This is a genomic window from Clostridium sp. TF11-13AC (genome assembly GCF_003481065.1).
Taxonomy (GTDB): Bacteria; Bacillota; Clostridia; order Lachnospirales; family Lachnospiraceae; genus Otoolea; species Otoolea fessa.
On sequence record NZ_QUKJ01000002.1, the window covers coordinates 491561 to 674791 of the forward strand.

157 protein-coding genes (1 of these 157 running past the window's edge) are annotated in these 183231 nt (G+C 48.8%); 129 read left to right on the forward strand and 28 right to left on the reverse strand.

All coding sequences use genetic code 11. The annotated features are described in order from the left end of the window. The 22 genes from DXD12_RS06630 to DXD12_RS06735 all read left to right on the forward strand — a co-directional run. Nucleotides 1-116 carry the final stretch of an alcohol dehydrogenase catalytic domain-containing protein gene (locus tag DXD12_RS06630; protein WP_118629161.1) on the forward strand. It extends 937 nt beyond the left edge of the window, so the window shows 116 of its 1053 coding nt (coding positions 938-1053); its start codon lies off the left edge, out of view; the stop codon is at nucleotides 114-116. A gap of 97 nt (nucleotides 117-213) precedes the next feature. Continuing rightward, nucleotides 214-1323 carry a D-TA family PLP-dependent enzyme gene (locus tag DXD12_RS06635; RefSeq protein ID WP_118629163.1) on the forward strand — a complete coding sequence of 370 codons (1110 nt, stop codon included), beginning with the start codon at nucleotides 214-216 and terminating at the stop codon, nucleotides 1321-1323. 21 nt (nucleotides 1324-1344) lie between these two features. Continuing rightward, entirely contained in the window at nucleotides 1345-2115 is a 771-nt protein-coding gene (locus DXD12_RS06640) for an aspartate dehydrogenase domain-containing protein (RefSeq protein ID WP_118522170.1), read from the forward strand. Between the two features lie 16 nt (nucleotides 2116-2131). Beyond that, entirely contained in the window at nucleotides 2132-2989 is an 858-nt protein-coding gene (locus tag DXD12_RS06645) for a transketolase (RefSeq protein ID WP_118522169.1), read from the forward strand. 2 nt (nucleotides 2990-2991) lie between these two features. Then, complete coding sequence (locus DXD12_RS06650) at nucleotides 2992-3939, forward strand: transketolase C-terminal domain-containing protein (protein ID WP_118522168.1); 948 nt, start codon at nucleotides 2992-2994, stop codon at nucleotides 3937-3939. 43 nt (nucleotides 3940-3982) lie between these two features. Continuing rightward, nucleotides 3983-5416, forward strand: coding sequence for an aldehyde dehydrogenase family protein (locus DXD12_RS06655; RefSeq protein WP_182427282.1), 1434 nt, complete (start codon nucleotides 3983-3985; stop codon nucleotides 5414-5416). Nucleotides 5417-5440: 24 nt separating this feature from the next. Then, nucleotides 5441-6505, forward strand: coding sequence for a glutamate cyclase domain-containing protein (locus tag DXD12_RS06660; RefSeq protein WP_118522166.1), 1065 nt, complete (start codon nucleotides 5441-5443; stop codon nucleotides 6503-6505). Nucleotides 6506-6825: 320 nt separating this feature from the next. Further along, nucleotides 6826-7533, forward strand: a complete 708-nt coding sequence (locus tag DXD12_RS06665) for a nucleotidyltransferase family protein (protein WP_118637840.1) — start codon at nucleotides 6826-6828, stop codon at nucleotides 7531-7533. Then, entirely contained in the window at nucleotides 7527-8597 is a 1071-nt protein-coding gene (locus tag DXD12_RS06670; RefSeq protein WP_118637842.1) for a GHMP kinase, read from the forward strand. Before DXD12_RS06665 ends, DXD12_RS06670 begins: the two co-directional genes overlap by 7 nt. Further along, nucleotides 8590-9207, forward strand: a complete 618-nt coding sequence (locus tag DXD12_RS06675; RefSeq protein WP_118637844.1) for an HAD family hydrolase — start codon at nucleotides 8590-8592, stop codon at nucleotides 9205-9207. Before DXD12_RS06670 ends, DXD12_RS06675 begins: the two co-directional genes overlap by 8 nt. A 59-nt stretch (nucleotides 9208-9266) precedes the next feature. Continuing rightward, the gene (locus tag DXD12_RS06680) at nucleotides 9267-11864 is read left to right on the forward strand and encodes a potassium transporter KefB (RefSeq protein WP_118637846.1); all 2598 of its coding nucleotides are present in this window, start codon (nucleotides 9267-9269) and stop codon (nucleotides 11862-11864) included. 37 nt (nucleotides 11865-11901) lie between these two features. After that, the gene (locus tag DXD12_RS06685; protein WP_107000695.1) at nucleotides 11902-12537 is read left to right on the forward strand and encodes an SIS domain-containing protein; all 636 of its coding nucleotides are present in this window, start codon (nucleotides 11902-11904) and stop codon (nucleotides 12535-12537) included. Nucleotides 12538-12615: 78 nt separating this feature from the next. Continuing rightward, the gene (locus DXD12_RS06690; RefSeq protein ID WP_118637848.1) at nucleotides 12616-14805 is read left to right on the forward strand and encodes a hypothetical protein; all 2190 of its coding nucleotides are present in this window, start codon (nucleotides 12616-12618) and stop codon (nucleotides 14803-14805) included. Nucleotides 14806-14821: 16 nt separating this feature from the next. Continuing rightward, nucleotides 14822-15757, forward strand: coding sequence for a glycosyltransferase family 2 protein (locus DXD12_RS06695; RefSeq protein ID WP_117796293.1), 936 nt, complete (start codon nucleotides 14822-14824; stop codon nucleotides 15755-15757). After that, on the forward strand, nucleotides 15754-17217 hold the full coding sequence (locus DXD12_RS06700; RefSeq protein WP_118637850.1) for a hypothetical protein: 1464 nt from the start codon (nucleotides 15754-15756) through the stop codon (nucleotides 17215-17217). Before DXD12_RS06695 ends, DXD12_RS06700 begins: the two co-directional genes overlap by 4 nt. Nucleotides 17218-17243: 26 nt before the next feature. Beyond that, nucleotides 17244-18017 carry a glucose-1-phosphate cytidylyltransferase gene (gene rfbF, locus DXD12_RS06705; RefSeq protein WP_022360069.1) on the forward strand — a complete coding sequence of 258 codons (774 nt, stop codon included), beginning with the start codon at nucleotides 17244-17246 and terminating at the stop codon, nucleotides 18015-18017. Between the two features lie 271 nt (nucleotides 18018-18288). Beyond that, complete coding sequence (gene rfbG, locus DXD12_RS06710) at nucleotides 18289-19404, forward strand: CDP-glucose 4,6-dehydratase (protein ID WP_118637852.1); 1116 nt, start codon at nucleotides 18289-18291, stop codon at nucleotides 19402-19404. 43 nt (nucleotides 19405-19447) lie between these two features. After that, nucleotides 19448-20803, forward strand: coding sequence for a lipopolysaccharide biosynthesis protein RfbH (rfbH, locus tag DXD12_RS06715; RefSeq protein WP_118637854.1), 1356 nt, complete (start codon nucleotides 19448-19450; stop codon nucleotides 20801-20803). Nucleotides 20804-20924: 121 nt separating this feature from the next. Beyond that, a complete protein-coding gene (locus DXD12_RS06720) occupies nucleotides 20925-21818 on the forward strand; it encodes a LicD family protein (RefSeq protein ID WP_118637856.1) in 894 nt (297 codons plus the stop codon). Between the two features lie 110 nt (nucleotides 21819-21928). Further along, entirely contained in the window at nucleotides 21929-22885 is a 957-nt protein-coding gene (locus DXD12_RS06725) for a glycosyltransferase family 2 protein (protein ID WP_118637969.1), read from the forward strand. Nucleotides 22886-22899: 14 nt separating this feature from the next. Further along, nucleotides 22900-24645 carry a D-alanyl-D-alanine carboxypeptidase family protein gene (locus tag DXD12_RS06730; RefSeq protein ID WP_118637858.1) on the forward strand — a complete coding sequence of 582 codons (1746 nt, stop codon included), beginning with the start codon at nucleotides 22900-22902 and terminating at the stop codon, nucleotides 24643-24645. A 188-nt stretch (nucleotides 24646-24833) separates the two neighbouring features. Then, the gene (locus DXD12_RS06735) at nucleotides 24834-25427 is read left to right on the forward strand and encodes a hypothetical protein (protein ID WP_207665261.1); all 594 of its coding nucleotides are present in this window, start codon (nucleotides 24834-24836) and stop codon (nucleotides 25425-25427) included. Nucleotides 25428-25562: 135 nt separating this feature from the next. Here the strand turns inward: DXD12_RS06735 and DXD12_RS06740 are convergent, their stop codons facing one another. Then, nucleotides 25563-26540: a zinc dependent phospholipase C family protein gene (locus DXD12_RS06740; RefSeq protein ID WP_118637860.1), complete on the reverse strand. Its 978-nt coding sequence runs from the start codon at nucleotides 26538-26540 to the stop codon at nucleotides 25563-25565. 241 nt (nucleotides 26541-26781) lie between these two features. Here DXD12_RS06740 and DXD12_RS06745 point away from each other — a divergent pair, with 241 nt between their 5' ends. Next, entirely contained in the window at nucleotides 26782-28140 is a 1359-nt protein-coding gene (locus DXD12_RS06745) for an amino acid carrier protein (RefSeq protein WP_118637862.1), read from the forward strand. A gap of 544 nt (nucleotides 28141-28684) precedes the next feature. Here the strand turns inward: DXD12_RS06745 and DXD12_RS06750 are convergent. Further along, nucleotides 28685-29125, reverse strand: coding sequence for a hypothetical protein (locus DXD12_RS06750; RefSeq protein WP_107000687.1), 441 nt, complete (start codon nucleotides 29123-29125; stop codon nucleotides 28685-28687). Between the two features lie 283 nt (nucleotides 29126-29408). Here DXD12_RS06750 and DXD12_RS06755 point away from each other — a divergent pair, with 283 nt between their 5' ends. The 6 genes from DXD12_RS06755 (at nucleotide 29409) to DXD12_RS06780 (ending at nucleotide 34213) form a co-directional block, all read left to right on the forward strand. Further along, nucleotides 29409-29936: a peptidylprolyl isomerase gene (locus DXD12_RS06755; RefSeq protein ID WP_107000686.1), complete on the forward strand. Its 528-nt coding sequence runs from the start codon at nucleotides 29409-29411 to the stop codon at nucleotides 29934-29936. Between the two features lie 3 nt (nucleotides 29937-29939). After that, a complete protein-coding gene (locus DXD12_RS06760) occupies nucleotides 29940-30641 on the forward strand; it encodes a GNAT family N-acetyltransferase (RefSeq protein WP_118637864.1) in 702 nt (233 codons plus the stop codon). A 55-nt stretch (nucleotides 30642-30696) separates the two neighbouring features. After that, the gene (gene ispE / locus DXD12_RS06765; RefSeq protein WP_118637866.1) at nucleotides 30697-31608 is read left to right on the forward strand and encodes a 4-(cytidine 5'-diphospho)-2-C-methyl-D-erythritol kinase; all 912 of its coding nucleotides are present in this window, start codon (nucleotides 30697-30699) and stop codon (nucleotides 31606-31608) included. After that, entirely contained in the window at nucleotides 31592-32272 is a 681-nt protein-coding gene (locus DXD12_RS06770; protein WP_107000683.1) for a GntR family transcriptional regulator, read from the forward strand. Before ispE ends, DXD12_RS06770 begins: the two co-directional genes overlap by 17 nt. Beyond that, complete coding sequence (locus tag DXD12_RS06775; RefSeq protein ID WP_118637868.1) at nucleotides 32269-33489, forward strand: aldo/keto reductase; 1221 nt, start codon at nucleotides 32269-32271, stop codon at nucleotides 33487-33489. Before DXD12_RS06770 ends, DXD12_RS06775 begins: the two co-directional genes overlap by 4 nt. A 97-nt stretch (nucleotides 33490-33586) precedes the next feature. Further along, on the forward strand, nucleotides 33587-34213 hold the full coding sequence (locus DXD12_RS06780; protein WP_118494273.1) for an HD domain-containing protein: 627 nt from the start codon (nucleotides 33587-33589) through the stop codon (nucleotides 34211-34213). Here the strand turns inward: DXD12_RS06780 and DXD12_RS15145 are convergent. After that, nucleotides 34158-34868 carry a hypothetical protein gene (locus tag DXD12_RS15145; protein ID WP_147354013.1) on the reverse strand — a complete coding sequence of 237 codons (711 nt, stop codon included), beginning with the start codon at nucleotides 34866-34868 and terminating at the stop codon, nucleotides 34158-34160. The two genes, DXD12_RS06780 and DXD12_RS15145, sit on opposite strands and share 56 nt — an antisense overlap. Nucleotides 34869-35006: 138 nt before the next feature. Here DXD12_RS15145 and DXD12_RS06785 point away from each other — a divergent pair, with 138 nt between their 5' ends. The 3 genes from DXD12_RS06785 to DXD12_RS06795 all read left to right on the forward strand — a co-directional run bounded on the left by DXD12_RS06785 (nucleotide 35007) and on the right by DXD12_RS06795 (nucleotide 37522). Beyond that, nucleotides 35007-36068, forward strand: a complete 1062-nt coding sequence (locus tag DXD12_RS06785) for a D-alanine--D-alanine ligase family protein (RefSeq protein ID WP_181357193.1) — start codon at nucleotides 35007-35009, stop codon at nucleotides 36066-36068. A 137-nt stretch (nucleotides 36069-36205) separates the two neighbouring features. After that, nucleotides 36206-37069 (forward strand): glutamate racemase, encoded by an 864-nt coding sequence (murI, locus tag DXD12_RS06790; protein ID WP_118637870.1) that lies wholly within the window; start codon nucleotides 36206-36208, stop codon nucleotides 37067-37069. A gap of 3 nt (nucleotides 37070-37072) precedes the next feature. Continuing rightward, the gene (locus DXD12_RS06795) at nucleotides 37073-37522 is read left to right on the forward strand and encodes a DUF1934 domain-containing protein (protein ID WP_022360090.1); all 450 of its coding nucleotides are present in this window, start codon (nucleotides 37073-37075) and stop codon (nucleotides 37520-37522) included. Between the two features lie 93 nt (nucleotides 37523-37615). On the opposite strand, the gene DXD12_RS06800 is transcribed toward DXD12_RS06795, so the two are convergent. Further along, nucleotides 37616-38101, reverse strand: a complete 486-nt coding sequence (locus tag DXD12_RS06800; RefSeq protein WP_022360091.1) for a hypothetical protein — start codon at nucleotides 38099-38101, stop codon at nucleotides 37616-37618. Nucleotides 38102-38377: 276 nt separating this feature from the next. On the opposite strand from DXD12_RS06800, the gene DXD12_RS06805 reads away from it, so the two are divergent. From DXD12_RS06805 to tuf, 14 genes are all read left to right on the forward strand, one after another. Continuing rightward, nucleotides 38378-39043 carry a GntR family transcriptional regulator gene (locus tag DXD12_RS06805; protein ID WP_118637872.1) on the forward strand — a complete coding sequence of 222 codons (666 nt, stop codon included), beginning with the start codon at nucleotides 38378-38380 and terminating at the stop codon, nucleotides 39041-39043. A gap of 136 nt (nucleotides 39044-39179) precedes the next feature. Continuing rightward, nucleotides 39180-39965, forward strand: a complete 786-nt coding sequence (locus DXD12_RS06810) for a carbon-nitrogen family hydrolase (protein ID WP_118469156.1) — start codon at nucleotides 39180-39182, stop codon at nucleotides 39963-39965. Nucleotides 39966-39994: 29 nt separating this feature from the next. Continuing rightward, the gene (locus tag DXD12_RS06815; protein ID WP_118637874.1) at nucleotides 39995-40687 is read left to right on the forward strand and encodes a DUF2848 family protein; all 693 of its coding nucleotides are present in this window, start codon (nucleotides 39995-39997) and stop codon (nucleotides 40685-40687) included. Next, on the forward strand, nucleotides 40687-41718 hold the full coding sequence (dctP, locus tag DXD12_RS06820; RefSeq protein WP_118523691.1) for a TRAP transporter substrate-binding protein DctP: 1032 nt from the start codon (nucleotides 40687-40689) through the stop codon (nucleotides 41716-41718). The genes DXD12_RS06815 and dctP overlap by 1 nt, the downstream gene beginning before the upstream one ends. 11 nt (nucleotides 41719-41729) lie before the next feature. Beyond that, nucleotides 41730-42188 (forward strand): TRAP transporter small permease, encoded by a 459-nt coding sequence (locus DXD12_RS06825; RefSeq protein WP_118469151.1) that lies wholly within the window; start codon nucleotides 41730-41732, stop codon nucleotides 42186-42188. 11 nt (nucleotides 42189-42199) lie between these two features. Next, nucleotides 42200-43468, forward strand: a complete 1269-nt coding sequence (locus tag DXD12_RS06830; RefSeq protein WP_118469150.1) for a TRAP transporter large permease — start codon at nucleotides 42200-42202, stop codon at nucleotides 43466-43468. Between the two features lie 309 nt (nucleotides 43469-43777). After that, entirely contained in the window at nucleotides 43778-47656 is a 3879-nt protein-coding gene (locus tag DXD12_RS06835) for a DNA-directed RNA polymerase subunit beta (RefSeq protein ID WP_107000677.1), read from the forward strand. Nucleotides 47657-47678: 22 nt separating this feature from the next. After that, nucleotides 47679-51329, forward strand: coding sequence for a DNA-directed RNA polymerase subunit beta' (rpoC, locus tag DXD12_RS06840; protein WP_107000676.1), 3651 nt, complete (start codon nucleotides 47679-47681; stop codon nucleotides 51327-51329). Between the two features lie 360 nt (nucleotides 51330-51689). After that, on the forward strand, nucleotides 51690-52787 hold the full coding sequence (locus DXD12_RS06845; RefSeq protein WP_118637876.1) for an N-acetylmuramoyl-L-alanine amidase: 1098 nt from the start codon (nucleotides 51690-51692) through the stop codon (nucleotides 52785-52787). Between the two features lie 21 nt (nucleotides 52788-52808). Then, nucleotides 52809-53225 carry a DUF5684 domain-containing protein gene (locus DXD12_RS06850; RefSeq protein WP_118637879.1) on the forward strand — a complete coding sequence of 139 codons (417 nt, stop codon included), beginning with the start codon at nucleotides 52809-52811 and terminating at the stop codon, nucleotides 53223-53225. A gap of 393 nt (nucleotides 53226-53618) precedes the next feature. After that, the gene (gene rpsL / locus DXD12_RS06855; RefSeq protein WP_022358472.1) at nucleotides 53619-54038 is read left to right on the forward strand and encodes a 30S ribosomal protein S12; all 420 of its coding nucleotides are present in this window, start codon (nucleotides 53619-53621) and stop codon (nucleotides 54036-54038) included. 305 nt (nucleotides 54039-54343) lie between these two features. Further along, complete coding sequence (gene rpsG / locus DXD12_RS06860; protein WP_022358473.1) at nucleotides 54344-54814, forward strand: 30S ribosomal protein S7; 471 nt, start codon at nucleotides 54344-54346, stop codon at nucleotides 54812-54814. Nucleotides 54815-54829: 15 nt separating this feature from the next. Next, nucleotides 54830-56950 (forward strand): elongation factor G, encoded by a 2121-nt coding sequence (gene fusA / locus DXD12_RS06865; RefSeq protein WP_107000673.1) that lies wholly within the window; start codon nucleotides 54830-54832, stop codon nucleotides 56948-56950. A gap of 155 nt (nucleotides 56951-57105) precedes the next feature. Beyond that, entirely contained in the window at nucleotides 57106-58299 is a 1194-nt protein-coding gene (gene tuf, locus DXD12_RS06870) for an elongation factor Tu (RefSeq protein WP_107000672.1), read from the forward strand. A 289-nt stretch (nucleotides 58300-58588) separates the two neighbouring features. On the opposite strand, the gene DXD12_RS15785 is transcribed toward tuf, so the two are convergent. From DXD12_RS15785 to DXD12_RS06885, 3 genes are all read right to left on the reverse strand, one after another. Then, nucleotides 58589-59227: a collagen-like protein gene (locus tag DXD12_RS15785; protein WP_147354014.1), complete on the reverse strand. Its 639-nt coding sequence runs from the start codon at nucleotides 59225-59227 to the stop codon at nucleotides 58589-58591. A 222-nt stretch (nucleotides 59228-59449) separates the two neighbouring features. Beyond that, nucleotides 59450-60565, reverse strand: coding sequence for a glycosyltransferase family 2 protein (locus tag DXD12_RS06880; protein WP_107000662.1), 1116 nt, complete (start codon nucleotides 60563-60565; stop codon nucleotides 59450-59452). 175 nt (nucleotides 60566-60740) lie between these two features. Further along, nucleotides 60741-61868, reverse strand: a complete 1128-nt coding sequence (locus DXD12_RS06885) for a carbohydrate kinase family protein (protein ID WP_107000661.1) — start codon at nucleotides 61866-61868, stop codon at nucleotides 60741-60743. Nucleotides 61869-62366: 498 nt separating this feature from the next. On the opposite strand from DXD12_RS06885, the gene DXD12_RS06890 reads away from it, so the two are divergent. The 7 genes from DXD12_RS06890 (at nucleotide 62367) to hisD (ending at nucleotide 68451) form a co-directional block, all read left to right on the forward strand. Beyond that, nucleotides 62367-63089 (forward strand): TraX family protein, encoded by a 723-nt coding sequence (locus tag DXD12_RS06890; RefSeq protein ID WP_118637881.1) that lies wholly within the window; start codon nucleotides 62367-62369, stop codon nucleotides 63087-63089. 191 nt (nucleotides 63090-63280) lie between these two features. Next, on the forward strand, nucleotides 63281-63616 hold the full coding sequence (locus tag DXD12_RS15635) for a FeoA family protein (RefSeq protein ID WP_242995768.1): 336 nt from the start codon (nucleotides 63281-63283) through the stop codon (nucleotides 63614-63616). A 94-nt stretch (nucleotides 63617-63710) separates the two neighbouring features. Beyond that, the gene (locus tag DXD12_RS06900) at nucleotides 63711-63935 is read left to right on the forward strand and encodes a ferrous iron transport protein A (protein ID WP_022359013.1); all 225 of its coding nucleotides are present in this window, start codon (nucleotides 63711-63713) and stop codon (nucleotides 63933-63935) included. Nucleotides 63936-63967: 32 nt separating this feature from the next. Beyond that, nucleotides 63968-66151 (forward strand): ferrous iron transport protein B, encoded by a 2184-nt coding sequence (gene feoB, locus DXD12_RS06905; RefSeq protein WP_118637883.1) that lies wholly within the window; start codon nucleotides 63968-63970, stop codon nucleotides 66149-66151. A 201-nt stretch (nucleotides 66152-66352) separates the two neighbouring features. Further along, nucleotides 66353-66508, forward strand: coding sequence for a hypothetical protein (locus tag DXD12_RS15275; protein ID WP_022359011.1), 156 nt, complete (start codon nucleotides 66353-66355; stop codon nucleotides 66506-66508). Then, nucleotides 66505-66924 (forward strand): heavy metal-associated domain-containing protein, encoded by a 420-nt coding sequence (locus DXD12_RS06910; RefSeq protein ID WP_107000658.1) that lies wholly within the window; start codon nucleotides 66505-66507, stop codon nucleotides 66922-66924. The genes DXD12_RS15275 and DXD12_RS06910 overlap by 4 nt, the downstream gene beginning before the upstream one ends. A gap of 264 nt (nucleotides 66925-67188) precedes the next feature. Next, nucleotides 67189-68451: a histidinol dehydrogenase gene (hisD, locus tag DXD12_RS06915; protein ID WP_347561373.1), complete on the forward strand. Its 1263-nt coding sequence runs from the start codon at nucleotides 67189-67191 to the stop codon at nucleotides 68449-68451. A gap of 92 nt (nucleotides 68452-68543) precedes the next feature. Here the strand turns inward: hisD and DXD12_RS06920 are convergent, their stop codons facing one another. From DXD12_RS06920 to DXD12_RS06960, 7 genes are all read right to left on the reverse strand, one after another. Further along, on the reverse strand, nucleotides 68544-69023 hold the full coding sequence (locus DXD12_RS06920; RefSeq protein WP_022359008.1) for an S-ribosylhomocysteine lyase: 480 nt from the start codon (nucleotides 69021-69023) through the stop codon (nucleotides 68544-68546). Between the two features lie 219 nt (nucleotides 69024-69242). Continuing rightward, nucleotides 69243-70433: a site-specific integrase gene (locus DXD12_RS06925; RefSeq protein ID WP_009271880.1), complete on the reverse strand. Its 1191-nt coding sequence runs from the start codon at nucleotides 70431-70433 to the stop codon at nucleotides 69243-69245. A 77-nt stretch (nucleotides 70434-70510) separates the two neighbouring features. Then, nucleotides 70511-70714, reverse strand: coding sequence for an excisionase (locus DXD12_RS06930; protein ID WP_004613735.1), 204 nt, complete (start codon nucleotides 70712-70714; stop codon nucleotides 70511-70513). Between the two features lie 374 nt (nucleotides 70715-71088). Beyond that, nucleotides 71089-71328: a helix-turn-helix domain-containing protein gene (locus tag DXD12_RS06945; RefSeq protein ID WP_025487352.1), complete on the reverse strand. Its 240-nt coding sequence runs from the start codon at nucleotides 71326-71328 to the stop codon at nucleotides 71089-71091. After that, a complete protein-coding gene (locus DXD12_RS06950) occupies nucleotides 71321-71749 on the reverse strand; it encodes a sigma factor-like helix-turn-helix DNA-binding protein (protein ID WP_008787630.1) in 429 nt (142 codons plus the stop codon). The genes DXD12_RS06945 and DXD12_RS06950 overlap by 8 nt, the downstream gene beginning before the upstream one ends. Nucleotides 71750-72028: 279 nt before the next feature. Next, nucleotides 72029-72253 carry a hypothetical protein gene (locus DXD12_RS06955; RefSeq protein WP_008787629.1) on the reverse strand — a complete coding sequence of 75 codons (225 nt, stop codon included), beginning with the start codon at nucleotides 72251-72253 and terminating at the stop codon, nucleotides 72029-72031. Nucleotides 72254-72284: 31 nt separating this feature from the next. Further along, entirely contained in the window at nucleotides 72285-72710 is a 426-nt protein-coding gene (locus DXD12_RS06960) for a hypothetical protein (protein ID WP_008787628.1), read from the reverse strand. A gap of 552 nt (nucleotides 72711-73262) precedes the next feature. Here DXD12_RS06960 and DXD12_RS06970 point away from each other — a divergent pair. From DXD12_RS06970 to DXD12_RS06995, 6 genes are all read left to right on the forward strand, one after another. Beyond that, nucleotides 73263-74375 carry a carbamoyl phosphate synthase small subunit gene (locus tag DXD12_RS06970; protein WP_118293832.1) on the forward strand — a complete coding sequence of 371 codons (1113 nt, stop codon included), beginning with the start codon at nucleotides 73263-73265 and terminating at the stop codon, nucleotides 74373-74375. Beyond that, entirely contained in the window at nucleotides 74366-77662 is a 3297-nt protein-coding gene (gene carB / locus DXD12_RS06975; RefSeq protein WP_118469134.1) for a carbamoyl-phosphate synthase large subunit, read from the forward strand. The genes DXD12_RS06970 and carB overlap by 10 nt, the downstream gene beginning before the upstream one ends. Nucleotides 77663-77811: 149 nt before the next feature. Next, a complete protein-coding gene (locus DXD12_RS06980; RefSeq protein ID WP_107000654.1) occupies nucleotides 77812-79431 on the forward strand; it encodes a CTP synthase in 1620 nt (539 codons plus the stop codon). Nucleotides 79432-79450: 19 nt separating this feature from the next. Next, nucleotides 79451-80635: an LL-diaminopimelate aminotransferase gene (locus tag DXD12_RS06985; RefSeq protein ID WP_107000653.1), complete on the forward strand. Its 1185-nt coding sequence runs from the start codon at nucleotides 79451-79453 to the stop codon at nucleotides 80633-80635. 94 nt (nucleotides 80636-80729) lie between these two features. Further along, entirely contained in the window at nucleotides 80730-81719 is a 990-nt protein-coding gene (locus DXD12_RS06990; protein ID WP_107000652.1) for a guanosine polyphosphate pyrophosphohydrolase, read from the forward strand. Nucleotides 81720-81832: 113 nt separating this feature from the next. Further along, nucleotides 81833-82417: a GNAT family N-acetyltransferase gene (locus DXD12_RS06995; RefSeq protein WP_118469132.1), complete on the forward strand. Its 585-nt coding sequence runs from the start codon at nucleotides 81833-81835 to the stop codon at nucleotides 82415-82417. Between the two features lie 131 nt (nucleotides 82418-82548). On the opposite strand, the gene DXD12_RS07000 is transcribed toward DXD12_RS06995, so the two are convergent. The 4 genes from DXD12_RS07000 to DXD12_RS07015 form a co-directional block, all read right to left on the reverse strand. Beyond that, complete coding sequence (locus DXD12_RS07000) at nucleotides 82549-83091, reverse strand: NADH peroxidase (protein WP_107000650.1); 543 nt, start codon at nucleotides 83089-83091, stop codon at nucleotides 82549-82551. Between the two features lie 352 nt (nucleotides 83092-83443). Next, nucleotides 83444-83839 (reverse strand): transcriptional repressor, encoded by a 396-nt coding sequence (locus DXD12_RS07005; RefSeq protein ID WP_118293836.1) that lies wholly within the window; start codon nucleotides 83837-83839, stop codon nucleotides 83444-83446. A gap of 147 nt (nucleotides 83840-83986) precedes the next feature. Further along, nucleotides 83987-85381: a sensor histidine kinase gene (locus tag DXD12_RS07010; protein WP_118637885.1), complete on the reverse strand. Its 1395-nt coding sequence runs from the start codon at nucleotides 85379-85381 to the stop codon at nucleotides 83987-83989. Further along, a complete protein-coding gene (locus DXD12_RS07015) occupies nucleotides 85378-86127 on the reverse strand; it encodes a LytTR family DNA-binding domain-containing protein (protein WP_182457035.1) in 750 nt (249 codons plus the stop codon). The genes DXD12_RS07010 and DXD12_RS07015 overlap by 4 nt, the downstream gene beginning before the upstream one ends. 175 nt (nucleotides 86128-86302) lie before the next feature. On the opposite strand from DXD12_RS07015, the gene DXD12_RS07020 reads away from it, so the two are divergent. The 26 genes from DXD12_RS07020 to DXD12_RS07145 all read left to right on the forward strand — a co-directional run bounded on the left by DXD12_RS07020 (nucleotide 86303) and on the right by DXD12_RS07145 (nucleotide 126890). Continuing rightward, entirely contained in the window at nucleotides 86303-86719 is a 417-nt protein-coding gene (locus DXD12_RS07020; RefSeq protein WP_118637889.1) for a hypothetical protein, read from the forward strand. 34 nt (nucleotides 86720-86753) lie between these two features. Further along, a complete protein-coding gene (locus DXD12_RS07025) occupies nucleotides 86754-93452 on the forward strand; it encodes a YDG domain-containing protein (protein WP_118637891.1) in 6699 nt (2232 codons plus the stop codon). Nucleotides 93453-93775: 323 nt separating this feature from the next. Then, nucleotides 93776-94285 (forward strand): heme-binding protein, encoded by a 510-nt coding sequence (locus tag DXD12_RS07030; RefSeq protein WP_118469480.1) that lies wholly within the window; start codon nucleotides 93776-93778, stop codon nucleotides 94283-94285. A gap of 259 nt (nucleotides 94286-94544) precedes the next feature. After that, on the forward strand, nucleotides 94545-99374 hold the full coding sequence (locus DXD12_RS07035; protein WP_118637973.1) for a cytidyltransferase-related domain protein: 4830 nt from the start codon (nucleotides 94545-94547) through the stop codon (nucleotides 99372-99374). A 66-nt stretch (nucleotides 99375-99440) separates the two neighbouring features. Next, complete coding sequence (locus tag DXD12_RS07040) at nucleotides 99441-100697, forward strand: lactate dehydrogenase (protein ID WP_118637893.1); 1257 nt, start codon at nucleotides 99441-99443, stop codon at nucleotides 100695-100697. A 36-nt stretch (nucleotides 100698-100733) separates the two neighbouring features. Continuing rightward, nucleotides 100734-101882 (forward strand): NAD(P)H-dependent oxidoreductase, encoded by a 1149-nt coding sequence (locus DXD12_RS07045; RefSeq protein WP_243105354.1) that lies wholly within the window; start codon nucleotides 100734-100736, stop codon nucleotides 101880-101882. Between the two features lie 307 nt (nucleotides 101883-102189). Further along, nucleotides 102190-103470 (forward strand): ATP-binding protein, encoded by a 1281-nt coding sequence (locus DXD12_RS07050; RefSeq protein WP_107000642.1) that lies wholly within the window; start codon nucleotides 102190-102192, stop codon nucleotides 103468-103470. Beyond that, nucleotides 103471-104316, forward strand: coding sequence for a DNA-binding domain-containing protein (locus DXD12_RS07055; protein WP_117796260.1), 846 nt, complete (start codon nucleotides 103471-103473; stop codon nucleotides 104314-104316). Between the two features lie 154 nt (nucleotides 104317-104470). Then, nucleotides 104471-105658: a sodium/glutamate symporter gene (gene gltS, locus DXD12_RS07060; RefSeq protein ID WP_118469477.1), complete on the forward strand. Its 1188-nt coding sequence runs from the start codon at nucleotides 104471-104473 to the stop codon at nucleotides 105656-105658. Nucleotides 105659-106093: 435 nt separating this feature from the next. Beyond that, nucleotides 106094-107446, forward strand: coding sequence for an NADP-specific glutamate dehydrogenase (gdhA, locus tag DXD12_RS07065; RefSeq protein ID WP_107000640.1), 1353 nt, complete (start codon nucleotides 106094-106096; stop codon nucleotides 107444-107446). A 276-nt stretch (nucleotides 107447-107722) separates the two neighbouring features. Next, a complete protein-coding gene (locus tag DXD12_RS07070; RefSeq protein WP_233430208.1) occupies nucleotides 107723-108871 on the forward strand; it encodes a TAXI family TRAP transporter solute-binding subunit in 1149 nt (382 codons plus the stop codon). A 41-nt stretch (nucleotides 108872-108912) separates the two neighbouring features. Beyond that, nucleotides 108913-110910, forward strand: coding sequence for a TRAP transporter permease (locus DXD12_RS07075; RefSeq protein ID WP_182457036.1), 1998 nt, complete (start codon nucleotides 108913-108915; stop codon nucleotides 110908-110910). A 310-nt stretch (nucleotides 110911-111220) separates the two neighbouring features. Continuing rightward, nucleotides 111221-112135, forward strand: coding sequence for a S1 RNA-binding domain-containing protein (locus DXD12_RS07080; protein ID WP_107000639.1), 915 nt, complete (start codon nucleotides 111221-111223; stop codon nucleotides 112133-112135). A gap of 71 nt (nucleotides 112136-112206) precedes the next feature. Beyond that, the gene (locus tag DXD12_RS07085) at nucleotides 112207-112938 is read left to right on the forward strand and encodes a GTP pyrophosphokinase family protein (RefSeq protein ID WP_182457042.1); all 732 of its coding nucleotides are present in this window, start codon (nucleotides 112207-112209) and stop codon (nucleotides 112936-112938) included. Between the two features lie 12 nt (nucleotides 112939-112950). After that, nucleotides 112951-114768 carry a glycerophosphodiester phosphodiesterase family protein gene (locus DXD12_RS07090; protein WP_118637897.1) on the forward strand — a complete coding sequence of 606 codons (1818 nt, stop codon included), beginning with the start codon at nucleotides 112951-112953 and terminating at the stop codon, nucleotides 114766-114768. Between the two features lie 38 nt (nucleotides 114769-114806). Continuing rightward, nucleotides 114807-115265 carry a D-aminoacyl-tRNA deacylase gene (gene dtd / locus DXD12_RS07095; protein WP_022359969.1) on the forward strand — a complete coding sequence of 153 codons (459 nt, stop codon included), beginning with the start codon at nucleotides 114807-114809 and terminating at the stop codon, nucleotides 115263-115265. Between the two features lie 20 nt (nucleotides 115266-115285). Beyond that, the gene (locus DXD12_RS07100) at nucleotides 115286-116680 is read left to right on the forward strand and encodes an aminopeptidase (RefSeq protein WP_118637899.1); all 1395 of its coding nucleotides are present in this window, start codon (nucleotides 115286-115288) and stop codon (nucleotides 116678-116680) included. A 276-nt stretch (nucleotides 116681-116956) separates the two neighbouring features. Further along, the gene (tig, locus tag DXD12_RS07105) at nucleotides 116957-118093 is read left to right on the forward strand and encodes a trigger factor (RefSeq protein WP_107000635.1); all 1137 of its coding nucleotides are present in this window, start codon (nucleotides 116957-116959) and stop codon (nucleotides 118091-118093) included. A gap of 38 nt (nucleotides 118094-118131) precedes the next feature. Continuing rightward, complete coding sequence (locus DXD12_RS07110) at nucleotides 118132-118719, forward strand: xanthine phosphoribosyltransferase (protein ID WP_118471362.1); 588 nt, start codon at nucleotides 118132-118134, stop codon at nucleotides 118717-118719. Further along, nucleotides 118706-119500 carry an HAD family hydrolase gene (locus DXD12_RS07115; RefSeq protein ID WP_227589748.1) on the forward strand — a complete coding sequence of 265 codons (795 nt, stop codon included), beginning with the start codon at nucleotides 118706-118708 and terminating at the stop codon, nucleotides 119498-119500. Before DXD12_RS07110 ends, DXD12_RS07115 begins: the two co-directional genes overlap by 14 nt. A gap of 192 nt (nucleotides 119501-119692) precedes the next feature. Continuing rightward, a complete protein-coding gene (recQ, locus tag DXD12_RS07120; protein WP_118637901.1) occupies nucleotides 119693-121561 on the forward strand; it encodes a DNA helicase RecQ in 1869 nt (622 codons plus the stop codon). Between the two features lie 391 nt (nucleotides 121562-121952). After that, complete coding sequence (locus DXD12_RS07125) at nucleotides 121953-122594, forward strand: orotate phosphoribosyltransferase (RefSeq protein ID WP_118637903.1); 642 nt, start codon at nucleotides 121953-121955, stop codon at nucleotides 122592-122594. A gap of 330 nt (nucleotides 122595-122924) precedes the next feature. Further along, entirely contained in the window at nucleotides 122925-123815 is an 891-nt protein-coding gene (locus DXD12_RS07130) for a tetratricopeptide repeat protein (RefSeq protein ID WP_118637905.1), read from the forward strand. A gap of 218 nt (nucleotides 123816-124033) precedes the next feature. After that, complete coding sequence (locus DXD12_RS07135; protein ID WP_118637907.1) at nucleotides 124034-125014, forward strand: DUF4037 domain-containing protein; 981 nt, start codon at nucleotides 124034-124036, stop codon at nucleotides 125012-125014. A 108-nt stretch (nucleotides 125015-125122) separates the two neighbouring features. Beyond that, entirely contained in the window at nucleotides 125123-125737 is a 615-nt protein-coding gene (locus DXD12_RS07140; RefSeq protein ID WP_118637909.1) for a DUF4125 family protein, read from the forward strand. Nucleotides 125738-125936: 199 nt separating this feature from the next. Further along, a complete protein-coding gene (locus tag DXD12_RS07145) occupies nucleotides 125937-126890 on the forward strand; it encodes an L-lactate dehydrogenase (protein WP_118637911.1) in 954 nt (317 codons plus the stop codon). A 91-nt stretch (nucleotides 126891-126981) separates the two neighbouring features. On the opposite strand, the gene DXD12_RS15280 is transcribed toward DXD12_RS07145, so the two are convergent. Next, nucleotides 126982-127131, reverse strand: coding sequence for a hypothetical protein (locus DXD12_RS15280; protein WP_182457037.1), 150 nt, complete (start codon nucleotides 127129-127131; stop codon nucleotides 126982-126984). A 129-nt stretch (nucleotides 127132-127260) separates the two neighbouring features. Here DXD12_RS15280 and sfsA point away from each other — a divergent pair, with 129 nt between their 5' ends. The 8 genes from sfsA (at nucleotide 127261) to DXD12_RS07190 (ending at nucleotide 132725) form a co-directional block, all read left to right on the forward strand. Next, nucleotides 127261-127935: a DNA/RNA nuclease SfsA gene (gene sfsA / locus DXD12_RS07155; RefSeq protein ID WP_118637913.1), complete on the forward strand. Its 675-nt coding sequence runs from the start codon at nucleotides 127261-127263 to the stop codon at nucleotides 127933-127935. Between the two features lie 29 nt (nucleotides 127936-127964). After that, the gene (locus DXD12_RS07160; protein ID WP_117796247.1) at nucleotides 127965-128555 is read left to right on the forward strand and encodes a nitroreductase family protein; all 591 of its coding nucleotides are present in this window, start codon (nucleotides 127965-127967) and stop codon (nucleotides 128553-128555) included. A gap of 55 nt (nucleotides 128556-128610) precedes the next feature. Then, nucleotides 128611-129042, forward strand: a complete 432-nt coding sequence (locus DXD12_RS07165; RefSeq protein ID WP_118637915.1) for a GNAT family N-acetyltransferase — start codon at nucleotides 128611-128613, stop codon at nucleotides 129040-129042. Nucleotides 129043-129180: 138 nt separating this feature from the next. Beyond that, the gene (locus DXD12_RS07170; RefSeq protein ID WP_227589767.1) at nucleotides 129181-130095 is read left to right on the forward strand and encodes a hypothetical protein; all 915 of its coding nucleotides are present in this window, start codon (nucleotides 129181-129183) and stop codon (nucleotides 130093-130095) included. A 110-nt stretch (nucleotides 130096-130205) separates the two neighbouring features. Further along, the gene (locus DXD12_RS07175) at nucleotides 130206-131039 is read left to right on the forward strand and encodes a hypothetical protein (RefSeq protein ID WP_118637917.1); all 834 of its coding nucleotides are present in this window, start codon (nucleotides 130206-130208) and stop codon (nucleotides 131037-131039) included. Between the two features lie 18 nt (nucleotides 131040-131057). Further along, nucleotides 131058-131813, forward strand: a complete 756-nt coding sequence (locus DXD12_RS07180; RefSeq protein ID WP_022359997.1) for a TraX family protein — start codon at nucleotides 131058-131060, stop codon at nucleotides 131811-131813. A 55-nt stretch (nucleotides 131814-131868) separates the two neighbouring features. Beyond that, complete coding sequence (locus DXD12_RS07185; RefSeq protein WP_347561374.1) at nucleotides 131869-132429, forward strand: hypothetical protein; 561 nt, start codon at nucleotides 131869-131871, stop codon at nucleotides 132427-132429. Nucleotides 132430-132440: 11 nt separating this feature from the next. Then, nucleotides 132441-132725, forward strand: a complete 285-nt coding sequence (locus tag DXD12_RS07190) for a hypothetical protein (protein ID WP_347559621.1) — start codon at nucleotides 132441-132443, stop codon at nucleotides 132723-132725. Nucleotides 132726-132756: 31 nt separating this feature from the next. Here DXD12_RS07190 and DXD12_RS07195 read toward each other — a convergent pair whose 3' ends face one another. The 5 genes from DXD12_RS07195 to DXD12_RS07215 form a co-directional block, all read right to left on the reverse strand. Further along, nucleotides 132757-134097: an amidohydrolase gene (locus tag DXD12_RS07195; protein WP_118637919.1), complete on the reverse strand. Its 1341-nt coding sequence runs from the start codon at nucleotides 134095-134097 to the stop codon at nucleotides 132757-132759. 47 nt (nucleotides 134098-134144) lie between these two features. Further along, entirely contained in the window at nucleotides 134145-135050 is a 906-nt protein-coding gene (locus tag DXD12_RS07200; protein WP_118637921.1) for a MetQ/NlpA family ABC transporter substrate-binding protein, read from the reverse strand. A 74-nt stretch (nucleotides 135051-135124) separates the two neighbouring features. Further along, on the reverse strand, nucleotides 135125-135793 hold the full coding sequence (locus tag DXD12_RS07205) for a methionine ABC transporter permease (RefSeq protein ID WP_107000614.1): 669 nt from the start codon (nucleotides 135791-135793) through the stop codon (nucleotides 135125-135127). After that, nucleotides 135790-136815 carry an ATP-binding cassette domain-containing protein gene (locus DXD12_RS07210; protein WP_118524072.1) on the reverse strand — a complete coding sequence of 342 codons (1026 nt, stop codon included), beginning with the start codon at nucleotides 136813-136815 and terminating at the stop codon, nucleotides 135790-135792. Before DXD12_RS07210 ends, DXD12_RS07205 begins: the two co-directional genes overlap by 4 nt. 555 nt (nucleotides 136816-137370) lie before the next feature. Then, nucleotides 137371-138693: a sodium-dependent transporter gene (locus DXD12_RS07215; protein WP_107000612.1), complete on the reverse strand. Its 1323-nt coding sequence runs from the start codon at nucleotides 138691-138693 to the stop codon at nucleotides 137371-137373. Nucleotides 138694-139007: 314 nt separating this feature from the next. Between DXD12_RS07215 and DXD12_RS07220 the strand changes: the two genes are divergently transcribed. Further along, on the forward strand, nucleotides 139008-139292 hold the full coding sequence (locus DXD12_RS07220; RefSeq protein ID WP_243105355.1) for a helix-turn-helix transcriptional regulator: 285 nt from the start codon (nucleotides 139008-139010) through the stop codon (nucleotides 139290-139292). Between the two features lie 83 nt (nucleotides 139293-139375). Here the strand turns inward: DXD12_RS07220 and DXD12_RS07225 are convergent, their stop codons facing one another. Beyond that, nucleotides 139376-140299 (reverse strand): LysR family transcriptional regulator, encoded by a 924-nt coding sequence (locus DXD12_RS07225; RefSeq protein ID WP_118468310.1) that lies wholly within the window; start codon nucleotides 140297-140299, stop codon nucleotides 139376-139378. Nucleotides 140300-140357: 58 nt separating this feature from the next. Continuing rightward, nucleotides 140358-141242 carry a LysR family transcriptional regulator gene (locus DXD12_RS07230; RefSeq protein WP_181357188.1) on the reverse strand — a complete coding sequence of 295 codons (885 nt, stop codon included), beginning with the start codon at nucleotides 141240-141242 and terminating at the stop codon, nucleotides 140358-140360. Nucleotides 141243-141893: 651 nt separating this feature from the next. Here DXD12_RS07230 and DXD12_RS07235 point away from each other — a divergent pair. The 14 genes from DXD12_RS07235 to DXD12_RS07300 all read left to right on the forward strand — a co-directional run bounded on the left by DXD12_RS07235 (nucleotide 141894) and on the right by DXD12_RS07300 (nucleotide 158188). Next, nucleotides 141894-143399, forward strand: a complete 1506-nt coding sequence (locus tag DXD12_RS07235; RefSeq protein ID WP_118629077.1) for an alanine/glycine:cation symporter family protein — start codon at nucleotides 141894-141896, stop codon at nucleotides 143397-143399. 392 nt (nucleotides 143400-143791) lie between these two features. Next, nucleotides 143792-145477, forward strand: coding sequence for an ABC transporter substrate-binding protein (locus tag DXD12_RS07240; protein ID WP_118629075.1), 1686 nt, complete (start codon nucleotides 143792-143794; stop codon nucleotides 145475-145477). A gap of 97 nt (nucleotides 145478-145574) precedes the next feature. Then, nucleotides 145575-146591 carry an ABC transporter permease gene (locus DXD12_RS07245; RefSeq protein ID WP_233430204.1) on the forward strand — a complete coding sequence of 339 codons (1017 nt, stop codon included), beginning with the start codon at nucleotides 145575-145577 and terminating at the stop codon, nucleotides 146589-146591. After that, the gene (locus tag DXD12_RS07250) at nucleotides 146591-147496 is read left to right on the forward strand and encodes an ABC transporter permease (RefSeq protein ID WP_107000607.1); all 906 of its coding nucleotides are present in this window, start codon (nucleotides 146591-146593) and stop codon (nucleotides 147494-147496) included. Before DXD12_RS07245 ends, DXD12_RS07250 begins: the two co-directional genes overlap by 1 nt. Nucleotides 147497-147498: 2 nt before the next feature. Beyond that, nucleotides 147499-148503 (forward strand): ABC transporter ATP-binding protein, encoded by a 1005-nt coding sequence (locus DXD12_RS07255; protein WP_107000606.1) that lies wholly within the window; start codon nucleotides 147499-147501, stop codon nucleotides 148501-148503. Continuing rightward, a complete protein-coding gene (locus DXD12_RS07260) occupies nucleotides 148503-149471 on the forward strand; it encodes an ABC transporter ATP-binding protein (protein ID WP_107000605.1) in 969 nt (322 codons plus the stop codon). Before DXD12_RS07255 ends, DXD12_RS07260 begins: the two co-directional genes overlap by 1 nt. Nucleotides 149472-149551: 80 nt before the next feature. Continuing rightward, complete coding sequence (locus DXD12_RS07265; RefSeq protein WP_107000987.1) at nucleotides 149552-150598, forward strand: leucyl aminopeptidase; 1047 nt, start codon at nucleotides 149552-149554, stop codon at nucleotides 150596-150598. 32 nt (nucleotides 150599-150630) lie between these two features. Beyond that, complete coding sequence (locus tag DXD12_RS07270; RefSeq protein WP_118629073.1) at nucleotides 150631-151863, forward strand: M20 family metallo-hydrolase; 1233 nt, start codon at nucleotides 150631-150633, stop codon at nucleotides 151861-151863. Nucleotides 151864-151900: 37 nt separating this feature from the next. Continuing rightward, on the forward strand, nucleotides 151901-152953 hold the full coding sequence (locus DXD12_RS07275; protein ID WP_118629071.1) for an aminopeptidase: 1053 nt from the start codon (nucleotides 151901-151903) through the stop codon (nucleotides 152951-152953). 96 nt (nucleotides 152954-153049) lie between these two features. Next, nucleotides 153050-154564, forward strand: a complete 1515-nt coding sequence (locus DXD12_RS07280) for a PucR family transcriptional regulator (RefSeq protein ID WP_147354015.1) — start codon at nucleotides 153050-153052, stop codon at nucleotides 154562-154564. A gap of 27 nt (nucleotides 154565-154591) precedes the next feature. Beyond that, the gene (gene sdaAB / locus DXD12_RS07285; RefSeq protein WP_118629069.1) at nucleotides 154592-155254 is read left to right on the forward strand and encodes an L-serine ammonia-lyase, iron-sulfur-dependent subunit beta; all 663 of its coding nucleotides are present in this window, start codon (nucleotides 154592-154594) and stop codon (nucleotides 155252-155254) included. A gap of 111 nt (nucleotides 155255-155365) precedes the next feature. Then, nucleotides 155366-156241 carry an L-serine ammonia-lyase, iron-sulfur-dependent, subunit alpha gene (sdaAA, locus tag DXD12_RS07290; protein WP_107000600.1) on the forward strand — a complete coding sequence of 292 codons (876 nt, stop codon included), beginning with the start codon at nucleotides 155366-155368 and terminating at the stop codon, nucleotides 156239-156241. Beyond that, entirely contained in the window at nucleotides 156238-157281 is a 1044-nt protein-coding gene (locus tag DXD12_RS07295; RefSeq protein ID WP_118629067.1) for an asparaginase, read from the forward strand. Before sdaAA ends, DXD12_RS07295 begins: the two co-directional genes overlap by 4 nt. Before the next feature lie 166 nt (nucleotides 157282-157447). After that, entirely contained in the window at nucleotides 157448-158188 is a 741-nt protein-coding gene (locus tag DXD12_RS07300; RefSeq protein ID WP_118481901.1) for a YoaK family protein, read from the forward strand. A gap of 127 nt (nucleotides 158189-158315) precedes the next feature. On the opposite strand, the gene DXD12_RS07305 is transcribed toward DXD12_RS07300, so the two are convergent. Together DXD12_RS07305 and DXD12_RS07310 are read right to left on the reverse strand one after the other, a co-directional pair. Beyond that, a complete protein-coding gene (locus DXD12_RS07305; protein WP_118491669.1) occupies nucleotides 158316-159128 on the reverse strand; it encodes an ABC transporter permease in 813 nt (270 codons plus the stop codon). Next, entirely contained in the window at nucleotides 159118-159900 is a 783-nt protein-coding gene (locus DXD12_RS07310) for an ABC transporter ATP-binding protein (protein ID WP_107000596.1), read from the reverse strand. The genes DXD12_RS07305 and DXD12_RS07310 overlap by 11 nt, the downstream gene beginning before the upstream one ends. A 253-nt stretch (nucleotides 159901-160153) precedes the next feature. Between DXD12_RS07310 and DXD12_RS07315 the strand changes: the two genes are divergently transcribed. From DXD12_RS07315 to DXD12_RS07415, 21 genes are all read left to right on the forward strand, one after another. Next, a complete protein-coding gene (locus tag DXD12_RS07315; protein ID WP_118522978.1) occupies nucleotides 160154-160987 on the forward strand; it encodes a carbon-nitrogen hydrolase family protein in 834 nt (277 codons plus the stop codon). A gap of 112 nt (nucleotides 160988-161099) precedes the next feature. Continuing rightward, nucleotides 161100-162215 carry a response regulator gene (locus tag DXD12_RS07320; RefSeq protein WP_118637923.1) on the forward strand — a complete coding sequence of 372 codons (1116 nt, stop codon included), beginning with the start codon at nucleotides 161100-161102 and terminating at the stop codon, nucleotides 162213-162215. Nucleotides 162216-162409: 194 nt separating this feature from the next. Further along, entirely contained in the window at nucleotides 162410-163999 is a 1590-nt protein-coding gene (locus tag DXD12_RS07325; RefSeq protein ID WP_118637925.1) for a sensor histidine kinase, read from the forward strand. 179 nt (nucleotides 164000-164178) lie between these two features. Next, nucleotides 164179-165237: an ABC transporter substrate-binding protein gene (locus DXD12_RS07330; RefSeq protein WP_117796237.1), complete on the forward strand. Its 1059-nt coding sequence runs from the start codon at nucleotides 164179-164181 to the stop codon at nucleotides 165235-165237. A 189-nt stretch (nucleotides 165238-165426) separates the two neighbouring features. Next, the gene (locus DXD12_RS07335; protein WP_118637927.1) at nucleotides 165427-166941 is read left to right on the forward strand and encodes a sugar ABC transporter ATP-binding protein; all 1515 of its coding nucleotides are present in this window, start codon (nucleotides 165427-165429) and stop codon (nucleotides 166939-166941) included. Between the two features lie 2 nt (nucleotides 166942-166943). After that, nucleotides 166944-168002, forward strand: a complete 1059-nt coding sequence (locus DXD12_RS07340; protein ID WP_118472223.1) for an ABC transporter permease — start codon at nucleotides 166944-166946, stop codon at nucleotides 168000-168002. Between the two features lie 3 nt (nucleotides 168003-168005). After that, nucleotides 168006-169019 carry a sugar ABC transporter permease YjfF gene (locus DXD12_RS07345; protein WP_117796234.1) on the forward strand — a complete coding sequence of 338 codons (1014 nt, stop codon included), beginning with the start codon at nucleotides 168006-168008 and terminating at the stop codon, nucleotides 169017-169019. 456 nt (nucleotides 169020-169475) lie between these two features. Next, nucleotides 169476-170678 carry a sugar ABC transporter substrate-binding protein gene (locus DXD12_RS07350; RefSeq protein WP_107000589.1) on the forward strand — a complete coding sequence of 401 codons (1203 nt, stop codon included), beginning with the start codon at nucleotides 169476-169478 and terminating at the stop codon, nucleotides 170676-170678. A gap of 137 nt (nucleotides 170679-170815) precedes the next feature. Continuing rightward, on the forward strand, nucleotides 170816-171787 hold the full coding sequence (locus DXD12_RS07355; protein ID WP_107000588.1) for an ABC transporter permease: 972 nt from the start codon (nucleotides 170816-170818) through the stop codon (nucleotides 171785-171787). 18 nt (nucleotides 171788-171805) lie between these two features. Further along, nucleotides 171806-173305, forward strand: coding sequence for a sugar ABC transporter ATP-binding protein (locus DXD12_RS07360; RefSeq protein ID WP_107000587.1), 1500 nt, complete (start codon nucleotides 171806-171808; stop codon nucleotides 173303-173305). 10 nt (nucleotides 173306-173315) lie between these two features. After that, nucleotides 173316-174287: an ABC transporter permease gene (locus DXD12_RS07365; protein ID WP_107000586.1), complete on the forward strand. Its 972-nt coding sequence runs from the start codon at nucleotides 173316-173318 to the stop codon at nucleotides 174285-174287. 32 nt (nucleotides 174288-174319) lie between these two features. Next, nucleotides 174320-175432, forward strand: a complete 1113-nt coding sequence (locus DXD12_RS07370; protein ID WP_107000585.1) for a GntR family transcriptional regulator — start codon at nucleotides 174320-174322, stop codon at nucleotides 175430-175432. A gap of 23 nt (nucleotides 175433-175455) precedes the next feature. Further along, complete coding sequence (araA, locus tag DXD12_RS07375) at nucleotides 175456-176895, forward strand: L-arabinose isomerase (protein ID WP_117796232.1); 1440 nt, start codon at nucleotides 175456-175458, stop codon at nucleotides 176893-176895. Nucleotides 176896-177056: 161 nt separating this feature from the next. Next, nucleotides 177057-178664 (forward strand): FGGY-family carbohydrate kinase, encoded by a 1608-nt coding sequence (locus tag DXD12_RS07380; protein ID WP_118468292.1) that lies wholly within the window; start codon nucleotides 177057-177059, stop codon nucleotides 178662-178664. A 3-nt stretch (nucleotides 178665-178667) separates the two neighbouring features. Further along, on the forward strand, nucleotides 178668-179366 hold the full coding sequence (locus DXD12_RS07385) for an L-ribulose-5-phosphate 4-epimerase (protein WP_107000582.1): 699 nt from the start codon (nucleotides 178668-178670) through the stop codon (nucleotides 179364-179366). Between the two features lie 147 nt (nucleotides 179367-179513). Next, entirely contained in the window at nucleotides 179514-180170 is a 657-nt protein-coding gene (fsa, locus tag DXD12_RS07390; protein ID WP_118637929.1) for a fructose-6-phosphate aldolase, read from the forward strand. 135 nt (nucleotides 180171-180305) lie between these two features. Continuing rightward, nucleotides 180306-180773, forward strand: a complete 468-nt coding sequence (gene rimP / locus DXD12_RS07395; protein ID WP_118637931.1) for a ribosome maturation factor RimP — start codon at nucleotides 180306-180308, stop codon at nucleotides 180771-180773. 23 nt (nucleotides 180774-180796) lie between these two features. Then, nucleotides 180797-181987: a transcription termination factor NusA gene (nusA, locus tag DXD12_RS07400; protein WP_118637933.1), complete on the forward strand. Its 1191-nt coding sequence runs from the start codon at nucleotides 180797-180799 to the stop codon at nucleotides 181985-181987. Nucleotides 181988-182092: 105 nt separating this feature from the next. Next, nucleotides 182093-182368 carry a YlxR family protein gene (locus DXD12_RS07405; protein ID WP_118637935.1) on the forward strand — a complete coding sequence of 92 codons (276 nt, stop codon included), beginning with the start codon at nucleotides 182093-182095 and terminating at the stop codon, nucleotides 182366-182368. Then, entirely contained in the window at nucleotides 182355-182663 is a 309-nt protein-coding gene (locus DXD12_RS07410) for a ribosomal L7Ae/L30e/S12e/Gadd45 family protein (RefSeq protein WP_107000578.1), read from the forward strand. Before DXD12_RS07405 ends, DXD12_RS07410 begins: the two co-directional genes overlap by 14 nt. Nucleotides 182664-182736: 73 nt before the next feature. Continuing rightward, nucleotides 182737-183231 (forward strand): translation initiation factor IF-2 N-terminal domain-containing protein (locus DXD12_RS07415; RefSeq protein WP_182457038.1); only part of this gene is annotated, 495 nt, incomplete at its 3' end.

A 183231-nucleotide genomic window follows, 5' to 3' on the forward strand; every position in this document is an offset into this window, starting at 1 on the left:
TGCTTCCGCTGGAAAAGATTGTAACACATACATTCCCGCTGTCCCGTTACGGCGAGGCACTTGATCTGGCACGCAGCGGTCAGTGCATTAAAGTTTGTGTCATTCCAGAAGAATAAGAAATAAAGAAAAATGGGCAGAGAGGCTGGAACAGCTGCCTCTCTGCCAAAATGAAAATACTTAAAAAAATAGGCGTTCAGAGCAGGAGTGATGAATATGAAATTGGAAAATTATCATGTAAAGGGTGAAGAAAAGATTGTAAGCCCGGCGTTGATTTATTATAGAGATGCGATTGTGAAGAATACACAGAGAACCATTGAACTGGCGGGGGGAGCAAACCGGCTCTGGTATCATGTAAAAACACATAAAACCAGAGAACTGGTTAAGATGCAGATGGAGATGGGATTTACACATTTTATGTGCGCTACTATTTCCGAGGCAGAGATGGCAGCGTCGGTAGGGGCAGAAAATGTATTGGTTGCCTATGCGCTGGTAGGACCGAATATCGAACGGTTTATTGACCTGACGCTCGGAATGCCGGGTACCCAGTTCTGGGCGCTTGGAGATGACTACGATACGCTTCTTCAACTTTCGGCAGCGGCGAGGGAAAAAGGTATTACAATTCCGGTTCTTCTGGATGTCAATGTGGGACAGGATCGGACAGGAGTTTTGCTGTCTGAAACAGCCGATTATTATGAGAGATGCAGTCGTCTGCCGAATCTTCAGATGCGTGGACTTCACTGTTATGACGGACATAACCATCAGGTGGATGTGGAAGAACGACAGAAAGCGGTAGATGAGATGGATCGGAAGATTGAAGAGGTCCGTCAAGATATTCTCGGACGCGGAATTGTCTGCGATACAGTGATTGTAGGCGGAACACCGTCATTTCCGTGCCATGCAAAGGTAAGCGATTATTTCCTTTCTCCGGGAACTTCCTTTGTCATGGATGCCAGATACGGAAAAGATGCCCCGGATTTGAAGCTCTGGGAAGCGGGAGCGATTATGACGCGGGTTGTCAGTCATCCGGCATCAAATACATTTACACTGGATCTGGGAAGCAAAGGAATTTCCTGTGACCAGCCGGTTCGGGGCGAACTGGTAGGAGTGGCGGCGAAAGCAATGTTCCAGAGTGAGGAACACTGGCTCTGGAAGATGGAGGAAGGCCATGAGGCGGAACGCCCTCAGATTGGCGACATTTTATATGTGATACCAAGCCATATTTGCCCGACTACGGTTTTATATCCATCGATTCTTGTGGCAGAAAACGGAAAGATTGTAGATGAATGGGAGACGGTAGCAAGGGTTAGAATGTTGACGTATTAGGCAGAGTGGGAGGAAATTGTTATGAAGACGATAGGACTGATAGGATTTGGCCTGATTGGCCGGTATATAAAAGAACGTTTAGGTGAGCTTGGCGATGTGAAGCTTGGGTTCATATATGATATGAACCCAGAGGCGACAGCCAGTCTTCCGCCAGAACTTGTGATCAGTACACCGGAGCAGCTGGTAGAAAAAATGAAGGAGCTTTCCGTGGATCTGGTAGTAGAAGCAGCTACTTATCAGGCGGTACAGCAGCTTGCACCGTTAATTCTGCCATATGCGGATATGATGACATTTTCATCCTGTGCATTTGCAGAAGAAAAGTTTGAAAAACTGGCGAAGCACCTCTGCAGTGAATGGGGAAGAAAGATCTATATTCCGCATGGCGCTGTGCTTGGATATGATGGCATTTTTGACGGCAGGGAAGTACTGGAAGAGGTATGCATCACAACAACAAAAAAACCGGCGAATCTGGGGAGCAGCGTAACAGAGAAAACAGTTCTTTTTGAAGGAAGCACCAGAGAAGCTTGTAAGAAGTTCCCGCGCAATGTAAATGTGCATGCTGGAATTGCGATTGCGGGGCTTGGATTTGACAAGACGCGCTCCAGAATTGTGGCGGATCCGGATGTAAAGGGAAATACCCATAAAATCGAAGTGACCGCAGATGGAGTTCAGTTTGATATTGAAGTATGCAGCATTCCGAAAGGACTGGTGACAGGGGCATATACACCATTATCTGCTTTTTTTACATTGAAACGTGTGATAGGCGGAGAGAACGGATTGACAATTTCGTAAAAAGGAGGAGAAGGATATGGCAGATAAACAGGAAGTAAGACGCCTGGAAGAAATGGCGTACCAGCTTCGGACTAAACTCTGCAAGCTTTGTGGCAGTTATCAGGGAAACATTCATATGGGCGGGGATATGTCGATGGCAGATATTCTGACCTGTCTGTTCCACCATACAATGAAGATTGATCCGAATAATATCCGGATGCCGGAGCGGGATCGGTTTATTTTGAGCAAAGGACATGGCGCGGTATGTATGTACATAACCATGGCGCTGCGTGGATTTTTTGACTATGACGAGATAGTAAGGACGTACGGAAAACTGGATAGTGCATATGGACAGCATCCGTGTAAAGTGCGTCTTCCAGGCGTAGAGGCGTCAACCGGTTCCCTGGGGCACGGACTGGCTATCTGTGTCGGAATGGCAGCCCATGCGCGTTATAAAGGAGAAAAACACCGGGTATTCTGCATGATGGGAGACGGAGAAACCTGCGAAGGTTCTGTTTGGGAGGCAGCAATTAATGGTCACGCACAGGAACTTGGAAACTTGATAGCGATTGTGGATCGGAACCGTCAGCTGATGACCAGCTTTAGTGAAGACTCAGTAAAGTTGGAGCCATATGCAGACAAATGGAGAGCTTTTGGCTGGAATGTAGTAGAGATCGATGGAAATGATATGAACGCAGTTGTGGATGCACTGGATCAATTACCGGCACCGGATAGCAAGGTACCGACGGTAATTGTGGCAAACACAGTAAAAGGTCATGGAGTTTCCTTTATGGAAAAACAGATTAAGTGGCATTGTGGAAGCCTGAATGAAGAAGATTTAAAACGGGCACTGGCGGATCTGGATGCAGGGCTTGCCCGGGAAATGGAGGGATAGTTATGCAGGAATCGTATACACTGGAAAAATTCAATTCTGGGCGGACGGTAGTTGGAGATGCGATTACAGAATTGGCAAAAACAGATGACCGTATCTGGCTTCTGACACCGGATATTGGCTGGGGGTGTGCAGATTTTAAGGCAGCTTATTCGGGCAGATTTATCGATACGGGAATTGCAGAGCAGTGTGTAGTGGGAGTTTCTGCCGGTCTGGCACTGGAAGGAAGCATTCCGTTTATTATCGGTATGATGCCGTTTATGAGTATGCGGGATCTGGAACAGGTCCGCACGGATCTGTGTTATCAGAATCTCCCGGTTCGTATTATTGCAAATTACTCGGGGTTGACAGGTAACGGCGGTTCTACCCATTATGCAATGGAAGATATGGCATTATTTTCATCTCTGGTAAATATGACAGTGTGCGCACCGGCTGATCCGGAGCAGCTCCGTCAGATAATTTTAAAGAGCGTGGATTGGGCAGGACCGATGGCAATCCGCATGGATCCGGGCAAAAACAATGCGGTTTTATATCCGGAAGATGCTCAGTTTGAAATCGGAAAGGCATATACCGCATGCGAGGGCTCGGATATTACCATTATTGCCTGTGGAGAGATGGTAGCAGAAGCGATCAAGATTTCAAAGGAATTAAAAAAAGAGGGAATCAGTGTCCGTGTGCTGGATATGTTTACAGTGAAACCGCTGGATCGGGAAGCGGTTATCAGGGCAGCAGAGGAAACAGGAAGAATTATCACTTGGGAGGATCATTTGATGAACAATGGTCTGAGCAGTGCAGTCAGCGATGTGCTTACGGATAACTGTATCGCACTTGAATCCTTTAAGCGTTTTGGAATCCCGCAGGTATATCCGGGGTTTGGAGATGCAAAGGAACTTTATAAAAAGTATGGTTATGACAAAGAGAGCGTCCAGAATTATATTCGCAGCCTCTTTTAAGCGGTCATGATTTTGTTTCATGAGGGAAGGAGTGGGGAAACAGATGTTTAAACAGTATATTGGTGGAGAACTGGTGGAAGGAAAGGGGACAATGCTCCGCGTTATGAACCCGGCAAACGGCACCGATTTCGAATCGTTTAAGGCAGCTACCGGGGCACAGGCAGAAGAAGCGCTGGAGGCGGCTAAAAAAGCATTTTCGACATGGTCCTGGACGCCGCTGGATGAGCGTGTGGAATGGCTGAGAAAGTATACGAAAGAACTTTTGTCAGAGCGGGAATACATTGTAGATTTGTTATCACAGGAATCCGGCAAACCATATGCGGAAGCATGCTATGATTTTGATTGGGGGATTTCCAGTCTTCGGTTTTTCGCAGAAGAGATCCGCAGGGTGACAGGTACTACGTTTTCAGATAACGCAGGCCGCCGGGGAAATTTCTATCATCTGGTGGATCGCCGCCCGCTTGGCGTTGTGGTAGGACATCTTGCATGGAATTATCCACTTGGAAATGCAGCGCTTAAAATTGGGCCGACAATCGCTTCTGGCTGCTGCTGCGTTTTAAAACCATCCAGCCAGACACCGCTGGCAACCCTTTATCTGGGGGAGATTCTGCATCGGATCGGGCTTCCAGCTGGCGTGGTGAATATTATTTCAGGTCCGGCGGGAGAACTTGGAGATGTATTGAATAAGAGCCGGATTCCGAAAATGATTACCTTAATCGGTTCGACGGAAACAGGCCGCCAGGTTATGGCGCAAGGCTCGTCTTCAGTTAAAACATATTCACTTGAGCTGGGAGGCAATGCACCGGCGATTTTGATGGAAGATGCAGATGTGGATCTGGCAGCGGATCTGATTGTAAAAAGCCAGGTGTGCAATACCGGACAGACCTGTATCGGTTATAACCGTATTTATGTACATGAAAAACGTTATGAGGAGTTCTGCCAGAAAGTATTGGATCGCCTGAAAAAAGTAACGATTGGAGCGGGACGTGACGACGGGGAAATGGTCATGGGACCGATGATCAGTTTCCGCGAGCGGGATCGGGTACTGGATTTAATCGCAGATGCAAAAGCGCGCGGCGCAAAGGTACTTTGTGGCGGAGATGTTCCTGCAGGCTTTGAAAAGGGCGCTTATATCAGTCCGACAGTCGTAGCAGATGTGAATGAGGATATGAAGATATCCAGAGAAGAAATTTTTGGACCGGTTATTTCAGTACGCCCGTATACAGATTTTGAGGATGTATTGAAAAAAGCGAATGATACGGAAGCCGGACTGACTTCTTATTTATTCGGACATGATGCAAGGGCGATTGCCAGAGCATATGAAGTTTTGGAATTTGGAGAATTGTATGTAAATGGATTTAGTACCGGACCGATGCTTCCGCATTGCGGGGTTCGTGAATCCGGCGTCGGATGCGACGCTTCCGGTTGGGGTCTTGAGGAGTATTTCAGTCTGAAGAGATTGAGTATGCATCCATAAATAACAAAAGAAGGAGGAGAGAAAATGCGCAAATTAATTTCAGATGTCGGTCTTGCAAATGTAGCAGAGTCAATCGACCGGCTGATGAATGTGGATATTGGTGCGCGTGGTACGGCACAGGTGCTGTTTGATGCAGCCAGAGAGCTTTTAAATGGAAAGCCTATGACGCTGGCGGCGGTAGAATTAATGCAAAAGTCGATTAAGCCCGGCGATTATGTGTTTATCACAACCGGATGGGCGGATCAGCCAGCCAATATCCCGACGAAGAGTGAGACGGATGGACCGCCAGGTACGGCGGCTCTTGCAAGAGCTATCCGCTTGACATTAAAAGGTCTGCCGATTGTCATTACAGATGATTATCTGGTAGAAGATATGAAGAAGGTTATGTCAAGCTGTGGTTTTTCAATTACAGAGCCGGAAAAACTTTCAACATCTCTTTCGGATGAATTGGGATTTGAAATGGTTCCTACGATTGCGGTAATTGGTATGCCGATTGATCAGGAAGCCTGCCGGGTTCGTTCCGAAGAACTGCTGGAGCACTATAAACCATCCCTTTGTCTGGCGATTGAACGTGGAGGTATGAATAAGCATGGCAGGATCCACGGAATGGGAGGCTTTGACTTCTCTGCCAGCCAGGCGAAGATGGATTATCTCTTTACCGGCGCCGGTGAACGCGGGATCGCGACAATCGGTATCGGCGATGGCGGTAATGAGATTGGCATGGCAAATATTGAAAAAACAGTGCGAGAAAAGGTAAAGAACGGAAATATGTGTAAATGCCCGTGTCATTCCGGCATTGCACTGGATGTAGCAAAGGTGGATGTTCTGCTTTCGGCGGCTATCTCAAACTGGGCTGGTTATGGAATTGCCTGCCTGCTTGGACTGGCAGAAGGAAATCTGGACGCCATGTGCAGCGAGGAGATAGAAAAGAGAGTGCTGGACAGCTGCTGGCGCGTTGAATTCCATGATTCGATTGGTTCCAGAGTTGCACCGAGCGTAGACGGATGCCCGGAACCGGTACATCTGGCAATTATACGTCTCTTTAGGGAGATTGTTACAATGGGAATCAAGAGATTCCCGGCAGAATAGAACGAATCACATTGCAACTAAATATGATCAATCCCCATTGATACAAACAAAAATGCAGTCGGTTTCCCCAAACCGGCTGTATTTTTTGTTATATAGAGAGGATAAGGTTAAAAAGGTGTTCTGGCGGTAGAAATCGCGAGTAAACTGTGGTAGAATATATAAGTTAAACTGGGTTTACCAGCTGTTGACGAACGGCTTAGATACCAGAAGTGAAAACAAGGAATAATCTAGTCGGAATGCGATCAAAATTAAACGTTAAAGTTTAAGAATAGAAGTAGAGATAATTAAACGAAAAACAACAGACAGAAAGGAAGTACAGTATGCAGGCAATCATTCTGGCTGGCGGACTGGGGACGCGGCTTCGCAGTGTGGTAAGCGACCGTCCGAAACCGATGGCGCTGGTTGAGGGTAAGCCGTTTCTGGAGTATGTGCTTCAGGGGCTGAAAAAGAGCGGAATTGACGATATTATTTTTGCCGTTGGTTATAAGGGCGGCATGGTGGAAGAATATTTTGGAGACGGATCGCAGTTTGGCATCCGGGCGCGGTATGCGTATGAGGAAGAGCTGCTCGGCACGGCGGGCGCGATCAAGAATGCCGGGAATTATGTGACGGACGAGCAGTTTTTTGTCCTGAATGGCGATACATTTTATCAGATGGATTTCGGCGATTTAAGCCGGATTCAGCAGGAAAAAAATCTGGAGATGGCGCTGGTTCTGCGCGGTGTGCCGGATATTTCCCGCTATGGGGCGGCGCGCCTGACCGACGGGCTGCTGACCGCTTTTAATGAGAAAAATGGCAATACTGGGGCGGGCACGATCAACGGCGGTGTGTACCTGATGAAGCGGGCGCTGCTGGATGAGATTCCGGAGGGAAAAGTTTCGCTGGAAAATGAGTGCATTCCCAGGTGGATGCAGGAGGGAAGACGTCTCGGCGGCATCGTAAATGACGGCTATTTTATTGATATTGGTGTGCCGGAGGATTATTTCCGGTTTCAGGAGGACGTAAGAAAAGGAGACATTACATGGTAATCAGAGGAAGAGCGCCGCTGCGCGTGAGCTTTGGCGGCGGTGGTACGGATGTAGAACCATTCTGTGTAGAACAGGGCGGTGCCATTATCGGAAGTACTATCAATAAATATGCATATTGTTCGATCATTCCGAGGGATGATGACCAGATCACGGTTCATTCCCTGGATTTTGATATGACAGTCAAGTACAATGCGAAGGAAAATTACGTCTGCGATGGACGGCTGGATCTTGTCACGGCAGCGCTGCGGGCGATGGATATCAAGCAGGGATGCGAGGTTTATTTACAGTGTGATGCTCCGGCTGGTTCGGGACTTGGAACCTCCTCGACCGTCATGGTAAGTCTTCTGACCGCGATGGCGCGCTGGAAAGGAATTACGCTGGATAATTATGCGATGGCGGATCTGGCTTACGGCGTGGAGCGGATCGATCTGGGGATTTCAGGCGGTTATCAGGATCAGTATGCGGCGACCTTCGGCGGCTTTAACTTTATCGAATTTCACGGACGTAATAACGTCGTGGTAAACCCGCTCCGCATCCGCCGCGATATTATCAATGAGCTGCAGTATAACCTGTTGTTATGCTACACGGGCAATATCCATGTATCTGCGAATATTATCAAGGATCAGGTAAGCAACTATAAGAAACCGGATGCATTTCAGGCGATGTGCGAGGTAAAGGCGCTTTCCTATGCGATGAAGGACGAGCTTTTAAAGGGAAATCTCCACAATTTCGGCCGCCTCCTGGATTACGGCTGGGAGAGCAAGAAGCGGATGAGCAGCAAGATCACAAATCCGCAGATTGATATGCTCTATGACGAGGCGAAAAAAGCGGGCGCTCTCGGCGGAAAGCTTTTAGGTGCTGGCGGCGGCGGATTCCTTCTTGTGTACTGCCCATACAACGTCAGACATCAGGTGGCGCACCGTCTGGAAGCGGCAGGCGGACAGCTGATGGATTGGAATTTCGAACTGCGCGGCGCACAGAGCTGGATCTGCGATGAGGATCGCTGGGACTACCGCGATATTCAGGTGCAGATGCCGGATAAGGAGTATACATTCCATGTGTAAAGATAACTGTAAAGTAGTATTCCTTGACCGTGACGGTACGATGAACGTGGAGGTCAATTATCTTCACCGAAAAGAGGATTTGAAGCTGATTGACGGCACCGCAGAGGCGATCCGTCTTCTGAACAAGGCTGGATATAAGGTGATCGTCATCACCAACCAGGCGGGCGTGGCGAGAGGCTATTATACCGAGGCGGATGTAAAAATCCTTCATGATTATATGAATGAGGTGCTGGGGCGTGACGGAGCACACGTAGATGCGTTCTACTATTGCCCGCACCACCCGGAGCATGGGATCGGGATTTATAAGAAAAAATGCCATTGCCGTAAGCCGGAGACGGGAATGTTTGAGATGGCAGAGCGGGATCTGACGGAGGGCATTGATAAGATGCATTCCTATATGATCGGGGACAAGCGCATCGACGCGCAGGCAGGAAAAAACTTTGGCGTGACCGGAGTTCTTGTCGGAACCGGCTATGGGGCAAAAGAACACGCGGAAGATAGGGCGGCTGGACTTATAAAAGAGGACGGAAGCTGCCCGGCGGGCGGTTATGATGCGTATGCGGAGACGCTACTGGATGCGGTGCGCGGGATTTTAGGCGGGCGTATATAGAATGCGGCTCACAAAAAGATTCCGGGAGTACATAAACTAGAAAGAGAGGAACCATTGACATGCAGAATCAGAGACAAAACGGACGACCAGACGCAGCCGTGCGCATGGCTGGTCTTTTTCTGGTGCTGTTCTGTGTGGCGGCGGTTCTGATTCCGGTGAAAACGCTGTTTACGGGAAATGGTTTTTTTGCAGATTACATTCATTTCACGGAATCGAAATGGATGTATGTGGAGATTGCGATTCTGGCAGTCTTGATCTTTGGGGGGCTGGCGCTTTTGAAGCGCGGACGCAGCCGGATGTACTGGCTGACGGCGGTTGTGCTGGTGTTTTCCTGGATTCATGTGGTATTTCTGCCGATGGTGGTGTCGGCGGTGTATCTGATTAGCCTGTTGGCGATCGGGCGGTTTTTGAGAAAACGGGTGTTTTTCAGGGGAACGGTCTGGGAGCGGTCTTATTTTTCTTTTTATATGGACTTCCTTTTTGGCGCCTCCTTTGCAATCGTTGTGTATTGCCTCCTTTCTGCCCTTGGCGTTGGAAAAATCGCCTGGATGCGCCTGAGCGTCTATGCTCTGGGTGTGGCGGCGCTGGGCTTTGATTTTTCCTCGATTTCCTGCCAGTGCATCATGGGATGGCAGACGCTTTCCTGGATGCTGGATGGCAGGGACAAGGTGTCGGTTCAGGTGATTGAGGCAGAGAAACAGGCGTTACTGTTCACAGGTAGGCACTTTTGGAACCGAAAGTGCCGTAAGAAAACGTGGTGGCAGCAGGAATTTGCCGTATTTAAATGCGAAGCCACGGCAAATTCCGTTACTGGGCACGTATGCGTGAACAGTAACAAACCGGCTGGCAGCGGGGGATCGAGGGAAATACCGCGCCGGGTGCGCCGGGCATGGACGCTGGCGGCTGGCTGGTGTGTCCTGATGTTCCTGATTCAGGTGGGACGCCTGAATATCGCACTCGACTTTGATACACTCTGGTATGGTGTGCGTTCCCAGTACATTGTGGCAGGCGGAACCGGGCTGTATGAGAATCCGGGGCTGGTCGGCATGGTCTATGTGTATTCGAAGGGCTTTGAGGTACTGACTCTGCCGCTCTGCGATCTGGCGAGTCACAGCTACCTGACGTTCTTTAACCTCTGGCTGGCAGTTCTGGGAATTGGGGCGATGGTCTGGAATGCGGTGCTTCTGACGGGCAATCGAAAGCAGGAGACAGAGAGCCGGGAGGCGGGAACAGAGAAGAAACTAACGTATCACAGCGTCTTGCCGGGAATTATGGCAGCTGTTTTGACGGTTTCGGTGCCGGGCATCATGAATATGGCGCTCACAGCCAAGGCGGATTTGATTACGTGGCTGCTGCAGCTTATTATGCTGGGATGTTTCTTTCAGTATATTCATGTGTATGAAAATCATTGGATATTCCTCTCCGGGGCAGCCGGTTCCTATTTCCTGTCCCTCACGATGAAGCCGACCTCCCTGGTCTTTTCCACTGCCGTATTTGGCATGATGGGGCTGTACCTTCTGTGGTTCTGGTTTCATGAGCGCGGGGCGGCGGCTGACCTGTTTCACCATCTGGTCCGCCTGATTGGCTCCTTATGCCTGCCGTTTGGGGCATTGGTTGGTATCTGGGCGCGGACGATGAAGATCACGGGAATGCCGGTCACTTCGGTGTTTACTTCGATTTTTGCATTGTTTGGTTTTAAAATGAAATACCCATTTGCTACCTCGGAGCTGCCGCAGAATTATCAGGAGGAATCAACGCTTCATGTGCTGGCGCGGCGCATCTGGCAGATGCTGATGCAGCCGCAGGGTGAAGATATGGGGCATGTAATTCTGGCGTGGGGAACCTCGCTGATGGCGGTGCTGATTGTGATGCTGGTGCTTTATGGGATTTTCTCCAAAAAGGGAGAGGAGCAATCCCATATCTGGAACGCGGCATTGGTGATTTTCTTCCCATTTGTGATCGTCAGCCTGATCAGCCTGTCGATGCTTTACCAGATCGACGGAAATTATTTCATGCTTCTGTATTCTATGCTGATTCTGGGGGCATGCCGGGCGATGGTGTATTTTAAGAAAATCGGCTTTTATCCGCTCGCGTCGAAGTGCCTGGCGCCGTTGCTGGTATTAAATCTGATTGTCACGGCGATCAGCAGCTGGGCGTGGACGGCTGGATTTTCGGAGATGCATCTTCTGAATAAAGGGCGTGTCAATCACCGGGCGCAGGAACAGGCGCGGATAGAGGAAAAGGGAAACACGCTGATCTGGCAGGAAGTGTCGCAGGATCCGGAAAACCGGGTGATCGCATTTGGAACGCATCCGTACTGTTTGCAGTTCCCGTGCAATGTGGAGTCGTATAAGGATATTACATCGCCGTGGGGCAACGTCGAACTCGTCAACTCGCCGGAGGCGTTTGAAACCTATATGGCGTATGCGAAGACAGATTATGTCTACGCGGAAGCAGGCTATCTGGGACCGGGAAGCTGGGAGTGGAGTCTGGATCTTCTGCGGGAGCTGATCCGCAGAGGCAGCCTGACCGATCTGTTTTTTGAAAATGGAAATATGCTTGCGCGGGTATCCGACACAGCGGTGCCGGAGGAAGAAGCGCAGAACAATCTGGAACTGTTTGAGCGGGAGTATTTATTTTATGATGCAGAAGCTTAATAGACATCGAAAAAACTGACAGGAGGAAATAGAAATCATGAAGGAATACGAGTACCTAGACGAGCTGATCAGCCGCTATCCGGTTCTTGCACCGGTGAAAGCGGATATTCGCACTGCGTATGAGACGCTGAAAGAGTGCTATGAGCGCGGCGGAAAACTTCTGATTGCCGGAAATGGCGGAAGCTGTGCGGATTCGGAGCACATCGTGGGCGAGCTGATGAAGGGGTTTGTGAAGAAACGCCCAGTTTCGGAAGAGATAGAAAAGGCACTGAAAACGGTGGATCCGCAGATGGGAGCGGAACTTTCCGAAAAGCTGCAGCAGGGACTTCCGGCGATCGCGCTGACTGGTCATGCAGGACTGACCACCGCATTTATGAATGATGTGGACGGCAGCATGACTTATGCGGAACAGGTGCTTGGATATGGAAAAGAGGGGGATGTGTTCCTCGGAATCTCAACCTCGGGCAATTCAAAAAATGTCCTGTATGCAGCCGTGACGGCAAAGGCAAAGGGGCTTAAGGTTATCGGGCTTCTGGGACGCGACGGCGGGCGGATCCGTGGGTACAGCGACACTGCGATTGTCGTGCCGGAGCAGGAGACATTTAAGATTCAGGAGCTGCATCTTCCGGTGTACCATGCACTGTGCCTGATGCTGGAAGAATATTTCTTTTAAGATATATTTTGTTTCATGGAAAGGAAGTAATGATTCAGCAGGTTCATGAAGAAAACTGGATGATTACAAGGGAAAAGTATGTTATTTGGAAACAGGCCGGCAGACAAAACGGCGAAATGGAGAGTCAGTACCCGCAGCTTTGCAGTGCTGCTTGCCTATACGCTTTTTATCTGGTGGCTGGAAGTGCTGGATCTTCTGGCATGGCTTTTACATGTACCACAGGGAACGGTTTTGTCGCGGGCGGCAGCGCTCGTTTTATGTGGCGCTGTCATGGTGGCAATCGGAAGATTTGAATGGGACCATGCGGGAGTGAGTCCGCTTTTTATAGTGGGAAGCTTGTTCATCCTGGCGTTCTTTTCGGTCAAGGGATTTGCCCCGGATCAGAGCTATGACACGCAGAACTATCACCTGCTGTCGCAGATTCCCGGATTTGTGGACAACCTTCATTATCATGTGATACCGGGGCGGTTCCAGATGTTCGGTTTCCGGCTGGGCGACCGGATGTTTTATCCATTCCGGGCGCTTTTAGGGCTTCGGATGGGGACATTGTTAAACGCACTGGCGATGCTTGTGATTTATCGGCAGGTAACGGTGTTCCTGAGCATGGAGGCAGACCGGCTGGAAAGAAAATGCAGCTGGTCGAAGCATCTTGCGCCGGTACTGGCATTTCTGATTGTCAGCCGCCTGGAGTTGATTCAGGAGAGCGGCAGTTACATGGTCGAGCTTCTGGCGCTGCCGTTTCTTCTGGAAATGGTATTTCTGCTTCTGCGCGGGCTGGATGAGGCGAAGCGGGAGCGCGAGGCGGTTTTATTCTGCCTGTTTGGCGGAATCCTGTTCTGTCTCAAGATGACGAATATCGTGTATCTGGTGCCGCTGGTGCTTCTGTATCTGTGGAAAATCCGGAAGTATCTGACGCCGAAGCTGTTTCTGGGGTGTCTGGTGACGGGGATGATTCCCGTCAGCGTGTACCTGATTTACAATGGGATAGCGATGAAAAATCCGGTTTATCCTTATTATAACAGCCTGTTTCATTCGCCGTATTTTGGGGAAACGGACTTTAAGGATTCGAGATGGGGACCCAGCAACATAAAAGAGTTTCTTTTGTGGGCATATTCGATGATTCGGCATCCAGATTACCGCCTGAGTGAGATACCGGCGAAATACAACCTGGATCTGGCGCTGATGTATCTGGGAGCGGCGGGAGCCGGGCTCGGCTGGATTTGGAAGAGGGTCAGCAGCAGGACGGGAACCTTATTTCTGCTGTATGCCGCGTCTTTTATTCTCTGGGCGGCAACGACGGGACACAGCCGCTATTTTATGGGCGGACTCTTATTCGCCGGAATGCTTTGCGGATGCCTGGTGCTGCGGGGAATGGCTTCCATTTCTCGCGGTCTGACAGGCGGCGTTGTATTTGCAATGATGTTTATAGTTGTTTACGCCGGGCGCGCTTACGATGCTTACACATCCGTCTGGAACGGCGGGGAATGGGCGATGCGGGCGGTAAGCCGAGAGAGTATCCGCAGCAATCTGCCTTATGTATTTCACGATCATCAGCTGTTTACACAGGAAGAACGTTCCAAGATTGACCGCATTTTCCTGACCTGGTCGGATGTGGGAAGTTATGCGCGGCTTGCGGGCGAAGATGTGCCGGTCTGGAACCGGTATTCGATCGTCAATGAGCTGTCAGGGCAGAAAGACGCCTATATCGATGAAATCGAGGCGGCGATGGAGGCAGGCGAGGGCGTCTATGACATGATCCCGCAGGGACTTGAGACGTTGGAAAGCTATCTGGAATGGATGAATGAGGCGGGATGGTACGTGCATGATATGGAGTATCAGGAAACAATCCTGCAGGGCAGCCAGTCCTTTACACTGGCAGGGCTTGAGATGGCGCATGGACGCGAAAACTGCTGGTACCGCACACAGGAGATTTTCATGGATGCACAGGAAACGGAAAAAGAAGTACCAGAATGGCGCTGGGAGAATACCAGCGGGGACGATCATCCGACTATCCGGGCGGTTCTGTGTGATCCGGACTACTGGGTGCTGAAGCAGCCATTTGAAGTGGAAATCATCGCCTCGGATGGGACAAACAGCCGGACGGCTGCTGTGATCCAGGCGGGACAGAAGGAATATGAACCGATGGAAGTACAGCTTGATCTGACAGGGCTTCAGAGAGAGATAAAATTGGAATTGGTAAGTACAGCTGAGACAAAACGGGCTGTTGTGATTAATCCGGAATGGTCCGCCGGAACGGTGGAAGAGTGAAAACGGGAGGAGAAAAATGGACAAGATAGCGGTATTAATTCCGTGTTATAATGAAGGCCAGACGATTGCCAAGGTGGTCAAGGACTACCGCGAGGCATTGCCGGAGGCAACGATCTATGTATATGACAATAATTCATCGGATCACACGGATGAGATTGCCAGGGAGGCAGGCGCGGTTGTGCGCTATGAATACCAGCAGGGCAAGGGAAATGTCATCCGCAGCATGTTCCGCGACATTGACGCGGAGTGCTATGTCATGACGGACGGCGATGACACCTACCCGGCGGAGGACGCGAGAAAGCTGGCAGACCAGATTTTACAGGGAAAAGCGGATATGGTCATCGGCGACCGCCTTTCTTCGACGTATTTTACCGAAAATAAGCGTCCGTTCCACAATACGGGAAATCGTCTGGTGCGTGGACTTATCAACCTGATTTTCAAGAGCAATATCAAGGATATCATGACAGGCGCGCGGGCCTTTAACTATGAATTTGTCAAGAGCTTCCCGATTCTTTCGACCGGATTTGAGATTGAGACGGAGATGAGCATCCATGCGCTGGACAAGAACTTTAAGCTGGTGGAGATCCCGGTTGGATACCGTGACCGCCCGGAGGGAAGTGTGTCAAAGTTAAATACATTTTCGGATGGATTTAAGGTGCTACGCACGATCGCGAGACTCTTCCGGGATTACAAGCCATTTGCGTTCTTTGGATGGCTGGGACTCATTTGTTTTGCGATTGCAACGGCATTTTTTGCGCCGGTGCTCAGCGGCTATCTGGCAACCGGCATGGTGCCGAAGTTCCCGACCCTGATCGCGTGTTCCGGGCTTTATGTGATTTCGTTCCTGCTGTGGATCAGCGGTGTGATTCTGGAGGTTATCACGAAGAAACACCGTCAGTTATTTGAACTTTACTTGAACCAGCTGAGCATTTTAAAGAGGAGAGACGGATGAAACGCCGTGTATTTTTAGGGCTTCCGGTTATTTTGGGGATTTTATTTTATATCTGGTATATATTTCATGCCTCAGACAATGTGGCGTATTCGGATTATATCCGGCTGATCAATTCATATCTGCCGGATGTGACAAATCCGGCGAAATTCTTTGTACCGGATATCCTGACGCGCGTTCCGATCACGTATCTGGGGCGCATCATCAATGTGAAACTATTTGGCTATAATACGTATTTTGACATGATTCTGGGTGTTTTGAGCCTGGGTGCGGGCGCGGCGGTGCTGGCGCTCTACGCAGAGCGGAACCGCTCGGTCGGCTATCTTTCCTTCCTGTTGATTCAGTTTGTATATTTCAGCCTGAATAAATGGGAAATGATGACGAACGGGACCGGCTGGGTCTGCACTCTGTCGATCTCCGGATTTTTATTCCATTTTGCAGTCCTCGACCATGCAGCGGCGACCCGGTGCCGGAATATGTCTGACCGGGTGCTTCTGGCAATTCTGCCGATCCTGCTGGTCGTGCTGGTGGCAGGACCGTACAGCGGCGGCTATGCGGTGATTCTGGTGCTGGCATACGGCGCACTGTGGCTGGCGGATCGGCGCGGGGGTGCTGAAACAAGCAGCCGCTCCTGGAGCCGAAAGTGCCGGAGAACCTGGTGCATCGGGGCATTGACAACGGTTCTTGCGATGGTATTATATCTTTGGAGCAGTTCACAGGCAGTTTACGTACACCGTGGAGCAGTGACTGATGTTTCAATCGCTCAGGAATTTGCCGCCCAGCCGTTCTTTTTCCTGAGGTTTCTGCTGAAAGCGGTGGCATCGTCGGTGATCGGCGTGGCGCAGATTCAGGAGCTGGAGGCAGGAAGCCCCTGGTTTGTCCGGCTGCATCTGGTGTATCTGCTGGGGCTGGCAGTGTTTGTTTCGTATCTGCTGGCACTGTATCTGAATGTGCGGTTTCAGCTTTATAAAAAGACTATTTTTCCGCTTTTGCTGGTTCTCAGCGGCGGCTGTAACCATCTGCTGGTGCTGGCGGCGCGGTGGATTTTCCTGAAGGACGAGTACGGGATGTCCTCGCGGTACGAGATACAGTATCAGATGGGAATTGTAGGAATTCTGCTTACGTTTGCACTCGTCTGGAGTATGTGCCGGGAAAAGGCGCAGGAAACAGAGGCAGATAAGGCGAAAACACGCGTGCCGGAGAAACGGGCAGCCCGCACACTTTTAAAGGTCTGTATGCTGGCATTTACCGTGCTGACGGTCTTTGGAAATGCATGGACAACCCGGGCAGAAATCCGGACAGCGCCGTACCGGAAAGCATATTTACAGGTATCAAGGGAGCTGGGACGGAATTACCGGACGGCGAGCGATGAGGATCTGGAAACCTACTTGCATAACGACCCGGATGCAGTGCGGGATGCGATGAGAATTTTGGAAGAAAACCATTTGAACATATTTCGATAAAAACGATGGACGGAAGGAGAAGTGCAATGAAAGTTGTAATATTAGCGGGTGGATTCGGCACACGAATCAGCGAGGAAAGCCATTTAAAACCAAAGCCAATGATCGAGATCGGAGAACAGCCGATTCTCTGGCATATCATGAAGCACTATTCCCAGTATGGATTCAATGATTTTGTGATCTGTCTGGGCTACAAACAGTATGTAGTAAAAGAGTATTTTGCCGATTATTTCCTGCATACGTCGGATGTGACCTTCGATCTGGCGAAGAACGAGATGCAGGTGCATAACAACTATTCCGAGCCGTGGCGCGTGACGCTGGTCGATACCGGACTGCACACGATGACGGGCGGTCGTATCAAACGTATCCGCGATTACATTGGGGATGAGACGTTCATGCTGACCTACGGCGACGGCGTTTCCAACGTGGATCTGGACGCGCTGGTGGCATTCCACAAGCAGCACGGCAAGATCGCGACCCTGACCGGCGTCAACATTGGACAGCGTTTCGGTGTCATGGATGTTGACAGCGACGGACACATCCGCGAGTTCCGTGAGAAGAACGATGATGACGGCAAGATCGTCAACGGCGGCTTCATGGTACTCGAACCGGGCGTCTTTGACTATATCGAGGGCGATGATACCGTCTTTGAGAAAGCGCCGTTGGAGCAGCTTGCCAAGGACGGACAGCTGATGGTATACCGCCACGACGGTTTCTGGAAATGTATGGATACCCAGCGTGACAAGATGCAGCTGGAACAGATGTGGCAGGAAGGCAATGCGCCCTGGAAGCTGTGGAAATAATATGTTACTGTACACGCATACGTGCCCAGTAACGGAATTTGCCGTGGCTTCGCATTTAAATACGGCAAATTCCTGCTGCCACCACGTTTTCTTACGGCACTTTCGGTTCCAAAAGTGCCTACCCGTGAACAGTAACAATAATATACTGTAAGGGAAAATTCAGGGAATATACACAAATCCTGTAAGAAAGTATGATATAATGAGCGCAAGTGAGCCAGAAAGCTGCTTGCAGATTTATGGCGAACACGAAATAATTAAAAAGAGGAAAACCATGGAACTTTTTGATTTTTATAAAGGAAAACGGGTTCTTGTGACCGGTGACACAGGCTTTAAGGGAAGCTGGCTGGTCCGCATCCTACATCTGGCGGGGGCGGAGGTGACCGGCTATGCGCTGAAAGCGCCGACCGAGCCGTCGATGTTTGAGATCCTGCATCTGGGGGAGACGATTCACCATGTGGATGGGGATGTGCGCGATTTCGCCCATTTAAAACAGGTGTTTGATGAGACGAAGCCAGAGATTGTACTCCATCTGGCAGCGCAGCCGATCGTGCGCGAGTCGTACCGGGATCCGGTCGGCACGTATGCGGCGAATGTCATGGGTACGGTTCATGTGCTGGAATGCGCCAGACAGTGTGAATCCGTCCGCTCTCTCGTCAATGTGACGACGGACAAGGTTTATGAAAATAAGGAATGGGAGTACGGTTACCGCGAAAATGACCCGCTGGACGGTTATGATCCGTATTCCAATAGCAAATCCTGTTCGGAGCTGGTGACACACAGCTATAAGCAGTCGTTCTTCACGGACGGCCGCTGCGCCGTCTCAACCTGCCGTGCTGGCAATGTGATCGGCGGCGGTGATTTTGCGGCGGACCGGATCGTGCCGGACTGCGTGCGCGCAGCGGAAAAGAAAGAGCCAATCATCGTGCGGAATCCGCATTCGACGCGCCCGTTCCAGCATGTGTTAGAGCCGCTGTTTTTGTATCTGACGGTGGCAAAGGCGCAGTGGGAAAATGCGGAGCTGGCGGGCTGCTACAACGTCGGACCGGATGACTGTGACTGCGTCAATACAGGACGTCTGGCGGATCTGTTCTGTGAAACATGGGGCGGCGGGATGCATTGGATCAACCGCTATGACGGAGGTCCGCATGAGGCGAATTTTCTGAAACTGGATTGTTCCAAAGTGAAAAAGGTATTTGGCTGGAAGCCGCACTTCCATGTAGAAGAGGCGATGGCTGCGACGGTGGAATGGTCGAAGAAGTGGCTTGCCGGAGCGGATATGCGCGAGGTGACGGATGAGCAGATCCGGGCGTATGCGGCTCGGTTTGAAGAAAAACAGATAGATGCAGGCGGCTGCACGAAAGGTGTGTCTGGCAGCAGGCAGAGCTGATACAGCTGCGGCAGAGAACGGTAGCAAAAGCAGGAGGAGAAACATGTCAGAAGAAAAAGTAACCCTGTCGGACGGAAAAGAGGCTGCGCGTCAGCAGATTCTCGATCTGGTGGCAGAGTATTGTGATAAATATCATAATCAGAAAAAAGAATTTACTGAGGGACAGCGGATTCCGTATGCGTCCCGCGTTTACGATAACCATGAGATGGTCAATCTGGTAGACAGTGCGCTGGAGTTCTGGCTGACCTCCGGACGTTACACCGATCAGTTTGAGGCGGGGCTTGCGAACTACCTGGGCGTCAAATACTGTTCCCTTGTAAACTCCGGTTCCTCTGCGAACCTGATCGCATTTATGGCGCTGACTTCCCCATTGCTGGGAGAGCGCCGGGTGTGCCGCGGCGATGAGATTATCACGGTTGCGGCAGGTTTCCCGACGACGGTAACCCCGGCGATCCAGTATGGCGCAGTTCCGGTATTTGTGGATGTGACGATTCCACAATACAACATCGACGCCGATAAGCTGGAGGCGGCGCTTTCAGAGAAGACGAAAGCGGTTATGATCGCCCACACACTGGGAAATCCGTTTGATTTACAGAAGGTAAAAGAATTCTGTGACCGCCATAACCTGTGGCTGGTGGAGGACAACTGTGATGCCCTCGGAAGCCGCTATGAGCTGAACGGCGAGTGGCATTTTACCGGTACGATCGGAGATATCGGAACGTCCAGCTTTTATCCGCCACACCACATGACGATGGGCGAGGGCGGCGCCGTGTACACGGACAATCCGCTTTTAAACAAGGTTATCCGTTCCTTCCGCGACTGGGGACGCGACTGCGTCTGCCCGTCCGGCTGCGATAACCTCTGCGGTCACCGATTTGACCGCCAGTATGGTGAGCTGCCGCTTGGCTACGACCATAAATATGTATACTCCCATTTTGGATATAATTTAAAGGCGACCGACCTGCAGGCGTCGATCGGCTGCGCGCAGCTTGAAAAGTTTCCATCCTTCGTGGAGCGCAGAAAACACAATTTCGCCCGTCTGAAAGCGGGACTTGCCGGAACCGAGGACGCATATATCCTGCCGGTTGCCTGTGAGCATTCCGATCCGAGCTGGTTTGGTTTCCTTCTGACCTGCCAAGAGGGCGTGGATCGGAACAAGGTAGTCAAATATGTCGAGGAAAAGGGCGTGCAGACGCGTATGCTCTTTGCCGGAAACCTGATCAAGCATCCGTGCTTTGATGAGATGCGGAAAGAAAACTGTGGCTACCGCGTAGCCGGAACTCTGGAAAATACCGACCGTATCATGCGCGATACCTTCTGGGTCGGCGTTTATCCGGGCATGACAGATGAAATGATTGATTATATGGCAAAGACACTTCGTGAGGCATGCCGTCAGTAGGGACGGGGACCGCGGCAATTCACAGGCGGGGAGATACTCTGCCTGTAAGAAAATGCCTGTGAAAATGAGCAGCTGTGACAGAGAATGAGCAGTTGCAGGAGAAAATGAGGGGACAACCATCATGAATGAGGAAAAATCAGAGAGCCGCAGGGCGGTCAAACTGCCGCCGTATCCGGGGCTTGAGAAGGTTCACCGGGCGAATCTGCGCCTTTTGAAGGAGATAGACCGGATCTGCCGGAAATACAAGATTTCCTATATGCTGGATTCCGGGACACTTTTGGGCGCAGTGCGTCATGAGGGATTTATCCCGTGGGATGATGATGTCGATCTGGCATTTACACGTGCCAATTATGAGATGTTTTTGAAGGTAGCGCCGCGGGAGCTGCCGGAGGGAATGTCCTTGCTGCGCCCGGAGGAGATCCGGGGTGGCAAGGTGTTTTATGATTTTACAACGCGCGTCATCTATGACAACAGCCGCGTCCATGAGGACAATGAGCAGATGCAGTTTTATGAGGGAAAATTAAACCATCTCTGGGTGGATCTGTTCGTCCTTGACCGCCTGCCGGATAGTAAGGTGGGCGCGTGGAGCGCAAAATTTCTTCAGAAGGTCATTTATGGAATGGCGATCGCACACCGTGATCAGATTGATTTCAGCAAATACAGCCTGATGGATAAGCTGCGGGTTGGTGTGCTGGCAGGTGTGGGACACCTTGTCCCGATGCCGGTTTTATTTAAGCTGCAGAGACTTGCAGCGGCGAAGGATCACAAAAAGAAGACGAAACACTGGTATTACAGCAATTACCAGCCGGATTATCTCTATGTAACGCTGGAGGGCGCATGGTGCGAGCACGCGGTGGATCTGCCGTTTGAGGACACAAAGCTGATGGTGCCGGTGGGCTATGAGCATGTGCTGGAGTGGATTTACGGCGACTATATGACGCTGCCGCCGGTGGAAAAACGGGTTCCGGCACATTCTTCGATAGCGATCGAAATTTTGGATGACCCGGATGCTTAATTGAAAGATGAAATATGAGTAAGAAAGATAAGAAAAAACGGACAGACAGCATGGAAGACAAGAAGAAAAATGAAACCAGACAGTCAACCATGCAGAACAGGATGGAAAATATGAACGGACAGAAACCAAAGACGATCTCGATCGTGATTTCTGTTTACAACGAGGAAAAGGCGCTGCATGAGTTCTATCGGGAGGCAACTCCGGTTTTTGAGACGCTGCCATGGAATTACGAACTGATTTTTGTCAACGACGGAAGTGCGGACGCCTCGGGGCAGATTCTGGCAGAACTGGCAGCAGCGGATCCGCGGGTACGTGTGATCAACTTTTCCCGTAACTTTGGCCATGAGGCGGCGATGCTTGCGGGGCTGGACCACAGCAGCGGGGAGGGCATCGTGTGTATGGATGCCGATCTGCAGCATCCGCCGGAATGTGTGGCGCAGATAATCGAAAAATTCGAAGAGGGCTATGAGGTTATCAACATGGTTCGGACGAAAAATAAATCGGCTGGATTCATCAAAAACCTGACGTCTTCTGCTTTTTATAAATTTTTGAACAAGATTTCAGATGTGAAGCTGGAAAATAACGCATCCGATTTCTTTGCGCTGACTGCCAATGCGGCGCAGGTGTTAAAGACCAATTACCGGGAAAAAGTGCGTTTCCTGCGCGGCTATGTGCAGAATATCGGATTTAACCGGACGACCATCGAGTATGAGGCGAGAGCCAGGGTGGCGGGCGAGAGCAAGTACAGCATCCGGAAATTATTTAAATTTTCGATCAATACGATTCTCTGCTTTTCGGATCTGCCGCTAAAGCTCGGCATTTACTCGGGAATTATCGTGGGCTTTCTGGGGCTGCTCGTGATGCTGGAAACGATTTATGAGTGGGCGGTCAAAGGAACGCCCAATGGTTACGCGACGATCGTAGTGCTTTTATGCTTTATGTTCGCGATGCTGTTTGTGATTGTGGGAATTATCGGGGAGTATATCGCGATCCTGTTTACAGAATTGAAGGATCGTCCAATTTATATCGTTCATGATACAAAAGGATTTCCGGAAAAGGAAAGCTGACAGGAAGGAATCGTATGAAGAGATTAAGACGTTTACTGATAAGTTTGATGATTACGGCACTGATGGCTGCCGGAATGCCGATGACGGCATTTGCAAAGCCGGACTGGCCCTCGGATACGGGGATCGAGTCGGAGGCAGGCATTGTCATGGATGCGGACTCCGGGGCGGTTTTATTTGGGCAGAACATCCATGTGCAGAAAGCGCCGGCAAGTATCACGAAAATATTGACGGCGCTCGTAGTCATTGAGAACAGCAGTCTGGATGATACGATCACATTTTCCCACGATGCCGTTTACAACGTGGAAGATGGCAGCGGAAACAAGAACGCCATCGAGGAGGGCGACACGCTTTCGGTGCGCGATTGTCTCTACCTGCTACTGATGCGTTCTTCCAACCAGGCGGCGAATGCGTTGGCGGAGCATGTGGGCGGAAGCCGCGACGGTTTTGTGAAGATGATGAACGAGAAGACGGCGGAGCTTGGCTGTGAGAACAGCCATTTTGCGAATCCGTCCGGTCTGAATGACGACACACAGCTCACTTCGGTGTATGATATGGCGCTGATCGCATCGGCGGCGTATAAAAATGACACGCTTTTAACGATCAGTAAGGATAAGAGCTACCGATTACCGGCGACGAAGAACAATCCGGACGGTGTGACCATCCAGCCGGAGCACAAGCTTCTTATCACGACTGACACAGAGAGTCCGAACTATTATCCATATGCGGTGGCCGGAAAGACCGGTTACACATCCGTTGCGGGGCAGACGCTTGTTACCTATGCGATCAAGGATGACAGACGCCAGATTGCGGTCACGATGAAGAGTACGCAGGCGACCCATTATCAGGATACGATTGCATTGCTGGATTTCGGCTTTCTACGGTTTGAAAATGTAAATATTTCGGAAAATGAGACGGCATACACAAGCGGCGATCAGCCGGTGCAGATCGGAGACAATAGCTATCAGCCGTCCGATTTATCGATGGATACGTCGGCAGTCATCACGATCCCGAAGGATGCTTCGTTTGCGGATGCGGAGAAGACGGTGGTAACGGATCTGCCGGAGGATGCACCGCTGGGCGCGGTGGCACTGCTTTCTTACAAATACAACGACCGCAAGATCGGACAGGTGTATCTGATCAGCGCATCGGCGGCAGAAGCGGCAGCAAACGGGGAGACGGCTCCGGATGACGGAAATACGGCATCGGATCCGGCAGCATCCAATACAGGCGCGTCCGGAAAACCGAAGCAGGCGAAATCTTCGTTCCACCTGACCCTGCCGAAACTTCCGAAAGTATCGGTGAGAACGGTGCTGATTGTGGTCGTCAGTGTGCTTCTGGCAGCGGCGTGTGCGGCGCTTGTATGGTTGTTCTACCAGCGTCATCAGGAAGAAAAGAGACGCCAGGAGGACCGGAGAAAACGGAGAAGACAGCGTCTGCAGGAGATCGGCTGTTCGCGGGAAGAGTTTGAAAAACTGCTTGAAAAGCGGATGGGCGCGTCCTACAGGGCGCCTGGCACAGCGGAGGCAGATGAGAGCACAGAGCAGGCGGAGTCTGACATGGATGTGCGATCTGGTTCAGGACAGGTTCCGGCGGCAGATGCAGCCGCGTCCCGGCTGGCAGAGAGTGGAAAAGTAAGAACTGGTTCCACGGAAAAGAAGCCGCTGAAAGAAAAACCTGCACAGAAAGAGGCAGAGGATGCCAAAACACAGCAGGGTGTGCAGGAGGATGACACAGAGCTTACGGTTGAGGATTTGGATTGACAACCTGGATGCGCTAAATGGCGGTAAAATGGTCCAGATGGATTGTTTACGGGAAATTTTGGAAAGTATGAAGATTTTTTGAATTTTTCTAAAATGACTACAAAAACAAAAGGCGATATTATATAATAGCCATGCGGTTCGGGCTGGTTCCGGCTGTGAATGAGTGAATGAAGGGATAGAAGAACACGATGAAAAAACTTCTGATAATGATGGTTGCGTGTATGGCGCTGCTCAGCGGATGCACGGAGAGTACGATTGTAAAACCGACTTCTGAGACGGTAGTCGGAGATCCGAATTTTGAGACCCAGGAAAATGTTGAGATCGACTGGACACAGGTCAGCACGGACGCGGAAGACATGTTCAAGGATACAAGTACCTACGAGTACGGCCGCGATTTCCATTTCTATATGGAGCCGAACAAGAAACAGATCATGCTGATCTGGGTAGTGGCAGATGATCTGCCGGATGATCAGATAGGAACCTATGCGGAAGATTTAATCAAGGGATTCAACGACATTGTCCACACCCAGGACTTCTCAATTGAGCTGTCCGATAAAGATTCCTACGGCGGACTGTGGAAACAGTATGCACTGTCCTACAGCATCGTTCCGGAGAGCGACCAGGATAACGAGGACGCATGGTTTATCAGCGGTTCCTATGAGGCTGGCGCGGATTTCAAACTTCCGGATACCAAAGAGCTGATTTCCAAGGTGAAAGAGAAGGAAGCAGCAGGCGAGTACGATACGACTGAGGCGGAGGAAGAGACAGAGAACGCAGAATAAGAGGTTGTCTGCACAGACACGGGATATTTTCTGTGTATAATAAGAGAAAAGTGATCACAAAAGCTGTCATATGAGAAACAGATGAGTGTTTCTCATATGACAGCTTTTATTTACCAGGAACCGAAGTACGTGTTTTTAATCAACCGGTAGTCCGCTGTGATAAGACTCATTCCCCAGTTCCGTCAGAAGCGGCGATAAATCCTGTTTATCTAACGGCACGTTATCTGTGACGGCGCTGTTTAAAAGCGCATAGACACGGCTGCATTTGTCCAATGTTTCATGGAAGAGATCAACAAACGAGGCGGTTGAGACGCGGGTCGGATCCCACGGGTTGCCCCATGCTTCGTGGTTTAGGTTACAGCTGCTCCGGTAGTCGGTTACGGAGTCCGTTACCATTTTCGCGGAAGCAACTGGGTGGTTGACGAAGATGGATTCGACCTGTGCAATGCCGAATTTTTTCTTGCCGTTCTTGTCCGAGAGTGTCCGGCAGCCGAAGCGCAGCGCCCAGATGGAGCGGTGCACCATCGCCGGAGTAACCTGGAAGTTGTTGCGGTAGGTGATCGGATAATAGGTTTCGTTGATGCAGGAAGCCAGGAAATGGGAAATAAACTGGATTTCCTGTCCATTTAGACAGATCGTGGCGGTCTGGTTAAATTCGGACGGCTTCTTTTTTTTATATTTCCAGAGCAGGATCGCGTCGAGCTCATTTTCCAGATGTGCGTGCATCCCGTGATGCATGGAGGTCGGGGCATCCACCGGATAGCCGATGCGCCCGTACACGTAAGGATGACAGATCGAATCGGCAATGTAATGGTTCATAAATCCGGCCAGATAGGAGATGGCTTCCTCCTGCTGCTGGCGCGAGCGGATGGTTCCAATACGGCGCAGACAGCACTCAAAAAAGGCGTTTACCTTGTGTTCGTGCATATAGGAACCGACGTTGCGGTAATCGCGGTGGCGCAGGATCGGGATATTATAGAAAAACATATCCGGTCCCTGCAGACCGAGCTGGTAGAGCCAGCGGTATTTGGCGATCGTGTGTTTTAAGGGTGTGAACGGCATATCGTTGTATGCTTTCATGCCGAATATATAGTGCGTGGTAAAACCTGGCATATTGTTTTCATCCTTTCCAGAAGGACAGAGATTTGGAAATTTGTCCGCCTGTCCGATATGCTTATTGTAGCACTGCCGGTCTGGTTTGTCATGGGGTTTGCGGATGTTTACAGAAAGTGTAAGAAAATGTGGATGGAAAGAGAGTTCTAGGAAGGCAATATCACGGCTTGGAGAATAAAATATCATAGTAAATCATAAGATTGGTTTGATAGAGTGAAAATAGATATAGAAAGGTGCTCGGATGGAAGCGCTCAGAATCGTACAGAAAATGGTGTGGGGACCGTGGCTTCTGGGACTGTTTCTGGCGGTTGGAGTTCTCTGCATGGTGCGTCTGCGGGGATTTCCGATCCGTCATATCAGAGTCTGGTGGGGAGAGACGGTTGGGAGCGGCGGGAAAGGACAGCTTTTGACGACCTGCACCGCGCTGGCGGCGACGGTCGGAACGGGAAATATCACGGGCGTGGCAGCCGCGTTGGCGATGGGTGGTCCGGGTGCTGTGTTCTGGATGTGGGCGGCGGCATTTCTGGGGATGGCGCTGGCATATACGGAGGTTTATCTGGGAATTTTGTATGGGGGCGGACCTTATGTCTATCTGGAAAATGGGGTTGGAAGCTGTTTCGCTGGAAAATGCTATGCCCTGTTTTGCGTGCTGGCGTCGCTTGGAATGGGATGTATGGTACAGGCGGGGGCTCTGGCGGATAGTCTGCGCTATGCAACATCCCTGCCGCCGCTTGGAACCGGTATCATACTGGCAGTTTTGACTGCCGTGGTGCTCTTTGGTGGGGCAAAACGCATCGGATGGACGGCTTCGGTGCTGGTACCGGTATCGGCGGGGCTGTATCTGCTGGCAGGTGGAATCGCCGTGTTCAGCTTTTACGATCAGATACCGGAAGTATTGGGGAAAATTGTGGGCGGGGCATTTGGACTGGCAGATAATGCAGGACAGACGGATGGAAGCAGTATTTTGAATTTTTCAGGAATTTCGGGCGGGATGACCGGGTACGGAATGGCAGCGGCGATCCGGAGCGGGGTATCGCGCGGTGTGTTTTCCAATGAGGCGGGCCTGGGGAGTCTGGCGGTGCTGCATGGGATGAGTGAGGGAAAGGAGCGGCTAAGACAGAGGCAGGAAGCGCAGAAACAGGGAATGTGGGCGATTTTCGAGGTGTTTTTCGATACGATCATAGGGTGCAGCCTGACCGCTTTTTTACTGCTCTGTGTATTTCCACACAATCTGACCGGGAAGATTGGTTCCCTGGGCGGCAGCGGCGCGGTGGCGGCGGCTCTGGCAGCCCGTTTTGGGAATGCAGGCGGCATGGTGACGGCGGCGTGCATGGTGCTGTTTGCCTTTGCCACGATCCTTGCCTGGTTTTACATCGGCGATCAGGCCCTTGGATGGCTGATGCGGGATGTCCCACAGAAGCGCGCCGACAAAATATGTATTTTGTATCACGGGGGTTATCTTGTTTCGGTCTTTCTCGGCTGCGTCAGCCGGATGGAAGCCGTCTGGGCGGTATCTGATATTTTCAATGGGCTGATGGCGGTGCCAAACCTTGCAGCGCTGGTGGTGCTTGGCAGGAAGGTGCGAAGACCGGAACAGTGAGAGAATTGAGGGATTCAGATACAACAAAAGACCTCTCCAGCAGTGAGAGGTCTTTTGGTATTGAAAAAGGGAGGAGAGCTGATATAAACTCAGCTCGGTATTATGAAAAAAATTTGTAAGCATTGCTTGTTGCTATGGTTATAGTATAGGGAAAAATCGTGAAGAAACCATGTTAATTGTGTAAAAGGTTTTTTAATGAAGTGTGAACGAAATATGAACGCGGAACATGGATTCCATGATCCTGGTAAGTATGTTTTATCTCAGTCGAGAAGACTCCCACCTCTTCAGGTGGTGAGTAATATCAAATTTGTCTCAGTGGGAGTTGGGTCTCCGACTGAGATAAACGCTCCGCGAGGATGCGCAGTGATTCTGATAGGAATATGTCAGCTTCGCTGACCAGAATCACGCGCCAAGTCTCACGGACGTTCGACTTGAAGTTCAGAGGATCGAAAATGGCAGCCTGGGCAGGAAGCGCAGATATTTTGCGTGCTTCGTCTGTCAAGACTGCCATAAAAAATACGGGTATAAAGTGTGTCAACAATCCTTATTCCGCTTTTTTAACTGATAAAACGGTTCCGCTGAATGCATCCACTTCACTGACGGTTCCCGTATACGTTACGGTAACTTTATCCCCATCTTTTACATCAGAAAGCCCGTCCGGTTTCTGATCCTGCTCGAAGCTGAATTCATAATCGGTTCCGTCGGCGGTGATCGTAAACATAAAGTCTTTGATGTCGCTGATCGTACCAGTCATTGTGGACTGTTTTGCATCGGCAGTTCCTTCGGATGGAAGAACGGCGTCTTTGGCGTCTTCTTTTAAATCATCCATCGGGCTGCTTTCGTCCATGCCATTCGAGCTGGACTCGGAGGAGGCGGACTGGGACGATTCATTAGCAGTCGGTTCATTCACGTTTTTGGAAGAGCAGGCGGTTGCGAGCGAGAGGATCGCAGCCGCGCCCAGGATAGCAAAATATGTTTTTTTCATAGTACATTACCAACCTTTCTTTTGACTTAGTTTGCTCACAGATGTATGATGCAGGACAGATGATGATTCCTGAGCGCAACATTCATCTTTTCGCATAGAATGTCCATTTCGACATTGTGCTATACATCTTAAGCCATAAATGTGAACGAATTGTGAGGAGAAACTTACGAAATGTAAAGAAAATGGACAAATATGGAACGAAAAACAGTCGATTTTCGAACATTCTTATGGTATAATGTGACCACTTAATGAGGTATTTTTTAAAATTCAGGAGGAAACATACATGAAAAATCCAGTTGTTACCATTGAGATGGAAAATGGCGATATCATGAAGGCAGAGCTTTACCCAGAGATTGCGCCGAACACAGTCAACAACTTTATCAGCCTGATCAAGAAGGGCTTTTATGATGGTCTGATCTTCCACCGTGTCATCAAGGGCTTTATGATTCAGGGCGGATGCCCGAATGGAAACGGTATGGGCGGTCCAGGGTATACCATCAAGGGTGAGTTCAGCCAGAATGGTTTTACGAACAATTTCAAGCACACCAAGGGCGTTCTCTCTATGGCGCGTGCGATGGACCCGAACTCCGCAGGTTCCCAGTTCTTCATCATGCATGAGACTTCCCCGCATCTGGATGGTCAGTATGCATCCTTCGGGAAGGTAGTTGAAGGTCTGGATATCGTGGACAAGATTGCCGGTGTCCGCACCGACTGGGGCGATCGTCCGCTCAAAGAGCAGAAGATCAAAAAGATGACCGTTGACACCTTCGGCGAGGAGTACCCGGAGCCGGAAAAAGGAAAAGAAAGATAATCTATGACAATCGAACGAGAAGTAACCATTGCGGGACAGACATACCCGGTAATTCTCTCCGATGAAAACGAAGCTCTTCAGGCTGCGAAAGCAGCCGGGAGAGCTATTGTTGGCTTATGGAGGGAAAATGAGGAAAAACAGCCGACCGACTATTCATTTTGCCTTTACCTTATTACAGACCCTGAAGACGCCGATGAAACATTCCTGGAACGCGTCGTCCGCCGCCATCTGGCTCTCCCGTGGTTCATCGCGGAAACCGACCGCCTCATCATTCGTGAATTTTCCCGGGACGATCCGTTGGAACCGGCATCCGCTGAGGATGCCGACGGAACTTTCTCCGACTGGAACAAACGCGAGGAATACAGGAAACACCAGTACCGCTTTGCCGAGTGCGGTTTGTGGGCGCTGGAACGCCGCGCGGACGGGGTGCTGGTTGGAAAGGCGGGGCTGACAGACGGAGAACTGGGATATCATATTTATGAACCGTTCCGCCGTCAGGGTTATGCGCTGGAAGCCTGCCGGGCGATTGTGAAATACGGGTTTGAAACGTTGGAGCTGGATAAGATCCGGCTTCGCACGAAGCGTTCCAACACGGCTTCACGGATATTGGCGGAAAAAATGGGATTCATTCAGGTACCTTCATCCTGCAAGGATTCTATTGTATTTTGTATGCAAAAAGGATATAATAGCTTGTATACAAAATAATGAAAAAATACAATCTAGTGTGATTACACTAAGGGAACGATGGGAGGAATGACCGATGATCAGGCATCTGGAGCTGAAAGCATATGGAAAGATCAATCTCGGTCTGGATGTAGTCCGCCGGAGAGAAGACGGCTACCACGAAGTGCGGATGATCATGCAGACGGTGCGCGTGTACGACGCGATCGAACTGAACCGGACGGAGGAAGAGGGAATCCGTCTTTCAACGAACCTTTATTATCTGCCGGACAATGAAAATAACTTAGGTTACCGCGCGGCAAAGCTTCTGATGGATGAGTTTGGAATCCGCGACGGTGTGGAGATCAAGATGAAGAAATTTATCCCGGTGGCAGCTGGGATGGCAGGCGGCAGCAGCGATGCGGCCGCAGTCCTGTTTGGTGTCAACAAGATGTTCGGACTGGGGCTTTCGAAACAGGAGCTGATGGAGCGCGGCGTCCGTCTGGGTGCGGATGTGCCGTACTGTATCATGCGGGGAACGGCTCTTTCAGAGGGAATCGGGGAGATCCTGACACCGCTTCCGCCGATGCCGCAGTGCCGCGTGCTGATTGCCAAACCGGCGGTCAGCGTTTCAACGAAGCATGTGTACGAGAGCTTAAACCTGCCGTCTCTGGGTGCAGAGGCGCATCCGGATATTGATGCGATGCGGGCGGCGATCGAGAAAAAAGACCTCTCCGGCGTCGTTTCACAGCTTGGAAACGTGCTGGAAATGGTGACGATCCCGGAAAATCCGGTGATTCAGACACTCAAAGATAAGATGATAGAGATGGGCGCGGACGGCTCTCTGATGAGCGGGAGCGGTCCAACCGTATTTGGCTTGTTTACGAATCAGGCGGCGGCCCAGGCGGCGTATGAGGAACTCCGCTATGGCAGCAGCCAGGATCTGGCGAAACAGGTATACCTGACTAGTTTTTACAACAGGAAGGGGCATGCAGATGGGGAACAATTTTGAGGTTAAAATGAATGAATATCTCCCACTCAGGGATGTGGTATTCAACACACTCCGGCAGGCGATCTTAAAGGGAGAGCTGGCACCGGGCGAGCGCCTGATGGAGATTCAGCTGGCACAGAAGCTGGGCGTCAGCCGCACCCCGATCCGTGAGGCGATCCGCAAGCTGGAGCTGGAAGGACTTGTTCTGATGATTCCACGGCGCGGCGCGGAGGTGGCGCGGATTTCGGAAAAAAGCCTGAAAGATGTGCTGGAGGTGCGCCGTTCGCTGGAGGAACTGGCGATTGAGCTGGCGTGCCAGCGCATGACGGAAGAAGATATGCAGGCATTGGAAGAAGCACAGAAAGCATTTAAAGCGGCGATTGATCAGGGCGATGCGATGAAGATCGCGGAGACGGATGAGGCATACCATGACGTGATCTACCATTCGACCCGCAACAAGCGTCTGGTGCAGATTTTGAACAACCTGCGTGAGCAGATGTACCGGTTCCGTCTGGAATACATCAAGGACGAGGATAAACGGCAGATTCTGCAGTTAGAGCATGAAAAAATATTGGCAGCACTGCGTCTGCGCCATATGGCGGAGGCAAAGGCGGTAGCCAGGGGACACATAGATAACCAGGAAATTACGGTACTGAAGAATTTAAAGGAGCGGAAGGAAGTATGACATTTAAAGAATTGTACCTGTCCGGTCAGATTCCATTTGAGGAAATCGATCGCTACATTTCCCGCTGGAACCGGTCGGATGATGAGCGGACACTGGCAAAATATCTCGGTCTCAACGCCGATGAGGAGGATGTCTGGATCGATGACAGCGACGAGGCGCTGAAAGAGATGCTGGATAAAAGAGAAAGGGTAGCCGGTACGCCGGTTACCCTTGGAAAGACGGATATTATCGTCAATAAAAATGGATTTGGCGCGCTGCCAATCCAGCGTATTTCTTTTGATGATGCGAAGGTACTGCTTCGCAAGGCGTATGATGCGGGTGTCCGTTTCTTTGATACGGCGCGCTTTTATACGGACAGTGAGGAGAAGATCGGCTATGCGCTGAGCGACGTGCGCGAGCATATCTATATTGCGACCAAGACAGCGGCAACGACGGCGGAAGGCTTCTGGAAGGATCTGGAGACGAGTTTACATAATTTAAAAACAGACTACGTGGACATTTACCAGTTCCACAATCCGGCAGTCTGTCCGAAGCCGGGAGACGGAAGCGGTCTTTATGAGGCGATGCTCGAGGCAAAAGAGCAGGGGAAAATCCGTTTCATCGGCATCACGAACCACCGCATGAGCATTGCGGAGGAGGCGATCGAGTCGGGGCTTTACGATACCCTGCAGTTCCCATTTAATTATCTTTCCACCGAGCGGGAGATCGCGTTGGCGAAGGCCTGTGCGGAGCACGAAATGGGATTTATCGCAATGAAGGGTCTGTCGGGCGGTCTGCTGACCAATTCGGCTGCGATCTATGCCTATATGGCACAGTTTGAGAATGTACTGCCGATCTGGGGTGTACAGAAGGAAAGCGAGCTGGACGAATTTTTAAGCTACATCGGCAATCCACCGGAACTGACGGACGAGCTGAAAGCTGTTATTGAAAAAGACCAGAAAGAGCTGGCAGGTGAATTCTGCCGGGGCTGCGGCTACTGTATGCCGTGTTCGGCAGGAATCGAGATCAACAACTGTGCGCGTATGTCCCTGCTTCTGCGCCGTTCTCCGTCAGCGAGATACCTCTCCCCGGAGGGACAGGCGAAGATGAAGAAGATAGAGGACTGCCTGCATTGCGGACACTGCAAGTCGATGTGCCCGTATGGTCTGGATACGCCGAGGCTTTTGGAGGAGAATTATAAGGATTATAAAGAGGTTCTTGCAGGGAAGAGACTGTAAAGAGAGGATAAATGCAAGAGGCATTTTTCCGTAACTGGGCACGTATGCGTGAACAGTAACTAGAAATGTGGTGAAATAGACCAGGGAGGCGGAAACAATGGATATAAATCAGAAACAGAAAGAACGTCTGGAGCAGCAGTTTGCATTTATCCGGGAGATAGACAAGGAGAAATTTATCGGTCGCCAGACGTATCTGACAGACGGCGAGCGGAAGGAAAATGACGCGGAGCATGCATGGCATATGGCGATCATGACGGTGCTTCTGGCGGAGTATTCCAATGAGCCGATCGATGTGCTGAAAACGGTTACCATGCTTCTGATTCACGATCTGGTCGAGATCGACGCCGGCGACACATATGCCTATGATGAGGAGGCGAAGAAAACCCAGCGGGAGAGAGAATTAAAGGGTGCAGAGCGCATTTTCGGAATGCTGCCGCCGGATCAGGGCGAAAAACTGCGCTCTCTCTGGGATGAATTTGAAGCCGGGGAGACGCCGGAAGCACGGTTTGCACATACGATGGACAACATCCAGCCGACGATGCTCAATGATGCTTCCAATGGAAAGGCGTGGGCGACGCGCGGCGTGCACCTGAGCCAGATTCTTGGAAGAAATAAGAATACCGCCAAGGGATCGGAGACGCTGTGGAACTATTCCTATGAGAATTTCATCACTCCGAGCCTCCGGGAAGGAAAGATAAAAAACGACACGTTACCCGAAGAGTAATCGAATTGTCGGAGGAAGCATGAGCTTTATCCAGCAGACTGCTGTCAGCGGAAACGGCGTGCGTGGCTGCTATTTTTGAGTTCGAAGAAGATTCTGTCGGTTCGGTGGTTATTTTTGAATCTGAAGCTGTTCCAGAACGTTCCGAGTGATTGGAGCAAGTCATCGGGTCAGCTTTAGAGGAAATCAGAGCAGCAGCTTTCTTGTTTACATCAAAAATGATATGCTTCTTTTGCGACAGCCAGTTCATATCGTTATCAAAAATCAGAGCGTCAGAGACGGAATCGGCGCTCTGATTTTTTGAGTTTTCTTCCGGCATGACACCTCCGGACAGGGCGGGCGGCGGATAGAGAACACCCCACCAGTTGTCGATCACATGAGTCTGTAGGATCGGCGGGGCGACCGCGTACGCCAGGACTTTCTGCTGAATCTGGTTTCTGGTAAAAGTCAGAAGAGGCAGGCAGAAAAGCAGAAATAAGAGCATGGAACATAAGGCGAGATGCGGGAGTGTTCCACCGTATAGATGGGAAGGTTTACAGGAACCGGTGGAAAAATGGCGGCATTTATTGGTGACAGGTGGATGAATCCTGGATGTGGGTGACGGACAATTGGGTGACGGACAATTTTCAGGATGGAACGAAATCATTTGATTTATCATAATGGCTCTCCTTTTACTGAAAGAAATCGAATCTTCTTGTCGCAAGTATTGACAGTTATGGTATAATCTAAACTATATTTTGGAATAGCATTCCGGCGTGTGGTGAAGCTTCCCACACCCGGCAGAAAGGCGGATATTATGAAAAAGAGTGTACTTGTGGTATTTGGCGGACAGTCTTCGGAACATATTGTTTCATGTATGTCGGCAATCAATGTCATTAAAAATATAGATACAGAGCGCTATGATGTAACCCTGATCGGAATTACCGAAGAGGGAAAATGGCTGCTGGTTGACTCGGTCGAGCAGATCGAGGATGAGAGCTGGAGAAAGAACACGACGACCGCGATCCTTTCCCCGGATGCAACGGAGAAATCCGTGATCGTCCTGAAAGATGGTAAGGCGGAAATGATCCGCATTGATGTGGTATTCCCGGTTCTGCATGGACTCTGGGGCGAGGACGGCACCATTCAGGGCATCTTTGAGTTGGCAAAAATCCCGTATGTCGGATGCGGTGTGCTGGCGTCCAGCGTTTCGATGGATAAAGTGTATACAAAACAGATTGTTGACCACACAGGCGTGCGCCAGGCGGCATATGAGCTGGTCATCCGCAAAGAACTTGAAAAGATGGATGAGGTTGTGGCACGCATCGAGAACCGGTTCTCATATCCGGTATTTATCAAGCCGTCCAATGCAGGTTCTTCCAGAGGTGTCAGCAAGGCGTCGGATCGCGAAGAGCTGATTGCAGGCTTAAAGGAGGCGGCGCACCATGACCGCAAGATTCTGGTTGAGGAGACGATCGTCGGCCGTGAGATCGAATGTGCGGTCTTTGGAAATGGCACAGAACCGGTCATCGCTTCCGGTGTTGGCGAGATTCTGGCAGCAGCCGATTTCTATGATTTTGATGCGAAATATTACAACGCAGAGTCCAGAACCGTGGTAAATCCAGAGCTTCCGGGCGATGCGACCGAGCGTGTGCGTCAGGCGGCGAGACGTATTTTCAAGGCGGTAGATGGCTATGGTCTGTCGCGTGTCGATTTCTTTGTGACGAAGGACGGCGAGGTTATCTTCAATGAGATCAATACCATGCCGGGCTTTACCGCGATCAGTATGTACCCGATGCTCTTTGAGGCGGCCGGAATCCCGAAGCCGGAGATGGTGACAAAGCTGATTGAACACGGACTGAAACGCTACGAAGCCTAGAAATAAATAAAACTGTTTCAGAATCCTGAAACAGTGTGAATGAATCTGCTTTTGGACGTTTTGTGATTCGATATACACAGATGCCCGGGAAAAAATGGAAACATGACAATAAGAATTTTGCCGAAAGGAAGGTAAACATGGATAGAAATGCCCCGATCGGAGTTTTTGATTCAGGCATCGGCGGTCTGACGGTAGCCCGTGAGATCATGCGTCAGATGCCGCAGGAGCGCATCGTATACTTTGGAGATACGGCGCGCGTTCCATATGGAAGCAAATCGCAGGAGACGGTACTGCGCTATTCCCGCCAGATCATCCGTTTTCTGAAAACACAGGGAGTCAAGGCGATCGTGATTGCCTGCAACACGGCCTCGGCGTGTGCACTGGAGACGGTCAAACAGGAATTGGATATCCCGATCATCGGGGTTATCTACGCGGGCGCGCGCACGGCTGCCGAGGCAACCCATAATGGAAAGATTGGCGTGATTGGAACCGAGGCGACCATCCGGAGCGGTATTTATACCAGAGAAATGCAGAAGCTGCGCCCGGATATTGAGGTCATTGGAAAACCGTGTCCGCTCTTTGTGCCGCTGGTGGAGGAAGGACTCTTTCATGATTCGGTAACAGACGAGATTGCCTCCCGGTATCTTTCTTCGCTGAAAGAAAAATACATTGATACGCTGGTTATGGGATGTACGCATTATCCGCTGCTGCGTTCGACGTTGCATCGGCTGATGGGCGACGAGGTGACTTTGGTAAATCCGGCATATGAGACGGCGATTGAACTTAAAACTCTGCTGCGGGACATGGATCTGACACGCAGTTCGGAGGATCTGGAACGTTTTTCGGAGGAAAACAGCCGCCGCGCTGCTGCCGGGGAGCCGATTCTTGACCAGTATCAGTTCTTTGTCAGCGACCGGGCGGAGAATTTCACGCGTTTTGCCAAGGCGATTCTGCCAAAAGAGGTAAAAGACACGAAACAGATTAACATTGAGGAGTATTAAAATATGACGAAAGATGTGCTTGTATCCGTGCGCGGTGCCCATATTGCGGACGGGGAGACGAATAACCTAGAGGTTATCACGGCAGGCAGCTATTATTTCAAAAATGGCAAGCATTATATCATCTATGATGAGATACTGGAAGGCGAGGAAGGAAGCATCCGCAATACCATCAAAGCCAATGCGGACAGCGTCGATATGATCAAGGGAGGCGATGCGCGGGCGCATATGATTTTTCAGGAGAACCGTCCGAATGTCAGCTGTTATGTGACTCCATACGGTCAGATGATCGTGGGCGTCACGACCGACCGCATCAAGATCAATGAAGGTCCGGATCATCTGAAAATCCAGATTGATTATACGCTGGAACTCAACTATGAGCAGACCAGCCAGAGCCATATTGAAATTGATGTGAAATCGAAGGCGACGGCGAAATTGAACCTGAAAGAGCAGTAAATATAAAAGAATATAGAAACAAAGAAATAAAATCGGTGAATCAAAAATCCCGGAAACGTGTAATCAGTTACATTTCCGGGATTTTAAGATCCATTATTTATTTTTCTTGGACTTGGAAGCTTCTTTCTTTGCTGCCTCTTCTGTATTTTTCTTGAAACGGTCAAAGAATTTTTTCTTCTTCGGCAGCGGCGGGATGCCTCCGCGCACGCTCTTGATCTCTGTGATATAAAGACCGCTGATGACAACCTTTGCCTCGGTGCGGAGCGGTAACTGAAGGAATACCTTCTCATCCGCGATCATGGTCACAACCTTCGGTCCGATCTTAGCCTTTACGATCGGGAGCTTCGCCCACTTCATATACCATGGAGTCTGGTCAATAACCATCTTCGGGAGACCGGAATCTCCGATTTTCAGTTTCTTTTTGTCAATCGCCAGAATCGAAACTGTCTGTTTCGAAGCGTCGATCATAGTCTGCTGCTCTGCCTGACGTTTCTGCATCCGGGAACCCAGAATATACAGTACGACAAGAAGGATAGCCAGAATGACGATAATAACTAGCAGTACATTCCAAAATGACATATATATACCTCCGTTGTAGATAGCGGCGGGACGAAAATCCAATCCCATTTCGCATGGAACACGAAAATAACCGCGCAATTACTATGTATTATAGCATTGGAGTGGGGAAATGGCAAGAAAAAGCTGAATCTGTAAGTGCTGGTGTAAGTGCTGGCAGGGTCAGAAAACCTGCAAATAGCTTGACAATTAGAGTGACTGTGTGATATGCATATGATAGTTGATATATGAGGGATGATAACATATATTAGCATTGAAGTTGATGGATGTGAGGGAAGTATGGTAGAAAAACAGCTGGGGTATAAATACCAGGTATATAACGAAATAAAAAAGGGGATCATGACGGGCGTTTATCCCCCGGGGTTCGTGATGAATGAGAGAAAATTGTCAGAAGAACTCGGAATCAGCCGCACGCCGATCCGTGAGGGGATGCAGATGCTTGCCAGAGATGGCTGGCTGCAGATGGAAACCTATAAGGGAACGGTGGTGCGTGAATTTGACCCGCATTATATGTGGGAGCTGACTCGTGTCAGAAGCGCGCTGGAGTTATCTGCGATCGAGGATGCTGTGAAAAATGTCACAGAGAAAGATCTGAAATGTCTGGAAGAGATTCAGAAGAAACAGAAGGAAGTCCTGGAACATTATGATATTACGAGATTTATTCAGCTGGATCGGGAATTTCATACCTATATCTACCAGATGAGCCAGAACCGTGAGCTTTTAAAACTGCTGAGCAATTATTATGATATGTTCCGCTTTATGGGAATGCAGGCAGTGAGGGGAACGGATAAACGGCGTCAGACAACGATCGATGAACACCAGGGAATTTTAGACGCTTTGAAACAGAAAAATGTGGAAGCGGCAGTTCGGGCGATGAAGATCCATATGGAGGAAACAGAAAAAAATATCAACCAGAACCATGCAATGAAGCAAAATGTCAGATAAAATTGGAAGATCATCCAAAAAGAGATTTCGGTTTTTGTGAAAAGAGTAGATTGACGATAAAAAAAGAGAGTGTTATTATTCTAATTGTTGGTATACCAAATACCGAATACCAAATACCGTAAAATGGAGGTCAGGTATGAGAGTTGCGATGATTCAGATGGATATGCAGTTGGGGAAGCCGGAGGCAAATTTTGAAAAAGCAGAAAAGCTGGTCCGGATGGCTGCAGAGCTGAAACCGGATGTGATCACACTTCCGGAGACATGGAACACCGGTTTTTTTCCGAGAGAAAATCTGAAAGAGGTGTCGGATGTGAATTTGGAACAGACCAAAAAGCTGTTTTCCAGATTGGCGAAAGAATACCGTGTCAATATAATTGCCGGTTCCGTGGCAAATTGCCGGGATGAGAAGATTTATAATACAGCCGCTGTCTTTAACCGGGACGGCGAAGTGGTGATGGAATATGACAAGGTGCATCTGTTCAGCCCGTCCGGCGAACATGAGTATTTTGAACATGGAAAAAACATCTGCAATTTTGAATTGGATGGAATCCCGTGCAGTCTGGTAATTTGTTATGATATCCGGTTCCCGGAACTGATTCGTTCCGAGATGCTTGCGGGTTCAAAAGTCCAGTTTGTGGTAGCACAGTGGCCGGATACGAGACTTCTTCACTGGGATACCTTGAACAGGGCGAGGGCAATTGAAAGTCAGAGCTTTTTATGCTGTACTAATTCGGTCGGAACGGCTGGAAATACAAAGTGCGGCGGACATTCTGCCGTCTATGGACCGATGGGAGAGTGCTTGGTGCTGGGCGGAGAAGCGGAACAGATACTGATGGCAGATATGGAGATTGGAGCAGTCGATGGGGTCAGAGATTCGATCAATGTTTATCGGGATCGGCTGCCGGAAGTATATAAGATATAAAAGAGGGAATGGAATAAGGAGGAAACAGGATGGATACAATGTGTTTTACGGTTCAGGGAAAGAACGGAGAAAAGCCGCTGGAGCTGAATTATGAGAGGGTGTTTGCCATTGGATATGCAGGCAGAAACATTGAAAAGACGATGGAGCATATCAAAGAACTGGAACGGGAATTAGGCGTTCCGGCACCGAAGAAAATACCGACCATTTTCCAGTGTGGCAATTACGTTTTAACACAGGAAAAGAAACTGGCGTTTGTGGGCGAAAAGACCTGTGGAGAAGTCGAGTATGTGATTGTCATTAAAGATAAGACGATTTACATCGGATTGGGAAGCGACCACACAGACCGGGAGCTTGAGGCAGCCAGTGTTCCTAAAGCGAAACAGATTTGTGCGAAGCCGATTTGCGATACCGTTTGGGAGTACGAGGATGTCAAGGATCACTGGGATGAGATAGAGCTTCATTCCTGGCAGACATTGGACGGAATGGAAGTTTTATATCAGGAGGGAACGTTGGCAGATATTCTCCCAGTGGAGACCATCTTAAAAGAACTGGACGAGCGGGTTGGCGGAATTGATAATTGTGTGATCTTTTCCGGAACGGTCCCGGTCAAGGATGGATTCCGTTTCGGCAGTAAATTCCGCTATGAGATGGAAGATAAAAAGTTGAACCGGAAGTTATCGTCGGAGTATGAAGTGGATGTCATCAGCGAGGAGGAACGGTAATGAAAAAAGGTTGGGCAGGGACGTTCGCGGTACTTGTCTTGGGAGCAACGGTGTTGACCGGCTGCGGCAGTACATCAGACAGCGGACATATCAAGTTGAAAATAGCGACAGTTGGAAATGAGAAGCACCAGTCAACGATGGCGGCAGCGGCATTTCAGGAAAAGCTGGAGGAACTGGCAGGTGATCGGTTCGAAGTGACGATTTACCCGAGCGCGCAGCTGGGCGGTGAGCGCGAAATGGCGGAAGGCGTCAAGATTGGTTCGATAGAGCTTGCGATTGTAACAACGGATGGCGCGCTTCCAAGCTTCGTGCCGGAGACGCAGGTTCTGGCAATCCCGTATCTCTTTGCAGATAAGCAGGAAGCATACTATGTCCTGGATAATACGCTGCAGAAAGAACTGGAACCGAAGTTTGAGGCACAGGGCTTTAAACACCTGGGTTTCTGTGAGTTAGGCTTCCGTCATTTTACGAATAATAAAAAAGAAGTGACCAAGGCATCCGACATGAAGGGATTATCGATCCGTGTACAGGAGTCGCCGATCTGGTTCTCATTGGCAGATCACCTTGGATTTATTGCGACGCCGATCGCATTTAACGAGCTTTATACTGCTCTTCAGCAGGGAACCGTAGATGGTCAGGAAAACCCGATCGCGTCTATTTCCAGTTCTGCGTTTGATGAAGTGCAGAAATATATGGTTCTGGATGGTCACACATATGCGCCGGAAAGCATGATCATGAACCTTGACTTTTATAATAAACTGACCGATGAAGATCGTGCTTGGATTGATGAGGCGGCTGAATACGCAAAAGATACACAGCGTCAGGAAGTAACGGACATGGAAGAAGAGATGCTTGCGTCGATTGAAGCGAACGGCGTAAAGGTATGCAAGGATCCAGATTTACAGTCCTTCCAGGATGCAACGGCCAGCCTGTATCAGGAACCGGCTGTAACGGCACTGGTTCCGCCGGAATTGACGGAAAAGGTAAAACAGGCGGTTGAAGAGTATAGAAATACGCATGGGAAAGAATAGGGGGATGGGAAATGTCTGGTCTGGTCGATAAGATTACAAAAGCTGTCATGGGAATCAGCGCGATTGTGGTATTTGTCATTACCTTTTTACAGGTTTTATGCCGCTTTGTTTTAAAATCTCCGCTTCCGTGGAGTACGGATATCCTGCGTTTGGCATTTACCTATCTGGTATTCTGGGGCGCTGCGTGGTGTGTGCGGGAAAAGGAACACCTGAACGTGGATGTTCTGCTGATGTCGTTTCCAGTTAAAATCCGCAAGGTGGTGGAACTGGGAATTGACCTGGTATTGTCTCTCTTTTTCATTTTTATGATTGTATTTGGAATTAAATTCTGTGCGTTTGGATGGACGCAGACGACTTCCTATCTGCCGATTCCAATGAGTGTTTACTATGCAAGTATTCCAAGTGCCGGAGCGATTATGCTGTTCTATATGATTAAAAATATGGCAGAGCAGCTGAAAAAGAATGATTAGGAGGGAAAGGTATGATTTATATTGTCTTATTATTTGTCTTGTTTTTAATAGGAATTCCGATCTGCTTTTCACTCGGAATGGTATCGGTGGCTGGAATTATCCAGGGAGGAACCCCGTTAATTGTTGTTATCCAGAGAATGTTCACCGGTGCTGACAGCACGGCGCTGATTGCGATTCCGCTGTTTATCCTTGCCGGAGGTCTGATGGTTCAGGGCGGTATTTCCAGAAGAATCGTCGATTTTGCCGATGCGCTGATCGGACATTTTCCAAGTGGTCTGGCACTGGTAAGTATTCTGGCGTGTATGTTCTTTGCGGCGATCACAGGTTCTGCGATCGCGGCAACCGCAGCGATCGGTGGCATTATGATTCCGATCATGCGTGAGAAAAACTATGAAGATACGTTTTCGGCTCCGTTAATCGCCTGCGGCGGTTCGATTGGACCGATCATTCCTCCGAGTATTCCACTTCTGCTATACGGAACGATGGCAGGTGTGAGCGTTGGTAAATTGTTTATCGGTGGATTTATCCCGGGCATTATCATGGGACTCGGACTGATGATTTACAGTTATTATGTAGGAAAAAAGAGACATTATGTAGGACGTGAGAAAAAGGCGAGCCGTGAGGAGAGAATCCGTACCGGAAAAGATGCCCTTCTTGCCCTGATTATGCCGATTATCATCATTGGAGGTATCTTATCTGGTATTTTTACGGCAACCGAGTCCGGCGCTATCGCGTGTGCATATGCGATTATCATCGGCGGTTTTGTTTACCGGGAGTTAAAGCCGTCCAAGATGTTTGACCTCTTTGTGGACTGTGCAAAATCAACGGGACAGGTTTTAATCGTTGTGTCCTGTGCGAGCCTGTTTACCTGGGTTATCACGGTTGCACAGGTTCCGCAGACCGTCAGCGCCCTGCTGTCCAGCACGGTCAGCAACAAATATGTATTGTTGATGATCATCAATGTGATTCTGTTAATTGCAGGCACCTTCATCGATACGACAAGCGCGCTGGTTATCTTTACCCCACTCTTCCTGCCGCTTGTTAAGGCAATGGGAATTGACCTGATCCATTTTGGCCTGGTCATGGCAGTCAACCTGACAATTGGTATGTGTACGCCTCCGCTGGGCGTGTGCCTGTTTGTATCGGGATCGATTGCCAAGGTAAGCCTGAAAGACCAGATGCGGGATTTGCTCCCTATGTTAGCAGTCCTTCTGATTGTCCTTTTGGTGATTACCTATATTCCACAGACCGTTACATTTTTACCGAATTTATTTGCATAAAATTTCTATAAAAAATCGGACGCCGCTATCATCTGGGGAGCGGCGTCTGTTGTCTGTCCGGATTCTGGCGTTTCTTGAGAAAACTTTTTCATAATCATTCCAAATTTATTCCAAATCTATCAAAAAAACCACTTGACACCCATCAAATCCCATGCTAAGATGGAGAATGCACTATTGTGGAAAACTGTGTTTTCCGGGTATTCGTATGCCCAAATGACAGTGCAGCTCCGTCAGCATGAAACAAGGCTGGTTCGGAGATGGAAAAATGCAAACCATAGAGATAGAAAGAAAACAGGGGTGAAACATCGAATGGAGAAAAGCAGGATGCGTCCGGTAAAAACCGGTAAAGGTGTAAGGATGACCTTCTCAAGACAAAAAGAAGTTCTGGAAATGCCGAATTTGATTGAGATTCAGAAAAACTCGTATCAGTGGTTCCTGGATGAGGGACTGAAAGAAGTGTTTGCTGATATCTCCCCGATCACGGATTTCGCAGGTCACTTGAGTCTGGAATTTGTGGATTTTACACTGTGTAAAAACGATATCAAATATACGATCGAAGAGTGCAAAGAGCGCGATGCGACCTATGCAGCTCCTCTGAAGGTAAAGGTAAGACTTTGCAATAAAGATAAAGATGAGATCAATGAACATGAGATTTTCATGGGTGATCTTCCACTTATGACCGACACCGGCTCCTTCGTTATCAACGGAGCGGAGCGAGTTATCGTCAGCCAGCTTGTTCGTTCCCCTGGTATTTATTATGGAATCGCGCACGATAAGATCGGTACAGAGTTATACAGCTGCACCGTTATCCCGAACCGGGGTGCCTGGCTGGAGTATGAGACAGATTCCAACGACATTTTCTACGTGCGTGTAGACCGGACCAGAAAAGTTCCTGTTACTGTTCTGATCCGTGCTCTTGGTTACGGTACTAACGCCGAGATCATTGACCTGTTCGGCGATGAGCTGAAACTGGAGAAGAGCTTCGAGAAGGATCCGTCCAACAACTACCAGGATGGTCTTCTGGAATTATATAAGAAGATTCGTCCGGGTGAGCCGCTTTCCGTAGACAGCGCAGAGAGCCTGTTAAACAGCATGTTCTTCGATCCGCGCCGCTACGATCTGGCAAAGGTAGGTCGTTATAAATTCAATAAAAAGCTTCACTTTAAGAACCGTATCGTAGGTCACGTTCTGGCTGAGGATGTGGTTGATACAACTACCGGAGAGATTCTGGCGGAGCAGGGAACCAAGGTCACCAAGGAACTTGCTACTGACATCCAGAACGCAGGCGTTCCGTTTGTATGGATTCAGGGTGAGAAGAAGAATCACAAGGTTCTTTCTAACATGATGGTAGATCTGGGCGCTTATGTGAATTTCGATCCGGAAGAAGTAGGCGTCACAGAGTTAGTATTCTATCCGGTTCTCCAGGGTATTCTGGAAGAAAATGCCGGCGCTTCTGATGAGGAATTAAAAGAGATTATCCGCAGAGATATCCATGACCTGATTCCGAAGCACATTACGAAGGAAGATATCATCGCTTCCATCAACTACAACATGCATCTGGAAGGCGGCATCGGCAATCCAGATGATATCGACCATCTGGGCAACCGTCGTATCCGTGCGGTCGGCGAGCTGCTTCAGAACCAGTACCGTATCGGTCTGTCCCGTATGGAGCGTGTGGTACGTGAGCGTATGACAACACAGGACATGGAAGGTGTTTCTGCCCAGTCCCTGATCAATATCAAGCCGGTTACAGCAGCAGTCAAGGAGTTCTTCGGAAGTTCCCAGCTGTCCCAGTTCATGGATCAGAACAACCCGCTGTCCGAGCTGACCCATAAGAGACGTCTTTCCGCCCTGGGTCCTGGCGGTCTGTCAAGAGACCGTGCCGGATTCGAGGTACGAGATGTACACTACACACACTATGGCCGTATGTGCCCGATCGAGACACCTGAGGGACCGAACATCGGTCTGATCAACTCCCTGGCATCTTACGCACGTGTCAATGAGTACGGTTTCATCGAAGCTCCGTACCGTGTAGTAGATAAAACCGATCCGTCCAACCCGGTTGTTACGGATGAGGTTGTATACCTGACAGCAGACGAGGAAGATAACTTCGTTGTTGCACAGGCAAACGAGCAGTTAGACGAAGAAGGACACTTCGTCCACAATAACGTATCTGGTCGATTCCGTGAGGAGACCTCCGAGTTCCAGAAGAAGAAAATCGACCTGATGGACGTATCCCCGAAGATGGTATTCTCCGTAGCTACTTCCATGATTCCGTTCCTGCAGAACGACGATGCGAACCGTGCTCTGATGGGATCGAACATGCAGCGTCAGGCGGTACCGCTTCTGACCACCGAGAGAGCCGTTGTCGATACCGGTATTTCCGCGAAGGCAGCTGTTGACTCCGGTGTGTGTGTCGTTGCAAAGAATGCCGGTGTGGTTGAGCGCTCCGCTTCCAACGAGATCATCATCAAGAGAGATTCCGATGGAAACCGCGATGTATACCATCTGACAAAATTCAAGAGAAGTAACCAGTCCAACTGCTACAATCAGAAACCGATTGTATACAAGAATGACCATGTCGAAGCTGGCGAGGTTATCGCAGATGGTCCGTCCACCTGCAACGGTGAGATCGGTCTGGGCAAAAACCCGCTGATCGGCTTCATGACCTGGGAAGGCTACAACTATGAGGATGCCGTTCTTCTGTCTGAGCGTCTGGTTCAGGAGGATGTATATACCTCCGTCCATATCGAGGAATACGAGGCAGAAGCACGTGATACCAAGCTGGGACCGGAAGAGATCACAAGAGATGTTCCGGGTGTCGGCGAGGATGCACTGAAAGATCTGGACGAGCGCGGTATCATCCGCATTGGTGCAGAGGTTCGTGCCGGTGATATCCTGGTAGGTAAGGTTACTCCGAAGGGAGAGACCGAGCTGACCGCAGAAGAGCGCCTGTTACGTGCGATCTTCGGTGAGAAGGCAAGAGAGGTTCGTGATACTTCCCTGAAAGTACCGCATGGTGCATACGGTATCATCATTGATGCGAAGGTATTTACAAGAGAGAACGGCGACGAGCTGGCTCCGGGTGTAAATAAGACCGTTCGTATCTACATTGCACAGAAGAGAAAGATTTCCGTCGGCGATAAGATGGCTGGTCGTCATGGTAACAAGGGTGTCGTTTCCCGTGTACTTCCGGTTGAGGATATGCCGTTCCTTCCGAATGGCCGTCCGCTCGACATCGTACTGAACCCATTGGGCGTACCGTCCCGTATGAATATCGGACAGGTCCTGGAGATTCATTTAAGCCTTGCTGCCAAAGCACTTGGTTTTGATGTATCCACCCCGATTTTCGACGGAGCAGACGAGAAAGATATTCAGAACACTCTGGAGATGGCAAATGACTATGTCAACACCTCCTGGGAAGAGTTCGAAGCAAAATATAAAGATATTGTAGATCCGGAAGTTATGGAGTATCTGGGTACCCATCTGGAGCACAGAAAACTCTGGAAGGGCGTTCCGATCGGACGTGACGGTAAAGTCCGCCTGAGAGATGGACGTACCGGCGAATACTTCGACAGCCCGGTTACAATCGGACACATGCATTACCTGAAACTGCATCATCTGGTTGATGATAAGATTCATGCACGTTCCACAGGTCCTTACTCCCTCGTTACACAGCAGCCGCTGGGTGGTAAAGCTCAGTTCGGTGGCCAGCGTTTCGGAGAGATGGAGGTTTGGGCTCTGGAGGCGTATGGCGCATCCTATACGCTGCAGGAGATCCTGACCGTGAAGTCCGATGATGTGGTAGGTCGTGTGAAGACATACGAGGCAATCATCAAGGGCGAGAATATTCCGGAGCCGGGTATTCCGGAGTCCTTCAAGGTACTCTTAAAAGAGCTTCAGTCCCTGGGTCTGGATGTCAGAGTTCTGGCAGAAGACGGTTCCGAGATCGAGCTCAAGGAGAACATCGACGAAGGCGATACCGATCTTCGTTCCGTCATCGAGGGTGACAGCAAGCGTTACTCTCAGAATGAGTCCTTCGGCAACTACGGTTACCAGGAGCAGGAATTTAAAGATGGTGAGCTGACCGATGTAGAGCATGATGAGTATACAGCAGAGGCAGACGGCTATACAGACGATGACTATGCAGACGTTTCCGATGATAATGGATCTGACGACGAAGAATAATCGATAGGAGGGAGTACCGCTCATGCCAGAGACAAATGAAACATATCAACCATTGACATTTGACGCAATCAAGATCGGTTTGGCATCCCCTGAAAAGATTCTGGAGTGGTCTCACGGCGAGGTTAAAAAGCCGGAGACCATCAACTACAGAACATTAAAGCCGGAGAAAGACGGCCTGTTCTGTGAGAGAATCTTTGGACCGAGCAAGGACTGGGAGTGCCACTGTGGTAAATATAAAAAAATCAGATATAAAGGTGTTATCTGTGACCGCTGCGGCGTTGAGGTTACAAAAGCCAGCGTCCGCCGTGAGCGCATGGGTCATATCGAGCTTGCAGCTCCGGTTTCCCACATCTGGTATTTCAAGGGAATTCCGAGCCGCATGGGTCTGATTCTGGACATTTCTCCGAGAACTCTGGAGAAGGTTCTGTACTTCGCTTCCTATATCGTGCTGGATCCGGGACAGACCGGACTGCAGATGAAGCAGGTTCTGTCTGAGAAGGAGTACCGTGACGAGATCGAGAAATACGGTTACGGTTCTTTCCGTGTCGGCATGGGTGCCGAGGCGATTCAGGAGCTTTTAAAGGCGATCGACCTGGAGAAGGATTCTGAGGATCTGAGAAACCAGTTACAGGATGCAACCGGACAGAAGCGTGCCCGCATCATCAAGCGTCTGGAAGTCGTAGAGGCATTCAGAAATTCCGGCAACAAACCGGAGTGGATGATCATGACCGTTGTCCCGGTTATCCCGCCGGATATCCGTCCGATGGTACAGTTGGATGGCGGACGTTTCGCAACTTCCGACTTAAACGATCTGTATCGTCGTATTATCAACCGTAACAACCGTCTGGCAAGACTTCTGGAGCTCGGCGCACCGGATATCATCGTGCGCAACGAGAAACGTATGCTTCAGGAGGCAGTTGACGCATTAATTGATAATGGCCGCCGTGGCCGTCCAGTTACCGGTCCTGGCAACCGTGCCCTCAAGTCCCTTTCTGATATGTTAAAGGGTAAACAGGGACGTTTCCGTCAGAACCTTCTGGGTAAGCGAGTTGACTATTCTGGACGTTCCGTTATCGTCGTAGGACCGGAGTTAAAGATTTACCAGTGCGGTCTGCCGAAAGAGATGGCGATCGAGCTGTTTAAACCGTTCGTTATGAAAGAGCTGGTTTCCAACGGAACCGCTCATAACATTAAAAATGCAAAGAAGATGGTAGAGCGCCTTCAGCCGGAGGTTTGGGACGTTCTCGAGGATGTAATCAAAGAGCATCCGGTTATGTTAAACCGTGCTCCTACACTGCATCGTCTGGGTATCCAGGCATTCGAGCCGATTCTGGTAGAAGGTAAGGCAATCAAGCTGCATCCGCTTGTTTGTACCGCGTTCAACGCCGATTTCGATGGCGACCAGATGGCGGTACATCTTCCGCTTTCCGTGGAGGCACAGGCAGAGTGCCGTTTCCTGCTGCTTTCCCCGAACAACCTGTTAAAACCGTCCGATGGTGGTCCGGTAGCCGTTCCTTCCCAGGATATGGTACTTGGTATTTACTATCTGACCCAGGAACGTCCGGGCGCCAAGGGCGAGGGCATGGCATTCAAGAGCATCAACGAGGCGATTCTTGCATACGAGAACAAGGTTGTTACCCTGCATTCCCGTGTCAAAGTAAGAGTAACCCGCACGATGCCGGATGGCACAACGAAGACTGGTATCATCGAGTCTACCGTTGGACGTTTCATCTTCAACGAGATCATCCCGCAGGATCTGGGCTTCGTAGACCGTTCCCAGAAAGAGAACGAGCTGAAACTGGAAGTTGACTTCCACGTAGGCAAGAAGCAGTTAAAGCAGATTCTGGAGAAGGTTATCAATGTCCATGGTGCAACCCAGACAGCGATCACCCTGGATGATATCAAGGCGATTGGCTACAAGTTCTCTACACGTGCAGCCATGACCGTATCGATTTCCGATATGACCGTACCGGCAAGCAAACCGAAGCTGATTGCTGACGCGCAGGCAACGGTTGACCATATCGCAAAGAACTTCCGCCGTGGTCTTATCACAGAGGAAGAGCGTTACAAAGAAGTTATCGAGACCTGGAAGGCAACCGATGATCAGCTGACTCACGACCTGCTGACAGGACTTGACAAATATAACAACATCTTCATGATGGCTGACTCCGGTGCGCGAGGATCGGATAAGCAGATTAAACAGCTTGCTGGTATGCGAGGACTGATGGCAGATACGACCGGTCATACGATTGAACTTCCTATCAAGTCCAACTTCCGTGAGGGTCTGGACGTACTGGAGTACTTCATCTCCGCACACGGAGCTCGAAAAGGTATGTCCGATACGGCTCTGCGTACTGCCGACTCTGGTTACCTGACCAGACGTCTGGTAGACGTATCCCAGGATCTGATCGTCCGCGAGGAGGACTGCTGCTGGGATAAGCCGGAGATTCCGTATATGGAGATCAAGGCATTCATGGATGGTCAGGAAACCATCGAGACATTGCAGGAGCGTATCACAGGACGTTTCATCGCTGAGACAATCACAGACCCGGATACAGGTGAAGTGGTGATCGAGAAGAATCATATGTGTACGCCGAAGCGTGCAGCGGCTGTTATGGCAGCATTGAAGAAACAGGGCAGAGATTCCATCAAGATCCGTACCGTCCTGACCTGTAAATCCCATATCGGTGTGTGTGCGAAGTGCTACGGTGCCAACATGGCAACCGGTCAGCCGGTCCAGGTCGGTGAGGCAGTCGGCATCATCGCGGCACAGTCCATCGGTGAGCCTGGTACACAGCTGACCATGCGTACGTTCCACTCGGGCGGCGTTGCCGGTGGCGATATCACACAGGGTCTTCCGCGTGTCGAGGAGCTTTTCGAGGCACGTAAGCCGAAGGGACTTGCTATCATCGCTGAGTTCGGCGGTGTGGCAACCATCAAAGATACCAAGAAGAAACGTGAGATCATTATCACGGATAATGAGACGGGCAATTCCAAGACATACCTGATTCCTTACGGCTCCCGTATCAAGATTCAGGACGGCGCGGTTCTGGAGGCTGGTGACGAGCTGACCGAAGGTAGCGTGAACCCGCACGATATTCTGAAGATCAAGGGCGTCCGCGCCGTACAGGATTACATGATCCAGGAAGTACAGCGTGTATACCGCTTACAGGGTGTAGAAATCAACGATAAGCATATCGAGATGATCGTACACCAGATGTTAAAGAAGATTAAGATTGAGGAAAGTGGAGATTCCGACGTACTGCCGGGCGTATCCATGGATGTACTCGATTTCAACGAGATGAACGAGGCGCTGGAAGCTGAGGGCAAAGAGCCGGCGATCGGACGTCAGGTTATGCTGGGTATCACCAAGGCATCTCTGGCAACCGACTCCTTCTTATCCGCTGCATCCTTCCAGGAGACAACCAAGGTTCTGACCGAGGCTGCCATCAACGGAAAGGTAGATAAGCTGATTGGTCTGAAGGAGAACGTTCTGATTGGTAAGCTGATTCCGGCTGGTACCGGTATGAAGCGTTACCGCTCCATCAAGCTGAACACAGATGTTGAGGAAGAGGATGATATCGATCTGGCAGAGGACGACTTCAACGAGCCGGCTGAACTGGACGAGGCAGACAAGATTGTACTCAACGAGGATGAGCTGAGTGAAGAATAATTAAAAATGAAAAACGGAATCGTTTTTTGGAGATCGCCGCAGAGATGCGGCGGTCTTTTTTTGTGCCAATGATGCGCACTCGCGCGAAGCTGTAGGTTGTCGCAAGCGACCGCGCGAGACGCCCGAATGTGCCAAGGCACATTCGTTCCTGCCATATCATAGACAGAAAACCGTAAGAAATAGAAGCGCGGGATTGGTTGAATCGAAGGGGAAAATCCGTTATACTTATAAAGGAAATGTTTAAAATCCAAAGTAATGTGATTGAATTGTATAAATTTAAAAAACAAATTTAACGATTTTAGACTTTCAAAACAGAAACAATTATTTAAAAAATAGAGACATTGGAAGGAGATTATATAGATGAAGAGACACAATCGGCTCAAAAAACATGCACTGGGACTGGCGGCGGCTCTGCTGATGACAGCCGGTATGTCGCAGATCGCGCTGGCAGGTGACTCGGTGTATGTCAATACGTCTTCCCTGCGCTACCGGACATCGGCGCAGATCAAGGACAATAATATCGCGGGCAATCTGTCCTACGGTCAGAAGCTGGAGCGCGTGGGAACCAGCGGGCAGTGGACGATGATTCTTTTGGATGGAAAGAAGTATTATGTTTCATCCGCCTATGTGACAAGCAAAAAACCGGCATCCGCAGGTGCTGTCCAGACAACCAGCCAGACAGCAGCGGGAGCGCAGACATCCGGCGGCACGGCGATCGCACTTTCTTCTAATTATAAATACGCAAATCATTCAAAGATCAACAGCGGAACTGCGACCCTGTACCGCTCGACGGCTTCCAACAAGAAAAATAAAGTGGTCTGTGTCAATGCCGGACATGGAACAAACGGTGGCGGAAGCGTCAAGACCCAGTGTCATCCGGATGGAAGTGCGAAAGTAACCGGCGGCACAACCGGAGCCGGTGCTACCTCAGCAGTGGCAGTTTCCAGCGGTATGACCTTTGCAGATGGAACAGTAGAGAGCAAGGTAACACTTGCTATGGCAAAGGTGCTTAAGACAAAACTTCTGAATGCAGGCTATGATGTACTGATGATCCGTGAATCAGATGATGTACAGCTGGATAATATAGCCCGTACGGTCATTGCGAATAACAACGCGGACTGTCATATAGCCTTGCACTGGGATTCAACCAGCAGCAACAAGGGTGCTTTTTTCATGAGCGTTCCAAGCAATGCAACCTACCGTGCGATGGAGCCGGTTGCCTCTCATTGGAAGCAGCACAACCAACTGGGCGAGTCGCTGATCAGCGGCTTAAAGAGCGCGGGTGTGAAGATTTATTCCAAAGGCAGCATGGAGATGGATTTGACCCAGACTTCCTATTCGACGATTCCGAGTGTGGATATTGAACTGGGAGATAAGGCGTCCGATCATTCGGGTGCGACGCTTGAGACGCTGGCGAACGGACTGCTGGCTGGCGTGAATACGTTCTTCGGACAGTAAAAGCTGAAAGGAGGAAAGCATATGGGATTGCTGGCGTTTATTATGGCATATGCATTATTTGCGTTTATCTTTTATATTCTGCAGGTAATTGCATACTGGAAGATCTTTACAAAAGCCGGGGAAGAAGGATGGAAATCCATCATTCCGATTTACAATGGCTATGTACAGTACCGGCTGACTTGGGATGTACAGTATTTCTGGGTGGCACTGGGACTGGCGGTCGGCGGAGGTATTTTAAATTCCTTCGGCGGAATCGTGGGAGTTATCGGTTCGCTTGCGCTTCTGGGAACAGCACTCATGAATGTGGTGGCACTCTATAAGCTGGCGTGTGCCTATGGTTACGGGATAGGATTTACTATTGGTTTATTTTTCCTGAATCCGCTTTTTATGCTGATTCTTGGTTTTGGTGATTCGGAGTACATGGGACCGCAGGAGTAGCGGAAATGAAGTTCCGGGATATTTAAGATATTTTCCGGACAAAAAAGAGTCAGACGAGACAATAGAGGGTTTTGCACTGTACCTGGCTACAGCACAAAACCCTTGTTACTGCTCACAGGTAGGCACTTTTGGAACCGAAAGTGCCGTAAGAAAACGTGGTGGCAGCAGGAATTTGCCGTATTTAAATGCGAAGCCACGGCAAATTCCGTTACTGGGCACGTATGCGTGAACAGTAACAAAACCTTTATTTTACGGGAAAAATTTGCATTTTATACCTTGACAGTGAAACTCAAACTAGCTATAATAAGTAAGCGTGCAAAATTCAAGGAATTTCTGCGCGGAAATACAAGCTTAAAAAAGCAACCACAGACAATATCACAGGAGGTGAAAAGGATGCCTACATTTAACCAGTTAGTAAGAAAGGGAAGACAGACATCTGAAAAGAAATCAACAGCTCCGGCTCTGCAGAAGGGATACAACTCTTTACAGAAGAAAGCTATCAACGTTTCTGCACCGCAGAAGAGAGGCGTGTGTACAGCCGTTAAGACTGCAACACCTAAAAAGCCTAACTCTGCTCTTAGAAAAATCGCCAGAGTTCGTCTTTCCAACGGTATCGAAGTAACAAGCTACATCCCGGGTGAGGGACACAACTTACAGGAGCACAGCGTTGTTCTGATTCGTGGTGGTCGTGTAAAAGACTTACCAGGTACCAGATACCACATCATCAGAGGTACTCTTGATACTGCAGGCGTAGCCAACAGAAAACAGGCGCGTTCCAAATACGGCGCTAAGAGACCGAAAGACAAGAAATAATTTTAATTAGGTAGAAGTTCTATTAGATTTAGAATGAATGTGCCGGACTTTGATATTGATCCTGTAGGTTGCAGGGAATCATAGAACCGCGCACGAGACGCAGGTTGAACTTAGAGAGAACCTGCCGAGTAGGAAGAGAGGAAGCACCATGCTCAATGTCGCGCTGAAAGACGCGCTCGTTTCGCAGGTGCGCTTTCACACTAAGCTCGTGAGGAACCTCGCTAAGTGTTCAATGCGAGTACCTAAGATCTAATGAATGGCTCCCGCGGCTCCCCGCCGGAGCAGATATTAAGGAGGGAAGTAACGTGCCACGTAAAGGACATACTCAGAAAAGAGACGTATTAGCGGATCCGCTGTACAACAACAAGGTTGTTACTAAATTAATCAACAACATCATGCTGGACGGCAAAAAGGGCGTTGCTCAGAAGATCGTATACGGCGCGTTTGATCGTGTCGCTGCAGAATCCGGTAAGGAAGCTGTAGAGGTTTTCGAAGAGGCAATGAACAACATCATGCCGGTTCTGGAAGTTAAGGCAAAACGTATCGGTGGTGCTACCTATCAGGTACCGATCGAGGTTAAGCCGGAAAGAAGACAGGCTCTTGCACTTCGCTGGATCACTCTGTACTCCCGTAAGAGAGGCGAGAAGACTCAGGAAGAGAGACTGGCAAAAGAGATTCTGGATGCAGCTAACAACACTGGTGCATCTGTGAAGAAGAAAGAAGATATGCATAAGATGGCAGAGGCTAACAAGGCATTTGCTCATTACAGATTCTAATAGGAGGAAAAAGCTTTGGCTGGAAGAGAATATCCGTTAGAGAGAACCAGAAATATTGGTATTATGGCTCATATCGATGCTGGTAAGACTACCACTACTGAGCGTATTCTGTATTATACTGGTGTTAACTATAAGATCGGTGATACTCATGAAGGTACTGCTACCATGGACTGGATGGCTCAGGAGCAGGAGAGAGGTATTACCATCACTTCTGCAGCGACAACCTGTCACTGGACTCTGCAGGAAAACTGCAAACCGAAACCAGGCGCTCTGGAGCATCGTATCAACATCATCGATACTCCAGGACACGTTGACTTCACGGTTGAGGTTGAGCGTTCCCTGCGTGTACTGGACGGTGCTGTAGGTGTATTCTGTGCTAAGGGTGGTGTAGAGCCGCAGTCTGAGAACGTATGGCGTCAGGCTGATACCTACAATGTACCGCGTATGGCATTCATCAACAAGATGGATATCCTGGGTGCAAACTTCTATGGCTGTGTAGAGCAGATCAAGACCAGACTTGGTAAGAATGCTATCTGTTTACAGCTTCCGATCGGCAAGGAAGATGATTTCAAGGGAATTATCGACCTGTTCGAGATGAAAGCATACATCTACAATGATGATAAGGGTGAGGACATTAGCATCCTTGATATCCCGGAGGATATGAAGGATGACGCTGAGCTTTACCACACCGAGCTGGTAGAGAAGATCTGCGAGCTGGACGACGATCTGATGATGGCTTACCTTGAGGGTGAAGAGCCGTCTGTAGATGAGTTAAAGAAAGTATTAAGAAAAGCAACCTGCGAGTGTCAGGCAATCCCGGTATGCTGTGGTACTGCATACAGAAATAAGGGTGTTCAGAAGCTCCTGGATGCAATCATCGAGTTCATGCCGTCTCCGCTTGACATCCCGCCGATCAAGGGTGTTGACCTGGATGGCAACGAGACTGTAAGACATTCTTCCGACGAAGAGCCGTTCTCCGCTCTTGTATTCAAGATCATGACCGACCCGTTCGTAGGTAAGCTGGCTTACTTCCGTGTGTACTCAGGTGTTATGAACTCCGGTTCATATGTACTGAATGCAACAAAGGACAAAAAAGAGCGTGTTGGACGTATCCTTCAGATGCATGCCAACAAGCGTCACGAGCTGGAAAAGGTTTACTCCGGTGATATCGCAGCAGCGATCGGATTCAAGTTCTCCACCACAGGTGATACTATCTGTGATGAGCAGCATCCGGTAATCCTGGAGTCCATGGAGTTCCCGGAGCCGGTTATCGACATCGCTATCGAGCCGAAGACCAAAGCTGGTCAGGACAAGATGGGCGAGGCTCTTGCAAAACTGGCAGAGGAGGATCCGACCTTCCGTGCTTATACAAACAAAGAGACTGGTCAGACAATCATCGCTGGTATGGGCGAGCTCCATCTGGAGATTATCGTAGACCGTCTGCTTCGTGAGTTCCACGTTGAAGCTAACGTAGGTGCTCCGCAGGTAGCTTACAAAGAGACCTTCACAAAGGCTGTAGATGTAGACAGCAAGTATGCAAAACAGTCTGGTGGTCGTGGTCAGTACGGTCACTGTAAGGTACACTTCACTCCGATGGATCCGAACGGCGAAGAGACCTTCAAGTTTGAGTCCAGCGTTGTCGGCGGTGCTATCCCGAAAGAGTACATCCCGGCTGTAGGCGAAGGTATCGAAGAGGCTGCTAAGGCAGGTATCCTCGGCGGATTCCCGGTACTCGGCGTTCACGCTGACGTATACGATGGTTCCTACCATGAGGTCGACTCTTCTGAGATGGCTTTCCATATCGCAGGTTCCATGGCATTCAAGGATGCTATGCGTAAAGGTAACCCGGTACTGCTTGAGCCGATCATGAAGGTTGAGGTAACCATGCCGGAAGAGTATATGGGTGATATCATCGGTGATATCAATTCTCGTCGTGGTCGTATCGAGGGTATGGAAGACATCGGCGGCGGCAAGCTGGTTAAGGCTTATGTTCCGCTGGCAGAGATGTTCGGTTATTCTACCGACCTTCGTTCCAGAACTCAGGGACGTGGTAACTACTCCATGTTCTTTGAGAAATATGAGCAGGTTCCGAAGAGCGTTCAGGAGAAAGTTCTTGCTGGAAAAGCTGAGAAATAATTAAAAATGTAACTATATTGCCTTTTCCGGGCAGATAACTGCCCGGAAAAGCAATATTAGGCTTGAAAAAACGGCTCTAATCGAATATAATTAGAGTCAGCCTAACATAAATTGAGATACCCGTATTGGGTGTAAATTAAGGAGGACGTCTTAAAATGGCAAAAGCAAAGTTTGAAAGAACTAAACCGCATTGTAACATTGGTACTATCGGACACGTAGACCATGGTAAAACAACCCTGACAGCAGCTATCACAAAAGTTCTGGCTGCAAGAGTAGCTGGTAACACAGCTGAGAACTTCGAGGATATCGATAAAGCTCCGGAAGAGAGAGAGCGTGGTATTACTATCTCTACTGCACACGTTGAGTATCAGACAGAGAAGAGACATTACGCACACGTTGACTGCCCAGGACATGCTGACTACGTTAAGAACATGATCACTGGTGCTGCTCAGATGGATGGCGCTATTCTGGTTGTAGCTGCTACCGATGGTGTTATGGCTCAGACAAGAGAGCACATCCTGCTTTCCCGTCAGGTAGGCGTACCGTACATCGTAGTATTCATGAACAAGTGCGATATGGTAGACGATCCGGAGCTGCTTGAGCTGGTTGAGATGGAGATCAGAGACCTGCTGAACGAGTACGAGTTCCCGGGCGATGACACACCGATCATCCAGGGTTCTGCTCTGAAGGCTCTTGAAGATCCGAACGGCGAGTGGGGCGACAAGATCATGGAGCTCATGGACGCTGTAGATTCCTACATTCCGGATCCGGTACGTGCTACTGATAAGCCGTTCCTGATGCCAATCGAGGACGTATTCACCATCACAGGTCGTGGTACTGTTGCTACCGGCCGTGTTGAGCGTGGTACTCTGAAACTGAACGATGAGGTTGAGATCGTTGGTATTCACGAGGAGACTCGTAAGACTGTTGTAACTGGTATCGAGATGTTCCGTAAGCTGCTTGATCAGGCTGAGGCTGGTGATAACATCGGTGCTCTGCTTCGTGGTGTTCAGAGAACTGACATCCAGCGTGGTCAGTGTCTGGTTAAACCGGGCTCTGTAAAATGCCATAAGAAATTTACTGCTCAGGTTTACGTTCTGACAAAAGACGAGGGTGGTCGTCATACTCCGTTCTTCAACAACTATCGTCCGCAGTTCTACTTCAGAACCACTGACGTAACAGGCGTTTGTGAGTTACCGGCTGGTACCGAGATGTGTATGCCGGGCGACAACGTAGAGATGACTGTAGAGCTGATTCATCCGGTAGCTATGGAGCAGGGTCTTCGTTTCGCTATCCGTGAGGGCGGCCGTACAGTAGGATCTGGTAGAGTTGCTACTATCATCGAGTAATCAATGAATTAAACAAAGGTGCTTCTTGTATGCGCAGCAGGCAAGAAGATGTACCGTATATATATTATAAAGTCGCTTCCAGGAAGCGCATTGTGTCCAGACGTAAGAGATACCCCGGAACTGTAAGGTTTCCGGGGTTTTTCTGTTGTTTCATAGGAAATTGCGTTCTATGAAACAACAAACGCTCCGCGAGGATGCGTACTCGCGCGAAGCAGAAACATGTCGCAAGCGACCGCGCGAGACGCCCGAATGTGTCAAGGTACATTCTTTTTCACAGAATTTCAGCCTTTTACGCATTGTCGGTTGCCAGAAGTCCGGCGGCACGCAGGTTGGCAAGAAGTTCATTGAAGCGTTCAACGACATCTTCAGCACTTGTTGCATCTGCGACGGGAGCAGCGGCGGTAACGGTGGCGGCGGGACCGGTAGGACCTGTAGCGCCGGTAGGACCCGTTGCGCCGGTAGCTCCTGTAGCGCCGACAGCTCCTGCAGCGCCGGTAGGACCTGTAGCGCCAGTCGGACCCGCAGCGCCGGTAGCTCCTGTAGCGCCAGTTGGGCCGGTAGCGCCGTCAGCCCCGGTCGGCCCAGTCGGACCCGCAGCCCCGTCAGCGCCAGCCGGCCCAGTCGGACCAACAGCCCCGGTAGTGCCGGTCGGCCCAGCTGGACCCGCAGGACCGGTAGCGCCGGTCGGCCCAGTCGGCCCAGCCGGACCCGTAGCGCCGTCCAGTCCATCGAGTCCGGCAGCACCAGTGGGACCGACAGGTCCGATCGGTCCGGGGCAGCCGCGTGGTCCTATGGGACCGGGACGACAGCAGTTGTAGGGTTCAAAAGAACCGGGACAGCCGCGATCGCGTCCGCAGCGCCCATAGCCGTTATTTTCATAGTCACTATCATCAAAATAGTAGGGAAAATTACATGAATGACGAAACATAAAAAACTCCTTTCCAGATTTAGGACATCCATCCTGATGTAGTATATGTGTGCGATGAAAGAGATGTGCATTAGCAGAAAGGGGCGGGGAAATTGAGGGTTGGGAACTGTGGAATATTATAAGTGTGGAAGACGGTAAGAATGAATGTAGAAAGTGTGGATGCCGCTGGATGGAACGACTCCCAGTCCGCTGCTCAGACCACTGCAGAGGTCGGAGCGAATGTCACAAGATAGGTAATCCGTTTGTTTTATGGTTTGAGGATATGGTTTGAAAGTATTCTTCATTTGTCAAAACCGCCGGAGAATCCGGGCGGATTTTTTTTGTTTCCTTATGATAATACAGTGCCTTATCATAGTTTCCCATCCGATCATAGCAGACGCATAGCTGGATTAAAGGAATGAAATCATAGTAATCGGCTTCGATAAAGGCATTTGGATGATATTCTGGTCGGTCTTTGAGGGCAAGCTGGTACCAGAAAACAGCCTGGGAAATTTCTCCGAGGGAAAGTTTCAACCGTCCGATCTCACAGCAGGTTTTAGCACGTGGGCGGTCGTAGAGAAAACTCTGGAACAGAGAAAGCTGGCTGGCAGCCGTATTTCTGAGCATTTCATGGCAGCGCGCCAGAAGCAGACAGGCGTCCGCCTTATTTTCATACCACCCGTCCGGTTCGTTTAGGAAATGTTCCAGAACCGGGCGGGCTTTTTCGTATTGTTTGTGGTCGATGAGTTCGCGGGCGTAGTAGTATTGATGGCGCGGATCGAGCAGTTCGCCGTCTGCAAGCATTGTTTCATAGATTTTCAGGTTCCGGTCAGAATGGGTGAGAGCGGAAGCAGGCTTCCGGTGTTCGATCTGAATAGGAGAATAGAGAATTCTGCCGCGTGGCGCGATGGCTTCGTGGACGCGTCCTTTCCAGCGAAAATGCCGGTCCGTTCGCAGAATCCGTTCGCGATCGTAGGTAAATGCAGGTGTGCCGTCCGGCTGGAATCCAGCGATGTATTTCATCATGACAACGTCGGGCTGCGGGGATTTGCTTAAAGTTTCTTTCAACTTTAAAATCGCTGTAATTGATTCTGCGGGAACGACATCGTCGGCGTCGAGCCACATCCAGTATTCGGTTGTGACCTTTTCACAGATGAAATTGCGCGCGGCGGCGAAATCATCGTTCCACGGGTAGTGATAAATATGTTTGGTGTATTGCCGGGCGATTTCTACAGTTCGATCGGTGGAACCGGTGTCGGCGACGAGGATTTCATCCGCAAATTGTATGGCAGATGCTAAAACACGCGTCAAAACGGCTTCTTCATTTTTGACGATCATACATAGGCTGAGGCGGATCATGGGATCTCCAAAATCAATATCAAATTGATATTAATATATGAAAGAAGTTTTTTGATGTGTACAGACATTATATATATAATTATATAAGGATAAACAGGAGAAAAGTAACGTACTTTTCTCCTGAAATGATGGCTGCAATTCACGCTGCGCTATTTAACAGCACTTGAAAAAAATATTATAGAGCTTCGAAAAAAGCATCGGTCAATTTCTGTATATTCAGATACGGGTTCTCATAATCAAAACTACGCATCCGTCCCTTGGCAGCCAGAACACCGAGCTGGATCGGCTCAGCGATATCCGAATTGAGCCGATCATCGAGCATACCGCTGATGAAACCGCCGGCAAAGGAATCACCGGCGCCGGTATCGTTGTTTAACTGGTACTGGTAGAGCTTTTTGTGGCGGACTGTGCGGATCTGACATACGCCGTCCTTAAAATGGATCAGCTCATGGCGGTCATCGTGCTTGACAATGAGGGTGCGGGTGGGATCCGGGTTGATCGCAGAAAAATACTCACAGAGGTTCGCGTAGAGCGGACGGGCGCTGCGGGCATTGAAGCCGAGGTTTTTCTTTTCGGATTTATTTAAGAAAACATAATCGGCATATGCGATCAGTGGCTGTAAGCGCTCACGGCGCAGCGATGTATACTCAAAACCAGGATCCATGCTGACTTTCATGGCAGGATTTAAATGTTTTGCCTGGATGACCGATTGCATGATTGCCTCGAATTGGTCGAAATCAGACAGGGATGACAGGTGGATCCAGCGGGCCTGCGCGAGGTACTCCGCCAGTGTGGTTCCCGTCCGGGCTTCCTGTTCATGGATGCGGTCTAAGAGAGTGTTGTTGGCACACGGCGCGATCTTGATGCAATTGCGCGTGTGATTATAAAGGCGGACAATCGATTTGGCAATCGCTTTGGAATATGGATCGTCGAAGCGCTCGCGCGTGGTAAACAGCCAGTCACGGTTATCCAGGTGCGCCAGCTCGGCGTCAATGTCATTTGTCTTGCCGAAGCGCAGATCGAATGGACTGGGCGTGCCGCACACGCCGACGTAAGCGACCTGCAGGTTAGGGAGAATATGCTTTGCCACTTTCAGGGTGATGAAAGCAGAACCGCCGATCTGGGTTGTGTATTCCTTGCCTTTTATCGCCAGCTCCTGAATATCGTTTTCCACATCGGAAATCGGGTTGCTTAAGTTCTCGTCGCCTCCACCGGCGGATGTCTCCACCAGATCAAGCCCGGTGCAGTGAAACATATAGTCATAATTGATAGCGCCAATGCAAATAATATCTAAACCTGCCATGAGATTCTACCTCTTTTGTCCGTGTATTTTTTAGTATTTAAAATGAAGAGCGGTGCGGGATTTTTGCTTTTTCAGCAGGATCTCGCACCAGCACCATTTACAGAATATAACACGGTTTTTCGTTTGTCAAATAAAATGTAAAATTAATGTAAAAAAGACGCGGAAAAGTGCCGAAAACCCTTTATTTATAAGAAAAAATGGCATTTTTTTATTAGAGAAAATAGTAACTGTTCAGTAGGTCTGCGCATTTACTGCGCGTGACTGTGAAGGTACTGAACAGTTACAGAAAATTAAAGAAAAAAATGGGTAGAAAGAGTGGAAAATGAGAATGGGAAAATAGGGGAGAAGGAGAAAAAGAGAGTGGAAAAGTGCGGATGGACAGAGAGTGTAATATTCAGTATAATTTGATGGAATAGAGATAGAACGGACAGGGGATGAAGGGAGGAAAGTGCGATAAAAGACCGAATCAATGAAAAGCAGAATGAGAAATCAGAGAAAATGCAAAGAGCGGTTTTAACCCGCCTCCATCTCAGCACGTTCTCCCTTAAATATTTAGCACTCCTGGCGATGACGGCAGACCACATTGCGGTGATCTGCAGACCGGTTCCGGGATTCCGGACATTTGGGGATCTGGCGTTTCCATTGTTCGCCTTTTTATTAGTAGAAGGTTTTTTTCACACGCGGGATCGCAGATGTTATGGACGGAGGCTGCTTTTGGCGGCGGCTGTGTCGGAAATTCCGTATGATCTGGCATTTTCCGGACGGTGGATGGATGCACAGCACCAGAATGTCTGCCTGACCTTTTTTCTGGCGCTGGTTGCGATGGAGCTGTTAGAGCGGTATGGAAACGATATCTGGGAGAAGCTGGTGCTGACGGCAGTGTTCTGTACGCTGACAGAAGCGGCGGGAGCAGACGGCGGCGCATGGGGGATGGGACTGGTGCTGGCATTTTATTTTTGTGTAATAGGAAATTCAGGCACTAACGTGCCAAAGCACATTCTTTTTCATGAGAAAACGGCGGGGGTGTTTATGAAGATGATTGCCGCCGTCCTCATCGGCGCGTTCGCGTGGCAGGAACCCCTCTGGGTACTGGCGCTCACGGCTGTCTGTTTCATGTTATATGACGGCTCCAGAGGTCGGAGCAGATTTCGTTCCTTCTTTTATGTCTATTATCCGGCGCATCTTTTGACGCTGTATTTTGTGGGAAAATGGCTGGGATGACTTTTATCCTATGGGAATTTTTGACAATTTTCGGGCGTAAAACACGCCCTTTTTTTATTTCCAGGTCAGGCAAAAAAACTTGACAATAAAGTTAGCATGTGCTAACCTTATGTATGGGTTAGGAGAAACTAATGAAAATTAGTCTCATCTAATGAAAATTAGCTTTCTCTAACAACTGTTAGCAGGCACTAATGAAAATTAATGTACGCGAATCAATTAGATTACCGGCAGATGAAAACAGCCGTTTCCGCCAAGTGAGACATCATGACGGGCAGAAGGTGGAAAAACAGAGGAAGGAGAATCGTATGCAGGGAGCAATGCCGATTTCGATGGCAACCGTAGGAACCGCCTATACGATCAAAAAGATCAGCGGAAACACAGAGGTTCGTTCTCATTTAAAATCCATGGGATTTAACGAGGGAACCGAAGTAAAATTGATAACCCAGCTGGACGGAGACGTGATTATTCACGTAAAGGAGTCCAGAGTGGCTATAAATAAGGATCAGGCAAGACACATTCTGGTCTAAGACAAGGGAATGGGGATATTCCGGAGCAGGTTGTATGGTAGAAAAGCAGACGGAATCCCGAGTAAAAAATTGGAATGGTTAGGAGGAACAGAGAATGACGCTTAAAGATGCACAGGTTGGATCTACCGTCAAAGTTGTCAAGATTCATGGCGAAGGCGCATACAAACGCCGCATCATGGATATGGGCATCACGAAGGGAAGCGAGATTTTTATTCGAAAAGTAGCTCCGCTGGGCGACCCGGTAGAGGTTACGATTCGTGGATATGAGCTTTCACTTCGTAAAGCCGATGCTGAGTGCGTAGATGTTCAGACAGTTTAATAAGTTTGATTAAAAAAGCAGGAGGATGAAAAATGGCAATTCATATTGCTTTGGCGGGTAACCCGAACTGCGGTAAAACAACCATGTTTAACGCACTGACGGGTGCTAACCAGTACGTAGGTAACTGGCCGGGTGTTACAGTTGAGAAGAAAACCGGTAAATTAAAAGATGCTTCGGGAGAAGAAGTAAATGTAACGGACCTTCCAGGAGTTTATTCCCTTTCTCCGTATACACTGGAGGAAGTTGTAACCCGTGATTTTATCTTAAAAGAGAATCCGGATGTCATCGTAGACTTAGTCGATGCAACCAACATTGAGCGTAACCTGTATCTGACCACACAGCTGATCGAGACAGGTATTCCGGTTGTTATCGCTTTAAATATGTGCGATCTTCTGAAGAAGAACGGCATTAACATTGATGTAAAGGCACTGTCCAAGAAACTTGGCTGCCCGATCATCGAGACTTCCGCGCTGAAGAAAACCGGTCTGAAGGAAGTCATTGCAGAGGCAATCAAAGTTGCAAAGAGCCATGCAGCAGGCACTGTAAGTGCTATTTTCGAGAGCAGCGTAGAGGATAAAGTAAGCGCAATCGAGGCAGAGCTTCCGTCCAGCATTCCGGATGCAGAGAAGAGATGGTATGCAATCAAAGTTCTCGAGAATGACAGCAAGGTTGCAGAGCAGCTTGGCCTTAGTGCAGACAACCGTTTCTCCCGTTACACCAAGGAACTGGAGAAAGAGTTTGATGATGACGCTGAGTCCGTTATCACTGACCAGAGATATGTATACATTCAGAAGGTTATCGAGGAGACCGTAAAGAAACCGGCTCAGAAAATGAGTCTTTCTGATAAGATCGATAGCATCGTAACCAACCGTTTACTTGGTATTCCGATCTTTGTTCTTGTTATGTGGGCGGTTTACTATGTATCCGTTACTACCGTGGGTACATTCGTAACAGACTGGACCAATGATACATTTGTTGGTGCAATTCAGGGCTGGGCTGGCGATGCGCTGGCAGCAGCAGGCGCTTCCGACCTGATTGTAAGCCTTGTAGTGGATGGTATCATCGGCGGTGTTGGCGCCGTTCTTGGTTTCGTTCCGCAGATGGCTATCCTGTTCCTGTTCCTTTCCATTCTGGAAGATTGTGGCTACATGGTACGTATCGCATTCGTTATGGACCGTGTATTCCGTCACTTCGGACTGTCCGGTAAGAGCTTCATCCCGCTGCTGATTTCCTCTGGCTGCGGTGTTCCAGGTATCATGGCGTCCAAGACCATCGAGCAGGACAACGACAGACGTCTTACCATCATGACCGCTACATTCGTTCCGTGTGGTGCGAAACTGCCGGTTATCGCTCTGATGGGCGGCGTTATGGCTGGCTATATGAGCGGCGACATGGATCTGGCTACTATGATGGCTCCGATCATGTACTTTGTAGGTATCGCTGCGGTTCTTGTATCCGCTATCATGTTAAAGAAGACAAAACCGTTCTCCGGCAAACCAGCTCCGTTCGTTATGGAGCTTCCGGCGTACCACATTCCGTCCGCTAAGACCGTTCTCCTTCATGTTTGGGAGCGTCTGAAGGGATTCATCATCAAGGCTGGTACAATCCTGTTCCTGGCTTGCGTTGTTATGTGGTTCCTGTCCTCCTTCGGATTTGTAGACGGTGGATTTGGTCTGGTAGAAGAATCTGCAGATTCTATCCTGGCTATGCTGGGTGGTGCTATCGCAATCCTGTTCCGTCCGCTTGGTTTCGGCGAGTGGCAGCCAGTTGCAGCTTCCATCACTGGTTTCACAGCAAAAGAGGCTATCGTTTCCACCATGGGTGTTCTGGCGAATGTATCCGAGGATCTGTCTGAGGAGACCGATGTCGTAGCAGCAGCTATCCAGACATGGTTCCCGACAACCATCGCAGCCTTTACATTCCTGCTGTTCAACCTGCTTGACTCTCCGTGTCTGGCAGCTATCGCAACGATGGCACAGCAGCTCCAGTCCAGAAAATGGTTCTGGTTCGCTATCCTGTATCAGAATCTCTTCGCTTACGCTGTATCCCTGATTGTATATCAGTTAGGTGGTCTGGTACTTGGCGCAGTTGCATTCAACGTATGGACTATCGTGGCAGCAGTCCTTTTGGTATTCATGCTCTTCATGCTGTTCCGTCCGGATCCATACAAGGATCAGAAGAGCTACACAAGAAGCTCTGTAGAGGCAGCTTCATAAGTTAGTTTCTAAATGAAAAATAAAACAGGTTCTGCCGTCCGGCCGGTGGTTTTGCGTTTCCGCTGACCGGGCATCGGCAGGTGCCTGTAATCATAAGTGATAAAATCAATCCTTTATAAGGCTGCCTCGGATAGCAGAATGAAAGTCTGCTGTTTGGAGGCAGTTTTATTCGATTTCAAAAAAGAAAAGGAGAAAGCATAGATGGGAGATTCATCCGGATCCATGTTTTATGGTGTGATTGGTTTTCTGGTAGTTTATTTTGTAGGATATTTTATCTGCCGTGTGTATGATAAAATAAAAAAGATACTCCGAAGCCATTCATCGAAAAGTCAGAGAAGAGAGGACGATAACGTATGAGACCGATTGATATTGGAATTTTAATTGTAGTAGCGATTTTGCTTTTGCTGGCATTACGTTCGGCGATCCGTCATTACACGGGAAAAGGCGGCGGATGCTGCGGATGCTCCGGTGGAAGCTGCGGTTCCTGCGGCAGCGATGGGAATGCTGGTGCGCGCGGCGAAGATCTTTCCAAGAAAGCGGTTACAGCGGGTACCCCGTCCAAGATCATGCGGATCGAGGGTATGCACTGTGCAAACTGCAAGAAATCCGTTGAAAAAGCCCTGACCGCCCAGAACGGCGTCATCCGTGCAGATGCGGACGTAGACAGAGGCATTGCCCGCGTGTTCTATGAGAATGGCGTGGACGATGCGAAGCTGCAGGAAGCGGTTGAAAAAGAGGGATTTGTGGTTAAGAATATTGAGACGGTTGTCTAAGAGAAAAGTGAGATCCTGTTCTGGTGTTACTGTTCACGCAAACGTGCCCAGTAACGGAATTTGCCGTGGCTTCGCATTTAAATACGGCAAATTCCTGCTGCCACCACGTTTTCTTACGGCACTTTCGGTTCCAAAAGTGCCTACCCGTGTACAGTAACGTTCTGGTTTCAGATGTGCTGGATAGGTTTATTTTGTATCGCAAAATAAAAAGACTTGTGGTATACTTGGAAAAAATGATAAAACTTATACAGAGAGGCAGAACGTATGATCAAGATTATAAAAGAAGCACAGGTTCGAAGCGAGGAAGATAATCGGAATCTGCGGGAGAACGTGGCGGGGATTATTGGTGAGGTCCGGGGGCGCGGGGACGCGGCACTGAGGGAGTATAATGAGAAGTTTGACGGATGTACCCGTGAATCGCTGCGGGTCAGCCGGGAGGAGATTGATGCGGCTTATAAAGAGCTGGGCGAGCAGGAGCTGGCGGATCTGAAAGCGGCGCATCACAATATTGACGCATTTGCGAACGCGCAGAGGCAGACAGTGAAACCCCTTGACAATTTCAGCCCGGAGCCGGGAGTCTTTTTAGGACACCGCATCATTCCGGTGGAGTCCTGCTGCTGTTATGTGCCGGGTGGCAATTATCCACTGTATTCGACGGCACTGATGTTAGCGACTCCGGCGAAGGCAGCGGGAGTAAAACGTATCACCGCCTGCTCTCCGGTAGTGCGTGGAACGGGTCATATCAATGCCAGGACGCTGGTAGCGATGGATCTGGCTGGCGTGGATGAGATCTATGCACTGGGCGGTGCACAGGCGATCGCGGCATTTTCCTATGGAACGGAGAGTATCAAGCCGGTGGATATTATTGTAGGACCGGGTAACCGCTTCGTAACCGAGGCGAAACGTCAGTGCTACGGGCAGGTCGGCATCGACTTCGTAGCCGGGCCGAGCGAGGTCCTGGTAATCGCCGACGGAAAAGCGAGTGCGAAGGTGGTGGCGGCCGATCTGCTGGCACAGTCTGAGCATGATGTCAATGCGAAAGGCATTCTTCTGACAACGGATGAGGCATTTGGAAAGAGCGTGATTGAGGCGGTAGAGGAAGAGCTGAAGATTCTGGATACGGCAAAGATTGCGAGACAGTCTTGGGATACGTTTGGAGAGATTGGCGTGGTAGACAGCCTGGACGAGGCAGTTCAGTATGCGAATGAGTACGCACCGGAGCATCTGGAGATCAACGTGGAAGATCCGGATGCACTGGTTCCGAAGCTGGTTAATTACGGTTCCCTGTTTATCGGTCAGAATACGGCGGAGGTATTTGGTGATTATGCTTCCGGAACCAACCACACACTTCCGACTCTTCGGGCGGCACGTTATACCGGCGGCGTCTGGGTTGGTACATTCTTAAAGACCTGTACCCACCAGAGCATGACCCCGGAGGCATCCGCGCGGATCGCACCGCTTGTATCGCGTATGGCGCATGGAGAAGGATTATCTGGACATGCAGCGGCTGCGGATGCAAGAAAATAGGAAAAATAGAAAATAATAGAATAAAACCCCTCAGATGCTGCAGCATCTGGGGGTTTTGTGTTTCAAAGCATACCGCCTGCTATTCTTGTCTTTTATTCCGGATAAACCAGTCTCTCCGGACCAATTCCATCTAAGACTTCGCGCAGAAAGCGGTCAGCCAGCCAGTTTGCCATCGGCAGGTTCATATCGAGGTAGTTGCCGCAATCTTTTGCACAAGCACCCGGAACCTCGTCTTTGTAGTCGCGCATGAAAGTAAAGAGCCCCTTCATCAGCGGAACGATCTCCTCGGATGTCAGGTCGCCTGCGAGAAGCAGGTAGAAGCCGGTGCGGCAGCCCATCGGTCCGAAGTAGAGGACGCGGTCTTTCCATTCCTCGTTATTTCGCAGCCAGGTGGCAGCCAGGTGCTCAATGGTGTGAACCTCGGCAGTATTCATGACCGGCTCATAGTTTGGACGTGTCATGCGGATATCAAAGGTGGTGATGACCTGATCGCCCACGCGGTCCTTGCGGGATACATAGACTCCAGGGAGCAGTTTCAGATGGTCGATAGTAAAACTGGTAATTTTATCCATAAAAAAATACCTCCTAAATCAAAAATGCCTGTTCTTATTATATAAAAAACTTACTAAATTTCTGATTATCTTTTCATAAGTTGGTAAATGCCGATATATCCCGTATTTTAGGGCTTTATCGGTATTTTCTTTTTGGAAGATACCTTGCATAAGCTGGCATTTACCAGCATGAAAATGCAACCAAAAGTAGTAAATGAGTAGTAAATATAAGCTCCGATATTAACAAGCCAGTCTTTCCAGTTCCGCTTTTGCAGATTGAAATGTACCGTGTGCGTAATAGCCAAGTGTCATGGTTATGTTAGCGTGTCCCATGAGATATTGCAGGGTGTTTGGGTTCATTCCTCTATTTGCCATATTCGTACAATAAGTATGCCTGAATGAATGTGGTGTGATGTTCGGTAACTTATCCGTGTGATACTTGTTATATTTCTTAATCAATCCTCGCACCATACCCTCATAGTTTCCTGCAACTTTAGGCAAGCCCTCACGGTTTAAGAATAGGAAATTGCTGTAACCACCTACAATCAGCGGTTGTGCTTTTCCTCTGCTCTTTAGTATTCTTTGGATTGCTTGATAAGCCCGTTCTGTCAATGGAAGTTCCCGTTTTCCGTTTTTGGTCTTTGGTGTTTCAATATAGTAGCCTATTTCGCTATCTTTCAATAGCTGGTGGTCTATATTGAGTATTCTGTTCTGCATATCAATATGCGTCGTCAGTCCGCAAAATTCAGAAATACGAAGTCCCGTTTCCAGCAGAAGCACAACCTCATCATAATACTTGCTGTAAATCTTGTCCTTTTCCATAAAGGCAAGCAGGCGTTCTTCCTGCTCTGGTGTAAGGATAACTTTCTGCTCCGTATCATCTTCCAGAACATCACTTAGCTTAAATTCAAACGGGTTCTTTCTGATACAGTCGTCTTGTATCGCCATGTAAAATGACGCTTTCAAGGAACGCTTATAGTTATCAATCGTTTTATAGGCATATCCTTTTTCACTCATTCTGATAGCCCATTCTTTAGCGTCCGATTGCTTCACAGTATCAATCGCCCTCATACCCAACGGGTCGTTTTTCAGAGCGTTCATAAGATACTGTCGTCCTTTTTCAGTAGCCCTTTTGATGTTCTTTCTTTGGCTGTTCTTCTTGTCGTAGAGCTGGCAGACTGTCATTTTACCGCCGACTGTGTCGATACCGTCGTTAAGGTCTTTTTTTATCTGTGCTTCTTTTTCCCTCAACGATATATCATCACGCTTTCCAGCAGGTGTCTTGTCTGTCGGTACAAGTTTCCAAGAATAGACAAATTGTGGCTTTCCGTATATATCGGTATATTTATAAACGTATCTTCCGTCTTTTCGCTGGCTCTCTCCATTACGCAAATTGCGATTTTTACCGTCTTTTCGTTTTACATTAGACATAGTGTAAAGCTCCTTTCCGTCATGGAATGAGCCGTGATACGCTATATTTATTATACCATATCTACGGCTCAATGACATTAGATTTCGTCCAATGTATCTATGATTTTTTCAAATTGTTTTCGCTTAATCTGAATACGGTTACCGTTCACGATAACCCAGCCAGCGTCAATATTTTCTTCGGCTAATTTACGCAATTTCTTTTCGCCAATGCGGAAGTATTTGGACGCTTCTTCAATCGTCAGCGTATATTTTTCCCAGATAGGCACATCAGTATTGTTCATAATCTATGCACCCCCTTTACTGTGTGTCATTTTTTACAAGCAGGCAGACGGCTTTGGAAAGCTCCGTTAGTATCTCAACTATTCCCATTCTTGTGGGCAGAACCGCACCATGCGGACGTATCATTATTCTGTGAGGATAGGTCGTGGCAAAACGACTTTTCCAACAGTCGCTCTCGGATCACTGCGTGGGTCGCTCGCTTTCTTTTGAAAAGGTCGTGGCGTACAGTCCCCGTGGCTCGCTATCTCACAAACGTATCTGTCTGCTTTATTCAGTTGTCAAAGAGCTGTGGCGAAAGCGTGTTGCTTTCATGTAAAAGCAGGGGCAGAGCAGGAAAGAGGGGATTGAACAAATCATGCTCTGCGGTTACTGCTTGTTATTCTTCGGTTTCTAAAGGAATATCAAAGTCCAAAATCATTTTGATAAGTGCTTCTCTGATACGTCCTTTTAATTCCATGTCTACGACTATGCAGACATTACCATATTTGTCGTAGAACGGACGCAAACAACATTTTGATATGTACGGGTCATACAACGCCAGTATCTTTTCAATCGCATTTACGTTGCCGTCCACAGCCGACGAAATAAGGTAAAATGACGGGCGTGTGTTATTCATCATTCATGTTCTCCTTTAATTTTTTCTTGATTTCTTCAAGTGAGTTCTTCCTACTGCGGAACGACGTTGAACGGTTAATCTTTAATCTGTCGCCGATTTCTGTATCGCTCATGCCTAAGAAGAAATACATCAACAAGATTTCTCTGTCTTTTTCAGACAGATACTTAATCGCTTCTGCTAAATCATCATCAAGGACACGAACCTCAATACCACATACATCAAAGGCGGTATAATCGCTTTCGTATTCGTCCCAGACTGCCAGCTTTTCTACGACGATTTCTGGAAGTTCACAATAGGAAATTTCCTTATTTCTTCGTCGCTTTAATTCTTTGCGATAATTACGGACAATGCCTTTCACTACACGTTTGAGCTTGCAGTCAAATTGACATTGTATTGTCTTTTGGAAGTCCGACGGTTTCATATCATCACACCCCCTTTCCGTTATGACGTGAAAAGTGTTTATCCCTCTTTCCGCACCATATCTGTACAGCAAGGTGTGATTTGTTGCATGATTTTGAAAAAAAATGAAAAAATTTTTTCGGGTACAAAAAAAGCCCGCACAAAACATATAGTCTGTACGAGCTATTAAAGCTGTGAGATATTCAGTTGTTAATAAAATGCTGTTAGGTAGTGTATGACCGTATAAGATTATGCTTAAAACTTTCCATGACACAAGCCCCCTTACAGCACTTGATTTCTATTAAACTTTTGTCTTTTTTGTAATCTTGTAAATATATTCTTCTGGAGTAGGGCGTTTATTTCCAAAATACTTTCTGAAATTCTCCTGCACTTCTGGGTCGGTGCTGTTCATAGCTTCATCAATCGTCGCTTCAATATCAGCTCGAACATCAGCTAATGACACACCGCCAGCTTTTGCACCAGCTTTCAATGCTTTTTTAATATCTCGTTTTTTAAGTCCTATCATAGTATTACCTCGTCACAATTTACTGAATGTTTTAGAAATGTTTTTCAAAATGCTTATATAGAATAATCCCTAAAAATGTTTGCAGTAGGAATAAACCAAATATAATGCCTATAATCCATGCTTCAATATGAAGTAACGCAAGTACAAAAGCAACAAACAAATACACGAAAGTCATTAACTGATATACTAAAGAACCAGCTTTCATTCTTAAAAATATTTTTCTTTCATCAACATTATTGATGTGATTTTCTCTATTTATATTTTGTAATTTTTCTTTATTTTTTGGCATTTCATAATAACAAATTTTCAATAATTGAACACCAGAAGCAAAAGCTAAACCGAACCCCATTGCGTAAAAAAGTGTAGCGTAATAATCAGTATCAATAACGAAATATCCAAAACATATAAAGATTATACCTATAATAATCTCAATGATAAATGATAATTTTTTCTTCATTGTTAATTCCACCTTTCAAAAGACTACATTTTCTTATTTAAAGAAACAGGCATAAGAACAAGCATTTATTTCAGTCGAGAAGACTCCCATCAAGACTTTAATTTTTTGCAGTAAAAAAATACGGAAGCCAGCTATTACATTTAAAGCAAGAAACACAGGAATGCATAAAAATACATAAATAACGCATAAAGAGCATAAAAATGCATAAAAAATCTCTTGACGCATAGAACTTTACTATGCTATAATCTTTCAGAATATGAACAAGGGCGTTCATGGGCTTAGGCTCATGGACGCTTTTTCTGCATAATCAGACAATTTATAAAATGTGTCTGTAATGATGTAAAAAAAACATCTAAGGAAAACAGATTTGCTCAAATGTAAGGTTATTGAGAATGAAAAAGTAAACTGCCGGAACAGACAGTAAAAAGAGCCAGCTGCCGCATACATCCTATGTAAACGGAAGCGGTAAATCGTCCAAATACAAGAAAAAGCGGTCTGGCGACGAAGCGGTTTGAGAAGGCAGGGTACGAGAGAGAAAGGAATGGTGACCAGATGGAGAAACCGGTATATCTTCTGTTGGAAAACGGCGACTATTTTGAGGGAAAAAGCTTTGGCGCTCCTTTACGTGAAGTGACCGGAGAAGTCGTATTCACAACCGGTATGACAGGATACCTTGAGACGATCACAGATCCCAGCTATTTTGGACAGATTGTCGTTCAGACATTTCCGTTAATCGGAAACTACGGAGTGATTCCGCAGGACTTCGAGAATGAAGAGGTATATTTATCAGCCTATATCGTAAAAGAGTGGTGTCAGGAACCTTCCAACTTCAGATGCAGTGGGGATCTTGACACCTTTTTTAAAGAAAGAAACATCCCGGGCGTCTATGGAATCGATACGAGAAAGCTGGCAAAAACCATTCGTGAATCCGGTTCGATGAACGGCTGGCTGACCGAGGTGAAGCCGCCGTATGACGCGAAAAAGCTGGAGGAAGTGAAAAACTTCCACATTACAAAGGCGGTTGAAACCGTTACACCAAAGAAATGTGAGATCAAACCGGCGGATGAGAAAGAAGAGTTCCAGATTGTGCTCTGGGATTTCGGCGCAAAGGAAAATATCATCCGCGAGCTGACCAGGCGCGGATGCCGCGTGGCTGACCTTCCGGCAGGTACGACGGCGGAGGAGATTCTTAAGATGAATCCGGACGGAATCATGCTTTCCAACGGTCCAGGCAACCCAGAGGACAACCCGGAGATCATCGAGGAGATCCGAAAGATTACGAAGGCTGGAAAACCGATGTTCGGCATCTGCCTGGGACACCAGCTGCTGGCGATTGCCAAGGGTGCGAAGACTGGAAAGATGAAATTCGGTCACAGAGGTGCGAACCAGCCGGTCAAGGATCTGACCACCGGACGCGTCTACATCAGCAGCCAGAACCACGGCTATGAGGTACTGCGCGATACGCTGCCGGAGGGCGCGGAGGAGACATTTATCAATGTCAACGACGGCACCTGCGAGGGCATCACCTACCACGATATGCCGGCATTTACCGTCCAGTTTCATCCGGAGGCGTGTGCAGGTCCGAAGGATACGGAAGAGCTGTTTGGGCGTTTCATTCAGATGATGAGAGATTATAAGGAAAAGGAGGGCGCGTCATGCCGTTAAATAAATCCCTGAAAAAAGTTATGGTAATCGGTTCCGGCCCTATCGTCATCGGTCAGGCGGCAGAGTTTGACTATGCAGGAACGCAGGCGTGCCGGGCTTTAAAAGAGGAAGGTCTGGAGGTCGTTTTAGTAAACTCCAACCCGGCAACCATCATGACGGACAGCGCCATTGCGGATCACGTATACATCGAGCCGCTGACCCTGGAATTTGTCAAGAGAATCATTGAAAAAGAGAAGCCTGACAGCATCCTGTCCACCCTGGGCGGACAGACCGGACTGACACTGTCCATGGAGCTTGCCAAAGAAGGTTTCTTAAAGAGCCACAATGTAACGCTTCTCGGCGCGTCCCCGGAGACCATCGATAAGGCGGAGGACCGCCAGTGCTTTAAAGACACGATGGAAGCTATCGGTGAGCCGGTCATTCCGTCCAAGGTTGTCACCACCATCGAGGATGCGCTTGATTTTGCCGAGGTTATTTCTTACCCGGTTATCGTGCGTCCGGCCTTTACCCTGGGCGGTACCGGCGGCGGTATTGCGGCAAATAAAGAAGAGCTTTACAACATCGCGGAGGCGGGTATCCGCCTGTCACCGATCAATCAGATTCTGGTTGAGAAATGTATTTCCGGATGGAAGGAGATCGAGTTTGAGGTAATGCGCGATGCCATAGGCAACGAGATTACGGTCTGCTCGATGGAAAACTTTGACCCGGTCGGCGTCCACACCGGCGACTCCATTGTTATCGCACCGGCTGTGACGCTGGCGGATAAGGAATACCAGATGCTTCGTTCCGCAGCGCTGAATATTATCCAGGCGATGGGCATCGAGGGCGGCTGCAACTGCCAGTTTGCGCTGAATCCGGAGAGCTTTGAATATGCCGTTATCGAGGTAAACCCGCGTGTATCCCGTTCTTCCGCCCTTGCTTCGAAAGCAACCGGATATCCGATTGCCCGCGTGGCAACCAAGATTGCGATCGGTTATCATCTGGACGAGATCCCGAACGAGGTAACCGGCGAGACGATGGCATGCTTCGAGCCGGCCCTTGACTATGTAACGGTTAAATTCCCGAAATGGCCATTTGATAAATTCGTTTACGGACGCCGGAAGCTGGGTACCCAGATGAAGGCAACCGGCGAGGTTATGGCGATCGGCCGCAACTTTGAGCAGGCGCTCATGAAGGCAGTCCGCGGCGCGGAGATCTCCCAGAACAGCCTGAACATGAAGAAACTGGCGCCGATGAGTGTGGAAGAGCTGAGAGAAAAAATTCTGGCGCAGGATGACGAGCGTCTGTTTGCAATCTATGAGAGCTTCAAGCGCGGCGTGACCGTTGCCGAGATTCATGAGCTGACCAAGATCGACGAGTGGTTCTTAAATAAACTGATGCATATCCTGTCTCTGGAACGCCGGATGCAGTCTGAGACTCTGAGCGATGCGCTTTATATGGAAGCCAAACAGAACGGATTCCCGGATGCAGTCATCAAGGAGATGACCGGGCTTTCGGAAATCAAGCATGTTCCGGCATGCTACCGCATGGTTGATACCTGCAGCGCTGAGTTTACGGCAAGTACCCCTTACTTCTACAGCACCTTCGGCGAGGAAGATGAGGCAGAAGAATTTATTAAAGAGAATGCAAGCGGAAAACCGGTTGTTATGGTATTTGGTTCCGGTCCGATCCGTATCGGTCAGGGTATCGAGTTCGATTTCGCCTCTGTTCACTGCGTATGGTCGTTAAAGAGAGCCGGTTATGAGGTTGTCATCGTAAATAACAACCCGGAGACCGTTTCCACCGACTTCAACGTAGCAGACCGTCTGTATTTTGAGCCGCTGACACCGGAGGATGTGCTGGATATTATCCGGATCGAGAAGCCGATCGGCGCAGTTGTGGCCTTTGGCGGACAGACAGCGATCCGTCTGACAAAATGCCTTGTAGAGAACAATATTCCGGTTCTCGGCACTCCGGCAGACAGCATCGATATGGCGGAGGATCGCGGACGTTTCGCAGCCCTGCTGAAAAAATTAAATATGAAACAGGCAGCGGGTCAGACCGTTTATACTGAGGATGAGGCAATCCAGGCGGCAAATCATCTGGGCTATCCGGTTCTGATGCGTCCGAGCTATGTATTAGGCGGACAAAACATGATTATCGCGTACAACGACGCCGATATTCATGAGTATATGAAGATTATTCTCTCACACAAGATTGAGAATGCGATCCTGATTGATAAATACCTGATGGGTACCGAGCTGGAGGTCGACGCGATCTGCGACGGAGAAACGGTTCTGATTCCGGGTATCATGGAGCACATCGAGCGTGCGGGCGTCCATTCCGGCGACTCCATCGCGGTATATCCGGCATTTATGCTGACCGAGAGCCAGAAAGACCGTCTGGTGGACTATTCCATCCGTCTGGCGCTGTCCATGAATACGAAAGGTCTGATCAATATCCAGTATGTCCTGCATGAGGATACGATCTATATCATCGAGGTCAACCCGCGTTCGTCCCGTACCGTGCCGTACATCAGCAAGGTAACCGGCGTGCCGATGGTCGATCTGGCAACCCGCATCATGATGGGCGAGAAGCTGGATGACATGGGCTACGAGACAGGTCTGTATCCGTGCTCTCCGTACTACGCAGTCAAGGTTCCGGTCTTCTCCTTTGAGAAGCTGTCCAACGTAGATACACAGCTCGGACCGGAAATGAAATCGACCGGCGAGGTACTGGGTATCGCCCGGACGATGGAGGAAGCGCTGTTCAAAGGCCTGGTAGCAGCCGGATATACGATGAAGCGCGAGGGCGGCGTCTTAATCAGTGTCCGCGATACCGATAAGAGCGACCTGCGCGAGCTGGTCAAAGAGTACGTGGCGATGGGATTCCACATCTACGCGACCTCCGGTACCGCAAGCCGGTTAAACAGCGTCGGCATTTCTTCAACGTTAGTCAAGAAGCCGAAGGAAGCCAAAGAGGGCGAGGAGACGACCATTTCCCTGCTGGAAGAAGGAAAGATCAGCTATGTAATTTCCACTTCCAAGACGGGACGCCAGCCGGGACGCGACAGTGTCCGCCTGAGAAGAAAGGCGGTCGAGCTTGGTATTCCGTGCCTGACATCGCTTGATACCGCGGCTGTCCTGGCGCTGACACTGGAAAGCCAGTACAACGAGGACAACGTTGAACTGGTGGACATCGCGCATATTGCACATGGTGCAGCTGCTAGAAAAGAGCTGAGCCAGATGGAAAAACCGGAAGAAATCCAGATTCCGGGTTATGTGCTTCAGGAGCATGAGAACGACTAAAAAGAACGATGGTCTGCATGGATTCTGCGTTTTGAGGGTTGCGGAATCCGTGCAGGCTGAAATCTTTTGCGAAGGCAAAATTTGACAGAATCATATATGACGGAAAAAGTGGATTAATATTTTAAAGAAAGGAAGAGGAGGAAAAGCAGATGGCAAAATTTATTTTTGTGACAGGCGGTGTTGTATCGGGATTGGGGAAAGGTATTACAGCAGCGTCTCTGGGCCGTCTTTTGAAGGCACGGGGATTTAAGGTAGCAGCGCAGAAGCTGGATCCGTATATCAACGTCGATCCAGGAACCATGAGCCCGTATCAGCACGGCGAAGTATTCGTAACAAACGACGGTGCGGAGACGGATCTGGATCTGGGACATTATGAGCGTTTTATAGATGAAGATTTAAACCGGTATTCCAACCTGACGACCGGTAAGGTCTACTGGAATGTGTTAAATAAAGAGCGCCGCGGCGAATATCTGGGCGAGACGGTACAGGTAATTCCACATATCACAAATGAGATAAAATCATTTATCTATTCCGTGCAGGAAAAGACCGATGCGGACATCGTTATCACAGAGATCGGCGGAACAACCGGCGATATTGAGTCACAGCCGTTCCTGGAAGCCATCCGCCAGGTGTCCTGCGAGGCGGGACGCAGCAACTGCCTCTTCATCCATGTAACCCTGATTCCATATCTGGAATCTTCAGGCGAGCATAAATCAAAACCGACGCAGCATTCGGTTAAACAGCTGCAGTCCTTTGGTATCATGCCGGATATCATCGTAGCGCGCTGTGACCGTCCGGTGGACGATCCGTCCATTTTCCGCAAGATCGCACTGTTCTGCAACGTCAAAGAGGACTGCGTCATCGAGAACCTGACCCTTCCGGTTCTCTACGAGGCGCCGATCATGCTGGAGGAAGCAGGACTTGCCAAGATCGTGCTTCGCGAGCTGGGCATCGAGAAAGCGCCGCAGGAGTGCGATCTGACGGAGTGGAAACATATGCTGGACCGCATCAAGAACAGCCGCAAGACGGTCAAGATTTCCCTGGTCGGCAAGTACGTCAAACTGCACGACTCCTATCTGTCGATCGTAGAATCCCTGCACCATGCCGGATGGGAAAATGGCGCGCAGGTGGAGATCAACTGGGTGGATAGTGAGACGATCACTCCGGAGACGGCACCGGAAATCCTGGGCGGTTCAACCGGTATCATCGTGCCGGGCGGCTTCGGCATCCGAGGCATCGAGGGCATGATTGCGGCAGCGGATTATGCGAGAAGAAACAATATCCCGTACTTTGGCATCTGCCTTGGTATGCAGATCGCGGCGATCGCATTTGCCAGAGGCGTGTTAGGCTATGAGGATGCGAACTCAACCGAGTTTGCGCCGGACAGCAAGCATCCGGTCATTGCCCTGATGGAAGAGCAGATGGATCTGGCTGACATGGGCGGAACGATGCGTCTGGGTGCATATCCGTGCCGCATCAGTCCGGATACGCTGATGATGAAAGCCTATGGAAAAGGTCTGATCGAAGAGAGACATCGCCATCGTTATGAATTTAACAACAAGTTCCGGGAAGTTTATATGGAGCATGGCGCTATCTTTTCCGGACAGTCTCCGGACGGTACGCTGGTAGAGGCGATGGAGATTCCGGGACATCCGTTCTATCTGGGAGTTCAGTACCATCCGGAGTTCAAGAGCCGCCCGAACCGCGCACATCCGATCTTCCGGGAGTTTGTGAAAGCGGCTCTGGAGGTAAAGGAAAAAAATTCTTAAAATATGGAGAAAATAAAGTATGAAGATCAACGAAAACTATAAAAATCTGGAAGAAAGCTATCTGTTTTCTACCATTGCTAAAAAAGTAGATGAATACACCAAAGCCCATCCAGAGGCAAAAGTAATCAAAATGGGTATCGGTGACGTAACCCTTCCGATCTGCCAGAAAGCAGCTGACGCATTTGCAAAAGCAGCTATGGAGCAGGGCAAGGCGGCTACGTTCCATGGATATGGTCCGGAGCAGGGATATGATTTTCTGCGCGTAGCAGTTCAGAAGTATTATGCGTCCTTCCAGGTTGAGGTGGCGGCGGAGGATATATTCATCAGCGACGGCGCGAAGAGTGATGTCGGAAATATCCTCGATCTCTTTGATGCGGACAACACGGTCCTGATCCCGGATCCGGTATACCCGGTTTACATGGATACGAACGTGATGGCAGGCAGAAAGATCGTATTTATGGATGCCAATGTGGAAAATGGCTTTCTTCCGATGCCTCCGAAGGGACAGAAAGCGGATATTATTTATCTCTGCTCCCCGAACAACCCGACTGGCGGTGTGTACAACCGTGAGCAGTTAAAAGAGTGGGTTGACTATGCGAACGAGCAGGATGCGATTCTTTTATTTGATGCGGCGTATGAGTCCTTCGTAGCAGATCCGGCGCTTCCGAGAAGTATTTTTGAGATTGAGGGCGCCAAGACCTGCGCGATCGAGTTCTGCTCCCTTTCGAAGTTGGCAAGCTTTACCGGAACCCGCTGTGGCTATACCGTGGTTCCCTCTGAATTAGAGCGCGGTGGTTCTTCCATCCGCAAGATGTGGCTGCGCCGCCAGACAACCAAGTTTAACGGCGTTTCCTACCCGGTACAGCGCGCCGCAGAGGCAGCTCTTTCACCGGAGGGAATGGCACAGTGCCGCGAGCACCTGGACGTATACCGCACCAATGCGAAGATCATGACCGAGACCTTAAAAGAGCTTGGCATCTGGCACATCGGCGGCGAAAATTCACCGTACATCTGGATGCAGTGCCCGAACGGCATGAAATCCTGGGAGTTTTTCGACGATCTGCTTGCCAAGGCAAATGTGGTCGGCACACCGGGCAGCGGATTTGGTAAGAATGGAGAAGGATTCTTCCGTCTGACTGCATTTGGTACGACTGCGAATACAAAAGAGGCAATGGAGCGGATCAAGAAGGTTTACGGAAAATAAATAGCTCTATTTTATAAATAAGGGGGCTGGTGCATCTGGGGCATTGTTATCCTACGCACCGTCCCTTTTTTGCTGAAGCAGGGAGGTGAGGACCATGGTGACCTTAAACGATTATCTGTATTCCGGCGATACGATGTTTAAGATTTTAAAGAATTACAGCCGGGATTTGAAAGCGGAGGCAAAACAGACAAACAATGAGATAGACCTGATACATGCAAATTTTCTGATTCAGATCCGGGAGCTTTTGGAACACAATGATTTCCTGACGACCCAGTCACAGAAGATCCGGGAATTTTATATTCATATGGCAAAGGAATATCCGCTTCTGGCATTTAACTTTAAGGGAAGAATCAAGTCGCTGATCCGCTCGGAGGCGAAATTTAACGGATATATCGTCGAATATATTTATGACTGTTATACAGAACATAAGGCATTTCCGTCGATCTCCGATTTGAAGCAGAGATTGAGCTGTTTCCGCGACCTGATCGCGTACCGGATCGTGATTTCACTGCCGAAGTGTTACCTGAAACCGGGGGAATCGCAGCAGGATGCGGATATCCGGTACCTCTACCAGATAGCGAATGAACTTCCGGGATTTCTGGAGGAACGCGGGTTTACGGCGGAACCGGCTTACGGGGTGAAAGAGAGTACCTCCCCGTTGATGGATGAGGAGGCAAGGCCGTACTACCGTGATTATGTCTGCGGAAATAGTTCGGATGATTACCAGTCTCTGCATATTACGTTTTACGATAATTGTTCCAGAAGCTATGTGGAGGTACAGCTTCGCACAAAGCACATGGACGATATCGCGGAGATCGGCGTGGCCAATCATTTAAGCTACGAAAAGCGCCAGGAGGGCGAGCGGGCCAGACGGGATGAGATTCCGGAGGGCGCGTGCGTTTATTTTGACGAGGCATACGAGCGCTGCCAGCGCCTGGTGTCGCTCAAGTTGGCTGAGCTCGATGTCAATATGTTTTCGGCGATCAACAATGACCTGGTCAATGACGGCTGCGGGCTGTACCGGGGGCGGCTGATTCTGCCGTATGAGCATTTGTCGAGGCATCAGAATGAGCTGGTGGATTGAGGGGTTCACGGGCAGGCATGAATCCGGTTGCGAATAGTTGACGAAACGGGAAGATTCATATATAGTTGCCTGTAAAGGAAAAATGACCGAAAATGATAGGGAGGAACCAGTTTATGGATCATACATCCTGCCGCCTGCGTCTGGCTGCTATCGCCGATGCACCTGCGATATTGGAAATTTATGCACAATATATGGACACGCCGATCACGTTTGAGACGGAGCTGCCGTCCCTGGAGGAATTTGAGGGGCGCATCCGGGCGATCACGACAGAATATCCGTGGATTGTCTGCGAGGATGAAACGGGCAGAATCATTGGCTATGCATATGGGCATAAGCAGCTTGAGCGCGCGGCGTACCGCTGGAATGCAGAGCTTTCTGAGTATTTGGACAGTCGGGTGACGTCGAAGGGCATCGGCAAACGGATGCTTCTGGTGCTTCTGGAACTTTTAAAGGCGCAGGGCATCCACACCGTCTACAGTCTGGTGACGAGTCCGAATCTGAAGAGCGATGCGATGCATAATGGATGCGGCTTCCGGACGATGGGCGTGTGCAGGAATACCGGCTATAAGAGCGGAAAATGGCATGATGTTACCTGGTATGAGAAAGCGCTGCTGCCGTATGAGGACGTACCGGCGGAGATGATTCCGATTGGGAAGATGGAGAAGGAGACGGTAGATAAGATTTTGGCGTCTTTTTGAACAGAGACATAAAACAAATCTGCATAAAATAAACAGGGCGTGTGAAAAAGGAATTTCCCATTTTCACACGCCCTGATCAGTTCTCTTTTATTCACCAGCGCCGTAATGCGCTGTCCATTCATTCACTCAGATTAGTTGAAGTATCTCTTTAACAGACCCTCAAATGCCTTGCCATGTCTAGCCTCGTCACGAGCCATCTCATGAACGGTGTCATGGATTGCATCCAGGTTAGCAGCTTTCGCACGTTTTGCAAGGTCAAATTTGCCTTCGGTTGCGCCGTGCTCAGCCTCTACACGCATCTCCAGGTTCTTCTTGGTGGAATCAGTTACAACCTCACCCAGAAGCTCTGCAAACTTAGCAGCGTGCTCAGCCTCTTCGTAAGCTGCCTTCTCCCAGTACAGACCGATTTCCGGATAGCCCTCTCTGTGAGCTACACGTGCCATCGCCAGGTACATACCAACTTCTCTGCACTCGCCTTCATAGTTAGCTCTTAAATCTTCGAGAATATCCTCGCTGACACCCTGTGCCACACCAACTACGTGCTCAGCTGCCCATGTCATCTCGCCGGACTGCTCTTTGAACTTGGAAGCCGGAGCGCCGCATACTGGACATTTCTCCGGAGCAGCCTCACCCTCGTATACGTAACCACATACTGTACAGACAAATTTCTTCATAGTCAATTCTCCTTTTCTAAAATAAATTTTTAATTTCGTGTTTTATAGAAACAATAAATAGATAGTAAAGTTGCTTGCAACCATTCTGTTTCATAGGAGCTTTTAAAACGAAATCGTTTATTTGGCTTAAATGAAATCAGTAATGATTACTGATATTAAGATATCATAGATTCCTGTGTTTGTCAATAAAAAAATAGAAATAATTCTTATTTTTTTCATTTTTATCGATAACCTGGATATTCTCAGAACTTTTTCGCTGGTGATGTATTCATACCCGGTCAGCGCATGGCAGAAATCGGGAAGCGGCTCATTTGGTCCCGTCTGTTCCGATACAAAATCAGCCGCTTCTATATTAGTGTTTTTCCCCTTTCAGACACTCATCGCATATCCCATAGAAAAACACGGTATGGTCATCGATCGTTCCCGGCACAAATTCTTTGGCGGCTGTCTCCAGCTCCTTGGTTGCTTCCATCGGAATATCCATGACCCGTCCGCACTGGCGGCAGACGTAGTGGTAATGTGGGGATGTATCATAATCGAAATGATCCGTGCCGTCGCCGCAGGACAGCTTCCGGATCTCGCCCAGCTCAACTAACAGGTTTAAATTGCGGTAAACGGTTCCAAGGCTGATATTCGGAAACTGTTCCCGGATGCTGGTGTAAAGGGCGTCGGCGGTCGGATGATCCTTCCGGCTCATCAGGCAGGCTTTGATCGATTCGCGCTGACGGCTGTATTTTAAGGTTTTCATAAGCGACACTCCAATCCTTCTAAATAATATTGATAATGATTATTATTTATATTATGCGTCCTGACGCGATGAAAGTCAATCTTTTTTCAAAGATTTCCGTGAGAAATTTTACTATGAAAATTCTGCCGCCGATTAGGCGGCATGGATTCAGGGATGCCAAATGCGCCTGCCAGAGCTTTCATTGTGGGGCACACCTGACTGCCAGGCGCATGAAGGTTTAGCATCAAAGTTTAACATTACCGATGCGTAAAAGATCCCGTCCTCATACCGGAAATCCACCAGACCCTGGTACCGCTCAGCGATCGAACGGATGGAGGCGGTTCCCGTGTCGAAGCCGTCATGTTTGGTCGAGCGGAACCGCCCATTTTCCTCGATCGGCGGATGGCAGCAGGTGTTGTCAACGGCGATCACGATGTGACCGGCATCCTCCTGGGCGCAGATGCGGATAAACGGCGCGCTGTCTGTACATTCCCGACAGGCGTCGAGGGCATTTTCCAGAAGATTGCCGAAGATCGAGCAGAGCTGTGGCTCACCCAGCGGGAGAGAGGGCGGAAGCTGGATGCGGACCGAAAAATCGACTGACGCCTTGCGCGCCTCCTCGCCGTAATAGCTGATAATCGTGTTGACCGCATAATTTTCACACCAGGTCCGCGCAGTGTCCGGCGGAAGCGTCATACGGTATTGTTCGATGTAGGTATTCAGATCCTCCGTTTTCCCGCTTTGCAGGTAATGCTCGATGAGATTTAAGTGCTGGCGCAGGTCGTGGCGCGCCTCCCGCACCTCTTCGATGTGGCGGGAAAGCTGCTGATACTGTGTGTACTGCATCGCCAGGAGGGTGTCCTGCTGTGCCGCGCGTTCTTCCAGCTGCGCCTGCTGGCGGACTGCATTGAGCGCTTCCAAAAGGACATAGTAGATGAGAATCGTCATAGCAAAGAGCCAGAGGCGCGTGAGGATAAAACGGAACTTGCGGACGGTATCAATGTTTAAATCAAAGTTATAAGCGCAGATAATCAGGGTGCATGAAAATGGAATAAACCAGACTTTCTGCCAGAATGCGGAGCTGTCTACCTGAAAAACGCGTTCCGTGGCATTTTTCATAAATTTGAGCCCGAGGGGGAGCGTCAGAAGCAGAAGAATCGAGATGAGCAGCAGGCTTTGATCGCGGAGTGAATAATAGGTAATGCTGGGGTCGTAGAACAGACGGCTTTCCAGAAAGAAACAGATGCCCCGGACTGTGACAAAATAATTCAGGATGAAGTTGCCCAGAAACAGAAGTTTCCAGAAATTAGCCTTCACACATAAAAAATAGATTGCCAGGGAAACGAAGGCAAATACCGTGTCGGTGACCCGGGTCGGTTTACCGTGGCTGATCAGGTAGGTATACAGGGAGGACTGGAGCAGCTGACCGATAAAAATGAACAGAATCAGGATTTTGATCGGAAATCGCAGCTGCTTTTTAAATGGCAGAATCGATAAAATAAAAAAAGGAATGGAATAGACTGTTTCACAGAGAAATGCCTTGCCAAACACAGACCAGTTCATAGAGTACCTCCCTTCCGCAATGTGTCAAATAAGTAGGTTGCAAATGCTTCTTTTGTCTCTTTTTTCTTCCGGCGGCTGCAGAAAAAGAAGCTGCCGTTTTTCAGATGGACAGAACCGTCCTCGTCCACCGAGGCAACCTGTGAAAAATTGATAAGCAGCCCGCGTCCGCTCATGTAAAAACGTCTGCCCTTCGGGAGCAGTGCCATCAGCTCCGAAAAAGAAATCCGTGTGGCGGTGTCACCGGAACTGGTGTGGATGATCAGCCGGTGGTTCTGTGTCTCCGCATACAGAAAATCATCAAGCAGAATCCGTTGCGTGGATGCCTGTCCCCGTCCGAGCGCCGCCTGAATTTCGATGTAGGCAGGCGCGGCGAGAAATGTCCGGATCTCATCGAGACACCAGGCAAGCGCCTTTTCCTCAACCGGTTTTAAGAGATAATCAAGGGGATGGGCACGGTAGCCCTGCAGCGAATAATCGCGTTCCGATGTGGTGAAAACGATCGGGAGACGTTGCGCGCTCTTGCGAAGCTCCAGCGCCGTGTCAATGCCATTGCGCCCGTCCCGGTCCAGCATAATATCCATAAAAACCGCATTAAAAAGCCTTGGACGGAAGGCTTTCAGAAATGCCTCGCCGCTCTCGTAGCAGTCAAAGTACACCGTTTCCCCGTGCTTCTCCAAGTTCTCCTGTATCAAATGAATCAGATGATTCTGATCTATCTTCAAGTCCTCAACAATCGCAAAATGCATCAAAGCGCAATCGCCTCCTTTATTCAAAACCGTGACCATTTAGGTCGAGGTTTGACCGTTTGCGTCGATGTGGTTTTCATTAAATCGCTCATTTGGTATGCTTATAGTATAAAAGTTATGACTTGAAATGTAAATGAAATATTGTTACAGAAAAATCAAAAAAGGCAGGTGGGATATGGTACGGGTAGTGATATATGGAGAAAAACCGACCGACATTGAAGGACTGGAAAAGATGCTGCGTGAAATATTGACTGAAAACCGCAGATGGCCGATGATTCACACGTATATCAGCGATCTGGACGCATATCTGCACTTTGTAAAGGGGAATCCCTACCTCATTATGCTGGCGTCCGTGCAAGGCAGACAGGGAGTGGAAATCGTAGAAAAAATCCGGGAAAATAACCCGGCGGCGTCCTTAATCTGGCTTTCCGACCGGGACAATGCCCTTGAATCCTGGCGGCTTCATGTGACTGCATTCGGGGTATTTCCGACGAAAAAAGAAGAATTAGAAGAACTTCTGGCGGCGTGCAGCGAAAGCCTGCTGGATCGGAAGAAAGAGTATTTTGTTCAAGTGGGAAACAGACTGAAATAGAAAAATTCGCTCAGAATAAATGGAGGAAAACAGCATGAAAAAGAAATATAAGCGTGCCCTGGCAGCGGCGCTGGCGGCGGTGATGATATGGAATACCTGTGACTGGCACCCGCAGGTGCTGGCAGGCAGTTCGGTGCAGTATATCGAGGAAGTGAAGGAGCTTTCTGATGAAATCCTGCATCAGGAGGTTCCGTATGGAACGAAATATAAGGATCTGGAGCTGCCGGACAAGCTGAAGGTGCGGGTTTTGGCAGAAGAAGCATCGGATAAAGAAGACGGTGCAGAAGATAAAGATGGTGCGGAAAAGATTGCTACGCCGTCGGAGCTTCAAAGCGGAGACGGTAAAGTGGAAACAGAAAAAAAGTCTCAGACGCTTTCTTCATCTGAAACAGATGGTATAGTTCGGAAAGCCTCCCCATCTGAGGCAGATGTTACAGAAAAATCGGAAATAGGGGGGGTGGATGACACTGAGCAGAAAGCATCCCCATCCGATGCGGAGGGGACGAAAACCGATAAAAACTGGAAGGAAGTAAAGGTCCGCTGGGTTCTGGATGAGACCTTCAGTGAGAAAGATACATACGACGGAGAAACGCCGGGTATCTATGTGTTTGATGCGGAATTGAAAAGCAGCCGCTATGAACTGGATACCGGCTTTTTGCCAAGCATCGAGGTGACGGTGCTTCCGGAAGAAAAAGGTCCGGCAATCATCGGATTTTCGGAGTTAGATGAGGCAGTTGCGGTGCAGAAGCTCCCTCTGGGTGCCAAAGAAAGCGATATCATCCTTCCGGATACACTGGAGGTTGAGGTGGAAGAGGAGGATGAAACGCTGGCGGAAGACAGCCAGAACGTGCATCTGGTGAAAGCAGTGGATAAGGGCACAGAGAAAGATACAGATGCGGAAACGGCAGTCTGGCAGATTTCCGGCATAACCTGGAAACTGGACGAAGAGCAGAGTGACCTTCCGGAGTTTCACGGCGGCATTTCCGAAAAAGACTATTTCGATGAATTTGACGAAAACGGCGAGCCGGTCGAGACTTCGACGAAGACCTGGGCGGGCTATGAGGAGGCAAATCAGGACTACAACGGCTGTGCCTATGTCTACACACCGGTTCTGCCGGAGAAATATTCACTGGGAGAGGAGGCAGAGCTTCCGGAAATCTGCGTTCTCGTAGGAGAGATGCAGCTGATGACTCTGGCAGGCGGGGAGTATAATCTGAATAATGAGCCGCTACTCATTAATAGTGATAAAAAAGATGAGTTTAACGGAAAAACCATAACCGGCAACTATTGCCCGAGTACCCGACCGGATAATCCTCAATACATCAAGGGCGGTATCACAATTGATAATGTTACGGTCGATTTGACGATTAAAGATGTAACGATCCAATCTGAAGGGGCCAGTGGATGGAATCTGGCAGGTATTTACCTGAAAGGCAATGCCCAGCTGAATCTGACCTTAGAAGGAACCAATACACTTGTGGGACTGGATGAAGGAGCCGGAATTGAGGTGGGAAAAGGAGCAACACTGGTTATTACGGAGAATAGTACCGGAAGCCTGAAGGCAGTGGGAGGTGCCTATGGGGCCGCCGGTATCGGAGGAAAAGGAACAGCAAGTGACGAAGGTGCAGATAATAACTGTAGGACAGGAACGATTATAATCAAGGGCGGAACTATCGAAGCTGAAGGTGGAGCTTATTGGGTTTCCTATTCGAGGGATTATCATGGAGGAGCCGGAATCGGAACCGGTCGCTATGGAATCGGCGGAACCATTAAAATACTGGGTGGAACGATAACCGCAAAAGGAGGAAGGCAGACAGGAGCTGGAATCGGAGGCGGAATGGGTGGAAGTGTAGACACGATCGTGATCGGCGGGAGGAAAGACGAAGCTCCCAATATAGCCGTATCTTTTTATAAGAATGAAAAATCAGAATATCTGGGAGCTGCCATCGGCAGCGGATGGAATGGAGTGACTGATTTAAAATTATCCTGTGGCGATATCCAGATATTAAGTGGATCTGTGAAGGTAACGGGTGGAAATATTGGTTATGGAGAGTTATGGCCTCTTGATGGAAATGGAATGGAAGGCGGCAGTGTCACTATTTCCGAGGAGGTGCAGCTGGAGCTGCCGCTTGAAAGCAAGATTGCGCCCCGAGGAGAAGAATGTACCTACGGGAAAAAAACATTCCAGATCACCGCTTATGATAACCAGCTACAAAATGAAACCTATCAGGCTGACATAGCCCTGTATTGGAAAAATGATACAGAGAGAAAAAATCCGGTTTATGAAAAAAGCACTCAGATGACCGTCTCAGGATTCAGGGGAACGATACCGGATATAACCCAGTGGATGGGCTATTCCGGAAATATGCAGATGGTTGTAGCGCTGGAGCCTTCCGGTGGCGGGACAGTTAAGACGATGGAGGGAAGCGTTGTTCTAAACAAAGGAAAGGATGAAACCATCTCCGTCACGCTGGGAAAAGCCGCTTACCAGAAGGCAATGGATCTGACCATCCATGATGGCCGTTTGAGGGACGATAAGAATTATACACTGACGGTTCAAATCGGGGAAGAAGCAAGTGAAGGCAGCGCTGCACCGGATGTAGTAACCTATTTATCTCAAAAAGCTTCCGGTTATCAGATAAAGACTGGTAAAGTCAGCTGGTATACGCCTCTGTCCGGAGAGATTCCGGTATCGGTTCAGGTACAGGAAGAAGGAGAAAATACGAATAGCTTTACAGTAACCGGATCCCTCTCGATGAAGTCAGAGAAGGAAACGAATCTTTCCCTTACCATCGGAGAATCCCTGTATCCTGTCCGGTTCCACTTCTACTCATCAAAGGTGCAGGCGGCAGAGAATGTATCCCTGACAGCCGAACGGCTGGCTGGAGCTGCTTCAGAAGCTTCGGTGGATTTAACGCAGGACAAAGGCCAGTTTGCCTTTGACGGGAAGCTGACAATTGATGAAGCAGCAGGCAATCATGCATATGCTCTGGCATATCTTCCGGCGGGAAATTACCGGTTTTTGATAAATACAGGCATCAGAGAATTAGGCAGCTCCGGTGGAAGATTTACTATAGACAGCGGAACGGTAAAGGCAGAGGATGCAGGAACGGATATCATCATATTAAATGATGCAGAGGCGTTGGAGGGAGAGCTGGATCTGTCCCTTGGAAATATATCTTTTTCCGAGGAAAATGGTCAGTTGGCAATTTCATATTCTAAAACAGATGATTCCGGCAAGGTGGTTACAGCAAGGCTAATAGACCAGTCCTATGATAAATGCTATCGGATCACTTCATCTGGGAAAGTAGAGAATTATCATCTCTCTGTGAATACCCCAGCTTCCGAGGAATTAAAGCTCGTATTAAGGAACCTTACGATTACACCGGCAGAGGCTATCGCACCGATTCAGATAAACGGAGCGTCCCATGTGACTACCTATCTGGAAGGGGAAAACAAGATTTTGATTAATAAATCAGGGAAATCTTCATCTTCACCTGCCGGCATCAGCGTGGCAAAAGGTGCGAAGCTTACGATTGACAGTGAACCGGAACAGCAGGGCTCCATAGAGGTGCTCAATAACACAAAGGTAAGCAAGACGGGTGCAGCAATTGGAGGAAATGTAGGACAGGATACAGGAATCATTCACATCAAGGGGGGAACTGTAATTGCAAAAATGACGGATTACAATCCTAGGGGAGCTGCCATCGGTGCTTCGGCAGGAAAAAGTGTAGAAGAAATACGGATTAGCGGAGGAGTTGTAACTGCAAAAGGTAGTTGGGGTGCCGGAATCGGAACAGGAAGTGCTGATAGCCAGGAAAGAACCGGTAAAATCGTGATAGAAGGCGGAACGGTGAATGCAAGCTCGGAGAACGGTGCCGGAATTGGAAGTGGTATTGGATATGCCCGTAGTAAACCGGCGATAACTGCAGAGATTGAGATTCATGGCGGAATGATTACAGCTTATTCTGAACGGGGAGCCTTCATCGGAAGTGGTTTGGATAGTTCGTCGAAGGTGCTGATTGACGGTGGTACCATATGTCTGGATAAAAAAACGACAGGGTATAGGAAAGTAGCACATATTGGGATGGGAGAAAGTAGTAATACACAGGTACAAACTGATGTGACGATTACGGGTGGAACGATCTGTTTGAAGGAGGCGGATGGATATATACCGCGACCGATCATTTATGGCTGGGAGCAGGTAGGCAAAACGTGGCAGAAGAATAATACAATAAAAGATGGGAACGGTACCCCGGTTTATTACACCACAGCGGATCTGACCGGTATCTATGATAATAATACACTGGTTGGAGATGCAAGTATTGAAGAAAGCTCCTACGGCTTTCAGGATGTCCGGACAGATTCCAGCGGAAAGCTCTATATGTACCTTCCGGCTTCGGAGGCAGTGAAAGCCTCCTTTGGCGGTGTGGAATTTACCGGAAAGGTTGAGGCAGGTAAAGATGAGAATGTATTGGAGCGTGAACAGACTTCTATTGATTATCAAAGGGAAGTCCTGAAAAATACGGCTCTGTATGAGCTCGAATATGCGGAATCCGAGAATTCTGCAACTTGGACGAAGATCCGGGCAGGAGGCGAAGCTTCTCTGACGAAAATTCTGGACAATCAGCCGGAGAATGCGAGAGAGATTACCCTGTATGTGCGAAAGGCAGCCGCAGGTTCCACAGCAGGTGAAGCAGCCGCAATAACGATTCCGGTAAGACCGGCAAAACCGGATAAGATAACAAAGGTAACGAAAACCAGCAACTCTATCAAAATTGTCGAGCCGACTGATGCCAAGTATGAGTATGGAATTGCTGAATCTGAGTCTGGTGAGCTTCAATGGCGGACGGAGAAGACGTTTACGTCACCGAAGCCGGCTAACACCTATTATATAACCCTTCGCGTGAAAGCAACAGACAACAGTTTTGCATCGAAGTCGGCTGATCGCTTATCTGTGACAACGCCGGATATCTTACAGTTCAAAGGTCCCGCTGGCGACGTATCCTTTGAAGCGAATGGAACCTATGGACAGGCACTTTCAGAGATTCCGGTACGGCTGGCAGAAGGATTTCAGGTTGTTAATTATAATAGATCACCGGTTTTAGGAACATGGAAGTTCAGTGCGGATCAGAGCGGAAAGTCCGCTTCCTCCATTTATCCGGAGGTAACGGGAACCACTGCATATCAGGCAGAATTTATACCGGATGGAGCGTCGGAAGGGCAGTATGGAAATAGTTTGAAAAGAAGTGTGATTCCGGAGATATCTCCGAAAGAGTTGACCGCAGTTGTTACGACACCTATTGAAAAGCCTTATGACGGAAATACCGACATCGCATTAGCGGCGACGGTAGCGATAGGAACTCCGGGCCCAATCTATACCATCCGCGGTCTGAAAGGAAACTTTGAAGATGCCAATGCCGGAACCGGTAAGACGGTAACCATTGATTCCTCAGAGGCAAAGGTTGAGACAGGCGAGAGTGCAGTGAATCTGCAGAATTACCGTATCATATATCCAGCCCAGACCGGAACGATCCATCAGATACAGGGTTCGGTTTCGATCGATCCGCAAGCATGGACCGGAGAAAAAACCTATGGAGACGACAGCTTTTCCTTGACAGGTGTGAATGTAGTGGGAGATGGAGCTCTGAACTATACAAGCTTGGATGAAAATGTTCTCACCGTGGACGCACAGGGACAGGTGACCATTAAAGGTACCGGTTCTGCAGATGTAAGCATCACCATGGCAGCGGGAAGAAATTATCTTGGTACAACTACACCTGTAAAGAGAACTATAAACATTCATAAAGAAACACTCACCCTTACGTTAACGGCTGTGAACCGGACGACCGGAGTGCAGCTTTCGAAAGAAATTCTGGGAACAGAGGAAGAGAATTTTGATATCATTGCCAGAGTGCAGGGCGTTTACCAGGACAAGCTGCAGGGTTATGTTCATTTCTATGATAATGAAAATCCGGATGCAGATATAGTTTCGGTAGGGGAAGATGGAACCGCTGTACTTAAGTGGATGAAGCCGGGAGAATCATTTGTAGGCACCCACACAATCAAAGCCGAGTTTGATTTTGGTGAATTTGATACGTGGGAATCCAGATACAACACACCAGCTCCGGCATCCCTTACATTTGAAATCAGTAAGGCAGCTCCACCGGCAGAGGATAAGCCAGATAACTCCGACAAGCCAGAAGACTCCGACAAGCCAGACCAATCAGGCAGCCAGAGCGCTTCCTCCGGACGTGACAAGTCTTCCGGCAGCGGAGCGACCAGGCAGGATCCGGTGAAGGGAAGAATCAACAGCAGCATAGGTATTCTCACGGGAACTGCCAACAGTACGGCCAATGACGGAAAGAGTCACTGGATGCAGGATGAACATGGATGGTGGCTGCGCTTCGCAGACAGCAGCTACCCGAAGGCAGAAAAACGCGGTACAAATGGCATTGCATATGCATGGGAGCAGGTAAACGGCAACTGGTGGGCGTTCGATGAAAGCGGCTATATCAAGACCGGCTGGATGCGCGACGAAGACTATGGCGGCTGGTTCTACCTCGATCCGGAACACGGCATGCAGACCGGCTGGGTCCTGATTGACGGCAAATGGCACTATTTCCACCCGACCTCAGACGGAAGAAAAGGCATCCTGTATGTCGGACGTCTGACACCGGACGGCTACTATGTAGATGAAAATGGTGTGTGGGATGGGAAAGACAGACAGTAAAAAGAACATTTAGGTCGAAGTTTGATTGATTGCGGCTTCTATCTAAATACCTTATGAAGCCGAGTCAAAATGAAATTCCAATGTGTTTACAGCTGTATTCATGAAAAAATATAATGAGCGCAGGAGAAAAGAATGCGGCTGCGAAGCAGACATATTCTTTTCTTGCGCCATTAACGAACGAACAGCCATGCGAAGCAGGGCGGTAGAGCGCGATAGCGCGGGTTCGTGAGTGGACGGGTGAGAATACGTATGATATAATGAACCCTGGGGGATCATAATCTGATTCACAAGGGGAAAACAAACCGACACAGGAGGGGGAACACATGAAGAATTTCTACACCGAAGAACAGTGGAATGAGATTCTGAAACAGCAGGAATCCGTACTTTGCTACGACACATTTACCCGGAAACAGGCGCTTGAGCTGGGGCTTTTGATTGCAGAGGTCACGGAGAAAAAATATCACGGTTCGGTCGCTGTCCGCATCGTGGAGGACGAGACGACCGTCTTTGCCTACAAGATGGAGGGCGCGACGCTGGAAGCAGACTGGTGGATGACCAACAAGCTGGCAGCATCGCGGCTCACGGGGATGAGCTCGCTGCGGGCGCTGACGGCATCGAGAGCCGGAGAACTGGAAGCATCTTGGAAAGTGCGCGAGGAGAACTTCTTCGTGTGCGGCGGCTGCATTCCGGTTTTCATGAGAGATGGAAGCCGTCCTTTTGCCTATGTGATGGTATCCGGCATGGAACACTGGGACGATCATCAGGTGATCGCGGATGCGATGGCGAAACAGCTGGGAGTTGAGATTCCGGAGATTCGGAAAGAGCAGCCATAAAACGATTGACTTGTAAAAACAAAGACGTTTGCAGAAATGGAAGGTAGATGAGCTATCTGCATTTTTGCAGGCGTCTTTTGTGGTTTTACTGTGCCGTATGGCGATGAATTATCCGTTATTTTGTATGGCGCACTTCCCCACCTGGTGGTATAATTCAAGTATTATAAAATTTGATATGAAAAGAATATTTGCAATGACTCAGATGGTTTTTGCACAGCAAAGAAGCATCTGAGAGATCCAGAGAATGTGAGGGATGTGGATGAGTAAAAAAGAGGTACGTCAGGCGGCTGCGGAACTGACCGAGCGCCTTTGTGAAAAAGACTTTTTAGACCGGTCGGGGCTGAGCCGGAAAAATGTCATGATGCTCATGAACAAGGATCACTGGGAGGAACAGTTTGCCCATATTTTCCCGATTAAAAAACGGATTTCCTGCAGGGCGGTTTACGAAATCTGCGAGGAACCGTTAAGCCTTTTAGGGCATGAGCCGGAAGAGGGCTGGATGAAGTTTACCTACCAGTATGTGTGCCATATTCTCTACCCGGATGCGGAGTTTAAGAAGAAAAATGCTGCTTTTTCCGCCGGTGCGGAGTTCTATCTGGCAGTGCTTCAGTTCGTGTTTGACCGCGAGCGGGCGGTGCTTCCGTACAAACCGATGGAGGACTTTGCATTTTTGGGTGATGAGGAAGCTTCAAGCTTTGAGTGCGCGGCAGAATACAGCCGTTTCAAGAAGTTTTTCGCACAGGAATACATCTATGAGATGATGCGCCTCAATGCGGAGGTGACGCCGTTTCGGACGCTGGAACACATCGCGGGTGTGCATTATGTCGCGATGACGGTGGCACGCGGGCTTTATGCGGCGGGAGTTCCGATCGATCTGACGCTGACCTCGGGCGCGGCTGCGGGACATGATCTCGGCAAATTCGGCTGCAAGCCGAATGAGCGGGTTCCGTATCTTCATTACTATTATACAAACCAGTGGTTTAACAACCATTCGATGGAATATATCGGTCATATCGCGGCGAACCATTCGACCTGGGATCTGGAACCGGAAAACCTGTCGGTTGAATCCCTGGTGCTGATCTATGCCGATTTCCGTGTAAAACAGAGCCGCGGCGACGACGGGCGTGAGATTACCTACATTTCCAATCTGGATGAGGCGTTCAACGTCATCCTCTCGAAACTCGACAACGTGGACGAGGTCAAATTAAACCGTTACCGCTTTGTTTATTCCAAACTGCATGATTTTGAGGATTATATGCGGTCTCTCGGTGTGGATGTGGATTTGAATGGACACCCGAAAAAGCCGGAGGTGCTGCCGGATATTTCCCTTCGGAATGCAGAGCAGACGGTGCAGTCCCTCGTTTTCATGGGTATCGAGCATAATATCCGCGTTATGCATCAGATGGGGGCGGAACGCCAGTTTGGCAATCTCCTCGAGGCGGCGCGCAGCGAGAAGGATTGGAAGAGTGTCCGCGCGTACTTAAACATTTTCCGTGAATATTTTACATACACAAACGACAAACAGAAAGAGCAGACGCTGGGCTTTTTATATGAGCTTCTGATGCACCGTGAGGGCGACATCCGCGCGCAGGCGGCGAGGCTGATCGGACACGTGATCGCGCAGTTCAACGCCGGTTACCGCAAGGAGCGCCCGGCGGGCATGCCGGATATTGCCGAGGAGCGCGTGATGGAGATCTGGAAGCAATATCTGGAAATGATCATCCGACCGGATCATAAGCTGATGCTGCAGCAGAAAAGGCGCATCCGTTATCACCTGAAAAATGTGCTGGCATCGGTGGTTGATCATGCGACGCCGGGTGATCTGCGGGAATTTCTGGAGGCATTTCTGGTTTGGTATGACCGGGCGGAGGAGCTGGATCCGGGCGAGGCATTTTCCCTGCTGGATACGGTGCATTTCATGCCGTTTGATAAACTGAGCGAAGAGGAACTGGGGAAAATCGCAAAATTTGCCCTGATTGAGTCGCAGAGCGGGGAACCGGATGTGCGGATCGCATCGTGGCGCGCGTTCAAGCTTCTGACGGCGTACCAGCCGGATCATCCGTGCTGTGCCGAGATCGGCGTGTGCGTGAGGGCGGCGCAGGTTGAGGACAATATCACGATGACCTTCCTCAAATACCGCGTGTTAAGTAACCTCGGAGAGGACACGGCGAGAGAACAGGAACTTTTGTATGACCGCGATGTTGTCTCTGATATTTTCCTGGATAACCTCAAAACAGCGACGCCGTGGGTCATCAAGTCGGCCAATATCAAGCTGCTCGTCAATCAGATCGCCCATGGCAAACAGGAACATATGCTGCATATCGCAGCGCATCTCTCAAACCTTGTAAAAGTCAGCGAGCACGTGATCGTGCGCCATGATGCCGGAACCGCCCTGCTTCGCATCATCGGGCTTCTGACACCGGATCAGAGAAATGAGATCGTGGTCGAGCTGATGAAGGGGCTGGAAGTCGGTGAGTACGAATTTTCCAAATATATTCCGCAGTATCTGGGGCAGGCGGCGCTGTGGCTGCCGCCGGAACAGCTGGAGGAGATCGTTTCCTACCTGCATGGCATGATGGCAAATGCAAACGACCAGATAGTCTCGGTTGCGCTTGATACGGTCGGCGTGCTGCTGGAACGGTATTCGTGCTACCCAGAGCGCTTTGCGGAGGAAAAAGAGGTATGCGAGGAACGGCGCGGACGTCTGCTTGGCATCCTGCTCAGCGGTCTGGCGAATTATCGCGAGTCGGTGCGCCAGGAGGCGATGCTGGTGCTGGGGCAGACCGTCTTCGGCTCATCCTGGATGGAGTGCCGGGAGAAAAAAGAGCTGTTCGCCCTGTCCTTCCGCAAGATGCTGTTCTTATTCAATGAAAATAAGGGAAATGAGCTGACGGCATTTTATCGTGCGGCGTCCCTTTCTAATATTTACCGGTTCATCACGCAGTACCATATGACCGAGGGCAATTTAGAGATCAAAGAGCGGAACCAGGTGGCATTCTTCCCGGGCACATTTGATCCGTTTACGCTGTCGCACAAAGAGATTGTCCGCGAGATCCGCGACCTCGGCTATGAGGTATTTCTGGCGGTCGATGAATTTTCCTGGTCGAAAAAGGCGCAGCCGCATCTGATCCGCCGTCAGATCGTGAGCATGTCGGTGGCGGATGAGTTCCATGTGAACCTGTTCCCGGATGATATTCCGGTCAATATCGCCAATCCGGCGGATCTGAAACGCCTGAGAGAGGTGTTTTCCGGAAAAGAGCTGTATATCGTGGTCGGCAGCGATGTCATTGCCAATGCCTCTTCTTATAAGAAGAAACCGGTCAAAAATTCGATTCATTCGATGAACCACATCGCGTTCCGCCGCGTGGGTGATGTCAAGGCGGACAATAAATACAACCGTCAGATGATGGATCAGATCAGCGGCAAGGTTGTGGAGCTGGAGCTTCCGGAGCATCTGGAGGACATCAGTTCGACGAGAATCCGTGAAAATATCGATCTGAACCGCGATATTTCGAATCTGATTGACCCGTCTGTGCAGGAATATATCTATTACAATGGTCTGTATCTGCGGGAGCCGGAATATAAACCATATATCCGCGCGCGTGCGATCTCCTATGAGGAGGTGGAGATGCCGGATGAAATGCTTCTGGCGGAAATTTCGAATTTCGTTCTGCGGGACGAAGAAGATCGGGAGGACCTGTTAAATTCGATGAAGGAGTCGGGCGACCGGCTGCTGCTTCTTAGGAATACCGTGCAGGAAAACCGGCTGGTCGGCGTGGCACGGCTTCGCTATCTGGCGCCGGATGAGCTGTTTGCCGTCCTGGGACAGGTCAGTCTGGCAGATCAGGTGCGCCGCCATACCTACGGTGAGATTCTTCTGATTTCGGGTATCTATGTCGAGCGCGATCCGATGATCTACGACGCGGAACAGCTGCTTTTAACCGAGGCGATCGCACGGTCCTTTGAGTATAAATGCGGCTATGCACTTTTCTTCCCGGCAGACGGTTACTGCCCGGAGCGCGTGCTGTCGGCGGTGGTCCGCCAGGGCTTTGTGAAGGCGCCGGAATCCCCGGAAGACGCGCCGCTCTATCTGGTCGATATGCATGCGCCGCTTGTATTAGTGCAGAATCTGGAAACAACGTTAAAAGAACCATTTTCCAGCAATCCGCGCGTTCTGGATGCGATCTACAAGGCGCATCGGGAATTGCAGATGGCGATGACGCGCTTCTATCCGGGACAGCTGGTTCTTTCGATGTCTGCGAGCGTGATTTACCATCGTCTGGTGGAACGGATCACGGCGTTAAATGGTGTGCCGCGTGACCCAGTGACGTCGAGACGCCTCGGCGGGGCGATGTGCGTGCCCTTCGGCAAGATCCTGCGTGGAAAAGTTATTCCGAATACGGTGACGAAGACGCTGCATACAGATAAAGTGTACGATCCGGAGCTGAAAGAGAAGTCGATCGAAGCATTCCCGTACTATTCGCCGCTGCGAAGCCAGATCAAGGCTATCAAGTCCTTTGACCGCCCGGTGATTCTGGTGGATGATCTGCTGCATCACGGCGGACGTTTCGAGGCATTGGAACCGATGCTGCGCGAAGAGGGCGTGGAAATCAAAAAATTGGTGTTAGGTATGATTTCAGGCTACGGACGCGACACGATGGCGACGAAGGGCGTGCCGGTAGACAGTATTTATTATATTCCGAATCTGCGGAACTGGTTTGTTGAGTCCACACTGTACCCGTTCATCGGAGGCGATACGGTGCGCCGCGATACCGTGAAGGTGGCGGGACTGACGCCGTCGATCAATATGATCCTGCCGTATGCCGCACCGCCGGTACAGGGAAGTACGCCGGAAGCCGCGTTTGAGTTCTCCGCGTGCTGCATCCGCAACGCGCGCAACATTCTTCTGGTGCTCGAATCCGAGTACCGGGCGCTGTTTGCGAGAAACCTGACCTTAAGCCGCTTGTCTGAAGCGGTCATCCTGCCGCTCTGCCCGGATAAAGGCGAGTGTGTCAGCTACGATCCGAATCTGGCAGCGTCGGTGTATCTGGAAAATGATTTGGAGATGCTGTATCGGACGCGGAAGTGAGAAATTATGTCAAATAACGCAAAATAATATCATATAAGATATCAAAAAGAGCAGGGGGTATACAATATGTACTATTATAAAATTGGAGATAAAATCTGTTGTTCCTTCAATGGAAATTTATCATACGAAAAGGCAGAAATGCCGCACCCGGGCACGCCGCTCACATTCTTATTCGAGCGCGAGCCGGGAACCGGAAGAGATTCTTTTAAGGTAAACTCGCCGCTGCTTTTATTCCAGGAGGCAGAGAATGTTTCCTGGCTGAGCAGCCGGAAGCTGGAGGTGCAGGCGGCAAACAAGAATTGTGAGCTTGACGAGGCAGTCAAAGCCGCGATCGCTCAGGGCGTGATGCGCGCAGTCAACCGCCAGCATCCGGATTTTGAGGCTATTTTGGCAGAAAAACCGCAGAAAACGAAGAAAAGAGTCCATGTTCTGGCGATCGGCGATGTCGGAAGTACGCTGTTGACCGGGCTTCATCTTCTGGGCGGCGACTGCATCAGTTCGATCGGCATCTGTGATATTTCCGATAAAGTGACCGCACGCTGGGAATTTGAGGAAAACCAGATTGCCTACCCATGGTCGTATGACGCGCTGCCGGAGGTCGATGTGGTAAAACCGGAAGACCTCTTCAAGTGCGATGTATTTGTATTTGTCGCTTCTAAGGGAATCCCGCCGGTTGGTTCTGGCGTCAAGGATGTGCGGATGTACCAGTTTGAAAATAACTCCAAGATCGTTGCGCAGTATGCAAGACAGGCGAGAGCCGAGCATTTCAAGGGCTTATTTGCCGTTGTCTCCGATCCGGTTGACCCGCTGGCAAAGACGGCATGGCTGGAGAGCAACAAGGACGAAAACGGCATCCTTGATTTAAAGGGACTCCGCCCGGAACAGGTACAGGGCTTCGGACTCGGCGTTATGAATGCGCGCGCGGCTTATTATGCGAAGCGCGACGAGCGGTTTTCACAGTTTTTGATTGAGGGGCGTTCCTTCGGACCGCATGGACAGGATCTCGTCATCGCAGATTCCATTGAGAATTACAACGACGAGCTTTCAAAAGAACTGACCCAGCTGACGGTAACGGCAAACCTGCATATGCGTGCGATCGGTTTCAAGCCGTTTATCGCACCGGCATATTCCTCCGGCGCGATCTCCCTGATTCTGATGATGCGCGGCGAATGGCACTGCGGTTCCGTATTCATGGGCGGCATCTTCATGGGCGTGAAAAACCGTTATACTGAATACGGTCTGGAAACAGAAATCCTGCCACTGCCGGATGCGCTGTATGAGCGGATTGTGACGGCGGAGGAAAATCTGAAAAAGATTGTGTGATTGATGAGTTTTATCGCAGGAAGGAAGCGAAAATAAATGATTCATTCAAATTCAGAAGGAGATATCTATATAGAAGAAATGCCTCTCCTCCTCGTCCATCTGCGCGAGGAGGAAAAAGGCGCGGATGCGCGCCTTTCGGAGGTGTTATCCTATGCGCTGGACGGCTACGCCTACGAGACAGCGACGGAAATCAGTGCTTTTGAAGATTATGTAAACCGATGGAGGTGCCTGGAGAAGACACAGAATCAAAAAAATCCAGTCCAGGGACGTATCCTGTTTGCCGTGCCGCTTGGCACATCTGGCATCAACCTGGAGCTTTACCGTCTGATTCGTTTCCTGCGGGAACATCCGGATTTTCTGAACGGTTTTGTCGGCGGACTTTTGGTGGACAGTGAAAATGACCTCTATTCCAAATCGGCGGCGAAGGATCTGGTATTTGCCGCTAACTGTGCGGGCTGCGCGTTCGTGGGACGCCCGCTCGTCGAGGGCACGCGGACACTTTCCAATTACACGATCGTTTCCAATAATCTTGGAACCGATCTGATGGGGGCATACCGCGAGAGCGCGGCGGGGCTGGTCAAAGAAGTACTGGGAACGGATTGCGTCAGGAAAAAATGTCCGAAAGTATTGGTATTGCACGCGTCAAGCCACAAGACCTCCAACACCTACGCGATCTGGAACCGGGTGAAAGAACAGCTCCCGGAGATGGAGATCCGGGAGATAGGGCTTCGAAACGGTACGCTTTCCGACTGCGCCGGATGCCCGTACAAGATGTGCCTGCATTTTGGCGAGCAGGGAAGCTGCTTCTACGGTGGAGTGATGGTCGAGGACGTCTATCCGGCAGTCCGCGAGGCGGATGCCATCGTGATGCTCTGTCCAAACTACAACGATGCGCTGTCGGCAAACCTGACTGCGTTCATCAACCGCCTGACTTCGCTGTTCCGGACGACGCGGTTTTATGACAAAGCGCTGTTTGCGGTGGTTGTGTCGGGCTATTCCGGAAGCGATATCGTGGCGGAACAGCTTATCGCGGCGTTAAATATGAACAAAACCTTCTATCTGCCGGGGCAGTTTGCGATGATGGAGACGGCAAACAATGCCGGGGCAGCGATGCAGCTGCCGGGGATTGAGGAACGGATGAATGCGTTTGCGGAGAGAATCCGGGAGACGCTATTATATAGGTAAAGAGGCGTTATAAGCAGGGCAGCGTCACTGGGAGAGTTTGTAACTGTTCACAGGTAGGAATTTTTTGAACTGAAAATTCCGTACGATACAGTTCCGGCAGCAGATTTTGCCGATTTGGAATGCGTAGCATCGGCAAAATCCCGTTGCTGGGCACACGTGTGTGAACAGTAACGAGAGTTTCACATCTGCTATAAAATTCTTTACAGATTTCATGAAACTAAGTATACTATATAAATATGCAAAAACTGTTTTACTCAGGCTAAAAGCTATGTGAAATTGTACTATTTAAAGAGGGAGAAAGGCAGAAATGAAATCCTGGAGACGAACATTAGCGATAGGCTTTATCATAGCGATAACTTCGCAGCTTTATTGGAACGTATTTGTCAACAATTTCCGTGTGTCAGCGTCGGTTATCCTGCTTCCGGTGCTGATTATGACAGTCGGAAGCCAGATTCACACGATGACGATCTGTACGGTGACGTCGATCATTGTTTTTTTGTTCCGAATTGTGATATATTATCTGCAGGGAATGCCATCCGAGATGCTGGTACAGCTTGCGATGCCCGGAGCATTCTTTTATATCGTGTACGGCATGATGTTCAAGCTGCAGATCCGGAATAAACATATCGCGAATCTGGAAAATGTGATTGCGGCGGCATTTTTCTGTGACTTATGCTCGAATATATTCGAAAACTTCCTGGCGGCGCTTCTTAAAAACAATGCGATGCCGGGACCGGATATAATTCAAAAGCTTTTTATGATCGCTGCAGTCCGCACACTTTTTGTGGCACTGGCACTGATCGGAGAACAGCAGTACCGGCTTCTTCTTACGAAAGCGGATCATGAGAGCCGTTATCAGCGGTTATTTCTTATGACAACGGGACTCAAGACTGAGATTTACCTGATGCATAAGAACACCGAGGAGATCGAGCGCGTCATGAGCAATGCATACAAGCTCTATGAGCAGATTCTGGAAAAGGATCTTCCACGGGAAATGCAGCAGATGGGACTTGAGATAGCGCGGGATGTCCATGAGATCAAGAAAGATTACATCCGCATCATTCAGGGCATTGAGGAGGCGATCGAGGAAGAGTCGAACGAGGAAACGATGAGCCTGCAGGATCTTCTTCGGATTCTGGAATCATCCACCTACCGGACCATGGCGGAGAAAAAGCTGGATATCCGTCTGATGTTTGACTGCCGGGACAATTTTATGACGCAGGAACACTACCAGCTTATGACGATTCTCAAAAATTTGGTAGGAAATGCGGTGGAAGCGATCGAATCGACGAAAAAAAGTGGGATGATCTGGATTCGGGAGTACAAAAAAGATGGTAATTATGTGTTTGAAGTAGCGGACGACGGACCGGGAATTTCAGAAAAACATCTCCCACGGATTTTCAATATGGGATATTCAACGAAGTTTGATGAAAAAACCGGCAATATATATAGAGGCGTCGGGCTCTGCGGTGTGAAAAACGCGGTAGAGGAGCAGTTTGAAGGTAGTATTTCAGTGGATTCGGAAGAGGGAAGAGGAACGAAATTCCATATTGAGATACCGATAGCGAAATTGGAGGAAATAGAGTAAATGGAGATTTATATTGTTGAAGATGATATGTCAGTGATCAGCGTCCTGCAGGATATTATTGAAGATAATGATCTGGGAATCGTCTGCGGAACTTCAGAGGGACAGCCGGCGGATGTGGATGATATCCTGGCAAAGAACCCGGATATGGTTCTGATTGATTTTCTGATGCCGGAAAAGGACGGTGTTCAGGTCATGCGTGAGCTGCGGGAAAGAGGCTGCAAGGCAAAATGCATCATGATTTCCCAGGTGGCGGCGAAAGAATTGATCGGCAAGGCATACGATGCGGGCGTTGAGTTCTTCATCAGCAAGCCAATCAATATCATTGAGGTAAAATCGGTCATCCGCAATGTGGATGAGCAGATCAAGAATGAGAAAACACTGACGAATATTAAGAAAATGTTCATGGCAGAGATCGCGGATATGCCGAAGGAGAAGAAAAAAGATGACGGTTACGGCAGAAAGGTGCTTTACATTTTAAACCGTCTTGGCATGTCCGGCGAGAAGGGCGGCGACGATATCCTTCGGATCTGCGAGTATCTGCACAACAACGGACGCCCGATCTCCCAGGTCAGCATCGGTCAGCTCTGCGAGCTTTTGAGCGATGCGCCGAAGAACATGGAGCAGCGTGTCCGCCGTGCGATCGCGGTCGGCATGTCGAACCTGGCACATTTGGGTATTGAGGATTTCATGAATGAAACCTTTACTGCATACTCCAGCACCCTGTTCCCATTCGAGGAAATCCGGGCAGAGATGGATCACATCCGCGGTAAACGCCGTTACGGCGGCAAAGTCAGCATCAAAAAGTTCATCGACAGCCTGATGCTGGCGGTAGATCGTGAGGTATAACGGGTAGATTTACAAAACTTTCCAATCTGTTTATCATAAGTTAAAAAAATGTTATAAAAATTTTATGTTTTTATGATGGATCTTGTAGTTTTTTGTCGGGGCTACAGTATTATACACTTGCGAGCAAGAAAAAAAATAGGTTGGAGGTAGTTGTATGAAGACAATCGAGCTTGATATGTATCAGGCAACCGCAGTTGCGGCACTTGTACTGTTACTGGGACGTGTTCTGGTAGCTAAAATTTCTATTCTTCGTCGGTATTGTATTCCGGCACCTGTAGTTGGTGGTTTCCTTTATGCAATCGTTCATACCATCGTAAGAGGCATGGGCATTCTGGAAATTTCCTGCGACATGACACTTAAAAACGTATTCATGGTAGCTTTCTTCTGTAGCGTAGGTTTCACAGCATCCTTCCGTATGCTGAAGAAGGGCGGCGTTCAGACAGTTGTATTCCTGGCTCTGTCAGCTGTTATGGTAATTCTTCAGAACGTTCTGGGTGCTGGTCTGGCAAGCGTATTTGGTCTGGATCCTCGTCTGGGTCTGGCAACCGGTTCCATCCCGATGGTAGGTGGTCACGGTACTGCTGGTTCCTTCGGACCGTTACTTGAGGAATTAGGCGTAGCAAATGCGAGCGTTGTAGCTATCGCTTCCGCTACTTATGGTCTGGTTGCAGGCTGCGTAATCGGTGGTCCTATTGCAACTGCTAAGATCCGTAAGTACAAACTGTCCGCAGTTGCTGAGGCAGCTACTAAGACTGAGACTGTAGAGACAGATGAGACTGGTGCAATCGATTCCGCTAGAATCCTTGACGGTCTTCTGTACTTAATCGTTGCTATCGGTGCTGGTACTATCGTATCCATGTTCCTTGGCAAGTTTATGACATTCCCGTTCTACATCGGCGCAATGTTAGTTGGTGCTATCATCCGTAACATCATGGATGTTCAGAACAAAGAGATCCCGATGGAAGAGATCAGCACACTGGGCGGTGCTTCCCTTTCCGTATTCCTGGGTCTGGCTATGATCGATATGAAGCTGTGGCAGTTAGCTGAGCTGGCTGTACCGATGGTAGTTATGCTTCTTGCACAGACAGTACTTATGTTCTTCTATGCAAACTTCGTTGTATTCAACGTACTTGGCAAATCCTACGATGCTGCTGTTATGACCAGTGGTTTCTGTGGATTCGGTATGGGTGCTACCCCGAACGCTATGGCAAACATGCAGGCAATCACCGGCGTATATGGTCCGGCTCCGACTGCATTCATGGTAGTTCCGCTGGTAGGTTCCTTATTCATCGACTTTGTAAACGCAACTATCCTGACAGGATTCATCAGCTTCCTGGGCTAATAGATGCGAATTTCAAGAGGTCTGCTTTTTGGCAGGCCTCTTTTTTTGCGTAATAGGAAATTCCTTGGAATTTCCTATCACACAAAAAGGAACGAATGTGCCAATGATACGTACTCGCGCGAAGATGCAGGTTGTCGCAAGCGACCGCGCGAGACGCCCGAATGTGCCAGGACACATTCGTTGTCCATCTCCGAGTTATAATCAGGAACAATATAACTCCATAAGCAAATAATAATAACATCTATAACACTATTTTTATTTGATTCTGACGAAGAAATGATCTATAATACATTATAGAAACAGAAAAGTTCACAAAAACAATTTGGAACCAGAGGGAATTATGTACAAGATTGATGAAACCATCGTCAAGTATTTGTGGTAACCATAGTTCAGTGAACTATTCAAACTTATATACATATCAGGAGGTATTATCCAATGAGCAAGTATGTTGACAGAGTTCTTGCAGAACTCAAAGAGAAAAATGCACATGAAGCCGAATTCCTTCAGACAGCAGAGGAAGTATTATCCACTCTGGGTCCGGTTGTAGATGCACATCCGGAGTACGAGAAGGTTGCTCTTCTTGAGAGAATGGTTGAGCCGGAGAGAACTATCGAGTTCCGTGTACCGTGGGTTGATGACAACGGTGCTGTTCATGTAAACCGTGGCTATCGTGTACAGTTCAACGGCGCTATTGGACCGTACAAAGGAGGCTTACGTTTCGCTCCTTCTGTAAACCTGTCTATCATGAAATTCTTAGGCTTCGAGCAGACTTTCAAAAACAGCTTAACAACCCTGCCGATGGGCGGTGCTAAGGGTGGTTCTGACTTCGACCCGAACGGCAAGAGCGATGCAGAGGTTATGAGATTCTGCCAGTCCTTCATGACTGAGTTATATCGTCACATCGGACCGGACGTAGATATCCCGGCTGGTGACCTTGGTGTAGGTGCTCGTGAGATCGGTTACCTGTATGGCCAGTACAGAAAGATCCGTGGTGCATTCGAGAACGGTACTATCACTGGTAAGGGAATGTCCTTCGGTGGTTCTCTGGTACGTCCGGAAGCAACTGGTTTCGGCGCTGTTTACTATGTAGAAGCAGTTATGAAACATGAGAACGATGACATCAAAGGCAAGAGCGTTGTTGTATCTGGTTTCGGTAACGTTGCTTGGGGTATCTGCAAGAAACTGGCTGAGCTGGGTGCTAAGGCTGTTACCCTGTCTGGTCCGGACGGATACATCTACGATCCGGAAGGTGTTGTAACTGAAGAGAAGATCAACTACATGCTGGAGATGAGAGCATCTGGACGTAACAAAGTTCAGGATTACGCAGACAAGTTCGGCGTACAGTTCTTCCCAGGTGAGAAACCGTTCGGCGTTAAGGCTGACATCGTTATGCCGGCTGCTACTCAGAACGACGTTCGTATGGAAGAGGCTCAGAAGATGGTTGCTAACGGCCTTAAGTACTACATCGAGGTTGCTAACATGCCAACTACCAACGAAGCTCTTAAGTTCTTAATGGAGCAGAAGAACATGGTAGTAGCTCCGTCCAAGGCTGTTAACGCAGGTGGCGTTCTTGTATCTGGTCTTGAGATGAGCCAGAACAGCGAGAGATACAGCTGGACAGCAGAGGAAGTTGATTCCAAACTTCATCAGATCATGACTGGTATCCATGATGGTTCCGCAGCAGCAGCTGAGAAATACGGCTTAGGCTACAACCTGGTAGCTGGTGCTAACATCGTTGGTTTCCAGAAAGTTGCTGACGCTATGATGGCTCAGGGTATCTGCTGGTAGTCAGTAGTTCCCCATACCATATGGAGTGAATGTATAAGTAATATAATTGCATAACGCAGTTACATAAAGAGACTGCTGATTCGGACAACCTGGCGACAGGAAGTCCGGCTCAGCGGTCTTTTTTGCGTAATAGGAAATTCCTTGGAATTCCCTATTACGCAAAAAGGCACTAACGTGCCAAGGAATAATTCTTCCCTCCCACACATAAAATAGTAATGGTAATTTTTGACAGTCTATCTAAGACGTAAATGTTCAAGCAGGGAGGAGAATGAGAGAATGAGAAGAACAAAAAAGACGAAAAAAACGAGAATGCAGGGACACATGGCAGTAGCAATTTCCATGGCGATGGCGGCAGGGCTGGCGCTGACGGGATGCGGCAGTACCGGAACGACAGGAGTATCGGCAGAGACATCTGCGGGAGGTAAAAATGAAGCCGGGAGGAATACTGCCGGTAACACAGCAGGCGGACAGGAAGAAAGTCAGAGTGGGGCTGGCGCTGCGCAGGTGACAGACACGAAAAAGGGCGGAAAGGATGGCGGAACCAGCCTCATTTTCACGACGGGAGGCGATCAGGGTACATATTATGGATTTGGCGGCGTGCTTGCAGGAAAGATAGGGGAATCGACCAGCACTTCGGTGACGGCGATCACATCGGGCGGTTCGCAGGCAAATATCGAGGCGCTGGATGCACATGATGCGGATTTGGGATTTGTGCAGTCGGATGTCATGGCATATGCCTACAATGGTACGAATCTCTTTGAAGAATATGGAAAAGTTGCTGATTTCTCGACCGTGGCGGCGCTCTATATGGAGCAGGTGCAGATTGTTACGCTGGATCCGTCGATTCAGTCGGTAGCCGATCTGGAAGGCAAAAATGTTTCGGTCGGCGCGGCGGGGTCAGGTGTCTATTATAATGCGGTGGATGTGCTGGGAGCATATGGATTGGATATCGAAAAAGATATAAATCCGACGTATCAATCCTTTGGGGACAGCGCAGAGGCGCTGCAGGATGGCAAGATTGATGCGGCATTTGTCGTAGCGGGTGCACCGACGACCGCAATCACCTCCCTGGCAGCGACGAAGGATGTGTATCTCGTCAGCCTGGACGATGAGCATATGGATCAGCTGATTAAAGAATCGCCATATTACAGCAAAAACACGATCCCAGCGTCCGCGTATGGAACGGATGAGGATATCAGGACGGTGGCTGTCGGTGCGGTAGTAGTGGCGCGCGATGACGTTCCGGCAGAGGATATCTATAACTTCTGCTATGGCGTCTTTGAAAATATGGATTCCATCAAGGCGGCGCATGCGAAGGGAGCGGAGCTGAACCTTGAATTTGCCACTTCGGTCACAGCGGTTCCGTATCATCCGGGAGCAGCGGATTATTTCGCAGAGAAAGGGATGGAGGTGCCGGTGAAATAAGGGGGAAACCCAGAAATGAAGTGTGAAAGGGGGTTATACGAATGGGTGAATGGAAGGAAAAGAAAAACAGGGCACCAGATCTAAAATACCTGGAACGTGAAAGCCTGAAAAAGGGCGATTCGGACACAGGGACAGCTGCGGATGTTGAGTTAGTCATGAAAAAATATGACCGCGAGTCCAACACGCGCGTCTGGCAGGGGAAACCAGCATCGATCATCCGGTGGCTGTCGGTATTATTTTCCGTTTACAGCATTTATGTGACGCTTTTCAGTACCGCCTTGCCGGAAATCCGGTTGTCGATGTTTCTGGGAATGATTCTGATTCTCGGGTATCTGCATTATCCGGTTCAGAAGGGAGACAGACGCATCAACCATATGCCGTGGTACGACTGGGTTCTGATGGCAGTGGGGGCGGTTCCATTTTTCTATTTTGCGGCGAACGCGCATGCGATCATTAAGCTGGCGACGCGGGTCACGAAGAATCCGGTTATGGTGCTGATGGCGATTCTGGCGGTGCTCTCGCTGATGGAACTTTGCAGGCGTTGTGTGGGAATCCCGATTCTCTGTGTGGTCGGTGCACTGCTTGTATATACATTTGCGACGGTGCGTTTTGGAAAGGTTATTTATGATTTATTTTACACGACGAGCGGAGTTATGAATACGCCGATCAATGTCTGTGCAAAATATATTGTGGTCTTTATCATTTTCGGGGCGTTTCTGGAACGGACGGGGATCTCGAATTTTTTTATCGACCTGGCGAACTGTCTCTGCGGTTCCTCGGCGGGCGGTCCGGCGAAGGTGGCGGTTATCTCCTCGGCGCTCTGCGGGATGGTATCGGGATCTTCGGTTGGAAATACTGTCACAACGGGTTCGGTCACGATCCCGATGATGAAAAAATGTGGTTACCGCCCGGAATTTGCCGGAGCAGTGGAGGCGGCTGCTTCGACCGGCGGGCAGATCATGCCACCAATCATGGGCGCGGCAGCATTCCTGATGGCAGAATATATGGGCGTGCCGTATGCGACGGTGGCGCTGAAAGCGATTCTTCCGGCAGTGCTGTATTTTGCGGGTATTTATATCGCAGTGCATCTGGAGGCACAGAAACTGGGACTTCGTGGAATTCCGCGGGAGGAACTGCCGCAGATGCGGGTGCTGATGAAACAGATCTATCTGCTGGCACCGTTGATTGTGCTGGTGGTGCTGGTATCGACAAATACATTTACGATGCAGTTTTCTGCGTCGGTAGCGATCTTTGCCGCGATTGCGGTCGGTGCTCTGAACCGGAATAACCGGATCACGCTGAAAAAGATTGTGGATGCGCTGGAGGCAGGCGGACGCGGCACGATCACGGTGGCGGTTGCCTGTGCGATGGCGGGGCTGGTGGCTGGATGTATCACATCGACCGGTCTGGCATCGAAGCTGATCACGGCAATTGTGGCAGTTTCCCAGGGAAAACCGCTGATCGCGCTGTTCCTGACGATGTTATGCTGTATCGTGCTTGGCATGGGCGTTCCGACGACGGCAAATTACTGTATTATGGCGGCGACCTGTGCGCCGATTCTGATTGCACCGGAGATCGGGATCAATCTGGTCTGCGCGCATTTCTTTGTTTTCTATTTCGGAATCGTGGCGGATATCACACCGCCGGTGGCATTGGCAGCTTATGCGGGTTCCGCGATCGCGAAAGCGCCTCCGATGAAAACGGCGCTCAATGCGACGCGGCTGGCGGTTGCCGCTTTTATCGTGCCGTATATTCTGGCATTTAACCCGGCGATGGTATTCATCGACACGAATGCACTGCAGGTTGTGCAGATCTGCATCACCTCGCTGCTCGGTATCTTCGGGATTGCGGCGGCGCTTAACGGTTTTCTGTTTGGATGGCTGTCCGTTGTAGAGCGGCTGGTTTTGATCGTGGGCGGTCTGTGCATGATGGATCCGGGCGCATGGACGGATCTTCTGGGACTTGTGTTGGTTGGCGGTGTGACATTCTGGCAGAAGAACCATGGATTGGAGAAAGATGCGGAGACGGGTGTTGGATGAATGAATTTGCATTGCAGTTTACATAACGTGTAAACTGTGATGTGAAGTGTGTGTAAACGTAGACCGCACAGGCGCAGGCATGTGCGGTCTTTTGTGGCATAGGAAACTTCGTGCGGTTTCAGCAAGGTATGTTTTTTGTTTCCGGTGGGATGTTTGCAAACCAGAGGCTGTGAATCGGGCGGTAGCGAATCGATTTTAAGATAATTTTCACAAATTCACTCTGGAAATATCGGGTGGAATATGGTTAAATAGTCAATAGAGTTTTGCCACCCAAAAGAGTGTAGAAGGAACGGAAAGGAGAAATACCAGGATGGATGAGAATAAAGAGTTGGTAGAGACAATGGAGGACTATGCCGAGGAGCTGGAGGCGTCTTTCAAGCGTCTGCATGAGGGCGATATTGTGACTGGCACGGTTGTTGCAGTGACGGACGACCAGGTGCTGGTGGATCTGAAATATTTTGCTCAGGGCGTGATTGACCGTGAGAATCTGAGCAATGATCCGGATTTTAATATGAAAGAAGAGATTCAGCCGGGCGACCTGCTCACGGCAACGGTAATTCAGACCGACGACGGCGAGGGCAATGTCGTTTTATCCCGCAAGGAGGCGAATGACAGGATGACGTGGGAACATTTCCGTCAGCTGCTCGATGAGCGCACACCGCTTGAGGTTACTATTTCCGAGGTCGTAAACGGCGGTGCGGTTGCGATGGTGGAAGGCGTGCGCGGCTTTATACCGGCGTCGAGACTGGATGCAGCGTATGTCGAGGATCTGGACAGCTGGAATGGAAAGAAGATTCCGGTGCTGGTGATTGAGGCGGATGAGGAGAAGAAACGTCTCGTCCTGTCCGGCAGAGAGTTGGCGAGAGAAAAACAGGATGCGGAGAAGAAGAGCCGGATTGCGCGTTGTGAGACCGGCGCTATCATGGAAGGAACGGTCGAGACAATCAAGCCATACGGCGCGTTTGTCCTGCTGGAAAATGGCTTAAGCGGACTGGTACACGTTTCCCAGATGAGTAAAAAGCGCGTGGAGAATCCGGGTGCAGTCGTAAAGGTGGGACAGAAAGTGACGGTGAAAATCCTGTCTACCGCAAATGGCAAACTAAGCCTTAGCATGAAAGAGGTAGAGCCGGACGAAGCGCCGGAAGAGGAAGTATTTAATTATCATGAGTCAGGCGAGGCGACAACCGGGTTTGCTGAGCTGTTAAAGGGCTTTAAATTTGACTAAATAGCAGTAAAGGAGAGGGAAAATTGAATATCCCTGAGACGTATAATCAGCTTGACCAGTGGACGACAGTCATGTTTCTGTACAATTCTGCCCTGAAAGCGATTAACACGAAAATTGAAATTCTAAATAACGAGTTTATTCATTTATATAATTACAATCCGATTGAGCACATCAAATCGCGCCTGAAAACACCGGAGAGTATCGTCAAGAAGCTTAAACGCGGTGGACATGAGGTGACGATCCCGAACATGATTGAGCATCTGAGCGATATTGCGGGCATCCGTATTATCTGCTCGTTCAGCCCGGATATTTACCGGATCGCGGAGATGATCGCGCGTCAGTCGGATGTGACAGTGCTGGTGGTGAAGGATTATATCAAGAATCCGAAGCCGAACGGCTACAAGAGTTACCATATGGTTGTGACGATCCCGATTTATCTAAGCGATGGTCCGGTGGATACGAAGGTGGAGATCCAGATACGGACGATAGCGATGGATTTCTGGGCAAGTCTGGAACACAAGATTTATTATAAATTTGAAGGAAATGCGCCGGATTATCTGGAGCAGGAACTGAAAGCCTGCGCGGATATGGCGGATATGCTGGATAATAAGATGTTTTCCCTGAATCAGGCGATCACGAAGATTGCGGAGGAACAGGCGAAGGAGAAGGAGACCGCGAAACAGACGGAGAAAATAAAGAAGGCAGAGCGGGAGAATGTGCCCGTGGGGAACGAGCAGGAGCCGAAAGACGGGAAACGGAGCGTGGCAGATGCCTACGGGAACCGGAAAGAAGCCGGAGAGTAAGAGACGAAGAAAATGAAGATACGCAGGCGGATGGTTGAGACAAAGCAGATTGTTCAGGTAAATGGGGGGAATATTCTGCTGTTTGAGCTGGCTTTCCGTTTGCTCACGCTGCCGCTTCTTTTGCAGGCAGTGGCGGCGCTGTTCCGGCTGTCGGTGCGCGCGTCTGGCTACAGTTATGTGACGGTCAGCAATCTGGTTTCCTACCTGCTGCGACCGGTTACGATCGCGATTCTGGTTTTGATGGCAGCGATCCTACTGGTGGGAGTTTCCATCGAGGCGGCGGGACTTCTGGCGGCATATCAGGCGGCGGCACTCTCGCGGAAAATGAGCGCTTTTTCGATGTTTGCGGCAGGCATCCGTCTGACGGTATCAGAGATCCGAAAGCGGAATCTGCGGTTGTTTCTGGTGCTGGCGGTTCACGGCCTGGTGCTTCATTCATTTTTGATTTACCGGATGTTATGCCATGTGAAGGCGGTCAAATTTATCCTTCCGGCGCTTCTGGCGGAGAACTGGGGGCGGCTTTTACTGGTTGGCGTGATTGTTGGCGCGGTTGTGATTTCACTTCCGACGATTTTTATCTGTTTTGGCTGTATGCTGGAGCAGCGGTCGTTTCGGGGCGGATTTCTGCGAAGCAGGGAGCTGCTGCGCGGTAATCGGGTACAGGTAGTTGGGACGCTTGTTTTGTGCAATCTGGCAGTTACGGCGGTAACGGTGGTGCTCTATCTGATTGCGGTTGTGATTGTGGCGGTGTTTGCTGTCTGGTTTGCGGACCGGCGTCTGGAATTGATTCTGGTTTTAGAGGCGCGCGACCGGATCGAGATGGTTCTGATGCCGCTCATGAGCATCGCGCTGATGTCGGTCAATTATGGCGCATTGACGGTGTTATATGTGCAGCTGGACCGGAAACGTCAGAACAAAGAACGCTGGAAGTTTGAAGCTGGCGAACATGCGGGTCTTCCGTGGTTGAGCCGCCGCAACCGGATGGCGGCGCTGGCACTTCTGACGGCATTGAGCGCCGGAGCGATGTACGACGCTTTTTACCGGGGCAATGTGCTGGCGGCGGATCAGCTGAGGGAAGTGCAGCTCACAGCGCATCGGGGCGCATCGACGAGCGCACCGGAGAACACGATGCCTGCGATGGAGGCAGCGGTCGATCAGATGGCGGATTTTGCAGAGCTGGACGTGCAGGAGACGCGGGATGGTTTGCTGGTATTGTTCCATGACAGCACTCTGGAGCGGATCGACGGGACGCGGCGGACGATCCGATCGCTTTCCTGGGATGAGCTGCAGCAGGTAGATGCCGGTGGCTGGTATTCGGAGCAGTACAGCGGGACACGGATTCCGAAGCTGGAGGACGTTATCGAATATGTCAGGGGACGGATGATGCTGAACATCGAGATCAAATATGCCGGCGCGTCGAGCGATCTGCCGGAAAAGGTCGTGGACTGTATCCGGGAGAATGATTTCGTGGAACAGTGCGTCGTGACATCGACGAGTCTTTCTTATTTAAAGCGGGTGAAGGCGGCGGATTCGGATATTTATACGGGCTATATCCTGTCGGCAGCATATGGAAGCTATTACGAGGATGATGCGATCGATTTTATCAGCCTGATCTCCAGTTCAGCGAACCGGAAGCTGGTCGAGCGCGTCCATGCCTGTGGTAAGGAGGTTCATGTCTGGACGGTCAATAAAAAGAGTGAACTGGAGCGAATGAAGATGATCGGCGTCGATAACATTATCACCGACCGGCCGATCCTGGCGCGGGAAGTCATTCTGGGCGAGGAAAATGCGGAGAATCTGCTGGCGCGGCTGAGGGCGCTGCTGCGGTAAAGAAAGATTACAGGAAAAATAAAAATCAGGAGAAAAACATGAGATTTGTACTACAGAGAGTCAAACACGCGAGTGTAAAGGTAGACGGCGAGCTGATCGGCTCGATCGGCCGTGGATATATGGTGCTGATGGGCGTCAGCGACACCGACACGGAGGAAATCACCGACAAAATGGTGGATAAAATGTGCAAGCTGCGTATTTTTGAGGATGAGAACGGCAAGACGAACTGTTCGCTGGCGGATGTGGATGGCGAGATCCTGCTGATCAGCCAGTTTACTTTGTACGCGGACTGCAGCCACGGAAACCGCCCGGGCTTTACGGGTGCGGGAAATCCAGAACTGGCGAACCATCTCTACGAACACGCGCTGGCGCGCTGCGCCGGACAGGTGCGGAAGGTCGAGCACGGTATTTTCGGGGCAGATATGAAGGTCGAGCTTTTAAACGATGGACCATTTACGATTCTGCTGGATAGTGATACGATAGTGAAAAAGAAATGATTCGCAAAAGGAGGAAGGATATGTCAGTAGCGAAAGAACAGAGAGAAAAACTGATCTGGGAATTTCCTAATATTGGAAAGAAAGCCCCGGAGCAGGAGGAAAAGGCATTTGCATATTGCGAGGGATATAAGGAGTTTTTAAATGCGGCAAAGACCGAGCGCGAATTTGTGCGCGAGGCGGTGCTCCGCCTGAAAGAGGCTGGTTATGAGGAGTTCGAAGAAGGAAAAATCTATCAGCCGGGCGACAAGGTATACCAGATCAACCGCAAGAAAGCGCTTCTGATGAGCACGTTCGGAAAACGTCCGCTGGAGGACGGCGTCCGCATTAACGTGGCTCACATCGATTCCCCGCGCCTGGATCTGAAACCGAACCCGCTGTATGAGAAGGCAGAGGCGGCATATTTCAAGACCCATTATTACGGCGGTATCCGCAAATACCAGTGGGCGACGATCCCGCTGGCGATGCACGGTGTTGTGATTTTAAAGGACGGCACATCGATGGATATTTGCATCGGCGAAAAAGAGGGTGATCCGGTCTTCTGCGTGACCGATCTGCTTCCGCATCTTGCCGCACAACAGAATGAGCGGAAACTGAAGGACGGCATCAAGGGCGAGGAATTAAATATCATCGTTGGCTCCCTGCCGTATCCGTGCGAGGAAGAAGACTCGATCAAGGAGCCGGTCAAGCTGCTGGCGCTGTCGCTCTTAAATGAGCGCTTTGGCATGACGGAGAAGGATTTCCTGCGTGCAGAGATCGAGTTTGTGCCGGCAGTAAAGGCAACAGATGTTGGTCTGGACCGCAGCCTGGTCGGTGCTTACGGACAGGATGACAAGGTGTGCGCGTACACGGCACTGACCGCAGAGATGAAAGCCAAGTCCCCGGAATATACGACTGTTACGATTCTGGCAGATAAAGAGGAGATCGGTTCCGTTGGAAATACTGGCTTAAATTCCGATTTTACCTTGCATTATATTGAGGGACTGTGCAAGGCAGGAAATGTGGATGTCCGCAAAGTGCTGAAGCATTCTCTGTGCCTGTCGGCGGATGTCAATGCGGCGTATGACCCGACGTTTGCGAGCGTATTTGAAGAAAAAAACTCCTGCTATCTGAATAAGGGCGTTGTTTTGACGAAATATACGGGTGCGCGCGGCAAATCCGGCAGCAACGACGCGAGTGCGGAGACGATGGCGAAGGTGATCCAGATCATGGATGAAGCAGGCGTATACTGGCAGATCGGCGAGCTGGGTGCGGTAGACATCGGCGGCGGCGGTACGGTTGCCCTGTTTGTGGCTGGCATGGATGTAGATGTTGTGGATATGGGTGTTCCGATTTTATCCATGCATGCCCCATTTGAGCTGGCATCGAAACTGGATATCTATAATACATATCTGGCATTTGCAGCATTTTGCAGCTAAAAAATAGCCAGAAAATTCCGTCAGGAAAGACAAAACGTTTTTTTCTGGCGGAATTTTTTATCAAATAATTCATATCCGGTTTCCTTAAATTGGGAAAAGTGATGAACTATGAAAAAAGAGTTGCTGAAAATATAAAATATTGAAAAATCGCTTTTGCGACAGGCTGGTTTGTGGTATGATGATTGGTAAGACATACGTGCAGATATATCATATGTGCGTTTGAAAGCCAGGTGCCGGATGGCGCAGGCAGGAAATTGAGAGATAGAGGACGACTAAATGAAGAGATGGAAAATAGCAGGCATCTGTCTGGCGGTTGCGGTAGCAGCAGCGGCATCTGGATGCGGAAAAAAGACAGGGACTGAGACGACCGCAGCAGAGAGCACGGCAGCAGAGACAGAGGAGTATGTCGCAGAGAGCAGCGTGAAGCTGGGCGAGTACAAAGGCATCGCTGTGACCGTGACCGAGGCATCCGTGACGGACGAGGAAGTAGAAAACCAGATTCAGCAGGTGTTGAATTCAAAGGCCGAGTACCGCGAGGTAGACCGGGCAGCTCAGATGGGCGATCAGGTCAACATTGACTATAAGGGGCTTTTAGACGGCGAGGCATTTAAGGGTGGTACCGCTGAAGGATATGATTTGACGCTTGGATCCGGCAGCTTTATCGATGGATTCGAGGATGGGCTGGTCGGCGCTGTGAAGGGCGATCAGAAAGACTTAAACCTGACCTTCCCGGATTCGTATCCGAACAACCCGGATCTGGCAGGTAAGGAGGTTGTATTTGAGGTAACGGTCAATGCGGTCAAGGAGCGCTCCGTTCCGGAACTGACGGATGAGTTTGTTGCTTCCGTATCACCGGATGATGGAACCGTGGAGAAATACCGTGAATCCACCCGTGAGAACCTCTTAGAGCAGAAACAGCTCTCGATTGACAATCAGAGAGATACGGATATTCTGAATGCGGTTGTGGACAATTCAGAGGTTGTATGCTCGACTGCATCGATCGACGAGGCATATGATACACAGTTAAAGGCATACACCAACATGCTATCCTCCTACGGCGTCGATCTGGCGACCTATGCGGGCATGATTGGAAGCGATGAGGACAGCTTCAAGCAGGAGATCCGCCAGGAAGCCAAGGAAATGGCGAAACAGTCCCTCGTTTTAAATGAGATTGCGAAGCAGGAAAATATCACGATCGACGATTCGGACAAGGAAGCACTGGCGAAACGCTACGGCTACGAGAGCCTGAAGACGATGCTTCAGAATGACAACATCGATCAGAAGATGGTGGACGATACGGCACTGATGCAGAAGACACTTGATTTTCTGGTAGAAAATGCCAAGATCACCGTCAGCACTGAGGAGAACAATGCGGCGCTGAATACAGAAGCAGCCGAGGACGAGGCGGAGTAGAAAGCGTCTCATAAAAATACAGATAAGGGGATAGACATATGCAGATTTTATACGACAGAATCCGTAAAGATGGAATCGTAAGAGCAGGAAATGTATTGAAAGTGGATCGTTTCCTGAATCACCAGATGGATATTCATCTGTTCCAGGAGATCGGCAAGGAGTTTAAACGCCGTTTTGAGGGTGAGGAGATCAACAAGATCCTGACGATCGAGGCGTCGGGTATTGGTATTGCCTGTATCGTAGCCGAATATTTTGATGTTCCGGTTGTATTTGCCAAGAAAACAAAGACGAAAAATATTGCCGGAGAAGTGTATACAACGAAGGTTGAATCGTTTACCCATGGCACTGTATATGATATTATTGTGTCCAAGGAGTTCCTTGGAAAAGGCGATAAGGTTCTGGTTATCGATGATTTTCTGGCAAAGGGCAAGGCATTAGACGGTCTGACCACTTTGATTCAGGATTCGGGAGCAGAATTAGTTGGTGCGGGCATTGTCATTGAAAAAGGTTTTCAGGACGGCGGCAAACGCATCCGTGATAAGGGCATCCGCGTTGAGTCACTGGCGATCGTAGACAGCATGAATGCAGAGACCGGGGAGATCATATTCAGAAATGAAGATAAATAAAAAAGCATTGTTTTTTGATATTGATGGAACATTGTTTAGTGAAAAATTAAGGCAGGTACCGCAAAGCGCGGTGCTTGCCTTAAAAAAAACAATGGAAAAGGGAAATTTGACATTTATTAATACGGGGCGGACCTGGTGCCAGACGTCCAAAATCCGGGAGGAAGCGCCGGTAAACGGGCTGCTCTGTGGCTGTGGTACCTATATTTCCGTGGATGGAAAGACACTCTATGACCAGAGAATTTCGCCGGAACGGGCGGAGAAACTGAAAGAGGATATTCTGCGGTTCCGGATGGATACAGTGATGGAGGGCGTGGACGCCTGCTTTTTCCGGCCAGATGGGGTGCAGACCGAAACGATGCGGGCGATCCGCTCGATTCTCGACCAGAGCGGCTCGGTTTCGGCGAAGAACTGGTCGGATCCGTCCTTTTCGATCAGTAAATTTTGCGTGGCAGTCGGAGCAGACAGTGATCCGGCGGGATTTTTTGAGACACTTCGGGATTTTGAGGTGATTGACCGGGGCGGCGGCTTCTATGAGTGTGTGCCGATGGGGCATTCTAAGGCGAGTGCGATCGAGTGGATTTTGAAGCAATATGGGATCGCGCTGGAGGACGCGTGGGTCTTTGGAGACAGCATGAACGATCTGTCGATGTTCCAGTATGTGCCGAATGCGGTTGTCATGGGAAAACACGATGCCGGGCTGGAGCCGTATGCGACGTTTACGGCGAAGACCGTGGAGGAAGATGGGATTTACCGGGCGATGGAAGAGCTGGGGCTTTTGTAAGGAAGCAATGGTTTGGTGTTTGATATATATGTATAAAGAGTGAAATTTGTGTGGATGTGTGGAGTTCAGAGAAACATCCTGTGGAGAGAAGTTTCAGGAAAGATTGACCTGGTGGATGTCTGAGACTTGAAATGCTCAAGATTGTGGATCGTTGAGACAGAACTAGAATGAAAGGGCGTTGGATAAAGATATATGAATTATGAGAAATCGGAAAAATATGAAGTTCTCAAGCGGTATTTCGGATATGACAGCTTCCGCGAAGGACAGGAAATACTGATTGACGGGATTCTTGATGGGCGTGATGTGCTGGGAATCATGCCGACGGGCAGCGGAAAATCACTGTGTTATCAGGTTCCGGCATTGATTCTTCCGGGAATCACGCTGGTGGTGTCACCGCTGATTTCTCTGATGAAGGATCAAGTCACGGCACTCAATCAGGCGGGCGTCCACGCGGCGTATCTGAACAGTTCGCTGACGACGGCACAGTATTATAAGGCGCTTGGGTATGCGCGCGAGGGGCGTTATCCAATCATTTATGTGGCGCCGGAGCGTCTGATGACGGAGGCATTTCTTGATTTTGCGATGCACGTGGATATTGCGATGCTGGCGATCGATGAGGCGCACTGCATTTCCCAGTGGGGACAGGATTTCAGACCGAGTTATTTGAAGATTGTTGATTTTATCGAGAAGCTGCCGAGGCGTCCGGTGGTCAGTGCTTTTACGGCGACCGCGACCAAGGAGGTCCGGGACGATATCATCGACATTTTGCAGTTACAGAATCCGGTGATGCTGACGACGGGATTTGACCGGAAAAACTTGTATTTTGCAGTGGAGACGCCGAAGGACCGCTATGCGGCAATCCGGGCATATCTGGAGGCGCACCCGGGGCAGGGAGGGATTATTTACTGTCTGACCCGCAGAAATGTTGAGGAGATCTGTGAGAAGCTGATCCGGGATGGATTTTCAGTGACGCGTTACCATGCGGGACTTTCCGATGCAGAGCGGCAGAAGAATCAGGATGATTTTATCTATGACCGGGTTCCGGTGATGGTGGCGACCAATGCGTTCGGCATGGGAATCGACCGGTCGGATGTACGGTTTGTCCTGCACTGCGGGATGCCGAAGAACCTGGAAGCCTACTATCAGGAGGCAGGACGTGCCGGGCGTGACGGCGAACCGGCGGAGTGCATCCTGTATTATAGCGGGCGGGATGTGGTGACGAACCAGCTCTTTATTGAGCGGAACCAGGACAATCAGGAGCTTGACGACTATACGCGGCAGGTGGTGCTGGAACGTGACCGGGAACGCCTGAAAAAGATGACATTTTATTGTTTTACGAATGAGTGCCTGCGTGATTATATCCTGCGGTATTTCGGCGAATATGGAAGTAATTACTGCGGAAACTGTTCGAATTGTATGACGCAATTTGACACGATCGACATTCAGGCGGCGGCAGAGAGTCTCTTAGGCTGTGTGCAGTCGTGCGGACAGCGCTATGGAACAACGGTGATTCTCGACACGGTGCACGGGGCGAATACGGTTAAGATCCGCAATTACCGGATGGATGAGAATCCGCATTATGGGGAGCTGGCGAAGGAGAGCGTCGTGCATCTGCGCCAGATGTTTAACTTCCTCCAGGTGGAGGAGTATCTGTTTGTCACGACGGATGAGTATTCGATTGTCAAATTGACGGAAAAAGGTGCTGCTTTCCTGGAAGCACCGGAACCAATCGAGATGAAGATGGCGAAGGAGCGGGAGAAACAGACAGCTGGAAGCAGCAAAAAGAGCCGCCGGGGCGCGAAACTTCCAGCCGGGGCAGACGAATTTACGGAGAAGGAAGAGACGCTCTTCGAGGCACTCCGCGCGCTGCGCCGCGAGATCGCATCCGAGGGAAAAGTGCCGCCGTATATCGTATTTTCTGATAAGACGCTGACGCATATGTGTATTTTAAAACCGGTCACGAAAGCGGAGATGCTGGAGGTGTCCGGCGTGGGTGCGTATAAGTTTGAAAAATATGGAGAACGGTTTCTGGAGTGCGTGCGGAGGTTCTTAGAGTCTTAGTGAGGTAAAAGAAATAGAAGAAGGGAAAATCGGGAGTGTGTTCTGTTCGTGAGTGAAAAATGCCTGAAAAAAAAGACAGAAAAATAAAAAAATTATACATATGATGACAGATTTTATCTTGTGAAACACCACATTTTCTAGTATAATAAGGGTATCAATCCATGGACGGATGTGACTGTGAACATGGAACCTTTTGGTTACTGTTCACGCATACGTGTCCAGTAACGGAATTTGCCGTGGCTTCGCATTTAAATACGGCAAATTCCTGCTGCCACCACGTTTTCTTACGGCACTTTCGGTTCCAAAAGTGCCTACCTGTGAACAGTAACACTTTTTGGTGCAGTTAGAAACATTTATGAACACCTATTTAGATGGAGAAGGGGGCGTTTTTATGGAGAAAAGTTATACGAAGATTTACACAACTGGAACGACAGTACCGTTAAAGATTCGTCCAGGACATTTTGCAACAAACCATGCACATATCAATTATTACATTGATGTGACGACCCTGAAAGCGAGAACGAAAGAGGCGGAGGAAGTTGCACAGGCGCTGGTTGGTCTGTATCTGTATGACACCGTGATCGACACGATTGTCTGCATGGAGGGAACAGAAGTTATCGGTGCTTTTCTGGCGGAGGAGCTGGCAAAGGGCGGTTTTCTCTCGACGAACGCACATAAATCTATCTATGTAATCAGCCCGGAGTTTAACAACAACAGCCAGATCATTTTTAGAGATAACCTGATTCCGATGATCCGCGATAAACATGTGATGATCCTGATGGCATCCGTGACGACGGGACGCACCTTAAATAAGGCAGTTGAGAGCATCCAGTATTACGGTGGTATCTTACAGGGCGCATCGGCGATTTTCAGTGCGATGGATTCGCTGGACGGTGTGCCGATCAAGTCAGTCTTTGGCAAGAAGGATTTACCGGATTATACGTATTCAGATTACCGTGACTGCCCGCTCTGCAAGGCAGGAAAGAAGATTGATGCGCTGGTAAATACGTTTGGATATTCGCCGATGGGGTGATACAGCGATCGGAAGCTGCTTCGTTTGATGAATACAGGATTTGTAAAAGCCGGATCGTTGAAATGAAACGCGATCCGAATGCGGGTGCTGCATGGCAGCATAGAAAGCATTGTTGAGAAAGAGATAGATTTTAGAAAGGTTTGAGAACAGATAGTGGATACCGCAAAACCACAGAATCCGTGCACTGACCTGTCAGAAATAAGAAGATGGGGAGCAGAGGGATGGGAAAAAGGTTTTGCGGTATCTCTTTTTGTGTCAAGGGTGCCAAGGCACATTAATGAAAAAAATAACAGAAACAAGAATAAAGAAGGGAAAGAAAGAGGAATAAAAATGGATACACAGCAGATGTTTCAGGAACTGGATCGCCTTTATGCACAGGGAGAACTGGACGAAGCGGAAGAGAAAATGATGGGCTGGATGAAGGAAGGGCTGGATTCAGGGAACAAAAGCCTCTGCCTGATGATGTGCAATGAGATGGAAGGGCTTTACCGGAATACCGGACGGGTTGCACAGGCAGTTGATATGGCGGATATGGCGCTGTCCCTGATTGCGGGGATGGGGCTGGATGGTTCGATCCACCATGGAACGACACTTTTAAATGCGGCAACCGCGCGCCGGATGGCAGGAGATGTGGAGAAAGCGCTTTCCCAGTACCGGGAGGCGGAAGCAATTTTTAAGAATCTTGGAAAAACGGATGGCTATGAGATGGCAAGTCTCTACAATAATATCAGCCAGATTTATCAGGAACAGGAGGAACATGAAAAGGCGCTGGAATCGCTGGATAAGGCGCTGGAACTGATTAAAAAGATGGAGAACAGCGAGGCAGAGGTGGCAACGACCCATGTCAACCGGGCGCTATCCCTGATGGCGCTGGGGCGGCTGGATGAGGCGGACGAGGAATTAAAGGAAAGCCTGACCTTTTATGCGTCCCCGGAGGGCGTGCAGTCGGGACATTTCGGTTCAGCGCTGGCAGCAGCCGGGGAGCTGGCATGGCGGCGCGGCAATTACGATCAGGCGATCGGGCTGCTGGAAAAGGCACTGATGGTAACGCAGTCCCGGTTTGGCGAGAGCGATGCGTGCGCGGTGATCCGCCAGAATCTGGAGATGATCAAAAAAGAAAAGGAAGAAAAAGGTATTACCGGGGCTGCAGACAAGAAGGAAGACAAGGGCGGAAACCCGAGCCACTGTGCGAGCTGTCAGTTCAAGGATGCGAAATTCTGAGATGGAAATTTTCTGGTTATTGTTCACGGGTAGGCACTTTTGGAACCGAAAGTGCCGTAAGAAAACGTGGTGGCAGCAGGAATTTTCCGTATTTAAATGCGAAGCCACGGCAAATTCCGTTACTGGGCACGTATGCGTGAACAGTAACATTTTCTGAAATAGATTCAGAAAGCGGAGAAAGGACAAGAAAAAGCCATAAAATCAGGTAGGGGGATCAGATGCAGGGACTGGAACTGGCAAAACGATATTATGAAGAAGTTGGGCGTCCGATGCTGGAGCGGGAATTTCCAGAGCTTCTGCCGCGGCTGGCGGCGGGGCTGGTGGGCGAAGGTTCGGAATGCCTGGGATTTGACGATGCGATATCGCAGGATCACGATTTCGGGGCAGGTTTTGACCTCTGGCTTTCGGCGGAAGATTATAACCAGTACGGGAAGGCGCTTCAGGATGCTTACGACCGTTTGCCGGGGGAGTTTGCGGGCATTCCGGCACGGCTTACAAGTGCGCGGGGCGGCGGACGTGTCGGTGTGTTTGAGATAGAGGCATTTTACAGCCGTTTTATCGGGATGGAACAGCCGCCAAGAAGCTTAATGCGCTGGCTGCATCTGCCGGAGGATAAGCTGGCGGCAGTTACAGGCGGGGCAGTTTTTGAGGATGGACTGGGAAAATTTTCCGCGATCCGCGAGGAGCTTCGGAAGTATTATCCAGAGGATGTCCGGATCAAAAAGATCGCGGCGCGGGCAGCGAAAATGGCGCAGTCGGGACAGTATAATTATGGCCGCTGTATGCGGCGGGGCGATACGGTTGCGGCGATGCTGGCGCTCAATGAATTTGTGCGGCAGGCGATTTCGATGGTATATTTACTAAACCGGACGTATATGCCTTACTATAAGTGGATGTTCCGGGGAATGGAAAAATTTCAGATATTGCCGGAGGTGGCGGAAAAAATCCGGGAGCTTTCGGTGATGGGGGATACGAGCGAGATGTGGAAGCCGCCGTTTCCACCGGGATGGAATCCTTATGTAAACCAGTTAGATCCGCGCGTGGGGCGGATCGAGGAAATCTGTCAGGCAGCAGTTGGGGAACTGCGAAAACAGGGACTAACTGACAGCCGGGATGCATTTCTGGAAGCCCATACGTGGGAGATCATGAAACGGATTCAGGATCCGGAGCTGAAAAAATGTCATGTGATGGAAGGATAAGCCGCGGATAGACGCATCAAAATGGGAACGAGCATGGACTGTAAATGAAAGAAAAGATGTAGGAAATTGATTTGGAAAGGATCTGGCAAACGAAAGGGAGGACAGCGTATGACGAAACAGGAGAAAATAGAGAGACTAATTCAGATGGAGTGGGATGATTTTCAGAAAGTCAATAACGAAGGCGGACGTGCTTCCTGTCAGGATGATCCGGAGACATTTTTTATCATGCGACGAAGCCATTTTGCACCGTGGACAGAGGAACTCATAGACTGCGTGCAGGCGGATATGGACCGCGCCCATGAGCAAGGGCGCAATCTGGTGATGGAGAAATATGCGTGGATGATGGCGAGCACCGCACCGGAGCAGTTTAAGAAACTGCATCATTTTCTGATTGATCCGACGCTGGCGGGCGAACAGTGGAGTGATGCGATCGTGAAACAGCAGCTTGCCTGGATGGAAGAGTACCAGGCGAAATATCCGGTGCTGGCATCTGGAAACCGGCTTCTCTACAGTTCTGAAGATACGCCGTATGATACTTCCTTCCAGACGTACTTGCTCGGTGAACTGCGGACTTACTCGGACAGCACCCTGCATACGTACTGGCAGTTTATCAATGACCTGAAAAAGGAAGGAAAGAGTCTTGCACTTCTGACGATGGAGGCGGAAGTGAAGGCGTATGGATATGAGGGGCTGGATGCGGCGGAGAAGGCGCTCTCTAAATAAACAGAAAGTGTGGTAGTTTCTATTTTTGTTGTTTAAACAACTGAAAAAATGTCCCAAAGCATGTATACTCCTTCTTGTAAGCGGAACAATACATATGAATGGCAGGAGAGACTAGAGGCATGCTTGTCCATATGCAGAGAGCGGATGCTAGAAACATGGACATGCAGTATAAGCCGGAGAAAAAAGGAGAAATGAGCGTATGAGCAGAGAGGTAAATCCAAGAAAAGCGGCAGTCATCGGGTGCGGATTTGTGGGTTCAGCAACGGCATTTACACTGATGCAGAGCCGGTTATTTTCCGAGCTGGTTCTGTTAGATGTGAATATGGAAAAGGCGGACGGCGAGGCGAAGGATATCGCGCACGGGATTCCGTTTGCAGGGCAGATGAAGATTTATGCAGGTACCTATGACGATGCGGCGGATGCGGCGATCATCATTATCACGGCGGGGGCAAACCAGAAGCCGGGGGAGACGCGGCTTGACCTGGTGCAGAAGAATACGGCAATTTATCAGACTATCATCCCGGAGATTGTAAAACGCGATTTTGGCGGGATTTTGCTGATCGTATCGAACCCGGTGGATATTTTGACGTATGTGGCATTGAAACTGAGCGGGCTGCCGGAGAACCGGGTGCTCGGTTCGGGTACGGTGCTTGACACGGCACGGCTTAAATATGCGCTGGGCGAACACCTGGGCGTGGACAGCCGGAGTGTACATTCGTTTATCATCGGTGAGCACGGGGACAGCGAGATCGCGGCATGGAGCAGTACGAATGTATCGGGAATTCCGCTGAACGATTTCTGCGAGATGCGCGGACATTTTAACCACGATGCGGCGATGGACGCGATCGCGGAGAAGGTCAAAAACAGTGCTTACGAGATTATTTCGAAAAAACAGGCGACGTATTACGGAATTGCGATGTCGGTAAAACGTATCTGCGAGTGTATCGTCCGCAATGAGCGCTCGATTCTGCCGGTGTCTGCGATGATGCACGGGGAGTACGGCATCGAAGATATCACTCTGAGTATGCCGGCGATCGTGGGAATCGGGGGTGTGGAGACGCATGTGCCGATTGCATTGAGTGAGGAAGAGGCGGAGAAGCTGGTGGAGTCGGCTAAGAAACTGAAAGAGGTAGCGAAAGGGCTGATAGAATGATGCCAGATGGGCTGCCGTACATTGGCACGGTAGCCCATCTGAACCAATCGGTTTTACTATAAAATTCTTTTCTATCAGTAAAGGCCATCTTTTAGGCAGCCGCCTGATTTTCTTTCTGGGTCAGTAAGGAGACAACGATCAGGGTAAGGAAAGAAACCGGAACTGTAACCAGGATGGTTGCCAGACCGAACGAATGTCCCATAACTTCCCAGGCAATCGTAGCAAAGGTTCCGACAAACATGGAAGCGATGCCTCTGCTTTTAGTGTTATTCGAATGGATTGTGATTATTATACTGCAAAGCACAGGCCGCTGCCAGTGAATCCAATCGTGTAAAATGAATGTTTCAGTACATATAATAGGAAACGTCACATGAAATATGATAAGATAGTGAAAGCAATTTTCATAGAACGTCCCAATCGTTTTATTGCGCGGGTAAAGATTGATGGATCGGAAGCGGTAGAATTGGTTCATGTAAAGAATACGGGACGTTGTCGTGAATTACTGCTGCGGGGGGCGGAAGTGATTTTGGAAGATTGCATAGAAAAGAATCCAAATCGAAAGACTCGCTATGATTTGATTGCAGTTAAGAAGAATAAAAAATGGGTTAACATTGATTCTCAGGCACCGAATAAAGTGGTAAAAGAATGGCTGATGACACAGGGGTATGATTGTATTAAACCAGAGTATACCTTTGGAAATAGCCGGATGGATTTCTATATGGAAAAAGGAAAGCAAAAATATCTAATGGAAGTCAAAGGCTGCACCCTTGAGATAGACGGAGTTGGATATTTTCCAGATGCCCCGACGGAAAGAGGAGTTAAGCATTTAAGGGAACTTGCAGCTGCGTGCGGACAAGGATATAAATGTTTGATAGCATTTGTGATTCAAATGGAAGGCATTAGTGAAGTCAGGCCGAATACGGAAACGCATCCCGAATTTGGCGCTGCACTTCACGAGGCAAAGGCAGCAGGTGTTGAGGTGCTTTTCCTGAAATGTCATGTTGGGATGGATAGGTTGGAAATCATAGGAGAAGATGAGTCTTGAGGGCAAGGTTCTAAAGAAGAGAGAAATCTATGATACGTGAAATTGAGAATAGAAGAAGTATAAGAAAATATAAGCCAGATGAGATCGAAAGGAAGTTAATTGACGAGATCATATACAGTGCTTCCCTTGCACCATCTGCTAAAAACAGACAGCCTTGGAAATTTATTGTATATCAGGGGAAAGAAAAAGATAAACTGGTTGATGTCATGCGTCATGGTATAAATTCAGAAAAAATGACCCATGAACTTATGCCGGAATGGGCATTTGCCATACCGGATGCTGAGAATACCGTTAGAATCATGCAGGAGGTCCCATGCCTTATAGCAGTGCTTAATACCAACCAGCATACTCCATTTGCAAGCATTGAAAATGAAAAGCGAATTGTTGAAATATGTGATTCACTGTCCATAGGTGCGGCGATTGAAAATATGATTCTGACAGCAACGGGATATGGATTGGGCACCTTATGGATTGCCAATACTTGTTTTGCCTATAATGAGCTGATGGATTTTATCGGAACAGACAGCCAATTGACAGGAATTGTTGCGATTGGATTTGCCAATGAAGCTCCGGCTAAAAGACCAAGGAAACCTTTCGAAGAAATTGTTGAGTACAGATAGGTAAATCGTAATGAGTTAATCGTGTTATAATCAGGTTGGATGGAGAATAATCGTTATGATTAGAAAGTTGCAGAAGGTAGATATAAATAGAGTCGCTGATATATGGTTGAAAACTAATCTGAAAGCACATTTTTTTATTCCTGAACAATACTGGATAAGTAATTATGAATTCGTGAAGGAAATGCTGCCACAGGCGGAAGTTTATGTGTATGAAGATGATAAAATGATTCAAGGCTTTATAGGAGTAAGTGATGAATACATAGAAGGTATTTTTGTTTCTGACGAAATGCAGTCATGTGGCATAGGTAAAATGTTGTTGGATTACATCAAGGATAAAAAAGACAAATTACAGTTAAAGGTATATCAGAAGAATGTCAGGGAAATGTCTTTTTATCAACGAGAAGGATTTACTATTCAGAGTGAAGAGATGGACGAATTCACAAGAGAAAAAGAATATGTGATGAATTGGGAATCGTCTGGAATTTGAATACCCATGGCAGGAGGGGATGAACCGCCTGTTTGTTTACCGGATGGAAGATGATTCCCATCGGATGTAGTATTTTGCAGCAAGAATGCCGATGAGATTCTTCACCAGAATAAAAATATCTGAAGGGAGGCTTTTGGTATGAAAAATAGAAAATACAGTCTTGTTTTTATAATGCTTTTGTGTATGATAATGGCAGTTTCAGCATTTCCGATGACAGTCAATGCCGATATGGGACCAAAGGCCTCTGTTCGGATTCAGTTTGAGCATATGGGGGATGAGCTCTGTTATGGAACTTTGCTGTCGAAGGAGAAATCTACTGGTCCGGCAAGTGCCTGGGATGGAAGAACGGAGAGTGCCCAGAAAGAGTACATGGATCCTGGTATCTGGGAGATCTTTGTGAATTACAAGGATCCGGATGGATACTATTTTCTGCAGCGGAGCTGGAAGGTAAGTGAAAGCAAAGAGCTTGCATGGACCTATTATCCGCCGGATGATTTTAAAATTCTTCTGTATTATCCGGAAACGGAAACCTTTGTATCCAGTGGAATTTATGCTCGTTATGCATTTGATACGTATTATACAGTGGATATGGATGGTGTGGATATCGGTTCGGTGGAATACAATGATGATTTGAGTACCAATGAGCGGATTGAGGCTTACCGTTCGTATAATTACCGGCAGGAGATGCTGGCTCTTGGAGCAAGGATCGTCCTTACTATTTTAATCGAAATGCTGGTGGCGCTGCTGTTTGGTTTCAGACAGAAAAAACAGCTGTTGATTCTGGCTGTTGTCAACATTATTACGCAGATTATCTTAAATGTGCTGCTCAATGTGATTAATTATAATTCCGGTCCTCTTGCATTTACATTTTTCTATGTACTTTTTGAGCTGATTGTATTTGCTCTGGAGGCAGTGTTGTATTGCACAATTCTTAAGAGGCTATCAGAAAAGAAAAAGGAGGATGCATATTATATCCTGTATTCCTTTGTGGCCAATCTGATCTCATTTGGTGCTGGATTATTCCTGGCGGCAAAACTGCCAGGCATGTTTTGATATAGAGATAAGTTAAGGTAACTTCTCAACGTGTTCAAATAGAAATGGCTCAGAAGAAAGTTCATCCAAAGTGATAACATCTTTTTGAGCATAGAGGAATGGATATATATATGAAAAAACTTCTAACTTTTATGATTGTGTGGACTTGTTTGCTTACCCTGGCTGGCTGTGGCAAGAAGGACATGGATTATACGATGCAAAATGAGTCAAGTGTTGCAGAAAGTGTCCGGGAGACCGGTGGGGAGTCCGTATTGATTCAAAATGAGGATGCAGGGGAAGGGGAAAATGTGGATCCTGAAACTAAGTATATCACCATTGACTTATCCGGAGTTGGGGAGATTCATCCGAAGGGAGATGCAGTTTCACCGTTAACGTTAAAAATTGTGTCGGAAGAGGAAAATGGAATCGATTTTGCGAACGAATGGTATGAAAGCAAACAGTTATCCCTTCCTATGGTCGGAAAGGAATGGAATAATTTCTATGATGACGAATATCAGTATATCTGGTCCGGGGATGCGCTGTATATTTATGAAAATATTTCCGGAAATTGTCTGTATGTGCTGGAGTATCCAACGGATAAATGGTATATCAACGGCAATAATGCCTGCCTCCTGGATGATATCTTTTATGGCATCAGTGTGACAAATGGTTACGCACAGCCGGATAGCTGCTTTATGTTTGCCTATGATCTGGAAAATAACAAGCTTCTTTGGCGAAGTGGGGATCAGACTTGCAACACCATGAATTTTATTGTAAAAAAGGACGTTATTATCTGCGGGTATGGTTTTACCTCGGAAAAGGATTATCTTTATCAGCTCAACCTTCACACCGGCGAGGTTATTGCAAGCCTGGAGCTGAAAAAACAGCCGGATCTTCTGGTGCCTCAGGACAATATGCTTTATGTTCACACATACAGCTATAATTATACGATAGAAATGCAATAGGAAAGGAACAAGAACTGAATGGATTCATCTGCTTCAAAAAACTTTGAACTTACTGCAGCTGTCCTGCACATTATCGCCATGACACTTATGCTGATGGATCACCTTTGGGCGACGCTTCTTCCTGCTAGGGAGTGGCTTACCTGTGCCGGAAGAGTGGCATTTCCTATCTTCGCTTTTATGGCGGTGGAGGGGTACTTTCACACCAGAAGCTTTAAAAAGTACATCCTTCGGATGCTGCTGTTTGCAGTGCTTTCAGAAATTCCCTTTGATTTGATGTACGGCGGTACCTGGTTTTATCCGGTTCACCAGAATGTCCTCTGGACATTCCTGTTGGGCCTTTTAGGTGTCTGGCTTATGGAACAGGTACGGAAAAAAGGAAAAACCTGGATGTATCTGCTGGTGTGCGTTTTGGTTGTGCTGGCAGGTCTGGTACTGGGAACTCTTTGCATGGTGGATTACTACGGGGTCGGTGTTCTGACAGTATTTGTGTTCTATTTCCTCCATGGGCGGAAATGGTGGTGCTTCTTGGGACAGCTGGCTGCCCTATACTGGCTGAATGTGGAACTGCTGGGCGGTCTGATGTATCCGGTTCAGCTCTTTGGCATGGAATTTGAACTGTGCCAGCAGGGGCTTGCGCTTCTGGCATTGATCCCCATCTGGCTGTACCGCGGCAGACAGGGCTACCACAGTAAACCATTCCAGTATCTCTGTTATGCATTTTATCCAGTTCATATGCTGCTGCTTGTGGTGGTACTGAATTTCATCAACCGATGATAAAATTTTACAATCCCCACCATTCATGGTATCATAACAGGTAGTAAAATTGCCTGTGAATACCTTGAATGGCGGTGATTTCCGTCAGTCGGTTTACCGGGCTATCCGTCATGGCCTGATGCAGGCACATTCGATGCTTTTGGAGTCATTTTATGCATTTCATCTGACGATATCGGACAAGATGGTAGGACGTGCAATGACGGATCTGGAACGCCGGTTTGCGGTTTTTGAAGGACCGGTTCTGGAGGATGGACAGGCGATACTTACCGGCCGTGCACCGGTTTCATCCCTGGATGGATATCAGACAGAAGTAACGGTTTATACCAGCGGCTTAGGACAGCTTGTCTGTACCCTGGATGGATATGGACCCTGCCATAATGAGGAAGAGGTCATCGAAGCAGCCGGCTACGATCCGGATGCGGATTTGGCAAACCCAAGCGGCTCGGTCTTCTGTTCCCACGGAGCCGGATTTGTGGTAAATTGGGACGAAGTAAAGGATTATATGCACCTGGAAAGCTGTCTTGGCTCTTCCAATGGACGCCGCCGGATGACCGGATTACGATTATATCGGCCATCGGCAACCATGATGAGTCCACCGGAAGTCCGGAGAATGTAATATCCGCAGCTTTGATTATCGCTGATAAGACGGATGTGCGAAGAAGCCGTGTTCGTGAAAAAGAGAGAGCCGCTTTTGATATCCACGACCGTGTGAATTATGCGGTAACAGAGTCCAAACTTAAGATTGAAAAGGATCGTTCAGTTATTGCCCTGAATCTTCAGGTAGATGAAAAGATATGTTCCATGTATGATTATTTTGAGATTTTCCTGGGAAGAATGATGCTTTGCCGGAAGTCGGCGGAGATACTGGGAACGACCTTTAAGTTGACTGTAAATGGACGGAAGGTGCTGTAAAAAGTACCTCCCGTCCTTCTTTTCTGTTATCTTACTGATACGTCTCCGTCTTAATAAAGGAATCCATATATTTGATATATTCCTCTTTGGTAAAGATGGGCTGATAATTCTCTACAATCTCTTTTGCTTTCACAGCCCCGTACCGAAGCAGGCGGTAAGCGGAGAGGGCGAATATTTTTGCAGTGACCACATAGGCAAGCTCATCGTCTACGATATCGAAATCAACGGAGTGGAGACCGCTTACCTTACCGCCGGTGTTGAAGGTAAGGACCGGCTGCAGATGCTGTACATCCCCCACATCGGTGGAGCCGCCGCTGTAGGCGTGGGTATCTTCCTGGACGATCTGGTAATCTTTTTCACTGGTTTGTGCGGCAATCTCAGCGGCTGCCAGGACTGATTCATCGGCTTTTTCACTCAGAGCCGGAAGATATCCGGGCATAGTGGTGATTTCGCAGGAAGCACCGACGGCGATGGCACCGGCTTTGAAGGCACGGTCGGTTTTGGCGGCAGCATCTGCGATAGCATCTTTGTTGGCGGCACGTACCAGAGTTTCGATTACCACCTCATCCGGTACTACATTGACGAGATTACCGCCTTTTGTGATAATGGGATGAATCCGGACATGGTCATCATCCCGGAAGGTTTCACGCTGGTAAGCCAGGGCGGAAAGTCCGAGGGAGGCTGCATTTAATGCATTGACTCCCAGATGCGGGGCACCGGCTGCGTGGGCAGCCAGTCCCTTATAACGAATGACCTTGGAGACGAAACCGTTGTTGGAGTGGGAACCGACACTGATATCTTTATCACCGGTGTGGTGGACGATATCCAGGTCGATGTCATCAAAAGCACCGATGCGGATGAGTTCACATTTTCCGCCACCGTATTTGATTTTGCCCTGTGCGGTCAGGGAGTTTTTAAATTCAATCTCACCGTATTCCTCTGCCGGTACGGCGAAGAATACAACCTGTCCGTCCAGCTCTTTTTTTACATCTTCATTGGTCAGAGCTAGGGCTGCACCGATGACACCGGCCAGCTGGGCATGATGTCCGCAGCAGTGAGCTCCCTGAGTCTCCGGATTGGCATATTTATGTTCCGGGATGCGGAGCGCATCCAGTTCCCCGATGAGAGCCAGACTTACATTCGTTTTCTCTTCTTCATTTAAGTAAGCTTTGACACCGGTGACAGCCAGTTCTTCCTTTGTCTCAAGACCCAGATTTTTCATGAAAGAAGCAAATTTTTCTGCAGTTCTGTATTCTTTATAACCCAGCTCTGCATGGGTGTAGATATCTTTGGCGAATGCGATGATCTCGTTGCGGTGTGCGTCGATGATATCGACAATTTTCTGTTCGGTTTTATCTAAAATGAGAGCCATGTGAAATCCTCCTGTTTCCTGCTGATGCCTTCCGATGCTGTTTCCTATTAGTTAAACAGTTCCTCCGGAACAAACCATAAACCATTGTTATTCTTGTCTAAATATTCTTTGAATTCATCGGAGTGGTAAGCAGCAACAATATCTTTTGTCCACTGAGCATCTTTATTTTCCTCTTTTACAACGACCTGCAGAATCAGATGCGGCAGAATGTCTTCCTGAAGAAGGGCAGTGGATGGATCGATTCCTGCATTGTATACAATACTTCCGGTGATAACCGCATAATCAAAGTCATCTAAAACAGCTGGAATATTGGTGGAGTTCATTTCGGTAAATTCGATGTTGTAAGGGTTTTCTGTGATATCCGCCTGGGTGACAGTGGAGAGATCCACATCCGGGTTTAAGGTGATCCATCCGGCTTTCTGTAAGAGAACATAAGCGCGGGCTGTGTTGGCGGCATCGTCCGGAACGGCTACTTTGGCACCGTCTTGAATGGCGTCCAGAGAGGTTTCGGTGGCAGAAAAGATGGCAGCCGGAACGGTAGGAATCGGGGAAATCGGGACCAGGTTACCCTTCTGGGCTTCGTTGAAGTTTTCAGCATAAGCGGTATGCTGCTCTACATTGAAATCGATCTCGCCGTCATTTAAAGCAAGGTCATTCTGGAGAAGGTCAGAGAAATCAACCTCGGTGAGTGTATAGCCCTCTTTTTCCAGAATTGGTTTGATGGCATCCTCAAATAAGACAGTGTACGGACCGGCAGCTTTTCCGTATTTGAGCTCCTTCTTATTAGAATTGGAAGCATCGGCGGAAGCAGCAGATTCGGTGCCGGAAGAAGCAGCGGCAGTATCAGCAGCGGAGCTTCCAGCATCACTCTTTGAGCAGCCTCCCAGAACAGCAGCTGCGAGGATCAGACCGGCGGTCAGGGTGGTTCTTACATAGGCTTTTACATTTTTCATAATGGGGTTCTCCTTTTTTCGTTTTGTTATTTTGTATATAAAATAATTTAATAGCTTTTATGATATGATTTGGTTTACTGATGTGTCCGTCTCTTCTGTGACAGCCGGTTTCCCAGACTCTGGATGATCCAGACAAATGCAATCAGGATGAAAACGGTCGCAAACATCAGCGGGAAGTTAAAGGTCTGATAGCCGTAGGTCAGGGCGATGTTTCCGATGCCGCCGCCTCCGATGTAGCCAGCCATCGCAGTTGCTCCGATGAGGGCGATGGTGCCGGTTGTCAGAGCCAGGATAACCGAAGCAAATGCTTCCGGAAGCACAAAATGAACGATAATCTGGAACGTGGTCGCTCCCATCGACTGGGCTGCCTCGATGATGCCACCGCCGACTTCCAGAAGCGATGTCTCAAGAAGTCTTGCTAAAAATGGGGCGGTATAGATAACTAACGGCACGATAGCCGCCTTGGTACCGATCCGGGTGCCGACGATGATTTTCGTAAAGGGCATTACACATACCAGAAGGATGATAAACGGTGTGCTTCGGATGATGTTGATGAAACCGTTTAAAATCGTGTAAAGCAATGGATTTTCCTTGAGCCCGCCTTTGCGGGTCAGCCATAAGACAATGGCGATGAAAAATCCGACGATGGAACCGATAATCAGGGAAAAACCGACCATATACAGGGTTTCCCAACCGGCCTTGATGAGTTTGTCCGGCGAAATGCCTAAATACTGCTGAATCATGGTAATATAACCTCCTTATATTCTTCGTTTGATTCGAGAATGTAGCGCTCGGCTTTTTTGATTTCCTCGTCGCTTCCGATGAAGAGGACGAGCATGATGCCGACGACGATGCCCTGAATGACGTTGATGGTGGAGTAGAGAATGTTGGTTTCCACCTCAAACCGCCGGTTGATATCCCAGAGAAGCGGCTCGGTGCTGTCTGTATTTTCCAGCTTGATGCGGAGCAGACGGCTGTTCCGCGTTTCACGTCGGATGCTCTCGACGAGCGGTTCCGGAATAACGTCGCGGATGAGATTGCCGACAAACCGTTTGGCGATATCGGACTGCGGGTCTGAGAAAACCTGGATGACAGAGCCCGTTTCTACGACTTTACCGAAATCCATGACGGCGACTTTATTACAGATTTTCTGGATGACATTCATCTCATGTGTGATAATCACAATTGTAATATGAAGAGTTTCATTAATCTTCTTTAGCAAATCGAGAATGGAATCGGTCGTTTTCGGGTCGAGGGCGCTGGTCGCCTCATCGCAGAGAAGAATCGACGGATTATTTGCAAGCGCCCTTGCGATACCGACGCGCTGTTTCTGTCCGCCGGAGAGCTGTCCCGGATAGTAGGACTTCTTATCGGAAAGTTCGACGAACTCCAGCAGCTCATTCACACGCGCTTCGATGTCTTTTTTCGGGGTACCGTTTAGTTTCAGGGCAATCGCGACGTTGTCGTAAATTGTCTTGGATTCCAGGAGGTTGAACTGCTGGAAAATCATTCCGATTCCCTTTCGGAGGCTGCGAAGCTCTTTTGCACTCAGGCTTCCAATGTCCTTATCTTCAACGAAAATCTTTCCGGAAGTCGGTCTTTCCAGGGCGTTTACCATTCGGATCAGGGTGGATTTTCCGGCACCGCTGTAACCGATGACGCCGTAGATATCGCCCTTTTCGATTTCGAAGGACACATCCTTCAGTGCTTCAAATGCACCGTCTTTCGTCTGGAATGTTTTACTTAAATGTTCAAATCGAATCATTTCTGGTCTCCTTTAACTTTGTTTATCTGGGGAAGCACATTTTTAAGGGATAATTCCTGAAAAATGTCTTCTGTATGTGTCGCGTTTTTTATACGAATGATATATTTGAATGCAATATAATTGTTTGATTTTGCATACTAAAATATAAATAGGTACAAAAAAGGAGGTCTGGTTGTCCAGACCTCCTAAATTGGATTGTATCTATCACTTTCCAGTGAAAGAAAGATGAGAAAAACCTCATGAAGATATCATCCAGTTATCTGTCTGCACAACAAAAGTAAGAGTGTCACAGCAACAGCAGCACATACACTCCATACAACAACACATAGCAGACATAACTGAATAAGATGTTCTCATGATGGTTTCCTCCTTTCCTTAAAATTCATAAACGATTATAAAAATATATTTCCTACTTATTTTGTAGGTTTTAAATGATAGTTCTTATTATAGCGCGGAAATGAGATTTGTCAATCATTTTTTTATTTCATAGGAAATTGTGTCCTATGAAATAAAAAACGCTCCGCGAGAATGTGCCAAGGCACATTCTTTTTCATATCATCCAATACCGCCCAATGCGATGCCTAATATTAATACCAGCGCACATACCGGAATATAAATATAGCGGCACACCGGTACAAACCATTTTGTAAAATTCTTTTCGCGGCCTTTGTTGACCTGCGTTTCTGCATAGTCTTTTCCGAATACCCAGAAGAACATGATTCCGGCGAGTCCGGCACCGAGAGGGCAGATGTAGATGGAGAGAACGTCCATCCAGTCGGAGACGATGCCCTGGATTAACAGGGAGACGGCAGCTCCGATGATACCGATAACTGCGCAGGCAGGGACGCGGCCGAGGTGGAGTTTTTCCTGGACGGTGGCGATCGGTGCTTCGTAGAGATTGAGCAGGGAGGTCATCCCGGCGAAGAGAACGGCTACGAAGAAAATAATCGCGATCAACGTACCGCCCGGCATTGAGCGGATGAGGTTCGGGAGGTAGATGAAGAGAAGTCCCGGACCACCCTGATCAAGTTTTGCGCCGGTGGTTGCCATTGCCGGGATGATGACGAGGGCGGCGAGAATCGCGGCGATCGTATCAAACAGGGCAACCCGCGCGGCGGATGCCGGGATGTTTTCCTCATCGGAGAGGTAGGAACCGTAGATTAAGGTTCCATTTCCGGCGACGGACAGGGAGAAAAATGCCTGCCCCAGTGCGAAAATCCATGTTTTTGGGTCTGCGAGGATCTCAGGATCGATGCGGAAAATGTAGCGGTAACCCTGCATCGCACCCGGCTGGAATGCTACGTAGATGCCTAAAAAGACAAACAGGATGAAGAATACCGGCATCATCAGCTTGTTGGCGTTCTCGATTCCGCTTCCGACGCCGAACATCAGAATCAGAATGCAGAAGAAGAGGGCGGCAAGCTGCCAGCCATTGTTTCCAAATGCGGACGCCATAGAGCCGAAAGCAGAGGCAAAACCGTCTGTGTCGGCCGGGGCAAGCGTGGCACCGGTAAAGGCTCCGATGGCATATTTTAGGATCCAGCCCATGACGACGGTATAGCCGATCGCCATCGCGAGGGAACCGGCTGCCGGGATGAAACCGAGCGCGTCACCCAGTTTGCGCCTGCCGCGTGTCTCGCAGGCAGCGCCGAACGCGTCGATTGGACCGGAGCGGGTGCCGCGTCCCAGGCACATTTCCCCGATGACACCCGTGGAGCCGATCAGGGCGACGAAGATAAAGTACGGGATCAGGAACGAGCCACCGCCGTACAGGGAGACGCGGGTGGGAAACATCCAGAGATTTCCCATACCGACCGCCGAGCCGATACAGGCGAGGATGAAGCCCCACTTACTGTTGAAAGATTCTCTTTTTTCCATGAAATTGTAACTCCTCAAACATTATATAAGATTTGCCGCAAATATCTAGAAGTCCGCCGATTGGAAGCGGTCAGGCAGATGTTTGCATAAGTCCATCTATTATACCAGAAGAGAGGCATTGCTTTCAAGTGGCAGAGCGCGCGAATCGTATGTTTTAGGGGAAAAGGCGATCTAAAGTAACTGCCGGTGAACCGTTACAGGGAAATACCTTGATTTATAGGGTGGAAAGATGGTATTCTATAGAGGACGGCAGCGGCGGGCTTTGGGAGGGTGGCGCCGCGGCAGAGCAGATTCGAAAAGGAGAAGGTAGCACAATGAAAAACGTAAACAGGATTCCGGAGACGTTTCAGACGGATGCGGAATACAGACAGTGGATGGAGCGCTGGCAGCAGGAGGCGCGGGAGGCGACGATCGAGGGATTTAAGCAGAATCGTAAGTTAAACGGCATGACACAAACGGAGCTTGGCAGAAAGGCGGGGATTTCCCAGCCGAATATCACCCGCTTCGAGAGCGGCAGCTACAATCCGTCGCTGGATTTTATGGTAAAGATCGCAGCGGCGATGGGGAAACGGGTACAGATTACATTGGTAGATGAATAAGAGGCGTGCGCCGAGGCGCACAGGGACCATTTGGGGAATAAACAGGGGAGACAGCGGTGTGTGTGTGGCTGTCTCCCCTGTTTTTAATGAGTGCATTTCAGCGACGATTCAATAAACCGTGAAATCATATTCCACTCATAGCTCTGTTCCAGCCACGCAAATTTGATCGGGTACCGCGCTTCTTCCCCGAGCGTAAAGACATGGAGTGTATCCAGCTGTTCCTTGCTGAGAATAGAAAATGCGAGGTTTTTTGGGCTGATGCAGGCACCTTTTCCCATCGCGCAGAGGGCAAGCAGGGTAGCGATGTTGTCAGAGCAGGCATGAACCGAGGGGACGAAGTTGTCTGTCGCGAGGATATTCCGCCCGATGCGTCCGACTAGATCATGTTCACGGTTTAGGAGAAACGGACATGGAGCCAGAAGGGAGTAGCGGTGATGGCGGCTGACTTCCTGGATAATGGCTTCGGTCTGTTTGCCGTAAATGTTCTGCAGCAGGGCAGTGGAGACGATGAGAACCATCTCTTCCTCATAGAAATCCCGCAGAATGATGCCGGGAATGCGAACTGAAAAATTGGCGATCGCCAGATCAATTGTGCCGTCCAGCAGGTATTTTTGTAGCACATCGTTGGAAGATTCGACGAGTTCCACATCCACGCCGGGATATTCCTTTTGAAAGGCGGCGATCAGCTCCGGCATGATGGCGTGTCCGCGCGTGAATGCGATGCCGATCCGCAGTTTTCCTGTCTGGTTATTTAAAATATCGCCAAATTCGTGAAGCATACAGTCATATTTTGTATTAAATTCCGTTGCATAGCGCAGAAATACCTCCCCCGCATAGGTAAGCTCCAGCGGGATGTGACGGATTAGGAGCGGACATCCAAGCTCCCGCTCGATTCCGGCGATATGGGCGCTTAATGTCTGCTGGGTAATATGCAGCGCATCGGCGGCCCTAGTGAAGCTGCGGTTTTTCGCAACCGCGGCAAAATATTCCATTGATTGAAAATTCATATTCGAATGACTCCTCTTTTCCCAAAACTTTCATCTTAAGTTTCTAAAAAGCATCTGACTATAAAAGTGGCCCTTCTAACTCAAACACTGTCCGCTGCAGCTGCGCGATCAGCAGGCTGGCAGCTGGGGACGCTTTTTTTGCTGACGGAATCCGGACACCGAGCACGCGCTCCATCGGCGGATTGAGCGGCAGCCGGACAACATTTTTAGAAATATCACGGACGACCAGCTCCGGCAGGATGCAGACGCCCAGGTTGTGGCTGACCATCGCGAGCATGGAGTAGGTGTTCTGCGAGGTAAACGACGGCTTTGGCGGTGTGATGCCGAGCTGCTGGAACTGGCGCAGCAGGTCATTTTCACCTTTTTCTTCTATATAAGAAACCTTGGGGAGATCCTTTAAGTCAAAGCGCTCATATTCAGCATAAGGGGAATCGTTCGCGCAGACAGCCAGGTAGGGTTCTTTTTTCAGGGGAAGCCAGTCCATCTTTCCGTCCGGGTGGGGGCCGACGATGCCGAAATCGATGGAGCTATTTTCCAGCCATCCTTCAATCTCCTGTGAACACCCCTCCAGCACTTCAACGGTCATATCCGGGTAATCGGTAAGAAACTTTTTGAGGGCGGGCGGCAGCCATTGGACGGAAGCGCTTAAGTAAGCGCCGATCCGGATGTGCCCGGTCTGGACACCCCGGATGGAGGCAGCTGTCTGATCAAAATATTCCGCCGCCGCCAGCGTCCGCCGGATCGGGGAAAGCAGTGCCTCGCCGTTCCGCGTCAGGGCAAGTCCCCTCTGGGAACGCGAAAACAGGGAAAACCCGAGTTCTGTTTCAATATTTCGCAGCATATGGCTTGCCGCCGACTGCGTGTAACCGTTTTTCTGGGCGGCACGCGTCAGGTTATTTTCTTCTGCAATGGCTAAAAAAAGCCGCATATCTTTGAGATCCAAAAAATACTCCCTCCATTTTCGTAATAAGCGTTCGGTCTGATTCATAAAATGTACAGAGCTGACAGATACCAAAGGAGGATGAGAAGATTTGTAAGAATTATGTAGAATACGAATCTGATTCATACGGAATATCCGGGCGGATTACATGGGTGCGTGTGCGGCGGACATTCATTCCGATGGCTCTGCCAAGTGTCCCTAGTATATCATATTCGTGAAAGAAATGGGAGAAAAAGATAGAAATATGCCCACGATCTCAAATACAACATAAAAATTTCATTTAAATGAAACACACAAAAGGTTAAAAAATAAACAAATGGTAAACAAAATTCATGAAACTCCGAAAGAAAATGGACAAAATTCCGAACGGGAGTCTAACGGAAAATGGTGCAGTTGTAGACAAAATATCATGATATCTTGTGCATTTATACTAATTGACGCCCGAAAAAGTGCAATTTATTTCATGAAAAAAACAGTGGAATTCATGATTCTACGCTATATCATGAAAATTCTGCATAATAAATTCAAATAATTTTGTTGAACAAATTTCACTTTAGTGATATAATTTTTTCAAAAGCAAGAAGTTTTTTGAGCGAATTGAAAAACTTGCTTAGCCAGCGCGCGGCACTACATCAAATAAAGGGGGAACTTTATATGGAAGCAATTAACAACATCGTCAATATGTTGAACGGACCCATTTGGGGCGTTGGAATGTTAGTTCTGATTGTTGGCAGTGGTTTATACTTTACAATCCGTCTCGGCTTTTTCCAGTTTGTTCATTTTAAAGATATGTGGAGCCGAATCATTGATAAGTCGGAGTCTGAATCCGGTATTTCTTCATTCGCATCCTTCTGTACAACCATGGCGATGCGTGTTGGTACCGGTAACGTAGCCGGTGTAGCCGTAGCTCTTTACATGGGCGGACCTGGCGCACTCTTCTGGATGATCATCGCTGGTATGACAAACTCTGCTGTTTGTTTTACTGAGTGTACATTATCCGTACTTTATAAGAACCGTATCGATGGTCAGTATCGAAGCGGCGGTGCTTACTGTGCTGAGAGAGGTCTTGGCTGGAAAGCTTATGGTACCTTCTATGCAGCATTCTTCGGACTGGGCGTTGTATTATTCATGCCGGCAGCAGCTACCTATACAATCTGCGATGGATTTAAGAACGCTTTAGGTATTCCGATGTGGATTACGGCTCTGGTTATCGCACTGGCTATGGCAGTTGTAGTTATGGGTGGTGTTAAACGAATCAGTTCTGTAGCATCTATGCTGGTTCCGCCGATGGTAGGCATTTACCTGATTGCAACAGTTGTTATCTTAATCGCAAACGCAGGTCAGATTCCGAGCGTTATCGCTCAGGTTGTATCCTGTGCATTTGGTTCCAAAGAAGCTCTTCTGGGCGGCGGCGTTGGTATCGCTATCCAGCAGGGTGTTAAACGAGGCACATTCTCATCTGCATCTGGTATGGGTGAGTCCATGCCGACCGCAGCAGCAGCAGAGACCAGCCACCCGATTAAACAGGGTATGGCAAACGCAGCTGGTGTTTGGCTGGATACCGTTATCGTATGTACCGCTTCTGGTCTGATGATGCTCTTAAGCGGATGCTACAATACACAGTTTGGTTACATCGGTGGTACCGGTGCAATGCACGATCAGATGGCTCAGTTAGCAGCAGATGGAACATATGGCGTTATTTTCGTTCAGAATGCCTGCAGCACCGTTATGGGAAGTATTGCTCCTCTGTTCATTGCTATCATGCTGGCTCTGTTCTCCTTTACATGCTTAATCAGCTACTATTATGAGGGCGAGACTTCGGTTCTTTACCTGTTCCAGGGCGATGATAAAGCAGCTACCCGTAAAGTAGTTATCAGAATTATGCAGATTGTTATGCCTATCCTTATCTTCATCTGGGGCAATATCGATTCCGGTCTGGCTTGGAATCTTTCTGACCTTGCACTTGGTGGATCTACATGGATCAACATGTTAGTTGTACTGCTTCTGTCTCCGAAGGTATTTGCACTGTACAAAGACTACGAAGAGCAGATGAAAGCAAAGAAAGACCCGTACTACAACCCGGATAAGCTTTGCTGGAAGGGCGTAGACGTTGAGATGTGGAAAGACATCAACAAAAAACGTATCGCAGAAGATAAATAATCGGATGTGAATCGTTACATATTATTAGATATAGAGCTTAACTCCTAGAGTCTAATATAAAAGGCAGTCCCTGTCGTGTGGCAGGGGCTGTTTTTTTGTTTCATAGGATGTTCCTATGAAACAAAACGCTCCGCTTCACGTGTACAAGTGCTAAAACTGTCCGCCATTGACGGAAACTGTCCTCCCAGTAAAGGCGGGCTGTTTGTTGGAAACAAAAAAAATGAGAAGAATTTGTGGTTGAACACAATTGAAAGAGGAAGGGCTGAATTGCTATAATAATCACATATCAATGAGTGAATCTGAAAATAAACACAAAAAAGAAGAAAATGCCATGAGATGTACGTCTCTTTGGCGGGATAAACCGAAAGGTTTCAGCAGTAAAGGAGGACCAAATGAAAAAAAGACGTGTTTTGAGTGTTGTATTGGCAGCGTCGATGTTTGCTATGCTTTTAACTGGATGTGGCGGTGGGAATCAAGGTAGTGCAGAAGGAAGCCAGGCGGCAGCAATCGGACAGGGGGTAGCGGAAGCGGAAAGCTGCATCAAGATTGGTGTGTCCGGTACACCGGATCTGGATCCGGCCATTGTAAATACTGGTTCTAGCTTAATTGCAGCGATCAATATTTATGATACACTGATATTCCCGTCAAATGAAGCGGATGAAGGCGTTATCCCGAGAGTGGCAGAAGATTGGACAATCAGTGAGGATGGTCTTACATATACTTTCAACCTGAAGAAAGGAATTAAATTCCATAATGGGGATGAATTAACAGCTTCGGATGTTGTGTATTCGATGGATCGTCTGTTAACGATTGGTGAGGGATATGCTTATATTTTTACAAGCTATGTTGAGCCGGGAACGACAGTAGCCGTCGATGATTATACAGTTGAGTTTCATCTGAAACAGGCATATGGACCATTTATTAACGCTCTGGTTCGTTTGTATATCCTGAATGAAGATGAAGTAAAGGCAAATACACAGTCAACCGGAAATTACGGTGAGAATGGTGACTACGGAAGAACCTATCTCCTGACACATGATGCAGGTTCGGGTGCGTATAAAGCAGTTGAACTGGTACAGCAGGATTATTTCTATGCTGAGCAGAATCCGGATTGGTTTATGGGATGGGAGAATGAGAAAGCTCCGAAAGCTTTCAAACAGATGGCTATCACCGAAGCAACCACAGTTCGAACGATGATCAACAATAAAGAGATGGATATCACAGATACCTGGCAGAGTGTTGAGACATTGTCTGCATTAAGCAAGATAGATGGTATTTCGATTGCTAAATACAGCAATGGTCTGGAATATAATGTATACATGAACACACAGGCAGCTCCGATGGATGATATTAATTTCCGTCGTGCGATGAACTGCGTAATTGATTACGATACGATCCTTAATTCTATTTTCCCAGATTCCGTTAAGGCAACCGGTCCGGTTCCAGCAGGTGTTATGGGTCATGTAGATACAAAGGCTTTTAAATTTGATATTGAGCAGGCTAAGAAATACATCGCAGCATCTAAATATGCAAATGATTATGCAAACTATCCGATCGAAATTGTTGTTAACTCGGATGTATCTGACCTTGAAAAGATTGCACTGATGATGCAGTCAGCAGCAAAAGAAATTGGAGTGACAATTACAATTGCAAAAGCTCCGTGGGTTTCTCTGATTGATCAGATGGGTTCAGTAGAAACTTCTCCGCAGATTACAATTATCAACTCTGCTCCGCCGTTCGATGATGCAGGTATCTATTTACAGAGCCGTTATGGAGATGAGACAAAAGGAACCTGGGAGAATGGTGAGTGGTTAGCTGATTCAACCGTTAACGATATGATTGAAGATGCACTTGGAACTACAGATACGGATGAGCGTCTTGCAAAATACGCAGATATCCAGAACTATATTGTTGATGAAGTCTGTCCGAGCGCTTGGCTCTGTGACCTTTCAGAGAGATGTGCTTACCAGAGCTCTTATGTTACCTGGCCGTTTGTAGAGCAGGGTGGCGTTCCACAGTGTGTAAATGGTTATAGTCAGGTTTACTCTGAATTTGAGTATAATCTGGATCAAAAGTAAGATTTGTGAAAGGCTCTGCTGCAAAATAAAACATATTTATAATCTAAATATATGATTTTGCAGCATCCTTTTTGCAGACAGTAAGAGGTGAAGCGTAGTGATTAAATACATAATAAAACGGCTATTGATGGGAATCCTGGTATTGTTTGGAACATCATTATTGATATTTACCATTGCCAGAGTTGTTCCCGGTGATGTAGCTACCATCGCTCTGGGAGCCAGAGCCACTGAGGCAGCTAAAGAAGCGCTTCGCATGGAGATGAACCTCTATGATCCGTTCCCGGTTCAATATGTAAAATGGCTCACTAGTGCAGTAACAGGAAATTTTGGAAACTCTTTTGTAACTAAGAGACCGGTAGCCATGGACGTGGCACAGTTTCTTCCAGCAACATTGGAATTGATTATCATGGCTGGTGTATTTATGGTAATCGGAACATTTATTCTTGGACTTCTGGCTGGTAAATACAAGAATACATGGGTAGATGGTTTGATTCGAGTTCTGTCTTATATCGGAGTAGCACTTCCGGCATTCGTAATCGGAATTCTGCTTTTGCTTCTGTTTGGATATAAATTACAGGCAATTCCGGTTTTGGGACGGTTAAGCACAACACTGGTAGCTCCGAAAACGGTAACTGGATTTTTTGTGCTGGATGCGTTGCTGGCAGGTGATTTCACAGTGGCCTGGGATGCATTTTTACATTTGCTTCTTCCGGCACTTGCACTTGCCGTACCGCCGATGGTTCAGGATGCCAGAATCCTTCGCTCTTCTCTGGTTGATAACTCAGCCAAAGAATATATGGCAGTTTCTACGGGACATGGACTTCCTCCGAACCTGTTGATCCGGAAGTATCTTCTGAAACCGTCAGCAACCTCGGCAATTACGACCATGGGTATGGACTTTGCGTCTTTGATGGGAAATGCATTCCTGGTAGAGCGTATTTTCAACTGGCCTGGTATTTCCAGATATGGAATTAACGCAATGTTGTTTAAGGATTTAAATGCTATATGTGCGGTTGTTTTGATTATCGGTATTACATTTTTTGTAGTGAATCTGGTGGTAGACCTGATTGTGGCTGCTCTGGATCCTAGAATGCGGAAGGGAGGAAGTAAGTAATGAGTACGCAAGGTGAAACAAAAGCGGCTCGTAAACCGCTTCTATCTCCATCCACAAGAGAGAATCTTCGAATTTATAAATACAAATTCAGTCGCAATAAACTGTCAGTATTTGGACTTGTGCTTGTATTGCTTTCGTTTTTCTTCGCAATTTTTGCAGAAGTAATTGTTCCGCATCCGGAAAGCATCGGTAGTTTTGTTGACTACGCAAATGCCAGCCTTCCGCCTTGTAAGGACTACTTATTTGGAACTGATCAGATGGGACGTGACGTTTTTTCGCGAGTTATCTTCAGTTTCCGCGGTGCACTGATTATGAGTATCGTTGTTCTGGCTATTTCTGTTCCGGTAGGAACGGTACTTGGACTTTTGGCCGGATATTATCATGGAACTAAGATAGATGCAGTTATCATGAGAATCTCGGACGTATTCCTTTCTGTACCGTCTCTGATTCTGGCACTGTGTGTAGCTTCGATTCTGGAACCGAACATGATGAACTCCATGCTCGCAGTAACAATTATGTGGTGGCCGTGGTATACACGACTTGTATACAGCCAGGCATCATCTATTTCGGAAGAATACTTTGTTAAAAATGCAGAATTAATAGGAGCTTCCAAGGCGCACATTCTCTTTAGAGAAATTCTTCCTAATTGTTTGTCTCCTATTTTTACAAAAATGGCGCTGGATGTAGGCTGGGTTATTCTGATGGGAGCGTCCTTGAGTTTCGTTGGTCTGGGTGAACAGCCTCCTACACCGGCATTTGGACAGATGATTTCTGACGGTGCTGCATTAATGCCGGATATCTGGTGGCTGACAATATTCCCAGCTGCTGGTATTGCATTTATGATTTTAGGCTTTAACTTCTTGGGAGACGGTATCCGCGACATGTTTGATAAGGGAGGGCACTAAGGATGAGAGAAAACATTTTAAATATTGAAGACCTCTCTATTTGGTATCGTACCTATCGCGGTTATTCTAAAGTGGTTGATCATATCAATCTGCAGGTAGGAAAAGGAGAGAAAATAGGTCTGGTTGGTGAGTCTGGCTGTGGCAAGACAACAACAATGAAAACAGTAATGGGAGTTCTGGGAAAGGATTTAATCCATGTTCCAGATGGCAAGATAGATTTTGCAGGAAAAAATGTTCTGGAAATGAAGCAATCAGAACTTTTACAGTTACGACGAACCGGAATATCCATGATTTCTCAGTCCCCTATGTCAGCGTTGAATCCAGTATTTACAATTGGTCAGCAGCTGACAGATATTATCAAGTATTCCGGTCTTTATAAAAAGAATGATAAAAAAGCCATCACGGAGGCAGCACATCAGGCACTTACCAGTGTTATGTTGTCGGATCCGGATCGTATTATGGCAAGTTATCCACATCAGTTATCAGGAGGCATGAGGCAGCGCGTCTGTATTGCATCAGCGTTGGTTACACCGAAGGAACTCTTGATTGCGGATGAACCGTGTACAGCACTGGATGTTACAATTCAGGATCAGATTCATCATCTTTTACGAGTGCTTGTAGAAGAAAAGAAACGTTCATTGATTATGATTACTCATTCTCTTGGCGTGGCCAGAGAACTGGTAGACCGAATCTATATCATGTATGGTGGAAATATTGTGGAGACATGTCGGACAGAAGACTTGTTTAAATCGCCGTCTCATCCATATACGCAGGGACTTCTTTCCTGTGTACCGAGGCTTTCAGGCGGCGGATTATCAGCAGGAATTTACGGTTATGTACCAGATTATGTAAATCCTCCGGAAGGATGTCGATTTGCACCTAGATGTCCATACGCAACGGAAATATGTAAGAAAAAACGTCCGCCAGTAGTGGAGATTGAACCGGAACATAAAGTTGCCTGTTTCCGCTATGCAGATGGAAAAACGGAAAAGGAGGGGGCGGAGTAATGGGAAAAGAATTATTGATTGCAAAAGATTTAAAGCAGTATTTCCCCATTGGAAAGGATCGCTTTGTCCGTGCCGTTGACGGAGTTAATTTTTCCATCAATGAAGGAGAGGTTATGGGACTGGTAGGCGAGTCCGGTTCCGGAAAGAGTACGATTGCCTATACAGTTATGGGAATGTACCGTCAGACGGATGGAGAGATTATTTTTAACGGGCAGACCATTACGAATAAGACAAAAGGACGAAGCAAAGATTTTCGCCGGGATGCACAGATTGTATTTCAGGATCCGGGCTCATCCCTGAATCCGTATCAAGATGTTCGTCAGATTTTAAGTCTTCCTCTTCGTGTACACAATGTAGTTTCAAAAGACGGGATAGATGACAAAATTCGTGAAATTCTTCAGATGGTAGAATTGCCGCCGGATTTCATGTATAAGACGCCGAACTCCATCGGAGGCGGCGAGCGTCAGCTGGTATCGATTGCCAGAGCTCTTTGCAGCAATCCGAAATTTATTATTTTGGATGAGCCAACTTCTTCTCTGGATGTTTCTATTCAGGCGAAGATTCTGAATATGCTGATGAAGCTGAAGGAAGAGCAGAAGTTGACATATATGTTTATTACACATGATATGGGTGTTATGAGAAACGTATCCACAAAGATTGCTATTATGTACTTGGGCAAGATTTGTGAGATTGCTCCAACAAAAACATTCTATGAAGCACCAATGCACCCATATACACAGATGCTGCTTTCGGCGATTCCGGTTGTTACACCGGAAGAAGAAGCATTGAAACCAAAGAAAGTGAAGAGTGAAGGGGAAATTCCATCTCCTGTTAATATTCCAAGTGGCTGTAGTTTCCACACCAGATGTGCCTTTAAGCAGAAAATCTGTATGGAAGTGGATCCTGAAATGCAGGAAGTAGAACCTGGTCACTTTGTCCGATGCCATTTGTGTGGAAAATGTAAATAGTGATTCAGAGATTCCCGAATGCCGGGAATTAAGAATAAAAAAGACACATTGTCCCAAGAGACAATAGAATGGAGGGTGTTATGTTAGAATATGAAGTTCTCGATGCTTGTTTGAAGCTGCTTCGCGACATGTTCATGTTGAAACCTGGAGAGACAATTGCGATTACAACTGATACAATGTCCAGTGATGAGATTGTAGAAGCAACTGCACAAGCAGCAGTGATTCTCGGAGCTAAGCCACTTATCTTTAAGATCGCTGCACCGGAAGGCGCAAAAGCTGGCGATAAAGATATGCCGATGAAAGCACTGATTGATGGTATTAAAGCTTGTGATGCCTGGGTAGAATTCAACTATAAGCTGATCTTCTATTCCACCGTTTATGACAAGATTACAGAAGATCCGAACAATCGTCCGAGATATATGAATCAGAACGGTGTTCATCCGGAACTGTTGGTTCGCAACATTGGTAAAGTAGACAACATTCTTCTGAACAAGTTTATCCAGGGATTCTCGGATTACTGTGAGGCAGGACATCATATGCGCTTTACAACTCCGGCAGGAACGGATTTGGAGTGTGATAATGAACCGGGTCGTGATTATGTAACGGCGGATGGATTCGTTCGTAAGAATGATATTAAGATGTTCCCAGGTCAGATCAGCTGGTCTCCGAACTTTGAGAGTGTAAATGGCGTGCTTGTGGTTGATGGAACTCTTTCTCCGCCAATCGGAGCATTACAGGGACCGGTTAAGTTCTATATCGAGAAGGGCTATATCAAAAAAATTGAAGGTGGAAGAGATGCTGAAAACTTCCGTGCATGGCTGGAGAGCTTCGATGATCCGAATATGTTCCTGATGGCTCATAGTGGTCTTGGATTTGGACCGATGGCACAGCTTAACGGCGACATCGTAGAAGATGAGCGTGTATGGGGCTGTACAGAATGGGGTATCGGAAATGTTGGTCCGCAGCTGGTATCTGATATGGAAGGTGGAATTGCTGCAGCTTCTCATTCGGACGGTATTGCATTGAACTGCAGCCTCTGGATTGATGGTGTGCAGGTTCTTGATGAAGGTAAGGTGGTCGGCCCGACCGAAGAGTTTGTAGAGCTGGCAAGACAGCTTGGTCATTAATCAATAAGTAATAAATTACGGAGAGGTACACGATGGATGTTCAGAAATTGCAGAATCTGATTTCAGAAAAACGGGAACAGATGGTTGCAGATATGATAGAGATGAGTTCGATACCTGCTGTCAATCCGAAGATGGGAGGCACCGGCGAATATGCAAGAATGCAGTGGATCATGCGATGGTTCGATAAGCGCCAGATCCCCTATGAGGTATACGAGGTTCCGGACGAAAATGTCAAAGAAGGCGTGCGCCTCAACGTAGTTGTGACAATCCCCGGAACTAAGCTTACGGATCGTTCTCTGTGGTTTATCAGCCATGTGGACACCGTAGGTCCGGGAGATTTAAGTGCCTGGGATACGGATCCTTTTACTCCTACAGTAAAGGATGGAAGAATCTATGGACTTGGATGTGAAGATAACAGCCAGTCAGTGATTACTACCATGTATGCATGCGAGGCGTTGTTTGCCGAACATATCCAGATAGATAGGAATTTGTGCTTCTATTATGCGTCGGATGAAGAAACTGGAAGTGATTTTGGCATGAAGGCACTTCTTGATAAAGGACTCATTCAGCCGAAAGATGAGGCAATTGTTCCGGATGGGGGCAGCGCGGATGGCTCTTTTGTTGAAATTGCAGAAAAATCGCAGATTTGGCTTAAATTTACAATAAACGGAAAAACATCTCATGCAGCGATGCCACATCTGGGTATCAATGCATGTTATATAGGAATGAAATTTGGTGTTGAATTGGAGGATGCTCTTAAAACGAGATATGATAAAGTAGACACCATGTTCAATCCACCAATGTCGACCTTTGAGGTGACACAAAAATTTGCCAATGTGGAAAGTCCTAATGTCATGCCGGGAAAAGATGTATTTTGTATGGATTTAAGAATTTTACCGGATTATTCAGTGGATGAAGTGATGGAGTTTATCCAAGGACTTATGAAGCAATATGAGGCAAAATACCCGGGAATTAACATGAATGTGGAGTATCTGACCCGGGTGGTAGCACCGCCGCCTACCTCGCCGGAAAGTAAGGTAGTACGGAGCTTGATGGAGGCAATCTCGGAGACGGGAACAAAGGCCTACTGCGGTGGTATCGGAGGCGGCACCTGCGGCGCCATTCTCCGGGAGAAAAATATTCCTGCTGTAATCTGGTCTACACTGGATGATATGTGTCATACACCAAATGAATATGTGGTAATTGATAACTTGGTTCGTGATACAAAGATTTATCTGGCTGCGTTGGCTAGATACGAAGAGTAGGATAAGAAAACAATAAAATGATAGGAGGTACACATACATGTACGAATTAGAATTAACGAATGCGTGCTATAAGCTGCTTTATGATATGTTTGATTTGCAGCCCGGAGAATCCCTTGCTATTACGTGTGATACAGAGTCGAATATGGACGTTGTAAACGCAACAGCAAAAGCTGCTTTTGCTCTTGGGGCAAAACCGCTGGTCCTGAAAATGTCAACACCAAGAGACTGTGGAAAAGCCGGCGATATTGATATGCCGATTGAGCCGTTAGTGGCAGCTATCAAGGGATGTGATGCCTGGGTAGAGTATAACAATAAATGGATCTTCTATTCAACTGCATATGATAAGATTGTAGCGGATCCAGAAGATAGACCAAGATACATGAATCTGTGCGGAGTTAATCCGGAGCTGATGGTTCGTAATATTGGTAAAGTTGATAATAATCTTCTGACCAAATTTATCATGGCAATCTCTGATTTCTGTGAGGCTGGAAAACATTTTGTAATCACATCTCCAAATGGTATGCACCTGGAATGCGATAATGAGCCGGGTAGAGCTTATGTGACAGCAGACGGACATGTACGTAAGGGTGAAATTAAGATGTTCCCAGGACAGATTAGCTGGTCTCCGAACTTTGACAGCATCAATGGAACGATCGTTGTAGATGGTACTATCACACCGCCTCTGGGAGCTGTAAAGAATCCGATTACATTTACTATTGAAAAGGGTTATGTTACCAAGATTGAAGGCGAAGGAACTGATGCAAAGGCTTATGCAGAATGGATGAAATCATTCAATGACAAACAGATTTATCTGGTTGCGCATGGAAGCTTTGGTTTTGGACCGAATGCAATGCTCAATGGCGATATCGTAGAAGATGAGCGAGTATGGGGATGTACAGAGTGGGGATTTGGTAATGTTGGTCCTCAGCTTGTTTCGGATATTCCGGGTGGTATCCCGGCAGCAACCCATTCTGATGGTATTTGCTTAAACTGCAGCGTATGGGTAGATGGTGTTCAGATTCTTGACGAAGGAAGAGTTGTTGGCCCTACTCCTGAAATTGTAGAAATGGCACATCAGTTAGGTCATTGATCAGGATAGAAAAATAGGCAAGGGGGTGCTGCAGATTTGCAGCATCCCCCTTTTTTGAGGGTTTGTGTAATGTGTTGATTTTAACCTTTATTTTAGGTGCAGGTTCGGGCAATTTGTAGTATAATTAATCGCTATATAACACGACTCGGAGGTGCTGGCAGAATGATAAGAGCAATTGATATATTGAATCTGCCTTCCATGCGTGAAGGCTATATTGCAGCGGGAGGAAATGGTGCGTATCGTGTGATACGACGATTCGAGATTCTAGAAGAGACCTATCCAGCGGTTGTTCAGTATTTGGATGAGGGGATTTTTTATCTGACGAGTTTCTGGAGCCTGGCGGATAATAAAGAAAACCGGATACATCTGATTGAGGCGATGATCGAGCATCGATGTGCTGGGATCGGGATAATGCCTGGAAGTTACCTAAATGAGGAGATAGATCCTGAGATATTGAAATTGGGAAATGAATGTGGTTTTCCGATTTTATATATTCCTGTAACTGTTCGGTGGGGAGATATGGTTTCGGAATATAGCATCATCGCAAACAACAGCATGGAATCGATCGAACGCAGTTGGATGGATATGGCATTGGGGACCTTTGTTGATTTTCATGTGAATAAAGATCCGGATATGCTGTGCCGGAAAATGAGTGAGATTTTGCAGCTTCCGATTGTGATGAGTGCATTGACGGTTTACAGTTATGGAACAGAAGGAATTACGGTAGCTTTTTTGATTTCCCGGATTCAGAAGATACGACAGAATGAGGGGAATACGATGCAATCGCCGATGATGCTTCGAATTGATAGTTCACGCCTGGCAGTTGTATATTTTGGAGAAAACAGCATGGTGGCCTGCTGTCCGAGCCGGGGGTCAGTGCAGGAGAATATGCTTCAGCTATATCATCAGATGGCGCCTTATATAGTTCGGGAACTGGATAATATTTCTCAGGGCAGTAAAATACGAAAAATTGAACCAGCAATACCATACTACGGGAAAGCAAAAATATACATAGTGTTCATGCGATTTGATAGTTTTGACAAATCGAAATTAAACTTTGACAGAAAGTATATTTTGTATGAAAGTAACTATAATCAGAAGTACTGTATTTTGTTAATTCCGGAAGAGGAAGGGATGAAATCGCCGTATGATGTTTATTGCAGGTTGTCAGAAGATAATAAACCGAATCTGTTTGTGTTTTCACAAAGAAAATATAAAAATAAGGAACTGCATCGAGAGATCATGCGAATAAAAAATTTATTGAATTCTCTTCTGTTTTTGAAGGGGCTTTACAGTATGGATGAGCTTTCTTTACTTTACCTGCTTACGAATGCGCCGAGGGAACAGAAAGTTCTTTTGTATTCGGCGGATCAATTAAAAATCAAATATTCAGATGAAGTGATAATTTTTTTGAACACACTTCGCCTTTATCTGGTTCTTCGCAGTATTAAAGAAGTATCACAGCTTTTGGGAATTCATGTTAATTCCGTAAAATATAGAATTGAAAAAGCAGTACAGTATATGGAAATGGGGAGCGATTTATCATTGAATGAAATATCATCGCTAGGAACACTTCTTTATCTGGAACGGATGACGGCAGAAAGACGTTAATGCACTCTGACTATCAGGAGGAGAAAGATGGATATTAGTATTATGGATGTGATAGGACCGGTTATGATAGGACCGTCCAGTTCCCATACAGCAGGGGCTGCAAGATTGGGAGGGGCTGCCCGCGCACTTTGCGGAAAAACGTTTAACAGAGCAGAATTTGGCTTACATGGATCGTTTGCGAAAACATATCGCGGACATGGAACTGATCTGGCATTACTTGCGGGTATTATTGGTATGAGTCCGGAAGACGGGCGGATTCCCGACGCGTTTCAGATTGCTGCTGAACAAGGACTCGCCTGGAAATTTTTTGAAAAGCAGATGGAGGGAGTTCATGAAAACGCAGTAGAAATTCGCCTTTTTGATGGAGAGGAGCAGGTCCTTTGTATGGTAGGATCGTCTATTGGAGGTGGTCGTATCATGATTAATGATTTAAATGGCTGCCGGATTGATCTTTCAGCTGAGCTGCCTGCAATTGTGATTAGTCACATGGATCGAAAAGGCATGATTCATCAGATTACCAGCGTTCTTTTGGACGAAGACATGAATGTAGGAACTCTGAAGCTGACGAGAAATACGAAAGGAGAGCATGCACTGAGCATTATAGAGGTGGATGAGCCGGTGGATGATAAAATTCTTGAACGTCTTCGCCGGATTCCGGATGTATTGAGTGTACAGGCAGTACAGATATAACTTTCGGCAGGAAGGCCTAAGGTTACTGGGCACGTATGCGTGAACAGTAACGACCTAAGATATGTGCCAGGAATATGCAGTAGAATATAGAAGAAAGTGGGGAAGGCAGAGGTGTATAATACAATTGAGGATTTGTGCCGTACAGCCGAGGAACGAAATCAGCCGATGTGGATGGAGATTCTTGAAGATGAGATGCGTTGTACGGATAAATGTGAGGATGATGTCTGGAAAGAGCTGGAGAATCGATATGACATCATGAAAAATGGAACGACAGCGGCACTTGGTGAATCTGGAAAACGCCTTCGGAAAACAATGATCACCGGTATGGCGGAGCGCCAGTTCAGCTATGCAGAAAACGGAAATAGTCTGTGTGGGGTGGGTATCAATAAAATGATGGCACGTGCCATTTCGTTAAGTGAGACGAATGCGGCGATGGGTAAGATTTGTGCGGCCCCGACTGCAGGCTCGTGCGGAATTCTTCCAGCCGTTCTGGTTACGATGGAAGAAGAGTGGAATCTATCTAAGAGAAAGATCCTGGAAGGACTTCTCATTGCTTCCGGAATTGGAGCGGTGGTAGTGAAAAATGCCACTGTTGCAGGAGCGGAGGGAGGATGTCAGGCAGAATGTGGAGTGGCGGCTGCTATGGCAGCTGCAGCCGTAGTGTATCTGGCAGGCGGAACCTGCAGACAGCAGGCAGCAGCGGTGTCATTGGCATTGATTAATGTGATGGGATTGGTCTGTGATCCGATTGCAGGATTAGTTCAGATACCATGTGCACAGAGAAATGCGTCTCAGGCGGTGAATGCCATTGTCAGTGCAGATTTGGCACTGGCAGATACGGTGTGTCCGGTTCCGGCAGATGAGGCAATTGAGGCTATGTACAGAGTAGGGAAGCAACTGCCAAGAGAACTTCGGGAAACTGCATTAGGAGGAATTGCGGAGTCTGAGACAGGGAAGAGAATTGCCGATGAAATAAGGAATCAATGAGTAGTTTAGTAAAAGACAGGGTATTAAAGCGAATTTTAATGGTTGGAACGGGAGGCACGATTGCCTGTAAAAGCAGTGAGGATGGGCTCAAGCCCCTTCTTACATCGGAAGAATTGCTTAGGTATGTTCCGGATACAAAAGAGTTTTGTAAGGTGGATTCGCTGCAGGTGATTAATATTGACAGTACGAATATGCAGCCGCGTTACTGGCTGATGATTGCAGAGACCATTGAAAAATACTATGAAGATTATGATGGATTTGTGGTCTGCCATGGAACCGATACCATGGCTTATACGGCGGCAGCGCTTTCTTATCTGGTGCAGAATTCGAGAAAACCTATCGTTGTGACCGGCGCACAGAAGCCGATTGATTTGGAAATCACCGATGCCAGAACAAATCTTTCAGACAGTCTGCGGTTCGCCAGCTGCGATAAGGCATATGGTGTAACGATTGTCTTTGACGGCAAGGTGATTGCCGGAACCAGAGGAAAAAAAGAAAAAACGAAGAGCTACAATGCCTTTTCCAGTATCAATTTCCCTTATATTGCAGCCATCCTAGATGGGCATATTATTTTCTATCTGGATGATAAAGAGCAGATGAAAGAACCGGTGAGGTTTTATCATTCATTGAATCCGAAAGTGGGCCTTTTGAAGCTGATACCGGCCATGGATTCCGGCGTGCTGGATTACATGGCAGAACACTGTGATGCGGTGATTTTGGAGTCCTTCGGTGTCGGAGGCATTCCAACTTATGATTCGGGTGATTTTCATAAATCCATTGAAGATCTGGTGCGGACCGGAAAAACAGTTGTCATGACCACCCAGGTAACCAATGAGGGCAGCAATATGTCAGTCTACGAGGTGGGAAAAAGCATTAAAAAGGAATTTGACCTCTTGGAGGCCTATGATATGACGCTGGAAGCGGTTGTGACAAAATTAATGTGGATTCTGGGACAAACCAGTGATCCGGAAGAAATACGGGAGATGTTTTATAAAACCATTAACCGGGATATGCTTTTTACTTGTGCGGTGCATGATTAAAGGAGATAGAAAAAACACTTCGGACAGTTTTTTTGGGAGACTATCCGGAGTGATTTTTTTGCCATTATATAGATAATGTCTATGATAGAAATGGTAATTTTTTGTAAATTGTCATTGACGATCCAGCCGCCGCGCGATACAATCAACCGCGAAAGGCGGTAATGGTATGGTACAGAAAGTGATTCGGGATCGCCTGGATGCGATCCTTCATTGGAATATATCCCTGGTCGGGGGATTTCTCGGAGCCTATGCGATTTTGCTTCATGTCGGAAACTTTGGCTCTGCTCAGACAGGCAACCTGATGGAGATGGGAGCGGAACTGGTATCGATGGAATGGTTTAACGTCCTTCTGCGTCTGGCTGCGCTGGTGCTGTTTGGACTGGGCGTGGCATCCGCATATCTGCTCACGAACTTTACGAAGATAAACATGCGGAAACTTGCCCTCTGGGTGGATGCGGCTGCGCTGGCACTGGCATCGATGCTGCCGCTTGAACCGGCGCTGGTCGGAATTTATCCGATTTTCTTTGCATCCGCATTTCAGTGGGGCGTCTATTCCGGTGCCGACGGATTTAACAGTGCGACGATCTTTATGACGAACAACTTCAAACAGTCGGTGCTTGGCTGGCTGCAGTACGGTCTGACAAAGGATAAGGAATTTAAGAGAAAAGCAATTCTTTATACCTATACGGTCATCTGTTTTTTCCTGGGCGTGGTACTCGGAGCGTGGGCGGTCGGTCAGTTCGGCATCTATAGCGCCTATGTAGGCTTTTTGCCATTGGCGGCTGCGAGAACCTTTATCGCGGTCGGTACGGCTCCGCTTGAAAGCGAGACTCCGGAGGAGACGGCAGTCGAGGCGGCAGAGGAGATGGAAGAAGCAGAGAAGCTGGAGAAGGAGCAGAAGCTGTAAAGTCTGTTCCCTGCAAGTTTTCTACAGGATGAGGGAAAGAAAAGCGGCAGGAAACAGGCTTCGGCGGGAACAGGATGCGGAAAAATGCAGGCGTTTAAGAACAGCAAACGTGAAGCAGTGGACAGATTTAATGCTGGTGATATTGCTGCTGTAGAAATTTTCCCAGTATTCCTACTCCCTGATATAGCGCCGCAGACATAATACATAAAAGAATAATACTCATCACAACCATATCCATCTGGAATACCTGTGAGCCGTAGATGATCAGATATCCGAGTCCCTGTTTGGCAGCGAGAAATTCACCGATGATGACGCCGACCAGGCAGAGACCGATGTTGACCTTCATGTTGGCGAGAATCAGCGGGATTGAGCCAGGCAGCAGGACTTTGGTTAAAATATGAATCCGGTTTCCTCCGAGGGACCGGATTAATTTGATCTGGTCGGGATCTATCGAGGAAAATCCGTTGTGGAGTGTCAGGATCGAGCCGAAGACAGCGACCGAGATGGAGGCAACGATGATCGTGCGGATGTTGCTCCCAAGCCAGACGATGAGAATCGGGGCGAGGGCGGATTTCGGCAGACTGTTGAGCATGACGAGATATGGCTCCAGAATCTCTGAAAGATTCCGGCTCGACCAGAGGAGAACCGCGCCGATCAGCCCGCAGAGGATGACCAGTGTAAAGCTGATCAGCGTTTCATAGAGCGTCACGCCGGTGTGGATGAGGATGCTTTTGTCCTGCATCATCCGCAGGAAACAGCGCACGGTGCGTGACGGGGAACTGAAAATAAACGCGTCGATGAGCCCCAGTCGGGCGCTCATTTCCCAGCATATTAAAAAGAAAACGAATAAGAAAATCCGGCAGAAGAGAACCAGACGGCGCCGATGGAGCTGGCGGCGGAGGTAGGCTTTCTGGGCGGTGGATTCTTTCTTACATTTCATACTTTTTGCCCTCCCCTTGCAGTGTCTTCCATAGTTCATTGAAATAAAGAGAAAAAGCCGGATCATTCCGGCGTTCCAGCGGTCGGTTAGCGGACAGCGGGAAGGTAACCGGCAGGATGCGGCAGATGGTTCCGGGGCGTTTAGTCAGAACCAGGATGCGGTCGGCGGCACTCACGGCTTCGGAGAGGTCGTGGGTGATCAGAATCGCTGTTTTGCGGCTCTCCCGGATGATGGTGCTGATATCATCGCAGACGGTTAAGCGTGTCTGATAATCGAGCGCCGAAAATGGTTCGTCGAGAAGCAGAAGCTCCGGTTCCAGCGCCAGTGTCCGGATCAGGGCGGCGCGCTGGCGCATTCCACCGGATAGTTCGGAGGGGCGGGAATGCTCAAATTGTTCCAGTCCGTAGATTTTTAAGAGCCGGTGGAGGCGGTCTTCCGCGGCATGATCCATTTTTTTCTGGATTTCCAGCCCGAGGGCAGCATTCTGGATGATCGTCCTCCACTCGAAAAGCTGGTCGCTTTGCAGCATATAACCGATGCGGCACTGGCTTTTCGAGAGCGGAACCCCATTTATAAGAATGGAACCTTCTTCCGGCGGCAGGAGCCCGCTGATTAAGGAGAGCAGCGTGGATTTTCCACAGCCGGACGGTCCGACAATGGCGATAAATTCGCCGGTTTCTACCTGAAATGATATATCAGAAAGGGCTTTCGTCTCCCCGGATATCGTGTGGTAGGAGTAGGAAAGCCCGGAAACTTCCAGAATGGGCGGCATAAGCAAATACCTGGGTAACTGTGTATCAGTGGGACAGTTACGCTCCTTGAAACATTCTTACTTTAATAATATGCGGAAGTGAAAAGCCGGGTTACTGTATACGGGTAGGCACTTTTGGAACCGAAAGTGCCGTAAGAAAACGTGGTGGCCTTGCATTGGTTGACCCGTGTGGAAAAGAGATGCTATAATAAAATATAGGTAATAGGTAATTGTGGAGAAAAAAGCGCTTATAGACAGGATACAGGGGGTATTTATGATACGCAGATATACAGTGGCATTGATGCAGATGGATACACAGAATGATAAAGGAAAGAATCTGGAGACGGCATGCGCCTGGATTGACGAGGCGGCGGCAAAGGGGGCGAAGCTTATCTGTTTCCCGGAGGTGATGAATCTGATCGGCAAAAATATCGGTGAAGGCGGCGGACGCGAGGAAATTCCGGGGTACACGACCGAGCGCCTCTGCGCGAAAGCGAAGGAACACGGCGTCTATATTCACGGGGGCAGTATCACGCAGGCACTTCCGGGGGAAAAACGATCGGCAAATACGAGTGTGCTGATTTCGCCGGAGGGGAAGATTCTGGCGACATACAGCAAACTGCATATGTTTGACATCACGCTGGCGGACGGCACGCCGTACCGGGAGTCGGACCGGGTCAAACCGGGCGATTCGATTGTGACGGTGGAGACGGAGCTGGGCATTTTTGGAATGTCGATCTGCTATGATGTGCGTTTTCCGGAGATTTACCGGCTCATGGCGCTTCGTGGGGCGCAGGTTATCTTTGTTCCAGCGAGCTTTACGATGCCGACGGGAAAGGATCACTGGGAGGTTCTTCTGCGGGCGCGGGCGATCGAGAACGGCTGTTACATCGTGGCGCCGGGACAAATTGGACAGAAACCGGCATATGCGGCATACGGCAACAGCCTGGTGGCAGATCCGTGGGGAACGGTGATTGCACGGTCAAAGGATGCACCGGGGATCACCTATGCGGAGATTGATTTAGATTATCTGGAGAAGATACGGAAGCAGATTCCGTCGCTGGAAAACCGGCGGAGTGATTTGTATGAAGTGAGTGAGAAGAAGTAAGGCGTGAATATTTTCAGCCGGCAAAATGGCGTGTGGACGGAAATGAAAAACGGGTGTATTCGGGCAAATGGATAAAAAGGACAGAGAAAAATGGAGTCCAGGGGGGAAAACCATGGTAAAGGTGTTTCTGGTAGAGGATGAGGCGATCATCCGGCACGGTATACGGGATAATATTGACTGGGCGAGCCACGGATTTGAATTTGCGGGGGAGGCGGGCGACGGCGAGTACGCGTATCCGCTGATATTGAAGGCACAGCCGGATATTCTGGTAACGGATATCAAGATGCCGTTTATGGACGGGCTGGAGCTGAGCCGTCTGGTGAAAAAGACGCTTCCGCGCACGCGGATCATCGTGCTCAGCGGCTACAATGAATTTGAATATGCAAAAGAGGCGATCAAGATAGGAATCAGCGATTATCTGCTGAAACCGGTATCCTCGGCGGGACTCATCGATGCGTTGAAAAAGGCGGCGGACGAGATCCGGGAAGAACGGGAAAAATCGAGGCTTCTGGAGCGGTATTTTGTCAGCTACGAAAAATATACAGAATTTCTGGACAAAACGGATTACAGCGGCGTTGACCGGAAGCTTATCAACGATTTTTTAAAGCTCGGCTCAGTCGAAGAGTGCAGTCCGTTTGTCGAGGAGTATTTCGCAGCGATCGGTGAACATAATTACAAATCGCTCTTGCTGCGTCAGTATATGACGATGGATATTTTTTACTGTGTGCAGGAGTTTTTGAAGAAATTGAAAGCGGAGCCGCCGGAGGTTTCGGAAAGCGTGGTTGACATAAAACTGGTTCCGAAGGTGATCGAGAGCGTGGAGATGACGAAAGCCTATCTGATTGAGGAGTTTACGGCTGCTCTGCAGGCGCGCGACCGGGCGTCGAACGACCGTTATGGCAGCGTGATCCGGGATGCAAAGGAATATATCCGGGCAAATTTCAGCCAGAGCGACCTGTCGCTGAACCGGATTGCCGTGCACATTGGCGTCAGTCCGAGCTATTTCAGCTCGATTTTCAAGCAGGAAACGGGGCAGTCCTTTGTGGAGTATCTGACGCAGGTGCGGATGGAACGGGCATGTGAGCTCTTGAAATGTACCTCCTACCGGACTTCCGAGATCGGAGAGCAGGTGGGATACAACGATTCACACTATTTCAGCGCGGCGTTCAAGAAAGCGATGGGACAGTCGCCGAAAGAGTATAAGGCGAGCCAGACGCGGCAGGAGTAAGGAAGGTATGTACTCTCGGAGTCTTTCTGCACTTGCTTTTGTGGCTGATTTTCCGCCAGCCGCACCCGAATTTCATCAACGTACGCACCGCGTACGCCTCAGAAATTTGGGCACAACTGACAAAAAATCATCTCACAAAATCAAGCACAGAAAGATTCCGAAAGTACATAGGTGTTCAAAAAGGGAGGAAAGATATGGGAGTGGAGCAGGGGCAGATTGGAAAAACAGAAGGGATGGCAGAGGTAAACAAAAATCAGGATCCGGGTGCGGATTCATTATCCGCTGCCCGTCCATATCGCCCTCTTTCTCTCCGCGCCCGTCTGATCCTTCTCCTCTTCGTGATTGCCATTCCATTGACAGGCATGGCGCTCGGATTCCAGAAGATGATCGCTTCCTATTCTGCTTCCTATGACGCGATTCTGGCGAATCTAAAGACGGCGAATGAGTACAACATAAAGTTCAAATCGGATATGGAGTATTCGATGTACCGTGTTATGATCGGGCTGATTGACGCGGAACAGTTCGAAAATGGAGATATTGTCGAGGGCGAGACGAAGTATGCGACGGTGGTCAAGAATCCCCACAGCCTGATTGCGTCGGCGAGACAGGCGTTCGGAACGACGATCGAGCGGGAACCGGGGTCGGACTGTGATATCAAGATAAGAGGTATCCTCTCCTGTCTGGATTCCCTGGAGCGGGCAGTGGATAAGATGATTGGAAATGCCGCCGCCGGTGGATATTACGATGAAAATGTCAATATCTGGGAGAATGACATCCAGGGTCTGTGCTCGATGATTCAGGATTACATCACGCAGTATACCTATTATGAGATGATCAACATGGAGCAGCTTCAGAAAGAGCTGAAGGTGCAGATGGCGGATCAGATGCAGAGCTATCTGGCGCTTCTTCTGGTGGTGCTGGTGGTCGGTATGTTTCTGGCAGTCACGATCACGAAATCCATCACGGAACCGCTGCAGCAGTTACAGAGGACGGCAGAACAGCTCGGCCGCGGGAACCTGAATGCGAGGGCGAGAACGGGCGGACTGGAAGAGATCAACGTGCTGGCACGGGCGTTTAACCAGATGAGCGACCGCATCCGGCGGCTGCTTGATAAGACGAGGCAGGAGCAGAAGAACCTGCGGGAGCTGGAGCTGCGCCTCCACCAGGAGCAGATCAGTCCCCATTTCCTCTATAATACACTTGATTCGATCGTATGGATGGCAGAGGGCGGCAACAACCGCCAGGTCGTGGAGATGACGACGGATTTAAGCGACTTTTTTCGCACGGTTTTATCGGGCGGGCGCGATTTCATCACGATCGAGGAGGAAGAATCACACATCCGGAGCTATTTAAAGATTCAGAAGATCCGGTACGAGGACATTCTCGACTATTCGATCGAGATCGAGCCGTCCATCCGGCACCAGATTGTGCTGAAAATGCTGCTGCAGCCGCTGGTGGAAAATGCCCTCTACCACGGCATCAAAAATAAGCGCGGCGGCGGATGCATTGTGCTCCGCGGCTATGAGGATCGGAATGGGCTTGTCTTTGAGGTGGAGGACGATGGGATTGGCATGGATGAGGCGGAGCTTGCCGCCGTGCGCGCCAAGCTGACACTGGAGCCGGAAGAGGAACTTGCCCCCATCGGCAGCGGCGGATTTGGGTTACATAATGTGGCACAGCGGATTCAGATGTATTATGGCGATCAGGCTGAGATCCTGGTTGAATCTGAAAAGAATATCGGCACCTGCTTTAAGGTTTATTTGGGAAATCAAAAAAAATCATAACTTTTTCGAAAAAAATTGTAATTTTTTAAAGACATACCCGGAAAAACACAGAAAACGACAAACATCGCAAAAAAATAATATACCTTTTTCCAAAGATGCCCCGTATCCATGATGCGGGGTACTTTGTTATAATAAATACGCAAAAACAAATATATTGGGTCTTATAAGGAGGAAACAGTATGAGAAAAAGATTAGTGTCCGCAGCTTTAGCAGCAGCAATGGCGTTATCCATGACCGCTTGTACAAGCAATCCGGCTGAGAAAGAGACGGAGGCAGCAGCTCCGGCTGATACAGAGGCAGCAGAAGAGGGTGAAGAGAAAGAAGCGGCAGCAGACGGCGATCTGATTACCGTAGGTTATGCACAGGTTGGTGCTGAGTCTGACTGGAGAACAGCCAACACCGAATCTTTCAAATCTACATTTACTGAGGAAAATGGTTACAAACTGATTTTCGACGATGCACAGCAGAAACAGGAAAATCAGATTAAGGCAATCCGTTCTTTCATCCAGCAGGGTGTTGACTACATTGTAGTTGCTCCGGTTGTTGAGACTGGATGGGAGACCGTTCTGGAAGAAGCAAAAGAGGCTGGTATCCCGGTTATCCTTTCTGACCGTCAGATGCAGCTTTCTGATGACAGCCTGTATGAGGCATGGGTAGGCGGAAACTTCGTAAAAGAAGGCGAGACCTGCGGCGACTGGCTGGCTAAATACTTAGAGGATCAGGGACGCGGCGACGAAGAGATCAACATGGTTACCATTCAGGGTACCATCGGTGCATCCGCACAGGTTGGTCGTACGGAAGGTATGGATAACAAGCTGAAAGAGCACTCCAACTGGAAGATGCTTGACAGACAGTCTGGTGAGTTTACCCAGGCAAAAGGACAGGAAGTTATGGAGTCCTTCTTAAAGAGCTATGATGACATCGACGTTGTTATCTGTGAGAATGATAACGAGGCATTTGGTGCCATCGATGCTATCAAGGCAGCAGGCAAGACCTGTGGTCCGGACGGCGACATCATCGTTGTAAGTTTTGACTCCGTAAAGGCAGCTTTCGAGTCCATGATCGCTGGCGACTTAAACGCAACCTTCGAGTGCAACCCGCTTCATGGTCCGCGTGTAGCTGAAATCATCCAGAAACTGGAAAAAGGCGAAGAGGTTGAGAAGATTCAGTACGTAGACGAAGCATACTTCGATACAAGCATGGATCTGGAAGAAATCTTAAAGACAAGAGCTTACTAATTCGCTTTTGAATGGTATTTTTAAATGTTAATAATCGGACAGGCAATCGCTTTTGACCGTAAGTGAATGAGTGTCAGACCGGAGGTTTCGGCGGACGGCAGGCACTTGGCAATCAGGAGGCGCGGGGCTGGAGGCTTAGGTTTCCGTCCCTGCGCTTTCTTTTTCAAAAAATAAGGAGGCAAAGCTTTTATGGAAAAGGATTCCGTTCTTGAGATGAGGCATATTTATAAGACATTCCCGGGTGTAAAAGCTCTGCAGAATGTGGATTTTACCTTAAAAAAAGGCGAAATTCATGCCCTGATGGGGGAAAATGGCGCAGGAAAATCCACGCTGATCAAAGTCCTGACGGGTGTAGAGGAGTTTGAAACAGGGGAAATCATGATAGACGGCTGCGATCATGCGATCATCAACCGCAGCCCGCAGGAGGCACAGAACCGGGGCATCAGCACCGTGTATCAGGAAGTCAATCTCTGTCCGAACTTGACGGTTGCAGAGAATCTGTTTATCGGACGCGAACCGCGAAAAGGCGGATTGATTGACTGGAAAACAATGAATAAAAAGGCCAGCAAACTGCTGCAGGACCTTGACATACATGCAGATGTAACACAGACGATCGACAATTATTCGATTGCAATTCAGCAGATGATAGCGATCGCCCGTGCAGTCGATATGTCGGCAAAGGTATTGATTCTTGATGAGCCGACCTCCTCCCTCGATGATGGAGAGGTAGAAAAGCTCTTTAATCTGATGCGCCGCCTGAAATCCGAAGGCGTCGGCATCATATTCGTTACACATTTCCTGGAGCAGGTGTATGCAGTCTGCGATAAGATCACCGTTCTTCGGAATGGGCAGTTGGTAGGACAATTTACGACGGCGGAGCTTCCGAGAGTCCAGCTGGTTGCCAAGATGATGGGAAAGGATTTCGATGATCTGGCAGCGATCAAGGATTCCAAGAGTGAGGAGAAACACGGCGAAGCGGACATCGTCATCAAGGCGGTGGGACTCGGAAAGAAAGGATACATAAAGCCGTTTGATCTGGTGATTCACAAGGGTGAAGTCGTCGGATTTACCGGGCTTCTGGGTTCGGGACGTTCTGAGACGGTCCGTGTTCTCTATGGAGCGGAAAAGCCGGATGAGGGCGAGCTGAGTGTCAAGGGAAGACCGATCGCGGCGCGCCACCCGTTGATTTCGATGAATGCCGGCATGGCATATCTGCCGGAGGATCGGAAAAACGAGGGTATCATCTCGGATCTATCCGTGCGTGAGAACCTGATCATGGCACTTCAGGCAAAACGCGGTATGTTCCACCTGCTCAGCTGCAAGCAGCAGGAAGAATTTACCGATAAATACATTGATATGCTGCAGATTAAGACCGCCAGCCGTGAGACACCGATCAAATCACTCTCCGGCGGCAACCAGCAGAAGGTAATCATCGGACGCTGGCTTTTGACCAACCCGGATTTCCTGATTCTGGACGAGCCGACCCGTGGCATCGACGTCGGAACCAAGACAGAGATTCAGAAACTGGTCGTAAAACTGGCAGAACAGGGCATGGCAGTCGTGTTTATTTCTTCCGAGATCGAGGAGATGCTCCGTACCTGCGATCGCATGGTCGTTATGCGTGATGGTGCAAAGGTAGGAGAACTTTCCGAGGATGAGATGAACCAGTCCAACATCATGTCAACCATTGCAGGAGGACAGTAGCTATGAAAAATATGACGTTCAAAAAAATTACCTCGCAGAGGCTGTTTCTCCCGATTTTCTGCCTTGCGCTGGTATTGCTGGTAAATATCGTCACGACGCCGAACTTCTTCGCGATCGAGGTGCGGAACGGCGTTCTCTACGGATACTTAATCGATATCATCAACCGTGCGTCAGAGCTGGTGATTCTGGCAGTCGGCATGACGCTTGTCGTATCGTCCTCCGCTGGAACGGATATTTCCGTCGGTGCGATCATGGCGGTCAGTGCGGCAGTCTGCTGCAACCTCTTAACCGGCGGCGAGCGCGCAGCAACTGCATATGCCAATCCGCTGATTCTCGGCTTCTTGGCAGCGCTCATCGTCGGCGCGGCGATTGGCTGCTTCAACGGTTTTCTGGTTGCAAAGTTAAACATCCAGCCGATGGTAGCGACTCTTATCATGTTTACCGCCGGGCGCGGTATCGCCCAGCTGATCACGGATGGACAGATCACATACGTGCGCGTGGACAGCTACCGTACCCTGGGCGCTTCCCTTCCGGGATTCCCGGTTCCGACCCCGTTTATCGTGGCGGTCGTCGTTGTGGCGCTGACTTCATTACTCTTGAAGAAAACGGCACTGGGCATGTATATCCAGTCGGTCGGTATCAATAAACGGGCGTCCCAGCTTGTCGGCATCAAGTCGGTTATGATTATTTTCCTCACCTACGCGTACTGTGGACTCTGCTCCGGTCTTTCCGGTCTGATTGCTTCCAGCCGTATCTACTCGGCGGATGCGAATAACATCGGTCTTAATATGGAACTGGATGCGATCCTGGCAGTTGCCATCGGCGGAAACTCCCTCGGCGGCGGTAAATTCTCGCTGGCAGGTTCCGTCATCGGCGCGTATACAATTCAGGCGCTGACGACCACTCTGTATGCGATGCACGTATCCTCGGATCAGGTTCCGGTTTACAAGGCGATCGTGGTTGTCATCATCGTAGCACTCCAGTCACCGGGATTCGCTAGATGGAGAAAATCCCTGGCACAGAAAAAAGAACTGGGCGCGGCAGGAAAGGAGGCGGCATAAATCATGAAAGAAAAGAAGAAATTAAATCAGAACACGTTCCTGCTTCTTGTCACGATCCTGCTGTTCTTCGTGATGTACGCGATCGGCTGCGTGCTCTTTAATGCACAGGGCTTTGCCAAGACACAGAACTTCTTAAACCTCTTTATTTCCAATGCGGGTTTGATTGTCATCGGTATCGGCATGACGATCGTCATGATCACCGGCGGTATCGATATCAGCGTCGGTTCCTTCGTGGCGATGGGCTGTATGATGTTGGCATGGATGATGGAAAAAGGCGGTATCGGTGCGGTTCCGGCGGTTCTCATCGTGCTGGTGACCGGGATTGTCTTCGGTCTGGTACAGGGATTCCTGGTTGCCTACATGGATATCCAGCCATTCATTGTTACCCTGGCGGGTATGTTCTTTGCCCGCGGCATGACTGCGATCATTTCCAAGGACATGATCAGTATTACGAATGAAACTTTCATGGCATGGGCGAAGATGAAACTTTATATTCCGTTCGGCGGCTATCTCAACAAAAAAGGCATGATGATTTATCCATATATCTATCCGACGGTTGTGATTGCGCTGGTTCTTCTGGTTCTGGCATTTATCATGCTGAAATATACGAAATTTGGACGCAGCATCTATGCGATCGGCGGCAACGAGCAGTCAGCGCTGATGATGGGCTTAAATGTGCGCCGGGTAAAACTGAAAGCCTATATCCTGGACGGTTTCCTTTGCGGCGTCGGCAGCGTCCTGTTCTGTCTGAATACGCTGGGCGGCTTCGTTGAGCAGGCAAAGGGCTTCGAGATGGATGCGATAGCTTCCTCTGTTATCGGCGGCACGCTCTTAACCGGCGGCGTCGGTAATGTATTCGGAACCCTGTTTGGCGTCCTTATCAAGGCGACGATCGAGGCATTTATCACTTTCCAGGGAACACTTTCTTCCTGGTGGACCCGTATCACCATTGCGGCGCTTTTATGCTTCTTCATCGTGCTTCAGTCGATTCTTGCGATGGTAAAGAAGAAAAAGTAGAAATTCTCTTCCGGAGACAGACAAACCGGCATGAATGTCTGGTATGACAGCATCAAGATAGAACAGTCAAAATGACGGGAAATATCCATGCAAAGAGAGAGAAGACATCTGAAAAAAGTACAGTACATATCAGAAACAATATAAAGCTGTATTCTCTTGATTCGACATAATTCGAGAGAAAATCAGCAAACCTATACATGATGCATAAATATTTAGCGAAAATAGCCGCTTTAATTTATGCATCATTTGTATTTCTGCTAAAAGGATGTCAAAATCAGACGTTAAATTTATAACAATATACAAAATAAAATACAACTTTATGAAAAAATGATCTTGTATTTACTTGCACAACTTGTCCTGGATTGTTATAATAAAATCACAAAAAGTTGTGAAAAGCAACAAAGCAGTGCGGCTGGGGTGCCGCTTGCAAAGAAAATTTTATGGGAGGTAGTTAGAATGAAAAAAATGTTCAAACGTGCCGCTGCATCCATGACAGCAGCAGCGATGGCAGTGAGCATGACCGCATGCGGCGGCTCTGGAGCAGCAAATGCGACACAGGCAGCAGATGCTTCTGCAGCAGAAGGAAGCGAGGCAGCAGCTTCGACGATCGACAACAAAGACATCAAGATCGGTGTTTCCATCTGGTCCTCCACCGATGTACTTGGTTCCCAGTGTAAGCTGATCATCGACGAGGCAGCAAAGGCTCTGGGCGTTCAGGTTCAGTATGTTGACCAGGGTCATGTGTCGGAGAAGGTTACCGCATCCGTAGAGCAGTTAGCAGCAGCAGGATGCCAGGGTATCATCATCTGCAACTCTTCTGATACAGAGATGACATCCGCTATTAAGACATGTAATGACAATAAAGTATATCTGGCACAGTTCTTCCGTGTTATCAGCCAGGAGAACAGCAAGGATATCTATGATTTAGCAACCGCATCACCGTACTACATCGGCGCTGTTCATGAGAACGAGCCGGAGAACGGTGAAAAATTAGTTCAGATTCTTCTGGACAAGGGCGACAGAAACATCGGTCTGATCGGCTGGGAGCAGGGCGACGCTACCTGGCTTGGCAGATGGGAAGGCTACAAAGCTGGCGTTGAGAAATGGAACGCAGAGCATCCGGATGATCAGGCAAAACTGTCTGAGCCGCAGTACGCAGGTACTTCTTCTGAGGGTGGTTCCAAGGCAGCAGAGGCTCTGATGTCCGCAGATCCGACTCTGGATGCACTGATTCCGGCAGGCGGCGGCGGTGACCCGCTTCAGGGCGCTATCGCAGCAGTTGAGCGTGCAGGCAAGACTCAGGATATCGACATCGTTTCCACAGACTTCCTTCCGGATCTGGGCGAGAGACTTGAGAATGGTTCTATGGCCGGTGAGTCCGGTGGACATTATTGCGATCCGCTTATCGCTTTCATGATGGTTTACAACGCAATCAAGGGCAACTACACAGGTATCGAGGGCAACTTCGAGGATGTTCCGTTCCCGTATCTGTATGTATCTTCTCCGGACGACTACAAAGCATATGAGCAGTACTTCGTAGATCAGCTTCCATACACCGATGAGGAACTGGTAGCTATGTCCGAGCTTAGCCTGGATGACCTGAAAGCAACTGCAGCTGGTATCTCCATCGAGGATGCTGCACAGAGAGCAGGCAACTAATTAGTTCAGAAACTGATTCAAATTATAGAATTTTAAGAGGCTGAATGTAATAGAAAAGGCCGGTATCGCACGGCGCGATGCCGGTCTTTTCTTTAAAAGAAAAAAGAAACTGAGCAGTTATGAATGAGGTATAAAATATGGGTTCTTCTGTTGTTGAAACAACCGGAAAGAAAAAACTTTCGGGAACTGCCAAGGGTTATATCATCCTGGTGGGTTTGGTAGTGCTTTCCTGGGCGATTTTTAAAGCTTTGACGCCGGGCAATTTTGGTTCTCCGGCCAATATGCTGAGTTATTTTCAGGCCAGCCTGATCGCGACGGTTGGCGCTGTTGGTTTTTACTTTGTTATGGTTATGGGTATGTTCGATTTCTCCATCGGCGCGAACATCATGCTTTCAGCGATTGTAGGCTGTGTATTTGCCTCTCGTTTCGGCATGGGATATGCCGGTCTTATCATCGGCAGCGTGCTGACTGGTACGATTGTCGGACTTTTAAACGGTGTTTTTTATGTAAAACTCCGTATCCCGTCCATGATTGTAACGACGGGTCTGGCTCTTATCTATGAGTCGGTTGCCAACTACATCGCAGGCGGCGTGGAGCAGACGCTTCCGTCCAACCTCCGTGCATTCGGACAGATGCCGTGGAACATTATTCTGGCACTTCTGGCATGTGTGGCAGCTTACATTTTCTTAAATTATACAAAGATTGGTACGTATACATATGCGATCGGCAGCAACGAGTTCGTAGCGAAAAACATGGGTATCAATGTTAATAAGTACAAAGTACTTGCATTTATCTTAAGCGGCGCATTTTTAGGCGTTATGGCGATTTTAACGATCAGCTACGGTTCCTCCATGGTAGCGGTAACCGGTATGGCGTCGATGAGCCGTAACTTCGTTCCGACGATGGGATGCTTCTTCGGTCTGGCGTTTAAGAAATATGGCATGCCGCTGCAGGCGATCGTCATCGGCGAGTTTGTTATCAACATTATTTTCTTTGGTTTCATCGCGATGGGCGCACCGACAGCAATTCAGGACGTTATCACAGGTCTGGCACTGTTAATCATCATCACGCTGACCACAAAAGCGGAAAAAGGCGAGATTGTCAAGTAAATCGAGGGAGGAAATGCAATGAGCGAGGTAAGATTACAGGTAAAAAATCTTTGCAAGTCCTTCGGTATCACGAAGGCAGTTCAGAATGTGTCTTTTAATGTCAATAAAGGCGAGGTTCACGCGCTGATCGGAGAGAATGGTTCCGGTAAATCGACGCTGACCAACATGCTGACCGGCATCTACAGTATCGGAAGCGGTACCTTCATTCTGGATGGGAAAGAGATTCATCCGAAGAATCAGGTAGAAGCCAACAACGAGGGTGTTTCTATCATCGTACAGGAGTTAGGAACCTTGTCAGGACTTACAGTAGCGGAAAATATATTCCTGGGACACGAAGATCAGTTCGTACATATGGGAATTAAAAATACAAATGCCATGAATAAAAAGGCGACGGAGCTTCTGAAACAGTACGGCTTCGAGCGTATCAAGGCGGCAGACATTATCGACAACTACAATTTCGAGGACCGGAAACTGGTCGAGATCGTAAAGGCGACCTACTTCAATCCGAAGATCGTTGTCATCGATGAGACGACCACGGCACTTTCCCAGGAAGGCCGTGAAGAACTTTACAAACACATGAACCGCATCCGTGAGAGCGGCAACACGGTTATCTTTATCTCCCATGACCTTCCGGAGATTCTGGAGAAGTCAGATACCATCACGATCCTGCGCGACGGCGTTTACATTGATACCGTCAAGAGCAAGGATGTGACCGAGGACGATCTGAAACGTCTGATGGTAGGCCGTGAGGTGACCGGTGATTATTACCGTGCAGACTACGGCGAGAAGGTATCGGATGAAGTGGTTCTTTCAGTGAAAAATGTGACGGTTCCGGGACTGATTGAGGATGTGTCTTTTGACCTTCACAAGGGCGAGATCCTTGGCTTCGGCGGTTTGTCCGAGTCCGGTATGCATGAGATCGGCAAAGCAATCTTCGGCGCTTCCTATGACAGAACCGGTACGGTACAGCTGGCAGACGGAACGCAGATCAACGATATCCCGAGCGCGATCAAGCACAGCATCGCGTATACGTCGAAGGATCGTGATAATGAGTCGGTCGTTTTAAACCAGAGCATCGGCGACAACATCTGCCTGCCGTCCCTGGATTCGCTGGCAAACAAGCTTCACCTGTTGAGCGATAAGAAATTAAGAGAATTTTCCAACCAGTTTGCAAAACAGATGTCCGTCAAGATGGTAAACGTAAACCAGTTTGTTTCGGAGCTTTCTGGTGGTAATAAGCAGAAGGTCGTTCTGGCAAGATGGATTGGAAAAGATTCCGATATTGTCGTTCTCGACAGTCCGACCCGTGGTATTGATATTAAGGTTAAACAGGACATTTACCAGTTAATGAACCAGATGAGAAAGAATGGAAAATCGATTATCATGATTTCCGAGGAGCTGATGGAGCTGATTGGTATGTGCGACCGCATCATTATCATGAAGGACGGCAAGATCAGCGGTGAGCTGGAACGTGATGAGGCGATGGATGAGAACAGCCTGATCACGATGATGGTATAAGGAGGATGCAATGGAGAATCAAGTTAAGACAAGTACGGAAAATAAAGAGCAGCAGCTCAAAAAGTTATCAAAAATGACGATGATCCGTTCGCTTCTGCCGATTGCGGGACTGATTATTATCTTTCTTATGTTCAATGCCCTGACGAATTTCCGGATGATGAATAACCTTCCTCTGGTACTTTCCCAGGTGTATGTCACTATGATTTCGGCAACCGGCGTATTCTTTATCATGACGATGGGCGGTCTGGATTTCTCCCAGGGTTCCATCCTTGGTATTGCATCGATTGTTGTCTGCATGGTTTCCAAGACCAGCATTCCACTGGCGATTGTGGCAGGTATCGCGGTTGGTGCAGCGATCGGTGCCATCAACGGTTACTTCTATGTATACCGCAAGATTAAATCCTTCATCGTTACGATTTGTACGATGTTCTTATTCCGTGGATTTATCAAATATCTGACGACCAACGCGCCGGTAGCCGGCTCTGCGATGTTAATCAACTTCGACAGCACTGAATTAAAGCTGGCTTGTACGTTGGTGGTCCTGATTATCGGATTTATTTTATTCCGCTTTACCAAGTTTGGTACTTATTTAAAGGCGATCGGAGCAGGTGAGAAAGCAGCGATGTTCTCCGGCATCCGTACCGACCGCATGAAGTTCCTTATCTACACACTGGCAGGTGCGATCACAGGATTTGCCGCATTTATCAATGTTATCAAGGTTGGTTCGGTTACTTCTTCCGGTGGTAACCAGCTTGAGACCCAGATCCTGATTGCACTGGTACTGGGCGGTATGCCGATTTCCGGTGGTGCGAAGGTACGTTTTGAGAATATCATCGTTGGTTCTCTTCTGTACATCGTCCTGAACAGTGGTCTGACGATGATGGGCTTTACCACACAGATGATGCAGCTCATCCAGGGTGTTGTATTCCTGATATTCGTAGCTGTATTCGCAGACCGTCAGTCTCTGCAGGTTATCAAATAGGACAGACAAAAGCGACATCTGGAGGTTACAGTATGAGGGAGAACAGCAGCCGGAATCAGGGTGGACTTAAATATCAGAAGCTCTACAACTGGGGTCGGACGCTGATTATGAGCGGGGTGCTCCGGAATATGGACAAGTTTCCATCCGAGCATATGCTCCAGAATAAATTTGGATACTCCCGCCAGACGGTCCGCAACGCGCTCGACCGCCTGGAGCAGGACGGGCTGATTGCCCGGGTCAAGGGAAGCGGCACATACGTTTCCTATGCGCCGGAGAAGGATAAGGAAGAACGTCCCCGCATCGGACTGATTCTCAGTTATTTTTCAGATTACCTGTTTCCGCAGGTGTACGAGGGAATCGAGTCCGTCCTGCGGGAGGAAGGTTATGAGATCAGCGTTTCGGTCACGCGTAACCGCTTAAATGATGAGGCCCTGTATCTCAAGGGGATGCTGGGGCGCAATGTGTCCGGACTCATCATCGAGGGGACGCGTTCCAGTTTCCCGAATCCGAATCTGCGGCTTTACAAGGAGATACGGCGGAGAAATATTCCGACGCTGTTTATTCACAATCATTACCAGAATGAGACGTTTGACAGCGTGGAGATGTCGGATGCGCGCGCGGGCTATGAGTTGACGCGGATTTTGATACAGAACGGACATACCCGGATCGGCGGTATTTTCAAATACGATGACTGGCAGGGGATCGAGCGTTACCGCGGCTTTATCGAGTGCCTGTCGGATTTCGGGATCGATTTCCAGGAGGACTGGATCCGCTGGTATTCGACCCGGGATATGGAAGAAAAATTAAGCAAAAAAGGACTCCAGCGGATGTACCGCCGGACGAAGGACTGTACCGCGATGATCCTCTACAACGACGAGGTGGCGGGCAGCTATATGGATTTTTTAAAGGACCGCGGACTGCGCGTGCCGGAAGATATTTCCCTGGTATCGTTTGATGATGCCGGACCGGTGCAGGAGGGGGATCTCACGATCCTGTCCGTGATTCATCCCAAGTACAATCTTGGGCGTCTGACAGCGCGCAATCTTCTGCGGATGATAGAGGATTCGGATTGGCAGGAAAAGAAGTATTCGTACCGGTTTCCGGTGATGTTTAACAACGGAAATTCGGTTCGGGATATACATTGAAAATGACAAGGAGGCAGATTAAAATGAAAAAGTTATATTTTATTGTGGGTTCCCAGGACTTATACGGAGAGGAATGCCTGAAACAGGTTGCAGAAGACAGCCGTCAGATGGTTGCATTCTTAAACGAAAAAGTGGGCGATCTGGCAGAGATCGAACTTCTTCCAACCGTAGAGACTTCTGAAATCTGTATTCAGGATATGCGGAAAGCTTCGAATGATGATGACTGTGTCGGCGTTATCACATGGATGCACACCTTCTCCCCTGCAAAAATGTGGATCAAGGGTCTGCAGGAATTAAGAAAACCGCTGCTTCATTTACATACACAGGCAAATGAGAAGCTTCCGTATGATGAGATCGACATGGATTTCATGAACCTGAATCAGTCCGCACATGGCGACCGTGAGTACGGCTTCATCGTTGCCAGAATGGGTATTCCGCATGAGGTTGTAGCTGGATATTACAAACATGATGATGTGGTAGCAAAGATCCGCCAGTTTGCATCCGTTGCAAAGGCTATCTCCTACTCTAAGTCCTTAAAGGTAGCTTCCTTCGGCAACAACATGCGCGAGGTGGCGGTTACCGACGGCGACCGCGTAGAGAGCCAGATCAAATACGGCTGGGAGTGCAACTACTATGCACTGGGCGATCTGGTTGACATCATCAACCAGGTAACCGAGGAAGAGATCGACGCGAAGATGAAAGAGTATACCGATAAGTATACAATGAAGACCGACCGCATTGATTCTGTCCGCGAGCAGGCTAAATACGAAGTGGGTCTGGAGAAATTCCTCTTCACGAACGGAATCGGTGCATTTGCAGACACCTTCCAGGATCTGCACGGCTTAAAGCAGCTTCCGGGTATCGCAGCACAGAACCTGATGGGCAAAGGCATCGGCTTTGGTCCGGAGGGTGATTACAAGATTTCCGCTCTGTCTGCAGTCCTGATGAAGATGTCCGAGGGCAAAGAGGGCGCAACCGGCTTTATCGAGGATTACACCTACGATCTGACTCCGGGACAGGAGTTAGAGTTAGCTTCCCATATGCTGGAGGTTCCGCCGGCATTTGCAGCAACCAAACCGGAGATTGATGTAATTCCGCTGGGTATCGGCGGCAAGGAGGATCCGGCAAGACTGATCTTCGACGGCGTGACCGGCGATGGTATCCAGGTAACGATGGTAGATATGGGCGATCATTTCCGCATCATCTGTGCAGATATCGAGCTTGTAAAACAGCCGAAACCGATGCCAAAACTTCCGGTAGCGAGAATTATGTACCGTCATAAACCGAACTTCCAGATCGGTACGGCTGCATGGTGCTACGCAGGCGGCGCTCATCACTCCGTTGTATCTACCGCTCTGACGAGAGATGACATCGCTATGTTCGCGCGTCTGACCGGTACCGAGTTAATTACAATCGGCGAAGATACGACAGAGGCTGATTTACAGAAATTCTTTATGAAATAATAGGGTGTTTGAAAGATAAAAAATTTGAAAAAGACGTAACTGCATAAGTTTTCGCCACAATTGTGAAAATAAAATAGTTATGAATGACGGGGCGTGCCGCAGCCAAGGGGATGATAATTCCGGCGGCGGTGCGCCTTTTTGCTACAATGAGGAGGATGGATATGGCCCGCAGTGCGGAAGAGATCAAGAAAGACATAGAGAGCGGAAATACAGCGCTCGGAATTGAATTTGGTTCGACCCGAATCAAGGCAGTATTGACGGACGGCACGACCGCGCCGATCGCGCAGGGGAGCTATGAGTGGGAAAATCGTCTGGAAAATGGTATCTGGACCTATTCCCTGGAAGATATCTGGAAGGGCTTAAAGGACTGCTATGCGGATCTGGCTGCTGATGTGAAGAACCAATACGGTTTAACGCTTAAAAGGGTTGGTGCGATGGGCGTCAGCGCTATGATGCACGGCTATATGGCGTTTGATGCGGACGGAAAGCTGCTCGTTCCGTTCCGTACCTGGAGAAATACGATGACCGCCGAGGCAGCAAGACGCCTGACAGACCTGTTTAACTACAATATCCCGCAGAGATGGAGTATTGCACACCTGTATCAGGCAGTGATCAACGGCGAGGAGCATGTATCCCACGTGCATTTTCTGACCACTTTAGCCGGATATGTACATTGGAAACTGACTGGCAAGCAGGTACTTGGCGTCGGCGATGCTTCGGGTATGTTCCCGATCGACCCGGCAACCGGACAGTATGATGCTGAAATGCTGGATAAATTCGAAGAAATAATGGTTCCGAAGGGATATCCGTGGAAGCTGCGCGACCTTCTGCCGGAGGTTCTGAGCGCTGGCGATGAGGCGGGAACGCTGACTGAGGAAGGCGCGAAGCTGCTGGATGAGAGCGGCAATCTGGAAGCTGGCATTCCGCTGTGCCCGCCGGAGGGCGATGCAGGAACCGGTATGACTGCAACCAATAGTGTGGCGGTCCGCACCGGTAACGTATCTGCCGGAACCTCCGTATTTGCAATGGTTGTTCTGGAAAAGACTCTGGAGACGGTTCACCAGGAGATTGACATGGTAACTACGCCGGACGGTCATCTGGTCGGCATGGTCCACTGCAACAACTGTACCTCCGATCTGAATGCCTGGGTAGGTCTGTTTGAAGAGTTCTATGAGCTGATGGGTCAGAAAACAGACCGCAACACCCTGTTTGGAACCCTGTACCGCAAGGCGCTTGAGGGCGATGAAGACTGCGGAGGACTGATGTCCTACTGCTACCTTTCCGGCGAGCCGATCACCGACTTCGAGGAGGGACGCCCGCTGTTTATGCGCCGTCCCGACAGCAAGCTGGGACTGGCAAATTTCATGCGTACCCATTTATATAGTTCCCTGGCAACCCTGAAATATGGTCTGGACATTCTGTTCAAGGAAGAGCACGTGACACTGGATAAACTGATGGGTCATGGCGGATTCTTCAAGACCAAGGGTGTTGGACAGCGTATCATGGCGGCAGCTGCTGATGTGCCGGTATCCGTTATGGAGACAGCTGGTGAGGGCGGTGCCTGGGGTATCGCGGTTCTGGCGGCATACCGCAAGGATAAGAAGCCGGGACAGAGCTTGTCCGATTACTTAAATGAGCAGGTATTTGCAGATGCAAAGGCGGAGACGATGGAGCCGGATGCAAAGGATGTCGAGGGCTTCAATGCGTTTATGACAAGCTATATCAATGGTCTGGCTGCCGAGAGAGGCGCCGTAGAAGGAAGGTTTTAATCGATGCTGGAAGAATTAAAAAAAGAAGTATACGAAGCCAATATGCTGCTTCCGAAATACGGTCTGGTTACCTTTACCTGGGGCAATGTTTCCGGGATTGACCGTGAGAAGGGGCTGTTTGTCATCAAACCGTCTGGCGTGGACTATGACAAACTGACGCCAGATGATATGGTTGTCATGGATCTGGAAGGAAACCGTGTTGAGGGAACGCTGAATCCGTCCTCTGATACAAAAACCCACCTGATTCTTTATAACCGTTTTCCGAAGATCGGCGGCGTGGTTCACACGCACAGTCCGTGGGCGACTTCCTGGGCGCAGGCGGGACGCGACATTCCGTGCTACGGAACGACCCATGCAGATTATATCTACGGTTCCGTTCCATGCGCGAGAAACTTAAATGAGGAAGAATTAAAGAATTATGAGTGGAACACAGGCGTGCTGATCGCAGATTTGTTTGAGGAGAGGAAGCTCGACCCGATGGCGGTGCCATGCGTGCTCTGCAAGAACCATGGACCGTTTACTTGGGGCAAGGATGCCCATGAGGCGGTTCACAACGCGGTTGTACTCGAGGAGGTTGCCAAGATGGCGGCGCGCTGCGAGATGATCAATCCAGATGTGAAGGAAGCGCCGCAGTGTCTGCAGGATAAACATTATCTGCGGAAGCATGGTCCGGGGGCGTATTACGGACAAGGGAATTTGTAGTTACTGGGCACGTATGCGTGAACAGTAACAATTTGTAAAATATAGATACAAGTATGGAAATAGATGGGACAAGTATGGTATACTTATGCATAGTAAATATAGGAGATACTGGCTATCTATCTTATAAAAATTAGGAGGATATGGGAAATGAAATTTTTTATTGATACCGCGAATGTTGATGAGATCCGTGAAGCGAATGATATGGGTATTATCTGTGGCGTTACCACAAACCCGTCTCTGATTGCAAAAGAAGGCCGTGATTTTAATGAGGTTATCAAAGAGATCACCAGCATTGTAGATGGACCGATTTCCGGTGAGGTTAAGGCTACGACTGTGAAGGCAGAGGATATGATCGCAGAGGGTCGTGAGATTGCTAAGATTCATCCGAACATGGTTGTTAAAATCCCGATGACTACCGAGGGCTTAAAGGCTGTGAAGGCTCTGTCCGCTGAGGGCATCAAGACCAACGTAACCCTGATCTTTACTGCCAGCCAGGCACTTCTGGCTGCAAGAGCAGGCGCTACATACGTTTCTCCGTTTTTAGGTCGTCTGGATGACATCTCCACCAACGGTACAGACCTGATTTACGATATCGTAGAGATCTTTGACAATTATCCGGAGATTTCCACCGAGATTATCTGTGCTTCCACCAGACATCCGATGCACATCATCGAGTGCGCGAAGGCTGGCGCTGACATCGCAACTGTTCCGTTCAAGGTTCTGATGCAGATGGTAAAACACCCGCTGACCGATGCTGGTATCGAGAAATTCAAAGCAGATTATGAGGCTGTATTCGGTAAATAAAGAGAAACAATAGGAAATACCTCTTGAACTTCCGAAAAAAGCATGTTATACTAGGCACGATAACATAATAGACTGACTGGAAAGAGTGGACAAAAAAGTCCACTCTTTCTAATTTCATAGAAAGGTGGTGGGGGTGTGGCAAAGGGAGATCAGTACGAAGCACGGGTAGAGGCGTGGATCACGCCGGTTCTGGAGCAGCATCAGTTTGAGCTGGTTGATGTGGAGTATGTCCGCGAGGTCGGCGTCTGGTATCTGCGGTGCTACATTGACAAAGAGGGCGGTATTACCGTTGATGACTGCGAGGTAATCAGCCGTCTGCTTGGTGAATGGCTGGATAAGGAAGATTTCATTGAGGACAGCTATATACTGGAGGTAAGTTCTCCGGGACTGGGACGTCCTCTGAAGAAAGAGAAAGATTTTGCAAGAAGCATCGGTAAAGATGTGGAGATCCGCCTGTATAAAGCGATCGACAAACAGAAGGAATTTACAGGAACGCTTACGTCCTATGACGCAGATTCTGTGACAATCACGATGGAGGACGGCAGCGAGCGTACATTTGAAAAATCAGAGATTGCTTTGATTCGTTTAGCCTTTGATTTTTAGACGGTAGGAGGAGATAAAATAAAATGAATAAAGAGTTGATTGAGGCAATAAATCTGCTGGAAAAAGAAAACAATATCAGCAAAGATGTTCTTTTAGAAGCAATTGAAAATTCTCTGCTGACAGCATACAAAAACAATTATGGCCGGGCAGATAATGTCAAGGTAAACATCAACCGTGAAACAGGAGATTTTTCCATCGTGGCAGAGCGTGAGGTTGTGGAGACCGTAGAGGATCCGATGACCCAGGTAAGCCTGGCAGAGGCAAAGCTCTTAAACAGCAAGTATGAGCTGGGCGACATCGTTCAGTTCTCTGTCAATTCCAAGGAGTTTGGACGCATCGCCGTTCAGAACGCGAAGAATGTTATCTTACAGAAGCTTCGTGAGGCAGAGCGCAACGCCCTGTATGAGGAGTGGCACTGCAGAGAGAAAGATATCGTAACTGGTATCGTACAGCGCTATGTAGGACGCAACATCAGCATCAACTTAGGCAAGATCGACACGATCCTGAACGAGAGTGAGCAGGTAAAGGGCGAGGTATTCAAACCGACCGAGCGTATCAAACTGTATGTCATCGAAGTAAAAGAGACACAGCGCGACCCGCGTATCACCGTATCCAGAAGCCATCCAGATCTGGTAAAACGCCTTTTTGAGTCTGAGGTTGCCGAGGTCCGAGACGGTACCGTAGAGATCAAGGCGATCGCACGTGAGGCAGGTTCCCGTACGAAGATGGCAGTCAGCTCCAACGACCCGAACGTCGATCCGGTCGGTGCATGTGTCGGCTTAAACGGCGCGCGTGTCAGCGCGGTTGTCAATGAGCTGCGCGGTGAGAAGATCGATATCATCAACTGGGATGACAACCCTGCATTCCTGATTGAGAACGCGTTAAGCCCGGCAAAGGTTATCCTGGTTGCAGCAGATGAGGAAGCACGCGAGGCACAGGTGATCGTTCCGGATTACCAGCTTTCCCTGGCAATCGGTAAAGAGGGGCAGAATGCACGCCTGGCAGCCCGCCTGACCGGCTTCAAGATTGATATCAAGAGCGAGACACAGGCAAGAGAGTCCGGTCTTTTAGATGAGCTTGAGAGCGGTTATGAGGAAGGCTTCGAGGGCTACACCGATGACCCGCTGATCAGCGTGGCAGAGGAAGACGCAGCCGAGGCAGCAGAAAATGAGGCAGCTGAGGGCACAGAAGAGCCGGTGGCGGAGCAGGAATAATCCTGACAGATAATGTGCGGGGATGCTGATTTCGGGCGGAACAAGCAGATTTGGCAGAAAGAAAGCAGCAGAACCGGGATTTGACAGAAATGGAAGTGATAGACAGTGGGAGCAAAGAAAGTGCCGCTCAGACAGTGCATCGGATGCGGAGAAATGAAGAGCAAAAAAGAAATGATCCGCGTTTTAAAGACAGCCGACGATACGATCGAGATTGACGCGACAGGCCGCAGGAATGGACGCGGCGCCTACCTCTGTCCTTCGATGGACTGCTGGAAAAAGGCGGTAAAGAGCAAAGGACTGGAGCGGTCGCTCAAAATGGCGATTCCGAAGGAAGTCTATGAGACGCTGGAAAAGGAGATGGAGCAGTTTGGAAAATCGTAAAAAGGTGCTGAATCTTCTGGGACTGGCGACGCGCGCCGGCAAGACGGCAAGCGGGGAGTTCATGACCGAGAAGGCGATCAAGAGCGGAAAAGCGTATCTGGTGATCGTGTCAGAAGAAGCGTCGGACAATACAAAAAAGATGTTTGAAAATTCATGTGCATACTACAAGGTTCCCGTGTACCAGTTCGGCATGAAAGAAGAGCTGGGACACGCGATGGGAAAAGAGATGAGAGCGTCTCTGGCCGTTTTGGATTCCGGTTTTGCAAAGGCGTTAAGAGAGAAGTTAGATGATTAACGCTTTTCTGGGCGGGCTCTTTTAGGAGCTTATGCAGAACGGGAAGGCAGTGCCGGAACGGAGGTAGCAAAACATGAGAGTTAATGAGTTGTCAAAACAGATTGGCAAATCAAATAAAGAAGTTTTAGAGATACTGCAGAAAAATCATTTTGACGTAAAAAGCCATTCTTCCAAGGTGACGGAGGAACAGGCAGAAGCAGTCAGATGTTTCCTTGCAGGAGCAAAGAGACAGACGACAGCGTCAAAGACAGATACAGGAAAGGCGGAAACAAATCGAGTGGAAGATATAAAGAAAGAGCCGTTAGAGGCAGAGAAGAAAGAGGCGGAGAAGACAACTGAGCCGCCGAAAAAGCGGATTGCAGCGGTTTATCGTCCGCAGAACAGCGTACAGAGAGGAAGCCGTCCGGCAGGCAAGGCCAATACAGGAAACGCAGCCAAGACCGGCGCGCCGGCAAGCCGTCCGGCAGCAGCAAGTGCAGAGCAGACCGCAGAGCCGGCTAAGAGCGCAGCTCCAGCGGAGAACCGTGATGGACAGAGAAGCGGCTATCAGGGAAACCGCGACGGCCAG

What these genes read in the sequence shown, in the direction of transcription:
- DXD12_RS06635 (WP_118629163.1), top strand. Translation starts at nt 214, where the DNA reads ATGAAATTGGAAAATTATCATGTAAAGGGTGAAGAAAAGATTGTAAGC.
- DXD12_RS06640 (WP_118522170.1), top strand. Translation starts at nt 1,345, where the DNA reads ATGAAGACGATAGGACTGATAGGATTTGGCCTGATTGGCCGGTATATA.
- DXD12_RS06645 (WP_118522169.1), top strand. Translation starts at nt 2,132, where the DNA reads ATGGCAGATAAACAGGAAGTAAGACGCCTGGAAGAAATGGCGTACCAG.
- DXD12_RS06650 (WP_118522168.1), top strand. Translation starts at nt 2,992, where the DNA reads ATGCAGGAATCGTATACACTGGAAAAATTCAATTCTGGGCGGACGGTA.
- DXD12_RS06655 (WP_182427282.1), top strand. Translation starts at nt 3,983, where the DNA reads ATGTTTAAACAGTATATTGGTGGAGAACTGGTGGAAGGAAAGGGGACA.
- DXD12_RS06660 (WP_118522166.1), top strand. Translation starts at nt 5,441, where the DNA reads ATGCGCAAATTAATTTCAGATGTCGGTCTTGCAAATGTAGCAGAGTCA.
- DXD12_RS06665 (WP_118637840.1), top strand. Translation starts at nt 6,826, where the DNA reads ATGCAGGCAATCATTCTGGCTGGCGGACTGGGGACGCGGCTTCGCAGT.
- DXD12_RS06670 (WP_118637842.1), top strand. Translation starts at nt 7,527, where the DNA reads ATGGTAATCAGAGGAAGAGCGCCGCTGCGCGTGAGCTTTGGCGGCGGT.
- DXD12_RS06675 (WP_118637844.1), top strand. Translation starts at nt 8,590, where the DNA reads ATGTGTAAAGATAACTGTAAAGTAGTATTCCTTGACCGTGACGGTACG.
- DXD12_RS06680 (WP_118637846.1), top strand. Translation starts at nt 9,267, where the DNA reads ATGCAGAATCAGAGACAAAACGGACGACCAGACGCAGCCGTGCGCATG.
- DXD12_RS06685 (WP_107000695.1), top strand. Translation starts at nt 11,902, where the DNA reads ATGAAGGAATACGAGTACCTAGACGAGCTGATCAGCCGCTATCCGGTT.
- DXD12_RS06690 (WP_118637848.1), top strand. Translation starts at nt 12,616, where the DNA reads ATGTTATTTGGAAACAGGCCGGCAGACAAAACGGCGAAATGGAGAGTC.
- DXD12_RS06695 (WP_117796293.1), top strand. Translation starts at nt 14,822, where the DNA reads ATGGACAAGATAGCGGTATTAATTCCGTGTTATAATGAAGGCCAGACG.
- DXD12_RS06700 (WP_118637850.1), top strand. Translation starts at nt 15,754, where the DNA reads ATGAAACGCCGTGTATTTTTAGGGCTTCCGGTTATTTTGGGGATTTTA.
- rfbF (WP_022360069.1), top strand. Translation starts at nt 17,244, where the DNA reads ATGAAAGTTGTAATATTAGCGGGTGGATTCGGCACACGAATCAGCGAG.
- rfbG (WP_118637852.1), top strand. Translation starts at nt 18,289, where the DNA reads ATGGAACTTTTTGATTTTTATAAAGGAAAACGGGTTCTTGTGACCGGT.
- rfbH (WP_118637854.1), top strand. Translation starts at nt 19,448, where the DNA reads ATGTCAGAAGAAAAAGTAACCCTGTCGGACGGAAAAGAGGCTGCGCGT.
- DXD12_RS06720 (WP_118637856.1), top strand. Translation starts at nt 20,925, where the DNA reads ATGAATGAGGAAAAATCAGAGAGCCGCAGGGCGGTCAAACTGCCGCCG.
- DXD12_RS06725 (WP_118637969.1), top strand. Translation starts at nt 21,929, where the DNA reads ATGAACGGACAGAAACCAAAGACGATCTCGATCGTGATTTCTGTTTAC.
- DXD12_RS06730 (WP_118637858.1), top strand. Translation starts at nt 22,900, where the DNA reads ATGAAGAGATTAAGACGTTTACTGATAAGTTTGATGATTACGGCACTG.
- DXD12_RS06735 (WP_207665261.1), top strand. Translation starts at nt 24,834, where the DNA reads ATGAAAAAACTTCTGATAATGATGGTTGCGTGTATGGCGCTGCTCAGC.
- DXD12_RS06740 (WP_118637860.1), bottom strand. Translation starts at nt 26,540, where the DNA reads ATGCCAGGTTTTACCACGCACTATATATTCGGCATGAAAGCATACAAC.
- DXD12_RS06745 (WP_118637862.1), top strand. Translation starts at nt 26,782, where the DNA reads ATGGAAGCGCTCAGAATCGTACAGAAAATGGTGTGGGGACCGTGGCTT.
- DXD12_RS06750 (WP_107000687.1), bottom strand. Translation starts at nt 29,125, where the DNA reads ATGAAAAAAACATATTTTGCTATCCTGGGCGCGGCTGCGATCCTCTCG.
- DXD12_RS06755 (WP_107000686.1), top strand. Translation starts at nt 29,409, where the DNA reads ATGAAAAATCCAGTTGTTACCATTGAGATGGAAAATGGCGATATCATG.
- DXD12_RS06760 (WP_118637864.1), top strand. Translation starts at nt 29,940, where the DNA reads ATGACAATCGAACGAGAAGTAACCATTGCGGGACAGACATACCCGGTA.
- ispE (WP_118637866.1), top strand. Translation starts at nt 30,697, where the DNA reads ATGATCAGGCATCTGGAGCTGAAAGCATATGGAAAGATCAATCTCGGT.
- DXD12_RS06770 (WP_107000683.1), top strand. Translation starts at nt 31,592, where the DNA reads ATGGGGAACAATTTTGAGGTTAAAATGAATGAATATCTCCCACTCAGG.
- DXD12_RS06775 (WP_118637868.1), top strand. Translation starts at nt 32,269, where the DNA reads ATGACATTTAAAGAATTGTACCTGTCCGGTCAGATTCCATTTGAGGAA.
- DXD12_RS06780 (WP_118494273.1), top strand. Translation starts at nt 33,587, where the DNA reads ATGGATATAAATCAGAAACAGAAAGAACGTCTGGAGCAGCAGTTTGCA.
- DXD12_RS15145 (WP_147354013.1), bottom strand. Translation starts at nt 34,868, where the DNA reads ATGATAAATCAAATGATTTCGTTCCATCCTGAAAATTGTCCGTCACCC.
- DXD12_RS06785 (WP_181357193.1), top strand. Translation starts at nt 35,007, where the DNA reads ATGAAAAAGAGTGTACTTGTGGTATTTGGCGGACAGTCTTCGGAACAT.
- murI (WP_118637870.1), top strand. Translation starts at nt 36,206, where the DNA reads ATGGATAGAAATGCCCCGATCGGAGTTTTTGATTCAGGCATCGGCGGT.
- DXD12_RS06795 (WP_022360090.1), top strand. Translation starts at nt 37,073, where the DNA reads ATGACGAAAGATGTGCTTGTATCCGTGCGCGGTGCCCATATTGCGGAC.
- DXD12_RS06800 (WP_022360091.1), bottom strand. Translation starts at nt 38,101, where the DNA reads ATGTCATTTTGGAATGTACTGCTAGTTATTATCGTCATTCTGGCTATC.
- DXD12_RS06805 (WP_118637872.1), top strand. Translation starts at nt 38,378, where the DNA reads ATGGTAGAAAAACAGCTGGGGTATAAATACCAGGTATATAACGAAATA.
- DXD12_RS06810 (WP_118469156.1), top strand. Translation starts at nt 39,180, where the DNA reads ATGAGAGTTGCGATGATTCAGATGGATATGCAGTTGGGGAAGCCGGAG.
- DXD12_RS06815 (WP_118637874.1), top strand. Translation starts at nt 39,995, where the DNA reads ATGGATACAATGTGTTTTACGGTTCAGGGAAAGAACGGAGAAAAGCCG.
- dctP (WP_118523691.1), top strand. Translation starts at nt 40,687, where the DNA reads ATGAAAAAAGGTTGGGCAGGGACGTTCGCGGTACTTGTCTTGGGAGCA.
- DXD12_RS06825 (WP_118469151.1), top strand. Translation starts at nt 41,730, where the DNA reads ATGTCTGGTCTGGTCGATAAGATTACAAAAGCTGTCATGGGAATCAGC.
- DXD12_RS06830 (WP_118469150.1), top strand. Translation starts at nt 42,200, where the DNA reads ATGATTTATATTGTCTTATTATTTGTCTTGTTTTTAATAGGAATTCCG.
- DXD12_RS06835 (WP_107000677.1), top strand. Translation starts at nt 43,778, where the DNA reads ATGGAGAAAAGCAGGATGCGTCCGGTAAAAACCGGTAAAGGTGTAAGG.
- rpoC (WP_107000676.1), top strand. Translation starts at nt 47,679, where the DNA reads ATGCCAGAGACAAATGAAACATATCAACCATTGACATTTGACGCAATC.
- DXD12_RS06845 (WP_118637876.1), top strand. Translation starts at nt 51,690, where the DNA reads ATGAAGAGACACAATCGGCTCAAAAAACATGCACTGGGACTGGCGGCG.
- DXD12_RS06850 (WP_118637879.1), top strand. Translation starts at nt 52,809, where the DNA reads ATGGGATTGCTGGCGTTTATTATGGCATATGCATTATTTGCGTTTATC.
- rpsL (WP_022358472.1), top strand. Translation starts at nt 53,619, where the DNA reads ATGCCTACATTTAACCAGTTAGTAAGAAAGGGAAGACAGACATCTGAA.
- tuf (WP_107000672.1), top strand. Translation starts at nt 57,106, where the DNA reads ATGGCAAAAGCAAAGTTTGAAAGAACTAAACCGCATTGTAACATTGGT.
- DXD12_RS15785 (WP_147354014.1), bottom strand. Translation starts at nt 59,227, where the DNA reads ATGTTTCGTCATTCATGTAATTTTCCCTACTATTTTGATGATAGTGAC.
- DXD12_RS06880 (WP_107000662.1), bottom strand. Translation starts at nt 60,565, where the DNA reads ATGATCCGCCTCAGCCTATGTATGATCGTCAAAAATGAAGAAGCCGTT.
- DXD12_RS06885 (WP_107000661.1), bottom strand. Translation starts at nt 61,868, where the DNA reads ATGGCAGGTTTAGATATTATTTGCATTGGCGCTATCAATTATGACTAT.
- DXD12_RS06890 (WP_118637881.1), top strand. Translation starts at nt 62,367, where the DNA reads ATGCAAAGAGCGGTTTTAACCCGCCTCCATCTCAGCACGTTCTCCCTT.
- DXD12_RS15635 (WP_242995768.1), top strand. Translation starts at nt 63,281, where the DNA reads ATGAAAATTAATGTACGCGAATCAATTAGATTACCGGCAGATGAAAAC.
- DXD12_RS06900 (WP_022359013.1), top strand. Translation starts at nt 63,711, where the DNA reads ATGACGCTTAAAGATGCACAGGTTGGATCTACCGTCAAAGTTGTCAAG.
- feoB (WP_118637883.1), top strand. Translation starts at nt 63,968, where the DNA reads ATGGCAATTCATATTGCTTTGGCGGGTAACCCGAACTGCGGTAAAACA.
- DXD12_RS15275 (WP_022359011.1), top strand. Translation starts at nt 66,353, where the DNA reads ATGGGAGATTCATCCGGATCCATGTTTTATGGTGTGATTGGTTTTCTG.
- DXD12_RS06910 (WP_107000658.1), top strand. Translation starts at nt 66,505, where the DNA reads ATGAGACCGATTGATATTGGAATTTTAATTGTAGTAGCGATTTTGCTT.
- hisD (WP_347561373.1), top strand. Translation starts at nt 67,189, where the DNA reads ATGATCAAGATTATAAAAGAAGCACAGGTTCGAAGCGAGGAAGATAAT.
- DXD12_RS06920 (WP_022359008.1), bottom strand. Translation starts at nt 69,023, where the DNA reads ATGGATAAAATTACCAGTTTTACTATCGACCATCTGAAACTGCTCCCT.
- DXD12_RS06925 (WP_009271880.1), bottom strand. Translation starts at nt 70,433, where the DNA reads ATGTCTAATGTAAAACGAAAAGACGGTAAAAATCGCAATTTGCGTAAT.
- DXD12_RS06930 (WP_004613735.1), bottom strand. Translation starts at nt 70,714, where the DNA reads ATGAACAATACTGATGTGCCTATCTGGGAAAAATATACGCTGACGATT.
- DXD12_RS06945 (WP_025487352.1), bottom strand. Translation starts at nt 71,328, where the DNA reads ATGAATAACACACGCCCGTCATTTTACCTTATTTCGTCGGCTGTGGAC.
- DXD12_RS06950 (WP_008787630.1), bottom strand. Translation starts at nt 71,749, where the DNA reads ATGAAACCGTCGGACTTCCAAAAGACAATACAATGTCAATTTGACTGC.
- DXD12_RS06955 (WP_008787629.1), bottom strand. Translation starts at nt 72,253, where the DNA reads ATGATAGGACTTAAAAAACGAGATATTAAAAAAGCATTGAAAGCTGGT.
- DXD12_RS06960 (WP_008787628.1), bottom strand. Translation starts at nt 72,710, where the DNA reads ATGAAGAAAAAATTATCATTTATCATTGAGATTATTATAGGTATAATC.
- DXD12_RS06970 (WP_118293832.1), top strand. Translation starts at nt 73,263, where the DNA reads ATGGAGAAACCGGTATATCTTCTGTTGGAAAACGGCGACTATTTTGAG.
- carB (WP_118469134.1), top strand. Translation starts at nt 74,366, where the DNA reads ATGCCGTTAAATAAATCCCTGAAAAAAGTTATGGTAATCGGTTCCGGC.
- DXD12_RS06980 (WP_107000654.1), top strand. Translation starts at nt 77,812, where the DNA reads ATGGCAAAATTTATTTTTGTGACAGGCGGTGTTGTATCGGGATTGGGG.
- DXD12_RS06985 (WP_107000653.1), top strand. Translation starts at nt 79,451, where the DNA reads ATGAAGATCAACGAAAACTATAAAAATCTGGAAGAAAGCTATCTGTTT.
- DXD12_RS06990 (WP_107000652.1), top strand. Translation starts at nt 80,730, where the DNA reads ATGGTGACCTTAAACGATTATCTGTATTCCGGCGATACGATGTTTAAG.
- DXD12_RS06995 (WP_118469132.1), top strand. Translation starts at nt 81,833, where the DNA reads ATGGATCATACATCCTGCCGCCTGCGTCTGGCTGCTATCGCCGATGCA.
- DXD12_RS07000 (WP_107000650.1), bottom strand. Translation starts at nt 83,091, where the DNA reads ATGAAGAAATTTGTCTGTACAGTATGTGGTTACGTATACGAGGGTGAG.
- DXD12_RS07005 (WP_118293836.1), bottom strand. Translation starts at nt 83,839, where the DNA reads ATGAAAACCTTAAAATACAGCCGTCAGCGCGAATCGATCAAAGCCTGC.
- DXD12_RS07010 (WP_118637885.1), bottom strand. Translation starts at nt 85,381, where the DNA reads ATGAACTGGTCTGTGTTTGGCAAGGCATTTCTCTGTGAAACAGTCTAT.
- DXD12_RS07015 (WP_182457035.1), bottom strand. Translation starts at nt 86,127, where the DNA reads ATGCATTTTGCGATTGTTGAGGACTTGAAGATAGATCAGAATCATCTG.
- DXD12_RS07020 (WP_118637889.1), top strand. Translation starts at nt 86,303, where the DNA reads ATGGTACGGGTAGTGATATATGGAGAAAAACCGACCGACATTGAAGGA.
- DXD12_RS07025 (WP_118637891.1), top strand. Translation starts at nt 86,754, where the DNA reads ATGAAAAAGAAATATAAGCGTGCCCTGGCAGCGGCGCTGGCGGCGGTG.
- DXD12_RS07030 (WP_118469480.1), top strand. Translation starts at nt 93,776, where the DNA reads ATGAAGAATTTCTACACCGAAGAACAGTGGAATGAGATTCTGAAACAG.
- DXD12_RS07035 (WP_118637973.1), top strand. Translation starts at nt 94,545, where the DNA reads ATGAGTAAAAAAGAGGTACGTCAGGCGGCTGCGGAACTGACCGAGCGC.
- DXD12_RS07040 (WP_118637893.1), top strand. Translation starts at nt 99,441, where the DNA reads ATGTACTATTATAAAATTGGAGATAAAATCTGTTGTTCCTTCAATGGA.
- DXD12_RS07045 (WP_243105354.1), top strand. Translation starts at nt 100,734, where the DNA reads ATGATTCATTCAAATTCAGAAGGAGATATCTATATAGAAGAAATGCCT.
- DXD12_RS07050 (WP_107000642.1), top strand. Translation starts at nt 102,190, where the DNA reads ATGAAATCCTGGAGACGAACATTAGCGATAGGCTTTATCATAGCGATA.
- DXD12_RS07055 (WP_117796260.1), top strand. Translation starts at nt 103,471, where the DNA reads ATGGAGATTTATATTGTTGAAGATGATATGTCAGTGATCAGCGTCCTG.
- gltS (WP_118469477.1), top strand. Translation starts at nt 104,471, where the DNA reads ATGAAGACAATCGAGCTTGATATGTATCAGGCAACCGCAGTTGCGGCA.
- gdhA (WP_107000640.1), top strand. Translation starts at nt 106,094, where the DNA reads ATGAGCAAGTATGTTGACAGAGTTCTTGCAGAACTCAAAGAGAAAAAT.
- DXD12_RS07070 (WP_233430208.1), top strand. Translation starts at nt 107,723, where the DNA reads ATGAGAAGAACAAAAAAGACGAAAAAAACGAGAATGCAGGGACACATG.
- DXD12_RS07075 (WP_182457036.1), top strand. Translation starts at nt 108,913, where the DNA reads ATGGGTGAATGGAAGGAAAAGAAAAACAGGGCACCAGATCTAAAATAC.
- DXD12_RS07080 (WP_107000639.1), top strand. Translation starts at nt 111,221, where the DNA reads ATGGATGAGAATAAAGAGTTGGTAGAGACAATGGAGGACTATGCCGAG.
- DXD12_RS07085 (WP_182457042.1), top strand. Translation starts at nt 112,207, where the DNA reads ATGTTTCTGTACAATTCTGCCCTGAAAGCGATTAACACGAAAATTGAA.
- DXD12_RS07090 (WP_118637897.1), top strand. Translation starts at nt 112,951, where the DNA reads ATGAAGATACGCAGGCGGATGGTTGAGACAAAGCAGATTGTTCAGGTA.
- dtd (WP_022359969.1), top strand. Translation starts at nt 114,807, where the DNA reads ATGAGATTTGTACTACAGAGAGTCAAACACGCGAGTGTAAAGGTAGAC.
- DXD12_RS07100 (WP_118637899.1), top strand. Translation starts at nt 115,286, where the DNA reads ATGTCAGTAGCGAAAGAACAGAGAGAAAAACTGATCTGGGAATTTCCT.
- tig (WP_107000635.1), top strand. Translation starts at nt 116,957, where the DNA reads ATGAAGAGATGGAAAATAGCAGGCATCTGTCTGGCGGTTGCGGTAGCA.
- DXD12_RS07110 (WP_118471362.1), top strand. Translation starts at nt 118,132, where the DNA reads ATGCAGATTTTATACGACAGAATCCGTAAAGATGGAATCGTAAGAGCA.
- DXD12_RS07115 (WP_227589748.1), top strand. Translation starts at nt 118,706, where the DNA reads ATGAAGATAAATAAAAAAGCATTGTTTTTTGATATTGATGGAACATTG.
- recQ (WP_118637901.1), top strand. Translation starts at nt 119,693, where the DNA reads ATGAATTATGAGAAATCGGAAAAATATGAAGTTCTCAAGCGGTATTTC.
- DXD12_RS07125 (WP_118637903.1), top strand. Translation starts at nt 121,953, where the DNA reads ATGGAGAAAAGTTATACGAAGATTTACACAACTGGAACGACAGTACCG.
- DXD12_RS07130 (WP_118637905.1), top strand. Translation starts at nt 122,925, where the DNA reads ATGGATACACAGCAGATGTTTCAGGAACTGGATCGCCTTTATGCACAG.
- DXD12_RS07135 (WP_118637907.1), top strand. Translation starts at nt 124,034, where the DNA reads ATGCAGGGACTGGAACTGGCAAAACGATATTATGAAGAAGTTGGGCGT.
- DXD12_RS07140 (WP_118637909.1), top strand. Translation starts at nt 125,123, where the DNA reads ATGACGAAACAGGAGAAAATAGAGAGACTAATTCAGATGGAGTGGGAT.
- DXD12_RS07145 (WP_118637911.1), top strand. Translation starts at nt 125,937, where the DNA reads ATGAGCAGAGAGGTAAATCCAAGAAAAGCGGCAGTCATCGGGTGCGGA.
- DXD12_RS15280 (WP_182457037.1), bottom strand. Translation starts at nt 127,131, where the DNA reads ATGTTTGTCGGAACCTTTGCTACGATTGCCTGGGAAGTTATGGGACAT.
- sfsA (WP_118637913.1), top strand. Translation starts at nt 127,261, where the DNA reads ATGAAATATGATAAGATAGTGAAAGCAATTTTCATAGAACGTCCCAAT.
- DXD12_RS07160 (WP_117796247.1), top strand. Translation starts at nt 127,965, where the DNA reads ATGATACGTGAAATTGAGAATAGAAGAAGTATAAGAAAATATAAGCCA.
- DXD12_RS07165 (WP_118637915.1), top strand. Translation starts at nt 128,611, where the DNA reads ATGATTAGAAAGTTGCAGAAGGTAGATATAAATAGAGTCGCTGATATA.
- DXD12_RS07170 (WP_227589767.1), top strand. Translation starts at nt 129,181, where the DNA reads ATGAAAAATAGAAAATACAGTCTTGTTTTTATAATGCTTTTGTGTATG.
- DXD12_RS07175 (WP_118637917.1), top strand. Translation starts at nt 130,206, where the DNA reads ATGAAAAAACTTCTAACTTTTATGATTGTGTGGACTTGTTTGCTTACC.
- DXD12_RS07180 (WP_022359997.1), top strand. Translation starts at nt 131,058, where the DNA reads ATGGATTCATCTGCTTCAAAAAACTTTGAACTTACTGCAGCTGTCCTG.
- DXD12_RS07195 (WP_118637919.1), bottom strand. Translation starts at nt 134,097, where the DNA reads ATGGCTCTCATTTTAGATAAAACCGAACAGAAAATTGTCGATATCATC.
- DXD12_RS07200 (WP_118637921.1), bottom strand. Translation starts at nt 135,050, where the DNA reads ATGAAAAATGTAAAAGCCTATGTAAGAACCACCCTGACCGCCGGTCTG.
- DXD12_RS07205 (WP_107000614.1), bottom strand. Translation starts at nt 135,793, where the DNA reads ATGATTCAGCAGTATTTAGGCATTTCGCCGGACAAACTCATCAAGGCC.
- DXD12_RS07210 (WP_118524072.1), bottom strand. Translation starts at nt 136,815, where the DNA reads ATGATTCGATTTGAACATTTAAGTAAAACATTCCAGACGAAAGACGGT.
- DXD12_RS07215 (WP_107000612.1), bottom strand. Translation starts at nt 138,693, where the DNA reads ATGGAAAAAAGAGAATCTTTCAACAGTAAGTGGGGCTTCATCCTCGCC.
- DXD12_RS07220 (WP_243105355.1), top strand. Translation starts at nt 139,008, where the DNA reads ATGAAAAACGTAAACAGGATTCCGGAGACGTTTCAGACGGATGCGGAA.
- DXD12_RS07225 (WP_118468310.1), bottom strand. Translation starts at nt 140,299, where the DNA reads ATGAATTTTCAATCAATGGAATATTTTGCCGCGGTTGCGAAAAACCGC.
- DXD12_RS07235 (WP_118629077.1), top strand. Translation starts at nt 141,894, where the DNA reads ATGGAAGCAATTAACAACATCGTCAATATGTTGAACGGACCCATTTGG.
- DXD12_RS07240 (WP_118629075.1), top strand. Translation starts at nt 143,792, where the DNA reads ATGAAAAAAAGACGTGTTTTGAGTGTTGTATTGGCAGCGTCGATGTTT.
- DXD12_RS07250 (WP_107000607.1), top strand. Translation starts at nt 146,591, where the DNA reads ATGAGTACGCAAGGTGAAACAAAAGCGGCTCGTAAACCGCTTCTATCT.
- DXD12_RS07255 (WP_107000606.1), top strand. Translation starts at nt 147,499, where the DNA reads ATGAGAGAAAACATTTTAAATATTGAAGACCTCTCTATTTGGTATCGT.
- DXD12_RS07260 (WP_107000605.1), top strand. Translation starts at nt 148,503, where the DNA reads ATGGGAAAAGAATTATTGATTGCAAAAGATTTAAAGCAGTATTTCCCC.
- DXD12_RS07265 (WP_107000987.1), top strand. Translation starts at nt 149,552, where the DNA reads ATGTTAGAATATGAAGTTCTCGATGCTTGTTTGAAGCTGCTTCGCGAC.
- DXD12_RS07270 (WP_118629073.1), top strand. Translation starts at nt 150,631, where the DNA reads ATGGATGTTCAGAAATTGCAGAATCTGATTTCAGAAAAACGGGAACAG.
- DXD12_RS07275 (WP_118629071.1), top strand. Translation starts at nt 151,901, where the DNA reads ATGTACGAATTAGAATTAACGAATGCGTGCTATAAGCTGCTTTATGAT.
- sdaAB (WP_118629069.1), top strand. Translation starts at nt 154,592, where the DNA reads ATGGATATTAGTATTATGGATGTGATAGGACCGGTTATGATAGGACCG.
- DXD12_RS07295 (WP_118629067.1), top strand. Translation starts at nt 156,238, where the DNA reads ATGAGTAGTTTAGTAAAAGACAGGGTATTAAAGCGAATTTTAATGGTT.
- DXD12_RS07300 (WP_118481901.1), top strand. Translation starts at nt 157,448, where the DNA reads ATGGTACAGAAAGTGATTCGGGATCGCCTGGATGCGATCCTTCATTGG.
- DXD12_RS07305 (WP_118491669.1), bottom strand. Translation starts at nt 159,128, where the DNA reads ATGAAATGTAAGAAAGAATCCACCGCCCAGAAAGCCTACCTCCGCCGC.
- DXD12_RS07310 (WP_107000596.1), bottom strand. Translation starts at nt 159,900, where the DNA reads ATGCCGCCCATTCTGGAAGTTTCCGGGCTTTCCTACTCCTACCACACG.
- DXD12_RS07315 (WP_118522978.1), top strand. Translation starts at nt 160,154, where the DNA reads ATGATACGCAGATATACAGTGGCATTGATGCAGATGGATACACAGAAT.
- DXD12_RS07320 (WP_118637923.1), top strand. Translation starts at nt 161,100, where the DNA reads ATGGTAAAGGTGTTTCTGGTAGAGGATGAGGCGATCATCCGGCACGGT.
- DXD12_RS07325 (WP_118637925.1), top strand. Translation starts at nt 162,410, where the DNA reads ATGGGAGTGGAGCAGGGGCAGATTGGAAAAACAGAAGGGATGGCAGAG.
- DXD12_RS07330 (WP_117796237.1), top strand. Translation starts at nt 164,179, where the DNA reads ATGAGAAAAAGATTAGTGTCCGCAGCTTTAGCAGCAGCAATGGCGTTA.
- DXD12_RS07335 (WP_118637927.1), top strand. Translation starts at nt 165,427, where the DNA reads ATGGAAAAGGATTCCGTTCTTGAGATGAGGCATATTTATAAGACATTC.
- DXD12_RS07340 (WP_118472223.1), top strand. Translation starts at nt 166,944, where the DNA reads ATGAAAAATATGACGTTCAAAAAAATTACCTCGCAGAGGCTGTTTCTC.
- DXD12_RS07345 (WP_117796234.1), top strand. Translation starts at nt 168,006, where the DNA reads ATGAAAGAAAAGAAGAAATTAAATCAGAACACGTTCCTGCTTCTTGTC.
- DXD12_RS07350 (WP_107000589.1), top strand. Translation starts at nt 169,476, where the DNA reads ATGAAAAAAATGTTCAAACGTGCCGCTGCATCCATGACAGCAGCAGCG.
- DXD12_RS07355 (WP_107000588.1), top strand. Translation starts at nt 170,816, where the DNA reads ATGGGTTCTTCTGTTGTTGAAACAACCGGAAAGAAAAAACTTTCGGGA.
- DXD12_RS07360 (WP_107000587.1), top strand. Translation starts at nt 171,806, where the DNA reads ATGAGCGAGGTAAGATTACAGGTAAAAAATCTTTGCAAGTCCTTCGGT.
- DXD12_RS07365 (WP_107000586.1), top strand. Translation starts at nt 173,316, where the DNA reads ATGGAGAATCAAGTTAAGACAAGTACGGAAAATAAAGAGCAGCAGCTC.
- DXD12_RS07370 (WP_107000585.1), top strand. Translation starts at nt 174,320, where the DNA reads ATGAGGGAGAACAGCAGCCGGAATCAGGGTGGACTTAAATATCAGAAG.
- araA (WP_117796232.1), top strand. Translation starts at nt 175,456, where the DNA reads ATGAAAAAGTTATATTTTATTGTGGGTTCCCAGGACTTATACGGAGAG.
- DXD12_RS07380 (WP_118468292.1), top strand. Translation starts at nt 177,057, where the DNA reads ATGGCCCGCAGTGCGGAAGAGATCAAGAAAGACATAGAGAGCGGAAAT.
- DXD12_RS07385 (WP_107000582.1), top strand. Translation starts at nt 178,668, where the DNA reads ATGCTGGAAGAATTAAAAAAAGAAGTATACGAAGCCAATATGCTGCTT.
- fsa (WP_118637929.1), top strand. Translation starts at nt 179,514, where the DNA reads ATGAAATTTTTTATTGATACCGCGAATGTTGATGAGATCCGTGAAGCG.
- nusA (WP_118637933.1), top strand. Translation starts at nt 180,797, where the DNA reads ATGAATAAAGAGTTGATTGAGGCAATAAATCTGCTGGAAAAAGAAAAC.